The 228,935-nt window shown below is 61.9% G+C and carries 200 protein-coding genes, 3 tRNA genes, 6 pseudogenes and 2 riboswitches; of the genes and pseudogenes, 113 read left to right on the top strand and 96 right to left on the bottom strand.

The window, feature by feature from the left end:
- Positions 1-10: 10 nt before the first annotated feature.
- Entirely contained in the window at positions 11-2,257 is a 2,247-nt protein-coding gene (locus QCL51_RS15770) for an ATP-binding protein (RefSeq protein ID WP_021782863.1), read from the bottom strand.
- Positions 2,258-2,524: 267 nt separating this feature from the next.
- On the opposite strand from QCL51_RS15770, the gene QCL51_RS15765 reads away from it, so the two are divergent.
- The 7 genes from QCL51_RS15765 (at position 2,525) to QCL51_RS15735 (ending at position 8,872) form a co-directional block, all read left to right on the top strand.
- Positions 2,525-3,052 (top strand): spore coat U domain-containing protein, encoded by a 528-nt coding sequence (locus QCL51_RS15765; RefSeq protein ID WP_135192343.1) that lies wholly within the window; start codon positions 2,525-2,527, stop codon positions 3,050-3,052.
- 30 nt (positions 3,053-3,082) lie between these two features.
- Positions 3,083-3,619 carry a spore coat U domain-containing protein gene (locus QCL51_RS15760; protein WP_338443700.1) on the top strand — a complete coding sequence of 179 codons (537 nt, stop codon included), beginning with the start codon at positions 3,083-3,085 and terminating at the stop codon, positions 3,617-3,619.
- A gap of 18 nt (positions 3,620-3,637) precedes the next feature.
- Entirely contained in the window at positions 3,638-4,174 is a 537-nt protein-coding gene (locus QCL51_RS15755; protein ID WP_338443699.1) for a spore coat U domain-containing protein, read from the top strand.
- A gap of 3 nt (positions 4,175-4,177) precedes the next feature.
- Complete coding sequence (locus QCL51_RS15750; RefSeq protein ID WP_338443698.1) at positions 4,178-4,681, top strand: spore coat U domain-containing protein; 504 nt, start codon at positions 4,178-4,180, stop codon at positions 4,679-4,681.
- A gap of 40 nt (positions 4,682-4,721) precedes the next feature.
- Positions 4,722-5,498, top strand: a complete 777-nt coding sequence (locus QCL51_RS15745; protein WP_135192347.1) for a molecular chaperone — start codon at positions 4,722-4,724, stop codon at positions 5,496-5,498.
- A 108-nt stretch (positions 5,499-5,606) separates the two neighbouring features.
- Positions 5,607-7,904: a fimbria/pilus outer membrane usher protein gene (locus tag QCL51_RS15740; protein ID WP_135192374.1), complete on the top strand. Its 2,298-nt coding sequence runs from the start codon at positions 5,607-5,609 to the stop codon at positions 7,902-7,904.
- Positions 7,901-8,872 carry a spore coat U domain-containing protein gene (locus QCL51_RS15735; RefSeq protein WP_021782856.1) on the top strand — a complete coding sequence of 324 codons (972 nt, stop codon included), beginning with the start codon at positions 7,901-7,903 and terminating at the stop codon, positions 8,870-8,872. The genes QCL51_RS15740 and QCL51_RS15735 overlap by 4 nt, the downstream gene beginning before the upstream one ends.
- A 90-nt stretch (positions 8,873-8,962) precedes the next feature.
- On the opposite strand, the gene QCL51_RS15730 is transcribed toward QCL51_RS15735, so the two are convergent.
- From QCL51_RS15730 to dkgB, 5 genes are all read right to left on the bottom strand, one after another.
- Positions 8,963-10,111: a M14-type cytosolic carboxypeptidase gene (locus tag QCL51_RS15730; protein WP_021782855.1), complete on the bottom strand. Its 1,149-nt coding sequence runs from the start codon at positions 10,109-10,111 to the stop codon at positions 8,963-8,965.
- A 141-nt stretch (positions 10,112-10,252) separates the two neighbouring features.
- Positions 10,253-11,026, bottom strand: coding sequence for a helix-turn-helix transcriptional regulator (locus QCL51_RS15725; RefSeq protein ID WP_021782854.1), 774 nt, complete (start codon positions 11,024-11,026; stop codon positions 10,253-10,255).
- 36 nt (positions 11,027-11,062) lie between these two features.
- Positions 11,063-12,295: an MFS transporter gene (locus QCL51_RS15720; protein WP_103462712.1), complete on the bottom strand. Its 1,233-nt coding sequence runs from the start codon at positions 12,293-12,295 to the stop codon at positions 11,063-11,065.
- A 251-nt stretch (positions 12,296-12,546) separates the two neighbouring features.
- Positions 12,547-13,734 (bottom strand): MFS transporter, encoded by a 1,188-nt coding sequence (locus QCL51_RS15715; RefSeq protein WP_181004836.1) that lies wholly within the window; start codon positions 13,732-13,734, stop codon positions 12,547-12,549.
- Between the two features lie 5 nt (positions 13,735-13,739).
- On the bottom strand, positions 13,740-14,543 hold the full coding sequence (gene dkgB, locus QCL51_RS15710) for a 2,5-didehydrogluconate reductase DkgB (RefSeq protein ID WP_103444084.1): 804 nt from the start codon (positions 14,541-14,543) through the stop codon (positions 13,740-13,742).
- A gap of 203 nt (positions 14,544-14,746) precedes the next feature.
- On the opposite strand from dkgB, the gene QCL51_RS15705 reads away from it, so the two are divergent.
- The gene (locus tag QCL51_RS15705; RefSeq protein ID WP_325948266.1) at positions 14,747-18,934 is read left to right on the top strand and encodes an NEL-type E3 ubiquitin ligase domain-containing protein; all 4,188 of its coding nucleotides are present in this window, start codon (positions 14,747-14,749) and stop codon (positions 18,932-18,934) included.
- A gap of 46 nt (positions 18,935-18,980) precedes the next feature.
- On the opposite strand, the gene QCL51_RS15700 is transcribed toward QCL51_RS15705, so the two are convergent.
- The gene (locus tag QCL51_RS15700) at positions 18,981-19,475 is read right to left on the bottom strand and encodes a DUF934 domain-containing protein (RefSeq protein WP_003250391.1); all 495 of its coding nucleotides are present in this window, start codon (positions 19,473-19,475) and stop codon (positions 18,981-18,983) included.
- Positions 19,459-21,111 carry a nitrite/sulfite reductase gene (locus QCL51_RS15695; protein WP_021782849.1) on the bottom strand — a complete coding sequence of 551 codons (1,653 nt, stop codon included), beginning with the start codon at positions 21,109-21,111 and terminating at the stop codon, positions 19,459-19,461. Before QCL51_RS15695 ends, QCL51_RS15700 begins: the two co-directional genes overlap by 17 nt.
- Before the next feature lie 213 nt (positions 21,112-21,324).
- On the opposite strand from QCL51_RS15695, the gene QCL51_RS15690 reads away from it, so the two are divergent.
- Positions 21,325-22,401, top strand: a complete 1,077-nt coding sequence (locus tag QCL51_RS15690; protein ID WP_135192349.1) for an ABC transporter substrate-binding protein — start codon at positions 21,325-21,327, stop codon at positions 22,399-22,401.
- 362 nt (positions 22,402-22,763) lie between these two features.
- On the opposite strand, the gene QCL51_RS15685 is transcribed toward QCL51_RS15690, so the two are convergent.
- Complete coding sequence (locus QCL51_RS15685) at positions 22,764-22,979, bottom strand: DUF2970 domain-containing protein (protein WP_103444087.1); 216 nt, start codon at positions 22,977-22,979, stop codon at positions 22,764-22,766.
- 169 nt (positions 22,980-23,148) lie between these two features.
- Positions 23,149-26,856 carry a methionine synthase gene (gene metH / locus QCL51_RS15680; RefSeq protein WP_021782845.1) on the bottom strand — a complete coding sequence of 1,236 codons (3,708 nt, stop codon included), beginning with the start codon at positions 26,854-26,856 and terminating at the stop codon, positions 23,149-23,151.
- A 182-nt stretch (positions 26,857-27,038) separates the two neighbouring features.
- On the opposite strand from metH, the gene QCL51_RS15675 reads away from it, so the two are divergent.
- The 5 genes from QCL51_RS15675 to QCL51_RS15655 all read left to right on the top strand — a co-directional run bounded on the left by QCL51_RS15675 (position 27,039) and on the right by QCL51_RS15655 (position 32,477).
- The gene (locus QCL51_RS15675) at positions 27,039-29,339 is read left to right on the top strand and encodes a fatty acid cis/trans isomerase (RefSeq protein WP_323600836.1); all 2,301 of its coding nucleotides are present in this window, start codon (positions 27,039-27,041) and stop codon (positions 29,337-29,339) included.
- Between the two features lie 172 nt (positions 29,340-29,511).
- Complete coding sequence (locus QCL51_RS15670; RefSeq protein ID WP_330508143.1) at positions 29,512-30,546, top strand: acyltransferase; 1,035 nt, start codon at positions 29,512-29,514, stop codon at positions 30,544-30,546.
- 58 nt (positions 30,547-30,604) lie between these two features.
- A complete protein-coding gene (gene nfuA / locus QCL51_RS15665; RefSeq protein ID WP_003250416.1) occupies positions 30,605-31,189 on the top strand; it encodes a Fe-S biogenesis protein NfuA in 585 nt (194 codons plus the stop codon).
- A gap of 196 nt (positions 31,190-31,385) precedes the next feature.
- Positions 31,386-31,994 carry an SCO family protein gene (locus tag QCL51_RS15660; RefSeq protein WP_003250418.1) on the top strand — a complete coding sequence of 203 codons (609 nt, stop codon included), beginning with the start codon at positions 31,386-31,388 and terminating at the stop codon, positions 31,992-31,994.
- Positions 31,995-32,477 (top strand): copper chaperone PCu(A)C, encoded by a 483-nt coding sequence (locus tag QCL51_RS15655; RefSeq protein WP_021782842.1) that lies wholly within the window; start codon positions 31,995-31,997, stop codon positions 32,475-32,477.
- A gap of 46 nt (positions 32,478-32,523) precedes the next feature.
- Here QCL51_RS15655 and QCL51_RS15650 read toward each other — a convergent pair whose 3' ends face one another.
- From QCL51_RS15650 to QCL51_RS15615, 8 genes are all read right to left on the bottom strand, one after another.
- Positions 32,524-32,751: a hypothetical protein gene (locus QCL51_RS15650; RefSeq protein WP_003250422.1), complete on the bottom strand. Its 228-nt coding sequence runs from the start codon at positions 32,749-32,751 to the stop codon at positions 32,524-32,526.
- A gap of 168 nt (positions 32,752-32,919) precedes the next feature.
- Positions 32,920-33,765 (bottom strand): AraC family transcriptional regulator, encoded by an 846-nt coding sequence (locus QCL51_RS15645; protein ID WP_338443689.1) that lies wholly within the window; start codon positions 33,763-33,765, stop codon positions 32,920-32,922.
- The gene (locus tag QCL51_RS15640) at positions 33,762-34,076 is read right to left on the bottom strand and encodes an AzlD domain-containing protein (RefSeq protein ID WP_103444091.1); all 315 of its coding nucleotides are present in this window, start codon (positions 34,074-34,076) and stop codon (positions 33,762-33,764) included. Before QCL51_RS15640 ends, QCL51_RS15645 begins: the two co-directional genes overlap by 4 nt.
- Positions 34,073-34,765: an AzlC family ABC transporter permease gene (locus QCL51_RS15635; RefSeq protein WP_021782839.1), complete on the bottom strand. Its 693-nt coding sequence runs from the start codon at positions 34,763-34,765 to the stop codon at positions 34,073-34,075. The genes QCL51_RS15640 and QCL51_RS15635 overlap by 4 nt, the downstream gene beginning before the upstream one ends.
- A gap of 147 nt (positions 34,766-34,912) precedes the next feature.
- Entirely contained in the window at positions 34,913-35,608 is a 696-nt protein-coding gene (locus QCL51_RS15630; protein WP_021782838.1) for a sel1 repeat family protein, read from the bottom strand.
- Between the two features lie 138 nt (positions 35,609-35,746).
- Positions 35,747-36,829: a hypothetical protein gene (locus QCL51_RS15625; protein ID WP_021782837.1), complete on the bottom strand. Its 1,083-nt coding sequence runs from the start codon at positions 36,827-36,829 to the stop codon at positions 35,747-35,749.
- Between the two features lie 39 nt (positions 36,830-36,868).
- Complete coding sequence (locus tag QCL51_RS15620) at positions 36,869-37,495, bottom strand: LysE family translocator (protein ID WP_021782836.1); 627 nt, start codon at positions 37,493-37,495, stop codon at positions 36,869-36,871.
- Positions 37,496-37,497: 2 nt separating this feature from the next.
- A complete protein-coding gene (locus tag QCL51_RS15615; RefSeq protein WP_103444092.1) occupies positions 37,498-38,286 on the bottom strand; it encodes a YqcI/YcgG family protein in 789 nt (262 codons plus the stop codon).
- Positions 38,287-38,446: 160 nt separating this feature from the next.
- Here QCL51_RS15615 and QCL51_RS15610 point away from each other — a divergent pair, with 160 nt between their 5' ends.
- The 8 genes from QCL51_RS15610 (at position 38,447) to QCL51_RS15575 (ending at position 53,971) form a co-directional block, all read left to right on the top strand.
- Positions 38,447-39,367 (top strand): LysR substrate-binding domain-containing protein, encoded by a 921-nt coding sequence (locus tag QCL51_RS15610; RefSeq protein ID WP_021782834.1) that lies wholly within the window; start codon positions 38,447-38,449, stop codon positions 39,365-39,367.
- Positions 39,368-39,488: 121 nt separating this feature from the next.
- Positions 39,489-41,849, top strand: coding sequence for a DNA polymerase II (locus QCL51_RS15605; protein WP_103469221.1), 2,361 nt, complete (start codon positions 39,489-39,491; stop codon positions 41,847-41,849).
- 78 nt (positions 41,850-41,927) lie between these two features.
- Entirely contained in the window at positions 41,928-46,349 is a 4,422-nt protein-coding gene (locus tag QCL51_RS15600; RefSeq protein WP_103469220.1) for an NEL-type E3 ubiquitin ligase domain-containing protein, read from the top strand.
- A gap of 97 nt (positions 46,350-46,446) precedes the next feature.
- The gene (locus QCL51_RS15595) at positions 46,447-50,940 is read left to right on the top strand and encodes an NEL-type E3 ubiquitin ligase domain-containing protein (protein WP_103444094.1); all 4,494 of its coding nucleotides are present in this window, start codon (positions 46,447-46,449) and stop codon (positions 50,938-50,940) included.
- A gap of 227 nt (positions 50,941-51,167) precedes the next feature.
- Positions 51,168-51,710 carry a DUF4174 domain-containing protein gene (locus QCL51_RS15590; RefSeq protein ID WP_021782830.1) on the top strand — a complete coding sequence of 181 codons (543 nt, stop codon included), beginning with the start codon at positions 51,168-51,170 and terminating at the stop codon, positions 51,708-51,710.
- Positions 51,711-51,883: 173 nt separating this feature from the next.
- Positions 51,884-52,375, top strand: a complete 492-nt coding sequence (locus tag QCL51_RS15585; protein WP_003250451.1) for a hypothetical protein — start codon at positions 51,884-51,886, stop codon at positions 52,373-52,375.
- Between the two features lie 74 nt (positions 52,376-52,449).
- Complete coding sequence (locus QCL51_RS15580; RefSeq protein WP_103444095.1) at positions 52,450-53,283, top strand: DUF692 domain-containing protein; 834 nt, start codon at positions 52,450-52,452, stop codon at positions 53,281-53,283.
- Entirely contained in the window at positions 53,276-53,971 is a 696-nt protein-coding gene (locus QCL51_RS15575; RefSeq protein ID WP_021782827.1) for a putative DNA-binding domain-containing protein, read from the top strand. The genes QCL51_RS15580 and QCL51_RS15575 overlap by 8 nt, the downstream gene beginning before the upstream one ends.
- 33 nt (positions 53,972-54,004) lie before the next feature.
- Here the strand turns inward: QCL51_RS15575 and QCL51_RS15570 are convergent, their stop codons facing one another.
- From QCL51_RS15570 to QCL51_RS15555, 4 genes are all read right to left on the bottom strand, one after another.
- Entirely contained in the window at positions 54,005-54,493 is a 489-nt protein-coding gene (locus QCL51_RS15570) for a DoxX family protein (protein ID WP_021782826.1), read from the bottom strand.
- A gap of 14 nt (positions 54,494-54,507) precedes the next feature.
- Positions 54,508-55,125, bottom strand: coding sequence for a ferric reductase-like transmembrane domain-containing protein (locus QCL51_RS15565; protein ID WP_021782825.1), 618 nt, complete (start codon positions 55,123-55,125; stop codon positions 54,508-54,510).
- A gap of 169 nt (positions 55,126-55,294) precedes the next feature.
- Entirely contained in the window at positions 55,295-56,581 is a 1,287-nt protein-coding gene (locus tag QCL51_RS15560; protein WP_103444097.1) for a HAMP domain-containing sensor histidine kinase, read from the bottom strand.
- A complete protein-coding gene (locus QCL51_RS15555) occupies positions 56,578-57,318 on the bottom strand; it encodes a response regulator (RefSeq protein ID WP_003250463.1) in 741 nt (246 codons plus the stop codon). Before QCL51_RS15555 ends, QCL51_RS15560 begins: the two co-directional genes overlap by 4 nt.
- A gap of 217 nt (positions 57,319-57,535) precedes the next feature.
- Between QCL51_RS15555 and QCL51_RS15550 the strand changes: the two genes are divergently transcribed.
- Together QCL51_RS15550 and QCL51_RS15545 are read left to right on the top strand one after the other, a co-directional pair.
- On the top strand, positions 57,536-57,811 hold the full coding sequence (locus QCL51_RS15550; RefSeq protein ID WP_021782823.1) for a DUF2790 domain-containing protein: 276 nt from the start codon (positions 57,536-57,538) through the stop codon (positions 57,809-57,811).
- A 10-nt stretch (positions 57,812-57,821) separates the two neighbouring features.
- Positions 57,822-58,337 (top strand): thioredoxin family protein, encoded by a 516-nt coding sequence (locus tag QCL51_RS15545; protein ID WP_103444098.1) that lies wholly within the window; start codon positions 57,822-57,824, stop codon positions 58,335-58,337.
- Positions 58,338-58,450: 113 nt separating this feature from the next.
- Here QCL51_RS15545 and QCL51_RS15540 read toward each other — a convergent pair whose 3' ends face one another.
- Together QCL51_RS15540 and aroQ are read right to left on the bottom strand one after the other, a co-directional pair.
- Complete coding sequence (locus tag QCL51_RS15540; protein WP_323600797.1) at positions 58,451-59,299, bottom strand: shikimate dehydrogenase; 849 nt, start codon at positions 59,297-59,299, stop codon at positions 58,451-58,453.
- On the bottom strand, positions 59,296-59,745 hold the full coding sequence (gene aroQ, locus QCL51_RS15535; RefSeq protein WP_021782820.1) for a type II 3-dehydroquinate dehydratase: 450 nt from the start codon (positions 59,743-59,745) through the stop codon (positions 59,296-59,298). The genes QCL51_RS15540 and aroQ overlap by 4 nt, the downstream gene beginning before the upstream one ends.
- Positions 59,746-60,008: 263 nt before the next feature.
- Here aroQ and QCL51_RS15530 point away from each other — a divergent pair, with 263 nt between their 5' ends.
- From QCL51_RS15530 to QCL51_RS15520, 3 genes are read left to right on the top strand one after another with little or no spacing between them, the layout of a single operon-like run.
- The gene (locus QCL51_RS15530; RefSeq protein WP_021782819.1) at positions 60,009-61,262 is read left to right on the top strand and encodes a TolC family protein; all 1,254 of its coding nucleotides are present in this window, start codon (positions 60,009-60,011) and stop codon (positions 61,260-61,262) included.
- On the top strand, positions 61,255-62,469 hold the full coding sequence (locus QCL51_RS15525) for an efflux RND transporter periplasmic adaptor subunit (RefSeq protein ID WP_103462701.1): 1,215 nt from the start codon (positions 61,255-61,257) through the stop codon (positions 62,467-62,469). The genes QCL51_RS15530 and QCL51_RS15525 overlap by 8 nt, the downstream gene beginning before the upstream one ends.
- Before the next feature lie 16 nt (positions 62,470-62,485).
- Positions 62,486-65,632 carry a CusA/CzcA family heavy metal efflux RND transporter gene (locus QCL51_RS15520; protein WP_021782817.1) on the top strand — a complete coding sequence of 1,049 codons (3,147 nt, stop codon included), beginning with the start codon at positions 62,486-62,488 and terminating at the stop codon, positions 65,630-65,632.
- A 32-nt stretch (positions 65,633-65,664) separates the two neighbouring features.
- On the opposite strand, the gene QCL51_RS15515 is transcribed toward QCL51_RS15520, so the two are convergent.
- The 4 genes from QCL51_RS15515 to QCL51_RS15500 all read right to left on the bottom strand — a co-directional run bounded on the left by QCL51_RS15515 (position 65,665) and on the right by QCL51_RS15500 (position 70,229).
- The gene (locus QCL51_RS15515; RefSeq protein ID WP_021782816.1) at positions 65,665-67,002 is read right to left on the bottom strand and encodes an MFS transporter; all 1,338 of its coding nucleotides are present in this window, start codon (positions 67,000-67,002) and stop codon (positions 65,665-65,667) included.
- A gap of 180 nt (positions 67,003-67,182) precedes the next feature.
- Positions 67,183-67,959: a ParA family protein gene (locus tag QCL51_RS15510; protein WP_135192355.1), complete on the bottom strand. Its 777-nt coding sequence runs from the start codon at positions 67,957-67,959 to the stop codon at positions 67,183-67,185.
- Positions 67,960-68,118: 159 nt separating this feature from the next.
- Positions 68,119-69,690 (bottom strand): sensor domain-containing diguanylate cyclase, encoded by a 1,572-nt coding sequence (locus QCL51_RS15505; protein ID WP_135192356.1) that lies wholly within the window; start codon positions 69,688-69,690, stop codon positions 68,119-68,121.
- A 59-nt stretch (positions 69,691-69,749) separates the two neighbouring features.
- A complete protein-coding gene (locus QCL51_RS15500) occupies positions 69,750-70,229 on the bottom strand; it encodes a hypothetical protein (RefSeq protein ID WP_101196541.1) in 480 nt (159 codons plus the stop codon).
- A 133-nt stretch (positions 70,230-70,362) separates the two neighbouring features.
- Between QCL51_RS15500 and QCL51_RS15495 the strand changes: the two genes are divergently transcribed.
- The gene (locus QCL51_RS15495; protein WP_028697364.1) at positions 70,363-70,860 is read left to right on the top strand and encodes a GNAT family N-acetyltransferase; all 498 of its coding nucleotides are present in this window, start codon (positions 70,363-70,365) and stop codon (positions 70,858-70,860) included.
- Positions 70,861-70,916: 56 nt separating this feature from the next.
- Here QCL51_RS15495 and QCL51_RS15490 read toward each other — a convergent pair whose 3' ends face one another.
- The 8 genes from QCL51_RS15490 to lpxO form a co-directional block, all read right to left on the bottom strand.
- Positions 70,917-71,705, bottom strand: coding sequence for an ABC transporter ATP-binding protein (locus QCL51_RS15490; RefSeq protein ID WP_021782811.1), 789 nt, complete (start codon positions 71,703-71,705; stop codon positions 70,917-70,919).
- Positions 71,702-72,718 (bottom strand): iron ABC transporter permease, encoded by a 1,017-nt coding sequence (locus QCL51_RS15485; protein ID WP_021782810.1) that lies wholly within the window; start codon positions 72,716-72,718, stop codon positions 71,702-71,704. The genes QCL51_RS15490 and QCL51_RS15485 overlap by 4 nt, the downstream gene beginning before the upstream one ends.
- Positions 72,718-73,728 carry an ABC transporter substrate-binding protein gene (locus QCL51_RS15480; RefSeq protein ID WP_135192357.1) on the bottom strand — a complete coding sequence of 337 codons (1,011 nt, stop codon included), beginning with the start codon at positions 73,726-73,728 and terminating at the stop codon, positions 72,718-72,720. Before QCL51_RS15480 ends, QCL51_RS15485 begins: the two co-directional genes overlap by 1 nt.
- A gap of 110 nt (positions 73,729-73,838) precedes the next feature.
- Positions 73,839-74,037: riboswitch (cobalamin riboswitch) on the bottom strand.
- Positions 74,038-74,065: 28 nt separating this feature from the next.
- Positions 74,066-75,232, bottom strand: a complete 1,167-nt coding sequence (locus QCL51_RS15475) for a DUF1624 domain-containing protein (RefSeq protein WP_338443675.1) — start codon at positions 75,230-75,232, stop codon at positions 74,066-74,068.
- A 117-nt stretch (positions 75,233-75,349) separates the two neighbouring features.
- The gene (locus QCL51_RS15470; RefSeq protein WP_338443673.1) at positions 75,350-77,476 is read right to left on the bottom strand and encodes a TonB-dependent receptor; all 2,127 of its coding nucleotides are present in this window, start codon (positions 77,474-77,476) and stop codon (positions 75,350-75,352) included.
- Positions 77,477-77,584: 108 nt separating this feature from the next.
- Positions 77,585-77,793: riboswitch (cobalamin riboswitch) on the bottom strand.
- Positions 77,794-77,887: 94 nt separating this feature from the next.
- A complete protein-coding gene (locus tag QCL51_RS15465) occupies positions 77,888-78,457 on the bottom strand; it encodes a GNAT family N-acetyltransferase (RefSeq protein WP_103469214.1) in 570 nt (189 codons plus the stop codon).
- A gap of 78 nt (positions 78,458-78,535) precedes the next feature.
- Positions 78,536-78,880: a carboxymuconolactone decarboxylase family protein gene (locus tag QCL51_RS15460; protein ID WP_101196548.1), complete on the bottom strand. Its 345-nt coding sequence runs from the start codon at positions 78,878-78,880 to the stop codon at positions 78,536-78,538.
- Between the two features lie 119 nt (positions 78,881-78,999).
- Entirely contained in the window at positions 79,000-79,899 is a 900-nt protein-coding gene (gene lpxO, locus QCL51_RS15455; protein WP_101196549.1) for a lipid A hydroxylase LpxO, read from the bottom strand.
- A gap of 158 nt (positions 79,900-80,057) precedes the next feature.
- Between lpxO and thpR the strand changes: the two genes are divergently transcribed.
- A complete protein-coding gene (gene thpR, locus QCL51_RS15450; RefSeq protein WP_021782805.1) occupies positions 80,058-80,603 on the top strand; it encodes an RNA 2',3'-cyclic phosphodiesterase in 546 nt (181 codons plus the stop codon).
- Between the two features lie 27 nt (positions 80,604-80,630).
- On the opposite strand, the gene QCL51_RS15445 is transcribed toward thpR, so the two are convergent.
- Positions 80,631-81,536 carry an AraC family transcriptional regulator gene (locus QCL51_RS15445; protein WP_103444106.1) on the bottom strand — a complete coding sequence of 302 codons (906 nt, stop codon included), beginning with the start codon at positions 81,534-81,536 and terminating at the stop codon, positions 80,631-80,633.
- 181 nt (positions 81,537-81,717) lie between these two features.
- Between QCL51_RS15445 and calA the strand changes: the two genes are divergently transcribed.
- On the top strand, positions 81,718-82,770 hold the full coding sequence (gene calA / locus QCL51_RS15440) for a vanillin reductase (RefSeq protein ID WP_101196128.1): 1,053 nt from the start codon (positions 81,718-81,720) through the stop codon (positions 82,768-82,770).
- 110 nt (positions 82,771-82,880) lie between these two features.
- On the opposite strand, the gene QCL51_RS15435 is transcribed toward calA, so the two are convergent.
- Positions 82,881-84,197, bottom strand: coding sequence for a hypothetical protein (locus QCL51_RS15435; RefSeq protein ID WP_021782802.1), 1,317 nt, complete (start codon positions 84,195-84,197; stop codon positions 82,881-82,883).
- A 205-nt stretch (positions 84,198-84,402) separates the two neighbouring features.
- On the opposite strand from QCL51_RS15435, the gene QCL51_RS15430 reads away from it, so the two are divergent.
- A complete protein-coding gene (locus QCL51_RS15430) occupies positions 84,403-85,602 on the top strand; it encodes a sugar transporter (RefSeq protein ID WP_021782801.1) in 1,200 nt (399 codons plus the stop codon).
- 39 nt (positions 85,603-85,641) lie between these two features.
- On the opposite strand, the gene QCL51_RS15425 is transcribed toward QCL51_RS15430, so the two are convergent.
- The 3 genes from QCL51_RS15425 to QCL51_RS15415 are packed head-to-tail and all read right to left on the bottom strand — an operon-like array spanning position 85,642 to position 88,079.
- Entirely contained in the window at positions 85,642-86,226 is a 585-nt protein-coding gene (locus tag QCL51_RS15425; protein ID WP_338443670.1) for a LysE family transporter, read from the bottom strand.
- A 50-nt stretch (positions 86,227-86,276) separates the two neighbouring features.
- Complete coding sequence (locus QCL51_RS15420) at positions 86,277-87,107, bottom strand: AraC family transcriptional regulator (protein ID WP_101196125.1); 831 nt, start codon at positions 87,105-87,107, stop codon at positions 86,277-86,279.
- 48 nt (positions 87,108-87,155) lie between these two features.
- Positions 87,156-88,079 carry a LysR family transcriptional regulator gene (locus QCL51_RS15415; RefSeq protein WP_101196124.1) on the bottom strand — a complete coding sequence of 308 codons (924 nt, stop codon included), beginning with the start codon at positions 88,077-88,079 and terminating at the stop codon, positions 87,156-87,158.
- A 103-nt stretch (positions 88,080-88,182) separates the two neighbouring features.
- Between QCL51_RS15415 and nfsB the strand changes: the two genes are divergently transcribed.
- From nfsB to QCL51_RS15400, 3 genes are all read left to right on the top strand, one after another.
- The gene (gene nfsB, locus QCL51_RS15410; RefSeq protein WP_338443667.1) at positions 88,183-88,836 is read left to right on the top strand and encodes an oxygen-insensitive NAD(P)H nitroreductase; all 654 of its coding nucleotides are present in this window, start codon (positions 88,183-88,185) and stop codon (positions 88,834-88,836) included.
- Positions 88,837-88,978: 142 nt separating this feature from the next.
- Positions 88,979-89,428 (top strand): antitoxin Xre/MbcA/ParS toxin-binding domain-containing protein, encoded by a 450-nt coding sequence (locus QCL51_RS15405; RefSeq protein WP_003250525.1) that lies wholly within the window; start codon positions 88,979-88,981, stop codon positions 89,426-89,428.
- Positions 89,425-89,862: an RES family NAD+ phosphorylase gene (locus tag QCL51_RS15400; protein WP_338443665.1), complete on the top strand. Its 438-nt coding sequence runs from the start codon at positions 89,425-89,427 to the stop codon at positions 89,860-89,862. The genes QCL51_RS15405 and QCL51_RS15400 overlap by 4 nt, the downstream gene beginning before the upstream one ends.
- Positions 89,863-89,869: 7 nt before the next feature.
- Here QCL51_RS15400 and QCL51_RS15395 read toward each other — a convergent pair whose 3' ends face one another.
- Together QCL51_RS15395 and QCL51_RS15390 are read right to left on the bottom strand one after the other, a co-directional pair.
- Positions 89,870-91,024, bottom strand: a complete 1,155-nt coding sequence (locus QCL51_RS15395) for an aminotransferase class V-fold PLP-dependent enzyme (RefSeq protein WP_101196122.1) — start codon at positions 91,022-91,024, stop codon at positions 89,870-89,872.
- Positions 91,025-91,217: 193 nt separating this feature from the next.
- On the bottom strand, positions 91,218-92,144 hold the full coding sequence (locus QCL51_RS15390) for a LysR family transcriptional regulator (protein WP_021782796.1): 927 nt from the start codon (positions 92,142-92,144) through the stop codon (positions 91,218-91,220).
- A 140-nt stretch (positions 92,145-92,284) separates the two neighbouring features.
- Between QCL51_RS15390 and QCL51_RS15385 the strand changes: the two genes are divergently transcribed.
- From QCL51_RS15385 to QCL51_RS15375, 3 genes are all read left to right on the top strand, one after another.
- Complete coding sequence (locus QCL51_RS15385; protein ID WP_020192828.1) at positions 92,285-93,514, top strand: acyl-CoA dehydrogenase; 1,230 nt, start codon at positions 92,285-92,287, stop codon at positions 93,512-93,514.
- A 163-nt stretch (positions 93,515-93,677) separates the two neighbouring features.
- Complete coding sequence (locus QCL51_RS15380) at positions 93,678-95,075, top strand: PAAR domain-containing protein (protein WP_338443662.1); 1,398 nt, start codon at positions 93,678-93,680, stop codon at positions 95,073-95,075.
- The gene (locus QCL51_RS15375; protein ID WP_338443661.1) at positions 95,068-95,457 is read left to right on the top strand and encodes a hypothetical protein; all 390 of its coding nucleotides are present in this window, start codon (positions 95,068-95,070) and stop codon (positions 95,455-95,457) included. Before QCL51_RS15380 ends, QCL51_RS15375 begins: the two co-directional genes overlap by 8 nt.
- Positions 95,458-95,464: 7 nt before the next feature.
- On the opposite strand, the gene QCL51_RS15370 is transcribed toward QCL51_RS15375, so the two are convergent.
- Positions 95,465-96,529 carry a TerC family protein gene (locus QCL51_RS15370; protein WP_028697912.1) on the bottom strand — a complete coding sequence of 355 codons (1,065 nt, stop codon included), beginning with the start codon at positions 96,527-96,529 and terminating at the stop codon, positions 95,465-95,467.
- A 321-nt stretch (positions 96,530-96,850) separates the two neighbouring features.
- On the opposite strand from QCL51_RS15370, the gene ahpC reads away from it, so the two are divergent.
- The 3 genes from ahpC (at position 96,851) to QCL51_RS15355 (ending at position 99,457) form a co-directional block, all read left to right on the top strand.
- A complete protein-coding gene (ahpC, locus tag QCL51_RS15365; protein WP_004375926.1) occupies positions 96,851-97,414 on the top strand; it encodes an alkyl hydroperoxide reductase subunit C in 564 nt (187 codons plus the stop codon).
- A gap of 124 nt (positions 97,415-97,538) precedes the next feature.
- The gene (gene ahpF, locus QCL51_RS15360; RefSeq protein WP_274148392.1) at positions 97,539-99,101 is read left to right on the top strand and encodes an alkyl hydroperoxide reductase subunit F; all 1,563 of its coding nucleotides are present in this window, start codon (positions 97,539-97,541) and stop codon (positions 99,099-99,101) included.
- A gap of 167 nt (positions 99,102-99,268) precedes the next feature.
- The gene (locus tag QCL51_RS15355; protein ID WP_021782791.1) at positions 99,269-99,457 is read left to right on the top strand and encodes a hypothetical protein; all 189 of its coding nucleotides are present in this window, start codon (positions 99,269-99,271) and stop codon (positions 99,455-99,457) included.
- Positions 99,458-99,461: 4 nt separating this feature from the next.
- On the opposite strand, the gene QCL51_RS15350 is transcribed toward QCL51_RS15355, so the two are convergent.
- The 3 genes from QCL51_RS15350 to nhaR all read right to left on the bottom strand — a co-directional run bounded on the left by QCL51_RS15350 (position 99,462) and on the right by nhaR (position 102,400).
- On the bottom strand, positions 99,462-100,109 hold the full coding sequence (locus QCL51_RS15350; protein WP_021782790.1) for a DUF480 domain-containing protein: 648 nt from the start codon (positions 100,107-100,109) through the stop codon (positions 99,462-99,464).
- 88 nt (positions 100,110-100,197) lie between these two features.
- Positions 100,198-101,409, bottom strand: coding sequence for a serine/threonine transporter SstT (gene sstT / locus QCL51_RS15345; protein WP_021782789.1), 1,212 nt, complete (start codon positions 101,407-101,409; stop codon positions 100,198-100,200).
- 97 nt (positions 101,410-101,506) lie between these two features.
- The gene (gene nhaR, locus QCL51_RS15340; RefSeq protein WP_021782788.1) at positions 101,507-102,400 is read right to left on the bottom strand and encodes a transcriptional activator NhaR; all 894 of its coding nucleotides are present in this window, start codon (positions 102,398-102,400) and stop codon (positions 101,507-101,509) included.
- Between the two features lie 132 nt (positions 102,401-102,532).
- On the opposite strand from nhaR, the gene QCL51_RS15335 reads away from it, so the two are divergent.
- Together QCL51_RS15335 and QCL51_RS15330 are read left to right on the top strand one after the other, a co-directional pair.
- The gene (locus QCL51_RS15335; protein WP_021782787.1) at positions 102,533-102,772 is read left to right on the top strand and encodes a hypothetical protein; all 240 of its coding nucleotides are present in this window, start codon (positions 102,533-102,535) and stop codon (positions 102,770-102,772) included.
- Positions 102,773-102,800: 28 nt separating this feature from the next.
- Positions 102,801-103,553, top strand: a complete 753-nt coding sequence (locus tag QCL51_RS15330) for a TerC family protein (protein ID WP_021782786.1) — start codon at positions 102,801-102,803, stop codon at positions 103,551-103,553.
- Positions 103,554-103,682: 129 nt separating this feature from the next.
- Here QCL51_RS15330 and QCL51_RS15325 read toward each other — a convergent pair whose 3' ends face one another.
- Positions 103,683-103,862: a hypothetical protein gene (locus QCL51_RS15325; RefSeq protein WP_021782785.1), complete on the bottom strand. Its 180-nt coding sequence runs from the start codon at positions 103,860-103,862 to the stop codon at positions 103,683-103,685.
- Positions 103,863-104,028: 166 nt separating this feature from the next.
- On the opposite strand from QCL51_RS15325, the gene QCL51_RS15320 reads away from it, so the two are divergent.
- Positions 104,029-104,763: a peptidase C39 family protein gene (locus tag QCL51_RS15320; RefSeq protein WP_021782784.1), complete on the top strand. Its 735-nt coding sequence runs from the start codon at positions 104,029-104,031 to the stop codon at positions 104,761-104,763.
- A gap of 89 nt (positions 104,764-104,852) precedes the next feature.
- Here QCL51_RS15320 and QCL51_RS15315 read toward each other — a convergent pair whose 3' ends face one another.
- Complete coding sequence (locus QCL51_RS15315; protein WP_003250557.1) at positions 104,853-106,136, bottom strand: FAD-binding oxidoreductase; 1,284 nt, start codon at positions 106,134-106,136, stop codon at positions 104,853-104,855.
- A 203-nt stretch (positions 106,137-106,339) separates the two neighbouring features.
- Here QCL51_RS15315 and QCL51_RS15310 point away from each other — a divergent pair.
- The 4 genes from QCL51_RS15310 to QCL51_RS15295 all read left to right on the top strand — a co-directional run bounded on the left by QCL51_RS15310 (position 106,340) and on the right by QCL51_RS15295 (position 107,943).
- Positions 106,340-106,416 (top strand) — tRNA-Val (locus QCL51_RS15310).
- Positions 106,417-106,587: 171 nt separating this feature from the next.
- Positions 106,588-106,664, top strand: a tRNA-Val gene (locus QCL51_RS15305).
- A 131-nt stretch (positions 106,665-106,795) separates the two neighbouring features.
- Positions 106,796-107,365: an SPOR domain-containing protein gene (locus QCL51_RS15300; RefSeq protein WP_021782783.1), complete on the top strand. Its 570-nt coding sequence runs from the start codon at positions 106,796-106,798 to the stop codon at positions 107,363-107,365.
- Between the two features lie 152 nt (positions 107,366-107,517).
- Complete coding sequence (locus tag QCL51_RS15295) at positions 107,518-107,943, top strand: bifunctional (p)ppGpp synthetase/guanosine-3',5'-bis(diphosphate) 3'-pyrophosphohydrolase (protein WP_021782782.1); 426 nt, start codon at positions 107,518-107,520, stop codon at positions 107,941-107,943.
- A gap of 3 nt (positions 107,944-107,946) precedes the next feature.
- On the opposite strand, the pseudogene QCL51_RS15290 reads toward QCL51_RS15295, so the two are convergent.
- From QCL51_RS15290 to QCL51_RS15280, 3 genes and pseudogenes are all read right to left on the bottom strand, one after another.
- Positions 107,947-108,639, bottom strand: a pseudogene (locus QCL51_RS15290) (endonuclease I family protein).
- A 6-nt stretch (positions 108,640-108,645) separates the two neighbouring features.
- Complete coding sequence (locus QCL51_RS15285) at positions 108,646-108,888, bottom strand: DUF1654 domain-containing protein (protein WP_004574330.1); 243 nt, start codon at positions 108,886-108,888, stop codon at positions 108,646-108,648.
- 216 nt (positions 108,889-109,104) lie between these two features.
- Complete coding sequence (locus QCL51_RS15280; protein WP_021782780.1) at positions 109,105-110,193, bottom strand: asparaginase; 1,089 nt, start codon at positions 110,191-110,193, stop codon at positions 109,105-109,107.
- A gap of 402 nt (positions 110,194-110,595) precedes the next feature.
- Here QCL51_RS15280 and QCL51_RS15275 point away from each other — a divergent pair, with 402 nt between their 5' ends.
- The 7 genes from QCL51_RS15275 (at position 110,596) to QCL51_RS15245 (ending at position 117,531) form a co-directional block, all read left to right on the top strand.
- The gene (locus QCL51_RS15275; protein WP_330508078.1) at positions 110,596-111,555 is read left to right on the top strand and encodes a sugar ABC transporter substrate-binding protein; all 960 of its coding nucleotides are present in this window, start codon (positions 110,596-110,598) and stop codon (positions 111,553-111,555) included.
- A gap of 20 nt (positions 111,556-111,575) precedes the next feature.
- Positions 111,576-113,129: a sugar ABC transporter ATP-binding protein gene (locus QCL51_RS15270; protein WP_021782778.1), complete on the top strand. Its 1,554-nt coding sequence runs from the start codon at positions 111,576-111,578 to the stop codon at positions 113,127-113,129.
- The gene (locus QCL51_RS15265; RefSeq protein ID WP_103462683.1) at positions 113,126-114,121 is read left to right on the top strand and encodes an ABC transporter permease; all 996 of its coding nucleotides are present in this window, start codon (positions 113,126-113,128) and stop codon (positions 114,119-114,121) included. The genes QCL51_RS15270 and QCL51_RS15265 overlap by 4 nt, the downstream gene beginning before the upstream one ends.
- Positions 114,122-114,125: 4 nt before the next feature.
- Positions 114,126-115,148 carry a LacI family DNA-binding transcriptional regulator gene (locus QCL51_RS15260; RefSeq protein ID WP_021782776.1) on the top strand — a complete coding sequence of 341 codons (1,023 nt, stop codon included), beginning with the start codon at positions 114,126-114,128 and terminating at the stop codon, positions 115,146-115,148.
- Positions 115,149-115,163: 15 nt separating this feature from the next.
- Positions 115,164-116,072, top strand: a complete 909-nt coding sequence (gene rbsK, locus QCL51_RS15255; protein ID WP_021782775.1) for a ribokinase — start codon at positions 115,164-115,166, stop codon at positions 116,070-116,072.
- Positions 116,069-116,467 (top strand): D-ribose pyranase, encoded by a 399-nt coding sequence (gene rbsD, locus QCL51_RS15250; RefSeq protein WP_021782774.1) that lies wholly within the window; start codon positions 116,069-116,071, stop codon positions 116,465-116,467. Before rbsK ends, rbsD begins: the two co-directional genes overlap by 4 nt.
- Positions 116,468-116,529: 62 nt before the next feature.
- On the top strand, positions 116,530-117,531 hold the full coding sequence (locus tag QCL51_RS15245; protein ID WP_275966610.1) for a nucleoside hydrolase: 1,002 nt from the start codon (positions 116,530-116,532) through the stop codon (positions 117,529-117,531).
- On the opposite strand, the gene QCL51_RS15240 is transcribed toward QCL51_RS15245, so the two are convergent.
- On the bottom strand, positions 117,503-117,715 hold the full coding sequence (locus QCL51_RS15240) for a hypothetical protein (protein ID WP_003250649.1): 213 nt from the start codon (positions 117,713-117,715) through the stop codon (positions 117,503-117,505). The two genes, QCL51_RS15245 and QCL51_RS15240, sit on opposite strands and share 29 nt — an antisense overlap.
- A 274-nt stretch (positions 117,716-117,989) precedes the next feature.
- On the opposite strand from QCL51_RS15240, the gene QCL51_RS15235 reads away from it, so the two are divergent.
- Positions 117,990-118,310 (top strand): I78 family peptidase inhibitor, encoded by a 321-nt coding sequence (locus QCL51_RS15235; protein ID WP_338443644.1) that lies wholly within the window; start codon positions 117,990-117,992, stop codon positions 118,308-118,310.
- A 201-nt stretch (positions 118,311-118,511) separates the two neighbouring features.
- On the opposite strand, the gene QCL51_RS15230 is transcribed toward QCL51_RS15235, so the two are convergent.
- Together QCL51_RS15230 and QCL51_RS15225 are read right to left on the bottom strand one after the other, a co-directional pair.
- Positions 118,512-118,724, bottom strand: coding sequence for a cold-shock protein (locus QCL51_RS15230; protein WP_003250656.1), 213 nt, complete (start codon positions 118,722-118,724; stop codon positions 118,512-118,514).
- 162 nt (positions 118,725-118,886) lie between these two features.
- Positions 118,887-119,192: a hypothetical protein gene (locus QCL51_RS15225; protein ID WP_176683836.1), complete on the bottom strand. Its 306-nt coding sequence runs from the start codon at positions 119,190-119,192 to the stop codon at positions 118,887-118,889.
- Positions 119,193-119,530: 338 nt separating this feature from the next.
- Between QCL51_RS15225 and thrS the strand changes: the two genes are divergently transcribed.
- From thrS to QCL51_RS15145, 16 genes are all read left to right on the top strand, one after another.
- On the top strand, positions 119,531-121,453 hold the full coding sequence (gene thrS / locus QCL51_RS15220; RefSeq protein WP_252460016.1) for a threonine--tRNA ligase: 1,923 nt from the start codon (positions 119,531-119,533) through the stop codon (positions 121,451-121,453).
- On the top strand, positions 121,453-122,004 hold the full coding sequence (gene infC / locus QCL51_RS15215) for a translation initiation factor IF-3 (RefSeq protein ID WP_012052879.1): 552 nt from the start codon (positions 121,453-121,455) through the stop codon (positions 122,002-122,004). The genes thrS and infC overlap by 1 nt, the downstream gene beginning before the upstream one ends.
- 60 nt (positions 122,005-122,064) lie before the next feature.
- Positions 122,065-122,259: a 50S ribosomal protein L35 gene (gene rpmI / locus QCL51_RS15210; protein ID WP_003250667.1), complete on the top strand. Its 195-nt coding sequence runs from the start codon at positions 122,065-122,067 to the stop codon at positions 122,257-122,259.
- A 27-nt stretch (positions 122,260-122,286) separates the two neighbouring features.
- Positions 122,287-122,643 (top strand): 50S ribosomal protein L20, encoded by a 357-nt coding sequence (rplT, locus tag QCL51_RS15205; RefSeq protein WP_003250671.1) that lies wholly within the window; start codon positions 122,287-122,289, stop codon positions 122,641-122,643.
- A 109-nt stretch (positions 122,644-122,752) separates the two neighbouring features.
- Positions 122,753-123,769 (top strand): phenylalanine--tRNA ligase subunit alpha, encoded by a 1,017-nt coding sequence (gene pheS, locus QCL51_RS15200; protein ID WP_176683834.1) that lies wholly within the window; start codon positions 122,753-122,755, stop codon positions 123,767-123,769.
- Between the two features lie 31 nt (positions 123,770-123,800).
- Positions 123,801-126,182, top strand: coding sequence for a phenylalanine--tRNA ligase subunit beta (gene pheT, locus QCL51_RS15195; protein ID WP_021782769.1), 2,382 nt, complete (start codon positions 123,801-123,803; stop codon positions 126,180-126,182).
- 4 nt (positions 126,183-126,186) lie between these two features.
- Positions 126,187-126,489: an integration host factor subunit alpha gene (gene ihfA, locus QCL51_RS15190; RefSeq protein ID WP_003250679.1), complete on the top strand. Its 303-nt coding sequence runs from the start codon at positions 126,187-126,189 to the stop codon at positions 126,487-126,489.
- Complete coding sequence (locus tag QCL51_RS15185; RefSeq protein ID WP_003250681.1) at positions 126,470-126,826, top strand: MerR family transcriptional regulator; 357 nt, start codon at positions 126,470-126,472, stop codon at positions 126,824-126,826. The genes ihfA and QCL51_RS15185 overlap by 20 nt, the downstream gene beginning before the upstream one ends.
- 114 nt (positions 126,827-126,940) lie before the next feature.
- Positions 126,941-127,017: transfer RNA gene (locus QCL51_RS15180), tRNA-Pro, on the top strand.
- A 202-nt stretch (positions 127,018-127,219) separates the two neighbouring features.
- On the top strand, positions 127,220-130,000 hold the full coding sequence (locus tag QCL51_RS15175; protein ID WP_338443638.1) for a type I restriction-modification enzyme R subunit C-terminal domain-containing protein: 2,781 nt from the start codon (positions 127,220-127,222) through the stop codon (positions 129,998-130,000).
- A complete protein-coding gene (locus QCL51_RS15170; RefSeq protein ID WP_338443637.1) occupies positions 129,997-131,745 on the top strand; it encodes a restriction endonuclease subunit S in 1,749 nt (582 codons plus the stop codon). Before QCL51_RS15175 ends, QCL51_RS15170 begins: the two co-directional genes overlap by 4 nt.
- A 2-nt stretch (positions 131,746-131,747) precedes the next feature.
- A complete protein-coding gene (locus tag QCL51_RS15165; protein ID WP_338443636.1) occupies positions 131,748-133,436 on the top strand; it encodes an AAA family ATPase in 1,689 nt (562 codons plus the stop codon).
- Positions 133,433-134,221: an HNH endonuclease signature motif containing protein gene (locus tag QCL51_RS15160; RefSeq protein WP_338443635.1), complete on the top strand. Its 789-nt coding sequence runs from the start codon at positions 133,433-133,435 to the stop codon at positions 134,219-134,221. Before QCL51_RS15165 ends, QCL51_RS15160 begins: the two co-directional genes overlap by 4 nt.
- Complete coding sequence (locus QCL51_RS15155; RefSeq protein WP_338443634.1) at positions 134,218-135,690, top strand: class I SAM-dependent DNA methyltransferase; 1,473 nt, start codon at positions 134,218-134,220, stop codon at positions 135,688-135,690. Before QCL51_RS15160 ends, QCL51_RS15155 begins: the two co-directional genes overlap by 4 nt.
- 22 nt (positions 135,691-135,712) lie before the next feature.
- Positions 135,713-136,705, top strand: a complete 993-nt coding sequence (locus QCL51_RS15150; protein ID WP_312152022.1) for a restriction endonuclease — start codon at positions 135,713-135,715, stop codon at positions 136,703-136,705.
- A 14-nt stretch (positions 136,706-136,719) separates the two neighbouring features.
- On the top strand, positions 136,720-136,917 hold the full coding sequence (locus QCL51_RS15145; protein WP_338444892.1) for an AlpA family transcriptional regulator: 198 nt from the start codon (positions 136,720-136,722) through the stop codon (positions 136,915-136,917).
- A 266-nt stretch (positions 136,918-137,183) separates the two neighbouring features.
- Here QCL51_RS15145 and QCL51_RS15140 read toward each other — a convergent pair whose 3' ends face one another.
- The 5 genes from QCL51_RS15140 to QCL51_RS15120 all read right to left on the bottom strand — a co-directional run bounded on the left by QCL51_RS15140 (position 137,184) and on the right by QCL51_RS15120 (position 146,148).
- Positions 137,184-140,315 (bottom strand): DEAD/DEAH box helicase, encoded by a 3,132-nt coding sequence (locus QCL51_RS15140; RefSeq protein WP_338443633.1) that lies wholly within the window; start codon positions 140,313-140,315, stop codon positions 137,184-137,186.
- Entirely contained in the window at positions 140,305-142,164 is a 1,860-nt protein-coding gene (locus QCL51_RS15135; protein ID WP_338443632.1) for a phospholipase D family protein, read from the bottom strand. Before QCL51_RS15135 ends, QCL51_RS15140 begins: the two co-directional genes overlap by 11 nt.
- Positions 142,154-143,332: a DUF6361 family protein gene (locus QCL51_RS15130; protein ID WP_338443631.1), complete on the bottom strand. Its 1,179-nt coding sequence runs from the start codon at positions 143,330-143,332 to the stop codon at positions 142,154-142,156. Before QCL51_RS15130 ends, QCL51_RS15135 begins: the two co-directional genes overlap by 11 nt.
- A 140-nt stretch (positions 143,333-143,472) precedes the next feature.
- The gene (locus QCL51_RS15125) at positions 143,473-144,693 is read right to left on the bottom strand and encodes a tyrosine-type recombinase/integrase (protein WP_338443630.1); all 1,221 of its coding nucleotides are present in this window, start codon (positions 144,691-144,693) and stop codon (positions 143,473-143,475) included.
- Positions 144,694-145,221: 528 nt separating this feature from the next.
- Positions 145,222-146,148, bottom strand: a complete 927-nt coding sequence (locus QCL51_RS15120; protein WP_338443629.1) for a LysR family transcriptional regulator — start codon at positions 146,146-146,148, stop codon at positions 145,222-145,224.
- 113 nt (positions 146,149-146,261) lie between these two features.
- On the opposite strand from QCL51_RS15120, the gene QCL51_RS15115 reads away from it, so the two are divergent.
- The 3 genes from QCL51_RS15115 (at position 146,262) to QCL51_RS15105 (ending at position 148,141) form a co-directional block, all read left to right on the top strand.
- Positions 146,262-146,993 (top strand): SDR family NAD(P)-dependent oxidoreductase, encoded by a 732-nt coding sequence (locus QCL51_RS15115; protein WP_129931922.1) that lies wholly within the window; start codon positions 146,262-146,264, stop codon positions 146,991-146,993.
- Positions 146,994-147,062: 69 nt separating this feature from the next.
- Positions 147,063-147,272: a 4-oxalocrotonate tautomerase family protein gene (locus QCL51_RS15110; RefSeq protein ID WP_010953438.1), complete on the top strand. Its 210-nt coding sequence runs from the start codon at positions 147,063-147,065 to the stop codon at positions 147,270-147,272.
- A 350-nt stretch (positions 147,273-147,622) separates the two neighbouring features.
- Positions 147,623-148,141: a DUF1993 domain-containing protein gene (locus tag QCL51_RS15105; protein ID WP_020193595.1), complete on the top strand. Its 519-nt coding sequence runs from the start codon at positions 147,623-147,625 to the stop codon at positions 148,139-148,141.
- 120 nt (positions 148,142-148,261) lie between these two features.
- Here QCL51_RS15105 and QCL51_RS15100 read toward each other — a convergent pair whose 3' ends face one another.
- Together QCL51_RS15100 and QCL51_RS15095 are read right to left on the bottom strand one after the other, a co-directional pair.
- The gene (locus tag QCL51_RS15100) at positions 148,262-148,669 is read right to left on the bottom strand and encodes a DUF3224 domain-containing protein (RefSeq protein ID WP_338443626.1); all 408 of its coding nucleotides are present in this window, start codon (positions 148,667-148,669) and stop codon (positions 148,262-148,264) included.
- Between the two features lie 168 nt (positions 148,670-148,837).
- Positions 148,838-149,875: a sensor domain-containing diguanylate cyclase gene (locus QCL51_RS15095; protein WP_338443625.1), complete on the bottom strand. Its 1,038-nt coding sequence runs from the start codon at positions 149,873-149,875 to the stop codon at positions 148,838-148,840.
- Positions 149,876-150,248: 373 nt separating this feature from the next.
- On the opposite strand from QCL51_RS15095, the gene QCL51_RS15090 reads away from it, so the two are divergent.
- The 4 genes and pseudogenes from QCL51_RS15090 to QCL51_RS15075 all read left to right on the top strand — a co-directional run.
- Positions 150,249-150,734 (top strand): DUF2165 domain-containing protein, encoded by a 486-nt coding sequence (locus QCL51_RS15090; RefSeq protein ID WP_338443624.1) that lies wholly within the window; start codon positions 150,249-150,251, stop codon positions 150,732-150,734.
- 45 nt (positions 150,735-150,779) lie between these two features.
- The gene (locus QCL51_RS15085; RefSeq protein ID WP_338443622.1) at positions 150,780-151,496 is read left to right on the top strand and encodes an SDR family oxidoreductase; all 717 of its coding nucleotides are present in this window, start codon (positions 150,780-150,782) and stop codon (positions 151,494-151,496) included.
- A 400-nt stretch (positions 151,497-151,896) separates the two neighbouring features.
- Complete coding sequence (locus QCL51_RS15080; protein WP_338443621.1) at positions 151,897-152,703, top strand: HNH endonuclease; 807 nt, start codon at positions 151,897-151,899, stop codon at positions 152,701-152,703.
- A 116-nt stretch (positions 152,704-152,819) separates the two neighbouring features.
- Positions 152,820-153,355, top strand: a pseudogene (locus QCL51_RS15075) (GNAT family N-acetyltransferase); the annotation flags it as partial.
- Between the two features lie 63 nt (positions 153,356-153,418).
- Here QCL51_RS15075 and QCL51_RS15070 read toward each other — a convergent pair.
- From QCL51_RS15070 to QCL51_RS15060, 3 genes are all read right to left on the bottom strand, one after another.
- Positions 153,419-153,682, bottom strand: a complete 264-nt coding sequence (locus tag QCL51_RS15070) for a DUF3077 domain-containing protein (RefSeq protein ID WP_003250694.1) — start codon at positions 153,680-153,682, stop codon at positions 153,419-153,421.
- Positions 153,683-153,833: 151 nt separating this feature from the next.
- Entirely contained in the window at positions 153,834-154,076 is a 243-nt protein-coding gene (locus QCL51_RS15065) for a hypothetical protein (protein WP_014753559.1), read from the bottom strand.
- Positions 154,077-154,550: 474 nt separating this feature from the next.
- Positions 154,551-154,730: a hypothetical protein gene (locus tag QCL51_RS15060; RefSeq protein WP_020189938.1), complete on the bottom strand. Its 180-nt coding sequence runs from the start codon at positions 154,728-154,730 to the stop codon at positions 154,551-154,553.
- A 1,124-nt stretch (positions 154,731-155,854) separates the two neighbouring features.
- Between QCL51_RS15060 and QCL51_RS15055 the strand changes: the two genes are divergently transcribed.
- The 4 genes from QCL51_RS15055 (at position 155,855) to glsB (ending at position 158,479) form a co-directional block, all read left to right on the top strand.
- The gene (locus QCL51_RS15055; protein ID WP_080671161.1) at positions 155,855-156,268 is read left to right on the top strand and encodes a DUF393 domain-containing protein; all 414 of its coding nucleotides are present in this window, start codon (positions 155,855-155,857) and stop codon (positions 156,266-156,268) included.
- Positions 156,253-156,813, top strand: coding sequence for a GTP cyclohydrolase I FolE (folE, locus tag QCL51_RS15050; protein ID WP_084850491.1), 561 nt, complete (start codon positions 156,253-156,255; stop codon positions 156,811-156,813). Before QCL51_RS15055 ends, folE begins: the two co-directional genes overlap by 16 nt.
- A gap of 35 nt (positions 156,814-156,848) precedes the next feature.
- The gene (locus tag QCL51_RS15045) at positions 156,849-157,307 is read left to right on the top strand and encodes a DUF3429 domain-containing protein (protein ID WP_103444604.1); all 459 of its coding nucleotides are present in this window, start codon (positions 156,849-156,851) and stop codon (positions 157,305-157,307) included.
- A 263-nt stretch (positions 157,308-157,570) separates the two neighbouring features.
- On the top strand, positions 157,571-158,479 hold the full coding sequence (gene glsB / locus QCL51_RS15040; RefSeq protein WP_103444603.1) for a glutaminase B: 909 nt from the start codon (positions 157,571-157,573) through the stop codon (positions 158,477-158,479).
- Between the two features lie 40 nt (positions 158,480-158,519).
- On the opposite strand, the gene QCL51_RS15035 is transcribed toward glsB, so the two are convergent.
- Complete coding sequence (locus QCL51_RS15035) at positions 158,520-160,748, bottom strand: TonB-dependent siderophore receptor (RefSeq protein ID WP_021785004.1); 2,229 nt, start codon at positions 160,746-160,748, stop codon at positions 158,520-158,522.
- 254 nt (positions 160,749-161,002) lie between these two features.
- Here QCL51_RS15035 and QCL51_RS15030 point away from each other — a divergent pair, with 254 nt between their 5' ends.
- The gene (locus QCL51_RS15030) at positions 161,003-161,659 is read left to right on the top strand and encodes an HD domain-containing protein (protein ID WP_103444601.1); all 657 of its coding nucleotides are present in this window, start codon (positions 161,003-161,005) and stop codon (positions 161,657-161,659) included.
- 28 nt (positions 161,660-161,687) lie between these two features.
- On the opposite strand, the gene QCL51_RS15025 is transcribed toward QCL51_RS15030, so the two are convergent.
- Entirely contained in the window at positions 161,688-162,851 is a 1,164-nt protein-coding gene (locus tag QCL51_RS15025; RefSeq protein WP_028698080.1) for an AAA family ATPase, read from the bottom strand.
- A gap of 145 nt (positions 162,852-162,996) precedes the next feature.
- Here QCL51_RS15025 and QCL51_RS15020 point away from each other — a divergent pair, with 145 nt between their 5' ends.
- Complete coding sequence (locus QCL51_RS15020) at positions 162,997-163,470, top strand: anti-virulence regulator CigR family protein (RefSeq protein ID WP_014860874.1); 474 nt, start codon at positions 162,997-162,999, stop codon at positions 163,468-163,470.
- An 82-nt stretch (positions 163,471-163,552) separates the two neighbouring features.
- Here the strand turns inward: QCL51_RS15020 and QCL51_RS15015 are convergent, their stop codons facing one another.
- The 3 genes from QCL51_RS15015 to QCL51_RS15005 form a co-directional block, all read right to left on the bottom strand.
- Positions 163,553-164,317 (bottom strand): hypothetical protein, encoded by a 765-nt coding sequence (locus QCL51_RS15015; RefSeq protein ID WP_103469094.1) that lies wholly within the window; start codon positions 164,315-164,317, stop codon positions 163,553-163,555.
- Positions 164,318-164,381: 64 nt separating this feature from the next.
- On the bottom strand, positions 164,382-165,659 hold the full coding sequence (locus tag QCL51_RS15010) for a bifunctional O-acetylhomoserine aminocarboxypropyltransferase/cysteine synthase (protein ID WP_004575388.1): 1,278 nt from the start codon (positions 165,657-165,659) through the stop codon (positions 164,382-164,384).
- Between the two features lie 82 nt (positions 165,660-165,741).
- Positions 165,742-166,737, bottom strand: a complete 996-nt coding sequence (locus QCL51_RS15005; RefSeq protein WP_021783168.1) for a 5'-nucleotidase — start codon at positions 166,735-166,737, stop codon at positions 165,742-165,744.
- A gap of 142 nt (positions 166,738-166,879) precedes the next feature.
- Between QCL51_RS15005 and QCL51_RS15000 the strand changes: the two genes are divergently transcribed.
- Positions 166,880-167,365 carry a hypothetical protein gene (locus tag QCL51_RS15000; RefSeq protein ID WP_021783167.1) on the top strand — a complete coding sequence of 162 codons (486 nt, stop codon included), beginning with the start codon at positions 166,880-166,882 and terminating at the stop codon, positions 167,363-167,365.
- 7 nt (positions 167,366-167,372) lie between these two features.
- Here QCL51_RS15000 and QCL51_RS14995 read toward each other — a convergent pair whose 3' ends face one another.
- The 3 genes from QCL51_RS14995 to QCL51_RS14985 form a co-directional block, all read right to left on the bottom strand.
- Positions 167,373-168,368, bottom strand: a complete 996-nt coding sequence (locus QCL51_RS14995; RefSeq protein WP_021783166.1) for a D-2-hydroxyacid dehydrogenase family protein — start codon at positions 168,366-168,368, stop codon at positions 167,373-167,375.
- Between the two features lie 110 nt (positions 168,369-168,478).
- Positions 168,479-169,636, bottom strand: coding sequence for an MFS transporter (locus tag QCL51_RS14990; protein WP_325948209.1), 1,158 nt, complete (start codon positions 169,634-169,636; stop codon positions 168,479-168,481).
- Positions 169,637-169,650: 14 nt separating this feature from the next.
- Positions 169,651-171,333, bottom strand: coding sequence for an amidohydrolase (locus QCL51_RS14985; protein ID WP_209965275.1), 1,683 nt, complete (start codon positions 171,331-171,333; stop codon positions 169,651-169,653).
- Positions 171,334-171,464: 131 nt separating this feature from the next.
- On the opposite strand from QCL51_RS14985, the gene QCL51_RS14980 reads away from it, so the two are divergent.
- Positions 171,465-172,085, top strand: a complete 621-nt coding sequence (locus QCL51_RS14980) for a TetR/AcrR family transcriptional regulator (protein WP_275967049.1) — start codon at positions 171,465-171,467, stop codon at positions 172,083-172,085.
- A 52-nt stretch (positions 172,086-172,137) separates the two neighbouring features.
- On the opposite strand, the pseudogene QCL51_RS14975 reads toward QCL51_RS14980, so the two are convergent.
- A pseudogene (locus QCL51_RS14975) lies at positions 172,138-172,944 on the bottom strand (LysR substrate-binding domain-containing protein); the annotation flags it as partial.
- Between QCL51_RS14975 and QCL51_RS14970 the strand changes: the two are divergent.
- A pseudogene (locus QCL51_RS14970) lies at positions 172,944-173,366 on the top strand (MFS transporter); the annotation flags it as partial. The pseudogenes QCL51_RS14975 and QCL51_RS14970 overlap by 1 nt on opposite strands.
- Positions 173,367-173,446: 80 nt before the next feature.
- Here QCL51_RS14970 and QCL51_RS14965 read toward each other — a convergent pair.
- A complete protein-coding gene (locus QCL51_RS14965; RefSeq protein WP_028698077.1) occupies positions 173,447-174,070 on the bottom strand; it encodes a glutathione S-transferase in 624 nt (207 codons plus the stop codon).
- 197 nt (positions 174,071-174,267) lie between these two features.
- On the opposite strand from QCL51_RS14965, the gene QCL51_RS14960 reads away from it, so the two are divergent.
- Both QCL51_RS14960 and QCL51_RS14955 read left to right on the top strand, forming a co-directional pair.
- The gene (locus QCL51_RS14960) at positions 174,268-174,570 is read left to right on the top strand and encodes a DUF3077 domain-containing protein (protein ID WP_021783160.1); all 303 of its coding nucleotides are present in this window, start codon (positions 174,268-174,270) and stop codon (positions 174,568-174,570) included.
- A gap of 79 nt (positions 174,571-174,649) precedes the next feature.
- The gene (locus QCL51_RS14955) at positions 174,650-175,372 is read left to right on the top strand and encodes a hypothetical protein (RefSeq protein WP_021783159.1); all 723 of its coding nucleotides are present in this window, start codon (positions 174,650-174,652) and stop codon (positions 175,370-175,372) included.
- 75 nt (positions 175,373-175,447) lie between these two features.
- On the opposite strand, the gene QCL51_RS14950 is transcribed toward QCL51_RS14955, so the two are convergent.
- From QCL51_RS14950 to QCL51_RS14940, 3 genes and pseudogenes are all read right to left on the bottom strand, one after another.
- Positions 175,448-175,999: a WYL domain-containing protein gene (locus tag QCL51_RS14950; protein WP_021783158.1), complete on the bottom strand. Its 552-nt coding sequence runs from the start codon at positions 175,997-175,999 to the stop codon at positions 175,448-175,450.
- Positions 176,000-176,360: 361 nt separating this feature from the next.
- A pseudogene (locus tag QCL51_RS14945) lies at positions 176,361-176,585 on the bottom strand (NAD-dependent DNA ligase); the annotation flags it as partial.
- A gap of 231 nt (positions 176,586-176,816) precedes the next feature.
- Positions 176,817-178,241, bottom strand: a complete 1,425-nt coding sequence (locus QCL51_RS14940; RefSeq protein WP_103444595.1) for a PLP-dependent aminotransferase family protein — start codon at positions 178,239-178,241, stop codon at positions 176,817-176,819.
- Between the two features lie 325 nt (positions 178,242-178,566).
- On the opposite strand from QCL51_RS14940, the gene QCL51_RS14935 reads away from it, so the two are divergent.
- Positions 178,567-179,979: an amino acid permease gene (locus QCL51_RS14935; RefSeq protein WP_021783155.1), complete on the top strand. Its 1,413-nt coding sequence runs from the start codon at positions 178,567-178,569 to the stop codon at positions 179,977-179,979.
- 3 nt (positions 179,980-179,982) lie between these two features.
- Here the strand turns inward: QCL51_RS14935 and QCL51_RS14930 are convergent, their stop codons facing one another.
- Positions 179,983-180,162, bottom strand: a complete 180-nt coding sequence (locus QCL51_RS14930; protein ID WP_028698076.1) for a hypothetical protein — start codon at positions 180,160-180,162, stop codon at positions 179,983-179,985.
- Between the two features lie 114 nt (positions 180,163-180,276).
- On the opposite strand from QCL51_RS14930, the gene tam reads away from it, so the two are divergent.
- Positions 180,277-181,053 (top strand): trans-aconitate 2-methyltransferase, encoded by a 777-nt coding sequence (gene tam, locus QCL51_RS14925; protein WP_021783153.1) that lies wholly within the window; start codon positions 180,277-180,279, stop codon positions 181,051-181,053.
- On the opposite strand, the gene QCL51_RS14920 is transcribed toward tam, so the two are convergent.
- Positions 181,043-181,414 (bottom strand): DUF2784 domain-containing protein, encoded by a 372-nt coding sequence (locus QCL51_RS14920; protein WP_021783152.1) that lies wholly within the window; start codon positions 181,412-181,414, stop codon positions 181,043-181,045. The genes tam and QCL51_RS14920 overlap by 11 nt on opposite strands.
- A 157-nt stretch (positions 181,415-181,571) precedes the next feature.
- Entirely contained in the window at positions 181,572-182,441 is an 870-nt protein-coding gene (locus QCL51_RS14915) for a LysR substrate-binding domain-containing protein (protein ID WP_021783151.1), read from the bottom strand.
- Positions 182,442-182,684: 243 nt separating this feature from the next.
- Between QCL51_RS14915 and QCL51_RS14910 the strand changes: the two are divergent.
- The 5 genes and pseudogenes from QCL51_RS14910 to QCL51_RS14890 all read left to right on the top strand — a co-directional run.
- Positions 182,685-183,935 (top strand): annotated as a pseudogene (locus QCL51_RS14910) (MFS transporter); the annotation flags it as partial.
- Positions 183,936-184,015: 80 nt separating this feature from the next.
- Positions 184,016-185,407, top strand: a complete 1,392-nt coding sequence (locus QCL51_RS14905; RefSeq protein ID WP_330508052.1) for an FAD-dependent oxidoreductase — start codon at positions 184,016-184,018, stop codon at positions 185,405-185,407.
- Positions 185,408-185,504: 97 nt separating this feature from the next.
- On the top strand, positions 185,505-186,218 hold the full coding sequence (locus QCL51_RS14900; RefSeq protein ID WP_004575404.1) for a YebC/PmpR family DNA-binding transcriptional regulator: 714 nt from the start codon (positions 185,505-185,507) through the stop codon (positions 186,216-186,218).
- A gap of 137 nt (positions 186,219-186,355) precedes the next feature.
- Complete coding sequence (locus tag QCL51_RS14895; RefSeq protein WP_021783147.1) at positions 186,356-187,300, top strand: LysR family transcriptional regulator; 945 nt, start codon at positions 186,356-186,358, stop codon at positions 187,298-187,300.
- 81 nt (positions 187,301-187,381) lie between these two features.
- Positions 187,382-188,794 (top strand): DOPA decarboxylase, encoded by a 1,413-nt coding sequence (locus tag QCL51_RS14890; protein WP_021783146.1) that lies wholly within the window; start codon positions 187,382-187,384, stop codon positions 188,792-188,794.
- Positions 188,795-188,861: 67 nt separating this feature from the next.
- Here the strand turns inward: QCL51_RS14890 and QCL51_RS14885 are convergent, their stop codons facing one another.
- Positions 188,862-190,235: an MFS transporter gene (locus tag QCL51_RS14885; protein ID WP_021783145.1), complete on the bottom strand. Its 1,374-nt coding sequence runs from the start codon at positions 190,233-190,235 to the stop codon at positions 188,862-188,864.
- Between the two features lie 289 nt (positions 190,236-190,524).
- Here QCL51_RS14885 and quiC point away from each other — a divergent pair, with 289 nt between their 5' ends.
- Complete coding sequence (gene quiC, locus QCL51_RS14880; RefSeq protein WP_103462609.1) at positions 190,525-192,432, top strand: 3-dehydroshikimate dehydratase QuiC; 1,908 nt, start codon at positions 190,525-190,527, stop codon at positions 192,430-192,432.
- Between the two features lie 68 nt (positions 192,433-192,500).
- On the opposite strand, the gene QCL51_RS14875 is transcribed toward quiC, so the two are convergent.
- From QCL51_RS14875 to QCL51_RS14865, 3 genes are read right to left on the bottom strand one after another with little or no spacing between them, the layout of a single operon-like run.
- Positions 192,501-193,169 (bottom strand): class I SAM-dependent methyltransferase, encoded by a 669-nt coding sequence (locus QCL51_RS14875; protein WP_021783143.1) that lies wholly within the window; start codon positions 193,167-193,169, stop codon positions 192,501-192,503.
- Between the two features lie 11 nt (positions 193,170-193,180).
- Positions 193,181-194,533 (bottom strand): chromate efflux transporter, encoded by a 1,353-nt coding sequence (gene chrA, locus QCL51_RS14870; RefSeq protein ID WP_021783142.1) that lies wholly within the window; start codon positions 194,531-194,533, stop codon positions 193,181-193,183.
- 17 nt (positions 194,534-194,550) lie between these two features.
- The gene (locus QCL51_RS14865; RefSeq protein ID WP_103444588.1) at positions 194,551-195,414 is read right to left on the bottom strand and encodes a sensor domain-containing diguanylate cyclase; all 864 of its coding nucleotides are present in this window, start codon (positions 195,412-195,414) and stop codon (positions 194,551-194,553) included.
- Between the two features lie 250 nt (positions 195,415-195,664).
- Here QCL51_RS14865 and QCL51_RS14860 point away from each other — a divergent pair, with 250 nt between their 5' ends.
- Positions 195,665-196,141, top strand: coding sequence for an isochorismatase family protein (locus QCL51_RS14860; RefSeq protein ID WP_021783140.1), 477 nt, complete (start codon positions 195,665-195,667; stop codon positions 196,139-196,141).
- Positions 196,142-196,176: 35 nt separating this feature from the next.
- Here the strand turns inward: QCL51_RS14860 and QCL51_RS14855 are convergent, their stop codons facing one another.
- Together QCL51_RS14855 and QCL51_RS14850 are read right to left on the bottom strand one after the other, a co-directional pair.
- On the bottom strand, positions 196,177-198,948 hold the full coding sequence (locus QCL51_RS14855) for an amino acid adenylation domain-containing protein (protein WP_274119071.1): 2,772 nt from the start codon (positions 198,946-198,948) through the stop codon (positions 196,177-196,179).
- 206 nt (positions 198,949-199,154) lie between these two features.
- Entirely contained in the window at positions 199,155-199,853 is a 699-nt protein-coding gene (locus QCL51_RS14850) for a pirin family protein (RefSeq protein WP_021783138.1), read from the bottom strand.
- A gap of 185 nt (positions 199,854-200,038) precedes the next feature.
- Between QCL51_RS14850 and QCL51_RS14845 the strand changes: the two genes are divergently transcribed.
- Positions 200,039-202,543 carry a UvrD-helicase domain-containing protein gene (locus QCL51_RS14845; RefSeq protein ID WP_338443611.1) on the top strand — a complete coding sequence of 835 codons (2,505 nt, stop codon included), beginning with the start codon at positions 200,039-200,041 and terminating at the stop codon, positions 202,541-202,543.
- A gap of 7 nt (positions 202,544-202,550) precedes the next feature.
- Here the strand turns inward: QCL51_RS14845 and QCL51_RS14840 are convergent, their stop codons facing one another.
- On the bottom strand, positions 202,551-207,440 hold the full coding sequence (locus tag QCL51_RS14840; RefSeq protein ID WP_338443610.1) for an NEL-type E3 ubiquitin ligase domain-containing protein: 4,890 nt from the start codon (positions 207,438-207,440) through the stop codon (positions 202,551-202,553).
- 183 nt (positions 207,441-207,623) lie between these two features.
- Between QCL51_RS14840 and QCL51_RS14835 the strand changes: the two genes are divergently transcribed.
- The 3 genes from QCL51_RS14835 (at position 207,624) to QCL51_RS14825 (ending at position 210,986) form a co-directional block, all read left to right on the top strand.
- Positions 207,624-208,550 carry an alpha/beta fold hydrolase gene (locus QCL51_RS14835; protein WP_103444584.1) on the top strand — a complete coding sequence of 309 codons (927 nt, stop codon included), beginning with the start codon at positions 207,624-207,626 and terminating at the stop codon, positions 208,548-208,550.
- 75 nt (positions 208,551-208,625) lie between these two features.
- Positions 208,626-209,045 (top strand): VOC family protein, encoded by a 420-nt coding sequence (locus tag QCL51_RS14830; protein WP_021783134.1) that lies wholly within the window; start codon positions 208,626-208,628, stop codon positions 209,043-209,045.
- Between the two features lie 261 nt (positions 209,046-209,306).
- Complete coding sequence (locus QCL51_RS14825; RefSeq protein ID WP_274103081.1) at positions 209,307-210,986, top strand: MFS transporter; 1,680 nt, start codon at positions 209,307-209,309, stop codon at positions 210,984-210,986.
- A gap of 51 nt (positions 210,987-211,037) precedes the next feature.
- Here the strand turns inward: QCL51_RS14825 and QCL51_RS14820 are convergent, their stop codons facing one another.
- Complete coding sequence (locus tag QCL51_RS14820) at positions 211,038-211,607, bottom strand: hypothetical protein (RefSeq protein ID WP_274103079.1); 570 nt, start codon at positions 211,605-211,607, stop codon at positions 211,038-211,040.
- A 41-nt stretch (positions 211,608-211,648) separates the two neighbouring features.
- Positions 211,649-212,035, bottom strand: coding sequence for a VOC family protein (locus tag QCL51_RS14815; RefSeq protein ID WP_021783131.1), 387 nt, complete (start codon positions 212,033-212,035; stop codon positions 211,649-211,651).
- Between the two features lie 161 nt (positions 212,036-212,196).
- Here QCL51_RS14815 and QCL51_RS14810 point away from each other — a divergent pair, with 161 nt between their 5' ends.
- Together QCL51_RS14810 and QCL51_RS14805 are read left to right on the top strand one after the other, a co-directional pair.
- Entirely contained in the window at positions 212,197-212,382 is a 186-nt protein-coding gene (locus QCL51_RS14810; protein ID WP_021783130.1) for a hypothetical protein, read from the top strand.
- 150 nt (positions 212,383-212,532) lie between these two features.
- On the top strand, positions 212,533-213,444 hold the full coding sequence (locus tag QCL51_RS14805) for a LysR family transcriptional regulator (RefSeq protein WP_021783129.1): 912 nt from the start codon (positions 212,533-212,535) through the stop codon (positions 213,442-213,444).
- Between the two features lie 44 nt (positions 213,445-213,488).
- Here QCL51_RS14805 and QCL51_RS14800 read toward each other — a convergent pair whose 3' ends face one another.
- Entirely contained in the window at positions 213,489-213,959 is a 471-nt protein-coding gene (locus tag QCL51_RS14800; protein ID WP_021783128.1) for a YMGG-like glycine zipper-containing protein, read from the bottom strand.
- A 150-nt stretch (positions 213,960-214,109) separates the two neighbouring features.
- On the opposite strand from QCL51_RS14800, the gene QCL51_RS14795 reads away from it, so the two are divergent.
- From QCL51_RS14795 to QCL51_RS14780, 4 genes are read left to right on the top strand one after another with little or no spacing between them, the layout of a single operon-like run.
- On the top strand, positions 214,110-214,706 hold the full coding sequence (locus QCL51_RS14795; RefSeq protein ID WP_014860839.1) for a paraquat-inducible protein A: 597 nt from the start codon (positions 214,110-214,112) through the stop codon (positions 214,704-214,706).
- Complete coding sequence (locus QCL51_RS14790; RefSeq protein WP_103469086.1) at positions 214,703-215,332, top strand: paraquat-inducible protein A; 630 nt, start codon at positions 214,703-214,705, stop codon at positions 215,330-215,332. The genes QCL51_RS14795 and QCL51_RS14790 overlap by 4 nt, the downstream gene beginning before the upstream one ends.
- The gene (locus QCL51_RS14785) at positions 215,332-216,972 is read left to right on the top strand and encodes an MlaD family protein (RefSeq protein WP_021783126.1); all 1,641 of its coding nucleotides are present in this window, start codon (positions 215,332-215,334) and stop codon (positions 216,970-216,972) included. Before QCL51_RS14790 ends, QCL51_RS14785 begins: the two co-directional genes overlap by 1 nt.
- 11 nt (positions 216,973-216,983) lie before the next feature.
- A complete protein-coding gene (locus QCL51_RS14780; RefSeq protein ID WP_021783125.1) occupies positions 216,984-217,514 on the top strand; it encodes a PqiC family protein in 531 nt (176 codons plus the stop codon).
- Between the two features lie 12 nt (positions 217,515-217,526).
- On the opposite strand, the gene QCL51_RS14775 is transcribed toward QCL51_RS14780, so the two are convergent.
- Entirely contained in the window at positions 217,527-219,281 is a 1,755-nt protein-coding gene (locus tag QCL51_RS14775; RefSeq protein ID WP_103462603.1) for a phosphoethanolamine transferase CptA, read from the bottom strand.
- A 213-nt stretch (positions 219,282-219,494) separates the two neighbouring features.
- Here QCL51_RS14775 and QCL51_RS14770 point away from each other — a divergent pair, with 213 nt between their 5' ends.
- On the top strand, positions 219,495-219,650 hold the full coding sequence (locus QCL51_RS14770; protein ID WP_021783123.1) for a DUF2986 domain-containing protein: 156 nt from the start codon (positions 219,495-219,497) through the stop codon (positions 219,648-219,650).
- Between the two features lie 27 nt (positions 219,651-219,677).
- Here the strand turns inward: QCL51_RS14770 and QCL51_RS14765 are convergent, their stop codons facing one another.
- Together QCL51_RS14765 and QCL51_RS14760 are read right to left on the bottom strand one after the other, a co-directional pair.
- The gene (locus QCL51_RS14765; RefSeq protein WP_028698074.1) at positions 219,678-220,052 is read right to left on the bottom strand and encodes a hypothetical protein; all 375 of its coding nucleotides are present in this window, start codon (positions 220,050-220,052) and stop codon (positions 219,678-219,680) included.
- A 199-nt stretch (positions 220,053-220,251) separates the two neighbouring features.
- Complete coding sequence (locus QCL51_RS14760; RefSeq protein ID WP_338443604.1) at positions 220,252-220,842, bottom strand: biliverdin-producing heme oxygenase; 591 nt, start codon at positions 220,840-220,842, stop codon at positions 220,252-220,254.
- 162 nt (positions 220,843-221,004) lie between these two features.
- Here QCL51_RS14760 and QCL51_RS14755 point away from each other — a divergent pair, with 162 nt between their 5' ends.
- On the top strand, positions 221,005-221,496 hold the full coding sequence (locus tag QCL51_RS14755) for a GNAT family N-acetyltransferase (RefSeq protein WP_021783120.1): 492 nt from the start codon (positions 221,005-221,007) through the stop codon (positions 221,494-221,496).
- An 87-nt stretch (positions 221,497-221,583) separates the two neighbouring features.
- Here the strand turns inward: QCL51_RS14755 and QCL51_RS14750 are convergent, their stop codons facing one another.
- Together QCL51_RS14750 and QCL51_RS14745 are read right to left on the bottom strand one after the other, a co-directional pair.
- On the bottom strand, positions 221,584-222,957 hold the full coding sequence (locus QCL51_RS14750; protein ID WP_274103072.1) for an 8-oxoguanine deaminase: 1,374 nt from the start codon (positions 222,955-222,957) through the stop codon (positions 221,584-221,586).
- Between the two features lie 235 nt (positions 222,958-223,192).
- Positions 223,193-224,575, bottom strand: coding sequence for an APC family permease (locus QCL51_RS14745; RefSeq protein WP_021783118.1), 1,383 nt, complete (start codon positions 224,573-224,575; stop codon positions 223,193-223,195).
- Between the two features lie 282 nt (positions 224,576-224,857).
- On the opposite strand from QCL51_RS14745, the gene QCL51_RS14740 reads away from it, so the two are divergent.
- The 3 genes from QCL51_RS14740 to QCL51_RS14730 all read left to right on the top strand — a co-directional run bounded on the left by QCL51_RS14740 (position 224,858) and on the right by QCL51_RS14730 (position 228,816).
- On the top strand, positions 224,858-225,700 hold the full coding sequence (locus QCL51_RS14740; RefSeq protein ID WP_010953510.1) for a helix-turn-helix transcriptional regulator: 843 nt from the start codon (positions 224,858-224,860) through the stop codon (positions 225,698-225,700).
- Positions 225,701-225,742: 42 nt separating this feature from the next.
- Positions 225,743-227,125, top strand: a complete 1,383-nt coding sequence (locus QCL51_RS14735; RefSeq protein ID WP_338443598.1) for an aspartate aminotransferase family protein — start codon at positions 225,743-225,745, stop codon at positions 227,123-227,125.
- A 197-nt stretch (positions 227,126-227,322) separates the two neighbouring features.
- Positions 227,323-228,816 (top strand): aldehyde dehydrogenase, encoded by a 1,494-nt coding sequence (locus tag QCL51_RS14730; protein WP_338443596.1) that lies wholly within the window; start codon positions 227,323-227,325, stop codon positions 228,814-228,816.
- Positions 228,817-228,935: the final 119 nt, after the last annotated feature.

Below are 228,935 nucleotides of genomic sequence, written 5' to 3'. Positions count from 1 at the left end.
TAGCGATGCCTCAGGTAACAGTGTTTCGGGGTAGGGTGAAGTGGAAGCTGGCGCCCTGGTCGATCTGGCCAGTGGCCCAGACTCGACCGTCATGGCGCTCGATGATGCGGCGTACGCTCGCCAGGCCAATGCCGGTGCCTTCGAAATCTTCCATGCGGTGCAGGCGCTGGAAGACGCCGAACAGCTTGTTGGCGTAGGCCATGTCGAAGCCCACGCCATTGTCGCGGATGCAGACCTCGGTTTCGCCGGGGTGCTGTACGGCACTGATGCCGATGCGAGCAGGGTCGCGGCCGCGGGTGTACTTGATGGCATTGGCTATCAGGTTGTGCAAGGCCATGTTGATGAATGCCGGGTCGCCGATCACCTTGGGCAGCGGGGCGATGTCCCAAACGATTGCGCGGCCTTCGTAATCGGGGGCCAGTTCGCTGCGAATGGCCTCGACCAGGGCGTTCAGGTCGACGTCTGACAGGCGCAAGGCCGAGCGGCCCATCTGCGAGAAGTTGAGCAGGTTGTCGACCAGGCTGCCGGCAAAATGCGCCGCCTCACCGATATGCTGCAGAAAGCGCTTGCCGCGTTCGCTCAGGCCCTCGCCTTCGATTTCGCCAAGCAGTTCGGTATAGCCGGCGATGTGCCGGAGCGGTGCGCGCAGGTCGTGGGAAACACTGTAGGAAAACGCTTCGAGCTCCTTGTTGGAGCGGCGCAACTCGCCAGCCAGTTGTGCCAGTTCTTCGGCCTTGCGCAGGACAATGCCCAGCACAGCGGTGCGCAGCTCCATCACACCCTCGATCACCAGTGGGTCCCACGCCTGACAATAGCCGCGCAGTTCTTCCTGCCAGCGTTCAAAACTGTGCCGCGGGTCGAGGGTGCCCTGTGGCCCGACCTGTTTGGTCGGCTGGCCGGCCCAGTTGACCGTGCGTATCTGCTCGGGACGGAACCACAGCAGGTAGTGCGAGTGGATCTGCGAGATGGCCACTGCCAGCACCCCGCCAGCGTGGTTTGCCAGCTCGGGTAGCTCAGTGATGTCGCGCCGCAGGTTGTCGCTGTGGAACACGCTGTCTTCGTCACGTTGGCCGAGCCAGTGCACCAGCGCCGTCACCTGTGCCTCAGGCGGAGTCTGGCCGATCAGGTCACAGCGCTCGGCCGAGATCACCGCCGCGCCCTGGGCGTCGGCAAAGGCCAGCAGCACGTGGGGCAGGTCGCGCAAGCCGTCACTGACACTGTCGTGGTCGGCCATGGACGAGATCATGCGTACGATGTGTTGGCGCAGCGCCAACAGCTTGCGCGTGCTGGTGTGGGACTCGCGGGACTCCACCTGCAACGACAGCACGCTGGCCAACAGTTCGCAGGCCGTGCGGGTGCGCAAGTCCACCGGGCGTGGCTGCTGATGGTGGCAGGAAATCAGCCCCCAGAGCTCGCCGTCGACCACGATCGACAGTGACATCGAGGCCAGCGTGCCCATATTGCGCATGTACTGCAGGTGCACGGGCGACACGCTGCGCAGTACAGCGAAACTCATGTCCAGCGCCTTGCCGGTGCGTGGGTTGGTAGCAGGCAGCAGTGGCGAGGGCTGATAGTTGGCATCTTCGATCACGCGGATACGGTTGACCCGGTACAGCTCGCGCGCCTGGCGCGGGATGTCCGCAGCCGGGAAGCACAGGCCCGCGTAGCTGGGGTAGCCCGGGTCGGCTACCTCGGCCAGCACCTGGCCGTTGCCTTCGGCATCGAAACGGTAAGCCTTGACGCGCCCAAACCCGGTGATGCGCTTGAGCTGCAACACCGTTTGCTGCAGCAGGTCTTCGATACTGCTGGCCAGTTGCAGACTGGCGACAAAGCTGCGGACCAACGGGTAATAGTCGCCTTGCCCGGCCAGGTCTGCTGGCAGGCGGGGTGGTTCGAACTCGGCAATCAGCACCTGATCGTGGCAGTGGACCAGCAAGTGCAGCAGGGCACTGACGGGTGCGCCCTGGCGCAAGCACACGTCGCCAATGTGGAATGGGAAGACTTCATCTTCGGGAAGCCGTGAGAGGTGTGCGTGCAGGTCAAAGCCATCGTGAACCAGGTCGGAGAAGTGGCAACCGATCAGTTCACGGGCTGGCAAGCCCAACCAGTGCTCGACATTTTCACTGGCCTGCAGTACGCACAGGTCGGTGGCATCCAGCACCAGCAGAAAGCCGTGAGGCTGGATGCTGCCCGGAACCTGGATCGGTTCCTGGGCACAGCGCTCCATGGCGTCTGCCAGTGAGTTGTCTGCAGTCATGATTGAAAAAGCTCCTGTCATGTCCGTCCGTGTACGGCACAGGTGTCTGGCGCAGGACGAGTACGATTCACCCTAACAGAATCCCGGCCCATTTACCGGCTCCTGGCCATTGGAGGCACGGGTTGGCCATGGGTTCTGTGCAGCACAGGCTTTTTTTGAGGCAACGATACCGCTTTGTCGCTAATACAAAAAAATGGCTTTATGCCACTTCGCTTGTGCCGCCTCACTGCTACGCTCAGTTCAGGACGTCTCGATAAGGATAACAAGGTGACGGAGCGCATGCTGGCCGCGCTGTTCGGCCTGTTGTTCAGCGGCAGTACCGTGGCTGCGGATTTTCTCGTGGAAGTGCGGGTGCTGGTGCAGCGTGGCTGCATGCTGGTCACCCAGACCCGCGATGCGGGAGCCCAGGCCCTGGGGCAAATCGACCTGGGTGCGACGGCGCGCCTGGATGGCCCTGGCGCTCCCTTGAGCGGCGTGCTGCTGACCCAGCACCCGCCGCGCCTTGAGTGCAACCCGGATACGCCCTATCAGGTGCGCGTCGATGGTGGCCAGCATGGTGGCGTCGGCGAGCTGCGCTACCTGGCCAGCCACGACCGCACGGCGCGGCCCATTCCTTATCGCTTGTACCGTGATGCTGCCTGGCGTGAGCCTCTGGCGGTGGGGGTAGCCCTGTCGGCGCGTGTGCCGGGCAGCGGTTCGGCTGAATTGCCGTTGTACGCACGTATCGACAAACTGGCCTGGGTGCCGGATGCAGGGGTTTATGCCGACCTGCTCAAAGTCACCGTCACCTGGTAGGGACGCCACCATGCACAAGGACGCCAGGCCATGAACCGCACTTCGATCCTGTTGCTCACCCTCGGCCCGCTGCTGGTCCCCGGTGGTGTGGCGCATGGCAGCACCACCGGTTTCATCCAGGCGCGGTTGGTGATCAACGCGTCTTGCCAAATCAGCAGCAACGAGACGCAACCGGCCGTGCTGGGTGATCCAGGCGTAATGGACTTTGGCGAGCGCGGCCCGAACTGGGACCAACCGTTGCGCAGCCAGGTGGACGAAGTGGGCGGAGAGGGCAGCCTGCAGATCAGTTGCACGCCTGAAGTTCGGGCCTTCAACGTGCGTATCAATGGTGGTCTCTATGGCGACGATGGCATACGCCGCCTGAGCAACGGCCGTGAACTGATTCCTTATCAGCTGGCGGTCGACCCAGGTGGCAATAGCCGCTACGGCATCGGCCAGGTGCGGGCCTTCACCATTCGCAGCAGCCAGCAAGTACCGATTCCCATCTACGGTGTGGTAGTGGCGCAACCGCGTGCGCTGCCGGCCGGGCTTTACCGCGACACCCTCAGAGTGACCCTGGACTGGTAAACACGCAAGGAGACTCCGATGCGCACGAACCTTTCATGCTGTGTCCTCGCAGGCCTGGGCCTGGCGTTGGCTTCCCAGGCACAAGCGGCCACCACGGTGACCGGGAGTATCAGCTCGACCCTGACGCTGATTGCGGCGTGCCAGGTCAATGGCACGTCGGGCACGTCGGGGCTTGACTTCGGTGCCTTGGACTTCGGTACCCATGATGCCTTGTTTGTCACCGCCGAAGCCCAGGTGCTGGGAGGCGGGGGGGGCGCCATGAGCGTTCTGTGCTCTGCAGGTACGGTGCCTGTGATCAAAGTGCGGGCAGGCCTGCATGACGGCCAGTCTAGTGGTGGCTCCCGTGCGCTCGCCGATGGTTCTGGCAACTATGTGCCGTATGACCTCTATACCGACGCTGGGCGTACGACGTTGCTGGCGGTCGACGACACCATCACCCTGCCGACCAGTACCGGCGCCGCCCAGACCGTCAACCTTTACGGCAAGGCCGTCGGCAAGGCGGGCCTGCCCGCAGGGGTCTACAGCGATACGATCTCGGTCGAGCTGTCGTTCTGACCCATGCGCGGCTGGCTGGCAGGTGGCCTGACTGGCGTAAGCATGCTATTGACCGCGCCATTGGGGGCAGTGACCACCAGTACCTTCACGGTGACGGCGCAGGTTGTCGCCGGGTGCCTGGTGGTGGGGGGTGTCACCAGCTACGGCACGCTCGATTATGGCTCGCAGTCGGCGCTGTCCACGGGGCTGCTCAGCACATCGCTGGGTGGTTCTACCGTGACGTTCCAGTGCACGCCGGGCGTGGCCATGAGCATGAGCCTGGACGGCGGGCAAAACAGTGCCAGTGGTACACGCAACCTGAAGCGCACCAGTGGCACGCAAGTGCTGGCCTACCAGTTGTACCGGGACGCGACCTATACCCAGGCCTTGGGAATTGGCCAGAGCGTGGCGGTGAGCTATGCCGACCCGACAGCGATCAAGCTACCGGTGTACGGCCGGGTCCAGCTGACCGGTACGCAGCCGGCAGGGACCTACACCGATGTGGTGCAAGTGACGGTGACCTGGTAAACGCCAGCGCCACCCATGACAAGTGTCTAAGGAGAGCTGCATGCGGGCAGGCGCGAAGTGGACGCGTGGTTTGACTGGATTATTGTCGCTGGCAAGCCTGCCGGCCTGGGCGGCCACTTCGGTGCTGATCTGGCCGATCGACCCGGTGCTGGAGGCCGACCAGAAGGCAGGTGCATTGTGGCTGGAAAACCGTGGCACTGCGCCGGCAAACCTGCAGGTGCGGGTATTCGCCTGGCGCCAGGGTGATTATCAGGAGCAGTACCAGGCGCAGCGCGAGATTATCGGCAGCCCGCCGGTCGCCAACATTGCACCCGGGCAGAAGCAACTGATCCGCCTGACCCGCACCGGCACTTCACCTGCCGGCCAGGAGCAGGCCTACCGCATCATCATCGACGAGATTCCGCCTGCCATCCCGGTCGACAAGGCCGAGCCTGGGGCTACGGCGGCCATTCGTTTGCAGATGCGCTATTCGGTGCCGCTGTTCGTCTATGGCGAAGGGCTGTGGGGCAAGGCCGACCCTGAAGGCAAACGCAATGCCGAGGGCGTGGGCAAGCCGCAGCTCAGTTGGCGCCCGGTGACGGTGCAGGGCAAGCCCTACATTGAACTGCGTAACACGGGCCCAGTGCATGCGCGGCTGACCGATGTGGTCGTGCAGCAAGGCCGCCAAAGCAAGCCACTGGCTGAAGGCTTACTGGGTTATGTGCTGCCGGGTGCAAGCATGCGCTGGCCGGCCCCCGTGGCATCCGGCAGTGGCAGCGTGCTGAAGGGCAGGGTCAATGGTCAGCGCTCGGCGGACGCCATCCGCCAAGACCAATGAGCCAACGACCGAATGCAGGGCAGGCGTCAGGGAGGACCCGGCAATGGTTGGAAACCGTGTGTGAAATGGCTCCCGGCGACGACGTGCCGCTGGTGCCTGGGGCTGGCCATGGTCAGCTCCGCGCTGGTGCTGGCCGACGACTTGCCCCCACCGCCCACGGAGATGTCCGCCATCGCCGAGGCTACCCTTTACCTCGACCTGGTGGTGAACCAGATGCCCAGGGGTGACCTGATACCGGTGCAGCAGCGGGCCGGGCGGTTGTACCTGGACAGCGACGTATTGCGTGCAGCCGGCGTTTCGCTGCCGGGCAACCCCCAGGGGGAGGTGGCCCTGGACAGCATCGCGGGGCTGCACACCGACTACGACAGTCAGAACCAGCGCCTGCTGCTGCAGGTGCCGCCAGCCTGGTTGCCAGAACAGCAAGTGGGTGATCGCAACCTTTACCCGGCCAGCGATGCGCGCAGCAGTTTCGGCGCCCTGTTCAACTACGACCTGTATCTCAACGACACCGATGAAGGTGGCACCTACCTGGCCGCCTGGAACGAGCTGCGCCTGTTCGACAGCTGGGGTACCTTCTCCAGTACCGGCCAGTGGCGCCAGTCTTTCAATGGCGCACAGGCGGACGATACGCGGCGAGGCTTCATGCGTTACGACACCACCTGGCGCTTCACCGACGAGCAGCGCCTGCTGACCTACGAAGCCGGTGACTTCGTGACGGGCGCCTTGCCCTGGAGCAGCTCGGTGCGAGTGGGTGGGGTGCAGCTGTCACGCGACTTCGCTGCGCGCCCGGATCTTGTCACTTACCCCTTGCCTGCGTTCGCCGGCGAAGCGGCGGTGCCCACGTCGCTCGACCTGTTCATCAACGGTTTCAAGTCCAGTACCACTGAACTGCAGCCAGGCCCGTATACCCTGACCAACGTGCCGTTCATCAACGGCGCCGGGGAGGCGGTGGTGGTCACCACTGATGCCCTTGGCCGGCAGGTGTCGACTACCTTGCCGTTCTATGTCACCAGCAGCCTGCTGCAGAAGGGCCTGTCGGACTACTCGGTGGCCGCCGGCAGCCTGCGCCGTGATTACGGCGTACGCGATTTCAGCTATGGGCCGGGTATCGCCTCAGGTAGCCTGCGCTATGGGCTCAGTGACATCTTCACCCTGGAAACCCACGCCGAATCGGCTGAATCGCTGGTGCTGGGTGGGCTGGGTGGCAACATGCGCGTGGGCAACTTCGGCGTGCTCAACGCTGCCTTGGCGCAAAGCCGGTTCGAGGGCGACAAGGGCCATCAGGTCGCCCTTGGCTACCAGTACAACAGCCAGCGCATCGGCTTCAGTTACCAGCGCCTGCAACGCCATGGCGACTATGCCGACCTGAGCCGGGTGGGCTTCCCGGATATGCAGCTGAGCAAAAGCAGCGAACAGGTCACTCTCAGCTTCAACCTGAACGAGTACGGCAGCATTGGCGCTGGTTACTTCGACGTGCGCGCCGGTGACGGGACGCGTACGCGGTTGATCAACCTGAGCTACAGCAAGCCGCTGTGGGGCGGCAGCAGTATGTACCTGTCGGCCAACCGTGAAGTGGGTGACAGCCAGTGGGCGGTGCAGGCGCAGTTGGTGATCCCGTTCGACCTGCACGGCACCCTGGCGCTGAGCATGGAGCGCAGCAATGAAGGCGAGACCCTGCAACGGGTCAACTACAGCCGTGCGGTGCCAGCCGGTGTCGGCGTCGGTTACAACCTGGGCTATGCCGCAGGCAGCGACCGTGATGCCTATCGCCAGGCCGACGTCACCTGGCGCCTGCAATCGGTGCAATTGCAGGCCGGTGTGTATGGCAGCAGCGGCGACATGACCCGCTGGGCCGACGCCAGTGGGTCTCTGGTGTGGATGGATGCCGGCGTGTTCGCCGCCAACCGTATCGATGATGCCTTCGTGGTGGTCAGTACCGCAGGTTACGCCGATGTGCCGGTGCGTTATGAAAACCAGGAGATCGGCCGCACCGATGCCAAGGGGCACTTGCTGGTGCCTTACAGCAGCGGTTACTACCGGGGCAAGTACGAGATCGACCCCATGAACCTGCCACCGGATGTCCTCGCACCGGACGTTGAGCAGCGTGTAGCGGTGCGACGGGGCAGTGGCTACTTGCTGGAATTCCCCCTCAAGCGTGTCATGGCGGCCAGTGTCGAATTGGTGGATGGCAACCAGCAGGTGCTCAAACTGGGTAGCCGTGTCACCCACGCAGAGAGCGGCACCCTGGCGGTGGTGGGGTGGGACGGGTTGGTGTACCTGGAGAACCTGTCGTCGCATAACCACCTTCAGGTAGCGCTTGACGGGGGTGGAAATTGCGAAGTGGAGTTCGATCTGCCTGAAGCACAAGGCTCGATCCCTCTGATTGGTCCGCTGGTGTGCCGATGAAGGCTTGGTTGCGCGGCCTGGGGGCGAGCGTGCTGCTGTTGCCGAGCGCTTCGGCCTGGGCGCTTTGCTCGTCGGTGGCCACGTTGCCGGCAGCGTTTGGCAGCCTTAATTCAACGCAGGTTCGCAACACCGTACAGACGGCTTCCAGCCTGAACTCCGGGTTGCAGTGCACCGGTTCACTACTGACCTTGCTCAGCAGCGGTGATCACTTCTACGCCACGATCACGCCCGCCTCGGGTGGGCTGGTCGGCCCGACAGGCGATGTCATTCCCTACACGCTCTATGCCGACAACACCACCCGCTACCCGATTACCCGGGGTGTGGCCTACGACTTCGCCCGCAACGGTATCCTCGACTTGCTGGGGCTGCTCGGCGGTACCACGCCCAAGGCGGTGCCGATCTACATGCGCACCCAAATTGGCAGCAATGTCGCGGCCGGGTTGTATCAGGAGGCCCTGACCGTGGCCTGGAGCTGGGATTATTGTTCGGGTATTGGCGCGTTGGGGATATGCCTTGGGCGTGACACCGGCTCGGGTAGCCAGATCTTGAACGTGAGCCTGACGGTGACCAACGATTGCCAGATCACCACCCCTGACATCAGTTTCGCCAGTGCGCCGGTGGTGGCGGGGTTCGGCACGGTGAGCCAGGGCATAAACGTGTCATGCACCAAGGGCAGCAGCTACACGGTAGGGCTGGATGACGGGCAGAACGTTTCCGGTGGGCGGCGGCGGATGAAGTCTTCGGCCAACAACTACCTGGCCTATGACATTTTCAAAAGTGCCGGGACCGTGCGCTGGGGGGCGTCAGGGGCTGCCAGGCGTTCCAGTACGGATGCCGACATCAACCCCGGCGTGGGTACCGGCACGGGTAGCCAGGTGTTCAACTACAACGCCAAGGTCTATACCGATCAGGCGACACCGCCGGCTGCGACCTATACCGACAGTGTGATACTGGATGTGCAATTCTGAACCTGTCGTCCTTCCGGTGGTTCATACCCCCTGAAGGAGCCGCCGTGTGTCGCGACGTGCTGCTCCTGCAGGGGCTGCGCAAGGCGAGGTTCAGCGCAAATCGCCTACCATGCTTGCCAGGGTCTCCAGTACCGCTCCGGCCAGTGCCTTCGAACGCGCCCCCGACCACCCGGTGACGACATCGGGTGCGTCGTCATGGTCCTTGAACGGCATCTCCAGCGTCAGTGACAGGCAGTCATGTGCCATGCCCACCGCATTGCAGGCCAGCGTCGTGTTCGCCTGTCCGGGTTCGTCACGGGTATAGCCATGCACCGTCTGGAAGTCGCGGGTCAGGCTGCACAAGGTGCTACGGAACTGCTCTTCGAGCTTGGCCAACCGAGGGGTGTAACCCGGGTTGCCCTCGCATGCGGCCGTGAACACGTGCGGGATCTCTTCGTCGCCGTGCACGTCGATGAAGGCATCCACACCGTACTGCTTCATCTGCGCCTGTGCAAAGAACACTTCCGGGCTGAATTCGACGCTGGCGTCCTGCCAGGCGCGGTTGAGGTCCTTGCCCTTGAAGTTGGTGCGCAGGTGGCCGAGGAAGGCGCCGTCGGGGTTCATGTTGGGGATCAGGTAAAGGTCGGCCTTGGCCAGTAATTGCTGGATCACTGCGTCGTTGGTCTGCAGGCGGTCGATCACGCCTTCCATGAACCATTCGGCCATGTGCTCGCCCGGGTGCTGCTGGGCAATCAGCCACAGCTTGCGTTTGCCTTCGGCACCGTCACCTGCCCGCAGCAGCGGGATATCGCGGCCCTGAATACTGCGACCGCAGGCCAGCAACTCGACCCCCGGGAGTTGGCGGGCACGTTCGATCAGCTGGTTGTGGCGGGCTCGCGGGTAGGGCTCGAAATAGGCGAACCAGATCTGGTCCTGTTCAGCCGTGACCTCGAACGATAGCGCCGCACCGTCGAACTGGCTGGGCACGCGGAACCAGCGCTGCTGGTCGTAGCTGGCGACCGCGTTGTAGCCGCTCCACGCGTTCTTGTACGAGGAGCCAGAAGCGTTGTCCAGGCTGAAGCGATGGACCTGCCCCGGTGTCAGCCCGCTGACCTTGAAGTGGAACCACTGGTAGTGGCCGCTGTGGGTGTCCGGGCGAATGGCCAGGTGTACCTGGGCCGGGTTGCTGGCATCCAGTACCTGTATGTTGCCGGAGTCGAAATCGCAGTCGATCTGCAGGGGGGACAGCGTCACGGTCATGTGCCGGGCTCCTTTGCGGGCATTGTTGTAGGGGTACTGTATAAGGCTTGGCGGGGATGCTGTGCAAGATCAGGCAGGGCGAGCCGTTAGCGGCCGCCCTTATGCAGCAAGCTGGTGACCGGTAAATGTGTGGACTTCAGGTTATTTGAAGAACTGGCTGGGCGTGGTACCGAACTGGCGCTTGAACATGCTGGCGAAGGCACTTGGGCTGTCATAACCCAAAGCCCCCGCCACATCGATGATTCGCTCGCCCAGCGCTATCCGCTCCAGTGCCTGCATCAGCCGCGCCTGCTGGCGCCACTGGCCGAAGGTCATACCGGTTTCCTTGCGGAACAACCGCTGGATGGTCTTTTCGTCCACCCCCAGTCGCAGGCCCCAGTCGGCAACGGTGGCGTTATCCTCGGGCTGTTCTTGCAGCGCCGTGCAGATCACCCTCAGTCGCTTGTCGCTGGGTTGCGACAGCTTCAGCGGCAACGTCGGCAGTACGCAGATTTCGTCGAGGATCAGGCGCATGACCCGGGCTTCTCGCGAGTCCTCGGCAAACGGAGCGGTGAAGCCCACCGAGGTCTTGATCAGCTCGCTGAGCAGCGGCGAGATGCTGATGGCCTTGCTCTGCAGGGGCAGGCCTGCTGCCGCGTCGATGCGCACGAACACACTGCGCATCTTCACGTCGCCGACACAGCGAATGGCATGCACCTGGCCGCAAGGCATCCACACGCCGCGGCTGGGTGGCACAGTCCAGCATTCGTTGCCGGACTCGACGATCATCAGGCCTTTGATGGCATAGATCAGTTGATGTTTGGTATGGCTATGGGGCTCGATGAACCAGTCGCTTGGGTAGTCTGTCGCACGGCTACCGACTTCCCAGGTCCACTCATCGACCTCCACCAACAATTCACGCTGCGGCTTTACCATCGTGACCTCATATCGGAGCAGCCTGGCAGCGCCACTTTAGCAGCAACGACCTGGGCGGGCCCGCGAGTGGGTGGCCGGCAGCAAGGCGGTGGCCAACCCGAGCAGCGGCAGGAACGCGATGGCCTGGTACACCCATTCGATGCCATGCCGGTCGGCCAGTGTGCCCAGGCCGGCTGCACCCACGCCGCTGATGCCGAACATCAGCCCGAACATCACCCCCGAAACCATGCCGACCCGGCCTGGCACCGCCTCTTGGGCATACACCACCAGGGCAGCGAATGCCGAGGACATTACCAGGCCGATGGCCACCGCCAGTACGGCTGTCCAGGCGAGGTTGGCATGGGGCAGGGCCAGGGCGAAGGGCGCCACGCCGAGGAACGAGACCCAGATCACGGCCTTGCGCCCGATGCGATCACCCACCGGGCCACCGGCAAAAGTGCCCAGCGCTACGGCTGCGAGGAACACGAACAGGTACAGCTGGCTGTGCTGCACACTCAGGCCGAAATGCTCGATCAGGTAGAAGGTGAAGAAGTTGGTGAACGAAGCGATGTAGACGAACTTGGCGAACATCAGCACGGCGATCACCACCACCGCGCGCCACATGGCACCCCGCGACAGGCCAGGGGCCTGTTGGCCCGCGAAGCTCTTGAGCTGGGCCTGGCCGTGGCGCACGCTCCAGCCCGTCACACGCAGCAGCACCAGAACAGCCAGCGCAGCGGCCAGCATGAACCAGGCAATGGCCGGTTGCCCGTGCGGAATGATGATGGCAGCGGTGAGCAGCGGGCCGAGGGCCGAGCCGGTATTGCCGCCGACCTGGAAGGTTGACTGCGCGGTGCCGAAGCGCCCGCCGGAGGCCATTCTGGCCACCCGTGAGGCCTCTGGGTGAAAGGTGGCCGAACCCACGCCGATCACGGCGGCAGCCACCAGCAGCATTTCATAGCTGCCAGCAAAGGCGAGCAGGGCGATACCCACCAGCGTCACCAGCATGCCGGCAGGTAACAGGTAGGGTTGCGGGTGCTTGTCGGTGAACATGCCGACCCAAGGTTGCAGCAGGGAAGCGGTTACCTGATACACCAAGGCGATCCAGCCTATCTGGGCAAAGCTCAGCGCGAAATCGCTTTTCAGCATGGGGTAGATCGATGGCAGTACGGCTTGAATCAGGTCATTGAGCAGGTGGGCGAATGCAGCCGCACCGACGATGCGCACGACAAAGCCTTGAGGCTGGTCGGCAGGCGTGGCGGCGGCTATGGAGGCGGCGGAGGTTGTCATGGGCAAGGTTCTTCTATGGCAAGGGAGCAAGGCATTGCCGTAGCAGGTTATCCAGTGCCCAGGTGGCCTGTCTCACGCCGAACAGGCAGCCAATGTCGCGTTTCGGGCATCCTTGCCTGCAGCCTGAAAAGAGAACGGAGGCGCCCGGCATTCCATCATTACAGCGTGAGGAAGGACAGAGGTGTATCGGGCGCGGCCCGTGTGCAGGAACGGCCTTGTGTCGCGATGGGCCGCTCCAGCAGGTGATGCGATCAGGCCATATCGGCTGCGGTCTTGCCGGCGACCTTGCTGCGCCCGCCCAGCCATACCAGCAACAGCCCCGCAGTCGCCAGCACACCCCCGGCCATTGGCACGGCGGCGTAGCCCAGGTTCAGGCTGATAACCGCACCACCCAGCGCCGCGCCCACGGCGTTACCCAGGTTGAACGCACCCACGTTGATCGACGATGCCAGGCCCGGCGCCTCGATGGCGGCAGTCATTACGCGCATTTGCAGCGGCGGTACCACGGCGAAGGTGAACATGCCCCAGACCAGCAGGGCGATGGCGGCGCCGATGTGGCTGCTCAGTACCAGGGGCATCAGTAGCATGATCAGCGCCAGCACGGCGAGGAAGATCTTCGCCGCGCCATCCAGCGACCAGTCCGCCAGGCGGCCCCCCAGGCTGTTGCCAAGGGTGAAGCCAACCCCGATAAGGACCAGCCCCAAGGTTATGAAGCTGTCCGAGGCACCGGTCAGTTCGGCCAGCACTGGTGCCACGTAGGTGTACAAGGTGAACATGGCACCGGCACCGAGCACCGTGGTGGCCATTGCCAGCAGCACGCTGGGGCGGGCAATGACTGCCAGTTCCTTGCGCACATGCGGCACGCTGCCGCGTTCACCCTTGGGCAGGGCGTACCACAGCGCGGCCATGGCCAGCAGGCCGAGTACGGCGGTGCCGGCAAATGCCATGCGCCAGCCGATCTGCTGGCCGATCCAGGTGGCGGCCGGCACGCCGCCGATGTTGGCGATGGTCAGGCCCATGAACATGGTGGCCACGGCGCTGGCCTGTTTCTCCTTGGGCACCACGCTGGCTGCCACCACGGCTCCCAGGCCGAAGAACGCACCATGGTTGAGGCTGGTGACCAGTCGCGAAGCGAGCAGGGTGTAGTAGTCCGGCGACAGCGACGACAGCAGGTTGCCAAGGGTGAAGATGGCCATCAATGCCATCAGCGCAGCGCGCCTCCCAAAGCGGCTGAACAGCAGGGTCATGATCGGTGCGCCGACCATCACGCCAATGGCATAGGCGGTGATCAGCATGCCGGCGCTTGGGATACTCACCTCCACGCCCTGGGCGATGACCGGCAGTAGCCCCATCGGGGTGAACTCAGTAGTACCGATGCCAAAGGCGCCAATGGCCAACGCGAAAAGCACGCGGCCGGGTCTCATTGTTTGAGCAGTCATCGGTGTCAGTCCCAGGTTGGCGCCAGGCCGTCGGGGCTGACCTCGCGGCCATTGCGCTCCAGCTTGGCGATGCGTGCCATGTCGTCGCTGTCCAGCTTCAGGCCACGGGCAAGCAGGTTGCTGGCCAGGTTTTCACGCTTGGTCGACGACGGGATCACGGCATAGCCCAGTTGCAGGGCCCAGGCCAGGGCAACCTGGGCGACAGTAGCCTTGTGCTTGGCGGCGATCTGGGCCAGTACCGGGTCTTTCAGCACTTTGCCGTAGGCCAGGGTCATGTACGAGGTCACGGTGATCCCTTGTTCCTGGAGGAACGCGGTCAGCTTGCCGTTCTGCAGGTACGGGCTGAGCTCGATCTGGTTGGTGGCGATTTCCCCTTTGCCGACCACGGCAATGGCTTGCCTGGTCAGTTCGATGTTGAAGTTGGAAACGCCGATCTGGCGAGCCAGGCCTTGCTGCTTGGCGTCGGCCAGGGCCTTCATGTACTCGGGCAGCTCTACGCCGTTGCCCGGCGCTGGCCAGTGGATCAGCAGCAGGTCGACGTAGTCGGTGCGCAGCTTCTGCAAGCTGTCACGCAGGCTGGGGATCAGCTTGTCGGCGGCGTAGTTGTCGACCCAGATCTTGGTGGTGATGAACAGCTCGCTGCGCGGCACGCCGCTTTCGGCGATGGCCTGGCCGACTTCGGCTTCGTTCTTGTAGATCTGTGCGGTATCGATGACGCGGTAGCCGACTGCCAGGGCAGACTTGACCGAGTCGATGACGGTTTGGCCGGTGAGGCGGAAGGTGCCGAGGCCGAAGGAAGGAACGCTCATGGGGTTGCTCCTGAATAGGGGGAGGATCATGTGGTGCCCAGTGTGCAGGTTTGAACGGCAGCGAATAAGCCGCTACGGCGCCAAAGTCATTTGACCTGTAGGCACAAATACATTTTCAAGCTGTGCATTCACTACATAAATAGAGCCCGAGGGGATTGGAACCTTGTTCAGCTAGCGCTTTTTATCAAGCGTTGAGGCTGCCCATGACCCCTTCAGTAATACCCGCCGATTCCATCGATGCGCTGATTGCCCGTCAGCTGCCAGGCTGGCTCAAGCGCGCGTCTGCCCAAGAGCTGACAGGGCTGCGCGCCGCTGCTTTGCGCCAACAGCGGGCGCAGGACCAAGTCGACGCCTGGTTAGGGGCCATAACCCCCTTGGATGAGTTCGCCGAGTCGTTGCTCAAAAGAGCACTTGAGGCCCATTCGATCAGGCAGGTAGACCTGCGCCAGGCACAGCTCAGGCTGGTGACGCTGCAGCCAAGACCGTCGATATCTCCTGCTTTACCTAGCACTTCGACACGCATCGTCAGCACCCAGACCCTGCTCTCGGCGGCACTGCATAACTTCCACGAAAAGGAAATGCAGCCTGGCTGGTTCGCGGCCGGGTCGCAGTTGGTCACTGCTAGCGGGCACCTGCTGCCGCTAAGTGCGCAAGCCTTTGTCCGCCTTTGCAGAGACCTTGATATCGGCAGGCGTTATCAAAGCCATTTGCAAGCGAAGCTTGAAGGCGAGGGGGTGGCCGTCGAGAGCACCCTGGAGGAGGCGATGAGCGCCAACCTGGCGCTTGCTGCAATCGCCGCAAGGATCAAGGGTGAAATCGATGAGCAGACCTGTCAGTGGATCAACCAGGTGGTGGGCACAGCGTCTTTCCTGCCAGCCGACGACACCGTGTTGAAGTGTCACACACTGAGGCTGTTGGGCAAGGAAGTCATTGGCGCACTGGTGATCGAAGTGCGTCAGAACGCCCGCCTGCTTGGCGTTATCGCGTGGTTGCCTGAGGACCCGTATGCCCCGGTGAGTTGGCACACCAGCTGGGAACTGCTGTACATGACCCTTGGCATACGCTTGCGTAATGAAGCGTATCGGCGGTACTTCCAGCGCTTCGTCGCAGAGCGTGATCGCGTCGCCTTCTGCGCGACGCTGAACGCGCTGCTCAACCACGGTAATACTGTTCTTCCGCTTGAGCTGGATGGCCGCTGTTTTGCGATCGAGGGCGACGTGTTCGTCGCGCTGCGCCAAGCCCGGATCGACAAAATGCGGGATGACGCGCGGGTACTGGCGGTATCGACAGAGGATGAGGATATCGCCGACCGCCGCGCACGTTTGCAGGGCTATCTGGACTTGGGCTTGAGCGTGGCAGGCCTGGCAGCGCTGTTTGTGCCTGTGTTGGGGCAGGCCCTGCTGGGGCTTACGGTGGTGCAACTGGCGGGTGAGGTGTACGAAGGCTACCAGGATTGGCAGTTGGGTGATCGCGACGCCGCATTGGGCCACTTGTTCAACGTGGCCGACACGGTCGTGATAGCGGCGGTGACGACGGCCGGGGCGGCGGCACTTGGCAAGCTGGCACAGCGAGTGGCGCGGGTGGATGCCATGGTGCCGGTAAGCCTGGGCGATGGCCAGTTGCGGCTGTGTGATCCCTCCTTGTCGGGCTATCAGCGTGAGGGCGTCGATCTGATGGTAGGACAGGCCGTGAATGAAACTGGCCGTTCGCTGAGGCGCCTGCACGACGCTGTCTATGAAGTGAGCGAAGGGGACGATGGCGCATGGCGTATTCATCATCCATCAAGGCCGGGGGCGTATTCACCGGCACTTGAGCACAATGGTGCCGGGGGATGGGTGCATGAGTTCGAGCAACCGCAGCGCTGGCATGACCCCGCCAGCATGGTGCGCCGCCTTGCCAGCCGCACGGCGCAGGTGCCCGATGAGGCGGTATCCGTAGCGCTGCAGGCAACCGGTTTCGATGCTGACTGCCTGCGCCGTTTGTTACTGGAAAATGCGCCCCCGCCGGCACGTTTGCTCGATGCCATCGAGCGCCAGCAATTACACCGTGATTTTCCGGCGTTGCGAGGTGAAGCTTTCGAGGAGGTCTTCAACGAGCGACAGATCAGCCCGCAAGCAGCGGACCGGGTCTTGATGCGGGACTTCCCAGGCCTTTCCCACCGCTGCGCAAGGGAAATCGTCGAGGGAGCCAGCAGTGTCGAGATGGAGACCCTGACTGGCGCAGGCCGGGTACCCCTGGCCTTGGCGGAACGTGCACGCTGGGCAATACGCGACAGCCGAATAGACCGTGCCTGTGCAGGGTTGCGCCAGGCCGCTGCAGAAAATGACGATACCGGCAAGCTCGCGCTGGGCCTGATCGATGCCATCGCCCCTTGGTCGACCGGGGTCAACGTTGAGCTGCCTGCCGCGGGCAGGGGTGGGTTGCTGCAGACGTTGAGACAGCAACTGGACAGCCGTCAGCGACAGTTGCTTGGTATGAGCCAGATGACGGATGACGCACTGGGTGAGCGGCTTGGGCGTGAGGCACTCGCAGACCGTGAGTCGGCGGCCCGGATGATTGGGCTGGCCCGTGTGGGGCAGGGGATTCGCCCTCCTGTGCGGTTGTTCGATGGGCGTTTGGGCTACCCGCTCAGTGGCCACTTGACAGGGACCCGCCAGGCACTGCGCCGCACGTTGAACCACGTGTATCCGGTGATGAGCAGTGAGCAACTGGAGGTCTACCTGCAAGACCTGGCGCAGCGGGGGGTGGATCCGTGGAACCATGTCAGCCAACTGCTACAGGCCAAGGTCAGCCTCAAGCAGGCATTGCAAGCCTGGCGAAATGACGCAGGGCTGAACATTGTCCGCCGCCTGCGTCGTATCAAGGTTGCCAGGCGCATTACGGCAAGCTGGCAGCGCTTTACCCCTGGGGAGATGGCGGGTGACTACCACCTGACCCTCGTGGGTGAGCGGGTGGGTGACCTGCCGGCTTTGCCTGAAAATGTGAGCTTTGACCACATCACGCACCTGACCCTGCGCGATATGCAGCTGACGAGCCTTGATGCGGGCTTTATTGGTCGCTTCAGCAAGGTGCGCAACCTGGACTTGCGGAACAACCGGCTGACTCGCCTTCCTGCAGGTATCGAGCAACTGACCGAATTGAAAAACCTGCGCCTTGGCGGCAACCAGATCGTGCTTTCCAGCGAGGATAACCTGCGTTTGAGCCAGCTTGTGGAGCTGCACCGTTTGGAGCTCAACGGCAACCCGGTCGGTTTGCTGCCACCCTTGGCGTCTTTCCCCCTGCTGCGCCGGCTGTCCTTGCGCAACACCGGGCTGGGCGAACTGCCCGCTGATCTGGCCAGGCACGGTAATCTGGAGTTGCTGGACATGCGTGACAACCAGATCCAGACGCTGCCTGAAGCGTTGTCCCTAGTGCCGCTTCGCTTGTTGCGGGGCCTGGAACTGCACGACAATCCACTCTCGGACGAAACCCTGCAGCGCTTGCAGTTGGCCAGGGCGTCGGCCGGGGCTGCTGAGCGTCGACGTGCAGCTCATGCCACTTCGATCCCGAACGCTGCAGCCCCTTGGTTTTCAGGGTTCACGCCAGCCCAGCGCGAGGTGCGATTGGCGAGCTGGAACCGCTTGAGCCAGGAAGCCGGGGCACAGGATCTGTTCCGCTTTTTCTATGATTTACGCGCCCTGCGTGAATACGACGCACAACCGCGCGACCTTCAGGCGCGAGTGTGGCATATCCTCGAAGCCTGCGAGCAGCACGCTGAAGTACGCGCGAGCCTGTTCGAGCAAGTTGCCCGGCCGCGCAGTTGCAGCGACGAGTTGCTGCTGACGCTCAGCGAGCTGGAGATTGGCGCGATGGTCGTCAGGGCCGGAACAGCCGGTACCGGGTTGCAGAAAGAGCGGGCGCTGGTCAGGCTGGGGCGTTCGTTGTTCCGCCTGGACAAAGTCAACGCAATTGCCGCGCGGCATATTGCGGATTACTTTTCGAACGATCCCGTTGAGGTTTACTTGACCTATCGCGTCAGGCTGGCGGATAGCCTCGACCTTCCCGTGCAGCCCAGCCATCTTTCGTATGAGAGTTTCAGCGGCGTTGGCCGTGAAGACCTGGACGCCGCGCGCAGCGAGGTGCTGCGGCAGGAAACGCCACAAGCCTTGGCTCAGGCGCTGGCAGATCGATCCTTCTGGCAGGACTATCTGCACGAGCAGCAGGCGGCGCGCTTCAGCCGCCTGGACGAGCCTTTTCAGCAGCGCCTGGATGCGTTGCTCGAACAATCGAAAACGCTGAGCGATGGCGACTATTTTGCCCAAGTCGAGCATATCTGCGCAGAGCGTGAGGCAGCAAAACGGCAGCTTTTGCTTGAATTGAGCCGAGAGGCAATTCAACGCCACGGCCTATGAACGAAACAGCCCGCCTAGAGGCGGGCTGTTCGCTGGGGCGGGACGATCAGCGGCGGCGGAATAGCGGCAGCGGTTCGTCGGTGGCGGCCTGGTAGGTCACCGAGAAGTCCTTCAGGCTTTGCAGCGCGTCTTCCGGGTCCTTGTCGGCACGGATGGCGAATGCGTCGAAGCCGCAGCGGGCCATGAAGAACAGCTGGTCGCGCAGCACATCGCCGATGGCGCGCAGTTCGCCTTTGAACTTGTAGCGGTCACGCAGCAGGCGCGCATTGGAGTAGCTGCGGCCGTCGGTGAATGCCGGGAAGTTCAGGGCGATGACCTGGAAGTGGTGCACGTCTTCACCGATTTCCTCCGCTTCCTGGTCGCTGTCCAGCCATACACCCAAGCCACCATCGCGGGCCTTGAGCACATGGGCATGGTCGCGCCACATCTGTAGCGGGACGATGTAGTCGTCGCAGTTGGTCAGCTCGTCGAACGAGGTTTCCTTGGGCAGCAGGTGCCAGGTTTCGTCGACGATCTGGTTGTTCTTAATGATTCGCTGCATAGACGCGTTCCTTGAAGGGGTCGATGCCAATACGCTGGTAGGTGTCGATGAAACGCTCTTCCTCGGTACGTTGCTCGACGTACACGGCAATCAGCTTCTCGATCACATCGGCCATGTCATCCTGCGCGAAGGACGGGCCAAGGATCTTGCCCAGGCTTGCGCCGCGCGCGGCGTTGCCGCCCAGCGACACCTGGTAGAACTCCTCACCCTTCTTGTCCACGCCGAGGATGCCGATGTGGCCCACGTGGTGGTGGCCGCAGGCGTTCATGCAGCCGGAGATGTTCAGGTCGATCTCGCCGATGTCGAACAGGTAGTCCAGGTCGTCGAAACGGCGCTGGATGGACTCGGCAATCGGGATCGACTTGGCGTTGGCCAGCGAGCAGTAGTCGCCACCCGGGCAGCAGATGATGTCGGTCAGCAGGCCGATGTTCGGAGTGGCGAAGCCGCCTTCGCGCAGTTCCAGCCACAGCGCGTGCAGCTGGCGCTGCTCGACATCGGCGAGGATGATGTTCTGCTCGTGCGAGGTGCGCAGGAAGCCGAAGCTGTAGCGTTCGGCCAGGTCGGCCACGGCGTCCAGCTGCTTGTCGGTCAAGTCACCCGGAGCAACACCGGTCGGCTTGAGTGACAGGGTCACAGCCACGTAACCCGGGCGTTTGTGGGCACGGGTGTTGCGCGAGCGCCAGCGGGCGAACCCTGGGTACTCGGCATCCAGTGCGGTGTAGTCGACGTTGTCGAGTGCGAGGTACTCGGGGTCGACGAAGTGGCGCGACACACGCTGCACTTCGGCCTCGGTCAGGGTGGTGCTGCCGCCTCGCAGGTGGACCATTTCGGCCTCGACCTTTTCGGCGAACACTTCCGGGGTAAGGGCCTTGACCAGAATCTTGATCCGCGCCTTGTACTTGTTGTCACGGCGACCGTAACGGTTGTACACGCGCAGGATGGCGTCGAGGTAGCTGATCAGGTCTTGCCACGGCAGGAACTCGTTGATGAACGAGCCCACCACCGGGGTACGGCCCAGGCCACCACCGACCAGCACACGGAAGCCCAGTTCACCGGCAGCGTTGCGCACCGGCTCCAGGCCGATGTCGTGCACTTCGATGGCGGCGCGGTCTTCCTGCGAGCCGTTGATGGCGATCTTGAACTTGCGTGGCAGGTAGGCGAATTCCGGGTGGAAGGTGGTCCACTGACGGACGATTTCACACCACGGGCGCGGGTCGACGATTTCGTCTGCTGCCACACCGGCGAACTGGTCGGTGGTGGTGTTGCGCAGGCAGTTGCCGCTGGTCTGGATCGCGTGCATCTGCACGGTGGCCAGCTCGGCGAGGATGTCGGGGATGTCCTCCAGCGCCGGCCAGTTGAACTGCACGTTCTGGCGGGTGGAGATGTGGGCATAGCCCTTGTCGTAGTCGCGAGCGATCTTGGCCAGGGTGCGGACCTGATTGGCGTTCAACTGGCCGTACGGCACCGCGACACGCAGCATCGGCGCGAAACGTTGGATATAAAGGCCGTTCTGCAGGCGCAGAGGGCGGAATTCTTCTTCGCTCAGCTCACCGGCCAGGTAGCGGCGGGTCTGATCACGGAACTGCTTGACGCGGTCCTCGATGATCCGCTGATCGTACTCGTCGTATACGTACATAAAAGTCCTGTCTCAGGCATGCAGCTATTCGCGCGCACGGCCGCGCACTCCGGTACGGAGCCGGGGAACGATATCAGGTTGCGGTTATGCGCTAAAGTGATGTTTTTGCATATGAAAAGAACCAAATGGACTATGTGAGATTGACTGCCATTTGTGCGTTGAGCGTGGCCAGGCGTTTATAATCCGGCGTTTGCTTCGCAGAGATGTGACCCCATGCTCAAGGCCCTGTGCCAAAGCTTGTGCCTAGCCTTGCCACTGGTGGCAAATGCGCAACCGGCTTCGGTGGTGTTTCTCAACCCGGGGCTGTCCACCGAGACATTCTGGACCAGCTATACCCGCTTCATGAAGGCCGCCGCGGACGAGCTGGGCATGTCCCTGCAGGTGCAATACAGCGAGCGCCGCGCCGACCTGATACTGACCCAGGCCCGGACGATCCTGAACGCGCCGCAGCGGCCGGATTACCTGGTACTGGTCAACGAGCAGTACGTGGCACCGGAAATCCTGCGCCTGTCGCGTGGCACCGGGGTGAAACTGCTGCTGGTCAACAATGGCCTGACCGCCAGCCAGCGCCTCAGCATCGAGGCTCAGCCCGACAAGTATGCCGAGCCGCTGGGTACCTTGATGAGCAACGACGAGCAGGCGGGCTACCAGATGTTGCACTCGATGCTCGCACAACTGCCTCGCAACGCAGGGCCGGTGGATCTGCTTGCCTTTGCCGGGGTCAAGACCACCCCGGCCTCGCAGTTGCGCGTTGAGGGCATGCGCCGCGCCTTGGCCGATTTCCCTCAGGTGCGCTTGCGGCAGGTGGTATACGGCGGCTGGAACCGCCAGCGCGCCTACGAGCAGGCGCAACAGTTGCTGGAGCGTTACCCGGCCACCCGCCTGGTGTGGTCGGCCAATGACCAGATGGCCTTTGGTGCGATGCAGGCGTTCGAGGAGGCCGGGTATACACCGGGGAGTGATGTGCTGTTCGGTGCCGTCAACAGCTCGGCCGAAGCCTTGCGCGCGCGTATCGATGGGCGCTTGAGCGTGCTGATGGGGGGGCATTTCACCCTTGGCGGTTGGGCCATGGTGATGCTGCACGATGATGCCCATGGTCTGGCGTTGAACCGCGACGGCCTGCGCGAGCGCCGTGTTCCGGTATTGCAGGAAATCGATCAGGCCAAGGCCAGGCGTTGGTTGAAGCTGCTGGAAAGGGACGACTACGGCGTCGATTTCCGGCGTTACAGTGCCGAAGGGCGGCCGCCCGGTTACCGTTACCCGTTTCTGGCGTCACCGGTCGAATATTGAATGGCCCCGCTTGAGGGAAGGACATTGCTCGTCTTAACTGCTGGTGGTGAAGTGCATTCCCATAACCACTACAAGAGGCAATGCAATGGGAAACCCAACCAAGGTCCGCAAAGCTGACAGCAGTGTCGATGCCTGGGCGATCCTCTGCCTGATCGTTCTGGTGGTAGTCACTGCCGTGTATTGGGTCAGCCACCAGTGACTTGAAACTCAAGACCGTGATGTAACAGGAGCGCCTGCGGGAGGGAATCCCGCCGGCGCTTTATTATTGCCTGTGCCCGCCTCTGCGCAGTGGAAACATCTGCCTTGAAAATGACGCAGGACCGCTGTAGGCGCGGGTTTACCCGCGAAGAGGGCGGCACAGGTTAGCGGGTCAGGTGCAGGGCCAACTGCACCAGGCCGATCAAAATCGCGATGAACACCAGGGTGAACAGCGCCCCCAGCGCAATGAAATGGCTGGCTTTGCCGTGGGTGAAGTCGCGTGCGCGGTTTTTGCCGCTTTGCACGCCGAAGGCGGCGGCGAGGATGCTGTGAAGCATCTGCCAGAGGGTCGGGGGTTTGCCCTGGCTGGAATCGTCCATGGTGGCTCCTGGGGAAATCAGAGGCAATCAGGGACAGTGTAGGCAATGGTTGCGAGGTTGCCTGTGCCGGCCTCTTCGCAGGTACACCCGCCCCTACAGGTAAGTCATGGCCCTTGAGGCCTGTTTCATACCTGTGTGGGCAAGCCCGCGAAGAAGCCAGCGCAGTCGTTTAGCTGTCATACCCCAGGTTAGGCGCCAGCCAGCGCTCGCTTACGCTGACATCCTGGCCTTTGCGCGCGCTGTAACGTTCGATCTGGTCCTTGTCGACCTTGCCGACGGCAAAATACTTCGCCTGCGGGTGGGCGAAGTACCAGCCGCTGACCGCCGCCGCCGGGAACATCGCGAAGTGCTCGGTGAGGTACACCCCGCTCGGCCCGGTTTCACCGATGGCGGTGCCATCGAGCAGGCGGAACAGGGTTTCCTTTTCGGTGTGGTCAGGGCAGGCCGGGTAACCAGGAGCAGGGCGGATGCCGCTGTACTGTTCCTTGATCAGCGCCTCGTTGTCCAGGTGCTCGTCGCGGGCATAGCCCCAGTGCTCTTTGCGCACCTGCTCGTGCAGCCATTCGGCACAGGCTTCGGCCAGGCGGTCGGCCAGGGCCTTGACCATGATCGAGCTGTAGTCGTCGCCCTTGTCCTGGTAAGCCTTGGCTACTTCCTCGGCACCGATGCCGGCGGTGGTGATAAAACCACCTACATAGTCGGTCACGCCGCTGTCTTTCGGTGCGACGAAGTCGGCCAGCGACCAGTTGGGCTTGCCGTCCGGCTTGATGGTCTGCTGGCGCAGGTGGTGCAGGGTGGCCAGTGCCTGGCCATCTTCGCCGTAGACTTCGATGTCGTCATCGGCCACCTGGTTGGCCGGCCAGAAGCCGAATACCGCGCGGGCGCTGATCAGCTTCTCGTCGATCAGCTTGTCGAGCATCTCGCGGGCATCCTTGTACAGCGCCGTAGCGGCCTCGCCAACCACCTCGTCGGTAAGGATGCGCGGGAACTTGCCGGCCAGGTCCCAGGAGATGAAGAACGGGGTCCAGTCGATGTATTCGGCCAGGGTGCGCAAATCGATGTCCTCCAGCACCTTGACGCCGGTGAAGGAGGGCACCGCTGGCTGGTAGCTGGCCCAGTCGTACTGCGGCTTGGCGGCGATAGCCTGGGCGTAGCTGAGGCGCTCGGTGCGGGCGCTGCGGTTGGCGGTGCGCTCGCGCACGTCCACGTATTCCAGGCGGGTTTTCTCGACAAAGCCCGGCTTCAGTTCTTTGGACAGCAGCTGGGTGGCCACGCCGACCGCGCGCGAAGCGTCGGTGACGTAGATGACTGCGTCGTTGCTGTACTTGGGCTCGATCTTGACCGCCGTGTGCGCCTTGGAGGTGGTGGCGCCACCGATCATCAGCGGCAGTTCGAAGCCCTGGCGCTGCATTTCGCGGGCAACGTGGACCATTTCGTCCAGCGACGGGGTAATCAGGCCGGACAGGCCGATGATGTCGCACTTCTGCTCGCGGGCCGTCTGCAGGATCTTCTCCGCGGGCACCATCACGCCAAGGTCGACGATGTCGTAACCGTTACAGCCCAGCACCACGCCGACAATGTTCTTGCCGATGTCGTGGACGTCGCCTTTCACCGTGGCCATCAGGATCTTGCCCTTGGCTTCCGGCTTGTCGCCTTTTTCGGCCTCGATGAACGGGATCAGGTGAGCAACGGCCTGTTTCATCACTCGGGCCGACTTGACCACCTGCGGCAGGAACATCTTGCCTGCGCCGAACAGGTCGCCGACCACGTTCATGCCGTTCATCAGCGGGCCTTCGATCACTTCGATGGGGCGCGTGCACTGCTGGCGGCATTCTTCGGTGTCTTCGACGATGAACGCGGTGATGCCCTTGACCAGCGCGTGCTCCAGGCGTTTTTCCACCGGCAGCGAGCGCCACTCTTCGTTTTCCACTTCCTTGGTTGCGCCGCCGCCCTTGTAGTCGTCGGCGATGGCCAGCAGTGCATCGGTGCCATGCGGGGTGCGGTTGAGCACCACATCCTCGACCTTCTCACGCAGTTGGGCCGGGATCTCGTCGTAGATCTCCAGCTGGCCGGCGTTGACGATACCCATGGTCAGGCCGTTCTGGATCGCGTGATACAGGAACACCGAGTGGATCGCCTCACGCACCGGATTGTTGCCGCGGAACGAGAACGACACGTTGGACACACCGCCCGAGCTCAGGGCGTGGGGCAGGTGGTCGCGGATATAGGCACAGGCTTCGATGAAGTCGACGGCGTAGTTGTTGTGTTCTTCGATACCGGTGGCGACGGCGAAGATGTTCGGGTCGAAGATGATGTCTTCTGGCGGGAAGCCCACTTCGTTGACCAGGATGTCATAGCTGCGCTGGCAGATTTCCTTCTTGCGCGCGGCAGTGTCGGCCTGGCCGACTTCGTCGAAGGCCATGACCACCACGGCAGCGCCATAGCGCTTGCACAGGCGGGCGTGGTGCTTGAACTGCTCGACGCCTTCCTTCATGGAAATGGAGTTGACGATCCCCTTGCCCTGGATGCACTTGAGGCCGGCTTCGATCACTTCCCACTTGGACGAGTCGATCATGATCGGTACGCGCGAAATGTCCGGTTCGCCCGCGATCAGGTTGAGGAACCGGACCATGGCCGCCTGGGAGTCGAGCATCCCTTCGTCCATGTTGATGTCGATTACCTGGGCGCCGGCCTCGACCTGTTGCAGGGCGACTTCCAGGGCTTCGGTATAGTTCTCTTCGCGGATCAGCCGGGCGAACTTGGCAGAACCGGTGATATTGGTGCGCTCACCGACGTTGACGAACAGCGACTGGCGGTCGATGGTGAACGGCTCCAGGCCCGACAGGCGGCAGGCCTTGGCGATTTCCGGAATCTCGCGCGGCTTGTACTTGGCCACGGCTTCGGCAATGGCCTGGATGTGCCCCGGCGTGGTACCGCAGCAGCCGCCAATGATGTTGAGGAAGCCGCTGGCAGCGAATTCCTCGACCACCGCAGCCATCTCGGCCGGGGTTTCGTCGTACTCGCCGAAGGCATTCGGCAGGCCGGCATTGGGGTGGGCGGACACATGGGTATCGGCCTTGGTCGCCAGCTCTTCCAGGTACGGGCGCAGGTCCTTGGCGCCCAAGGCGCAGTTCAGGCCCACGGAAATCGGCTTGGCGTGACGCACCGAGTTCCAGAACGCTTCGGTAGTCTGGCCCGACAGGGTACGGCCGGAGGCGTCGGTGATGGTGCCGGAGATCATGATCGGCAGTTCAACGTTGTCGTCCTCGAACACTTGCTGCACGGCGAAGATCGCCGCCTTCGCGTTGAGGGTGTCGAAGATGGTCTCGATCAGGATCAGGTCGGCGCCGCCTTCGATCAGGCCGCGGGTGGCCTCGATGTAGTTTTCTACCAACTCGTCGAAGGTGACGTTGCGGAACCCTGGGTCATTGACGTCCGGGGAAATCGAGCAGGTCCGGCTGGTTGGGCCGAGCACGCCGGCGACGAAGCGCGGCTTGTCCGGCGTCTCCAGAGTCTTGGCATCGGCAACCTGGCGAGCGATGCGCGCGCCTTCGACGTTCAGCTCGTAAACCAGCGACTCCATGCCGTAGTCGGCCTGGGAAATCTGCGTGGCGTTGAAGGTGTTGGTTTCGAGAATATCGGCACCTGCATCCAGGTAAGCCTTCTCGATGGCGGCGATCACGTCCGGGCGGCTGAGCAGTAACAGGTCGTTGTTACCCTTCACATCGCTTGGCCAATCGGCAAAACGCGTGCCACGATAGTCGTGTTCCTCTAGACGGTAGCTTTGGATCATAGTACCCATGCCGCCGTCGAGGATCAGGATGCGCTCTTTGAGTGCGTTCTGGAGTGCTTGGAGACGAGCGCTGCGGTCGGACATAGGAACTACCTGGTCGGGCAAATATCAGAAGGTGCCGAATCATAACAAAGCTGCGCGGTTTTTAGGCATGTCGCCCATTTGCATGAAAACTGCTCATGTTGAACGGGCGCTGACAGCGCAAAGCACCCAGGATGACCAGGCAACAAATCGTGATGGCTTTCAAGAACCAGGACTTTCCGCACATGGTGCATCGTATCCTTGCTGGCGCCTTCGCCCTGCTCATCAGCGGCGCGGCATTCGGGCAAGCCCCCCAGTCGAGCCCGGCCATTTCCTACACCCGGGACATTCAACCGATCTTTACCGAGAAGTGCGTGGCCTGCCATGCCTGCAACGACGCCGCCTGCCAGCTGAAGCTGGAAAGCCCTGAAGGCGCTGTACGCGGGGCCAGCAAGGTCCCGGTGTACCAGGGCGAGCGGAGCAAGGCGGTGCCCACCACGCGGCTGTTCTACGACGCACACAGCGAAGAGCAATGGCGCAAGAAGGGCTTCTACTCGGTGCTCGACAACCAGGGCAGTCAGGCCGCGCTGATGGCGCGCATGCTGGAGTTGGGCCACAAAACCCCGCTTACGCCCAACGCCAAGCTGCCCGAAGAGATCGTCCTGGGCCTGAGCCGCAACAACATGTGCCCGTTGCCCGATGAATTCGACGCCTATGCCGGCGCACACCCCAAGGAGGGCATGCCGTTGGCGGTGACCGGGCTGACCGACGACGAATACACCACCATGCGCCGCTGGCTGGCGGCCGGTGCGCCGGTGGAGTATCAGCCGATCCAGCCTAGCGCGGCCGAGGCCAGGCAAATCGCAGAGTGGGAAGAACTGCTCAACCGCCCGGGTTCCACCGAGGCGCTGGTGGGCCGCTGGCTGTACGAGCACCTGTTCCTGGCACATATCTACTTCGTTGGCGGCGAGCAGGGCCACTTCTTCCAGTGGGTGCGCTCGCGCACGCCAAGTGGCAAGCCGGTCGATATCATTGCCACCCGCCGCCCCAACGACCCGCCGGGCACGGACTTCTACTACCGGTTGATCCCGGTGCAGGGCGTGATCGTGCACAAGACGCACATCACCTACCCGATGGGGCCGCAGAAACTTAAGCGCGTGAAGCAGCTGTTCTACGCCGGCGACTGGCATGCCACCGCGCTTCCGGGCTACGGCCCGCGCCACCGGGCCAATCCGTTTGAAACCTTCGAGGCGATCCCGGCGGTGGCGCGCTACCAGTTCATGCTGGATAACGCCGAGTACTTCGTGCGCACCTTCATCCGTGGCCCGGTGTGCCGCGGGCAGATTGCCACTGACGTGATCCGCGACAACTTCTGGGCGCTGTTCCAGGAGCCGGCCTTCGATCGCTACATCACCGATGCCGAGTATCGGGGCAAGGCTACGCCCTTGCTGGCCATGCCTGGCCAGATCGATGACGTGGGCAGTGTGCTGAGCCTGTGGCACGCCTATCGTGACAAGCGCAACGACTACGAGAAACTGCGCCGTGAAGCCTATGCCGAAATGCCGGCACCGAGATGGTCGACGCTGTGGGCCGGTAACGACAATGCGCTGCTGAGCATCTTCCGCCACTTCGACAGCGCATCGGTGACCAAGGGCCTGGTGGGGGATGTACCGCTGACTGTGTGGCTGTTCGACTACCCGTTGTTCGAGCGCACGTATTACCAGTTGGCGGTCAACTTCGATGTGTATGGCAACGTTTCGCACCAGTTGCAGACGCGCCTGTACTTCGACCTGATCCGCAATGGCGCCGAGATCAACTTCCTGCGCCTGATGCCGGCCGACCAGCGCAAGGCGATCCTTGGCGACTGGTACCAGAACAGTGGCAAGGTGAAGATGTGGATGGATTATGAAGACATCGACACCGACACCCCGAGTGGTATCAAGCTCGACTCGCGCAACCCCAAGCGCGACTTTGGCCTGAAGCTGCTGCAGCGCACCGGCAGCCTGAATGCCGCGCCGGACCCGATCAATCGCTGCCAGGGCGCGTTCTGCTCACGGCCGCAGATCAGCGAAGAGTTCCGCAATGCCGAGCAGTCGCTCAGCCGACTGGTGTCGCGCCCGGCGGCCGGGCTGAAGGTGATCAACCAGTTGCCCGAGGCGACCATGCTGCGTATCGAAGGGCAGGACGGCCAGCGTCAGGTGTACAGCCTGCTGCGCAACCGCGCGCACAGCAACGTGGCGTTCCTGCTGGGTGAGGCGTACCGCTACCAGCCGGGGCTGGATACCCTGACCCTGTACCCGGGTGTGCTCACCAGCTACCCGAACTTCATCTTCAACATCCCCACCAAGGATGTGCCGGAGTTCGTCGAGGACATGGAGTATGCGAAAGATGACGCGGCGAAGTTCGAGCGCATTGTCATGCGCTGGGGGGTGCGCCGCAGTCACCCAGCGTTCTGGCACTACTTCCACGACCTGAACAGCTATATCAAGGAGACCGAACCGGTCGAGGCGGGCGTGCTGGACATGAACCGCTACGAGAACCTCTGATCGGGTTGGCTGACTTTTCCGAGTGCCCTGCGGTCGGAAACGGTGGGTGGTCTTGATCGATTGCAAAGGGGCTGCTTTGCAGCCCTTCGCGGGTATGGCGCTGCCATCAAGGCTGGCGCTGGCCTCTGCACTCGATACGGGCCTCAATGCACCGCCAAGCGCAGGGTATTCCATGCTGTATTCGCTTCAGGCATTGCGGGCGTTCGCCGCCTGGGTGGTGGTCTGCCACCATTTCATGCAGATCTTCTTCGACTTCCACGCCACCGGCCCCATCGGCCAACTGCTTACCGACCGTGGCGCGGTGGGCGTCGACATCTTCTTCGTCATCAGTGGGCTGGTCATCTACCTGTCGACCCGTGACAAAGCCATCGAACCGCGCCAGTTCCTGCTCAACCGGGCGCTGCGCATCGTCCCTGCCTACTGGTTCTACACCGCCCTGATGGCCATGTTGCTGCTGGCATGCAGCCAATGGATGCCACATCAGGCGTTTACCTGGCCGCACCTGTTGCTGTCACTGCTGTTCATCCCGGCGGAAAACCCAGGTGGCTACGGCCTGTACCCGACCCTGAACGTGGGCTGGACGCTGAACTTCGAGATGTTCTTCTACCTGCTGTTCGGCCTGGCGTTCCTGGTACGCCAACAGCATCACCTGCTGCTGGTGACTGCCGCACTGTTGCTGGTCAGTGAGGTACTGGGGCGCATGGGCGTGGTCAGCCGCTTCTACAACAACGACATCATCTACGAGTTTCTGCTGGGCATTGGTGTCGGCGTACTGTACCGCCGCGGGCTGATCCGCCAGGGCCGGTGGTTGCCGCTGGCGTTGCTCGGTGTGGCGGGCCTGGCGATCTACTATCTGGACGCTTCCCAGCGCTTGCTGCACTGGGGTATGCCGAGCGCGATGATTGTGCTGGCCTTCGTGGCCATGGAGCCGCTGTTCCAGGGCAATCGGCTGCTCAAGGCCCTTGGCGACTGTTCGTACTCGGTGTACCTGATTCATGTGCTGGTGCTGTATGCAGGCTGGTTCGCCAGCCAGCGGCTGCAGCTGAACCCGTTCCTGACATTTGCCCTGTGCGTGCCGTCCATTGGACTAATGTCGTGGTTCAGCTACCAGTGGCTGGAGCGCGGCCTGTACCGGCGAATGCAGGCCTGGCTGACGGCGCAACGGGGGGCGGCCCCGGAATATGCGCTTTCCCGAGTCAATTGCTAGGACTTTGTTCAAGGGCCGGGTTGGCGTACACTTGGCCGCAAGTCTGTGAGGAACCTACATGAGCGCTATAACCATTACCGACGCCGCCCATGACTACCTGGCCGATCTGCTCTCCAAGCAGAATACGCCCGGCATCGGCATTCGCATTTTCATCACCCAGCCGGGCACCCAGTACGCCGAGACGTGCATCGCTTACTGCAAGCCGGGCGAAGAGAAGCCTGACGACACCGCCGTGGGTCTGAAAAGCTTCACCGCCTACCTGGACGCCGTCAGCGTACCGTTCCTGGAAGACGCACTGGTTGACTACGCCACCGACCGCATGGGCGGCCAGCTGACCATCAAGGCGCCGAACGCCAAGGTGCCAATGGTCAACGAAGACAGCCCGATCAACGAACGTATCAACTACTACCTGCAGACCGAGATCAACCCGGGCCTGGCCAGCCATGGTGGCCAGGTGAGCCTGGTGGACGTGGTCGATGACGGCATTGCCGTGCTGCAGTTCGGTGGTGGCTGCCAGGGTTGCGGCCAGGCCGATGTCACCCTGAAGGAAGGCATCGAGCGCACCCTGCTCGAGCGTATTCCGGAGCTGAAGGGCGTGCGCGACGTGACTGACCACAGCCAGAAAGAAAACGCCTACTACTGAGTTGAAGGCGGCTCCCTTAGCAACAAAGTGTTACGGTTTCAACCCCTGCGACAACAGGCCGCAGCCCGTATTCAAAGGGCTGCAGGCCATCCCCGCGTTGGTCGGGTAGAACCCCTCTGGGTGTCATGCCAGAATGCCCCGGTTTTTCGACCGGCCCGTCCCGAGGGCCGGCACCTTCCCTGTAAAGGATGGTTTCATGAATGATCTTTTGACCCGGCGTGCGGTTGTCGCCGGCATGGGCGTTCTCGGGCTTGGCCTGCTGGCAGGCTGCAGCCCGGCCCGGGGGCTCGAGTTCAAGTACGGCAAGAACATGAGCAACGAAATCCTCGGGCGCAAGTTCAGCCTCAAAGACCCGCAAGGTAACGTGCGCACCCTGTCGAGCTTCTACGGCAGCATGCCGATGGTCTTCTTCGGCTTCACCCAGTGCCCGGCTGTCTGTCCGACCACGCTGGCGCGTGCGGCGCAGATTCGCAAGCTGCTGAGGGGACGCGACCGCGACCTGTTCCAGGTGGTGTTCATCACCCTGGACCCGGAGCGCGACACGCCCGAGGTGCTCGATGCCTACGTCAAGGCCTTCGACCCGACGTTCACCGCGCTGACCGGCACCCCCGAGGAAATTGCCGCGGTGGCCAAGGAATTCAAGGTGTTCTACGAGAAGGTTCCGGCCGGAGACACCTACACCATTTCTCACTCGTCCACCAGCTACGTCTACGATACACGTGGCACCCTGCGCCTGAGCCTGGGCCATTCCCTGAACGCCAAGGAATGTGCCGAAGACCTGGTCACCCTGATGGAGATCTGCTGAATGTCGATGCAACCGATCAAACGCGGTTTGGCTGCCCTGGTACTGATGGGGCTGGCCTTGCCGGCCCTGGCCCAGACCACCGTGAGTGATGCCTGGGTGCGTGCCAGCGTGCCGCACCAGCAGTCCACCGGTGCTTTCATGGTCCTGACCGCCAGCAGCGACAGCAAGCTGGTAGGCGTGGCTTCGCCCGTGGCCAAGACTGTGCAGGTGCACGAGATGACCATGAACGGTGACGTGATGGGCATGCGTGAGGTCAAGGCTGTCGAGTTGCCAGCCGGCAAGGCAGTGACCCTGGACCCGAATGGCCTGCATGTCATGCTGATGGGCCTGCACAATCAGGTGAAGGAGGGTGACAAAGTGCCTCTGACCCTGACCATCGAGGATGCCAAGGGCGCCAAGGAAACCCTGGAAGTTCAGGCACAAGTGCGTGCACTCAACGCCGACGCGGGTGGTGGGCATGATCACATGCACATGAACCACTGACAGATCAAAGGGCCGCGTTCAGCGGCCCTTTTTTCAACTGCGCCTTTCAGCTACGAAAGCGCGGCAGCGGCCTGTCGAGGGTCAGCGACGTCAGGGTCTTTCGAACCTGGGCCTCATCGGCCTCCAGTGCCTTCAGGCTAGCGCGGATCTTGCCGGCGGCGGGCACATCGCCCTGCCGGTCGATCCAGTCGGCAATCTCCTTGCAGGCACTGCTCAGACAGGCCTGGCGCTGGTTCATCAACGACAGAAGGGTGGTGAGCTCTCTTTCGGACATGGCAGGATCCTCCGTTCAGCCTTGTCAGTGTAGCAGAGGGTTGGCCAGGCTCTTGCGGCCTTTGCAAGGCGCGCTGCGGCAGCTGCAAGTGGCTGCTCTTGCGGCGCAGCAACAACTCGTTACTTATAAACAGCATGCGGGTCTGCATTCTCGAGAGGGCGCTGCCTCTCACGCGCGTAGAGCAGAGTGAACGCAGGCTTGCCGATAGGCCCCCGGGGTCACCCCATAGGCTTGCTTGAACTGCCGGCTCAAATGGCTCTGGTCGGCAAAGCCGAGGTCGAACGCCACTTGCGAAGCGGCCAGGCCGTGCTTCAGCATTTCGCGGGCGCGGGCCAGGCGGCGTTGCTTCAGCCAGGCATGGGGTGGCAGTCCGGTGGCCTGGCGGAACACCCGGGCGAAGTGGAACGGCGACAGGTTGACTGCTGCCGCCAGCGTTTCCAGTGAGGGCGGGTCGGCCAGTTGGCTTTCCAGCAGTTCGCGGGCGCGGGCTACGGCCAGGGGTTCGTGGCCAGGTGCCGAAGGCTCGGCGCACTGCCCGTGCCGCTGCACCAGGGCCAGCACCGCCTGGCGCCAGGCCGTCTGTTGCTGCAAGGCGCTGGCGCTGGCTTCGGACAACTGATGCAGCTGGCTGAAAGCGAGCGCCAGGGCCGGGTCATGGATCACGCTGTCCTTGAAACTGGGCATGCCATGGCGGCCCAGTTCCAGTTCGTCGAGCACACCGGTGACCCGCTCGTGCTCGGGATAGAAGCCGCGATACCGCCAGCCGGCTTCATGGGCTGTAGCGCCGGTATGCAGTTCGTCGGGGTTGATGAGCACCATGCTGCCGACCGGTGCCAGATGCTCGCTGCCGCGGTGCCAGAAGCGTTGGGCGCCCGACTCGATCACGGTGAATACGTAGCCCTCGTGCACATGCGGTGCGAAGCGCTGCTGATAGTAGCGAGCGTGCAGCATCTCGACGTCGCCCAGGGCTGGCGCCTGCCAGAGGTGTGTCTGCTCGCGCAAGGGTGTGCTCATGCCAGCCAGCTGCGTAGAAAGAAGAAGATCAACATGCTCACCAGCATGCTCAGCAACACGCTGCGGGTCAACAGCACCAGGGCGATGGCCACAAGGGAGCCCAGCAGGTAGGGGTTGAGCAGGCTCAGGTTGAGCTGGTGGTCAGCCATGAAGATGATCGGGCCGCAGATGGCGGTGAGCATGCCCGGCACGGCAAAGCCGAGAAACTGCCGGGCATTCGAGCTCAGGCGCAAGGGCAGGCGCGGCTCCAGGAATGCGTAGCGGTTGAGGAACACGATGGCGCCCATGGCGAAAATCAGGATCCAGGTCATGCGCGGGCTCCGGCGAATTTCTGGCAGATGAACCCGGCGCTCATGCCCAGCAGGCCTGCGACCACCAGGGCGGTTTCCCAGTGCCAGTAGCTGAACAGCACCGAACAAAACAGCGACACGGCTACGCACACCACGGTGGCCAGGTTGCGCACCAGCGGCGCGATCAGGGCCACAAAAGTGGCGACAATGGAGAAATCCAGACCGAACTGGTCCAGGTGTGGAATATTCTGGCCCAGCAGTATGCCGGCCAGCGTGAACAGGTTCCAGGCGATGTAGAAGGTCAGGCCCACCCCCAAGGCATACCAGCGGTTGAATTGCTGCTGGTCGTACTGGCTGGTCAGGGCGAAGAATTCGTCGGTCAGCAGAAAGCCCAGGCCCAGGCGCCAGCGCAGCGGCTGGCTGGATAGCACCGGGCGCATCGACAGGCCATACAGCAGGTGCTGCGAGGTCAGCAGCAGGGTGGTGAGCAGGATCGACGCCAGGTTGGCACCCCCCTTGAGCATGCCAATGGCCACCAGCTGCGCGGCGCCGGCAAAGACGATGGCCGACAGCCCTTGCCCCTGCCAAGCGCTGAGGTTGGCCTCGATGGCCATGGAACCGGCCAGCAGTCCCCAAGGGGCAACGGCCAGGGACAACGGGATAATGGCAATGGCGCCGTGAAGGAAGGCTTGGCGGGCGATGTGGGGCATGATGGCTGCATTACGGCTACGTGGCAGGCCAGCATGACAGACGGGGCAGGGGATGGCTTGAACGATCTTGCTGGTCGACGTGTGTTCGCCTCAACCTCAGTGGCCACTTGACAACAGGGCCGCAAAGCGGCCCCGAATGCACCTGGGTTATGGGCGGCTGGTCAGCAGCTGTTGCGCCGTTGCGCAGCCATTGATGTCTACGGCTTTCTGCAGCAGGCTCGTGCGCTGCTGTGGGTCGAGGTCGCCAAGCAGGCGGTACACCTCGGCCTGGTAGTCGCGCTGACGCCCCCACAGCATTTCCAGGCCTTGTGGCCGGCTGCGGTTGCAGGCCAGGCGTGTGGCCGGTTGCGGGTAGTAGGGGGCGTACACGGTGGCCATGCTGGGGATGGCCTCCAGCGCTGTACGGTACTCGCTGCTGACGTTGTAGGGCCGGCACCAGGTGGCGATGGCTGGCGCGGGTGCGGCAAACCCCTGCTTGAGGCTGGCTTCGAGCAACGGGCAGGCGGCCTCCGGGATTTGCGCGACGGGCAGGTACGTCATGTAGTACAGCGCCAGGCGGTACTGCGCAACCGGGTGGCCAAGCGCTACCGATTTTTTCAGCAGGGCTACCGCTGTCGGCAAAGTGTGGGCCATGGCCTGGCCCTGGCGGCTAAGCTCGGGGTCACCGCCCACTGCGGTGCGCAGCGTGCTGGCAGCATCGCCCTGGTCATCGGCCTGCTCCAGCAGCGGCAAGGCCTGACGGTAGAGCAAGTCGGCATGAGGGTCAATGCGTACCTCCAACGCTTGCGCGGCCAGTGGCACCAGCGCAGCCAACAGCGGGGGCAGGCGTCGCACAAGGCTCACAGGCGAACCCCATGGATGGCCAGGTACGGATGGACGGCTTCGGTGTTCATGGCGGTCAAGCGTGCGCCTCGGACAAATCGTAACGACGACGTATTCTACCCATCCAAGAGGGGTGGCCGAAAGACCACTCGGCAACTGTCAGACGAGCTTGATCGGCGTGACCTTGCGCTGGCCATGTTTTTCCTGGGCCAGCCCAAGCTTGGCGGTGATCACCTTGGCCAAGGCATTGTTGCCCAGATCGTTCAGGTGCAGGCGGTCGATGAACAGGTCGGCGCCGAACACTGGCGAGCTGTCGAGCATGCAGTTCATGTCGTAGCAGGGCACCGGGTCGGCCTGGCTTTTGATGCGGCGGAAAAATGTCGAATGCAACTGTCTGTCGAATGCGCCCTCCAGCAGCCGGTCGAAGTTCGCCGGTTGTTGCTGAAGCGCGGTCAGCATGGCTTGCTCACCGGCGGGCAGAGTATCCCTGCACCAGGGCAGCAAGGGTTGCAGGATGAAGGTGAGCGTGGCGTGGCTGTCTGCTAGCAAGCGGTCCCATTGGCGCAAGGTACGGCCAATGTTGTCGGCGGCACGGGCCAGCCGTTTTTCCGGGGGCGACAGCGGCCAGCTGACCGGGGCCGCGGCCGCAGGAGGCGCCAGCGCCTGGCCGATACGCCGCCACAGCGACTGCCGACGGGGTGGTGCGCAGGGCTGCAGGCCTTCGCTGAAACTGTTGAGAAAGGCCTGGTAGGCCTTAGCATGCTGCGGGTCGTTGGTACCTGCGAGGACTTCACACAGGGCTTCGTGGGCCAGGCTGTTGAGGCCACTGAGCACCACCACATGGCCGAGCTGGCCAAGGCGGTGCTGGTGGGTCAGGAACATCATCAATTCCTGGGTGGCATTGAGCCCGCAGCCGGCCAGGCTCAGCCAGACTTCGCCGGTGAGCATCGACAGGTGCGAGGCCACCGTGTGTTCGTCGGAGCTGGCGCCGATGCCCAGGGCTGTGGAGCCCCCGACCAGCAGGTTGATGCGTGACGCACCACCGTGCTCGGCCGCCGAAAAGCGCTTGCCGGCGCAATGGCTGTAGCGCAAGCCAAGGGCATCGGTGTTGATGGTGCCGGAGCGGTAGCCGGTTTCGTGCACATGCAGGGTATAGGGTGCACGGCGACTGCCCAGCAGGAGAAAACGCTGGTAGTCCTGCTGCAGCGGAGAAGGAGACGGGCGCGTGTCAATCGTGGTCATGGTCTCTCCTTCGCCGATGCCAGGCGCGGTGCAGCAGATTCAGGCCGCCAGTTCCTTGAGATTGTAAAGCAAGCCGCCGGCGGCGATCAGCAGCAGGGCAACGCCCGAGGCCAGGCTGATGACGCGGTTGCTGCGCTGCGAGGCGATCTTGCCGATGGCGAAGATGTACAGGCTGAGCACGGCGAAATCGATGGCCACCCACAGTAGTGACAGCACCACCATGCTCTTGCCGAATGATTCGGTGATCTGGATGAACTGCGGAAAGAAGGCGATGAAGAAAATGATGTCTTTCGGGTTGGAAATGCCCACCATGAAGCCTTGCATCAGCCCACCGCGCCCAGCCTTGGGGGCCTCGCTCGCCGAGTCAGACGCGGGTGCGCGCAGGGCGTCCCTCAGCGTGCCGATGGCAATGTAGCCGATGAACAGGCAGCCCAGCAGGCTCATGGTGCTGAGCCATGCCTTGTCGATGGCGGCACTGGTGAGGATGATCCAGGCTGCCGCGCCGATCAGCACCAGTGAAGCCCAGTTGGTGCCGACGGCGGTGAACATGGCCTTGCGCGAGCCGGAGGCGGCCGCAGTGTTGACGATCAGTGCCACCACCGGGCCGGGAGTGGCGATCAGTAGCAGCACGGTGAGGGCATAGGTGGCGGTGAGTGCGGTATTCACGGTCAGTTCTCGATCAGTATGTCGGGTGTCGCCTGGTGTGCGGCATGGGCGTGGAACGGGCAGCGTGACGGGTTGAGCGAGCCTGTCTCCTGCAGTTGATACTGCTTCCACTCGTAGTTGTCGGTATCGCCGAAAAAGCCAAGGGTGTCGGGCACAACGCCGTCGTTGTAGTGGTGCACGCGCTCGCGAATGCGCTCGCGGATGCGCTTGCCACTCTCGGTGTTGGCGTTGGCCACTTCGTCGAAGTTCTCCCGCGGGTTGATGACGAAGGTGATGTGCTGGCCCAGATTGCGGCTTTTCATCTGCTGATGACCGGGGAAGTTCATGTTGATGAACAGTGGCATGCCGGCATAACAGAACGACCAGCCGGCATCGTCGGGATCGGTCGGGATGCTCTGAGGCCAAGGGTGTGGGTCGCGTGCGTGCACGCCGCGCAGTACCTTCCAGGCCAAGGCCTGCTGCTCGGCCAGGCTGCTGCCGGCTGCGGTTTCGAGAAACACCACCAAAGGGCTGCCGATGCGCTGCTTGGGGGCGATCGGTGCGACGGTGCGCACGTAATTGGCCAGGCCCTGTGCGATGTCATCGGCCAGTTGCTCGGCGCGGGCGAAGAGAATGTGGCAGGTTTCGCCGTTTACCGCCTTGCGGCCGAACAGGCAGGGGAATTCGGGGTTGGCAAGAATGTTGCGGAAGTGTTCTATGGTTTTGAACGTCCAGTGTTGCATGTTGTAACCATGTTCAGCGGCGAGCTCCAGCGCATCCAGGCGATAGCAATTTCCATATCCCGTAAACATGATTTCCCCAGGCGTTGATTTAAGTGAACGTTCCAGTCACATGCAGGCAGGATCTTGGTGATGTTTGTTATTTACCAGCATTTTCCGAGACGCTCCTGTCGTTGTAAAACGCGTGGAACTATGACCTACTATTAGTCTTACTCATGCTCGGGACGCCGCCATGTCGGAACGGATTCAGGCCTTGCACGCACTGCGTGCCTTCGAGGTGGCCTCTCGCTATGGCTCTTTCACCCGTGCGGCTGAAGAGCTGGCTTTGACCCAGGGCGCCGTCAGCCACCACATCAAGACCCTCGAAGCCCTGTTCGGCTGCGACCTGTTCGAACGTCGGGGGCCGAAATTGAGCCTGACCGAGCACGGCCGCCTGCTGGCGCAAGAGCTGAAGGTGGGCTTCAAGATCATCGAAAATGCCTGCGCACTGCTGCGTCAGGATCGCTACGGCCTGCGCCTGAAGGCGCCGTCCACGCTTACGGTGCGCTGGCTGCTGCGGGCGCTGGATGCCTTCAAGAAGGTCGAGGACAACTGCAGCGTGCAGCTATCCAGTGTGTGGATGGATATCGACAGCGTGGACTTCTATTCCGAGCCCTACGACTGCGCCATTCTCCTGGCCAGCGGGCGTTTTCCCGCCGATATCGAGAGCTTCAAGCTGTTCGATGAATGGCTGATCCCGGTATGTCATCCGGATTACATGACGCAGGCACATCCGCAACTGTCCGACCTGCCCCGATGCGAGTTCCTGCACCCGTCGCCCGACCGGCGTGACTGGCGGCGTTGGCTGGCGCGAATGGATGCGCTGGACATCAGCATCGATCAGGGGCAGGTGTTCGATACCCTCGACCAGGGCATATCGGCCGCCCAGCAAGGCCTGGGCATTTCAGTGGTCGATCTGGTACTGGCCAGTACCGACCTGGCCGCCGGACGTTTGGTCACGCCTTTCAAACATGCCGTGGCCACCGGCGACGGTTACTACATGACCTGGCTCAAGGCCAGCCCAAAAGCGCGGCAGATGCACAAGCTGCGTGACTTCCTGCTCGGCCGGGTACCGCCGCTGGTCTACAAGGACATCAACTACCTGTACGGTTGAATACCCGATCGAGCATCAGTCGGCGAGGATGCACCGGCTGCGTAACAGGCGCTAAAACACTCATGCCAGGCACGACACAGGTAGAATAACGCCATCTACAGACAATCCAGAGGTCGACGCAGTGGAGTTGCAGCAGGGTTTTGTCCTGACCCGGCACTGGCACGATACGCCGGAAGGCACCTGCGTGGAGTTCTGGCTGGCCACCGATGCCGGGCCGCGGCTGTTGCGGCTGGCGGCGCAGGAGTCTGTGGCTTTCATTCCTCAGGCGCAGGCCGAGCATGCCCGTGGGCTGCTGGCCAACGAAGCAGGGACCAAGCTCAAGCCACTGCGCCTGAAAGACTTCGAGCATCGCCCGATGCTCGGTCTCTATACCCGCCAGCATCGCCAGTTGATGCAACTGGAGCAGCGTCTGCGCACGGCCGGTATCGACGTGTTCGAGGCCGATATCCGCCCGCCGGAGCGTTACCTCATGGAGCGCTTCATCACGGCGCCGGTGCAGTTCACTGGTCAGCCGGATGCGCAGGGCGTTTACCGGGACGCCCAGCTCAGGCCGCTGCCAGGCTATCGCCCGGCGCTGCGCCTGGTGTCGCTGGACATCGAGACCAGCGAGCGTGGCGAGCTGTACAGCATCGCGCTGGAGGGCTGTGGTCAGCGTCAGGTGTACATGCTCGGCCCGGCCAACGGCGATGCCAGCGGGCTTGACTTCGACCTGGAGTATTGCGCTGATCGTGCCGCCTTGATTACCCGGCTCAACCAGTGGATGGCCAGGCATGACCCGGACGCGATCATTGGCTGGAACCTGGTGCAGTTCGACCTGCGCCTGCTGCATGAGCACGCCAAGTCGTTGCAGGTGCCTCTGGCCCTGGGGCGCAACGGTGCGGTCATGACCCTGCGCAGCCATGCCGGCGGCGGCCATGTCTTCGCCGATGCGCCGGGGCGGCTGCTGATCGATGGCATCGAGGCGCTGCGTTCGGCTACCTGGAGTTTTCCCTCGTTCAGCCTGGAGAACGTTGCCCAGACCCTGCTGGGTGAAGGCAAGGCCATCGACACGCCGTACCAACGCATGGACGAAATCAATCGCCGCTTCGCCGAAGACAAACCGGCCCTGGCGCGCTACAACCTGAAGGACTGCGAACTGGTCACGCGCATTTTCGCCCATACCCGGCTGCTCGACTTCCTGCTCGAACGTGCGTCGGTGACGGGGTTGGCCGTGGACCGCAGCGGTGGGTCGGTAGCCGCGTTCTGTCACTTGTACATTCCACAGATGCACCGCCTTGGCTTCGTCGCGCCCAGCCTTGGCAGCCGCCCGGACGAAGCCAGCCCCGGCGGCTTTGTCATGGACTCGCGGCCAGGGCTTTATGACTCGGTGCTGGTGCTGGACTACAAGAGCCTGTACCCGTCGATCATCCGTACCTTTCTCATCGACCCGGTCGGGCTGATCGAAGGCCTGCGTCTGCCTGACGACGCACATTCGGTCGAGGGCTTTCGTGGTGGGCGTTTTTCACGCACACAGCACTGCCTGCCAGCCATCGTCGAACGGGTGTGGCAGGGCAGGGAAGCGGCCAAGCGCGAGGGCAATGCGCCGCTGTCACAGGCCTTGAAAATCATCATGAATGCCTTCTACGGAGTGCTTGGCTCCAGCGGTTGCCGTTTCTTCGACCCGCGCCTGGCGTCGTCGATCACCATGCGCGGCCACCAGATCATGCGCCAGACCAGGTCCCTGATCGAGGCGTGCGGCTACGATGTGATCTACGGGGACACCGACTCCACCTTTGTCTGGCTCAAGGGCGCCCATGCCGAGGCAGACGCGGCGCGCATCGGCCGCGAGCTGGTGGCAAAGGTCAACCAATGGTGGCAAGCCCATCTGCACGAGACCATGAACCTTCAGAGTGCGCTCGAGTTGCAGTTCGAGGTGCATTACCGGCGCTTTCTGATGCCCACCATCCGCGGTACCGACGAAGGCAGCAAGAAACGCTATGCCGGCCTGGTGCAGCGGCCCGACGGTGCTGAAGAAATGGTTTACAAGGGCCTGGAATCGGTGCGCACCGACTGGTCACCGCTGGCCCGGCAGTTCCAGCAGGAACTCTACGGCCGTGTGTTCCGCAGCGAGCCCTACCGTGATTACGTGCGCGAGTATGTGCGGCGAACGTTGGCGGGCGAGCAGGACGAACTGCTGGTTTATCGCAAGCGCCTGCGTCGCCCGTTGGCCGATTACCAGCGCAACGTGCCGCCGCATGTGCGTGCTGCGCGCCTTGCCGACGACTACAACAGGCGTCTGCAGCGCCCCCTGCAGTACCAGCGTGGGGGCTGGATCAGTTACGTGATCACCACCGCTGGCCCTGAGCCGCTGGAAAACCTGCAGGCACCGATCGACTACGATCACTACATCAGCCGTCAGCTCCTGCCGGTGGCCGATGCCATCCTGCCCTTTGTCGGCGATGATTTCGCGCGTCTTACCGACCATCAGTTACTGCTGTTCTGAGCGGGTGGTAGATAGCTAGGCGTCAGCATGACGCTACAGTCTTCAGACTCGGTCCTCCATGTCGTCGCGGAGGCAGAGATGCAGAACAATAGCAGTCAACCATCGGCTGTGGTCGATACCCTTGCCATGGCACAAGCATGCCAGGATCACTACATTGCACAGCGGCTGCCGGCCTGGATGAAGCGGCTGAGCATGGCCGAATTCACCTTGCTGAGCGAGGCGCTGCCTGAACTGCTGGCCTGCCGCGCAGGCTTGTCGTCAGCGCTGGCGCGGCTACGCAACCTGAATGCATTTACCCAGCCCTTGCTGCAGCAGGCGCTCGGTGCCCACGGCGACCTTGACGCCGATCGCCTGTACTTTCGCCAGTGGTACACCTTTACCTCGCCCACGATCCATTATGTAACCAGTCGGCTTCCGGTTGTCGGCAGCGATTACTACGACATCCCTCTGCTCGAGGCCGCCTTAGGCAATTTCACCGCAGAACAGCAACGCGACCAGCCACAGGGCAATTGCCTGGTCGATGTGCGCGGCGCAAAGCGTAGTGAACTGTCTGCACCGGGCTTCGCCAGGTTGTGTCGAACGCTGGATCTTGGGCAGAAATACCAGGCGCATCTGGATTCGGTACTCCAGCCCGAAGTCAGGGGATTGCTGACACGCCGGCAACGCTACAGCATGCTGGTGGATGCCCTGCAAGCCAAGGCGCAGGGCGTATTGAGCGCAGAGGAACTGCAGTGGGTGGTGGCGCTCTGCACCAAGGACACGCTCGGCAAGCTCGAAGGCGCATCGGTTCGCGTGCGACAGTTGGCGGTGTTCGGCTGCCGCTTGCAGCAGATCGTTGTGCTGGACGTAATCGACGCGGGCCTGTTGTTCAACACCAGCAAGCGCGTGTTGGTCTATGTACCGGGTGACCCGCACGGCCCCTGGAGCGTGCGCAGCGACCTGGACGATTACGCCCGCCGGGTGCTTGGCAAACGCCTGCGCGAAGATGACTACCGGCGTTTCTTCAACCGCTTCGTACGCCGGCGCGATAGCCAGCGATTTTTCTCGGCCGTCAGTGAGCGCCTCGATGACGTGCCCGGCTGGGCAACCCGGGACCTTGATGAGCAGACCTTTGCCTATCGCCTGCCACTGTTCGAACACCTTGCTGACGACTGGATTGCCCGGATCAAGGACGATGCTGCGGTCATCGCCCCGCCCGTGGCCTTGCTTGATCGCGAGGTCCAGGCCGAACACGCCCGCCGTTTGCGCGCTGAAGGCTGGACCCTGTTGGGTGTTGCAGGGTTCTTCGTTCCGGGCATCGGCGCGGTGTTGCTGGGGGTGATGGCCTGGGAACTGCTTGAGCAGACGTTCCAGGCTGTAGGGGACTGGCAGGACAACGAACGCAATGCGGCACTGGCGCATCTGCTGAATGTAGGCAAGGGGCTGCTGGCTGTCGGGGCAACCGTTGCCGTCGTTGCCACGGCCCGGCGCGCCTGGAGCGTAGTGGACAAGCTGGTGCCCGCGCAGCTGGAAAACGGTGAGGAAAAACTGTGGAACGCAGACCTCAGCCCCTATCGCTGCGAAAGCCCGCCAGACACGGCGGAGCCGGACATGGAGGGTATGCACCGCCTGGGCGAGCGCCGCTGGATCAGCATGGACGGGCACTGGTATGAGATGACCTGGCACGACCACGATGAACAGTGGCAATTGCTCCCTTATCAGGGCTATGCGCCGCCGCTGCGTCACAATGGGGCCGGTGCCTGGCGGCTGTGGTGCGAGCAGCCCGCCGAGTGGGGCGACACACGCCAGTTGTTCCGCCGCCTGGGCGGGCCATTCAGCGACCTTGACGATGCGCAGATCGACCGGTCGCTGGCGATCCATGGCCTCGATGATCAGCACCTACGAGCTTGGCATGTGTATGGCCGACCGCCGGAGGCAGCGTTGGTCGACACCGTCACGCGCGTGCGGCTCGCTGGCAGGATTGGTACGTTGGTCAACCAGTTGCGCGAGGGCGGTGTAACCGCAGACCCGCAACTGCTGCAGCGGGTCATGAGCCTTCCACAGGCGGCCGGCAAGGGCGGGGCAGCGTTGGCCGATGTGGCCTGGGCCGGGCGACGAGAACTGCTACAGGCGATGTACGATGAGCAGAATCCCGACACGGACACTGGCCGCCTCTTACGACAGAATTTTGCCAGCCTGCATCGCTTGGCCGCCGATGAGGTGTTGCGCGATGCCAGCGAGGATGACCTGCAGCTTTTACGTGAGACGGGGCGCGTGCCGTTGCTGGTGGCCGAGGCAGCAAGGTTGCAGGTTGCGCGAATCCGAATGGCGCGGGTGTTTGAGGCGCTGTGCATCGATACGCCGCAAAACCTCGACCTGGCGCGTGTGGTCTTGAATATGCTGGTACATGTGCCGGGGGCTGGTGGGCCGGGGTGGCGGTTGTTCGACGGTGATGCTGGCGAGCCGTTGTTGACGGTCGAGGGATCGGGGCAGACATTTGACGTGCTTCATCGTCATGGGCTGTTCCGCCTGCGTGCCCGAACGCAAACGGATATCGGTGAGACAGGCGAGTTGTTCGAGACCTTGGCCGCAGCCTATGACGACGCCTCGCAAGCGGCCATCGCTCAAGGCCAGCCCTTTGTGCCTGCGCTGCGCCAGGCGCTGACCAACCTGGCTTTCGACCAACGCCAGACTGTGGTGAATCTGCTCAGGCTGGAGCAGCCGAGCGGCTCGTTTCTCGCGCCGCAACGTCTGGCTGATGGCCGGATTGGTTACCCCATGGCGGGCGGCAGGCTCTGGGGGGCGTTAGGGCTAAACAGGCCAAGGGCGCTTCAGGCCCGGTTGCGAGACCTGTATCCGGCCTTTACCGACGAACAGATCGAGCGCTGGTTGGCCTCAAGTGACGCGCAGGCCAGGTTATCTATGCTGGAGCAGCAATATGGGGTGCTCAAGAGGCACTTGACCCAGTGGGCACGCAGTGCCTTGCTGTCACCAGAACTGGCCGCCCGGCGTGAGTTCAGAAAGGGGCTGATCAACTGCTGGCGCTGTCTTGTGCCGGAATTGCAAGGGCAAGCAGCACTGGAGGACGGGCGCTTCATGCTGACCCAGACCATCAGCCGCTTGCGCCAGCTGCCGGTCCTGCCCGCGCAAGTGGGCTTTCCCCACGTCTCGATCCTGGCCTTGCGCGCCATGCGCGTGGAGCACGTTCCGGACGAGTTTCTGCGGGCGTTTCCCAACTTGCGCAACCTGGAAATCACCAACTGCCGACTCACGCGTTTGCCATTGCCTCTGATGCTTGTCCAGAGGCTGGAGGTACTCGACTTGTCTGGTAACCAGATCACGCTCGACCAAGGCCAGGCGTTGGTCTTGGCAGATTGCCGGTCCCTGGTGTACCTGAACCTTTCGGACAACCCGTTGCGCAGGGCATTTTCCGTCCAGGCAATGATCGAGCTGAATGCCCTCTACCTGTCGAACACTCAGTTACCCGAGTGCCCCTACGGGCTGATGGACGCGCCAGAACTGCACACCCTGAACCTCAGCGACAACCGTATTTCTGAACTGCCCGAGGGTTTTCATCAGTCGCAGTTGTGGCGTTCGGGCAGGGTCGAGCTTTCCGGCAATCCGCTGGGGGCAGCATATGACGGGGTTTCAACCTGGCATTTGCTTGAGGCCAGTCGCGTGCCTTACCGGTTGCGCATTCTGGATGCGTTGCCTGGCGAACGTCGAGATGAAATGGCGGCACTGTGGGCCCATCTGGAGGCCGAGGAGCAATCGGAAGAGTTTTTCAATACCCTGTCGATGCTGACAGAATCCGGCGCCTTCAGTTTCTCATCGACTGCATCCGCGCTGGCGGCCCGTGTGTTCGACATGCTCCAGGCGATGTCTGAGCATGATGCCCTCAGGCAAGAGCTGTTCGAGCACGCAGCGGCGACCGGTTGCCAGGATAACGCCACCGCGCGTTTCGCCGACCTGGAACTGCGAGTGATGATATGGCGCACGAGGCACAGCGGATCTGCCCGGCCTGAACGGGCCTTGCTGAAGCTCGGTGCCCGGATGTGGCGGTTGGCGGTGCTTGAGCAAATTGCCGCTGAACATGCTTATCGGGTGGGGGCGGGTGCTGAATCGATCGAATTCGCCTTGGCCTATCGAATCGGCTTGCGCAAGTCTCTGGACTTGCCTGCCCAACCCGATGAAATGCTTTATGCAGGGATCCCTGCCTTGAGTAATCAGGACCTTCTCCTGGCCCGTGAAAGGATCCTGGCGCGACAGACTCGGGAGGGCATTGCTGATTACCTGTCACGCCAGTGGTTCTGGCAGGATTACTTGCGCAAGGCCTCGGCGGTTCGCTTGCAAGTGCCCCAATCCATGCACGCTGAGCTGGAACGGCTGATGGCGCTGGGGAATCGGGACGAGGAAATCGCGCGGCTGCAGATCCGCAATCAGCAACGCGAGCATGCGGTGTTGCTGCAGTTGACGCTGGAGGCGCTGGACCGGAACACGGTGCAGCGTCCGCTCCGCTAGCGGGTTGGCGGTTGTCTGAACGCAGGCATTAGCTATATAGCGCCTGGCGGGGAGCAGGCAACTTAGTCTGGCCTCTTTTCATGAAGAGGCCCCCGCTATGGACACCACTTTGCCGTCAGATGCGCAGGCCGCCATCGACGCTTTCCAGGACGGCATCATCGGCAGGCGCCTGCCACCCTGGTTGCGTCATGCACCTGCTGAGCAACTGCCTGATATCGGCAGGGCATTGGCAAACAGCCTTCGCTGCTGTGAGCAAGTGAACACGGTGCTGCGAGGTATCGAGGGCATCGACCGTTTCGTCGCATCAGCCCTGGGGAAGGCCCTCGACGAGCGTTACGGGCTTGGCCGTAACCCTTACTCGCTCAGGTTTCTGGAGGGCCGCCGGGAAGCTGTGATCAACAGTCAGCCGGTGGGCGCGCACCTGACGGCCGTGGTCTATGAAGAAAAGCCGCTGCTCGAAGTGGCATTGCGCAACTTCACGGCCGCCCAGGCGCAGGAAGGTGGCCAGCCGCGTGGTAACCGCCTGCTGCTTCCACGCCACGGCACGGTCAAACCCCCTACAAGCATCGAGTTTGCCGGACTGTGCCGTGAGCTGGACCTGGGTGAGTGCTATCAACGTCATCTGGATGCCATCCTCACGCCCGCTGGCAGTGCCGAGCGCCTGGTATCACAGCTTGTAGATGCCACGCGCTACACCATGCTTGCGGACGCCTACAAAGCCAGGCAGGAGGGAACGCTGGATGCCAGCGAACTCAATGTGATGGTGGCTGTGTGCGAGAAGGGTGAGCTGCCTCGCTTGGCGGGCGACCTTGTGCAGGCCAGGCAACTGAAGTTGCTGGGCTGCCAGATTGAGCAGGTGACTGTGTTCGTTGTGGTTGAGCAGGGCGTTTTGTTCAACACGACGCGTCGGGTGTTGCTTTACGTGCCTGGGGACCCTTTTTCGCCTTGGCGCGCGTTCGAGAGCCTCGACAAACTGAACCGCGAACTGGGCCGCCGCTTGCGAGACAAGGCCTATCAGCGTTTCTTCAGCCGCTTCGTGCTGCGGCGTGACAGCCAGGCTTTTTTTGCCCAGGTCGCGGAGCGCTTCGATGATCTGCCGAGCTGGGCTTTTCGCGATCTCGAACCGCGTTTGCAGGCTTACCCACAGCCGTTGTTCATCAGCCTGGCGCAGGCACGTATCCACCAGATCAAGGAAGATGCGGCGATGATCGCGGTCCCTGTGGCCAGGCTGGATCGTGAGGTTCAGCGCCAGCATGACCTGCGCCTTGCCGCCGAAGGATGGGCGCTGCTCAACCTGGCCAGTTTTTTTGTGCCTGGGGTTGGCCTGGCGCTGCTGGCCGTGACGGCCTGCGAACTGCTGGGCGAGGTCTACCATGGCGTCGAGGCCTGGCAGGAAGGCGATCGCCAGGAGGCGCTCGACCATTTGACCCATGTGGCGACAGACCTTGCCGTGCTGGCGACCACGGTCGCCGGGGTGGGTGTGGCTCGACGGGTTTGGGCACGCTCTGCGAAGGTCGATGCCATGGTGCCGGCTCGGCTGGAGGACGGCACTGAGAAACTCTGGCAACAAGACGTGACGCCGTTTCAAAGCCAGGCCCCCGTTGCCGCCTCAAGCCCGGACGCCTTGGGTATTCGGCGTCAGGACGGGCGGGCCTGGATCGAAATGGACGGGCATCACTATCGCGTGACCGAGGCAGGTGATGATCAATGGCAGTTGCATCCGGTCGACGGCCACGGGCCGTTGCTGCGCCACAATGGCGCAGGTGCCTGGCGGTTGTGGAGCGAGCAACCGGCTCGGTGGACTGACAGATACCGCATGTTCCGGCGTTTGGGTGAGCCCTTCAATGGGCTGAATGACGAACAGATTGATCAGGTTCTGCTGTTCCATGGCCTTGATGGCGACTATGTGCGGGGCTTGCATGTACACGCCCAGCCTCCGAGCCCCGGGATGATCGACAGTGTGGAGCGGGTCAGGCTTGATCAACGCATCCGCAGCATGATTGGCCGTCTGCGCAGCGGCGAGCCGGTAGAAGATGCAACAGTGCTCGATCACGCTCGGCGCTTGCCAGGCGCGAGTGGCCTGACAGGTCAGGCACTGGCCGCGCTGGCATGGACGCAACGCCGAACACTGCTGCAGCACCTTTTCGAAGCCTTGCAGCCCAGCGACACCCCTGGCAGCGCGGCGCTGCGTCGGGTGTTCCCGGGGCTGAGCGCGCGCACTGCGCAAGCACTGGTACAGACCGCCAGCAGCATTGATCGCACGCGGCTGCTGTCCAGCGGCAGGGTTGCATTGGGGCTGGCCGAGGCGGCAAGGGGCAGTGTGCTGGCGACACGCCAGGCTCGGGTATTTGAAGCGTTGTACCTTGATACTCCGCAGCAAGCAGACCTGGCACGGGTGGCCTTGGGCTTGCTGCGGTATCTACCCGGAGGCGACCAAGGTGTGTGCTGGCGTCTGTACGAAGGTAGCCTGGGCGGGCCGATGCTGGCGAAGACTGAGCAAGGGCCGCGGGCGTTCGATCTGGTACATCTGAACGGCAGGTTTCAACTGCATGGCAGCCAGGGCACGGCGCTGGGTGAGGCAGGTGAGTTGTTCGACGTCATGGCGCCAGCCTATACCGAAGGGCAACGGCAGGTGATGGGGATCGGCGATCCATTCGCGCACAACCTCAGGGTGATGTTGGCGCGCGAAGCAGCACGCCATCGTGATGAGATCAGTCGTTTGCTTGGCGCGGTACGCCCAGGTGCTGTCCGAGGGCCCATGCGCTTGGCCGATGGACGTATTGGCTACCCGCTGGGTGGTGGCGGAGTAGGTGGTTTCGCATCAAGGGGCAATGCCCTGAGGGCAACGCTGCGTGATCTCTTTCCGTGGTTGAGTGATGAGCAGGTCGAGACCTTCGCCGATGACGCCAGGCGTTCAGGGCATCAGATTGAACACGTACTGGCTGACCTTCGCAATGAGTTCGCCATCCTGCGCATGACACTGAATACCTGGGTGGCACGAGGGCAGGGCGATGTCAGGGAAGATCGAGAGGCTTTACGCCAGACGTTGTTCAATTGCTGGCGGCGGTCGGTGGGCGTGGGGGAACTGCAGATCAATGCACAGGAAAACCTCCATGTCATGTTCTGCAATTTCAGATCGAGCGGCTTGCCCAACATACCCGCACAGGTCAGCTTCAGAGGTGTGACCAGCCTGTCGCTGCTGCACCTTGACCTTCTGGAGGTGCCCAGCAGCCTGTTGCTGGCTTTCCCTAACCTGCAAACCCTCGATCTGGGTGGGAACCTGTTGACGCGCCTTCCGCAGCCGTTGCTGCAGATAGCGCAGCTGCGGCATCTGAGCCTGACCAACAACCGGATCGTCCTGAACATTACACAAACCGCCACACTGGCCAGTTGCACGAGCCTGCAGTCTCTCGACCTGTCCCACAACCCCCTGGGGAGCAGGTTCACGTTGGCGGGCTTGGCTGAGTTGCGTTGGCTGAACTTGCGCGGCACACAGATCTCGCAGTTTCCACTGGGCGTGTTCGACAACGCTCAGTTGGTATCCGTTGACTTGCGGGATAACCGGATCAGGCACATTCCAGAGGGTTTCTACCAGTTGCCCGTGTGGCAGCGGCGGCGGTTCCGCTTGAATGCGAACCCCTTGGGCGAGGCCCAGACGTTACGCTTGCAGGCTTCGTTGAGTAGCGTCGATCCGGCCCTCGACGAGGAGCAAGTGCTTCTGCGGCTGCAGCACGCGCGTGAAGTATGGGGGGATGCCGTGGCTCCGGAGCATCGCGGCTTGATGCTTGCTGCCTGGGACTCGCTGGATTCAGGGCAGGACGCCGAGCGTTTCTTCCGGGTGCTTCGCCAGTTGTTGCTGTCCGAAGACTTTCGTGTCAACGCGCGTGCACTGGGCAATCGGGTCATGGCGGTATTGCAAGCGATGGCCATTACGCCAGAGCTGCGGCAGAACTTGCTGTCAGTGGCCAATGATGAGTGGGGGTGCCAGGATGGTGCAACCTGGTGCTTGAGCAACCTTGAACTGAACCTGCTGGTTTGGCAGGTTGAGCACGCGGCTCAGGGAGAAAGCGAACGTGCTTTGCTAGACCTGGGCAGACGTTTATGGCGCCAGGATGCAGTCGACATGTTCGCTACCCGATGGGCGCTACAGCATGGCAGGACGCTGGAAGGAAGCGAGGTGGGGCTGGCTTTCAGGGTCGGGCTGAGGGAGCGTCTCGACTTGCCACTGCAGGTGGGAGAAATGAGCTTCCTTGCGATCTCAGGCGTCCTGGATGCGGACCTGGCAGAAGCAGAGGCTGCGGTGCGGGATGCGGAAACGCCGGAAGAGATTGCCCGCTCCATGGTTGACCGTGAATTCTGGCAGGCGCACCTGGAGCGTTCCCATCCTGAGCGATTCGCTGCGGTCGACCTGCCGTTCAGAAGGCAACTTGAAAGGGTGCTTGACGACGAAGCGCTGAGCGAAGGGGCCATGATCGACCAGGCGGATGCCATTCGTGATGCACAGCGCGCTGCACGCAGAGGGCTGATGCTGGATATGACGATTCAAGCGATGGAAGTTGGACCCAAGGGGCCATCGATCGATGTGCGTTGACATGCGCTCAGGGCAAGGGGGTGCCTGGCCCTGCCACAGCGGCTTTGGGCTATGCTCAATCAAGCTGACAGTGGTTTTACCAGCGCCGTAGTCTTGGCTTCAGGTGGCTCGGAAATCGACAGTTACTTTTGCACACCCCTTTCTGGAATGAAGTGGTTTAGGCTCCCTGTCGGATTTTTCTCCGTGATCTGTAGTCATTGGTATATCGAGACAATAAGGAGATACGCATGCTTGTCCGGTCACTGACCCTCGCAACCTTGCTTGCTGTTGCCGGCCCCCTGTTTGCCGCAGACAGTGATGCGCCTCTAGCCAAGGAACTGGGCAAGACCAGACCATTGGTGGTTATCGCTCCCAGCAGTGCCGACCCGACGTTGCGAGGGTTGAACAAGGCGCTCGAGGACCCGGCCACCCAGGCAGCGTTCAAGGAGCGCAACCTTGTCCTGTACAGCGTCGCCAACATGATGGGCAAGCGAGAGGACAAGAACCTCGAGCAGCAGACCACAATGGCCCTGATTCGGGAACTGAAGCTGGGTGCGAGCAAGGGTACCAAGGTGATTCTGGTGGGCAAGGACGGTGAGCGGCACATGCTCAAGGACGACGACAGCGGCGAGGCCATCGACCCGCAGGTGATCTTCAAGGCGGTCGATGAACTGCCCGCCAGTGAAAAGGCACTGGCGGCGCCCGAGCCCGTAGCGGCGACCCCGCAAGCCAAGGCCAAGGACAGCAAGCCGGCCAAGCCCGCAGCCCCGCCCAAACCGCTGGAAGACTAAATACGGCTCATGGCCCCAAGGCACCTTGGGGCCCGTTGCCGGGTGGTGTGTATCGCACTGTATCTGCCTGTGCTGCAGACCTACTGCCATACAAAAGCGCGCCTGGCACGATACATCCCCGACAAACTGCGACGGCCTAATGGCTCCACTTTCCAACCCAGTGGAGCTGCATCATGACTCAAGCAAAAAACACCCTCGGCTTGCTCGGCGCCGCCCTGATCGGCAGCATGGCATTGAGCAACAGTGCGTTCGCCGTCGAGCCGCTGGCCCAAGGTTACCAACTGGCTTCGGCCAAAGTGGCCGGCGAGGGCAAGTGCGGTGAAGGCAAGTGCGGCGGCAGCGGCAAGGCTTCCCAAAGCGAAGGCAAGTGCGGTGAGGGTAAATGCGGCGCCGGCGCCAAGGCCGGGGCTGAGGGCAAGTGTGGTGAAGGCAAGTGTGGCGACGCCTCGTTCGCCAAAACCGACAGCAATCACGATGGCAAGGTCTCGCGCGATGAGTTTTTGGCGGTGGCCAAGGACCGTGCCCGTGATTTCGACACGATCGACCGCAACCATGACGGTTTCATCTCCGAGCAGGAAGCGGCGGATCACCTCAAGGCGATTTATCAGGCCAATGGCAAGGCCATGCCTGATGGCTTGTTCAGCCACCTGACCGGCAAGCCCTGACTTTCTACCCCATGAAACGCCACAACGCTCCTCCTGCTGGCCAGGTGGGGCGTTGTGCCTGTTGGAGAGCTTTTATGTTTCCCGCAATGTTGAACATCGGGCTAGGCCTGCGTCGCGGCCTGTTGCCGGAACTGCTGGCCATGGAGGCGGGTGCAGTGGACTTTCTGGAGTGTGCGCCGGAAAACTGGATTGCCGTGGGCGGCGCCTACGGCAAGGGCCTGGCCCAGCTGGCGGAGCGCTTTCCTGTCACCTGTCATGGGTTGTCTTTATCGCTGGGTGGCAGCGCGCCGCTGGACCGCCATTTTCTTGAGCAGACCCGGCAGTTTCTCGACCGATACCAGGTGCGACTGTACAGCGAGCACCTGAGCTATTGCAGTGATGACGGGCACCTGTACGACCTGATGCCCATCCCGTTCACCGATGAAGCCGTACGCCATGTGGCCGCGCGCATACGCCAGGCTCAGGAGCAGCTGGAGCGGCGCATTGCCGTGGAGAACATCAGCTACTATGCCGCGCCGTATCAGGCGATGAGCGAACTCGACTTCATCCGGGCGGTGCTTGATGAAGCTGATTGTGACCTGCTGCTGGACGTCAACAACGTCTATGTCAACGCCTGCAACCATGGTTACGACGCCCGGCAATTTCTTGCAGGCCTACCCCAGGCGCGCGTGACCGGTATGCACGTTGCCGGGCATTACGATGAAGCGCCGGACCTCAAAGTGGATACCCACGGGGCCGCCGTGAAGGAAGATGTCTGGACGCTGTACGCCACCGCTTGTGCGCGTTTCGGCATACGGCCGACGGTGCTGGAGCGTGATTTCAACTACCCACCCTTGGCCGAACTGTTGGCCGAGACGGCGCGTATGCGTGCTGTGCAATGCGCTGCCGGAGGGCAAGCAGATGAATGAGACCTTGCGTGCGCAGCAGTATGCCTTGGCCCGTCACCTGCGCGACCCGCAGCGCCATGCCCCGCCGCCCGGCGTCGAGGCCCGCCGCCTGAGGGTTTACCGCGAATTGTTCTATGGCGCCATCGAAGGCTTGCTGGCTGGCAGCTTCCCGGTCATGCGCCAGGCGTTGGGCGAGCAGCGCTGGCATGCCCGAGTAGGTGATTTCTACGCCAGTTACCGTTGCCAGACGCCGTTGTTTACCGAAATTGCCGAAACGTTCGTCGACTACTTGCAAGGTGTGGCGCTGGACACCCCTTGGCAGCTGGAGCTGGCGCATTATGAGTGGGTCGAGGCGCAACTGTACCTGAGCGATGCCGAGGACCCGGCGCATGATCCAGGTGGAGACCTGCTGGATGGGCAGCCGTTGTTGTCTTGTGTGGCGCGCGTGTTGGCCTATCGTTGGCCGGTGGATCGCATTGGCGTGGACTACCAGCCAACGGCTACCCCGGCGTCGCCTACCTTGCTGCTGGTTTATCGCGATGCCCGGTTTCAGGTGCGCTTTGCCCGGTTGGCCCCTATGGCGTATCGGTTGCTGGCGGAGCAGGGGACTGGAAGAGAGCGGCTGCAGGCATTGGGCGGGGATGTGCAGCAAGGGTTGGCATTGTTGCAGGCATTGCGCGAGCAGGGTGTCATTGTCGGAACCGTTTGAAGGCATTGGGGGCTGCGCAGCAGCCCCCGGTCCTTATCTGCCGAACCGCGTGCCAAGCCAATGATCGAGGCTAAGGCGCCCGGCGCCCTTGAGTAGCAGTGGCAGCAACGCTATCAGGTAGATCAGCGGCAATTTGTAATTGCCGAAGCCCTGGTCGGTAATGGCATAGCCTTGGGCCAGCTCCGCCAGGCCCGACCAGTGCGCCGGCCAGTGCACTGCCGCTATCGCTACAACGGTCACCACCATCAAACCCAGCGATGCCAGCCTGGTCCCCAGGCCCAGCAACAGTAGCAACGGCAGCACCAACTCGGCCCACATCGACAGCTGCCAGTTCAGCTCTGCGGGCAGCAGGTTGAAGGGGAACGGGAAGCTGGACTGCAGGTCGGCGAACCAGTTGCTGCCGTTGAATTTCTCCAGGCCGGATTCGAAAAACTCCCAGGCCAGAAATACCCGTAATGGCAAGTCGGCGCTCCAGCTGCCGATGCGATCAACGGTGGTCAGGGTACGGGTCAAGGTCGTCATGTGCGGTGCTCTCTTCAGGCAAGGGCGCGGGTGCTGCGGCGTTGTTTACGGGCCACTTTGGCGGTGAGCTTGACGGCGATGGCGCTGAACATCAGGGCGAACGCCAGCGGGTACCAGCCCCCCATGGGAATGCGTTTGTAGAAGGACAGGCAGAACACCCCAGCCAGTACCCACATGCCGCTGCTGTGCAGCGCTTGCCAGGCACGGCCGCCCAACAGCCGCATGGGCGCCTTGAACGAGGTGGCGGTGAGCAGCAGCAAGAACAGGTAGCCGACCGTACCGGGCAGGCTGGACGTGAGCGTGCGGCCTGCCCAGAACAGTTCGGGGAACTGCTGGGCGTAGCGATAAATCAGCACGCCATGCACGGTGTGGGAGAACGCGAATGCCAACCCCAGGTAACGTCGCTCCTGAAGGATGCGGCGGCTTGAGGTGCCAGGCAGCAAGGTCACCAGCGACGAGGCCAGGAACGCCAGCAAGAACAGTGCGAACGAGCTGCGTGCGGTGGCACGAATGGCACTGCGCAAGCCGTCCGGGTCAGGTTGGCTGGCCAGGACCACGGCGCTCATCGCCAGGGTCAGGCCGGCAAGGGCGGCGAACAGCTTCCAGCCGGAGGGCAAGGTGAAGGCTTTCATGAGGGTCTCCCGGGGTGTGGTTGTGTGACCGGGAGTGTCTCGAGGCGGGGTATCTGCAGTGTGTCAGGGGGATGCAGTTGTGTATCTGTTTGTAGAGGCGACCTCGCTTTTTACAGGAGCGGCCCGATCGAGATCCAAGGCCGTTCCTGCCAACGATCGCAGATGCACTTCAGGTGAGTTCGATCTGCGCGCACAATCCGCCCTGTTCGCGGTTGCTCAATGTCAGCCGCCCCCCCATGGCCTGGATCAGCTGGTGGGCAATGGCCAGTCCCAAGCCGGTGCCACCCGTGCTGCGATTGCGTGAACCTTCCACCCGGTAGAACGGCTTGAGCACTTCATCCAGCTCGTCACCGGGTATCCCTGGCCCGTTGTCGAGCACGCGGATGATGGTGGTACTGCCCTCGCAGGACACATGCAGCTCGGCAGCACCTGCAAACTTCAGGGCATTGTCGACCAGGTTCACCAGTACCCGACGCAGCGCATGCGGGCGGGTTTCCAGCAGGGTACCGCTGTTGCCGTGGCGTTCGACCTGGGCGCCGCTGTCCTGGTAGTCGAATACCAGGCTGTCGAGAAAGGCATCAAGGTTGACCCGGCATGTCGCTTCGGTGCTGCTGTCCATGCTGCGGGCATAAGCCACGCCTTCGCGCACCAGGTGTTCCATTTCATCCAGGTCGTTCCAGAACTTGTCCCTTTCGACCCCCTCATCCATCACTTCGACCCGCAACTTCATGCGAGTGATCGGTGTTTGCAGGTCGTGGGAAATGGCCGCCAGCAACTGCATGCGTTCCTTGAGGTGGGCAGCAATGCGCGCCTGCAGGGCGTTGAAGGCCACGGCAGCGTAACGCACCTCGCGTGGGCCGCTTTCATCCAGTTGCACGCCGGGCTGGTCCGGGTCGAGGTTGTCCACGGCCTGGGCCAGACGGGTTAACGGGCCGATGGCCAGGCGTACGGCCAGCCAAGTGCACAGCAACAGCACAGCGAGCTGAATCAGCAGCACCACAGGCAACCAACGGGCTACCGGGACCGGTGTTGGCGTTACGTCGATGGTCAGGGGCGCGCCGTCGGCCAGGTTCAGGTGTGCCTGGAAATGCGCATTGGGCCCAGGGATTTCCAGAAAGGTCAGGCGGTAGTCGCTGCCAATGGCCTTGACGATCGACGCGGCGGCCATCGGTGGGTCACTGCTCGGCATCGCTTCGCCGGCCAGGCCTTGGTCGAGGCGATAGCGATAGGTGCGCCGTTCCAGGCGCGGCAGCCAGGCGGCACGCTCGGCTGCGGGCAGGCGGTCAAGGATGGCAACCGAGGTCGCCACGTCCTGCTCGAGGTTGCTGAGCATCATCGAGCGGCTGCTGATATAGCGCTCGTAGGCCTGCAGGCCAAACGACAGACCATAGGCCAACACCAGGCCGGTGAAGAAGATCAGTGCCAGGCGTGAGGCCAGGGTGCGTGGCCATTTCATGAGGGGGACTCGAGCAGTTGCACCGGCAGCGAGAACACGTAGCCCTCGCTGCGCACGGTCTTGATGCAGCTGGGCTCGCGGGCATCGTCACCCAGGCGCTGGCGCAGGCGGCTGACCAGCAAGTCGATGGAGCGGTCGAAGATGTCGGCTTCGCGGCCCTGGGTCAGGTTAAGCAGCTGTTCACGGCTGAGCACCCGCTGCGGGTGGTCGAGGAACACCCGCAGCAGGCGGTATTCGGCGCCGCTCAGGGCCACCAGGGTGCCTTCGCTGTCGAGCAGGTGGCGCGCGGTGGTGTCCAGGCGCCATTGACCGAAACCCAGCAGGCGGCTGCTTTCACTGATGGTCAGGTTGGGTGGCAGCATGCGTGTGCGGCGCAGCACGGCGTTGATGCGGGCGAGCAGTTCGCGGGCCGAGAACGGTTTGGTCAGGTAGTCGTCGGCGCCCATTTCCAGACCGATGATGCGGTCGGTTTCGTCATTGCGGGCGGTCAGCATCAGCACCGGCGTGTTGCGGTGCTTGCCGGCGCGCAGCTCGCGGCACAACAGCAGACCGTCGTCGCCGGGCATCATGATGTCGAGCACGATCAGGTCGACGCTGTTGGCTTCGAGAAAGGCGCGCATCTGCCGGCCATCGGCAACGATGCTGGTGCGCAGGCCGTTCTTCTTCAGGTAATTGCCGACCAGTTCGCGGATCTCGCGGTCGTCGTCGACGATCAGGATGTGATCGACGTGTTCCATGCGCTGGGTTCCTGTGCAAAGGGGGTTGGGCGCAGTGTACCGAGCGCGTTCGTCCTTGCCTGCGGGAGTTTGTATTGCAGTGTATCTGGCACGGGCAGAGATACAGCAGGAAGCACATCACAACGCTGGACGACACATGCGCGATACCTGGCAGGCGTGAAATGGCTCTCGACCGGGGAGCAACACTCCCCCCCAATTGTTACTCAGGAGAGATGCCATGAACGTCAAGACTATCGCCAGCGCCAGCCTGTTCGCCGTGCTCAGCTTCGGCGCCATCGCTGCCCAGGCCAGCACTGCCCCGATGCAGGATGGCGGGGTCATGCAGTACCGCTACGGTGAGCCTCTGGATGTGAAGAAAGTGCTGTCGGTTCAGGATGACCAGAGTAACGCCTGTGGCCTGGTGAATACCCGAATGGACTACCTTGACTCCCATGGCCAGCGGCAAAGCGTGCAGTACCGCACCTACGCCACGGGCGGTTGCCATGACAACTGATCGCCGCCGGATGCTCAAGGCAGGCGGTTTTGCGCTGGCGCTGACGGGTCTTGGATTGGCTGGGCACCTGAAGGCCCGCGACAGCTACGGCGCCATGCCGTCGCTGTCCGGCGCCAGCCAGTGGTTGAATTCGGCGCCGCTGGATGCCCCGGGGCTCAAGGGCAAAGTGGTGCTGGTGGACTTCTGGACCTGGGACTGCATCAACTGCCGGCGCAGCCTGCCGCATGTGAATGAGTGGGCGCGGCGCTATGCCGATCACGGTCTGGTGGTGGTAGGAGTGCACACACCCGAGTACGACTACGAGCATGATGTCGGCACTTTGCGGAGCAAGGTTGCCCGGTTGGGTATCGGGTATCCGGTGGCGGTAGATAACGACTACAAGGTGTGGAATGCCTGGGGCAACCAGTTCTGGCCGGCGCATTACTTTGTCGACCGCAAGGGGCAGGTGCGCCATGTGCATTTTGGCGAGGGGGATTATGGCGGGCAGGAACAGGTGATACAGGCTTTGCTGGATGAAAAAGAGTGATTCTCCTTTACCGGCCACTTTGCGGGCATGCCCCACAGAGAGAGTGCAATCAGTAACGTTTGCGCAGTACCTGTGGGAGCGGGCGTGCCCGCGAAGAAACCAACACTTTTCTATCAGGGGAAACTGGCAAAGTGCGCCTGCATTCGTGCCGCATCCGCCTGCCGCCCGCTGAACAGCTCGAATGCCTTCACCGCCTGGAACACCGCCATGTTGCTGCCATCCAGCGTGCGGCAGCCCAGTGCCCGGGCCGCGCGCAGCAGTTCGGTCTCCAGCGGGAAGTAGATGATCTCGGCCACCCACAGGCGGGCATGCAGCAATTCCACCGGCAGTGGCGTGCCCGGTAGCTTGGCCATGCCCACCGGCGTGGTGTTGACCAGCCCGTCCGCTTCGGCCAGGGCTGCGGCCAGGTCGGTGCCAAGCACGGCGCGCTCCGCGCCGAAATGGGCGTTCAGGTTGTCCACCAGCGCCTGCGCACGGGCTGCGTCCACTTCGAACAGCACCAGCCGCTCTACCCCTTCACCCAGCAGGGCATGGGCCACGGCCGAGCCAGCGCCACCGGCACCCATCTGTACCACCTGGCGCCGTGCCGCACCGGGAAGGCCACGGCGCAAGCCTTCGGCAAAGCCCAGGCAGTCTGTGTTGTGGCCGACTCGCTTGCCGTCCTTGAGCACCACGGTATTTACCGCGCCGATACCACGGGCCTCGTCGGACAGTTCGTCGAGCAACGGCAGGATCGCCTGCTTGAACGGGTAGGTAATGTTCAGCCCGGTGAAGCCGGTATGTTGCGCGGCTTCGAGCAGGCCGGGCAGGGCGCTGTCGTCCAGTTGCAGCTGGTCGGCGTCGATCAGCCGGTACAAGTAGCGCAGGGCCTGGGCGTCGCCTTCGTGTTCATGCAGGGCCGGCGTACGTGACAGTTGAATGCCGCGGCCGATCAGGCCGGCGAGGATGGCTTGCTGGCTCATGCCGTACGCTCCTGCAGCAACTCGGCGAAGTGGCTCAGCGCCATGCGGTAGCCGTGGCTGCCCAGGCCGCAGATGACACCGACGGCGATGGACGATACGAACGACAAGTGACGGAACGGCTCGCGTTTATGCACATTGGACAGGTGCACCTCGATCACCGGCAGTTCGCTGGCCACCAGGGCATCGCGGATGGCCACCGAGGTGTGCGTCCAGGCGCCAGGGTTGATCACGATGCCGGCGCAGCGGCCACGGGCAGCGTGGATCCAGTCGATCAGTTCGCCTTCGTGGTTGGTTTGGCGAAACTCGATTTCCAGGCCGTGGGCGTGGGCAGTATCGGCACATCCCTGAGCCAGGTCAGCGAGGGTTTCGTGGCCGTACTGGGCAGGCTCGCGGGTGCCCAGCATGTTCAGGTTGGGGCCGTTGAGCACGAGAATAAGGGGCTTCATGACGGGCATCGCTTTGTTGTTGTAGAATGCACGTAGTTTTGTACTGACTGGTTAGTTCCGTCAATTGGACAAGATCGTCGCACCGGGAAAGTGGGCGATTATCGAACTTCTTGGGCGTTCACCGTCCTGTGCCCAGCAGCACAAGGCTGCGCCTGCAAAGCAACGCAGCGCGTCATTACAAAATTGTAATCTTGCCGCCACCGCCCCGATAACCGGCCCTTTCTACAGTCCCTCGCCAATGCTTCGCCGAGAGGACCTGTGTCGTGCCCATCCCCCGCAAGATCGCCTTGCTCTGTCTGTTGCTGGCCAGTGCCACCGGCGCCCAGGCCAGCCAGGCGCTGAGCCTGCCCCAGGCGCTTGCCGCCGCTTTCGCCCAGAACCCGGAGCTGGCTGCAGCCGGCCGTGAAATTGGCATTGCCGATGGCGAATGGCGCCAAGCCGGGCTGATCCCCAACCCGGAGCTGGCCTGGGAGGTCGAGGACACCCGTCGCGACACCACCACCACCACCGTCACCCTCAGCCAGCCGCTGGAACTGGGCGGAAAGCGTGGCGCACGTCTCGCCGTGGCGGAGGCCGGCCAGGCCATTGCCCTGCTCGACCTGGAGCGCCAGCGCAACGCCCTGCGGGCCGATGTGGTGCAGGCTTTCCACGCTGCCTTGCGTGCGCAGACCGCGCTGGAGCTGGCGCAGCAGTCGCAGGCATTGACTGAACGCGGCCTGCGGGTGGTGCAAGGGCGGGTTACGGCAGGCCAGTCATCACCGGTGGAGGCCACCCGTGCCCAGGTGCAACTGGCCCAGGCCCAGACCGAAGTGCGCCGCGCGAAAACCCAGCGCAGCGTGGCCTACCAGGCCTTGGCCCGGTTGACGGGCAGCCCGATGGCAAGCTTTGAACGGTTACAGGCGGCCAACCTTTCGCCAGGCATCGCGCCGGGTGCCGACACCTTGCTTGAACAGGTCGAACAGACCGTTGAATGGCGCCTGGCCGCTGCCCAGGTCGAGCGCGGCGATGCGTCCCTGGGTTCGGAAAAAGCCCAGCGTTTCCCCAACCTCACCGTCAGCCTTGGCAGCCAGTACAGCCGCGAAGACCGGGAGCGGGTGAACGTGGTTGGCCTGTCCATGCCGTTGCCGCTGTTCGACCGCAACCAGGGCAATGTCCTGGCGGCTGCGCGCCGTGCCGATCAGGCGCGCGACCTGCGCAATGCCGTGGAGCTGCGTCTGCGAAGTGAAACCCGCAGTGCCATCAGCCAGTGGGAGACGGCGATGCAGGACGTTGAAGCCTACGACCGCACCATCCTGCCGGCTGCGCAGCAGGCCGTGGACACCGCCACCCGCGGTTTTGAAATGGGCAAGTTCGCTTTTCTCGATGTACTCGACGCCCAGCGCACGCTGATCGAGGCTCGCGGGCTGTACCTCGAGGCGCTGGCCTCGGCGACCGACGCGCGTGCACACGTGGAGCGGATCTACGGCGATCTTGATGGCCTGAGCAACAAACCCGATAGCAGGAGCAACAATGACTAACCCACGCAAGCTAGCCCTTCTGGCCACTGCCGTTGCGGCCCTTGGCCTCGCTGGCCTGGCCTGGACCGGCACACTCGGCCAGGCGTCCAAGGCTCAAGCCCCCCATGACGACCATGGTCAAGACAGCCACGGCCACGCTGCAGAGCAGGCCGCCGCAGGCCCTGCAGAGGAGGGGCATGGCGAAGAAGAGGGCCAGTTGCACCTGTCTGTCGCGCAGATCGAATCGGCTGGCGTGCAACTGGCTGCCGCTGGCCCCCGTGAGTTGGGCACCGCCATCAGCTTCCCGGGTGAGATCCGCTTTGACGAGGACCGCACCGCACATGTGGTACCCCGCGTGCCGGGTGTGGTCGAAGCGGTGCAAGCCGAGTTGGGCCAGGCGGTCAGGCGCGGCCAGGTACTGGCGGTGATTGCCAGCCAGCAGATCTCCGACCTGCGCAGCGAACAGCAGGCCGCCCAGCGTCGTCTGGAATTGGCGCGGTTGACCTTTCAGCGGGAGCAACAGCTGTGGCAGGAGCGAATCAGCGCCGAGCAGGATTACCTGCAGGCGCGCCAGGCCCTGCAGGAGGCCGAGATCGCTCTGGCCAACGCTCGGCAGAAGGTCGCGGCGGTGGGCCCGGCCGGTGCCGGCAACCGCTATGAACTGCGCGCACCCTTCGATGCGGTCGTCGTGGAAAAGCACCTGACCGTGGGTGAGGTGGTCGACGCGACCAGCAACGCGTTCACCCTGTCCGACCTGAGCCGGGTGTGGGCCACCTTCGCCGTGGCCCCTCGTGACCTGGACAAGGTGGTGACCGGCCGCGATGTCAGGGTCAGTGCGCCGGACCTGGGCGCCGAGGTCCAGGGCAAGGTCAATTACGTCGGCAGCCTGCTCGGCGAGCAGAACCGCGCCGCCACTGTGCGCGCCACACTTGCCAATCCCAATGGCGCCTGGCGCCCCGGGCTGTTCGTCAACGTGGCTGTCAGCGTCGACCGCTTCGAGGCCGCCGTGGCGGTGCCGGAAAGCGCCCTGCAAACCTGGGAGGCGCAGACCGTGGTGTTTGCCCGCACTGCGGAAGGCTTCGAGGCGCGCCCGGTGAAGACTGGCCGCCGCGATGCTGGCCAGGTGGAAATCACCAGCGGCCTGGCCGCCGGTACTCAGGTTGCGGCCGCTGGCAGCTTTGTCCTCAAGTCGGAACTGGGCAAGGGCTCGGCCGAGCACAGCCACTGATCACGGGGACACCTGCATGTTCGAACGCCTGATTCAATTTGCCATCGAGCAGCGCCTGGTGGTGATGCTGGCCGTGGTCCTGATGGCCGCGGTGGGTATCCACAGCTACCAGAAACTGCCGATCGATGCTGTGCCGGACATCACTAACGTCCAGGTGCAGATCAACACCGCCGCCCCCGGCTATTCGCCGCTGGAGACCGAGCAGCGCATCACCTTTGCCATCGAAACCGCCATGGCCGGCCTGCCAGGGCTCAAGCAGACCCGCTCGCTGTCGCGCTCGGGCCTGTCGCAAGTCACGGTCATTTTCGATGATGGCACCGATATCTTCTTCGCCCGCCAACTGGTCAACGAGCGCCTGCAGGTGGCCCGCGAGCAATTGCCTGAGGGCATCGAGGCGAGCATGGGGCCGATCTCCACCGGCCTGGGGGAAATCTTCCTGTGGACGGTGGAAGCCCAGGAGGGGGCGCTCAAGGAAGACGGTACACCTTACACCCCAACCGACCTGCGGGTGATTCAGGACTGGATCATCAAGCCGCAGCTGCGCAATGTGCCGGGTGTGGCCGAGGTCAACAGCATCGGTGGCCATGCCAAGCAATACCTTATTGCACCAGAGCCCAAACGCCTGGCGGCCTACAAGCTCACCCTCAACGACCTGATTGCAGCGCTGGAGCGCAATAACGCCAACATTGGCGCTGGCTATATCGAGCGCAATGGCGAGCAGTTGCTGATTCGCGCGCCTGGCCAGGTGGCCTCGGCCGAAGACATTGCCAACATCGTTATTTCCAGCGTCGACGGCACGCCGATCCGCGTCAGCCATGTCGCCCAGGTTGGCCTTGGCCAAGAGCTGCGCTCGGGGGCAGCCACCGAAAACGGTCGGGAAGTCGTGCTGGGCACGGTGTTCATGCTGATTGGCGAGAACAGTCGCACGGTGTCGCAGGCGGTCGCTGCAAAACTGGTCGAGATCAATCGCAACCTGCCCAAGGGCGTAGTGGCAGTGACGGTGTACGACCGCACCCACCTGGTGGAGAAAGCGATCGCCACGGTGAAGAAGAACCTGATCGAAGGTGCAATCCTGGTGATTGCCGTGCTGTTCCTGTTCCTCGGCAACATCCGTGCTGCACTGATCACGGCCATGGTTATCCCGCTTTCGATGCTGTTCACCTTTACCGGCATGTTCAGCAACAAGGTCAGTGCCAACCTGATGAGCCTGGGCGCGCTGGACTTCGGCATCATCGTCGACGGCGCGGTGGTGATCGTGGAAAACGCCATCCGTCGCCTGGCCCATGCCCAGCTGCGCCACGGTCGCATGCTGACCCGCGCCGAACGGTTCCATGAGGTGTTTGCCGCCGCCCGCGAAGCACGCCGGCCGCTGATCTATGGGCAGTTGATCATCATGGTGGTGTACCTGCCGATCTTTGCCCTTACCGGGGTCGAGGGCAAGATGTTCCACCCCATGGCCTTCACCGTGGTCATGGCCCTGTTGGGTGCGATGGTCCTCTCGGTCACGTTCGTACCGGCGGCCATTGCCCTGTTCGTCACCGGCAAGGTCAAGGAGGAGGAAGGCCTGGTGATGCGTACGGCTCGTCAGCGCTATGCCCCGGTGCTGGCCTGGGTGCTGGGCCGGCGCAAACTGGCGTTTGCTGCTGCCGCCGCCCTGGTGCTGTTGTCCGGCGTGGTGGCCAGCCGCATGGGCAGCGAGTTCATCCCCAGCCTCAGCGAGGGTGACTTCGCCCTGCAGGCCCTGCGAGTGCCGGGCACCAGCCTGTCGCAGTCGGTGGACATGCAGCAGCGCCTGGAGCAGGCGATCATCGCCCAGGTGCCCGAGGTGGAGCGGGTGTTTGCCCGCACCGGCACTGCCGAGATTGCCTCCGACCCGATGCCACCGAACATTTCCGATGCCTACGTGATGCTGCGCCCGCGCGAACAATGGGTTGACCCGGGCAAGCCGCGGGATGAACTGATCGCCCAGGTGCAACGTGCCGCTGCCAGTGTACCGGGCAGCAACTATGAGCTGTCGCAGCCCATTCAGCTGCGCTTCAACGAGCTGATTTCCGGGGTGCGCAGCGATGTGGCGGTGAAGCTGTTCGGAGACGACATGGAGGTGCTCAATCGCACTGCCGCGCAGATCGCCACCAGCCTGCAAGGGGTGCCAGGCGCGTCCGAGGTGAAGGTGGAGCAGACCACGGGCTTGCCGGTACTGACCATCGACATCGACCGTGACAAGGCCGCCCGTCATGGCCTGAATGTGGGCGATGTGCAGGGCGCCATCGCCATTGCCGTGGGTGGCCGCACCGCCGGTACGCTGTATGAGGGCGACCGCCGCTTCGACATGGTCGTGCGCCTGTCGGAAACCTTGCGTACCGATGTCGACGGGCTGGCCAGCCTGCTGATTCCCGTACCGGCCAGTGCTGCTGAGGGGGCCGGGCAAATCGGTTTCATCCCGCTGTCGCAGGTAGCCACGCTGAACCTGCAACTGGGCCCGAATCAGGTGAGCCGCGAGGATGGCAAGCGTGTGGTGGTGGTCAGTGCCAACGTGCGTGGACGCGACCTGGGCTCGTTTGTGCAAGAGGCCGAGCAGGCCCTGATCGACCAGGTGCAGGTGCCACCGGGGTACTGGACGCGTTGGGGAGGCCAGTTCGAGCAGTTGCAGTCGGCGGCCGAGCGCTTGCAGGTGGTGGTACCGGTAGCCTTGCTGCTGGTCATGGCACTGTTGCTGATGATGTTCAACAACCTCAGGGACGGCCTGCTGGTGTTCACCGGCATCCCCTTTGCGCTGACCGGCGGGGTGCTGGCGCTGTGGTCGCGTGATATTCCGCTGTCCATTTCTGCCGGGGTCGGGTTCATTGCATTGTCGGGAGTGGCAGTGCTGAACGGGCTGGTGATGATTGCCTTTATCCGCGGGCTGCGCGAGGAAGGGCGCACGCTGCGGGCGGCGGTCGAGGAGGGTGCGCTGACCCGATTGCGGCCGGTACTGATGACGGCGCTGGTGGCCTCGCTGGGGTTCATTCCGATGGCCTTGGCCACCGGGACCGGTGCGGAGGTGCAACGGCCACTGGCAACGGTGGTGATTGGCGGGATCTTGTCCTCTACAGCGCTGACGTTGCTGGTGTTGCCGGCGTTGTATCAGTGGGCGTATCGGCGGGAAGAGCAGCAAGAAGGCTGAGCAGTCGGGGCTGCAAGGCAGCCCCGGAAATTTCAGACGGTGTTTCGGGTTCCGGCCCGCACACCGTCCATGCTCATGTCCTCATGCAAAGAAATCCGCGAAGTTTCCGGCAACGCCAAGCCGCCCACCAACGCCACCAGCGCAATCACCACCAGGTAGAACGCCGGTGCCAGGCTGCTGCCGGTTTGGCCGATGAGCCAGGTTGCCACCAGCGGCGCAGTGCCGCCAAATAGCGTGTAGGCCACGTTGTAGGTAATCGCCGAAGCGGTATAGCGGGTACGTGTAGGGAAACTTTCCGACAGCAATGCTGCGGTAACCACGCCACTGCACAGTGCCCCCACCGCTAGCAGGATCACCCCCAGCAACGCACCCGACATCGAGCCAGAGCTGGCCAGCCAGTACGCCGGGAACACGCTAAGCATCATCCACAGGCAGGTAAAACCGATGGTCTTGCGCCGCCCCACCCGGTCCGAAAATGCACCGGCCAGCGGGCAGCCCACGGCGGCGAACAGCAGGGCCACGGTGGTCACCAGCAGTGACTGCGCGCGGGTCAGGTTGCCGACCAGTTGCAGGTAGGTGGCGAAGTAGGTGGTGAACATGTAGAACGACAACGCGGTCAGCGAAATGAACGCCCCCAGGTTGCGGATGACCCGGCCATGGTGGCGCAGGGTTTCCTTCAGCGGTGAATGCTCGTGCTCCTTGCCTTGGGCGACGGCTTCGCGGAACGCCGGGGTTTCCTCCATGCGCCAGCGCAGGTACAGGCCGACCAGGCCCAGCGGTGCGGCAATCAGGAACGGAATGCGCCAGCCCCAGGCATTCATCGCCTCGGTCGACAGGCTGGCCTCCAGGCCATAAGCGATCACCGCTGCGCAGGCAAAGGCGGAAAAGGTCGACACAGGTACGAAGCTGCCATAAAAGGCGCGCTTGTCGTCAGGCGCGTGCTCCATCAGGTAGGCGCAGGCCCCGGCATATTCGCCACCGGCAGAAAACCCCTGCAGGCAGCGGGCCAGGGTCAGCAGCGCCGGGGCTGCCAGGCCGATGCTGGCATAGGTCGGCAGCAGGCCGATCAACGTGGTGGAGCCGGCCATCAGCAGGATGGTCAGCGACAGGATGCGCTTGCGACCCAGTCGGTCGCCCAAGGCACCGAAGACGATGCCGCCCAAGGGGCGCAGGGCGAAGGCCACGGCGAACACCGCGAAGGTTTTGAGCAAGGCCACGCTGGCGTCTTCGCTGGCAAAGAACTGGCTGGCGATCAGCGTGGCGAGAAAGCCGTACACGGCGAAGTCGAACCATTCGACGAAGTTGCCGATGGCCGAAGCGGCTATCACCCTGCGCAGGGTGGCGGGGGATACCTCATGATGTGCGGACATGCGGGAGCTCTCCGGTTTCCTTTGGCAGCCATGATGAAAGTGGCGCGGTAGGGCCGCGCCATCGTTATTGTGCTTGCCAGTAGATAGCCGGGCGCTGCAAGGCGCTTTGTCGAGGGCGACCTCGGTATACCTGATTCAACCGATGCAGCAGGTTACAGCCGGAGTGCCTCAAAAGGCCTGTCAGGCCGCACGCTCAAGCACATCCAGCAAATCGACAAATTCCAGGGCCAGTTTATGCCGTGGCGCCAAATGCACCAATGGCACCGAGGCATGGTGCGATTCACGCATCTTGATCGAACTGCTCAGGTACACCGGCAGCACCGGCAGGCCTTCGCTGCGCAGTTGATCGACCAGGGTCTGGTGCAGTGCGGTGCGGCCGGCGAACTGATTGACCACCACACCTTCCACCTGCAGCGCGGGGTTGTGGTCCTGGCGCAGTTCTTCGACCTCGGCCATGACACTGTGCAGGGCCTGGCGCGAGAAACTGTCGCAGTCGAACGGAATCAACAGACGCTCGGCCGCCACCAGCGCGCTGAAGGTGTAGAAGTTCAGTGCGGGCGGGGTGTCGATGTAGATCCGCTCGTAGTCCTCGCCCAGCGCCACCAGCAACTTGCGCAGCTTGTTGATCTTGAACTTGCTCTCCAGCTTGCTTTGCAGGTCGCTGAGGTCAGGGCTGGCGGTGACCAGGTGCAGGTTGCTGTAGCGGGTTTCGGTGATTACCACGCGGTGCTTCTTGCCGGCGGCAGTAACCGGCGACAAGGTCTGGCGGAAGAAGTCGGCGATGCCGGCAGGAATGGTGTCGTTGGCCAGCCCGGTCAGGTAGAAGGTGGCATTGGCCTGTGGGTCGAGGTCGACCAGCAAGGTTCGGTAGCCCTCGGCGGCACTGGCTGCGGCGAGGTTGCAGGCAATGCTGGATTTGCCAACGCCACCTTTCTGATTGAAAACCACACGACGCATGAGACGCTCATCCATGAAGTGAAAATGTCAGGTCGGGGTCAATCCTATGACTGGAACGCTGCAGTTTTATGACAGGAATTGTTACAGGGCAGCGATGCATCGTTGCCTGTATCGGCATTTTCACGGGCGAGCCCGTTCCATGGTGACAACACAAGGCGTTCAGGCAAAAGCGACCCGGTTGCGCCCCTCTTGCTTGGCCCGGTAAAGCGCCCGGTCAGCCTCGCCCAATGCGTTCATGGGCTCGCCGTGCGTCTCGCCATCCCAGTGCGTCACCCCCAGCGAAATTGTCACTGCCCCCACCGGTTCCACCGGCATATCCTGTACGGTCACACGCAACCGTTCGGCCACTGCGGCGGCCACATTCAGGGTTGCCCCAGGCAGCAATATCAAGAACTCCTCGCCGCCGGTGCGACACAACAGGTCGCCCTCGCGGCAACAACGGCGCATGAGCTCCGCCAGCTGGCGCAGCACCTGGTCGCCCACTTCGTGTCCATGGCTGTCATTTATCCGCTTGAAATGGTCGATATCCAGCGCAATGGCAGCAAACTCCTGGTTTTCAGCTTCCAGTAACGAAAGGCTGAATTCCAGGCTGCGGCGGTTGCCCAGGCCGGTCAGCGGGTCGGTCTGGGCGTCCCGATTGAGCCGGCCGATGCGTTCTTGCAGCAAGTTCAGGCTGAACAGCAATGCGCGCTTGAGCTCTGCCGCCTCGAAGTACCAGGCCCGCACCTGATGCAAGCGTTCGGCGGTACCGGCGCGGTCCATCGTGCGGGCACTCGCGGCCAGTTTCCACAGCGGCCGGGCGATGGTACGGGCCAACCACCACAGCAGCAGGCTGCCAACCAGCGCCAAAGGCGCCGAACTGGCGATCACGTTCAGCACCAGATGGTTCAGCGGCGTCACCGTCTGCGCCAAAGGCTGCTGCGCTACCACGCCCCAGCCGGCGCTGGGTACAGTGGCGAAACCGGCGAGCATTTCCACGCCTAGGCTATTGGTCAACTGCCGGGTACCGCTGTCCAGTGTCGCCAGCTGGTCAACTAGCGCATTGCCCTCCACCACCGTGCCTACCCGTTCGCTATTGGGGTGGTACAGCAGGCGTCGGTTGCGGTCGACCACATACAGGTACGAACCGTCCTTGTAGAAATGCTCGCCCAGCAGGCTGTTGAGGATGTTGTGTTCACGCAGGTACAGGCTGCCACCCACATACCCCAGGTAGCGGCCGTTGTTGTCGAAAATAGGTTGCGAAAGCACCACCACCAGGTTGTCGGCCGCCGACAGGTAGGGCGTGGAAACCAGTGGACGGCGTTCGTGCAGGGCTTCCTGAGCGCCGGGCGACTGCACGTGGGTGCCGATCAGGTGGCGTAGCGGGGCGGGGGATACTGCCAGCAGTACCCCGTTGGCATCGATCACGAAGGTGGAGTTGAAGGCCATGCTCTGGCCCAGTACGCGGTCAGTCTCTACCTGCAGCGCTGCGGTGTCGCTCAACTGTCGGCTTTGTACACCGGCGCTGAACATCAGTTGCTGCAAGGCGCTGCCAATGAAGGTTTCGGTGATGCTGGCCAGCTTTCTCGCATACACCCGGTTGGCTTCCAGGGCATTGTCGATCAGTAGCTGGCGCTGCACCCGGTAGCTGGCGAAATAGCTGGCGCACAGCATGACCACTGCGGTCAGGGCGCAGAGCACCAGAATGAGTGTACGTAGATCCAGGCGCAATCCGTGCTTGGTGTGTGGCAATCCTGACCTCGGGTGATCGTAAAGGGCTGCTGAACGGGAGTTACCTTAGCGGGTGGCGCTCAAGAGCCTGCCTTGTCCAGTGCATCAAGCTCATCTTCCACCTGTTGCATGCGCTGTTCGACCAAGGCCTGCACGTTCACATCGCGGGCGGTTTCGCGCATCAGCGCGGTGAGTTTTTCGCTCAAGCGTTTGCCGGCTTCGGTGTCTTCCAGGGCGCGCGCTTTGGCGGGGTCCTGAGTGGCGGCGACGATGGTGGCGAATTCGGCGTCGCTGAAGTTCTTTTCGCTGTACAGGCGGAACAGGTCCCGGCGCTGGTCCTCGACGGTCAGGTGCTTGCGCAGTACGTCCTGGATGGTCGCTTGCGACAGCTGCGGGTGAGTGCGGCCCAGCAGCGCGGACATGCGCTCGATGTTGTGCGTGTAGGCGTCCTGCAGCGGCAGCTGGGCGAGGATCTGTTCTTCACGGGAGGGTTTCTGGTCGCAGGCGGTGAGTGCAGCAGCCAGCAACAGGGGGAACAGCAACTTCGGGAGGCGAGGCATGGTGTGGCCTGGTCGGGCAGTGAAGACTGCCGATTATACCGGTGTCCGCCTTGCCGCGACGAGCCCTGTGATTTGCCTTGAGCGGCAGGCTGCGGTAGAACCGTGCGCTCCCGATCACACTGGCAACCGCCCGATGCCGAACTGGACCCTGCAACCTGTAGCGCGTGACGCCATTGCCGAAGTGCTGGCGTTTGTCGACAGCGCTCGCCGCGCGCTTTTTCCGATGCTCGCCAATGCACCCTTGCCGCGTGACCTTACGCATTTCGCCGACACTTACCTGGACGGCGCGGGTTGTTTTCTGGAAGCCCGTGAGGGTGAGCGGCTGGTCGCGGTGATAGGTTACTTGCCCTATGACCATCGCTTTGTCCAGCTTGATTACCGCGCAGAGCGGGTAGTCGAGGTGGTGCGGCTGTTCGTGTTGCCGGCCTACCGCAGGCATGGCCTGGCGGCTGCCTTGTTTGGTGCCTTGCGCGAACGGGCGATGCAAGCGGGCGTCGACTGCCTTTACCTGCATACTCATCCGTTTCTGCCGGGCGCCATTGCGTTCTGGGAGCGGCAAGGGTTCACGCTGGTGGATGTGGAGCAAGACCCGGTGTGGCAGACCACGCACATGCAGTTGCGATTACGCTGACCTGTGGGAACGTGCCTGTTGGCAATGACGCAACAGCATGGGCAGGGCTACTTGGTTCAGGGGGCGCGAAAGCGCAGGATGCGCGCGCCGTCGAAAGGGTCGGTGAGGTAGTGGGCGTGGACGCCGAAGGTGCTCAGCAGGCGCTTGGGGGTAAGCACCTCGAAGGGTTTGCCGAGGGCGATCAGGCGGCCTTTGTCGAGAACCGCGACACGGTCGCAGGTCAGCGCCTGGTTGAGGTCATGCAGCGCCACCAGGGAGGTTACCGGCAGCGCCTGCACTTGTTGCAGCAGGCTTAGCTGATGCTGGATGTCCAGGTGGTTGGTCGGCTCGTCCAGCAGCAGCACCTGCGGCCGTTGGGCCAGCGCGCGGGCGATGTGTACACGCTGGCGCTCGCCACCGGACAGCGACCCCCACAGGCGCGTGCGCAGGTGCAGGGCATCGAGGTCGGTCAGGGCTTGCTCGACGATGGCGCGGTCCTGCCGCGAGAACGGTGCCAGGGCCGAGAGCCAGGGTGTGCGGCCCAAGGCAACCGCGTCGAACACGCTGATCGCATCGAGGGTGTCGGCCTGTTGCTCGACCAGCGCCAGCATCTGGGCAACACGGCGGCGGGGCATCTGTGCCAGTGGCTCACCCATGAGCTGCACGCTGCCGCAGGCCGGTTTGCGCAACCCTGCCAGCAACTTCAGTAGCGAGGATTTGCCCGAGCCGTTAGGGCCGACAATTCCCAGGGTTTCACCGGCGACAACGCTGAGGTCGATATCGCTGAGCACGGTATTGCCGGCCAGTTGCAGCCCCAGCCCATGGCAGGCCAGCGGAGGGATGCGAACTGCTGTCATGGCGGTCATGGGCGCCCCCGACGGCTAACCAGAATCAGCGCGAATACGGGGGCACCGATCAGCGCAGTCACCACGCCCACCGGGATCACCTGGCCGGCGATCAGCGTGCGTGAAAGAATGTCTGCCGCAATCAGGAACAGCGCACCGCCCAGTGCGCTGGCGGGCAACAGACGGCTGTGCCCGGGGCCGAGCAGAAGGCGCAGGGCATGGGGTATTACCAGCCCGACAAACCCGATGGCGCCGACAATGGACACCATCACAGCTGTCACCAGCGCTGCACAACTGATCAGCAGCAACTGGGTGCGCCGCACCGGGATGCCCAGCGAGGCGGCCGAATCGGTACCGAAGGTGAAGGCATCCAGAGCACGGCGGTGCCACAGGCACACCAGCAAACCGAAAATCGCCACCGGCACAGCCAGCCACACCGAAGGCCAGCGCACGCCGCTCAGGTTGCCCAGCAGCCAGAACAGGATACCGCGCGCCTGCTCGGCGGTGGCCGACTTGGTGATCAGGAAGGCGGTCAGTGCATTGAACAGTTGCGAGCCGGCGATACCGGCAAGGATCACCTGGGCATTGTTGCTGCTGGGGCCGGCCGCGCGGGCCAGCACCAGTACCAAGGCGAATGCGGCCACGGCACCGATGAAAGCCCCTGCGGACATGCTTAACGCCAGGCTACCCAGGCCCAGCAGGCCGACGAGTACCGCGCCGGTCGAGGCACCGGCAGACAGCCCCAGCAAGTAGGGCTCGGCCAGTGGGTTGCGCAACATCGCCTGCAGGATGACACCGCAGGTGGCCAGCCCGGCGCCACAAGCGGCTGCGACCAGGGTGCGGGTCAGGCGGTAGTTCCAGACGATGCCGGCGTCGATCGGGTCCACCGGGTAGGCGGCTTGCCACAGGTGGTTGGCCAGCACCTGGCCGACCACGCTGGGCGACAGGTTGGTTTCGCCGATGGCGGTGCCGGCCAGCAGGGCAGCCAACAGGGCGGCCAGGGCAACGGCGATGCAGGGTAACAGGCGAATCATCACTGGGCTGCTTTACCGCTGGCGAAGGCCGTGGACAGCGTTTGAACGCCGCGGAACAGGCGGATACCGGCCTGCATGGCGTCGGCGTCAAGGATAATGATACGGTCGTGCTTCACTGCGTCCATGTTGCGGGTTACCGGATCACTGCGCAGGAATTCGAGCTTTTTCTGGTAGTCGTCGGCGGGGAAACGGCGGCGGTCCATGCGCGCGATGATCAGCCAGGTCGGATTGGCCTTGGCCAGGGTTTCCCAGCCTACGCTTGGCCATTCTTCGCTGGACTCGACCACGTTGCGTACACCAAGGGTGCGCAGCATGAAGTCGGCGACACCCTGGCGGCCGGCCACATAGGGGTCGATGTGAAGGTCGGCGCTGGAGAACCAGAACAGCGCCGTAGTTGCCGACAGGTCCTTGCCGGCCAGCCGCGCCCTGGCGCTGTCCAGATGCCCTTGCAATTCTGCGTTCAGGGCCGCACCGCGGTCCTGAACGTCGAAGATCTCGGCCAGTTGGCTGACGCTCTTGTAGATGCTGTCTACCTGGAACGCTTGCAGGCGGGTGCCGTCTGCACCGACCAGGTTGTCCTTGCCTTCGCAGTCCGATGGCAGCACGTAGGTGGGGATCTTCAGTTCATCGAACTGCTCGCGGGTGGCGACCGAGCCCTGGGCACCGACCATCCATTCGAACTGCACCGCGACCAGCTGCGGGTGCTTGCCGACCACCGCCTCGAAGCTGGGTTCGTTGTCGGCCAGGCGTGGAACCTTGGCGTTCACTGCCTGGTATTCAGGCAATACGTTGTTGAACCACAGCGAGGTGCCTGCCAGCTTGTCACCCAGCCCCAAGGCATAGAGCAGCTCGGTACCGGCCTGGCCGATGGTGACGGCGCGCTGCGGTGCCTGGGCAAAAGTCTGCGGCTTGCCGCAGTTGTCGACCGTCAGCGGGTAGTGGGTGGCAGCGGCCTGGGCCAGGCCAGTGAGGCCTAGGCCCGCGAGCAGGGTGGCGAAACGGGGCAGCATGCTGGGCGATCTCTTATCGGACAGTTCTGGTGAGGAACGCACGGACAGGCATCGCCGAGCCCCAGCGGGTGGCTGGGGCAACACTGACGGCCAATCCCGGACACCCCGCCGGTTGGTGAATGCAGGCCGGCAGGTCTCCTGACTGGTGCGTCATGGCCTGGCTCCGGCCTTCCCGGGCGGTAGGCCCAGTGGCATGGGTGGAGCAGGCTCGGCACCTACAGTTGCGGGGGCAGTTCCGTTTGGCCCGTATTGGCGGGCCTGGGATTCCCTGTTAGTTCCGTGGTGGAAACCGGCGGCCCGCATGGTAGACCATCGCGGCGCCGGGGGAAAACGCTTTTCAGAAGTACTTCAGCCAGCTGATGTCGCGGCGGCGCTGCTTCAGCCGGGCGAACCCGCGCACCGGCAGGTACAGCGAAACCGCCAGCAGTACCGCGCCCAGCCACACCGTTGCAATACTGTCGAAACCGAAGTAGTCGCCATGGTTGAGCCCGAACAGCGCCACGCAGGCCAGGTACAGCAGCTTCAGCACATACAGGTGCAGCAGGTAGAAGAACATCGGTGCCGCACCGAACACCGCCAGTGCCGTGATCCAGCGCACTTGGCCGGCCCGCTCGAACGCGCGTAACAGCAGCAGGCCACAGCCCAGGGTCAGGGCCAGGAACAGAAGCGACGGTGGGTATTTGGTGATGTTGAAGAAGCTCATCAGGGTTTGCGTGAAGGTTGGATAACCGCTCCACGGCGCCTCACCGTAACCGTTGAACATGCGCAGCAGGGCAAAGCCAAGCAGCGCGAGCAAACCGGCTACCAGCAGGTGTTGCTGGCGTTGTCCGGCATCGCTGCGACGGGCGAACCAGGGCCCCAGGCCGTAACCCAGGGCGATGACGCCGATCCACGGCAGCACCGGGTAAGAGGTGCGCAGGTGCAGGGTCTCGGAAAACGCCAGCCAGCCACGATCATGCAGGATTGCCCACGGCACATGCAGGGCTGACTCTGCGCCAAAGTGCACCCCGTCGAGCAGGTTGTGGCCGGCGATGATGATGGCGCCCAGGGCGAGCAGCGCGGCGCGTGGCAGCCACACCAGCAGCGACAGGGCGATCATGCTGACGCCGATGGCCCAGATCACTTGCAGGTAAATCACGCTGGGGGGCAACTGGAAGGTCCAGGCGAAGTTGACCAGGGTGAACTCCAGCACCACCAGGAACAGCCCGCGTTTGAGCAGGAACGCCGAGACGTCGCCACGGCCCTGATACTTCTCGCCATACAGCCAGGCCGACAGGCCGGTCAGCAGGACGAACACCGGCGCACACAAGTGGGCGAGGGTGCGGCTGAAGAAAAGCGCCGGTTCCGTGGTGTCGATGGCCATGGGGTCGCTGACCTGGCGGTGCAGGAAGAAAGTCTCGCGGACGTGGTCCAGGAGCATGAACAGGATCACCAGGCCGCGCAGGGCATCGATGCTCTGCAGGCGCTGGGTGATCAGCGTGGGCGTGGCGCTGGCACTTGTCATGGGCTGTCTAATAAGAATGGATTTCATGTGAAACGTTATCGTATAACAATATGCTAAAAGAGAATAGAGGTTTTTGTGTGGCCTGTGCCGGGCTCTTCGCAGCACAAGCCATCCAGATCAGAAGCTGTAATCCACCGTCGCGAAGTAAGACCGCGGCATCCCCATCAACCACTGCTGCCCGCTGAACGCCGACTGCACATACTCGCGATCGAACAGGTTGTTCAACTGCAACCCCAGCTTCACGTCCGGCAACACTTGCCAGGCGATGTTGGCATCGACCACGGTGTAGCCGGGGGCGCTGTGGTTATTGGCGGTATCGGCATAACGCTCATCCACATAACGCGCCCCCAAGCCGGCCTCTACCTGCTGGCCGAAGCCTTTGCTCAACCAAAGGTTGGCGGTACGCCGTGGCACGTTGGCCGGCCGGTTGCCTGCGCGGTCCTGCGGCAGACCGCCGACCATTTCGTCGAAGTCGTCGTACTTGGCGCGTACCAGCGATGCATTGGCCGACACCTGCCACTGATGGGCCAGGGCCAGCTCCAGCGTCGCTTCCAGGCCATCGGAGGTCTGCTGCCCGGCTTGTTGCTTCTCGTGCGTGATCGGGTCGTCGACCAGCAGCTTTTTCTTGACGATGTGGTAGGCAGCAAGCGTCCATTCGCCACGCCCCTCCCAAAAGCGCTGCTTGATGCCGGCCTCGGTCTGCTTCGCCTCGGTCAGGTCATAGTGCATCTGCGCGGGGCTGAGGCTGATGAGGTTGTTGACCCCGTCCTCGCTGGTTGAGTACTGGCCGTACAACGACAGGTCGTCGTTGAGTGCATACACCAGCCCCACGCGCCAGTTGCCACCTTGCAGGCTACGATCGCTGCGGCTGTCGTTGGTCAAGTTGTTGCGGTCGATGTGGTTCTGGTCGCGACGCACGCCGGTAACCAACGACAGGCGATTGCTCAATTGCAGGCGGTTTTCGGCAAACAGGGCAAAGGTATGGGTGGTCGAGAGCGTTTGCGGCCGCAACGGCGAGGCGCTATGGAACCCGCCGGGCTGTGGCTGCCACGGGTCGACGTAGTCGCCGCCGACATCGTTGTAGGGGGAATTGCTGTCGACGTTGAAGCGCACCTTGTTGTACTCGGCACCGAGCACGGTCTTGCTGGCCAGGCCGAACAGGGTGTGGTCGAAGGTGAAGGTCTGGCGGTCGCCGAACTGCTCCTGGTTGTGCTTGATCTCCAGGTAGCTGCCGCGCAGCAGTTGCTGACGCTCTGCGTCCCAGCTGTAGTCCTCGGCGTTGCGCCAGTGGCGGCGGCTTTTGATGTAGTACAGCTGGTTGCTGGCGCTGAGCTGGTCGTTCAGCGCCCAGTCGGTTGTCAGCCGGGTCCATTCATCAACGTACTGCTGCACGTCGTTCTGTACGTTGTAGTTCTTTTTGCGCAGGCTGCTGCGGTAGTGGCCGTCGATCAGCGGGGTGCCGTAGTAGTTGGCAGGTTGTGCATCGCCGCGGTCATGGGCCAGCGTGAAGCTGAGGTCATCACTGGCATCGAAACGCAGCGCGGCGCTCATGGCCAGGCTACGTGAAGCGGTGCGGTCGACCCAGCCATTGCCGGCCTGCTGGTTCAGCGTCAGGCGGTAGCTCAGGCGCTCGCTGAGGCTGCCGCCGCTGTCCAGGCCGAGCTGCTGGCGGTCCCACGAGCCGTAACCCAGGCGCAGGTGGTTGCGCACTTCGCCGGCAAAAGGTTTTTTCGGGATCACGTTGATCACCGCGCCGGTGGCGCCTTCGCCATGCAGTACCGAGGCCGGGCCGCGAATCACCTCGATGCGTTCGACCATCCACGGGTCGACCGGGAAGGTTTGGGTGCCGGCACCGGTGTACAGGCGCGCGCCGTCGAACAGGGTCATCACCGAGCTGTGGCCGGCAAAGCCGCGGGCAGACAAGCCTGTACCGCCGTCCCCCGGTGAGCCGACGAAGGTAATGCCCGGCGAGCGGGTCACTGCATCCTGCACTGTGAGGTTGTTGCGCTGCTGAATCTGCCGTTCGCTGATACTGCTGGTGCTGGCCGGCGTCTCCAGGGCACTGAGGCCAAGGCGCGAGCCTGCCTGGGTCGGCGTGGCCAGGTCGATGGTACGGCTGTCGAGGGTGTCGGTGATGGCCGTGGAAGGCAGGGCCAGAGGCTGCGGGTCGCGGTCATCAGCCAGCGCCGGCAGGGTGACGGCCAGGCAGGCCGCCAGAGGGTGAAGCTTGAACATACGGGACATGTCGTTCCACTGCTGCAGGAATGAATGGATCCCGGTGGAAAACACGCAAAGGCGAACCATGCAGGCAGGCGCGCGCACGGATTCCGGCCTGCGCCCGCCCACCGCGGGTTGCCAAGTGAAGCTCCAGGCCGGTCTCCGGGCTTGCGAGGGGCATGAAACCTTCACCTTCCCATGCCTGAGCACAGTGGTATCTCGAAGGGTTCGCTCGCTTACCGTTGCGGGGGCAGCACCGGACTTGTCGTGGGCAACACGACGCACCGGTTTCCCGTTTCACCCTGCGCGCGGCGGCGCAGGGCACCTGAAACTGGCGCGCATCTGACCACTGAAATGCGGGGGCGTCAAATGTGGGTGTGCTGTGAATGTCGCGAAAAAATCAGGTTTTGAGTTTGAAGGCAGGCTTGCCTGTACAGGCTAGCGCCCGCGGCGTCGCGATACCCGTGCCTCGATGTTCTTGCGCCCGATCAGCAGCGGCGGCTTCTCCACCACCGGCTCATCCGCCAGCCATTTGTACATCACCAGGCAGTCCACCAGCCCCAGGCGGGCATGACGGTAGGCCTTGGGCAAACGGCCGACTGTTTCAAAACCCAGCTTGTGCCATAGCGCCACGGCCACTTCGTTGCTGGCTACCACCGAGTTGAACTGCAATGCCAGAAAGCCTTCCTGGCGCGCCAGCTTTTGCGAGTGCTCGCACATCAAGCGCGCCACGCCCCGGCCGCGTGCCTGTGCGCAGACCATGTAGCCGCAATTGCCCACATGCGCACCAGGCCCGGCAGCATTGGCCTTGAGGTAATACGAACCCAATAGCTCGCCATCTTCTTCGGCCAGCAGCGTGTGCAAGGGCAACTCCAGCCACAGCTGGCGGGCCTGCTCGAAGCTCAGGGCCGGGTCGAAAGCGTAGGTTTCACGGGCTTGGACAATGGCCTGGAAGGTGGGCCAGAAACGATCAAAATCGTCCGGCATCATGGGGCGAATGTGGATCATGCGGGTTCCTGCGCGGGGTGAGCCGCCCAGTCTGGTTGGCGCGGCGCCGTCGCGCAAGGGCGACGACGCCGTTTGTGCTCAACCGTTGGCCTTGCCTACCGCGTCCATTGCGCGGGCCGAGTACACCAGCGCGGCACCGGCGTTCATGGCCACGGCCACGCCGAGGGCCTCGGCAATTTCCTCGCGGCTGGCACCCTCTTTGACGGCTTGCTGCGAATGCACGGCGATACAGCCGTCGCAGCGGGTGGTCACAGCCACGGCCAAGGAGATCAGCTCGCGGGTCTTGGCATCCAGGTGGTTGGTTTTGGCGCCTGCACCGCTGGCGGTCATGTAGCCGGCTACGGTGTCGGGTGAGAGTTGCTTGAGATCGCCGATGCCGGCCATCAACTGCTTACGGTAGGCGTCCCAGTCCATCATGCTCATCGTCTTCACCTTGGGGTGGTTGCGAGTGGAGCTTTCAGGCTAGTCGAAGAGTTGCACGTGTGAGGCGGTACTTTGGTTGGTAAACGCAGGTCACTCGTACAGTGGCCTGCGTTGAGCCTTCAGATGTAGATGAACACCAGCACCAACGCCGCGACCACTGCCCATTTTTCCAGGTAGTAGCGCATGCGGTTGCGCTTTTTCAGCGCCTTGCCACGCTCGCGGATCTTGTAGATGCGGGTGAACAGGCGGTTGATGCCACCGGTCTTGTCGCTGGCGTCGTTGGGCGCAGCGGCAGCGGCCATCACGTTGCGGCTGAACCAGCGGTTGAACGCAGTTGCCCAGCGGTACTTGAGCGGGCGTTCGACGTCGCAGAACAGGATGATGCGGTTGTGCTCGGTGGTGTTGGCCGCATAGTGGATGTAGGTTTCGTCGAAGATGACCCCCTCACCATCGCGCCACGCGTATTTCTCGCCGTCCACATCGATGTAGCAGCCATCGTCATTCGGTGTGTCCAGGCCCAGGTGGTAGCGGTAGGAACCGGCATACGGGTCACGGTGGCGCACCAGCTTGGCACCGGGTGGCAGGGTGGCGAACATGGCCGCCTTGACCGTGCCGATGCCTTGCAGCAGCTCGGTCGTGCGTGGGCAAAGGGCCATTGCCGACGGGTGGCTTTCGCCATACCACTTCAGGTAAAAGCGCTTCCAGCCGGTCTTGAAGAACGAGTTGAAACCGACGTCATCGTAATTGTTGGACTTCTTGATTTCACCCACGTGCAGCAACTGGCGACCTTCCTCGCGGATCTCCTGCCAGTGGTCCTGCAGCGGTTTCAGTTCTGGAAAGGCCTCGACCGGCAGGTAAGGCTTGGCCGGGTGTTTGGAGAACAGGTACAGGAAGCTGTTGATCGGGGCCAGGAAGCTGGAGTGGTCGCCCAGCTGGCGAGTCAGCTTGTGGCGAACCCGACCGCGCAGGTGAACATAGGCGATCGAGAGGACGAAGATGAGTACGAGTGCAATTTTCATGGACGTTTACTGGTCGAAGAATGGCCATGCGCCATGGCATGAGCCCGCCAGCATAAACAATCATGGGGGTAGTTTGTACTGATTGTTACGAAACTGTGGGGCGACATTGGTGTAATACCCTACAGTCTTGCGCAAACGTTTCATGTCAGGGAGTTGGTATGGTTCAGGATATACGCCCCAGTGGTAGTCCGTTCAAGCGGCTGTTCTTCGCCTTGCCGGTCAGCGACGCCCAGCGCCGTGACCTGGCCCAGTGGCGGCGAGGGCTGAACCTGCGCAGCGGCAAACCGGTGCCGGCCGCCAACTTCCACGTCACGCTGCTGTTCCTCGGTGATGTGGATACCGCGCAGGTGCCTGCGATTTGCGCGGCCGTCGACCAACTGGCGCTGCCAGCCTCGGCGCCGCGGCTGTTGCTCGACCGTTTGCAGGTGTGGCAGCGGGCCAGCGCCCTGGTGCTGGAGGCGCAGCAGGTACCGCCGACCCTGTTGCAACTGGTGTACGGTTTGCAGCAGGCGCTGCTGCCGTTGGGGATGGAGGCGGCCAAACGTGAGTATCGACCGCACCTGACGCTGTCCAGGGATTACCGCGGGCAGCCGCCCGAGGCCAGCAGCGCGCCGGAGTTTTACCTCACCGCACGACACTTTACGCTCTACGAGTCGCGCAAGGGGGCTTACTGGCCCTTGGCGCAGTGGCCGCTGGTGGACTGACCTGCAGGGGCCGTCCAGGTCAAGCAACTACACCGGCAAGCTCTGGTAAGGCAATTCATCCCCCGGGCTACGTTCGAACTGGCGCTTGTACTCGCGACTGAACTGCGAGGTGCTCTGATAGCCCACCCGGTGCGCAGCCTGTGCCACGCCCAGGCCTTCGCCGATCAGCATCTGCTGCGCCTTGAGTAGCCGCAAGCGCTTGAGGTACTGCATCGGCGCCATGTCGGTGCAGCGCTTGAAATGTTCGTGGAAGGTCGAAACGCTCATGTTGGCGCACGCAGCCAGCGCCTCCACGCTCAGCGGCTCGCTGTAGTGCTCGCGCAGGTGGGCGAGGGCAGCGCCGATGCGGGCGAAGTGCCCCTGTTGCTCCACCAGTGCCCGCAGCACACCGGCCTGGGGACCCCGCAGGGCGGTGTACAGCACTTCGCGTACACGCGCCGGGCCCAGCACTTTGGCGTCCAGCGGGTCGTGCAGGCAGCGCAGCAGCCGTTCCACGCTTTCGCGCATGGGCGCATCGAGTGCCGCCGATGTCATTGACTGCGGGGTTTGCGCCTGCACTTCAGCGTCCGGTGCCAGGCCCATGCTCTGCACCAGTTCACCCAGCACGCCACGGTCGATGCCCACCGCCACGCCCAACAGCGGCGCCTCGCGGGTGGCGAAGGTTTCGCACATGAACGGCACCGACAACGCCTGCACCAGGTAATGCCCGGCGCCGTACTCCAGGGTGCGCGGCCCCAGGCGCGCCAGCTTGCTGCCCTGGGCCAGGATCATCAGGCTTGGTTCGTAGATCTGCGGGCTGCTGGCCACATAGTGGTCCCAGCTCAGCACCTGCACCTGGGGCAGGTGCGTGGGCACAAAGCCTGGGCGCGTGGCGAGGCTGCGGATCAGTGCGCAAAGCGGCGCATTGGCATCGACGTGACGGGTCAGTTGCATGGTGGACCAAGGGCAGAGAATCAGACAGCTTGATCATCGCAGATTGAGGGCGTGGCGCCAGCTATGGGTTGGCATCTTCGTAGAATCAGGCATGCATGCCGGAGAATCAGCCGTGGGCGAGGCGGCAAACGGCGCGCAGAATGCGTCGCCTGAATCGTTTCACTTCACTGCGAGGCCCTGCATGTATACCGCCATCGGTTACGCCGCTCAAACCCCCACCAGCCCCCTGGCCCCCATGACATTCCAACGCCGCAGTCCGCGCCCGGACGACGTCGCCATCGACATCCTGTACTGCGGCGTGTGCCACTCCGACATCCACCAGGCGCGCAACGAATGGGGCATTGCCGTGTACCCGCTGATGCCGGGCCACGAGATCATCGGCCGGGTCACGGCGGTGGGCGACAAGGTCACCGCGTACAAGGTCGGTGACCTGGTGGGCGTTGGCTGCATGGTCGACTCGTGCCGTACCTGTGAAGCCTGCGCCAAGAATCTGGAGCAATACTGCCTGGAAGGCCCGACCATGACCTACGCCACCCCAGACCGGGTCGATGGCAGCAACACCATGGGGGGGTATTCCAGCAGCATCGTGGTCAGCGAGCACTTCGTGGTGCGCATACCAGCCGGCATGGACCTGCCCAGCGCTGCGCCTATCCTGTGCGCCGGCATCACCACCTATTCGCCGCTCAAGCACCACGGCGTGGGCCCGGGCCACAAGATCGGAATCCTCGGCATGGGCGGCCTGGGCCACATGGGCATCAAACTGGCCAAGGCCCTGGGTGCGGAAGTGACCCTGTTCACGCGCTCTCAGGCCAAGGCCGAGGAAGCGCGCCGCCAGGGGGCCGACCATGTGATCGTCTCCACGGATGCCGAGCAGATGCGCGCCGCTGCCGGCCGTTTCGATTTCCTGCTCGACACCATTCCAGTGCAGCACGACCTCAACCCGTACCTGGAAACGCTGAAGTTCGACGGGGTGCACATCCTGGTCGGCCTGATCGAACCGATTGACCCGGCATTGCATGCGGCCAACCTGGTGATGAAGCGCCGGGTGCTGGCGGGGTCGTTGATCGGGGGGATTGCCGAGACTCAGGAAGTGCTGGACTTCTGCGCCGAGCACGACATCCGCTGCGATATCGAGATGCTGGATATCCGCAACATCAACCAGGCCTATGAGCGGATGATTGCCGGTGATGTGAAGTACCGGTTCGTGATCGACATGGCCACGCTACAGGGCTGATTGATCGGTTGCCTGTACGGGCCTCTTCGCGGGCAAGCCCGCTCCTACACAGGGGTGATGTAGGGCTTGCGCGCGGTGGGGCCCGTACAGGCAGCAACGATGCAGCCGTTTTACCAGGCCATTGGCTTGTCCCAGCCCTTCCAGAACAACCATCGCCGCACCTCGCCGTGCGCCCCGGTACCGATCTGCCACTCGGGCCGCCCGCTATCCAGCGCAATCACCGAAATAACCCCCGCATGGCTCGCCGCCACCAGTGTTTGCCCGTCGGCGCTGATATCCATCGCACTGATGGTCGATCCCAGGTAATGCTGCCAATGCTCCGTACCCTCTTCGCCAAACGCCCGCAGGTAGCCATAGGCATCACCCACAATGTACTCGCCATCGCGCGCTACCCCCGCATACACCCTTGCGCCATCCTGCACCAGCGGGGTACGCGGGTCCTGGCTGTAGTAATCGGTATCCAGCCCGTGCAGGTCTGCCACCCTCACGGCCAGCGTGGCGCCGCTGTAGAAATGGCAGGCATTGACGATCAACTGGTCACCGGCGCGGTTGAACAAGGCAAAGTGTGGGTATTCGCTGCCCGGGCCGATGTGCGCCAGCGGCTTGAGCTGTTCGTCCAGAACAAGGTGCCGGCTGCCTTGCTCACCCACGACGATCAGCCGGCCATCCGCCGACACCGCACCATGCTCCATGCTCAGCCCCAGGCTGATATCGTCCGGGTCGGTGCCCTCGGCCAACTCATCGAGCACGCGTGCTTGCTGTGGCAGCAGGCGGGTCGCACCTTGGGTGGCCAGCACAAAGATACCTTCGGCACTCACCAGCAGCACGCGCTGGCCGTCGGGGAAGGGGATCAGCGCGGTCGGTGTGGGCGGCAGGTCGAACGGCTCGAACGGGTAACCTGGCGGCAACCCCTCCAGCCCCGTGGGCCAGGCCAGACGTTGCACCTGCGGGCCACCCCAGCCATCGGTCACACGCACGCCCTCGGCATTGGCCAAGGCGAAATAGCGCCGCGCCGGGCAGCGGCCAAAGTGTTCGACGCCGATGACCGGGGTTACCCCATGGTGGTCTATACGCACCACCTGGCCCTTGTCGTAAGGCATGCCGATACGTGCCAGCAGGCTGCCATCTTCCAGCAGCAGGACACTGCCGATGCCTTGGCCGTGCGCTTCGAGCAACGGTACCAAGGGCTGGTGCGCGGGTGGCCAGGCCTCACGGAAGGCCTGGCGCTGCAGTTCGTCGACGCCAGGGTGGTTGGCTGCCTGCAGGGCTGCCAGCCAGGCGTCGAGCAGGTGTTCGGTGGCGGGTGCCTGCGGCTCTTCGAGGTTGTCCCAACCGTGCGCACGGCCCTGCGCGACATAGTCGTTGACGGCCTGGGCATAGGCGGTAACTGCCTGCTGCCACTGCTGCTGGGGGGGCTGCTTGTCCATGAGCGGATCGGGCTCCTTGTTGCACACGCGTTTCACACAAAGCGTGCATGGTACTCCTTCTGCCTGCCCTGTGGTTGTGAGGCCCCAGCTTGACGCGTACCATGCCGGGCATTCCTATCCATAACAAAACGTACGTTGGCACCCCTGCAAGCGGGTCGCTGGCGTGCGACTTGTTGCGTTGCCTGCGGAGAAGCAGTTTCCACCCATGAACGAACCCATCCCCACACACCTGCCGCCCACAACGGGCAGCGGCAGCTGGCTGAGCGTCATCGCCCTGGCCTTGGCGGCCTTCATTTTCAACACCACCGAGTTCGTCCCGGTGGCGCTGCTCAGTGACATTGGCCGCAGCTTCGACATGAGCACTGCCCAGGTGGGCCTGATGCTGACCATCTATGCCTGGGTCGTGGCACTGGCCTCGTTGCCCATGATGTTGCTGACCCGCAACATCGAACGGCGGCGTCTGCTGCTGTTCGTGTTCCTGGTGTTCATTGTCAGCCACTTGTTGTCGTGGCTTTCGCAAAGCTTCGCCATATTGCTGGTCAGCCGTATCGGCATTGCCCTGGCGCATGCGGTGTTCTGGTCCATCACTGCCTCGCTGGCGGTGCGTGTGGCGCCGCCGGGCCAGCAGGCCAAGGCGCTCGGCCTGCTGGCCACCGGTACTACCCTGGCCATGGTCCTTGGCATCCCGCTGGGCCGCGTAGTGGGCGAGGCACTGGGCTGGCGCATCACGTTCCTGAGCGTTGCCGGGGTAGCGCTTGCCACCATGCTGTGCCTGATGAAATCGCTGCCGCTGCTGCCCAGCCAGAACTCCGGTTCGTTGCGCAGCCTGCCGGTCCTGTTCAAGCGCCCGGCACTGGTCATTACCTACCTGCTGGTGACGCTGGTCATTACCGCGCAGTTCACGGCCTATAGCTATATCGAACCGTTCGCCCTGCACGTAGCGCAGTTTGGCGGCGACCGTACCACGCTGTTGCTGCTGTTGTTCGGCGGTGCCGGGGTTTTTGGTTCGTTGTTGTTCAGCCGCTACAGCGACCGCTTCCCGCATGGCTTTCTGGTGGGGTCGATCGGGTTGCTCGCCGCGTGCCTGTTGCTGATGTTGCCGCTGTCGGGCAACTTCCATGTGTTCGCAGTGCTGAGCATGTTCTGGGGCGTGGCGATTCTCAGCTTCAGTCTGTCGCTGCAGTCCAGGACCCTGAAGCTGGCGTCCGATGCCACCGATGTGGCCATGGCGCTGTTCTCGGGTATCTACAACATCGGCATTGGCGGTGGTGCGCTGCTGGGCAGTATCGTCAGCAGCCAGATGAATGTGGCGCATATCGGCCTGGTGGGCGGTAGCGTAGCAGTGGTCGGGCTGGTACTGGCCGTTGCCAGTACCCAGCGCTTTCGCGAGGCGCTGACTCGCTGAGCCGAGGCCGTTCAGGCCACTTGCAAGCCAAGTAGCGACTCACGCCAATACTGCAGCCCATGCCGATATCAACAAAACCCCCGCCAACACCTGGTTGAACACCCGCAACCGCCCCGGTGCCTGCAGCCACCGGGCGCTCCCCACCCTCAGCAGCGCCCACGTTGCCATGCTCGGCAGAGCGATCAGCAAAAACACCAGCGCCAACTGCCACACTGGCAACGACGGCGCGGCAAATACCCCGACCACCGCCACGGCCATCAACCACACCTTGGGGTTCACCACTTGCAACGAGGCCGCGCTGAGCGCACTGAAGCCTGGCGCCGTGGTCGTGTGGAGCGGGGCGGCGGCACTGCGCAGCATCTTCCACGCCAGGCTGCTGAGCCACAGCACCCCGGCCCAGCTCATCAGCTGTTGCGCCAGGGGGTAGCGCAGCAGCAGTTCGCCCAGCCCCAGCCCGACGAGCAGCACAATGGCTGCAGCCGCGCCACACGCCGCCACGATCGGCGCCAGGCTTGCGCGCAGGCCCCGGTGGGCGCCATGGGCCAGGATCAACAGGTTGGTCGGCCCCGGGCTGATGCTGGACACCAGGGCGAACAGAATGAAGGGCAACAACGACTGCGACATGGTTCAGGGCTCCGTAAACGCGGAGCACCATGCTCGCTGCCTGCCGGCACTCAGTCTGGAAGGTTTGAGCAGCGCCTGCGGTAGTCAGCCGGGGTCAACTGGTAGGCGCGGCGGAACCAGCGCCCCAGATGGCTCTGGTCGGCAAAGCCCAACGCCACGGCCACTTCAGCAGGTGTCTGACCTTGGGCAAGCAGGCGCCGCGCGCGGGCCAGGCGCAGCTGGATCAGGTAGGCATGGGGTGCAATGCCGAACGCTGCCTTGAACGCACGGGTCAGGCGAAAGCGGTCGATGCCGCAGGCCTGGGCCAGGTCTTCCAGGCCGATGTCGCGCTCCAGGTTGGCGTGCAGGAAGTCCCGCGCACGCTGTGCGGTCAGCGGCAGGCGCGGGTCGGGATTGATGCGGCGGCGCCAGTGCAGGTGACGGGTCAGACAGGCCAGTAAATCGTCCATGGCCGTTTGCCTGACGATGCGCAAGTCCTGATCATGCACGGCCTGGAAGGCCTGGGCGGTGGCCCGCGCCAGACGTTCGTCATGGCACAGGGTGTCGGCAAAGCTGGGCAGGCTGTCGCCTGGCGCGTGCTCGTACAGCGCGCGCAGCTGTTGGTCGAGCCAGGCGGGCTCCAGGTACAGCGTCGAATAGGTGAAGCCTTCTTCGGTGGGCGCCAGGCCATCGTGGATGTCGCCAGGCTCAAGTAAAAACACCTGCCCCGGCGTGCTGCGGTGGCGCACCCGGCGGCAGTTGAACTGCTGCACGCCCTGCTCGGTCACGCCGACCAGGAAGCTGTCGTGCCAGTGGGGGTCATAGGCATGCCCGACAAAATGCGCCCGGACCGACTCGATGCCGGTGTCGGCGTCTTGTTTGAAGTCGATCCAGTTGCTCATGGACGTGTACCGTGGGGTAAATCGCTACCTTAGCGCAACGCCCCCGGCTCAGTCTGGAACGATTGTGCAGCCGTTGGTCAGTGCCCGGGCGCGCAGGGCCTCGAAGCGTTCGCGTAGCCACAGGTGCAATTGCGTCACGGCAGGCGTGAGTTGCTTGCGATGAGGGCAAACCAACGTGAGCGGGGTAGACTCGCCGAGCAATTCGGGCAGGACGATTTCCAGTTCCCCGGCCGCAATATTGGCGCTGACATCCAGCCACGACTTGTAGACGATACCTTCCCCCTGGATGGCCAGGCGGCGGATGACGTCGGCATCGTCACTGACCAGCGGCCCACGCACCTGCACGGTGCGATTACCCAACTGCCACTTGTCGTACACCCGGCTGTGCTGCATGTACAGCAGGCAGGCATGCTGCTGCAGCGCGTCGGGGGTGAGCGGGCGGCCGTGGCGGGCCAGGTAGTCGGGCGAGGCCACCAGTACTCGGCGGTTCCATTCGGCCAGCGGCAGGGCGATGTAGTTGGCATCCTGGTTGAGGCCATAGCGGATGGCCACATCCACAGGGTCGCGGTTGAGGTCGGCCATCTGGTCGGACAGAAAGAAGCGCAGTTGCAATGCCGGGTGGTCGCGGCGAAAGGCGCTGAGCCAGGGCAGCAGCATGTTGCGGCCCATGTCGGAAGGGGCCGACACTTGCAGGGTGCCGCGCAGGCTATTGGGGTTGCCATGCAGATCTTCATGGCCCTGGCGCAGGCTTTCCAGCACATTCAGCGCGGTTGGCAGGTAGCGCTCGCCCTCGGCGGTCAGGCGCAGGCTGCGGGTGGTGCGGGCGAACAGGCGTACATCCAGGTCGCGTTCCAGGCGTTTGATCGCGGCAGCCACCTGGCCCGGCAGCAGGCCTGCTTCATGGGCGGCGGCAGTGAAGCTGCCCAGCACGCTGCTGCGGGCAAACAGTTCGAGGTCGGTGATGCGCAGCATTTTCATTCCAGGGATGAAAGTGTTGTTACATTGTGCCGCTTTTTCTTTTTTGCTGGAAAGATAAGATGCGCGGCACATCCACTGTTCATTCCGGAGTTGTCGCATGGATACCGTATCGCTGGCCAAGCGCCGTTACACTACCAAAGCTTACGATGCCTCACGCCGCATTCCCCAAGCCACTGTCGACGCCCTGCTCGAACAACTGCGCCACAGCCCGTCGTCGGTCAATTCCCAGCCCTGGCATTTCATCGTCGCCGACACGGCCGAAGGCAAGGCCCGCCTGGCCAAGAGCACGGCGGAGGGTTATGCCTACAACACGCAGAAGCTTCTCGATGCCTCGCATGTGATCGTGTTCTGCACCCGTACCGAAATGACTGAAGAACACCTGAACACCGTGCTCGATCAAGAGGCTGCCGATGGCCGTTTCCGTGATGAGCAAGCGCGCGCCGGGCAAAACCAGAGCCGCCGTCACTACGTCAACCTGCACCGCTTCGACCAGAAGGACGTGCAGCACTGGATGGAAAAGCAGACCTACCTGGCGTTGGGTACTGCCTTGCTGGGGGCGGCGGCGCATGGGCTGGATGCCACGCCGATCGAGGGCTTCGACAGCAAGGTACTGGATGCCGAATTGGGCTTGCGTGAGCGTGGCTTTACCAGCGTGGTGATCCTGAGCCTGGGTTACCGCAGCGAGACGGACTTCAATGCCGGGCTGAACAAGTCGCGGTTGCCGGCATCGCAAGTGTTCACCTTTCTGTGAGGTGTCCGGGGCCGCTGTGCGGCCCTGGCACTGCTGGTGGTAAAGCTGGCAAGGCCCTGGCTTCGACCTCCCGCTCCGGCAAACTGGCAACGGCCCGGCATATACCGCATACTTGTCGGCAAATGCCGAAAAGGAGCGTGCCATGCTTGCCGAAGTGCTTCGCGACAACGGTTACCACGAGTATCGGGCGCGCCTGCAGGCGCTGCTGGACATTCCCGAGCTTGCCAGCGACTTCGAAATTCACACCCGCATCACCGATGGTTTTGCCGCCACCTGGTTGGTGAAACTGACCGAACGCGGTGTGCTCACGCCGGTGGAGCGCGACCAGATCATTCCGCTGCGCACGCTCAAATCCCGTATCGAGCGTGACCAACCGCTGACCGTGGATGAGAGCGATCGGTTGTTCCGCTCGGCCCACATCACCGCCATGGCCGAGGCCGTGTTCGGTGAAGCGGGCAAGGCCAAGCGCTGGCTGTCCAAGCCCAAGGAACGCTTCTCGGGGCTGACGCCGATGCAGATGCTCACCACCCAGCAAGGCACCACTCAGGTCGAAGAAATGCTGCTGCAGATTGCCGAGGGCTATGGCCTGTGATTTTGTGGCGAATCAGCGCCTATGCAGACCTGAGCGACACGGGGGGCTTGCGTGTAAGCGGCCGCTGGCACCAGGCGGGTCGGCCGGTGGTGTATGCCGCCACCAGCCCTCCCGGGGCGATGCTGGAGGTGTTGGTGCATCTGGAGATCGACCCCGAGGATTTCCCTACCACCATGCGCTTGCTTCGCATCGAACTGCCTGACACGGTTTCCCAGGCGCAGTTGCCCGCTTTGCAGCCCGGCTGGTCTGCCCAGCCTGAGTTGACCCGTACGCTGGGCAATCGCTTTCTGGATGACTGTTCGGCATTGCTGCTACCGGTGCCAAGCGCGATCATGCCCAGCACTACCAATTACCTATTCAACCCACGGCACCCGCAGGCGCAGAGCGCGAAAATCCAGGTTGAGGATTTCACCCCGGACAGCCGCCTGTTCTAGGGCGTGGTCACCACAGTGCTGCCGATGCTGACGCCAGCACCCGGCCAAACACTTCGAGCGCCTTGTCCACGTCAGCCTCGGTGCTGAAACGGCCGAGGCTCAAGCGCACACTGTTGCGTGCTTGGCGTTCATCCAGCCCCAGTGCCAGCAGCACATGCGAGGCAGCGTTGCTCGCCGAGTTGCAGGCCGAGGTGGTCGACAAGGCCAATTCGCTGGCCAGCGCCGTGCTGTTGAAGCCCTTGCTGTCGATGCACAGGTTCAAGGTATGGGGAATACGTTGCTTGGCGCAGCCATTCAGGGTAACGCCGGGCATGGCCAGCAGGCCTGTGCGCAGGCGTCTTGCCAATTGCTCAAGGCGCTGGTACTCGCTGTCGCCGGGTTGGCCGGCCAAGGCAAAGGCGCTGCCCATGCCAGCGATCTGATGGGTCGCCAGGGTGCCGGAACGCAAGCCTTGCTCATGGCCGCCGCCGTGCATCTGCGCACGCATCAGCGCGCGAGCGCGTGGCCCCACATACAGCGCACCGATGCCTTTGGGCCCGTAGACCTTGTGTGCCGAAAAAGACATCAGGTCCACGGCCATCGTATGCAGGTCGATTGCCAGCTTGCCCACAGCCTGCGCGGCATCCACGTGCAGCAGGGCACCGTGGGCACGCACCTGCTCGCCGATCGCGGCAAAGTCGGTGACCGTACCCAGTTCGTTGTTGACCGCCATCAGCGATACCAGGCGGGTGTCAGCGCGCAACGCTGCCTGTACGCTTGCGGGCTGGATCAGGCCGGCGGCATCCGCCGCCAGGCGAGTAACGGCCCAGCCTTGGCGCTCCAGTTCGGCCACGGTGTCGAGCACGGCCTTGTGTTCCAGCTGGCTGGTGATCAGGTGTCCGGGCTGGCCGATGCCTTGGGCAATACCCTTGAGCGCCAGGTTGTTGGACTCGGTCGCCCCCGATGTCCACACCAGATGCTCGGGTTGCGCACCGATGCACTCGGCCACTTGCTGACGGGCCTGCTCTACGGCGTGACGTGCAGCTTGGCCGAAGGCGTGCCCGCTGGACGCCGGGTTGCCGAAGTTGGCCTGGCTTCCCAGGCAGGCGAGCATGGTTTCGATGACCCGGTCGTCAACCGGGGTTGTGGCGGCGTAATCGAAGTAGAGTGGGGCGCTAGGCATTGAGGCGGGTCCGTGTCAGTGGCCGTGAAATCGGCAATCATTGACGTAAGCGTACCCGCCAGCAGCGCGATATTTTTCACTTCCTTTGGTTCGATTCTCGATGCTTATAGAAAAAAATTCTCTTTCTAAGACATTGCATGGAATTTTCTACTTTTTTGGGTGAGGTGCCATAAATGGCCCCTCGCCAGCTTTTTCAGGCGGGCTCCAGCGCCTTCTCTTCCTCGGCCACCACGCGCTCGCACAATTCGGTGATCTGTTCGCGCATCCAGCGGTTGGCCGGGTCCTGGTCGGTGCTTTCATGCCAGTACAGGTGCGTTTCCAGTGCAGGCACCTCCACCGGCAGCGCCTGATAACGCAACTGATGGCGACGGGCGAAGCGCTCGGGAACCGTCATGGCCATGTCGGTCTGCTGCAACACCTGCGACGCCATGAGGTAGTGTTGCGAACGCAGGGCGACCTTGCGTTGCACACCCATCTTGCCCAGCGCCAGGTCGACGTAACCCAGGCCGTTGCGTCGGCTGGAAATATGGATATGGGTCATGCCCAGGTAGCTGTCGAGGGTCAGCTTGCTGTCGGCCAGCGGGTGGCCCTGGCGCAGGGCGCAGACATAGCGGTCCTGCATCAGTTTGATGTGGCGCACCTGCGGGTCGGTGTTCAGTGGCGCGTCGATGGCAAAGTCCAGGCGGCCGGCCGCGAGTTCCTTGGTGGTCTCGCGGCGCTTGCACAGGAAACTCTCGATCATTACCGCCGGCGCCAGGCGGCGCAGGCGCTGGAACAGCGGCGGCAAGATGACCGCTTCGGTCAGGTCGGTCATGCTGATGCGGAAGGTCTTGTTGGCCTGCTGCGGATTGAACGTGCGGCTTTCCTGCACCGAGGTCCGCAGCAGCGCCAGTGCGTTGCGCACCGGGCCGATGATGTTCTGCGCCATGGGTGTGGGCACCATGCCTTGCGCGGTGCGCACGAACAGCGGGTCATTGAAGGTTTCGCGCAGACGCGACAGGGCATTGGACACTGCCGGCTGAGTAATGCCGACGATCTGCCCGGCGCGGGTCAGGTTGGCTTCGGTGTAGATCGCATCGAACACGATGAACAGGTTGAGGTCGACCTTGCTGAGGTTCATGGGCGCCGCTCTTTGTTGGAGTTATCGGTCGATCATATATCGGTTATGAATGTTTATACACGCGGAAAATAGACTAGGTGTATGGAGCCATGCTGCTCTAGGCTCTGCTCCACGTACTCCGAACTGTGAAGGTAGCCCTGATGGATTTCGCCTATTCACCCAAGGTCCAGGCACTGCGCGAGCGTGTCACTGCGTTCATGGACGCCCATGTCTACCCTGCCGAAGCCGTGTTCGAGCGCCAGGTCGCCGAGGGTGACCGCTGGCAGCCCACTGCAATCATGGAGGAACTCAAGGCCAAGGCCCGCGCCGAAGGGCTGTGGAACCTGTTCTTGCCAGAGTCGGAATACGGCGCCGGCCTGAGCAACCTGGAGTACGCACCGCTGGCAGAGATCATGGGCCGCTCGTTGCTCGGGCCGGAGCCGTTCAACTGCTCGGCGCCGGACACCGGCAACATGGAAGTGCTGGTGCGCTATGGCAGCGAGGCACAGAAACGCCAGTGGCTGGAGCCGCTGCTACGCGGCGAGATCCGCTCGGCGTTTGCCATGACCGAACCGGACGTGGCCTCCTCGGACGCCACCAACATGGCTGCTACCGCCATACGGGACGGTGACGAGTGGGTAATCAACGGCCGCAAGTGGTGGACTTCCGGCGCCTGCGACCCGCGCTGCAAGGTCATGATCTTCATGGGCCTGTCCGACCCTGAAGGCCCACGCCACCAGCAGCATTCCATGGTGCTGGTGCCGACCGACACGCCGGGCGTGAAGATTGTCCGCCCGCTGCCGGTGTTCGGTTATGACGATGCGCCCCATGGTCATGCCGAAGTCCTTTTCGAGAATGTGCGGGTGCCGTACGAAAACGTGATCCTTGGCGAAGGCCGCGGCTTCGAAATTGCCCAGGGTCGACTGGGCCCAGGCCGTATCCACCACTGCATGCGCTCGATCGGCATGGCCGAGCGCGCGCTGGAGCTGATGTGCAAGCGCTCGGTGGAGCGTACTGCCTTTGGTCGGCCACTGGCACGCTTGGGCGGCAACGTCGACAAGATCGCCGACTCGCGCATGGAGATCGACATGGCCCGGCTGCTGACGCTCAAAGCGGCCTACATGATGGACACCGTCGGCAACAAGGTGGCCCGTAGCGAGATCGCCCAGATCAAGGTGGTGGCGCCGAACGTGGCATTGAACGTGATCGACCGGGCTATCCAGATACATGGCGGGGCAGGGGTAAGCGGCGATTTCCCGCTGGCCTACATGTATGCCATGCAGCGCACCCTGCGCCTGGCTGACGGGCCGGATGAAGTGCACCGGGCCGCGATTGGCAAGTACGAAATTGGCAAGTATGTGCCGGTGGAGATGTTGCGTAGCGGGCGGTGAACGCGTCAGCCTGCCCCGGCCCATTCGCGGGTGAACCCGCGCCTGCAGTGATTGCGCAAAGTCCTGCAACTTGTAGGACGTATCTGAATTTTGGCTGATGCCACTTGTATCTCCCTTGCTGGTGATAGGTTTCCAACCTGAGTCAAGTACAGGGAGTTCATATATGCGCGTCAATCTAGAGGGAAAAGGTCAGGCGGTAGATGGCGATATCACCACAACGGGTGCTGTCTGTATTGCGACCGGGGCCGGCTACCTAGACGAAGGCCGAATGGTGCTCCGTGAAGGCGACCACACCACGCCATGCCCTCTTTGTGGGCAGGCGGGAACTGTCGCCGAAGGTGTGGATCACTTTATTTCAGATGGCCAGCGGGTGGCTATGGATGGTGCGTTGGTTGTCTGTGGCTGTTCGCCGGGCACCAACCGGGTAGTCGCGCCCTTGTATGAGGCTCCGCCGTCCATGCACTCCATTGCAGGGCGTGCCAATACCCACGCTGCCGAGCTGTCACCCACCTTCAACCCCGAGCGCTTCTCCCAACCGGTAATAGGTGCACTGCCTGGCACGCTGGAGCCTGGCTTCTACGTGGTTCCACGACGCATGTCGTTTCCCCAGATACTGCTTCAACTGGCCGGTCACGATTCCACGTTGCCGATCTCACGGTTACAGCGGCTCAACCCCACGTATGCGCAAGGGTTCAAAGCTGGGGAAATTTTCGTTATCGGTGATTCTGACAATGGAAATGCCTGCACGCGCGAAGAGGGAGAGCTTATGGCGGCGGCGCAGCATGCGCGGCGTGCGCTGGAAGCACTCGACTACGTCGAAGCGGATTTCATGATGCAGCACCAGGCCGAAATCGCCGGCTTGCTCAGCAACGCCAGTCTGTCCATGGGCGTGGGCAAGGACATGCTGGATCAAGGCTTGAAACAAGTAAGCAATACCTTGACCAGCATCGAGCAATTGCACCAGCGTGAGTTCATGCACAATGGCCATTTGAATAGTCCGGGTTTCTTCGCCGAGCGCAGGCGGTTGTTGCAGCAACTGGATGGCCAGTTGAAAGCGGCGTTGCTTAATAAGCAACTGAATCTGGGGAGCTATGAGCGGCTGAAGAAGAGCTTGCGTATCTCTACCAAGAGCCTGGTGCACCATTGGTCGAAAGCGGGCGGACCGGGGCAAATTCCGGGGTATGCGACACATCTTGAGAAGGTGGCGCGGTTAAGTAAGTACCTTCAATACGGAGGGTATGCAGCGATTGGGCTGGGCGGGACCTCGTCTTATCTGAAAGTAAAAGAAGTCTGTCGGGCCGGGGAGACTCGTGCTTGTCGAAAGGTTCGGTTTACTGAAGCGGGAAATTTTGCAGGAGGTCTAACGGGAGGGTTGGTAGGCGCCTCTGGTGGAGGTGCTGCAGCAGCTGCGTTATGCGGTATTTTTGCGGTGGGTACCGGTGGGTTTGGTGCAGTGTGCGGGATTGCGATCGTTGGCGCCGCCTCTTCTGCAAGCGCTATTGGTATTGGCGCCCTCGGAGAGCGGACCGGTGAATTCCTTCATGAGGTGACTGATGATTGACTTTGACAATTGGTCCCCATTGTTGCAAATAGTATTCCTGAGTGCGCCTTTCGTCCTGGGCCTTGCGGGGATCGCTATCAATGTGAAAATTGCTTTGTCGAGTGATTTTGATGTCGCCCTTTCAGCGATCACGAGCAACCCCTATCTTGAGCAGATGAAACCCGTATGGGGCGGACGAAACCTAAGGCATCGATGTCTACTGATGAGTACAGTAAGCGCTTTGGTCACATTCCCAAGGCTACATTTACGCCTCGGATGGTTGAACGAAGCGGAGCTTGACAATTTCCCCCCAAAGTTGAGGCGATATATGGGAGCAGCCCTTTGGCTGATCTTGATTGCCTCACTTTGGGGAGCGGTTGGTTACTTCATCATCAAGCAATGATTGCAACTCAGACCCGCAACTGTGGGTCATTCTTCTTTTGTCCCGTTGTTTTCTTATCGTTAGCTGCTTTTTCTATCGTCTTTTCGTCTTTATTCAACGTCTGCCCCCGCGTCTTGATCAACGAAATCACCACCCCACCCAGCAACAACCCGAATGTCACGCCCAGTGACAGCAGCGCCGGCACCTTGCCCACCATGCCGTGGTAGAAAATCTTGCAGCCAATGAAGATCAACACCAGTGCCAGTGCGTACTTGAGGTAGACGAACCGGTGCATCAGCGCCGCCAGCGCGAAATACAGCGAGCGCAAGCCGAGGATGGCGAAGATGTTGGAGGTGTAGACGATGAACGGGTCCTGGGTGATGGCGAAGATCGCCGGCACGCTGTCGACGGCAAACACCAGGTCGGCCAGTTCGATCAGTACCAGTGCCAGAAACAGCGGGGTGGCATAACGCAGCGCCTTGCTGTGCCCGGCCGGGGTGTGGCGTACGAAGAAGTGCGAGCCATGGATCTGGTCGGTAACCCGCATGTGCCGCCGCACGAACTTGAGGATCGGGTTGTTGGCCAGGTCCGGGCGGCTGTCTTCCTTCGACAGCGCCATTTTCACCCCGGTAAACAGCAAGAAGGCACCAAAGATGTACAGCACCCAGGCAAAGTTCTGTACCAGCGCCGCGCCCACGCCGATCATGATGGCCCGCAGGAACACCACGCCCAGGATACCCCAGAACAGCACGCGGTGCTGGTAGCGGCGGGGGATGGCGAAGTAGCTGAAGATCATCGCCATGACGAACACGTTGTCCATCGACAGCGACTGTTCGACCAGGAAACCGGTGTAGAACTCCAGCGCCGACTGCGCACCCAACTGGTACCAGACCCCCGCGCCGAACAGCACACCGACACTGAAATAGCCCGAATACAGCAGCAGGCTCTCGCGCATTTCAATTTCCCGGTCGTGGCGGTGCAGCACGCCCAGGTCGAGCACCAGCAAACCGATGACGATGGCCATGAACACCAGCCACAACCAGGCGCTGGTACCGAGGACAGGTGTTGTGAGGAATGCTTGCAGAGCTGTCATGAGCCCCTCCTTGAATGTCGACGTTGCATGGCAACAGTGATCCGACATGGCGGCTTGGCAGCCGTCAGAGGGGCCCGGTATCACATGAGCTTGAGCCTAGACCCGTTTGCCTGTGGTGCCGAATGGGTAGCTGTTACATTTCTTTGCCGGTGCAGCGCTCAAGCCCGCAATCCTTTGCTCAGCCCTTTCCCTTCTATTAAATAACTCCGGTTATAGCCAAAACCAATCGAAAGCATGAGCTTTGCCAATGAGCCTTCAGCGGGATGATTAGTTAGGATTCTATCCATCAACTGATTCCAACCCCATGAAGGAGCTTCTCTCATGCCAATCATCAACAGCCAGGTCAAACCCTTCAACGCCACCGCCTACCACAAAGGCGAGTTCGTTCAGGTCAGCGAAGCCGATCTGAAAGGCAAGTGGTCTGTCGTGTTCTTCTACCCGGCCGACTTCACCTTCGTTTGCCCGACCGAGCTGGGTGACCTTGCTGACAACTACGCCGAGTTCCAGAAGCTGGGCGTGGAAATTTACGGTGTTTCCACCGATACCCACTTCACTCACAAAGCCTGGCACGACACTTCCGACACCATCGGGAAGATCCAATACCCGCTGATCGGTGACCCGACTCACGTCATTTCGCGCAACTTCGACGTGCTGATCGAAGAAGCCGGCCTGGCCGACCGCGGTACCTTCGTGATCAACCCGGAAGGCCAGATCAAGATTGTCGAGCTGAACGACGGTGGTGTAGGCCGTGATGCTGCCGAACTGCTGCGTAAGGTCAAGGCTGCCCAGTACGTTGCCGCTCACCCAGGCGAAGTGTGCCCGGCCAAGTGGAAAGAAGGCGAAGCCACTCTGGCGCCGTCGCTGGACCTCGTAGGCAAGATCTAAGGTCATGCCCATAACGCGGGCGGTAAGCAGCCGCCAAAGCTGAAATACCTACCGCCCCGTCAAACGCCCGGGCGACCTCGCCTGGGCGTTTTTGTATCCGAGTTTTGAAAAAGGAATCGCCCGTATGTTGGACGCCACGCTTAAATCGCAACTGAAAACCTACCTGGAGCGGGTCACCCAGCCGATCGAGATCGTTGCCTCCCTCGACGACGGCGCGAAGTCCCGCGAATTGCACGACCTGCTGGTGGAAATTGCCGGCCTGTCGAACCTCATTACCTTCAGCGCGGACGGTACCGATGCCCGTCGCCCTTCGTTCTCGCTGAACCGCCCGGGTGCCGATATCAGCCTGCGTTTCGCCGGCATCCCCATGGGCCACGAGTTCACCTCGTTGGTGCTGGCGCTGCTGCAAGTCGGCGGCCATCCGTCAAAGGCCAGTGCCGAAGTGATCGAGCAGATCCAGGCCCTGGAAGGCGAATTCAGCTTCGAAACCTACTTCTCGCTGTCCTGCCAGAACTGCCCGGACGTGGTCCAGGCGTTGAACCTGATGGCGGTACTCAACCCCAACGTGCGGCATGTTGCCATCGACGGTGCGCTGTTCCAGGACGAAGTGGAATCGCGCAAGATCATGGCGGTACCGAGTATCTACCTCAACGGTGAAGTGTTTGGTCAGGGCCGTATGGGCCTGGAAGAAATCCTTGGCAAGATCGACACCAACGCCGGCGCCCGCCAGGCCGAGAAGATCAACGCCAAGGATGCCTTTGACGTGCTGGTTGTCGGTGGTGGCCCCGCTGGCGCCGCTGCTGCCATCTACGCTGCCCGCAAGGGCATCCGCACCGGTGTTGCCGCCGAGCGCTTCGGCGGCCAGGTGCTGGACACACTGGCCATCGAGAACTTTATCTCGGTGCAGGAAACCGAAGGGCCGAAGCTGGCCACGGCGCTGGAAGAGCACGTCAAACAGTACGACGTCGACATCATGAACCTGCAGCGCGGTGAAGCGCTGATTCCTGCTGCCGAGGGCGGTCTGCACGAAGTGCGTCTGGCGGGGGGCGCTTCGCTGAAGGCCAAGACTGTGATCCTGGCCACCGGCGCCCGCTGGCGCGAAATGAACGTGCCAGGTGAGCAGGAGTACCGCGGCCGCGGCGTGGCCTACTGCCCGCACTGTGACGGCCCGCTGTTCAAGGGTAAACGCGTGGCGGTGATTGGCGGCGGCAACTCGGGTGTGGAGGCGGCCATCGACCTGGCCGGTATCGTCGCCCAGGTGACGCTGATCGAGTTCGACAGCCAGCTGCGTGCCGATGCGGTGTTGCAACGCAAGCTGCACAGCCTGCCGAACGTTAACGTGATTACCAGCGCGCTGACCACCGAGGTGCTGGGCAATGGCGAGAAGGTGACCGGCCTGCGCTACAAGGACCGCACCACGGATGAACAGCACGAAGTGGCACTGGAAGGCATCTTCGTGCAGATTGGCCTGTTGCCCAATACTGACTGGCTGAAGGGCACCGTCGAGCTGTCGCCGCGTGGCGAAATCATTGTCGACGCCAAGGGCCAGACCAGCATCCCCGGTGTGTTTGCCGCCGGTGACGTGACTACCGTGCCGTACAAGCAGATTGTCATTGCGGTGGGTGAGGGGGCCAAGGCATCGCTGGCGGCCTTTGACCACCTGATTCGGACTTCGGCACCGGCGTAAGCCTGTACCGGCCCTTTTCGCGGCTAAAGCCGCTCTCGCAGGACTGCGCAGTTGTTGAAACTGTGAAAATCCCTGTAGGAGCGGGTTTACCCGCGAAAGGGCCGGTTCAAGCAAAGCAGCACCTGAAGGTGTCTATGCTTACAGCAGACCTCTCAGGAACCACACCCATGACCCTGATCAGCCGCGAACCCTGGTGGCTAGTCCCCCCAAAGCCCGGGGAGCAAGAGCAGGACCTGCACTGGGGCTACCTGGAAATCTACGCCGACGGTCGCGCTGTGTTCGTCGACCAGCGCCCCACTGACCGGGAACTGGCCGAGCGCAAGAGCTGCCGCAATTTCCCCGACCCCGAACCGTGACGGCTCAGCCTTCCAGTTCGGCCAGGCGCGCTTCCAGCGCCGCAATGCGGGCTTCGAGGGCTTCGATGCGGTCTTCTGACACACTGCCGCCACTGTTGCGCGCGCCGCCTTCCTGTTGGCGTGCAGCGAGAATCGCCTCGATTTCCGCCGGGTCGCCCAAGGCATGGGTGTAGCGGTCTTCACGCTGGCCGGCCTGACGTGGCAGGTGCAAAGCCAGGTCCCGCGAGATCAGGCGCTCCAGCTGATGCTGGATCTGCTCGGTGTCGTCAAAGTCGTGCAGGCGGTTGCTACGGGTCAGCAGTTCGTTGAGGGTTTGCGGGCCCCGCAGGAACATCAGGCCCATCAACACCAACTGTGCTGGCACCAGCTCCAGTGCCTTGTCTACCCGATGTTCCCAGCGGTCGGCACGGCTGCCCATCTGCAGGCGGGTCATGCCCTGACCTTCGAGGGCGCGCAGCGCCTGGCCGACCTGGCCTTGGGTGAGGTTCATCACCGGCTCGCGGCTGGTCTTCTGGTTGCAGGCCAGGACCAGGGCATTGAGGGTCAGCGGGTAGCTTTCCGGGCTGGTGGCCTGCTTTTCGATCAGCGAGCCGAGAACGCGGATCTCGATGCTGTTGAAGCGGCCTTCACCTGCGGTTTCGTGTTCTGACATGGCCCTGTCTCGTGGCTGGGGAAAGGCCACTAGGGTAGGTAATGCCATCGAGTAAGGCAATTGGGGCCGCAATGCGGCCCCGGCGCGCTTAGCCGTTACGCCGCTCTTCAGCCTGACACGCCGCCGCAGTGAACAGCACATCGGTCGAAGAGTTCAGCGCCGTTTCGGCCGAATCCTGCAACACGCCAATGATGAAGCCCACCGCCACTACCTGCATGGCAATTTCGCTTGGGATGCCAAACAGGCTGCACGCCAGCGGAATCAGCAGCAGCGAACCCCCGGCCACGCCCGAGGCGCCGCAGGCGCACACTGCCGCCACCACGCTGAGCAGCACGGCAGTTGGCAGGTCTACCTGGATACCCAGGGTATGCACTGCGGCCAGGGTCAGCACGGTAATGGTGGTTGCCGCGCCGGCCATGTTGATGGTTGCGCCCAGCGGGATCGACACCGAGTAAGTGTCTTCATGCAGGCCGAGGCGTTCCGACAATGCCATGTTGACAGGGATGTTGGCGGCCGAGCTGCGGGTGAAGAACGCAGTAATGCCGCTTTCACGCAGGCACAGCAGCGTCAGTGGGTAGGGGTTGCGGCGGATCTTCCAGAACACGATCAGCGGGTTCATCACCAGCGCCACGAACAGCATGCAGCCAATCAGTACCGCCAGCAGGTGCAGGTAGCCGAGCAGGGCGTCCAGGCCAGACTGTGCCAGGGTGGAGCTGACCAGGCCAAAAATGCCCAGCGGGGCGAAGCGGATGACCATGCGCACGATCAGGGTGACGCCATTGGACAGGTCTGCGACCACGGTGCGGGTGGTTTCGCCGGCATGGCGCAGGGCCACGCCCAGGCCGACGGCCCAGGTCAGCACGCCGATGAAGTTGGCATTGAGCAGGGCATTGACCGGGTTGTCTACCGCGCTCAGCAGCAGGTTCTGCATTACCTCGGCGATGCCGCCTGGCGCGCTCAGCGTGGCTTCGCTGGTGCTTAGCGCCAGGTGCGAGGGGAACAGCATGCTGGCAACCACGGCCACCACTGCAGCGGCAAAGGTGCCCAGCAGGTACAGCCAGAGGATCGGGCGAATGTGGATTTCCTGGCCGTGACGATGGTTGGCGACCGAAGCCATGACCAGGATGAACACCAGCACAGGCGCAACCGCCTTCAGGGCACTGACGAACACCTTGCCAAGAAAGGCCAGGTCACGGGCGATGGCAGGTGCCAGCAGGGCGAGGGCGATACCGGCGAGCAAGCCGATGACGATCTGGGTCACCAGGCTGGTGCGGTTGAGGAGGCGGAGAAAAGGGGTCATGTGCAGCGGTATCTCGGAATCTGGAAAGGGCGGACTTTACCATAGAGCACCTATGGCGCATGCCGGGCTGTGTTCGTAGTCAATCAGGCTTTTACGGCTACCAGTGAAACAACTCCCGCCGCGCCCCCTCGGTAATCGCCACGATCCCTGGGTGCTTGACCTTGCGCTCCACCGAAATGGCATAGAACGATTCGTGCACGGCTTCGGTCTGCCCGATCAGTTGCACGCCATACTGACGGCACACCTCTTCGGCGATTACGCTGGGAGCAACGAAAATGCCGCTGCCCGATTGACCGAACGCTTGCATCAAGGCACTGTCATCGAACTCCCCCACGATCCGTGGTTGCACCTGCTGCTCGCCCAGCCACCGCAGCAGGCGGCTGCGTACCACGGTCTCCTGGCCGGGAACAAGCAGCGGAGCATCCTGCAGACACGCTGGAAAAGGACCGTCCAGCCGTTGTACCAGCGCCGGTGTGGCGAAGAAGCTCAGCCCGCACTCGCCCAGCTTCTGGCTGTAGCCCTTGATGTCCAGGTGGTTGGGCATGGGGCTGTCGGAAATCACCAGGTCCAGGCGCTGGATAGCCAGGTCTGCCAGTAACCGCTCAAGTTTGTCCTCGCGGCAGTTGATGCGCAGCACCTCCTCCAGATCCATGGTCGGTGCCAGCAGGCGGTAGACAATGGATTTGGGCACCACGTCAGCCACCCCCACACGAAACAGGATCTGCTCCTGAGGGCCGGCGCGCAGCATGGCTTCAAGCTCGCTGCCAATCTGAAACATCTGTTCTGCATACACCAGGGCCTGGCGGCCGGTTTCGGTCAGTTCCAGCTGCCGGCCGGCGCGCTGGAACAGTTCCAGGCCGTAGGTTTGCTCGAACAGGGTGATCTGCCCGCTGATGGTTTGCGGTGTGAGGTTCAGCTGTTGGCTGGCGCGGGTGATGCTGCCCGTCTTGGCCACGGCCCAGAAGTAATGCAGCTGGCGATAGTTAAGCACCGTCGGTCGTTCCGATTCGTAAAAACCGAAGTATATGCCATGAAAATACGAATTTTCCTGAACTATTGCCGTCTCTAGAATGCACGGCTACCAGGCGCCATGCGCCGCCGGGTTATTTCAAGCGAGGACACCATGCTGCAATTCAAATCCATTGGCACCCCGTTGGTGCTGGCTTTGGCCCTGTTCACCCTGGCAGGCTGCGACCAGGCCGAGAAATCCGCCCAGCAGATGCTCGACCAGGCGGCGCAGTCGGCCAAGCAGGCCATCGACGACACCAACAAGGCTGCCCAGCAGGCGCTGAGCGAAGCCATCGGCAGCGAAGGGCACAAGCCCAAGGATGCCGAGAAGAAAGAAGAAACCCAGGAAATCTGACCCCAACCGACGCTGCAGGATTTGAACAATGGAATATTTGCTGGAACTCGCCGCTAGCCCGACCGCCTGGGTTGCCCTGGCTACGCTGGTGGCCATGGAAATTGTACTGGGCATCGACAACCTGATCTTCATCTCGATCCTGACCAACAAATTGCCGGTGGAGTACCGCTCCAAGGCGCGGCGTATCGGTATCAGCATGGCCTTGGTCATGCGGCTGGCCTTGCTCAGCACCGTGGCCTGGATCGTTCAGCTGACCGACCCGGTGTTCGAAGTGTTCGGCAACACCTTCTCGTGGAAGGATGTGATCCTGATTGCCGGTGGTCTGTTCCTGCTGTGGAAGGCGACCAAGGAGATTCACGAAAACGTCGACCCGCATGGCGCCAAGGAGGAAGCCAAAGTCTCCTCCACGGTTACCCTGGGCTTTGCTGCGGCGATCTTCCAGATCCTGCTGCTGGATATCGTCTTCTCGGTCGACAGCATCATCACCGCCGTGGGCATGACCGAGCACCTGCCTATCATGATTATCGCCGTTATCACTGCTGTGATCGTGATGATGGTGGCAGCCGATCCGCTGGCCAATTTCATCAACGACAACCCGACCGTGGTCATGCTGGCGCTGGGTTTCCTCATCATGATCGGCATGACGCTGATCGCCGAAGGCTTCGGCGCCCATGTACCCAAGGGCTATGTGTATGCCGCCATGGCGTTCTCGACGGCTATCGAGGTCCTCAACATCCTGGCCCGCCGGGCGCGTTTGAAGCGTGAAGCGGCTGAAGGTTGATGTAAAAAAGGCGTTTTGCGCCCCCCCTCACGGACAAGCCCGCTCTTACAGGTACCTCGCGTCCCACTGGCATTGCGAAATACCTGTGCAGCGGGCTTGTCCGTGAGTGGGCTTCAGAAAATCCTGAGGTTAGCTCACCCCGGCATGCCGCCGCGCCCGTGATACCGGCTGTGGCCTTGGCGGGGCCTGCGGTGGCAGGTGGTGATGGTGTGCATGACGCCGCACGATACGCAGTACACCCCACAGCATGGCGGCTGCGACGCTTAGCCACATGCCTACCAGCATGAGTATTGCCATGGTCAGGCTCATCTGTGCCTCCATCTCTACGGCAAGCGCTTGATTGGCCCGCGTTTACCTTCCAGACACTGCTTTAGTCTAGCCCTTCGCCTGTGACGTTCCATCGAACAATGGTCGATCTCTAGTGCCGATTCGCTCCAAGGCGCTGTCGGACTATACCCGCGCGGCTGTCGGACCTATGATCGGTGGCCAGAGCCGGGCGCTGCCTGCCTGGCGTTGGAACAAGCGAGTGTCCATGGAGCAACATTCCTTCAAGGCTGCCCCCCGACGGCTACTGGCCGCCTGTCTGCTGGCTGCCACCCTGGCCGGCTGCGCCAGCGCACCGCCCGGTAACCTCAAGGGCCTGCCGCAGCGGGTCGAAATCAGCAGCGTGCCGTTCTACCGTGGCAACGCCAACCACAGCGGGGCCATGGCGCTGGCGGCAGTGCTGTCGCAGCAGGGGGCGCCTATTACGCCGGGCTTGCTGGATAAGCCGCTGAACCTGCCTCAGGGCGCCGAAACGCTGGATACCGCTATTCCCCGTGTGGCGCGGGACTACGGCAGGGTGGTGTACCCGCTGGACAAGCAACTGGACGCGCTGTTGACCCAAGTGGCGGCGGGCAACCCGGTGCTGCTGCGTTACGAGGAAGGTTCGGCCTGGTGGAGCGAGCCGCGCTATGCGGTGTTGATGGGGTATGACCGTTACAAGCAGCGGGTGCTGCTGCGCTCGGGCATGCACCGGCGGCAGATGATGGCATTCGATGACTTTGCATCGGCGTGGGCAAAGCAGGGGAGTTGGGCGGTGCTGGTGCAGCCACCTCGGCAACTGCCGGCTCAGGTTGATCGCCAGCGGTGGTTGCATGCTGCGGATGAACTGGCCAAGGCGGGGCAAGAGATTGCGGCGAAGCAGGCGGTAAATAGCCTGAACAAATAGCGCTGCCAGTGCCTGCCCCTTCGCAGGTAAGCCCGCGCCCACACGGACTGTGCAATAGCACAAATCCTGTGGGCGCGGGCTTGCCTGAATCAGAAGCCCAGGCGGTCGCGCAGGCTGTAGTACCAGGCACCGATGGCGCTGAAGGGTACGCGCAGCATCTGGCCACCCGGGAACGGGTAGTGCGGCAGGCCGGCAAAGGCGTCGAAGCGCTCTGCCTGGCCGCGCAGGGCCTCGGCCAGTACCTTGCCCGCCAGGTGGGTATAGGTCACGCCGTGGCCCGAGCAACCCTGCGAGTAGTAGATGTTGTCGCCGATCCGGCCAACCTGTGGCAGGCGCGACAGGGTCAGCAGGAAGTTACCGGTCCAGGCGTAGTCGATCTTCACGTTCTTCAGCTGCGGGAAGGCCTTGAGCATTTTCGGGCGGATGATCGCCTCGATGTTGGCCGGGTCACGCGCGCCGTACACCACGCCGCCACCGAAAATCAGGCGCTTGTCGCTGGTCAGGCGGTAGTAGTCGAGCAGATAGTTGCAATCCTCGACGCAGTAGTCCTGCGGCAGCAGGGTGCGTGCCAGTTCTTCGCCCAGTGGCTCGGTGGTGATCACCTGCGTGCCGCATGGCATGGACTTGGCGGCCAGCTCGGGTACCAGGTTGCCCAGGTAGGCGTTGCCGGCAACGATGATGAACTTGGCGCGGACCTTGCCCTGCGGGGTATGCACGACCGGGTTGGCGCCACGCTCGATGCGCACGGCCGGGGTTTGCTCATAGATGATGCCACCCAGCGACTCGACCGCGGCAGCTTCGCCCAGGGCCAGGTTCAGCGGGTGGATGTGGCCGCCGCTCATGTCGAGCATGCCGCCAATGTAGCTGTCGCAGGCAACCACTTCGCGGATGCGCTTCTGGTCCATCAGCTCCAGCTGATTATGGCCAAAGCGTTCCCACAGGCGCTTTTGCGATTCCAGGTGGCCCATCTGCTTGCTGGTAAGGGCGGCGAATACGCCACCATCTTTCAGGTCGCACTGAATGTTGTACTTGGCCACGCGCTCACGAATGATGCGCCCGCCCTCGAAGGCCATGTGGCCCAGCAGTTGTGCCTGCTTGGGGCCAACGGTGCGTTCGATGACATCAATGTCGCGGCTGTAGCTGTTGACGATCTGGCCGCCGTTGCGGCCCGATGCGCCAAAGCCGACCTTGGCCGCTTCGACGATGCTTACCTTGAAGCCGTTCTCCAGAAGGAACAGGGCGCTGGACAGGCCGGTGTAGCCGGCACCGATGATGCACACATCGGTTTCCACCTCACCCTGCAGCGCCGGACGTGGCGGCACCGGGTTGGCCGAGGCGGCGTAGTAGGACTGGGGGTAGGGGGTGTTAGCCATGCTGCAGGAACCTCGTGTTTTATATTTTTAACGAATGTACCGATGCTATCAATAATAATAAACACCCGCTAGTCGTCTGGTGAAAATCCTTTACGGGGCCCCCCTCAGTCAGCCTCTCTATAAAGAGTTTAAGATTCAGTAGGTTAGCGCGAAAAAAAGTGTTGACAGGGTTTTTGTAATGCGTAGAATGCGCACCACACGACAGGCACATAGCTCAGTTGGTTAGAGCACCACCTTGACATGGTGGGGGTCGTTGGTTCGAGTCCAATTGTGCCTACCAAATCGAAAAAGGGGTGATCCGAAAGGGTCACCCCTTTTTTCATTGTCCATTGCCATGCGGGTCGAAAACCGCGGTATGGGCACGAAGCGCTTGCATGCGAAAGTTTTTGATTTTTCTCAAAAAAAAGCTTTACAGGTACGCGTCGGATCACTAATATGCGCACCACACGACAGGCACATAGCTCAGTTGGTTAGAGCACCACCTTGACATGGTGGGGGTCGTTGGTTCGAGTCCAATTGTGCCTACCAAATCGAAAAAGGGCGATCAGAAATGATCGCCCTTTTTGCATTTGCGCCCGAAGCAGCGTGTAACGTTTGGTCGCGGTTCGGGCATACCCCGGCGTGCTAGAATCCGCCCCTTCGAATCTGGAGGTACACGCGTGCGCAAACTGGCTGTGGTAATGGCAGTGCTCGCCCTGGCGGGCTGTGAGAACGAGGTCGAAGGCGTGCACAAGCAGGTGGCCGAACACCTGCACAACCCCAAGACCGCCAAGTTCGGCAACGTGCGGATCGACACCCAGGGCACCATCTGCGGTCAGGTCCGCGGCAAGGACGATGCCGGGCAGTACGAAGCCTACCGCAGCTACGTGGCGATCAAGCGCGATGGCCAATACGACATCATCGTCGACGATACCGGCAATAACCTGCGTATCCGCGAGCTTTGCGGCGGCGCCGACCTGCAGCGGCGTGCCGAGGCCCTGGCAGGCCAGCCGGCGCCCCAGGGTTGGGATGTGGAAGTGGTGCAGGGCGCCAACATGGGGGCGCTCAGCGACATGACGGCGCGCCTGATCGAAAAGGGCATCCCGTCTTCGGTGGAGTACCGCGACGGCAAGCCGGTGGTGCTGCTGGGGCCGTTCCCCACCCGCGAAGAGGCGCAAGCGCGCAGGGACGAAGTGATGGCCAAGCTGGGTACCGATTCGGTGGTCATCCAGCACGGCGCATCACGCTAGGGTCTGTTTTCAACGCGGCATGAACAAGTATCAAGGCTTTTCCTGCAGAGCCTAAGCCTGGGCAGAGGCTCCGCCGCCAAGGCTTGTGTCAGGCGCCTTTCACACAAGTTTGGCTATGCTTGGGTGGGTAGCTGCCAAACGGGGAGGGCCTCATGTCTACACTGGAGCGGGCCATTGCCGTGGCCGCCAGGGCGCATGAAGGGCAATACGATAAGGGTGGGGCGGCTTATATCCTCCACCCGTTACGCGTGATGATGCGGGTTTCCACACCTGAACAGCGGATTGTGGCGGTGCTTCACGATGTGATTGAAGACACCCCGCTGACCCTGTCCGACCTGGCGCGTGAGGGCTTCGCGCTGAAAATCCTGGCCGCGTTGCTGGCGCTTAGCCGCCGCGAGGGCGAACCTTACCAGGATTTCGTGGCGCGCCTGGGCGGTGATCCGTTGGCGCGCACCGTCAAGCTGGCCGATCTGGCCGACAATAGTGACCTCTCGCGCATCCCCTGCCCGGGCCCTGCCGACCTGGCGCGGCTGGCTCGTTACCGGGAAGCCAGCGCCTACTTGCAAGCGCTGGCTTAAGGGTCAACCGCACGCCTTGAGGTTGACCGGCCCCACGAACGCGTTTCCCCGCCCCATCACGCAGGCGACCTATTGGTTGCGTTGCCGCTCCCAGGCTTGCGGCGGGTAGGTCTTGTTCCAGGCTTCGAACAACTGGCGGTCCTGTTTGGACAGACGCAGGTTGTACTGCTTGCTCATGTAGAAGTAGGTGCGGGCGATCATGCCGCGGATCGATGGGCGCGGCATCACTTTCCTGGCCTTGAAATCGACCTGGGTCAGGCAGCGGCCATACTGGCCGCGTTGCTCCGGCAGCCAGCCGAAACTGAAGTTGCTGCGGTCGCCGTTGACCTCGCCGATGCTTGGCACCAGGTTGTGCAGGTCGGCTTCGGCGCGTTTGTACACTTCGTCATGCTGCGAGCACTGCTTGCGCCCGCCACTCTGCCAGCATTGGCGCTGATGGCCGATCTGCCAGGCGGGTACGATGTGTTCCCATTCGATGCGCGAGGCGCGCCGGGCATTCTTGCGTGGGGTATAGCCGCATGACGCCAGGTCGACCTTGTTGCCCTTGTATTTGCACCCGCAATAGAACTCGGTCGATTGCGGTGCATAGAGCTTCCAGGCGACCTTCTTGGCCTCCTGGAAGGTGCGCGGGGCGTCGGCTTGAGCAAACGGAGTGGTCAGTAACAGGCAAGCGGCTGCGAAAAGCGAAACTCTCATGCGCAGTCAGTCTTCCTTTGGTACGGTCCAGAAAATCTGCACGCCGCCATCGTCACGGTGGGCGAGGGTGACGTTGTCGTTCTCGGCAATCTCCTGAAGCAGGGTTTCCCAGTCATCCGGGCTTTCCTGTTCCAGGCGGAAGATCAGCGCCGCGCGGCTGCGCTGGGCGGTGGGGCTGTTGATGATCTTCTGGATGCGTACACCCAGCTGTTCATAGCTGCTCGGGGTGGCGGAGGCGGTGCTGGACACAGGAATTTCCTTGTTTTTGCTGTATGCACGTACAGTATTTCACTGTAAGTAAATTCGCAACAGCTTGTCAGGAGAAATCCAGCGTTGGCCTGTAAACCATCAGGCAGGTCAGAAAGGTAAGCGATGTCGCCGGTTTTTTACCCTCAGTGTCTGTGCGGTTCAGGAGAGGGCATTGAGGCCCTCAGAGCCGGCGCACCGGCACTGAGGGGGGAGCACTCAGTATTCCCAGAAGATGCGCTGCAGCTCCTTGCTGTCCTGGGTCTTGGTCATTGCCACCATCGCCAGGATCCGCGCCTTCTGCGGGTTCAGGTCGTGAGCCACGACCCAGTCGTTTTTGTCATCCGGCTGTTCGGCGTTGCGCAGTACGAAACCACCCTGGTTGACATGCGACGAGCGGATGATCTGCACGCCGTTCTTGCGCAGTTCCTGCAGCGCCGGGACTACCCGCGACGATACCGAACCGTTGCCGGTACCGGCATGGATCAGCGCCTTGGCGCCGTTCTGCGCCAGCGCCTTGTAGGCGGTGTCGGTGACGTTGCCATAGCCATAGGCAATGTCCACCTGCGGCAGGCTGCTGATCTGCTTGATGTCGAACTCGGAATTGACCGTATGGCGCTTGGCCGGCAGGCGGAACCAGTACGATTTGCCTTCCACTACCATGCCCATCGGGCCCCAGGCGCTCTTGAAGGCTTCGGTCTTGATGTTGACCGCCTTGCTCACGTCGCGGCCGGACTGGATCTCGTCGTTCATGGTCACCAGCACGCCTTTGCCACGCGACTGTTTGTCGCTGGCTACGGCCACGGCGTTGTACAGGTTGAGCATGCCGTCGGCGGACATGGCGGTACCCGGGCGCATCGAGCCGACCACCACGATTGGCTTGTCGGTCTTCTCTACCAGGTTGAGGAAGTAGGCGGTTTCTTCGAGGGTGTCGGTGCCGTGGGTGATGACGATACCGTCGACGTCCTTGCTTTCGGCCAGCTCGGCGACGCGCTTGCCCAGTTTCAGCAGGTCGTCATTGCTGATGCTCTCGGAGGCGATCTGCATCACTTGTTCGCCGCGTACGTTGGCGATGTCGGCCAGTTCTGGCACGCCGGCGATGAGCTTGTCGACGCCCAGCTTGGCAGCCTGGTAAGTGGCGCTGTTGGCAGCGCTGGCACCGGCGCCGGCAATGGTGCCGCCGGTGGCGAGGATGACCACGTTGGCCAGCTTTTGTTGGGTTTCGGCTTCCTTGGCCGAGGCGCTGGTTGGCAGGATCAGCAGCAGGGCGAGTGCGCTGGGGGCGAAGGTTTTCAGTGCGGCATTCATCGTTATTGTTCTCGCTTCCTAGTGAGATAGTTATTGAGTCGCGCTCGGCTACAGGCACTTTTCGTACCAAGGCACCACGCGCTGCCTGGGTGGGAGCGGCCGTGCGTTGCAATGGGCTGCTTGGCAGCCCCGGCAATGGGTGGTGTTGCACCGAACCCGGGGCCGCTGCGCGACCCTTTCATTACCAAGCGCTGCGGCTGAGAAAAGGGGATTTCATTCGTAATTCCGAACAAAAAAAGGAAAAGGCGTTCGGTTTTTCGGAAAAGCCTGCATAATCGGCCTCAGCAGCACTCTGGCCTCCGATAGCCAAACGGATTTGACAAACAACGGTCCTGTTACCATAGTTGGTCAACGCAAACGTTTGCGATCCGATAAAAAACACAAGATTCGGAGTCATCGTCCATGAAGCTGCCGTTCCCCGGTCGTCTGCTGGCCCTCGCTGTCATTTCCTCGCTTAGCCTCGCCTTGCCATTGTCTGCTGCCCACGCCGAAGACAAGCCCAAAGTCGCCCTTGTCATGAAGTCGCTGGCCAACGAATTCTTCCGCACCATGGAAGACGGCGCCAAGGACTACCAGAAGAGCCATGCCGACGAGTTCGACCTGATCGCCAACGGCATCAAGAACGAAACCGACACTGGCGAGCAGATCCGCATCGTCGAGCAGATGGTCAATGCCGGCGCCAAGGCCCTGGTCATTGCTCCGGCTGACTCGAAGGCACTTGTGTCGGCGGTGAAGAAGGCCATGGACCAGGGGGTGGTGGTGATCAATATCGACAACCGTCTGGACCCTGATCTGCTCAAGAGCAAAGGCATCAGCGTTCCCTTCGTCGGCCCCGACAACCGCAAGGGCGCGCGCCTGGTTGGCGATTACCTGGCCAGCCAGAAGCTCAAGGCCGGCGACCAGGTGGGCATTATCGAAGGCGTGCCGACCACCACCAATGCCCAGCAGCGCACCGCCGGCTTCAAGGACGCCATGAATGCCGCGCAGATGAACATCGTCTCGGTGCAAAGCGGCAATTGGGAGATCGACAAAGGCAACGCCGTCGCTGCCTCCATGCTCAACGAATACCCTGACCTGAAGGCCTTGCTGGCTGGCAACGACAGCATGGCCCTGGGCGCTGTGTCCGCCGTGCGTGCCGCTGGCAAGACCGGCCAGGTGCAAGTGGTGGGCTATGACAACATCAATGCCATCAAGCCAATGCTTGCAGACGGTCGCGTGCTTGCCACCCTCGACCAGGCCGCCAGCCAGCAGGCGGTGTACGGCATTCAGGCGGCGCTGAAAATGGTCAAGGGCGAAAAGCCTGATGTGGATGCCGACAACGTCATCCAGACCCCGGTCGAACTCGTCACCAAGAAGCCCTGATGCTGCCAGGAGAATCGGCCATGCCTGCATCGGCCAATGAAGTGGTGCTCGCCGCCAGCGGCCTGGGCAAGACCTACGCCCAGCCCGTGCTCGGCGAGGTCAGCCTGAACCTGCGCGCCGGTGAAGTGCTGGCCCTGACCGGCGAGAACGGCGCTGGCAAGAGCACGTTGTCCAAGCTCATCGGTGGCCTGGAGCTGCCCACCACCGGGCACATGACCTACCGCGGCCAGGCCTACGCGCCCGGCAGCCGCAGTGAGGCCGAACGCCTAGGTGTGCGCATGGTCATGCAGGAGTTGAACCTGCTGCCGACGCTGACTGTGGCGGAGAACCTGTTTCTCGACAACTTGCCCAGCCGCTTTGGCTGGATCAGCCACAAGCGCCTGCGCCAACTGGCAATGGCCGCCATGGCCCGGGTCGGGCTCGACGCCATCGACCCGGACACCCCGGTCGGCGAGCTGGGCATCGGCCATCAGCAGATGGTCGAGATTGCCCGCAACCTGATCGGTGACTGCCATGTACTGATCCTGGACGAACCCACGGCCATGCTCACTGCGCGCGAGGTGGAGTTGCTGTTCACCCAGATCGAGCGCCTGCGTGCGCGTGGCGTGGCCATCGTTTATATCTCGCATCGCCTGGAAGAGTTGCAGCGCGTGGCGCAACGCATCGTTGTACTGCGCGATGGCAAACTGGTGTGCGACGAGCCGATCCAGCGCTACAGCAGCGCCGAACTGGTCAACCTGATGGTCGGCCGCGAGCTGGGCGAGCATATCGACCTGGGCCGGCGGCAGATAGGTGCACCGCTGCTCAAGGTTGACAAGTTGTGCCGCGGCGACAAGGTGCGCGAGGTGTCGTTCGAAGTCAGGGCAGGGGAAATTTTTGGCATCTCCGGTCTGATCGGCGCCGGCCGTACCGAGCTGTTGCGCCTGATCTACGGTGCCGATCGCGCCGACAGCGGCTGTATCGCGCTGGGCCAACCGCCGCAGGCGGTAAACATCGACTCGCCCAAGGCTGCAGTGCGGGCCGGCATCGCGCTGATAACCGAAGACCGCAAAGGCGAGGGCCTGCTGTTGACGCAGTCGATCAGCGCCAACATTGCGTTGGGCAACCTGGGCGCGGTATCGCGCGCCGGTGTGCTCGATAGCGAAGCGGAAAAGGCCTTGGCCGAACGCCAGATCCAGGCCATGCGCATTCGCAGTGCTGGCGCGCAGCAAGTGGTGGGCGAGCTGTCTGGCGGTAACCAGCAGAAGGTGGTAATTGGCCGCTGGCTGGAGCGCGATTGCCAGGTGCTGCTGTTCGACGAACCCACGCGTGGCATCGATGTGGGCGCCAAGTTCGACATCTATGGCCTGCTGGCCGAGCTGGCGCGTCAAGGCAAGGCCTTGGTGGTGGTGTCCAGTGACCTGCGCGAACTGATGCTGATTTGCGACCGCATCGCCGTGCTGTCCGCCGGCCGCCTGATCGACACCTTCGCGCGTGATCATTGGAGCCAGGACCAGTTGCTTGCCGCCGCCTTCGCCGGTTATCAGAAACGTGACGCACTGCTGCATGATGCAGCCCCCAGGATGGATGCATGAAAACCACCCCGCTAAACAACCAGGGCGCCGCCCCCATGCGCCGCAGCGGTACGTACTTTGGCCTGGGCACCTACCTGGGCCTGGCTGGCGCCTTGCTGGCGATGATCGTGCTGTTCTCGTTCCTCAGCAGCCACTTCTGGTCGTATGGCACCTTCAGCACGCTGGCCAACCAGATCCCGGACCTGATGGTGCTGGCGGTGGGCATGACCTTTGTGCTGATCATCGGCGGCATCGACCTGTCGGTGGGTTCGGTGCTGGCGCTGGCCGCCTCGACGGTGAGCGTGGCGATACTCGGCTGGGGCTGGGGCGTGCTGCCCTCGGCGCTGCTAGGTATGGCTGTGGCCGCATTGGCCGGCAGCATTACCGGTGGCGTCACCGTGGCCTGGCGCATCCCGTCGTTCATCGTTTCGCTTGGTGTGCTGGAGATGGCCCGTGGCCTGGCCTACCAGTTCACCGACTCGCGCACCGCCTATATCGGCGACGCCTATGCCTGGTTCTCCAACCCGGTCGCCTTTGGTGTTTCGCCGGCGTTCATCATCGCCTTGTTGGTGATCGTGCTCGCCCAGTTGGTCCTGACGCGTACGGTGTTCGGTCGTTACCTGATCGGTATCGGCACCAACGAAGAGGCCGTGCGCCTGGCCGGTATCGATCCGCGCCCCTACAAAGTGCTGGTGTTCGCCCTGATGGGCCTGCTCGCCGGCCTGGCCGCGCTGTTCCAGATCTCGCGCCTGGAAGCGGCCGACCCCAATGCTGGCTCTGGCCTGGAACTGCAGGTCATTGCTGCCGTCGTGATCGGCGGCACTAGCCTGATGGGTGGGCGTGGCTCGGTCATCAGCACCTTCTTTGGCGTACTGATCATTTCCGTATTGGCCGCCGGGCTGGCGCAGATCGGTGCCAGCGAGCCGACCAAACGCATCATCACCGGGGCGGTGATCGTCATCGCCGTGGTGCTCGACACTTACCGTAGCCGGCGTGCAGGCCGGCGGAACTGACAACATGGCAACCATCAAAGACGTCGCGGCACTGGCGGGTATTTCGTACACCACCGTGTCTCATGTACTCAACAAGACCCGGCCGGTCAGCGAACAGGTGCGGCTGAAAGTGGAAGCCGCCATCATTGAGCTGGATTACGTGCCCAGCGCGGTGGCGCGTTCGCTGAAGGCGCGTAGCACGGCCACCATCGGCCTGTTGGTGCCCAACAGCGTCAACCCGTACTTCGCCGAGCTGGCGCGGGGTATCGAAGACGCCTGCGAGCGCAACGGCTATTGCGTGATCCTGTGCAACTCCGACGACAACCCGCAGAAGCAGCGCAGCTACCTGCGCGTGCTGTTGGAAAAACGCATCGACGGCCTGGTGGTGGCCTCGGTGGGCCAGGACGACGACCTGCTGCAAAGCCTGGCCAGTGTGCGCACGCCAATGGTCATCGTCGACCGTGAACTGGAAGGCGTCGATGCTGACCTGGTGCGCATTGACCACGAGCAGGGGGCGTACCTGGCCACCCAGCACTTGCTGGGGCTTGGCCATCGCGATGTTGCCTATATCGGCGGCCCCGCCGAAACCGGGGTTACCCAGCTGCGCCTGAGCGGCTTCCGCCGTGCCATGGCCGAAGCCGGGGCGCCTGTGCTGGGCAGCCGTGTACTGCACTGCGACTTCACCAGCCCGGGTGGCCATGCAGCGGCGGCGCAGGTGCTGGAAGGCAAACGGCCCTCGGCGATTTTTGCCGGCAACGACATGATCGGCTTTGGTGTGCTGCGTGCTGCAGCCGAACGCAATATCAGCGTACCCGGCGAGCTGTCGGTGATCGGCTTCGACGACATCGAACTGAGCCGCTACGTGTACCCGCCGCTGACCACCGTGGGCCAGTCGATTCGCGAGCTGGGCGAGAGCGCTGCCTCGTTGCTGCTGACGCGTATCGCTACACCTCGGCAGGGCGCGGCAGAGCAGCGCATTGTCGCCCCGCGTATCGTCTTGCGTGAGTCCACCGGGCCGCGCCCGGACCTGTTCAATGATTACCGCTAACGCTAAGGAAATGTCATGAATGCCAAGGTTGTGGTGGTCGGCAGCCTCAATATGGACCTGGTGGCCCGCGCCCGGCGCCTGCCACGGGCCGGCGAAACACTCCCCGGCGATAGCTTTTTCACGGTGCCGGGCGGCAAGGGTGCCAACCAGGCCGTGGCGGCTGCGCGGCTGGGCGGCAGCGTGGCGATGATCGGCAATGTTGGGGATGATGATTACGGTCGGCAACTGCACCGGGCCTTGTATGTCGAGGGGGTCGACTGTCAGGGCGTCAGCACCTGCCCAGGCGTGTCCAGCGGTGTGGCGCTGATCACGGTGGATGCCGCCAGCCAGAACTGTATTGTCATCGTTCCCGGCGCCAACGGCCTGCTGACGCCGCAGTCGGTGCTGCGCTTCGATGCACTGCTGCAGGCCGCCGAGGTGGTCATCTGCCAGCTGGAAGTGCCGACTGACACTGTGGCTTGCACGCTGGCCAGGGCGCGTGAGCTGGGCAAGCAGGTCATCCTGAACCCGGCGCCTGCTACCGGCCCCTTGCCTGCGGACTGGTTTGCGCATATCGATTACCTTACCCCTAACGAAAGCGAAGCCGAAGCCTTGACCGGTGTGGCGGTGACCGATCAGGACAGTGCCCGGCGCGCCGGCGAGTGCTTGCTGCAGCTGGGGGCAGGCAAAGTGATCATCACCTTGGGTGCGCAAGGTGCCTTGCTGGTTACCGCCCAAGGCCATCAGCACTATCCTGCACCGCACGTGCAGCCGCTGGACACCACCGCTGCCGGCGATACCTTCATTGGCGGCTTTGCTGCCGGCCTGGTACGTGGGTTGGAGGAGGGTGAGGCGATCATCTTTGGTCAGCGGGCCGCAGCATTGTCGGTTACCCGTGCCGGTGCCCAGCCATCGATTCCCTACTTGGCGGAGCTGACGCCATGAAGAAAACCCCACTGTTGAACGTTGCCCTGTCGCGGGTCATTGCCGGCATGGGGCATGGCGACATCCTGGTGATCGGCGATGCCGGGCTGCCGGTGCCGCCGGGGGTGGAATTTATCGACCTGGCCATTACGCCTGGCCTGCCGGACTTCGCCAGCGTGCTGCGGGTGGTGCTGAGCGAATTGCAGGTTGAGCGGCACGTGCTGGCTGAAGAAATGCAAAAAGTGGTGCCACCCGCGCTGGTCGAAATCGAGCGATTGAAGGGCAAGCTGGGCAAGCGCGAGTGGCTGGCCCATGAGGATTTCAAAGTGCTGTCGCGTAGTGCTCGTGCAGTGGTGCGTACAGGCGAGTGTCAGCCCTACAGCAACATCGCCCTCATCTCCGGCGTCACCTTTTAGCCGGTTCCACAAAAGACACCGGGGGGCAAACGAATAATTCATAGGCAACAGGAGTGCCACCCATGCTCAAGTCCCTGCTACAAGGAATCGTCTTAATGGCCACAGGCTCGACCCTCCAGGCCGCCCCCATCGACCTGATCATTGACACCGATCCCGGCGCCGACGATGTGGTTGCGCTGTTTCTGGCCATGGCTTCGCCCAAAGAGCTCAATATCCGCGCCATCACCACAGTGGCCGGCAACGTGCGCCTGGACAAGACCTCGCGCAATGCCCGCCTGGCCCGCGAATGGGCCGGGCGCGAAGACATCCCGGTGTACGCCGGTGCCGGCCGCCCATTGGTGCGCACGCCGATCTATGCCGCCGATGTTCATGGTGAAGAAGGCCTCACCGGTGTCCAGGTGCACGAGCCGAAAGCCCCCCTGGCCCAGGGCAATGCCGTGCAATACCTGGTCGATACCCTCGGCGCAGCCAAACCGCACAGCATCACCGTCGCCATGCTCGGCCCGCAGACCAACCTGGCCCTGGCGCTGATCCAGCGCCCAGGCATCGTCAAAGGCATCAAAGAGGTGGTGGTCATGGGGGGAGCGCATTTCAACGGCGGCAACATCACCCCGGTGGCGGAGTTCAACCTCTATGCCGACCCGCACGCCGCCGAAGTGGTGCTGGCCAGCGGCGTGCAGCTGACCTACCTGCCTCTGGACGTCACCCACAAGCTGCTGACCAGCAACGCCCGCCTGACGCAACTGGCAGCCGTGAACAACCAGGCCAGCAAGCGCGTGGTGGACATCCTCAATGCCTACATCACCCACGACATGGACCTGTACGGCATGCCCGGTGGCCCTGTGCATGACGCCAGTGTCATCGCCTACCTGTTAAAGCCCGAGCTGTTCAGTGGTCGGCGCATCCACATGAGCATCGACAGCCGCGAAGGGCCCACTTTCGGCCAGACAATTGCGGACTGGTACGGCGTGCTCAAGCAGCCAGCGAATGTGCTGTGGGTGGAGCAGGGTGATGCCCAGGGGCTGTTCGACCTGCTCAGTGCCCGTCTGGCGCGATTGGAATAGCTGCGTGCGGCGCGTAGCGCTCGAACACCTGGTCGATGAAGCTGCGTGCCGCCTCGGCACCGTTGTCGCGCACCAACAGGTCGATGGCGATCAACAGCAACTCTTCCGGAGTGCCAGGGCTGTACGCGCTCTGGCCCTCGGCCCATTTGACCTTGATATCGGCATCGATGCTGTGGGTGCTCATGAAAAGCTCTCGCTGGGGGCCCGGAACGAAGGAAGAACACCTGACCCTGGTGTTCGATGGAGGCGGGATGCGCTCCACTTCTTGCAGCAAATCATGGCTTTGCGCCGGTGACCGTGCGGGCTAAGCATATGGCAAACACAGCACGTTGTGCAAAATCCGGTCACGATTGCTTTTCGCCTCCCTGCTACAGTTCAGGCAGACTTGACAGGTTTTGCAACAAATGATGAGCGGAGCTGTCGGATCAGGCAGTTCCCGGACCGATTTAGGAGGCTTCATGTTCCGTACCCGTGCTTACCTGGCAACTTTGGCTGTGGCTGCTGTCCTGGCGGGTTGCAGCACTGGTGGCAACGCTGATGGTGGGGCTGCGCCGGCCGCCCCAGCTGGCAACGATGGTCGCTGCCAGGCCAGTGGTGCCGACTTTGCCATTGGCAAACAGGCCAGTGCCGAATTGCTGGAGCAGGCACGCAAGGCCAGCGGCTCGCAGATGGCGCGCATTCTCAAGCCGCGCGATGTGGTCACCCTGGAGTACCGCTCAGAGCGCCTGAACCTGAACGTGGACGAGCAGGGCAGGGTAACCCGCGCCAACTGCGGTTGATGCACGCGGGGGCAACTGCCTTGCGCAAAATGTGAAAAGCCTGCGCAGTCGCCTGTAGGAGCGGGTTCACCCGCGAACACGGGCGAAGCCCGTGCCATTCACCCTAAAGTCTGTTTCGCAGGCAATCCCGCCCCACTCAGATGATGCAATCGCCCATAAAAAAACCCGCCACAAGGGCGGGTTTTTTTACAGCTATCCGAATTACTCCGGACGAACCTGTGCAGCCTGCATGCCCTTCTGGCCGCGCTCGGCGACGAAGGAAACAGTCTGGCCTTCTTTCAGGCTCTTGAAGCCGTCAGATTCGATGGCTTTGAAGTGTACGAACAGGTCGTCGCCGCCGCCTGCTGGGGTGATGAAGCCGTAGCCTTTCTCATCATTGAACCATTTGACGGTGCCTTGTTGGCGATTGGACATGGGTGAATCTCCAGAACATTTAGTTTTTTCATTGGTGCAATGCGGCCGAGGCTACGGAGCACGGGATACATCATAGTCTAATTCTGCGCATCTAGCGCCTTTTACCTTCGCAGGATATTGATCCAGCTCAAAGAATGGCTGGTCGTCGCTGACTTTAAGGTTTCAGCTCTTCGGTGCACAGGCCTGTTTTACCACCATCTGCGCCCTCTGCATCAGCTTGGCGTCAACGCCGTCCTTGCTGTCGAGGTCGGCAATCTCGGCGTCGGTGAAGTTCTTTTTGATAGCTTGCGCGCCGCAGTCGCAGTGCTTTTTCGCGGTGGCAGCGTCAACGCCCTGGCCGCTGGCCACTTGCGTGCACTGGGTCATGTAGCCGGCCTCCTTCCCGGGGGGGAAGTTGCCGGCGTTCGCAGCCACGGGCAGCAGCAGGGCGCCAGCGGCCGCCAGGGCCAGAAGAGACGGAACTCGCATCACCAGTTACTCCTTGGGTTAAGGTCTCATCAAGAGTAGGTTGCTTCCCAAAGTCTGAGCGGTATTTTTCCGCGTTAGTTCACCGCTGCGGTGCAATTTCCAAATATTTCTGCCTGGGGTGCAACCCGCGTGCTAGCATGCCCGGCTTGCGGTCGCGCTGTTGCCGGCTGCAGCTATCTTTTTTCTTTCCAGTCACTCTGGTTCGTTCCTGACAAGCCGAAAGGCTTCTGCCACTGTGGGGCAGGCTTCCTTTTACCGGAAGGCAGGTCGGATCTTGTACTGGCTCATCCCAACCCACGTGACCTTTGGTAGGGGTCACCACTAGGAGAGGAGGCGCCATGCCCGTTATTACTCTTCCCGATGGCAGTCAACGTTCGTTCGATCACGCCGTATCCGTAGCAGAAGTAGCCGCTTCCATCGGCGCTGGCCTGGCCAAGGCCACTGTGGCCGGCAAGGTCGACGGCAAGCTGGTCGATGCGTGTGACCTGATCAGCAACGACGCCACCCTGCAGATTATCACCCCTAAAGATGAAGAGGGACTGGAGATCATCCGTCACTCGTGCGCCCACCTGGTTGGCCACGCCGTGAAGCAGTTGTACCCGACCGCCAGGATGGTGATCGGCCCGGTGATCGACGAAGGCTTCTATTACGACATCGCCTATGAGCGCCCCTTCACGCCAGAAGACATGGCCGCCATCGAAAAGCGCATGATGGCGCTGATCGAAAAAGACTACGACGTGGTCAAGAAAATGACCCCGCGCGCCGAAGTCATCGAGGTGTTCAAGGCCCGTGGCGAAGACTACAAGCTGCGTCTGGTCGAAGACATGCCGGATGAACAGGCCATGGGCCTGTACTACCACGAAGAATACGTCGACATGTGCCGTGGCCCGCACGTGCCTAACACCCGCTTCCTCAAGGCATTCAAGCTGACCAAGCTGTCCGGCGCCTACTGGCGCGGCGATGCCAAGAATGAGCAGCTGCAGCGCGTGTACGGTACCGCCTGGGCTGACAAGAAGCAGCTGGCTGCGTACATCCAGCGCATCGAAGAAGCCGAAAAACGCGACCACCGCAAGATCGGCAAGCAGCTCGACCTGTTCCACCTGCAGGAAGAAGCCCCGGGCATGGTGTTCTGGCACGCCAACGGCTGGACCGTCTACCAGGTACTCGAGCAGTACATGCGTGGCGTACAGCGCGAAAACGGCTACCAGGAAATCAAGACGCCGCAGGTTGTCGACCGCATCCTGTGGGAGCGTTCCGGCCACTGGTCCAACTATGCCGAGAACATGTTCACCACTTCGTCGGAAAGCCGTGACTACGCGGTAAAACCGATGAACTGCCCGTGCCACGTGCAGGTGTTCAACCAGGGCCTGAAAAGCTACCGTGACCTGCCGCTGCGTCTGGCCGAGTTCGGTGCTTGCCACCGTAACGAGCCGTCCGGCGCACTGCACGGCATCATGCGCGTGCGTGGCTTCGTACAGGACGACGCGCACATTTTCTGCACCGAAGAACAGGTGAAGAAAGAAGCCGCCGACTTCATCAAGCTGACCCTGGACGTGTACAAGGACTTCGGTTTCAGCGACATCGCCATGAAACTGTCCACTCGCCCGGCCAAGCGTGTCGGTTCCGAAGAGTTGTGGGACCGTGCTGAAACCGCGCTGGCCGACGCCCTGAACGAATCCGGCCTTGAGTGGGAATACCAGCCTGGCGAGGGCGCCTTCTACGGCCCGAAAATCGAGTTCACCCTGCGCGACTGCCTCGGCCGTAACTGGCAGTGCGGTACCCTGCAGTACGACCCGAACCTGCCAGAGCGTCTGGATGCCAGCTATATTGCCGAAGATAACAGCCGAGTTCGCCCGGTCATGCTGCACCGCGCCATCCTTGGTTCGTTCGAGCGCTTCATCGGCATGCTGATCGAACACTACGCTGGCGTGTTCCCGGCGTGGCTGGCCCCAACCCAGGCGGTGATCATGAATATCACCGACAAACAGGCCGATTTTGCCCTTGAGGTTGAGAAATCTCTGAACGGAAGCGGTTTCCGTGCCAAGTCGGACTTGAGAAATGAGAAGATCGGCTTTAAAATCCGCGAGCATACTTTGCTCAAGGTCCCGTACCTTTTGGTTATAGGGGACCGCGAAGTCGAAACGCAAACCGTCGCTGTGCGTACTCGCGAAGGCGCAGACCTGGGCTCCATGCCCGTCGCCCAATTCGTTGAGCTACTGACACAAGCGGTTTCCCGGCGTGGTCGCCAAGAATCGGAGTAATGACTATTAAGCGTGAAATGAGAAACGATAAGCGTGCTGTACCGAAGGCCCCGATCAACGAGAATATCTCGGCCCGCGAGGTTCGGTTAATTGGCGCAGACGGCGAGCAGGTTGGCATCGTCTCGATTGATGAAGCGCTGCGTATCGCTGATGAAGCGAAGCTGGACCTGGTAGAAATCTCTGCAGACGCGGTACCGCCCGTCTGCAAGGTCATGGACTACGGCAAGCACCTCTTCGAGAAGAAGAAGCAGGCTAACGAAGCCAAGAAAAACCAGAAGCAGATCCAGATCAAAGAAATCAAGTTTCGTCCAGGGACGGAGGATGGGGATTACCAGGTAAAACTACGCAACCTGGTACGTTTCCTTACCGATGGGGACAAGGCCAAGATCTCTCTGAGATTCCGTGGTCGTGAGATGGCCCACCAGGAGCTGGGCATGGAGCTGTTGAAGCGGGTCGAAGCCGACCTCGCCGAATACGGCACCGTTGAGCAGCATCCGAAGATGGAAGGACGCCAGCTTATGATGGTCATCGCCCCCAAGAAAAAGAAGTAATCTCCCGGGCACGGCAGGCCTGATGATTATGTGTAATTTTATCGAATGCGGAGTTCCAACATGCCAAAAATGAAAACCAAGAGCGGTGCTGCGAAGCGCTTCCTGAAGACAGCTTCGGGCTTCAAGCACAAGCACGCTTTCAAGAGCCACATCCTGACCAAAATGTCGACCAAGCGTAAGCGTCAACTGCGCGGTGCCAGCTTGCTGCACCCGTCCGACGTCGCAAAAGTCGAGCGCATGCTGCGCGTTCGTTAATTCTGGTTAAGATAGAGGAAGTTACTCATGGCTCGTGTTAAGCGCGGCGTTATCGCTCGTAAGCGTCACAAAAAAATTCTGAAACTGGCTAAAGGTTACTACGGTGCACGTTCGCGCGTATTCCGTGTAGCCAAGCAAGCGGTCATCAAGGCAGGCCAATACGCCTACCGCGACCGTCGCCAGAAGAAGCGTCAGTTCCGCGCACTGTGGATCGCTCGTATCAACGCCGGTGCCCGCACCAACGGTCTGTCCTACAGCCGTCTGATTGCTGGCCTGAAAAAGGCTTCGATCGAAATCGACCGTAAGGTTCTGGCTGATCTGGCAGTGAACGAAAAAGCGGCGTTTGCTGCGATTGTCGAGAAAGCTAAAGCCGTTCTGGCTTAAGTACCCGCGACAATCACCCGGCGGTGCTAGCGCTGCCGGGCATTGAACGTCATCGATAGGGGAAGAGCCTTCAAAGCTCTTCCCCTATTTTCGTATCTGGAGTCTGTACATGGAAAACCTGGATGCGCTGGTCTCCCAAGCCCTAGAGGCCGTGGAACGCGCTGAAGACATCAACGCCCTGGAACAGATCCGGGTTAATTATCTCGGCAAGAAGGGCGAGCTGACCCAGGTGATGAAGACCCTGGGCAACCTGCCAGCCGAAGAGCGGCCGAAAGTCGGCGCGCTGATCAACGACGCCAAAGAGCGCGTCACCGTTGTGCTCAATGCCCGCAAGGCTGCCTTTGAGGAAGCCGAGCTCAGCGCTCGCCTGGCTGCCGAATGCATTGACGTCACCCTGCCAGGCCGCGGCCAGGCCACCGGAGGCCTGCACCCGATCACCCGTACACTCGAGCGCATCGAGCAGTTCTTCACCCACATTGGCTACGGCATTGCCGAAGGCCCAGAGGTGGAAGACGACTACCACAACTTCGAAGCGCTCAACATCCCTGGCCACCACCCGGCGCGGGCGATGCACGACACCTTCTACTTCAATGCCAACATGCTGCTGCGTACCCACACCTCGCCGGTGCAGGTGCGGACCATGGAGTCCACCCAGCCGCCCATCCGCATTGTGTGCCCGGGCCGCGTATACCGCTGCGACTCGGATATCACCCACTCGCCGATGTTCCACCAGGTCGAAGGCCTGCTGGTCGATCGCGATATCAACTTCGCCGACCTCAAGGGCACCATCGAAGAATTCCTGCGCGTATTCTTCGAGAAAGAACTGGCGGTCCGTTTCCGCCCATCGTTCTTCCCCTTCACCGAGCCGTCTGCAGAAGTCGACATCCAGTGCGTGATGTGCTCCGGCAACGGCTGCCGCGTGTGCAAGCAAACTGGCTGGCTGGAAGTGATGGGCTGCGGCATGGTGCACCCGAATGTGTTGCGCATGTCCGGCATCGACCCAGAAGAGTTCCAGGGCTTTGCCTTCGGCATGGGTGCCGAGCGCCTGGCCATGCTGCGTTATGGCGTCAACGATTTGCGTCTGTTCTTCGACAACGACCTGCGGTTCCTAGCCCAATTCCGCTAGGCCCAATCGACGCAACTTTCAGGAGAACAGCATGAAATTCAGTGAACAGTGGCTGCGCGGTTGGGTCAACCCGCAAGTCTCCCGTGACGAACTGGTCGCCCGCCTGTCCATGGCCGGCCTCGAAGTTGACAGCGTTACCCCCGCTGCCGGCCAGTTCAGCGGCATCGTCGTGGGCGAAATTCTCGCCACCGAGCAACACCCGGACGCCGACAAGCTGCGCGTGTGCCAGGTAAGCAGCGGCCAGGAAACCTTCCAGGTTGTGTGCGGCGCCCCTAACGCCCGCCCAGGCATCAAGATCCCGTTCGCCATGATCGGTGCCGAACTGCCAGGCGACTTCAAGATCAAGAAGGCCAAGCTGCGCGGTGTCGAGTCCTTCGGCATGCTGTGCTCGGCTGCCGAACTGCAGATCAGCGAAGAAAACGACGGCCTGCTGGAACTGGCTGCCGACGCTCCGGTTGGCGAAGACATTCGCACGTACCTGAGCCTGGATGATGCCAGCATCGAAATTGGCCTGACCCCGAACCGCGGCGATTGCCTGTCCATCGCCGGCCTGGCCCGCGACGTCAGCGCCCTGTACGACACCCCGGTCACCCGCCCGGTGGTGCCAGCCGTAGCGGCTGCCCATGACGAAGTGCGCCCGGTCGAAGTCAGCGCCCCGGCTGCCTGCCCGCGCTACCTGGGCCGCGTTATCCGTAACGTCGACCTGAGCAAGCCAACCCCACTGTGGATGGTCGAACGCCTGCGCCGCAGCGACGTTCGCAGCATCGACGCTGCCGTCGACGTCACCAACTATGTGATGCTCGAACTCGGCCAGCCGATGCATGCCTTCGACCTGGCAGAAATCAACGGCGGCATCCGCGTGCGCATGGCCGAAGAGGGCGAAAAGCTCGTCCTGCTCGACGGCCAGGAAGTTGCCCTGCGTGCCGACACCCTGGTCATCGCCGACCACACCCGCGCCTTGGCCATCGCCGGCGTCATGGGTGGCGAGCACAGCGGTGTGAACACCGAAAAAACCCGCGACCTGTTCCTGGAAAGTGCCTTCTTCGAGCCGATTTCCGTTGCCGGCAAAGCCCGTTCCTACGGCCTGCACACCGATGCCTCGCACCGCTACGAGCGCGGCGTCGACTCGCAACTGGCCCGCGAAGCCATGGAGCGCGCCACGCAGTTGCTGCTGGACATCGTTGGCGGCGAAGCCGGCCCTGTGGTCGAAGCGGTCAGCGAACAGCACCTGCCACAAGTAGCCCCGGTTACCCTGCGCGCCGAACGCATCACCCAGATGCTTGGCATGGAAATGGACCCGGCCCAGGTCGAGCAGTTGCTCAACGCCCTCGAGCTGACCACGACCAAGAGCGGGGAAGGGCAGTGGACCGTCAGCGTGCCAAGCCACCGCTTCGACATCAGCCTGGAAGTGGACCTGATCGAAGAACTGGCCCGCCTGTACGGCTACAACAACCTGCCGGTTCGTTACCCGCAAGCCCGCCTGGCCCCACAGGGCAAGCCGGAAACCCGCGGTGACCTGCCGACCCTGCGCCGCCTGCTGGTTGCCCGCGGCTATCAGGAAGCCATCACCTACAGCTTCATCGACCCGAAACTGTTCGAACTGTTCAGCCCGGGCGTAGAGCCGCTGCTGCTGGCCAACCCCATATCCAGCGACATGGCCGCCATGCGCGCCTCGCTGTGGCCGGGCCTGGTCAAGGCACTGCAGCACAACCTCAACCGCCAGCAAGACCGCGTGCGCCTGTTCGAAAGCGGCCTGCGCTTTGTCGGCCAACTGGGTGACTTGCAGCAGCAGCCAATGATTGCCGGCGTCATCACCGGCAGCCGCCTGCCAGAAGGCTGGGCCAACGGCCGCGACGGCGTCGACTTCTTCGACGTGAAAGCCGACGTGGAAGCCCTGCTGGGCTACTCCGGCGCCCTGAGCGACTTCACCTTCAGCGCCGGCAAACACCCAGCCCTGCACCCAGGCCAGACCGCTGCCATCGAGCGCGACGGCAAACTGGTCGGCTACCTCGGCGCCATCCACCCAGAGCTGGCCAAGGCCCTGGGCCTGGACCGTCCGGTGTTCCTGTTCGAGCTGGTGCTGGGCGATGTGGTCGAAGGCCGCCTGCCGAAGTTCAGCGAACTGTCCAAGTTCCCGGAAACCCGTCGCGACCTGGCTTTGATCGCAGGACGTGATGTGGCTTCTAGCGCGGTGCTTGAATTAATTCGTGACAATGCAGGCGAATGGCTCACAGACCTCAGGCTGTTTGATGTGTACCAAGGTAAAGGCATTGATCCTGATAGAAAAAGCCTTGCCGTCGGCTTGACCTGGCAGCATCCATCGCGCACTCTTAACGACGATGAGGTGAACACTACCCTGCAAAACATCCTCACCTCGCTCGAACAAAGGTTGAACACCACGTTAAGGAAATAACGGCATGGGTGCTCTGACGAAAGCTGAGATGGCCGAAAGGCTGTACGAGGAGCTGGGGCTTAACAAGCGTGAGGCCAAGGAGCTGGTCGAGCTGTTTTTTGAAGAAATTCGGCACGCACTTGAAGAGAACGAGCAGGTCAAGCTGTCCGGTTTCGGCAACTTCGACCTTCGCGACAAACGCCAGCGGCCGGGCCGCAACCCCAAGACTGGGGAAGAGATCCCGATCACCGCGCGGCGCGTCGTCACCTTTCGTCCAGGGCAGAAGTTGAAGGCCCGGGTTGAGGCCTATGCTGGAACCAAGCCATAACGACGAACTGCCCCCCATACCGGGCAAACGCTACTTCACCATTGGTGAAGTGAGCGAGTTGTGTGCCGTAAAGCCACACGTGCTGCGGTATTGGGAGCAGGAGTTCGACCAGCTGAACCCTGTGAAGCGGCGGGGGAACCGGCGGTATTACCAGCGGCAGGATGTGCTGATGATCCGTCAGATTCGTGCGCTGCTGTATGACCAGGGGTTCACCATTGGCGGGGCGCGGTTGAGGCTCTCCAGTGATGAGGCTAAAGATGAATCCAGCCAGTACAAGCAGCTGATTCGGCAGATGATTGTTGAATTGGAGGATGTATTGGTGGTTTTGAAGAAGTAAGCTGGGTTTCTGATGAGTGGAAATTTTTTTGAGAAAAAGCTTTCATTTATCAGAGAGTTAGGGTACATTCTTCAACGTTCTCGGCAAGATTGAGAACATGCTTCAAAGCCCAGTCGGGGCGTAGCGCAGCCCGGTAGCGCACTTGCATGGGGTGCAAGGGGTCGAGTGTTCGAATCACTCCGTCCCGACCAAAAAACCCTAGAAAATCCAGTCACTTAGCGGTGGCTGGATTTTTTATGCTCGCTGATTTTTCTGTGTCCCCTAGAAAGTCGCTTTCTGGTTGCCAATTGGTTGCCAATTGAGATTGTCTTGCTCAGACTCCTGTCATGTGTGTCGCAGCAAGTTTTCGAAAAGTTCTAGCTCAACGGAGCCAAAATCGCAGGGATAAGCATCATGACGCCAGAATCAGAAGCACGTCAGCAGATTGACCATAAGCTACAACAAGCTGGCTGGGTCATCCAGGACATGAAGCAGCTTAATTTAGGTGCGGCTCGTGGCGTGGCTGTGCGAGAGTTTCCGACTGATTCTGGGCCTGCGGATTACGTGCTTTTTGTTGATAGGGTCTCCGTCGGGATAATTGAAGCTAAAAAAGACGGCGCGGGTGTAAACCTCACAGTCACAGAAAGCCAAACGGAGCGCTACGCCAACGGCACGCTCAAACATCGCCAAGACAATGCACCGCTGCGCTTCCTGTTTGAAGCAACCGGCAAGATCATCCGCTTTACCGATGGCGCCGATCCGGTGCCGCGTTCGCGCGAAATTTTCCATTTCTTCAAGCCGGAAACGCTGGCCGCCTGGCTGGCGCAGCCTGAAACCCTCCGTCGCCGTCTGGCCGAACAAATGCCAGCGCTGCCAGAGAGAAATCTGCGCGACTGCCAGATCAGCGCCGTTACCGGGCTGGAAAAATCACTGGCATTGAACAAACCTCGTGCCTTAGTGCACATGGCCACCGGCGCGGGCAAAACCTTCACCGCCATCACCTCGGTCTATCGCCTACTCAAGTTCGGTGGCGCCAAGCGTATCCTGTTCCTGGTCGACACCCGCAACCTCGGCAAGCAGGCGCATCAGGAATTCATGGCCTATACGCCTCCAGATGATGGCCGCAAGTTCACCGAGCTTTACAACGTGCAGCGGCTGGCTTCGCCCAACATCGATCCGCATTCGCAGGTGTGCATCAGCACCATCCAGCGCATGTACTCGATTCTGAGTGGTGAACCGATTGATGAGACTGCCGAGGATGTTTCGCTCAACGAAGTACAGCAAACCGCCAAGCAGGAAAAGCTCGTCCGCTACAACCCGGCCGTACCGGTGGAAACCTTCGACTTCATCATCATCGATGAATGCCACCGCAGCATCTACAACCTGTGGAAGCAGGTGCTCGATTACTTCGATGCCAGCCTGATCGGCCTCACCGCCACGCCCGATAAACGCACCTTTGGCTTCTTCAACGAAAACATTGTTGCTGAGTACACCTACGAACAGTCCGTGGCGGATGGTGTCAATGTTGGCTACGACGTGTTCGAGATCGAAACCGAAATCACCCAGAAGGGCGCGGAGCTGAAGGCCAAAGAATGGGTGGACCATCGTGACCGCGCCACCCGTAAAAAGCGCTGGGGCGAAACCGAAGAAGACACCACCTACACTGGTAAGGAGCTGGATAAGTCGGTGGTGAACGTGAGCCAGATCCGCCAGGTGATTCAGGCGATGAAAACGGCGGTAGAAACGCAGATTTTCCCCGCGCGCAAAGAAACACCCAAGACCCTGATCTTCGCTAAGACCGACAGCCACGCCGACGACATCATCAACATCGTCCGCGAGGTGTACGGGCAAGGCAATGCCTTCTGCAAGAAGGTCACCTACCGCGCTGAGGAAGACGCAGACAGCATCCTCAGCAGCTTCCGAAACGACTATAACCCGCGCATCGCCGTCACTGTGGATATGATCGCCACCGGCACCGACGTGAAGCCCCTGGAAGTGCTGCTATTTATGCGTGATGTACGCAGTAAGGGTTACTACGAGCAGATGAAGGGTCGTGGTGTGCGCAGCCTGGATGGCGAAAGCCTGAAGCGTGTCAGCAACAGCGCTGATGGGGCCAAAACCCGCTTTGTGCTGATCGATGCCGTGGGCGTGGAAAAAAGTCTTAAGACTGAAAGCCGCCCGCTGGAGAAGAAGCCTGGCGTGGCGCTTAAAGACCTGCTGCAAGGTGTGGCCATGGGCAGCCGCGATGACGACACCGTGCTCTCACTCGCCAACCGCTTGGTGCGCCTTGCGAAACAGCTAGACGACAAAGCACAGGCGCGCATCGAGAAAATCAGTGGCGGTATTCCCGTGGTCGAGCTGGGCAAAGGCCTGATCGCCGCGCTGGACCCGGACGCTATCGTGCAAGCCGCACTGGTCACGGCCAAAGCCAAAGGCATTACTCGCTCTGAAGACACCCTGTTGCCCGAAGAAATTGAAGCAGCGCGCGCAGAACGCGTTGCTGCTGCCTGCGCGCCCTTCGACAAGCCGGAACTGCGCGACGAAATCGAAAGCGCCCGCCGCGAGCGTGAGCAGCTCATCGACCACATCAACCTCGATCAGGTCACCTTCAGCGGATTCAGTGAGCAGGCCGAAACGCAGGCCAAGACCTTGATCAAGACCTTTGCCGACTACATCGAGCAGCACAAGGATGAAATCGCCGCCCTCGGCTTTTTCTACCAGCAGCCCTACCAGCGCCGCGCGCTCACCTTCGACATGCTGGAAGAGCTACACGAGCACTTGAGAAAGCCGCCATTGATGCTTACCACCGAACGGTTGTGGAATGCCTATGCCCGTGTGCAGGCCACGGCCGTGAAAGGTTTCGACCGCAAACACCAGCTCACCGATCTAGTGTCCTTGCTGCGCTTTGCGCTGGGGTTGGATGCCGAACTCAAACCCTTTGCCGACGACGTAGATAAACGCTTCCAAACCTGGATCTTTCGTCACAACGCCCAGCGCGGCACGGCCTTTACTCCGGAGCAGACCGAATGGCTGCGCCTGATAAAAGACCACATTGCCAGCAGTTGCAGCATCAGCCGCGACGATTTTGATTACGCAGAACTCGCCGATAAAGGCGGATTACAGAAAGCCTGGGGGCTGTTTGGCAAGGAACTGGATACCTTGATGAATGAAATGAATATGGAGTTGGTGGCGTGAGTAAGTTGAATTTGCCATCGGGCTGGGCCGAAGCGACGCTTGGAAGTGTGTTGCTCTCAGTCATTGGAGGTGGCACACCATCTAGAAAGGTCCCAGCATACTTTGGTGGTCAGATACCTTGGTTTACAGTCAAAGATATGAAGGCACTGAGGCCAAACGACGCAGAGGAACACATTACCGAAGCGGCGATTTCAGCTAGCGCGACAAATCTAGTTCCTGCAAATACATTGATTGTGGCGACGCGCATAGCCCTTGGTAGAGCGATACGCCCGACTGTAGCTTGTGCAATTAACCAAGATTTGAAGGCGCTTGTGCTCGGGAGCGGCATCGATTCGGATTTCCTACTTCACTGGGTGGGAGCCAACCAACGAGTGATTCAGGATTTGGGCTCTGGCACGACTGTAAGCGGCATTCGGCTTGAAGCGTTACATGGCTTACCCTTGTTACTTCCCCCCGCCGCCGAACAAACCCGCATCGTTGCCAAGCTCGAGGAGCTGCTATCCGACCTCGATGCTGGTGCGGCCGAACTCAAGGCCGCGCAGAAAAAGCTAGCGCAATACCGCCAGTCGTTGCTGAAAGCCGCTGTGGAAGGCGCACTTACTGCCGAATGGCGAGCCAAAAACACGTCATCGGAAACCGGCGCGCAATTGCTCGAACGCATCCTGCAAGAACGCCTTGCCCGCTGGGAAGCCAAGCAACTCGTCAAGTTCAAGGAACAAGGCAAAACCCCGCCCAAGGATTGGCAGAAGAAATACCCCGAACCGGTTCGGCCGGATATCACCGACTTGCCGACGTTGCCGGAGGGGTGGGTCTGGGCGAGCGTCGACCAGCTTACCGTCGAGCAAAAGTACGGGTCTTCGTCAAAAACGAATGAGGACCCAATCGGTGTTCCCGTCTTGCGGATGGGCAATATTCAAGATGGGAATCTGGACCTCTCAAACTTAAAGTATCTACCTGTTGACCACGCTGAATTTCCTGGCCTCCATCTTCAAGATGGTGATTTATTATTTAATCGCACAAACAGTCCAGAGCTGGTTGGAAAGACTGCGGTTTACCGATCTCAAATCTCGCCTTGCTCATTTGCCTCTTATTTAATTAGCGTTCGATTTTCTGCTGGCTACATTCCTGAAATAGCATCAGCATTTATCAATTCGGCATACGGAAAGCGCTGGATAAAATCTGTTGTGGTTCAGCAGGTCGGTCAGGCCAATGTGAATGGTTCCAAGCTATCCGCACTTGCTGTGCCTGTTCCTCCGTTTAAAGAACAACAAGAAATAGTCTCGGTGCTTCACGCCCAAGCCAGCGAAATAGTTGACCAATTAAAGAGTGTTGATATTTCCCTCAAACAATCCAACGCCCAACGACAAAATATTCTGCGCGCAGCCTACGCCGGCCTACTGGTGCCGCAAGACCCCAACGACGAACCCGCCAGCGTGCTGCTGGAGCGCATCCGAGTCGAACGGGCGGAACGCGCCAAACAGCCCAAGACCCGCAAAACAAAGCCAAAGGAGATCGCCACCATGGTGAGCCGACTGATCGACGTGCTCGCCGAGGCGGGCGACTGGATGCCGGCGCAAGAAGCCTTCCGCCGCTGTGGTGTAGCCGATGGCGCGCTGACGGAACGCATCGAAGAGCTGTACGCCGAACTGCGCAAGCTGGACAAGGCTGGCCGCCTGGCGGTGGAGGCCGTGACTGATGCGCAAGGCCGCAAGCTGTATGACAAGCTGAAACTTTTGGTGGGCTGAGAATGCGTCTGGACAAGCTCACCATCGGCAGTGCCAAGGACAGCCCAACACACCAATTCAAGAACCTGAAGAATGTCACCATCGACTTCGATCAGGATCACTGGGTGACGGTGGTGATCGGCTGGAACGGAACTGGCAAGTCCAACGTACTGGAGGCGTTGGCCATCATCTTTCGTGATCTGATCGGCAAAAAGCGAACACCCGCGTTTGCCTTTCAGCTGGCCTATCGCATGGGGGCGGGCGAAAATCTGAGGCACATTCACATTGATGCCGATCCGGATCGTGAGAAAGAGCCTTTCACCATTCATGTTGCGACGGATGCACAGGCCCGTGGCGAAGGCACCTTGATCCCATTCATCGAGGGCGAAGCGCCGGTGTCGGCTCTGCGTGGTAAGGCCATCAAGCTCACGGCGTTTCTGAATGGGGATAACGAGTATCTGCCGCGCTATGTGTTCAGCTATTACTCGGGCGAGAGCCCGCGTATGCACGAGGTGTTTCGTCCCTACCTCGAAAACTACGACAGCAAGCTGCGTAACGGCGAAGACCCGGGTCTGAAGCGCCTGTTTTATGCCATGCCGGTACACAGCCAGTTCGTGTTGCTGGCCTTTTTGATTCAGCAATCCGATGTTGTGCGGGCATTCCTCGATGACCACCTCGGCCTCGATCCGGACGAAGGCATTGAATCGGTGTTGTTCGTGCTGCGGCAGCCACCGTGGAAGTCGAAGGCTGCTGATGGCGACCCGCGCTTTTGGAATGCGCGGGGCGTGGTGCGCGATTTTCTGTCACGACTCTACGACATCGCGCTGGCACCAGTGGAAGTCAGCCGGCGTGTTTCCACCTCGATCTGGAACAAGGAAACGCTGCAGTTTAAATATTTGTATGTAAAGGATATTGCGGCCCTTCGTCGCTTGGTTGGCAAGCAGTTGCCAGCGCAGTTCTTCCGTGACCTGGAGAGCACTTATGTTTCGGAGCTCATTGAAGAAGTGCGCATCCGTGTGCGCCTCAAGAAAAACGATGGCAGCGTCACCTTTCGCGAGCTGAGCGAAGGGGAGCAGCAGTTGCTTACCGTGTTGGGCCTGCTGCGCTTTACCGCCGAGGATGAAAGTCTGTTCCTGCTGGACGAACCGGACACTCATTTGAATCCGCGCTGGTGTGTGGACTACTTGAACTATCTGAAGTCCTTTGTCGGGCAGAACAGCGAGGGTCGGGATAACAGCCACATCGTACTGACGACTCACAACCCTTTAGCCATTGCAGAGCTGGTGAAGGAGCAGGTGCAGATCCTGTATCGCGAAGCAGGCAGCCGCACAGTGCGCGCCGAGAATCCTGCCGTCGATCCGAAAGGCATGGGCTTTGCCGGGATAGTGACCAGCGATATGTTCGGCCTTGGCACCAGCCTGGACAAGGCCACGAATGAGGATCTGCTGGCACTTCATCAGCTCTCCACTCAGCAGCCCCCTCTCAGCGATGCTGATCGGGCCAAACTGGTCGAAATCCGTACGCGCCTTGAAGGCTTGGATTTCAACTTTGCGTCGAGGGATAGGCTGGAGCAGGAGTATCTGCGTGCCCGATTTGATCTAGCTGCAGACGGCGATATCGACGGCGCCATCGTTACCCCGGAGAACAAGCAAAAGGCGCTCGACGCCCTGGTGCAAAGCCTGCTGCGCAGCTTGCAGGAGGGGCAGGTTTGAGATTCATTCAGATTCCGTCGCCCCCACATTTACCAGCACGCTGGCCCAAGGTTTATGCAGGTAGGCTCGCAAAGGTCAATTCGTTGGGCACTCCCACTCTTCGATCTGACTACATCAAGAATAACGGTAGCTGGGGCTTGCTAAAAAAATGGCTCGCCAATGCCAGTGGCCACAAATGCTGGTATTGCGAAGCAAATAGCACGCGTGCACCGTTTGATGTCGACCACTTCCGGCCCAAGCTGGGTATCACCGTGGATGGCGTGAAGGTGGCGGGTCATGACGGGTACTACTGGCTGGCCTATGAATGGTGGAATTTCCGACTGTCATGCCAACGGTGCAATCGACCGGAAAAAGACGACGCCGACGTACTGCACGGCAAGGCCAATGAATTCCCCATTCGTGATGAGGCACAACGTTGTGCACTGCCTAAGGGACAACTGAATACGGAATCGCCCAGATTTTTAGACCCTTGTGTGCAGGCTGATTGCGAGTTGCTCGCCCATGGTATTGACGGAGAAGTTAAGCCAGTCGCGCCAGATGGGACCTGGGAATACACGCGTGCGCGCTACACGATTGACCGGTTGGGATTCAATGAATGGAACACGCCAGAAATCAAAAAAAAATCTTGGCGAGTTCTCGATGATTTGATTCGCCTTGCCGGTAATCAACCTGCTGTTCTCACGCACCTGCAAGAACATTTATCTATCGATCACGAATACTCCAGCTTCTTCCGATCAGCCATTGGCACGCATCGAGACAAGGCTTGGGTGGAGGCACTTTTATGAACACAAGCACCCTTGTCCAGAAAGTCTGGAACTTCTGCCACACCTTGCGCGATGACGGCGTAGGCTATGGCGATTACCTCGAACAGCTCACCTACCTGCTGTTTTTGAAGCTGGCGCATGAATACGCCCAAGAGCCCTACAATCGCGACACCCACATTCCGAAAGGTTATGACTGGGCCAGCCTGACCTCCAAGGTTGGTGAGCCGCTCGAGGCTCACTATCTCGCCACTCTGCACAAACTCGGTAGCGAGCCTGGCATGCTGGGCGCGATCTTTTTCAAGGCCCAGAACAAGATTCAGGACCCGGCCAAGCTCTCGCGCCTAGTGCAATTGATTGATGCCGAGAGCTGGATCAGCCTGGACGCCGACACCAAGGGCGATCTGTACGAAGGGTTGCTGCAGAAAAACGCCGAAGACACCAAGAGCGGTGCTGGCCAGTATTTCACGCCACGTGTGCTGATCGACGCTATGGTTGCCTGTGTACGCCCCGAGCCGATGAAGACCATTGCCGATCCCGCCTGCGGCACCGGCGGCTTTTTCTTGGGCGCATACAACTGGCTGACACGCCCGGGCGCCAAGTTGGACAAGCGTCAGAAAGAGTTCCTGCGTGACCAGACTTTCCACGGCAATGAAATCGTACCGAACACGCGCCGTATGTGCTTGATGAACCTGTTCCTGCACAACATTGGCGAACTGGACGGGGAGCCTTCTGTTGAGCGTTCTGATGCCCTGATCTCCGAGCCCAAACGCAAGGTGGATTACGTGCTGGCCAACCCGCCCTTCGGCAAGAAGAGCAGCATGACCATCACCAATGAAGAGGGCGATGAAGATAAGGAAGCGCTGACCTACGAGCGGCAGGATTTCTGGGAAACCACGTCGAACAAGCAGCTCAACTTTCTGCAGCATATCGTCAGCATGCTTAAGGTGGACGGTAAAGCGGCAGTGGTGTTGCCAGATAACGTTCTGTTTGAAGGCGGGGCAGGCGAAAAAATTCGGCGCAAGCTTCTGCTGAACTGCGATGTACACACAATTTTGCGCCTGCCCACCGGCATCTTCTACGCCCAGGGCGTGAAGGCCAATGTGGTGTTTTTCGACGCCAAGCCCAAGGATGGGCAGACCCACACCAAGGGCATCTGGTTCTACGATTTGCGCACCAATAAGCACTTCACTCTGAAGACGCGCACGCTCAAGCTGGCCGATTTGCAGGATTTCATCACCTGCTACAACCCGGAAAATCGTCACGAGCGAGTGGCTACCGATCGGTTCAGGTTCTTCAGCTACGAAGAACTAATGGCGCGCGACAAGGCCAGTCTCGACATCTTCTGGCTCAAGGACGACAGCCTGGACAACCTTGAAGATCTGCCGCCACCGGATGTTCTCCAGCAGGAGATCATTGAGCATCTCGAAGCGGCACTGCTTGCTTTTCGAGAGGTATCTTTGAGTCTGCCTAGATCAGAAGTGGTTGACTGATTTTTATTCCGCAGGAGAAGACATGAGCCGAATGTGGATGGTGCGTGGCGAATCTGGAAGCCTTTACGATGCTTTTCGCGAGCGTGAAGTGGCGGCAGTCGGCTGGAGTCAGCTAGCACCTCATGCGACGCCGGGTATTGGGCGTAAAGAGCTCACCGCTAAGTATCAAGAGCTTGAACCCCAGCTGAAAAAGGGCTCGGTGGTCGCTGGTGCTTCGCAAGTTTGGCGCTTCGTCAACGAGGTCGCGGTCGGTGATTGGGTTGTGACTTATTCGCCAGCTAACCGCTTGTATCTTGTCGGTAAGGTAGTCGGTCAGGCGGAGCATCATCCGGAATGGGCAGAGCAGGGCATGGCTCTGGTGCGCAAGGTTCAGTGGCAGCAACAAGAGCTGCCTCGCGATAACTTGGGCACCAATACCAAGAACAGCTTGGGTTCGACATTGACCTTGTTTGAAGTACCTTCCGATGCCGCTGCTGAAGTGTTTGAGGTGTTGAAAGGCAAGCCTGTAGCGCCGAAGGAAGATGAGGCCGAGGAAAGCATTGCTGACCCGCTGGCTGATGTTGAAGCGCAGGCATTGGAGCGTATCAAGGATCGTGTAAGCGAGCTGGATTGGGATGACATGCAGCAGCTCGTAGCAGGAATTCTTCGTGCTATGGGCTACAAGACCCAAGTCTCGCCACCTGGCTCCGATCGAGGCAAGGACATCGTTGCCTCGCCTGACGGCTTCGGTTTTGAGCACCCACGTATCGTCGTGGAGGTTAAACACCGTAAAGGGCAGATGGGGAGCCAGGAGATCCGCAGCTTTCTGGGTGGTCGACACAAGGATGATCGAGGCCTCTATGTGAGTACTGGAGGATTCAGTAAGGACGCGCAGTACGAGGCTGACCGGGCGCCTATCCCCTTAGCCATGTGGACGTTGGATCACGTGGTGCGTGCGTTAATCGAGCACTACGATGCAACCGATGCCGAGACTAAACGCATTGTCCCCCTAAAGCGCCTGTATTGGCCTGCGTGATTTTTGGTTCAATCATGAGGATTATTCGGCTGAAAGAGGTCATCGACTCGACTGGTCTTGCACGCTCCACAATCTACAAGCTTATTAATGAGAAATCTTTCCCTCGGCCAGTTCCTCTGGTTGGCCGCAGTGTTGGCTGGCTTGAGAGTGAGATTCATGAGTGGATCAAGGCCAGGATCGCCGAACGAGATCGCATTAACTCATTAGTCTGATGCTGACATAGAGCCCATTTGGGCTTCCTGAGCGCGTATCACGCTTTTGTTGCTGGCGTTTTGCCTTGAGAGTGCAATCTCAGGCAATTTGCGGTAGTAGAGATCGCGTCAGGGATGTCATTAGTTCCCCAACCCAAAAGCCTGGTTATCGACTTGGAGGTTGTTCCAGGTAAGGCGGGGGCAGCCAGATCGAATCTTTAAGATTGGGGCAGCACGACCTGACCAGGGGGTTGACCACTACATCCCGCCCTTGCTGCACCCGCGGGTTAGGGCTGAAGTCTGATCTGCAACGCCTCAAGTTCATCCATCGTCATATCACTCACTATAAGCCCGCCGATGTAGTCGAGCAGATCATCTTGGCGGGGCTGGCCGAACGCTAGCCGGTAGACAGTGAGGCTGCGCTTTAGCCATTCGAGGCGCTCGGTTTCGCGGCTGAAGGGTAGGATCGGTACACGTCGTTCTACCTTTACCGGCCCCTCACATAGCCAATAGGGAGCGAGGTCCGTGTCGGAACCAGCGGACGCCCTAGCTGCAGCGAACATCTGCGCCCAGGGGTCAGACGAAGCAGCGCCGTGCGCCCAAAGCTGATGAGCATGATTGTGGGCTACGTTCATACGGACGGCGTGACCCTTAAAGCGATGAACTCGCCCCTCCCGCTGCTCCAAGTCGACCGGATTGCCAGGTAAGTTCCAGTGGTACACACGGTAGCAGTAAGGGTGGAAATCGAGTCCCTCTTGACCTATCGAGGTCGTGGCTAGCACAAAGGGGCGGAACGGCGAATTGAAGGCGTCGCGCACGCCGCCCAGTCGTGCGACCACTCCCTCTTCGTCACGATAGTCCGCCAGGCGCATGGCGAACCGGCCACGCATTTGGAATTTGTCCACTTTCAAGCGCCCCTCGGTGATCGTAGGGTTATCGACATCAATCTGCGAAGGGCGGATCGAGAGCGCGTCGGCCATGGCTTTTCCGAGTTCGATTACTCGTTCTACTGGTGACACTGCGCTTAGGCCCTGAGCATCCACGAGGTAGTGCGCATACTCGTCGAGAACTGCCTGGAGATTATGCTCCGCCGAGAAGGTGAGTACCCTGTGCCAATAACGATCTTCTTCGCCACGTCGAAGCAACGCGATGGCTTCATGCTGATTGAACAGGGTACGAAAGCCCCACGCGACGTTTGCTGCGGCGCTCAGTAGGTTCGGATCGTCCCATGCTAAATCGGGCGCCACGCGTCGCAGTGCGCGAAGCGCGGAAATGGCAGGGCTTCCCAAGGCCACATCAACCAAAAGGTCCAGTGCATCGGTACTCACTGGGCCAAGGTTGCCAACTGCTGCCACCTTCATGGCTGCGACGTGGTCCTTATAGGCATCCTCGCTGGCCAAATTACCCATCCCGTCCGACGCATCTATCCACCGCAGGGCACCATTCTCCGCCATGGCGTCAATTGCCACCGGCAGTGCCCATTCGGCAAAACTACCTTCTGACTCGGCCGATCCTCGCGCGACCAGATCGGTCAATTTCTCCCTCAGTCGTTCAGCAACGTGTGATCGCATGTCGTTATAGGACAGGCGTTCGCAAGCGCCAGCGATTACCGCTAGGGGGTCGCCGAGTTCGGCCAATACAGGAGACGGATAGATCAATAGCAGGGCCCGCAAACCTGCCAGGCGGCCGTCGGCCAGCCGGAACTGAAGGGGGCGTGGCCGCTTTGGGTCAAAATATCCACGGCCAGTTTGCCCTGCGCCCATGCGTCGCTCGGCCTCGTAGGAAAGTACCGCGGCAATGGCGTCCGGTACCATTGTCCAAGACGAAAATATCAGCGCCTTGGTCGGCCGGCTATCCGGAGTCTGATCACCGTAGTAGGGGAGCGCTGGTGGGATCCAGAGGTTCTGCTCGAGACCGTCCGTAAAGAGGTCCTCCATCAGTGCGCGCATACGGCCGTTAGCGGGCTCTAAAGGCGCATAAGCATTGAGCTGTTCGTAGTCAAGGCAGGCACTCTTGGCCGTCGTCAAGGCGCTGATTAGGGCTGCGGAAGGCTTAGTTCCCTCCTTTTCCTTCATTATCCGCTTCAGCGCGTAGTCGCGCATGAAGTTGAGCAGGTAGGGCGCCGACTTCCAATATTCGATGACGTTAGGAGCATCGAGGGCTCGAGCTACGCCGGCGGCTGCCATCGCTTGGTGCAGATCGTCAACGTGGACGGTAAGGGCCATTTTCGGCTCACAGACCATGGAGTCGCGGTCGATGGTGCTGGAGACCCGTTCGGTACGGCACATGACCTGCTTCAGAGCAGATTCCACCTTGGTCTTCTGGGTCATGGCCTTGCCCCAGGCAGCGGGAAGACCATGAAGGGCGGTTCGGAAGTCACGCATTTCTTGGTCCAATGCGCTAACCATTGCCTGACCTCGGACCGGTCCAAAGAGGAAGGTCAATGTCTCTAGGAAGTCGCCATAATGGTCGCCGTCTTCGGTTTGATCTCCTTGAAGCGTGAGCATTCGGTACGGTGTTGCTGAGAGCAGCAGGGTGCGAACGGCGTTGCCTTTATGATCTCGGTAGTTGAACAGCTCCCGCGCTAAGTAGGCGGCGTCGCTTTCACCGTGCAGTAGATCCGGGAAGCGCTGAAACTCGTCCATGATGATGAGATCAGGCTGCAGCGCCTCCACGCAGGCGTGGCTGAGTTTGCCTCGTAGACGGGCGATCACTGCGTTTCGAGTGCTGGTCATGGCGGAGGGGTATCGTGCCCGCCGCCGACGGAAGAGTTCGATGGCCTTCTCCAGGTTGCCGGCCAGAGCCTCGTCCTGGATGACATCCCTTCGGAAGCGGTCGATCAGGGCAGTATCGATCCCTTTAAGCGAAACGGAGTGCTTGATCCAAGACTCCCAACGCTCGGTGCCGACGTCGCACTGCAACAGGTTCTGCAGGCCGCGCGGAGAACTGACCTTGGGCCGTAGCAAGTGGAAAAGTAGGGCGCGCTCTTCGGCGATGCCAGTTGATGATCGAGGGTCGAACGTCGTGCCTGGGGTCAGACTGATAAAGTTGACTTTGTTTGTTCTGAGCGAGTTTTCGCCCCTCATTTGCAGCGGCACCAGCGTCATACGGGTCGGCAGAGCCAGAGCTTGGCGGCCAAGGACGTTCAGCCGGTTGAGGTTCTGAGCAGCGATGGCTTGGTTCGAGCAGATGTAGAGGATATCGATCCGTTCGGTTTTGTCCCAAAGATACTCGATGGCACGGGCGATAACGCCGCGCGCGACCATCGTCTTGCCAAGGCCCACCTCGTCGGCGACGAGGAATTGGAAGGCGGGATTTTCAAGGTTGTAGAAGCGGTCAAAGATGTAGTCGACCGTGCGACGTTGGAAGGCTTTCAATGACTGAAGTGCTGACGCTGCCTTGAACGGATCAGTCGACATAGTTTGCCTCTTCGGGTATCGCCAACCGGAAGGCTTCCCAAAGTGCGCGAAACTCCGTCGGAACTGGATCGGCAGTGGAGTCTTGGGCAGTCAGGCGTCTGATCAGTCGCTCGACTGCGGATAGGCGGCCATCGCCTGCGCAGAGGGCGCGTACTAGATCTTCGAGTAGGGGGGCGTCTTCTGCTCCCCCGCAGCCCCATTCGCCATTACTACCGCCAGACTGCACTGCCAAGGCCGCGGCGAACGGGTCGCCAAGTTCAGAAAGCAGTAGCCGCAGATAGCGGAAGAAGGTCTCACTGTTGGTGATGATCGAGCGGAAGATTGCAGAATGGCGCTCAGCCGGAAGGCCCTCCATTGGTAAGCCGATGCTGAACAGCAGTCTGGCGCCACTGCCGGCGTCAGTTAGTTGAAAGGCGATGAACCGGGTGACGTCTGCCAGAGGCATGACGCCAAGATCGACATCCTTCCCAGTGAGCAGCGCAGCCAGTACATCGCGCTGATGCCCCTCGCCGCGGGTGATTGGCCAAACGAAGGCACTGGTCAGGTCGGGGAAGGTCATCGATTGCGCGCAGATCAGCCAGACCCGCCACCCAGCGGAGTCCTCACCTTCAGCAAGGGCGCGTTCGCAGCGCAGCGCCAATCCAGCCCTGCAGATTCCACGACGAGCATTCTCCAGGCGGCGCTCTGCTGCCTTATCCGCATTGGCGTCCGCCGAGACATCGCCGGCAACGAAGGGGCATAGCAGTCGTCCGAAGCCCTGAGTGCCCAGGATGTTCTCAACACTGCCTACTTTTGAGGTCTTGCCCGTTATGGTTGCAAACACCTCGACGTTGTTGGCCGACTTGCGCTTAGCAAGCGCCGCTTGGGTCGCGTTGCCAGAGCCAACTGTCAGGACGGTGTCCCAGCCGACCTCCTGTATGAATGCCTTAGCATGGAGGCCTTGCAGGCTTTCCGGCACCGCTTCTTCACCATCTTCGCTGGCTGCCATTTCATCGAGCACGCTGACGCGCTCATAAAGAGCTAGGGTCTCGGCCGAGCAAGACGCCAGTTCGTCGCTCCGCCCCACCAGTACCGGCTTCTCACGGCTTAGCTTTGCCAGTTGAATAAGGGTAGTGTCGTCACAAAACGGGGAAATGACGCCCATACGAGCACAAGCCGATGGCGACCAAAGCTCAGGCCCGATGCCGTTAACTGCCAGGCTCAGGGTATCAAAATGTTCGGGTAGCACCCACGCAGCTCGATTGAGATCGCCGGCGACATCGAGGGTCAGTGCCCTGATATCCTCGGATACTGGCTGCACGGTTATCCGCGGTAGGCGTTTTAGGAGTTCGACGATCGGCTTATTGCCCTGCACCACTCGACGGGTAACGTCGCCATCCAGACAAAGGGAAATGTCCCACGAGCGGTCTTGGGTCAGATTCCGCGACAGCACCAACAGGCGCATTTTTGCAGCGCCGCTTCCCGATTGTGGTTTGAAGCGCAGGACCCAGATTTTTGGGTGGAAGGCGCCGCCTTGCGGGGCTGAGACTTCTATGATCATCTTTTCCAACAGACTGCAGAGCCGGGACTGAGGCTGGGTCTGGGCGTGGATATGGCCTGCGTCGTAATAGACGGCGAGCCGATCAGTGATACGTTCGGCGCCCTCCAGCAGGGCCAAGGGCTGGCCGAGAATCTCATCGCGATTCTCGGCGGCGAACAGCGCTAGGCTTACCGGCGCGGCCAGGGCTGTCTCAAAGTCGAGGGAGTAGGTAGTGGCGATTGCTGCGTCGAATACATAGCCGGACGGCGCCGACAGACTTTCGCCGTAGAGGACGCGTGCTTCGGGATCAAGGCTGGCTCTATTGGGCATTTAGCAGATCCTCCAGATGAGATTGGGCCTGTCCCCATCGGAACGACAGCTGGTTTGCCCCAGAGGCTCCGCCCCAACGGTCCAGAGCGGTGCGATTGGCAAAGCGCGACTGTGAAGTCTTCAGTCGCCGCTCCCTCTCTCGGACTAGTGCCCTGGCCGCTTCGGAGTCCGGCAGACTAGCTGCCCCCACTTTAGTTAACGCTACCCAGTCTTGGACGAAGCGAATCAGCGCAGGGCGGATGGTGTGGGTGGGATGCGAGACCTCACGCCAAAAGTCCCCTAGGGACCAGGATGCGAGGCGTTGCTCGTCCAACTCAGCCGCCCATTGGGCCAATCGGTCTCGATAGTGTTCGATCCAGTCTTCGCGGTCCCGCAGCTCCGCAAGCTGAAGGTTGTAGAGCAGAGCCGCACCATGGATTACACCGGAAAATATCTCCGCATGCTGAACTAGACGTCGCGCCTCTGCTGGAAAGTCGCCGAGTGCGGGGTGCTGCCAGATGTAGGTGCATTGACCGTTGTGCAACTGGCCAGCGAGCCAGGTCAGGAGTGAGGTTCGCGCCGATGCAACTAAACGATCCCGAATAAACTGGGCTTCGTCGCCAGTGAGTCTGAAAGATGCGGTCTCAAGAAGATTTACAGGGGCGGGGGGCAGGCCCGGATGCCAGTTGCTGCTCTGAATGTATTCGGAGCCTTCTACCCCGACGTCGGAACGCTGTCGGCGACGTCGGACTGCTGGTAGCACCGCGTAATAAGTCTCGCGAGATCCGGGGAACTGGCGGATACCCCAGGCTCCTAGGCCTGCCCAATAGACTGAACTGGGAAGTCGCTGAAGTCGCGCCCCGGCGTCTCGACCTATGACACCCTTCGTCTCTCCGCCGGCCTTCAGGGCGTCAGCGAGGCGGATCTCTAAGTTTCGGCCCTCTACGTTGAGTTGGCTGGCCGTGCTGTCGCGTCCTTCAAGCCGGCTTAGGAGCCAAGGAATGAACAGCATGTAGCGGAGCCGAGTCTGGATTGTGCTGGTGCCTGGGAACAGGTGGTCGGCGATTGAATCGCGGATTGCTCCTAAACCCAGTTCGTCACGGCTCTCGCGCTCCTGGAAAAGAGCCATGATGCGTTGCGCGCGTTGGCGCTCCGCTTCATCAAAATCAATCCACGCTAAAGACGACATCAGCACTCCCGATAGCCAACGCACAAATTATTCACGCGCGGCGAATAATTACCTGCGGACCGCACCAACGTCACCAAGTGGAAACTGGAAAATTGTTTGCTTCGGCGACTGAAATCCACGGATAGGCCTGGCTTTCGACTTTAGTCAGCCACTTCAGGAAGGACGCCAAGGGCGGTCATGATTGTGGCTCCGGTTCGTCTCAAATCGTGTGGGGTCCACTTTCCTCCTGGGAGGAGTAGTGCCTGAGCATTAGCGCTCCTATTGCTCAGGATTCGTTGATCTGGCAGGCGTTGTCGATCCCCCAGCTGTTTGGTCACAGTCTTTGGGCAGACTGGGCCGCTATTTTGGACGTTGGGGTAGCACCACTCACTGGAAGAGCTGAATTCGCGGACAGCCTTGAACTGCTGGATGGCGAACGGTGAGAGGGTTACGTTGTGGGCCTTACCGTTTTTGCTTTGCTCTGAAGGGATGTACCAGTTGCCTTTGATAAGGTCGACGTTTTCCCACCGGGCACTCAGCAGTTCGCCGATGCGGCAGCAGGTCGACAAGGCAATCCAGATGGCAGCCTCTGAGGAGGGGAGTAGACCGGCTTGTGGAGCGAGTCTTGCTAACGCGCGGATTTCTTCCTCGCTCAGTACTCGATCTCGTTCGATGTCCTTGCCGCCAATTTTGGCTTTGCGAATGCTCGCAGTCGGATCGTGATCAATCAGGTCCCGGTCTACGGCGAATCGGAACATCTGACGCATCAGGCTGAAGATCATCTTCGCCATCCGGTTGACGCCACGAGCGAGTAGGGCATCCGTTACCTCGGTAATGTGGCCTTTTTTCACATCTTCGACAGCCATTTTGCCGAGGCACGGCAGGACATCTTTCTCGAACATGCGGCGCACCTCTGCGCCGCCGTCCTTGCGGTTGATCAAGTCGACCTTGGCCCAGTGGTCGAACAAATGCTGGACGTTTTTTCTGGCGGCTTGTCGAGCCTGAGCCGCCTCCAAGGCTGCTTTCTCCGCAGCGATTCGTGCACGTTCTGCGTCACGTGCAGCAACACGTGCGGCCTCCTCAGCCTCAAGGTGTTCCTTTACGTCTCTGACACCTGATTTATGAAGCCCAGCGAGCTCTTTAGCTCGTTGGCCAGCTTCGGCGAGTGTCATGGTGCCTTCGGAGCCATCGCGACTATATGTGCCGATGGGGAAGGTGATGCGTTCACTGCTACCGTTGGAGTAACGGAAATAGAAGAGGCGTTCGCCGCTTGGGGTGATGCGGGCCACCAAGCTACCGTGCCCCCAGATGGCGACTTCGCTCAGCCACTTGTCGTTCGTACCAGGTTTGGCAGTCATCTGGCGGTCTGTGATCTTGGCCATTTAGTCCCTTATCCCGTTGCCAATTGGTTGCCAATTGAGAGTCTCTGGTTGCCAATTCGTTGCCAATTGAGATCGGCTTAGTTCGAGTCGTTTCGAGCTATTTTGGACGAGAAAATGGCTGAATGCCAGTAAAATAGGGGGTTGTAGAGATATGCTTCGGATTGCTCTGGATTCGCTCGCACAGGTTTTTACCTGCATGGGGTGCAAGGGGTCGAGTGTTCGAATCACTCCGTCCCGACCATATATTCAATGACTTAGGCCATTTCCGAAAGGAGTGGCCTTTTTCATGTGCGTGACTTTTGCGTGACTTCTCAGGGTTTTACGCCTGCCGGCACTGTGCTTGCAACAGCTCAACCCGTACCTGGGCTACCTAGCCCTTGCGCGTAGCAGCGTGAGTCCATCCATGCCACCAGCTCGGCCCGGTGCTGGGCCGACATGTGCTAAACCGCACATCGGCCCAAGGCCAACTACAGGCTGGCCCATCGGCGCCGCATCCACCATGGCACTGATACAGAGTGATACGTCCCCTCAGCTGCCAGCGGCCCAGTGGCGCCGCTTGTCCATGATGAAGTCGACGAAGGCTCGCAGGCGCAACGGCATGTGTCGGCCTTGGGGATACAGCAGGGTGAACGGCCGCGAGCGGCCCGCGAAGGGCCGCAGCACCTCGACCAGCGAGCCCTCGGCAAGCTCGCGCTCGACGATGAAGCGGTAGGTCTGGAACAGTCCCGCGCCGTGCTTGGCCAAGGTCACGCCACCGAGCACGTCGTCCGAGCAGACGTAGCCGCCCTCGGTGAGGACTTCCCGCTCGCGGCCCTCCTCGTCGAACAGCCAGGCGATGCGCCGACCGCTGCTGGGCAGTTCGAACTGGATGCAGTCATGCCGCGCCAGTTCTTCAAGGCTCTGCGGCTCGCCCGCGTGTTCCAAGTAATCTGGAGTGGCCACCACCACCAGCCGGGCGTCTTCCAGCGGCCGGGCGATCAGGGTCGAATCCGGCTGTGCACGCACGCGGATGGCCAGGTCGTAGCCCTCGCCGACAAAGTCGATGTTGCGGTTGCCCAGGTGGATGTCGACCTGCACCTTCGGGTAGCGCCGGCGAAACTCGGGCAGCAGCGGCAGGATGCGGTGGTGCCCGTAGGTCGTGGGCAGGCTGATGCGCAGTGTGCCCGAAGGCTCCTGCTGCTGCCCGGTCACCACCCGTTCGGCCTCCACCAGCTGGGTCAGCGCCTGACGACACTGTTCGTAGTAGCCTCGCCCGCCCTCGGTCAGGCGGATGCTGCGGGTGGTACGGACGAACAGTCTGGAGCCCAAGCGCTCTTCCAGGCGGCTGATCGAGCGACTGACCGCTGCCGGCGTCACGCCCGCCGCGAGACCGGCCGCGGTGAAGCTGCCCAGCTCCGCCGCCAGACAGAACAGCTCGATGCTGCCGAGTAGGACGTCGTCGAAATGCCGCTGCATTGATTACACCATGTATCAACTGAAGTTCTCGCTGCCATATTTATCCTTATCTGAAGCAAAAATATAGTCCTCCCAACGGCGCACTTCGGCGCCACCTGATTGGGAGAAATGACATGAGCAACAGCAAAACGGTAGTGATCACCGGCGCCTCCAGCGGCATCGGCTTCGGCCTGGCCAAGGCTTTCCTCGCCAGTGGCTTCAATGTGGTCGGCAATGCCCGCTCCGCCGGACGCCTCGCCGAGGCTAGGGCACAACTGGACAGCCCCGCCTTCATCGGCGTGGCCGGCGACATCGCCAAGCCTGAGACCGCCCGCCGCCTGATTCAGGCCAGCATCGACGCCTTCGGCCAGGTCGACGTGTTGGTCAACAACGCTGGCTTCTTCCTGCCCAAACCCTTCATCGAATACAGCCCGGAAGACATCCAAGGCATGCTGGAGACCAACCTCAAGGGCGTGGTCTACGCCTCCCAGGCCGCCGCCGCGCACATGATCGAGCGGCGCCAGGGTCACATCATCAACATCACCGCTGCCGTGGCGCTGCAACCCAACATCGCCGTGCCCGCCGCCCTGCCGGTGCTGATCAAGGGGGGCCTCAACCAGGTCACCCGCGCCCTGGCGCTGGAGCTGTCGTCGCACAACATCCAGGTTAACGCGGTGGCCCCCGGCATCATCGAGACGCCGATGCACGATCCGGCCAGCTTCGACTTCCTAAACGGCCTGCAACCGGCCGGACACATCGGCCGCGTCAGCGACATTGCCGACGCCGTGCTTTACCTGGCCAACGCCGGGTTCACCACGGGCGTGGTGTTGCCGGTCGACGGCGGTATGAGTGTCGGCAAATGGTAATAGGCTGAACGTAACGGGGAGGCATCCCGCCTCCTTGCCCTGATTTCCCCACCCCATAGGAGTAATACCATGCCCTTCGTCAGCGTCCGCATCACTCGCGACGGCGTCACTCGTGATCAGAAAGCCCAGGTCATCAAGGAAATCACCGAGACCTTGCAGCGAGTGCTCGGAAAGAAACCTGAGCTCACCCATATCGTGATCGAGGAGGTCGACACCGATAACTGGGGCTACGCCGGCATGACCACCACCGAGTACCGCAGCAAAGAAACTCAGGGATGAGTTCCGAACTGCCCCGGCGGCGCGAATCAGCGCCTCCAGGGCGGCCTTGGCTCGACACGCTTGTGAAGGAGAACCCACTTGGAAACCGGGGTGAGCAATACATCCAGGCCCGTGACGAAGGCGGTATTGGTGATGCTGGTGTGTTGCAGCCCGACGGACTGGAAGATATTACCCAAGCACAAGGCTACTGGCGTCGGTCGCTGGCTCAGATCGCTATGTCAAAGAACTGGGTCCAGAAAATATGCTGTTGGCGGGGGAGATGCAGTTGTCTGCTAGGATTTAGCACACTGGCCAGAGTAATGAATGTTGATCGCTTGTATCCATGTCGAATAACTGCTTAGGGAAGAGATATGTCCATCCATGCAATCACCATCCCCTGTTTCGCCCAAATGTTACGGACCCTATCGGCACTGTTGTCCAAGGGAGAGTCCTGCGCGCTTGAAGGGGGCTACGATCCGATAATCTTGCTTGAGTCTCGGCTAGCACCTGACATGCACAATCTTTCTCGGCAGGTCCAATACGCGTGCGTCCAAGCACAGGAGGCGGTTCAGCGGCTTACACATCAGCCGCTTGAGACGCTCTCGCCGCCAGAGGACATTGCATCGGCGAAGGCTCTAATTGAGCGAACGTTACGATTACTGGAAACTGCTGATGCCGCAGCGATAGATGCAGCAGCAGACCTCAAGATCGCGATCGAACTACCCAATAACATCACGTTTGATATGACTGGCAGTGAGTACGCAGTCAATTGGGTTATACCACAGTTCTACTTTCATCTAGTCACGGCCTATAACATTCTGCGTCACAACGGCGTTCCGCTCGGGAAGGCCGATTACGTGCAGCACATGTTCGCCTATCTGCGACAGTAAACCCTGCGTGAGGCGGGCGCTCGCCAATGGTGGCGGTCGCGGTTTGCTGGTCCAGCGATGTGGACGCCATTCCCGCCCCCTTGTGCAACAAGGGGCGGTGATCAGTAGAAAGCGAGCTCATCAGGTTAACTGGTAATTCAGCCGAATGCGATGCGTACCCTCACTATCAATTGAGATCTCCCCGGATCCAGAGATTCCTTTCAATTCATTTGTACCACTACCTGCGACGATGCAAAAAAACTCGTCGTTACGCTCCGAGCCCGTTGTTGATGCGGAGTGGACAAAATTGAAAGTGCCCGTTCGCCCATTCACCGTACCTTTGAAGCTCTCCATCGCGATGTAGGTGCCTATCTTGGTGGCGTGGTCAAATGCTGCGGTGAAGAACGTTAAGGATTCACCCTGTATATCCCCGACGTAGGTTTTTTCCATGGTGCTGACAGTCACTGGCAAGGCCGTTGTGATCTCGACAGGAGGGTTAATGCCTGTAGGTTTAAAATTTTTTGGCGAAAAGATTGCTAGCGCTTCCATTCAAATCCGACCTTTTCCATAAGTTTGGGTGATTAGTCTACTGTAATCGCCGCAATCCGCTCGAAGAAAGTCAGGCCGACCATCGAACGTTCGCTTAGCGAGCGCCTGTCCAGATGAGGCGCGCTCGTATAGGGGAGTCTCGCCCCATGTTACCGAGTCTTAACTTCCTCAGGATAACGCTGGCACATAGACAACTTGGTCACGCCCTCCATTTTTGGCCGCATAGAGACCGCCGTCAGCGCGCTTTATTGCATCATCAACCTGCTCACCCTGGGTGAGCAGGGCGCATCCAATGCTCATGGTCATCTTCCGAGGGCCGCCGGGTAACAAAAACGGCGCGCTGCCGATTGACTGACGCAAGCGCTCCGCAATCTGCGTTAATTCTTGGCTATCTTTAACCCGTAGCAAGGCCACGAACTCCTCTCCTCCTTGGCGTACCAGCAGGTCATCTGGCCGAAGCGTAGCCCGCAGTCGGCGGGCGCACTCGCAGAGCACTTTATCGCCGGCATCGTGGCCATGCTCGTCATTGACCGATTTGAAACGGTCGAGGTCTGCGTATACGGCACCTAGCTGTAAACCTCGCTCCTCAGCCAAACGAAGCTCTCGGTTCTGAAATGCTGCCAACGCCCCGCGGTTCCATAGTTGTGTCAAAGGATCAAGCAAAGCCCTGCGCTGCCCGCGATCCATTTCAACACGCAGAGCGCGATTGACCTGAGCCAGGCTCCGCAGTTGCAAATAACCCTCGGTGAGCGTGGCTAAGTCCCGAAAATTAGCCTGTTGCGCTTCGCTGAGCTTCCGCGGCCGAGGATCGAACATGCACAGGGTACCAATGGCTTTGCCATTTGAGGCACGTAACGGGTGGCCCGCATAGAACCGGATATAGGGTGGGTTCAGCACGAGGGGATTGTCCACGAAGCGTGTATCGCACCTGGCGTCGGAAACCATCAAGGTATCTTCACCGAGAATCGCGTAGCCGCAAAAAGACACATTACGCTTCGTCTCGCTTACCTCGATGCCGATTCGAGCCTTGAACCACTGCCGATCCTGATCGATTAGGCTGATCAGAACGGTCTCCACCTGGGCTAGTTCTTGGGTGAGTCGTACCAAGGTATCAAGATAATGCTCGGCCGGCGTATCGACCAAGTCCATATCATCAAGTGTGCGCTGACGAAGTGCTTCATCAGCGGGTAGGGGACAAGCTGGCATATCTATTACTCCACTCCTTGGTTCGTTTTTTCCACAAACGCGGATAGAAAACTCTCAAGCATCTTGACCAATGCCGCACACGCTCGGCGCCTTCAGGCCAGGCCAGTCGGAATAGAGAGCATAGCAAACCGGTTGGCTCTATCCCGGATCTTCCAGTGGGCAATACCTGTGGCGTTGATCGGCGCGGCTCGGTCGGTCGCCCAAGACCTCGACAAACTTCTAAGACCTACAGACGGCTTGAACGAACGGTTGAGGTTGTCGCCCCAGGCAGCCTTATTGGAAATCCGGTATTGACCTCGAGTTAAGTCAAGGTTTTAGAGTGGCGTCCGGACGCTCTCGCTGCTTTCGGAAACGAACTCACAAAGGACCAGGAATGGACACTCCGACTTCACTGCTGATTTTCCAGATCACCTGCTGCATTGGCTTGAGCCTGTGGCTGAGTATCAGCCTGATCAACAACCTGCATGCCTTTGCCAGCTCAGCCGGGGCGATCGGGGAGACCATGTCGATGGCGCCGCTGGCCCAACCTCCCGGAATCAGCCTCCCTCTGCTGGTGCGAGCGATGACCTCTCACGCCATCCATCGCTTGGCCTTGTCGATCATCGTGCTGACACAGGCAGCCGCCGTTCTCGCGGCTTGGGTTGGCTGCTATGAACTGCTGCTTGGCGCCGGCTTGGAGGTGGCGCGGCCCTGGTTGAACCTGGCCTTGAGCGCAGCGCTCGGGTTCCTGCTCGCGATGCTGCTGGGCGGGATATGGTTCGGCTACTGGATCCGCCAGGAAGGGTTGCAACTGACCCATCTGCTGTTGATGGTCTGGATCCTGCTGCACTTCGTCGTACTGAATGTCCGCTGGAGTTGAGCGGCCTAGGGAAGCTTGGAGCATTTCAGTTAAAAGGAGCAACAGATGAAGATGATGATCGTAGGCGCCGGAAGAGGGTTGGGCCGGGCTTTGCTCGAAGGGCTCGGCAAGCCAGGGGACACGCTGATCGGCGTATCACGCAAACAGCCGTCAGACTTGGCCCTTGCCCCGGGCATCGATCTGCAGTGGGTCGATGCCGACCTTGCCAAGCCAACGGCGGCTGTGGCACAGATCGCGGATCGGGCACCTGCCGATCTGGATGTCCTGATCTACAACGTTGGCATCTGGGAAGAACACGCCTTCAGCGAGCACTATGCATTCCTTGACGACAGCGACGAATCGATCACCAGGCTGGTCGAGGTGAACATCACGGCCACGCTGCTTCTGCTCAAGCGCCTGGTGCCCAAGTTGCTTGGTGCGCCCCGGCCGCAGTTGATCCTCACCGGTTCGACCTCAGCTCTTCGCCAGAGTGGGCGCCCGGAGGTAGCGTTCGGCGCCTCAAAGTTCGCCCTCAACGGCATGGCTGATGCGCTGCGCGAAGGTTTCAGGGATGACAACCTGGCGGTGACCGTACTTCACCTGGGTTATCTCAATACCGACGACTCCCTGAACACGCCATTGGCACAAGCCGCAGCACGTGGCGAGCGGCGCCAGGTACCGGTGCATGATGTGGTCACTATGGTCGACGCGCTGTTGCGCTTGTCCGAGGCTTCGTTCGTACGGGAGCTGATCTTGCCGGCTATCGGTGATGAGCGCTTCTGAGGCCAAAGCTGCCATCAGCCCTCAAGTTTAGTGGCTGTGCTGCCGTCGGTACTCGCCCGGTGTCATGCCTCTTCAGGCTCGAAGCGCGCAAGAAAGAAATGGAATTCATAAACCCAACCAGAAACGCAATTTCCCCTGGGGACAGGTTTGAGCGAAACGGTCTGTAGCCGTGCCGTTTCGTCCTTTTTTTGAATCGATTACGTCACTGAAACTGCATGGATTGGACGCTTGTACCACTGTCTTGAAAACCGTTGTGCTACGCAAAACCACCCCTGCAGAGAATTCGCTTGAGCGGTTAGGGCGACTGTGATTACGCCGGAATGTTGTCCTTTTTCCACTGCGCTGTAGGAAAATTCCTCTTTTTTGATAGGCTTCTGCCGTCAGTCGAGAGGAAAATGGAATGCCCGTCGTCATCGTTGAAAACGATACATCACAGTGGGAAGACCAGACAGGCGCTGTCTATCACTTCCCCAAGCGTTACCAAACCTTGCTCGCTCAGGGAACCGAGGTTGTTTACTACAAAGGGCGTATCAAAGATAAAGCCTTTGCCTCGGTCCGTCTGTGTGCCAATCCGCACTATTTTGGCAAGGCACGTATAGGCAAGGTCTACGCAGATAGCAGTAGTAATAAGGGTGATCTTTTTGCTTTGATTGAAAATTTCATTCCATTTGAGAGCGCTGTTCCCGCCAAAATCGACGGCGCATACATGGAGACTATTCCCGGCAGCCGCGCGAGTAACTACTGGCGTGACGGGGTTCGGCTCATTTCTCAGTCTGATTACGACGCTATCTTAAGCCACGCGAAGCTTTTAGATCCGCGGTTGGATACTGCTCTACCGCAGTCAGAAGACGATCCGATTACATTTGAATCGGCTAATGAAGGCAGCAAGACAAGCTACTTTGGAACCCGATACGAACGCCGGAAAGATCTTAGGATGAAGGCCATCGCTATTCACGGTCTTGACTGCAAAGCATGCGGTTTTGATTTCGAGCAGGCTTACGGCGAACATGCAAAGGGCTTCATTCACGTTCATCACGTAGTACCTATTTCGAAATTTGGTGGAGAACAGGCTGTGAATCCTGAGACAGACCTCGTGACGTTATGTGCGAACTGTCATGCGGTAGTCCACCGCAAGCGCGACATGACCCTCAGTGTCGATGAGCTGAAAGGCATGTTACGCGGACGATGGGTCATCGAGCCTCAGTAGGCATAGACATCTAAGCGTACCGGGTATATAGCCTAGCTACAGCGTTCAATCCAATAATATGAGTATCTTCTGAAACGCCAATAGCTCTCGCTGAAGCAATACACAATGGAGGTGGTATGCTCTTTGTTCGCCCTGTAGCAGCATCTGATTGGCGATCTTATCGGGATCTACGTCTGCGGGCCCTACGTGACTCTCATGAGGCGTTCGCGAGTACTCACGAGCGCGAATCAGTCCGGGACGACGATGATTGGCGAGCCCGCGTATCAGCCGTCGCTAGCTCCAGCACTGCTCAAGCTTTCTTCGCTCATTGGAATAATGAGGCGTGTGGCTTGGTGTGGTGCAAGGCATCCGACGTTGAGTCAAGCGTTGTCGAGATTTTCCAGATGTGGGTTGCGCCTGATGCACGTGGGCTCGGAGCCGGGAGTGCCTTGCTTGAGAGGGCTATCACATGGGCTGAAGATCGCGGTGCGGCATGTGTCCGTCTTGGTGTGACGATTGCAGATATCCCGGCGATGCACTTGTACAAAGCGAGCGGATTTCATGCAGTCGGCGCACCGGAGCCTTTGCGTGTGGGTTCGGCTTTGATGTCTCAGTCGATGGAACTGAATCTTGGACCGCGTCCAGCGAGAAAAGAGGCAAGGGGCTAGGTCGTTGGGTCGCCTTCAAAATCGGGAGTCGCATAGGTCTTGAAGGCACCCAGTCAATGATGAGTCATTCAGCGCATCATGCCCAGTTCAGCATCATCCATCAGTGCCTTGGCTAACGCGCAAAGGTAATGCGAAGCCCAGATCAACTGAGGTTTATCTTCCATCAATCCATCCAGGGTCATGTCCCGTGCATAGCCCATCAGTTCCGAAGCCTGTTCACGGGCACTCTGGCAAGGGATGCCGGCTTCGATGCGGAAGAGGGGATGGGTCTGGTTTTCACCTTGGTAGAAGGTGGTTTTGCCGACGGTGAATTTGGTTTCTTCTGTGGACATTGTTCAGTTTCCCCAAGATTGCTTCAGCCTGTACGGGCCTATTCGCGGGTAAACCCGCTCCTACGGGAGCACGGCAGTCCTCAAGGCTGAGGGAGTGCCTGGGAGGGGGTATCCGCGAAGAGGCCGGCCCAGGCAGTACATCAGCGAGACGTCAGTGCGTAGTGCGAGGTTCAGTGGGCATCTGCACTTGGGCTATTGCGGACTCGAGCAAAGCTCTCAAAGTCTCCAGTTCATGCATCGAGGTCATCATCAAAATCGACGCGGGTGACTTGGGCTGCAGCAGCATTGCCTGATGCACGACAGTTGCAGCGCAAAGCGCGTAATCCGTGGCCTGAATCAGGGTGTCTTCAAGGCAGAGGGTTCTGTGGGGTGGATCTGGAACGATCTTGAGCATGGCGTAACTCCAACGTCGGAAAGTGGAGCTACCTCAACCTTGCTGTCAAACAAGATGGTGGCAGCTGTACGCGGGTTGACAGACCGAGACGTTGGCACTCGGCGCACCACAGGGTGCCCACACGTACAGCCGCCATGAAAGCGAGCACATGAGGACAACGTCAGCGGTCTGTCAAAACCGGTCGCTGAATTGGCAGCGACAGGCCGAGACTAGGGCTGACTATTTCCATGTGCAACGAAAATCAGGCGCGAGGAGTATCTTTGGGAAATGGCCTACAAGGAAGGGGTTATTTCTGATTTTTCGACCCGCTCCCGTTCCTCAAAACGTCGACAGGAAACATGCGGGCAAAAGAAAGCCCGCCGAGGCGGGCTAAGTACTATCACGTAGGGATTGCTTCATCCTGCCCAAGCCACTGTGAAAATTGGGTGAAAGAAAGGTCCCCATAACGTGATCATCCAGAGGGCCCTGCGCCCTTCAAAGCTCGGCTTTCTGCCGCTGGTGGCGCTGAAAGCGGGTAACCGCGATCTGGACGGCAGCTGCAACGAGGCACAGCAGGCCGACTTTCCAGCTGCCCTCCAGGCCGTAATGCTCGGCGATCTTCCCCGTGATGATGACGCTAACGAAGATGGCGAAAGGCAGGATCAGTTTGTTCATCGGGTGTTCCAGCAGGCTGCAAAGGGCTCGAGTGAATACGCAGTTCACCCAGCGGGAATGCCGCGATCTTAGCAAATCTGGTTGCGGCGAGTGGAGGGTGCCTGCCATGGGAGGTTTGGTGGCAGTGAGATCGCGCGCCGCCCGCGCGGCGCATCGCGAGCTGCGCTCGCTCCTACGTTTGTTTCGGGCCAATTATTCCTGGGGCATTTGCGCGCGAACGCCTTGGCGCATGGCGCGATATCGCGTCGTACAAACAAGGCGGTCGCGTGCGCCTCTCACAGGCATTACTGGCCCGAAACAAACGTAGGAGCGAGCGTAGCTCGCGATGCGCCGCGCGGGCGGCGCTCGATCTCACCGGCAACACAAATCCACCGGCGAGCACCCCAGCCCCCTATACCCCCCATTGCGAATTTCCTGGTTTCAGCTAACTGCCATGGGAGGTTTGGTGGCAGTGAGATCGCGCGCCGCCCGCGCGGCGCATCGCGAGCTGCGCTCGCTCCTACGTTTGTTTCGGGCCAATTATTCCTGGGGCATTTGCGCGCGAACGCCTTGGCGCATGGCGCGATATCGCGTCGTACAAACAAGGCGGTCGCGCGCGCCTCTCACAGGCATTACTGGCCCGAAACAAACGTAGGAGCGAGCGCAGCTCGCGATGCGCCGCGCGGGCGGCGCTCGATCTCACCGGCAACACAAATCCACCGGCGAACACCCCAGCCCCCTATACCCCCCATTGCGAATTTCCTGGTTTCAGCTAACTGCCATGGGAGGTTTGGTGGCAGTGAGATCGCGCGCCGCCCGCGCGGCGCATCGCGAGCTGCGCTCGCTCCTACGTTTGTTTCGGGCCAATGATTCCTGGGGATTTGCGCGCGAACGCCTTGGCGCATGGCGCGATATCGCGTCGTACAAACAAGGCGGTCGCGCGCGCCTCTCACAGGCATTACTGGCCCGAAACAAACGTAGGAGCGAGCGCAGCTCGCGATGCGCCGCGCGGGCGGCGCTCGATCTCACCGGCAACACAAATCCACCGGCGAACACCCCCCAGCCCCCCTATAACCCCCCCCATTGCGAATTTCCTGATTTCAGCTAACTTATACAAAAACCTGTACAAGCATGAGAGGTTGTACATGTATTGCAAGTGGCCCTTCACCCTGTACTTCGACGGCGCCTGCCCATTGTGCGCTCGGGAGATCGCCTTCCTGCGCAGGCACTCGACCGGTGGAAAGCTCACACTGGTTGACATCAGTGCTAATGATTTCGATGCAGGGGCGTTGGGCTTCACGGTTGAACAACTGAGGTCATGCCTGCATGGACGGTTCGCGAGCGGGCACTGGGTTACAGGCTTGGACGCCACCTTGTGGAGTTGGCGTGCTGCGGATGTGGGCCTGTGGGTCGCGCCACTGGCCTGGCGCCCGCTACGTCCCCTGTTTTCGGTTCTTTACAGGCTGTTCTGTCGATTGAGGCCACGCTTGGCCTGGCTACCACATCCCGATGGCGGGCACCGCTGTAGCGGTGAGGAGTCCAAATGTCACATTCGTTAGCCGAGCACTTTCATGAAATCCTCGTCGGCATTGGTGAGAACCCGCAGCGCGAAGGGCTTCTGGACACACCCCAGCGTGCGGCAAAAGCGATGCAGTACTTGTGCAACGGGTATGCCCAGGATCTTCACGAGGTCGTAAACGGTGCTCTGTTCGAGAGTGAAAACGATGAAATGATTGTGGTGCGTGACATTGAGCTCTACTCATTGTGCGAACACCACATGCTGCCGTTTATTGGCAAGGCTCATGTCGCGTACCTGCCAACAGGACGCGTGTTAGGCCTTTCCAAGGTTGCACGCGTGGTGGACATGTTCGCTCGTCGTTTACAGATACAGGAAAACCTCACGCGGCAAATCGCGTATGCCGTGCAGGAAGTCACGGATGCTGCAGGAGTGGCGGTCGTGATCGAAGCCAAGCATATGTGCATGATGATGCGCGGGGTAGAGAAGCAGAACTCGGTGATGATGACATCCGTGATGTTAGGTGAATTTCGCGACGACCCCTCTACGCGGCACGAATTCCTTAACCTCATTGGACGACACAGTTGACGTCCGGTCCTGAACCGTCGCGAAGGGGCGCCCAGATGAATACCGATGCTACTGCGTTATCTCCAAGCCGCTTCGCTGCCCTGGGGTACGGCGGTCTGCTGCCGTTTATTGGTTTGACGCTGCTCATCCTTTTTTGGGCTGAGTATCGAGCGTTTTTCTCGATGATGCTGGTTGGCTATGGCGCGGTGATATTGAGCTTCGTCGGTGCCCTGCACTGGGGGTTCGCCATGACGTTGCAGGGGTTGCCCGCGAAGCAGCGTCAAGAGCGACTGGTGTGGAGCGTTATACCGGCCCTGATCGGTTGGGTTGGCGCGTTGCTGCCTGTGCCGGTGGGGTGTCTAGTGTTGACCTTTGGTTTTATCGGCCATCTTTGGCAGGATCGCAAACTGGCGCAAGCGGTGCCTGGGTGGTATCTGCCGATGCGCGTGCATTTAACGGCTGTCGCGAGCCTCTGTTTGCTGCTCAGTGCACTCGCCGTATTCATTGATTTTTGAAACCCCAATCCACGCTTCGATCCGTTTTACCCAGCCAGCCGCGTGATGGCCGGATCGTTGGGGAAATTCCCACAACATCGGTGCGGCGCCTGGCCGGCCCTCGCAGCTTTTTACAGCTGCCTTCACGGCCGTAACGCGCGGCGATCTTCCTGGCGATGACGACGCTTACAGTGATTTGTTTCTGAATGTGTGATCTCTCCCGCTCGGTCTTCGTCAAGAAGACTGCCCCTCGCCGTCGTCTGGGGATTGATACAGGGCCTTCCATGCAAACGCTGTTGAACGAGATTCTCGAAGAAGTACGTCCCTTGATCGGCAAGGGCAAAGTCGCTGACTACATTCCCGCGCTGGCGGACGTGCCGGCGAACCAGCTGGGCATCGCTGTCTATGGCAACGATGGCAGTTATCACTGCGCAGGCGACGCGCAGGTGCCATTCTCGGTGCAGAGCATTTCCAAGGTGTTCAGCCTGGTTCAGGCCATTGGCCATTCGGGGGAAGCCATTTGGGAGCGGCTGGGGCATGAGCCTTCGGGGCAGCCGTTCAACTCGTTGGTGCAGCTGGAGTTCGAGCGCGGGCGGCCGCGTAATCCGTTCATCAATGCCGGGGCATTGGTGATCTGCGATATCAATCAGTCGCGCTTCGCGGCCCCCACGTTGTCGATGCGCGATTTTGTCCGACGGCTTTCAGGCAACCCTCGCATCTCGATCAATACCCGGGTCGCTGATTCGGAATATCAGTTTCGCGCGCGCAACGCTGCCATGGCGTACCTGATGCAGTCATTTGGCAACTTCCATAACGAGGTCGAGACGGTGCTGCGCAGTTACTTCAGTTACTGCGCACTGCAAATGAACTGCCTGGACCTGGCGCGGGCATTCTGCTTCCTGGCCAATGATGGGTTCTGCAAGCACAGCGGTGAGCAGATCCTGACGCGGCGCCAGACCCAACAAGTGAACTCGATCATGGCCACCAGCGGGCTGTATGACGAGGCGGGGAATTTTGCCTTCAGGGTGGGTTTGCCTGGCAAGAGTGGCGTGGGTGGCGGTATCGTGGCGATCGTGCCGGGGCAATTTACCGTATGCGTGTGGTCGCCAGAGTTGAACGCTGCGGGCAACTCCCTGGCCGGGATGGCGGCGCTTGAGCTGCTCAGTTCGCGGATCGGATGGTCGGTGTTCTGATCAGCGAACTCAGGGGGCAATCAGGCGTCGCCTTCGCGGGTCAGAACGCGTACACCAACGTGGCCGTGGCGCTGCGTGGGCTCCCATACCAGCCGCGCGCGCCAATCGCCGTGTAGTAGGTTTTGTCAAACACGTTGTTGAGGTTCAGTGAAACGCTGGTCTGCGGCGTGAAGGCATATTGAGCCATCAGGTCGACCACGCTGTAGGGGTCCTGGGTGAACGTTTCGTTGTTGGGCCCGGCGCTCTTGTAATACTCGGTACCCTGCCAGCGCACACCACCCCCGACCTTCAACTGTGGCAGGGTCGGCAGGCGGTAGCTGGTGAACAGTTTCAAGGTGTCTCGCGGTATTTCAGTGTTCAGGCGGTCGCCATCCGAATCCTTGCTCACCGCATAGGTGTAGCTGGCCGAGACCTGCCAATCAGGCAAAACCTCGCCCGCCATTTCCATCTCGAAACCGCGTGTCTTGGTACCCGACTCGGCACGGTAGGCCTGGTTGCCGTCTGGCGCCAGGTTGCTTCCGTCGGCTACCGCCAGGTTGTCCTGGTGTACCTCGAAAACGCTGAAAGCCGCGGTCAGGCGCTGGTCCCAGAACTCACTCTTCAGACCGAGCTCGTAGTTAACGCCTTCCAACGGGTCCAGGTAGGTCCCGTTGATATCCTTGTTGCTCTGCGGTTTGAAAATGGTGGTGTAACTGGCATAGGCCGACCAGTGCTCGTTGAGGTCATACACCAGGCCAAGGTAGGGCGTGACGACTCCGGTTTCGCTACGCGAAGTGCGGCTTGTCGCGCCGGACGACAGGGTGGTAGAGGTTTCGTCGCGTTTCCAGTCGATCAGCCGCGCCCCGGTAATCAGCGACAGGTCATCGGCCAGGCTCCAGCGTACCGAAGCCACCAGGCCGTCCTGGGTTTCATCCAGCGCGTCCTCCGAGGACTTGGCATGGATGGCGTCTGGTATCGCCAGCGAACCGTCCCAGGTGTAAATGTTGTCGATGGTCTGGATCGTCCACAGTGGGTAACCGTCGTTGCGGTAGTAGGCGCGGTAGTGACTGGCCCCGAGGTAGGCCTGGTGCTCGCGTGAAAACAGCTCGAACGGGCCCGACGCCGACAGGTCGAATGAGGTCTGCCGGGGCTCGCCGGCCCAACGCCCCGTCCAGGTGCTGATGCCACTGCCATCGGGCTTGACGGTGCCGCTGGCAGCCGTGGCAAAGGTGTCGTCATAGCTGCGACGGCTGTGTTCGGCATTCACTTTCAACTGCCAGCCGTTGTCCAGTTGATGCTCCAGCGTAGTGAATACCGTCTTGGTGCGACGCTTGTGATAGCTCCAGTCCGAAGCTGAATTGAACGTGCGGGAGGGGCTGAAGTGACTGCCATCTGAATTGAACATCGGGAAGCCGTGGTTGCCTGCCCCGTCGTTGTCCATCTCCTGATATTCCGCACCCGCTGTCAGCATCGTGCTGTCGGTGATGTCCCACTCCAGCACCCCATAGGCCACCTGCCGTTCCAGCGATTGGCGGTCGACGTAGCTCTGGCTGTCGGTATTGGAGGCGACAAAACGCCCGCGGACATTGCCGCTTTGCGTCAACTTGCCAGAAACGTCTAGTTCGGTGCGGTAGTTGTCCCACGAGCCCGCTTTCAAGGTCAGCTTGCGTTGTGTTTCCAGGGTCGGCTTCTTGCGGATCAGGTTGACGGTGGCGCCCGGGTCGCCAGTGCCGGACATCAGGCCCGTGGCACCGCGCACTACCTCTACCCGGTCATACGACACCATGTCGGAGAGGTCGTCCCTGAAGCCAAAGGTATCGGGGCGGTTGATGCCGTCCACCTGGATGCTGCCGACCTCGAAGCCGCGCACGTAGATATGGTTGGCGTCGCTTCCGGCGGGCCCCATGCTGTCAACGACCACGCCTGGTGTCTGTTCAAGCACTTGGGCAACATCGTTCAGGTTCTGGTCTTCAATCTGCTGGCGGGTGACCACGCTGACCGATTGGGGTGTCTCGCGTGCAGACAGCCGCAGCCCGGTTGCGGTATTGACCGAGCCGGTGGTGTAGCTGCCGGTGCCTTCGGTGGTGGCACCCAGGGCCATGCTGGAGACGGTGGTTGCCGCAAGCTCCATGGCGCCATCCTGTTCAGCGCTGGCTAACGAATCTGCCGGGGTGCTGTAATCCACTGGCTCAGCCCTGGCATTTGCAGTGCCCAGCAGCGAGCCCGCGAAGCTGACCGCTAGTGCGGTTTGGCGAATACGGGTGGCGGGGGAGGAAAAGCGAGCGGACATCCATTGACTCCTTGCTGATCGAATACAAGTGCTCCCAGTAACAAACGTGTTGTTGACGGAAATACTTAGTAGCAAGGTGCTGATAGGGCTGAGGAATTACTTTGGCAGTAACATCCTCATTGCAGCACAAGGCTGCTCCTGCCAGTGCTGTACAGGCTTTGAAACCGACATGCAGGCTCTCGGTACTTGCCCAAGGCAGCGTCCGGACGGCACCCGTGAACCCGTGCATTCACCGGAAATGGAACCTACCGAAGATGACCCGCGAAGCGTTTGCCCCTTATCAGTCTCTTGCCACTGACTTGCTGAAGTATCTGCCGTCCGACCAGCGTGATGGCTCCCACGACTTGGCCCATATTCAGCGCGTGTGGGTCAATGCGCACCGGATCCAGCGGGTAGAGGGTGGCGACCTTGAAATCTTGCTTGCGGCGACGGTGCTGCACGACTGTGTGGCAGTGGAAAAGCATTCGCCGTTACGTGGGCAGGCTTCGACGTTGTCGGCGAACAAGGCTGCATCAGCCCTTGCTGAGATGGGCTGGCCGAGTGGGCGCGTTGAGCAAGTAGTGCATGCGATCAAAACACACAGTTACTCGGCAGGACTCGAACCGCTGACACTTGAGGCCTGCATCCTTCAGGACAGTGACCGGCTTGACGCCATAGGCGCGGTGGGTATTGCCCGGTGTTTTTACGTCTCCGGGCGAATGGGGTCGGCGCTCTATGACTTCGAGAATCCTTTCGCGCAGCAGAGGGCGTACCAGGACGGGGCGTATGCCATCGAGCACTTCCAGACCAAACTGCTCAAGCTCGCCTCGGGCTTTAAAACCCAAGAAGGGGCTCGCCTTGCTGCCGAGCGTCATACCCGGCTTGAAACCTTTCTTACCCAGTTCATGGATGAGATTACCGGGGCCGGTTAGTCATGCCGGGCTCATACCGTCCTTGAATTCAGTCAGCCCAGCGCCACAGCGGCTCATCCAGCAACCCAACCCCCCGCAGCTGGGTTTGCCCTTGTATTTTTTCCAGCTCTAGCACATTGCACCCGTCACAGGCTGCCAGCGCGTTGATTAATGGCGCACTGTGCGATACCACCCAAACCTGGCTACGGCGTGATGCACGAATGATCAGCCGCGCCAAGGCCGGAAGCAGGTCCGCGTGCAGACTGGTTTCCGGTTCGTTCAAGACCATCAGCGATGGCGGCCGTGGTGTAAGCAGGGCGGCCATCAGCAGAAGATAACGCAGGGTGCCGTCCGACAATTCAGCACCCTCGAGCGGGCGCAAAAGACCGTGCTGGTGCAGCCTTACACTGAACAGCCCGCCAGGTGGCGCATTGATCTCCAGACGGCTGCCGGGAAACGCGTCATTCAGCGCTTCCACCAGATCCTCCACATCGCCAATTTCGATAATGGTCTGCAACGCTGAGGCAAGGTTGCGCCCGTCGTGATGCAGTACCGGCGAGCGAGTGCCCAGTTGGGGTTGACGGCAAGGCGCATCACGGTCAATCCGGAAGTGATCGTAAAACCGCCAGCTATTGATGAATGCGCGCAGGTCACCGATTTCCGGTGCCTGGCGGGGCCGGCCGACGATGTTGAAGAAGCTCTCGCCGCTGTCAGCATGCTGATCAAGCACCGCCCAGCTGTTGCCCTCGCGGGCCCGCACCAAGGCGTTCTTGCGCTCGACCAGCAAGGACGAGGGCCGATAGGCGCCAGCGCCCCAGATGGCCTCGCACTTTATTTCGGGGTCGAGCATGAACGCGGTCGGATACGGCAGGGGAATTGGCAGGCCGAGTGTGATGGCAAACCCGAGGTCCTCGGTGGCAAAGCCCAGGCGCAGGCGCCTGGCTTCGCTCGGATGCTGGCCTTGGATGGGCACTTCGCCGCGCCGCATTCGTGCGCTGGTTTCTGGGCCGGCCCACCAGGTCGAATCCAGCCCGCCTTCACGGGCGAGGGCTTCGACCACACCGCCCTGTGCGGTTTCGGCCAGCAGGCGCAGCGCCTTGTACAGGTTGGATTTGCCGCTGCCGTTGGCACCGGTCACCAGGTTGAGTTGGCCCAGCGGCAGGACCAGGTGGTTGATCGAGCGGTAGTTGCCGATGGCGAGGGTAGTGAGCATGCAGTGCTTCCCAGCGTGGACCAGGCGACCGATTGTGGCCGAAGCGTGCCTGCCTTGTCAGCCTCCCTGCTGAGGCTGTTGCAAGTGAAGCAGGCGTGCGCACCGTCTATAGTGTGGGGCAACCTCTCTCGCAAAGGATGCTCACATGGCCAGATCAACAATCATGACAGCCGTTGTCACCTCATTGGCGGTGGCCTTGGCCTCTGGCCCGGTGCTCGCCGACCCGGGTAATGGCAAAGGCCAGGGCCAAGGTCAGGGGCACGGCAAGGGCCAGGCGCCGCACGCCCAGGGCCAGGGCAATTCGGGCGGCCACAAGCAGAGCGCCGGCGGCAATGACTGGCACGGCGGCCCGTCCATCGACCGTGGCGATGTATTGGGCATCCTCGGTGGCCACCGCAACTACTGGAGCCCGGGCCCGGCATTGCCTCCAGGCATTCAGAAGAACCTGGCCCGCGGCAAGCCCCTACCACCTGGTATCGCCAAGAAACTGGATGGCCGTCTGCTGGGGCAGCTGCCTCACTATGACGGGTATGAGTGGATGCAGGCAGGCGCAGACCTGATACTGGTCGCCGTGGCGACCGGGATCATCTATGAGGTGTTGAACGGGGCGTTCGACTAAGGCCGCAGGTGCGAGCAGTCCGCCCGGTCCCTGCAGGCGCTGGCTTGCCTGCGATGGGCTGCGAAGCAGCCCCAACGGCCTATCAACGTCGCCGCAACACAGCGGCCAGCCCAATGGTCAGCACCACAGCGCACAGCATGGCCAGCCCGATGGTGACGCCAACGCCCCACGTTTCCAGCAGCCCCGCCAAGACCAGATAGAACGCAATCACCCCCACCGCGCCGATCGCATTGCCCCGCACCATCGCCGCCATCCCGGCTCGCCCGCCCTGCACATGGGCGAACACCACCAGTGGCCACGCAATCACCGGAATCGGCGCCAGCATCCCACTGGTCGCCGGGCCCAGCCAGCTGGCCAGGCTGGTGGTGATCATCAGCAGGGACGTGGCGGATACCATGCGCAACGGGATTTCCCAGTGCCGGTGCCGGGGGCGGGCCAAAGTATCAGGTTTGGGCTCGCGGCCGCTGGCGCGGATCAGCACGCCGATCAGCACCAACGCCACTGCAATCGACAGGTACAGGCTGCCCCAGTGGGTAAAGGCATAGGCGGCCATGCCATAGAACAGCAACGCCAGCAGTACGGCCACGGCGATGCCGAGTGTGCGCGTGGCCAGCAGGTAGACGGTGTAGGTGGCCTGCACCGCCGCCAGGCCGCCCAGTGCGCCGGGCAACGCGCCCAGGGCGAAGGCCGTGCCCTGTTCCAGGCACAGGAAGGTCATCACCAGCGCCGAGGTGATCGGCAGGCCGGACAGCAAACCGCCTAGCAGGCCGCCCCAGCGCCGGGACGCGAGGGAGATGGCCCACATCAGCAGGGGGGTGATGGTGAGTTTCAGGTAAAACAGGGTCATTGCGGGTGCATCCAGGCTTGATGAAGGTGCGCCCGCCTTCGACATTGGGTAGGGCGCGGAGGAATCAGCCGCGGCTGGCCTCCAAGGCCTGGGCCAGGTCGGCGATGATGTCGTCACTGTGTTCGATGCCGATCGACAGGCGCACCATGTCCCGTGGCACGCCGGCCTTCTCCAGTTCCTCGTCGTTGAGCTGACGATGAGTAGTGGAAGCGGGATGGCAGGCCAGTGACTTGGCGTCGCCGATGTTCACCAGGCGTACCACCAACTGCAACGCGTCGATGAAGCGCGCGCCAGCCGCTTGGCCACCCTTGATACCGAACGACAGGATCGACGCCGGCTTGCCGCCGGTGTAGCGCTGGGCCAGTTCATGTTCGGGGTGGTCGGGCAGCCCGGCGAACTTCACCCAGGCCACCTGCTCGTGGGCTTGCAGGTAATGGGCGACCTTTAGCGCGTTCTCGGTATGGCGCTCCATGCGCAGGGCCAGGGTTTCCAGGCCTTGCAGGATCAGGAAAGCATTGAACGGCGACAGCGCGGCGCCCGTGTTGCGCAAGGGCACCACACGGCAGCGGCCGATGAAGGCGGCAGGCCCGAAGGCTTCGGTGTAGGTGACGCCGTGGTAGGACGGGTCGGGGGTGTTGAGCAGGGCGAAGCGTTCCTTGTTTTCGGCCCAGGGGAATTTGCCGGAGTCGATGACGATACCGCCGATGCTGGTGCCGTGACCGCCGATGTACTTGGTCAGCGAGTGCACGACGATGTCGGCGCCGTGCTCGAACGGCCGGCACAGCACCGGGGTGGCCACGGTATTGTCGACGATCAGCGGTACCCCGTGGCGGTGGGCAGCTTCGGCCAGCGCGGCGATATCGACGATATTGCCGGCGGGGTTGCCGATGGACTCGCAGAATACCGCTTTGGTACGCGCGTCGATCAGCGCTTCGAGGGCGGCGATGTCGTCATGGGCCGCGAAGCGGGTGTGGATACCCATGCGCGGCAGGGTGTGCGCCAGCAGGTTGTAGGTGCCACCGTACAGCTTGGCCACCGAGACGATATTGTCGCCGGCTTCGGCGACGGTCTGGATGGCGTAGGTGATAGCCGCCATGCCCGAGGCAACGGCCAGCGCGCCAACCCCGCCTTCCAGGGCGGCCATGCGCTGCTCGAGCACGTCGTTGGTGGGGTTCATGATGCGCGAGTAGATGTTGCCGGCAACCTTCAGGTCAAACAGATCGGCGCCGTGCTGGGTGTCATCGAAGGCGAAGGAGGTGGTCTGGTAGATCGGTACGGCCACCGCCTTGGTGGTCGGGTCGGGGCTGAAGCCCGCATGGATGGCAAGCGTTTCCAGCTTCATGCAATCGTTCCTTGAGCGTGGGTGGAAGCGCTCGAGCATGCGGCGGCGAGCGGGCGTGGGTCAAGGGTGTCGCTCTGGCGGTTTATGGCTCGCGTGACAATTCGCAAATTGACAGTTGTTCCTGCTGCGGGTCTGGTGCCTGAGGCGAGCGCACCCTGTTCGCCACCCCGAACGGTACATGCACCATCGGCAGGTTCCCCGCTGGCGATTGCAAGTGCGTGCGCTGGTCGTCGAAAAACACATGTGGCTTCAATATCGACAACACTCTGGGTTTATCCATACCGCCTAGAAAAAAGCACTCATCCGGCGATACGCCCCAATCCTTCAAGGTCGTCACTACTCGCTCATGCGAAGGTGCGTTGCGCGCCGTGACGATGGCAATGCGCAGGATCCGCTGGTACGTCGGGTCTTCGGACAGCTTGCGGTCCTCCAGCATGCGTATCCGCGAGAGCTTGCGGTAAAGGTCTGCCAAAGGCCCCGGCGAATGCGGGGTGCCCTTGTGCACGCGCTCGTGTTCCTGAAAGTCGTCCAGGTTGTCGTTGCGCTTGTACACACTCTCTGCCTCGTCGTCGGCAATCACGCCATCGAAGTCGAAGGCCACCCGCAGCTCGGTGTCGATTTCATCATCGTAGATGCGCGTAGGCAGCACACGCCCGGCAGGGTAGTTGGCGTCGATGGCCTTTTGCACATCTTCCTCGTTGGCACTGAGGAACAGCGAAGCATTGAACGCGGGGATGTACTCGTAGGGCGAGCGACCTGACATGAATGCCGCACGGGTGATGTCCAGCTGATAGTGGCTGATGGAGCGGAACACCCGCAGGCCGGTTTCCGGCGAGTTGCGCGAGAGCAGCACCACTTCCACCGGCAACTGGTCGGGGAATGCCTTGTTGATGCTCAGGAAGCGGCGAATGAACGGCAGCGCCACCCCCCTGGGAAACGGCTCGTCCAGGTTCTGTTCCTGATGTTGGCGGTAGGCCTCGACACCTTGTGTCTGGTAGATGTCATCGGAAACGGAGAGGTCGAACAGCGCACTCGAGGCAACGCCGATGACCAGTTTTTCTTCAATGGGGTAGGGCATGAAGCGGCTCCTGCGAGTGGCTTGAAGGCAAGTGTACGCGCACGTTCTGACGAAAGCCGTCAATTGCACGACTCATCAGTGGATTCGATGATGTCATTTTGATAGCTTCTCGCCCCTTACCGCAGTATCCGGATAGTGATTGATGAACCAGCTACATGAACACGGCACCCTGACTCCACTTGCCGAGGCGAATGGGAACAGGATGCACGAGCCCCACCTTGAGGCGGACGCTTCGACCCTGCGGGCCACCGAACACGAAGCACTGCAGGCCAGTATCGAGGCGCTGAACAAAAAGCTGGTGGCAAGTACCCTGGCCCGCGTGCAGAAAGAAGGGGCGATCCGCAAGAGCCTTGAGCAGTACCAGCAGCAACTGGCCGCCAGCAACCAGGCTCGGGAGGAGCTGTCCATCACGGTGACCACGGCGCTGAAGAAGCTCGTACTGGCAACCAGCGCCCAGGCAGACCGCATGGACAGTGTGGAGACGCGGTTGACCGGCCTGGCCCAGCACCAATGTGGATGCGCGTCGCAGTCAGCGCCCGGTTGGTCAGCGTATCTGGAACGTCATGCCGTGTCATTGCTCGCCTTGGCCGTGGCGGTCTTCACGCTGGGGCTGCACCTGCTTGATTAGGACAACTTCAAGGCTGCGCCGGGTTCAAGCGCTGAAGTGCCAAAGCTTGCGGGTTGGCGACGTTCTTCGGCACCCCTTCGAAAAACGCCAGCACGTTGTCGAAGGCGTCACCGAAGTACAGTTCGTAGCCGTTCTTCTCCACATACCCCAAGTGGGGCGTGCTGAGTACACGTGGGTGGCGCAGCAGTGGATGGGCCGGGTCGAGTAACGGCTCTTCCTCATAAACATCCACCGCCGCATAGCCCGGCCGCCCGGCATCCAATGCCTGCAGTAATGCGCCTGGTGCAATCAGTTCTGCGCGACTGACGTTCACCAGCAAGGCGTCGGGCTTCATGTGGGACAGGTCGTCGAAGGTCACCCCATGGCGTGTCTGATCCGAAAGGCGCAGGTTCAGGCTGACAATATCCGCCTCGGCAAAAAACGCCTCGCGCGAGGCGGCAGCAGAGTGGCCATCGGCTTTGGCTGCGGCGCGGCTGCTGTCGCTGCCCCACACCAGCACGGGCATGTCGAAGGCCTGCGCATAACGCGCCAGGCGCTGGCCGATCTTGCCATAGCCCCAGATGCCCAGCGTCTGCCCGGCCAGCGCCTGGCCCAGGTTGACCTGCCATTGGCCTTGGCGGAAGGCATCAATGGCCGGCACCAGTTGTCGGCGGGCATTGAGGATCAGCGCCCAGGCCAGTTCGGCAGGCGCTACCGGCGATCCCCGCCCCTCGGTCACGGCAATGCCGCGCGCGGTGCAGGCAGCCAGGTCGAGGTGGCTGGACACCTTGCCGGTCTGGCTGATCAGCTTGAGGTTGGGCAGGCGGTCGAGCAAGGCGGCGTCGATGCGTGTGCGTTCGCGGGTGAGTACCAGGGCGTCGGCATCGGCAAAGCGTGCTGCAAGTTGTTCCAGCGTGGCAGGCGGGTGCTCATGAAGGACGCTGACAGCATGCCCGCTCAGCTTGCCGAAGCAATCGAGGGTACGGATTACATCCTGGTAGTCGTCGGGAATGACAATGCGCATGGTGGTCTGGCCCGGGCGGTACAGTGAAGCGTCGAAGATAACCTAACTGGCGGTATCGGTGTCAGATCAGGCTGCAGTCGTTGCACACCATCACCGGCTCATGCGCCCCATCAACCAGCTTCACGAACTGCCCGCCGATGAACCACGCCGGCCACGCACTTCAGCGCACACCCCAACACCACCGCCGTCCCTGCACTGGCAAAGATCATTTCCCGCCCGGCACTCTGTTGCTGCAAGGCCACTAACGCCGGCGCTGCCGCCGCGGCCCCCAGTTGCAGCGCACTGACCCAGGGCGTCAACGTGCCGCGTGGGTCATTGGTGGCAATTGCCCCCATGTAGTAGGTTAGCGCCAGCACCCAGCCGAAGTTCATCAGAAACAGTGCCATGCACAGCTGATCGGCATCATGCGTATAGCGCGCCAGCAGGGTGATTGACACCAGCACTACCAGCGAGCCCAGGCCGATCATAGGGCCACGGCTCACCCGTGCACCCAGCAGGCTGGGCAGGGCACCGCCAGGCAAGCCACCCAGTATTCCCAGCCCGAACGCCCAGCCCACATCCACCGCGTCTATGCCGCGTTCGCGCGCCAACTGTTCGACAAACCCCCACAACGAATAGATGGCCAGCTGCAGGCACAGCATCCCCAGCAGGGCGTAGTGTCCGATAATCGCCGAGCCACCGCCTGGCTGCGCCAGGCGCACGGGTGTTGCATGCTGCAGCCGTACCGGAATGAACATCGCAGCCATAGCGATCAGCACGAACCAGAAACCCAGCGATGCAATCGCCGTGCGGTGGCCGAACTGCTCTGCCAGTTGTGGCAGGCACGTCGCGTACAGGGCAAAGACAGCGGTTTGAATCAGCAGCGACAGGCCGTACGAGCGATCCTGGCCCGGCAGCCGGCCGAGCCCGCTGATCGACCCGGCATACAGCAGACCTGCAGCGATACCACAGGCAAAACGGCACAGAATCAACGTCGTCAAAGTGTCCAGCGTAGCGCTGAGGACGTTCAACATCAGCGCTGCAAAGGCTGCCGCCAGGTACAGCCCACGGCCACTCGGGTGACGCCTGGGTATCGACAGCAGCAGGCAACCGAGCAGGGTTCCGCTCATTTCACTGGAAAGTACCCAGCCCTGTTGGCTCAGGTCCAGATGCAACCGCTCGGCCAGCAGGCCGATGAAGATGGGTTGTACGCCAATGATGATCAGCGCCGTGGCGGCGATGTAGATCAACGCGGCACGCAGAAGCAAGGTGTTGTTATTGTTGTGCATGGTCGGGTCCGGGGTCAGGCGCGGGGCAGGGTACCTGCGTCGTGGGTGATGCGGCCGTTCATCACGGTCAGCGCTACTTCGGTATTGCCGATCTGGTAGCGGTCCAGTTCGAACAGGTCCTGCTCCAGCACGATGATGTCGGCACGCTTGCCAACGGTGATCGAACCGATTTCCCGTTCCAGGCCCAGTTGGTAGGCACCGTTGAGGGTATAGGCGGCGATCAGTTGCGGGATGCTCAGGCGCTCGTCGGCATCGGGCATCACAGGGGCATCGGGTTCGCCACTGAGCTGGCGGGTGTGGCCCGATTCGATGTGTTCCACCGGCTTGTGCTGGCATCGGCATTGGCACACCAGGCCGTCCATGCCGATGGACACGGTCACACCCTGGTCGATGAAGCTGCGGAATTTGTACATCGACGCCCAGCGCGGGTAGCCATAGGCCTGCTGGATGGCCTCGGCGTAGGCGTCGACCACGCCCCACTGCAACTGGGTGTTGGCCATGACGCCGATACGGCGAAAGCGCGGGATGTCGTCGGGGTGGGTGAGGAAGGCGTGAGTGATGACGTGGCGACGGTCGCGGGGCGGGTTGCTGGAGAACGTGCGCTCAAACACGTCCAGCGCCATGCGCACGGCGGCATCGCCCACTGCATGCACCATCACGTCGATACCGAGGGCGTCGGCCTTGCGTACATGGCCCTCGAACACTTCCTCGGGCATGGTCGTCGAACCGCAGCTGTGTGGCTTGTCGCAATAGGGCTCGAGCAGGAATGCGGTGTGGTTCAGCTCGGTCCCGTCCAGCATCAGCTTGAGGGTCTGCGCCTTGACCAGCGGCGAGTCGTAGCGTTCGCGCAGGGCCTGCAGCCGAGTGACCGGGTCGTCCTCGGTGCCCATGTTGATGTAGCTGCCGACTACCCGCAGTTTAAGGCGCTCCTCACGCTCCAGTTGCTGCAAGGTTTCATACAGCAGCGACTGGTCGCCGGCGGGGTCGAGGAAACCGGCATCGAATACTGTGGTAATTCCGGCCGCCACCAGTTTCTCCTGCCAGAAGGGGATCGAGCGCAGGTACAGGTCGATGCCTGTCGGCAGGTAGCCGGCTTCGCTCAGGCGTTGCATCAGTAGCGAATAGGCTGCGCAGTCAATGATCACGCCCGTTGGCTCGCCGGTGATCGGGTCCTTTTCGAACCAGCTGGCGCCTTCTTCTACCGCCGGGGTGTTGCGGTCGATGCCGGCAGCGTTCAGGGCGAAGCTGTTGACCCACATGGTGTGATAGTCGGTGGACAGCAGGCACACGGGCTTGTCCGGACAGATGGCATCCAGTACTTCGCGGCGCAACATGTGCCCAGGCATCAACGGCTGGATCCAGCCCATGCCGGTAATGGCTTTTTCAGAGGGGTTGGCCTCGACGTAGGCCTTTAGCAGGGCCAGCACCTGTTGTGGGTCTGTATGGTTGACCAGCGCCTGAAAGGCAAAGGCGGTAGAGGAAAAGTGCCAGTGAGACTCGACGAAGCCCGGCAGCACCAGTTTGCCGCCGGCATCCAGCAGCCGTGTGGCAGGGCCGGCGTATGCCATGACGCTGCCGCGGTCGCCCACGCAAACGATGCGTTCGCCGCAAATGGCCACCGCCTCGGCCCAGGGCCTGTGCGGGTCGACCGTGTAAATGCGGGCATTGTGGATGATGAGGTCTGCGGCGGTGGACATGGCAACTCCCGGGGTCAGAATAGAACATTAGTTTTGAGTTGATTAAAACCTTTAGTCAATAAAATATTTTTACGGCACAGCTTTGCGTTATGCTGGGCGCCGACGTGTACGGATCGAAAAAAGGTGTGAATGTGAGCGGATTGCGCGAGCAGCAGAAGGCGATGCGTCGTGAAACCATCAGCCGAACGGCGCTAGGCCTGTTTGAAACGCAGGGTTACCAGACCACCACCATGGAACAGATCGCGCGCCTGGCCGCAGTGTCGGTGCCCACGGTGTTTGCCTACTTCGGCAGCAAGCAGGAGATTTTGCTGGAGAAGCTCCGCGAGGCCGACCACCGGGCGGTGACCGAAGCCCGGCGGCGCCTGCCGGAATTCGACGATGCGCTGGAGGCCCTGTGTTGCTACGAAGCGCACTTGACCGATTACGCATTCGAGGTGCTGCCTGCACCGCTCTGGCGCGAGATATTGCCGCCGTTGCTGCCGTTGCTGGGGGCTGAGCAGCAGGGCATGCCGGATGCCTACAGGCGGGTCAATGACGCGCTGGTCAACGAGTTGAAGTGCCTGCTACAGGACTTGTGCGACAGCGGCAGGCTGTCGGCTGGGCTGGACGTGGGGTATGCGGCGTTCCTGATCAACGATTACGGGCACCTTCAGTTGCTGCGCCTTTGCAGCCGCGAGCCGCTGGACATGGCGGCACACCGGGCGGATGTGCGGCGGTTCATGGACTTTATCCTGGCCGGCATGCAAGCGTGATGAGACTGACCAGGGGGCGTGTGGGCGGCCTTGTCGCGACATAAGGCCGGCCCTACAGGCCGCCAGATAGCTGCTCCACAAGAAAGTCCACAAACACCCGTACCCGCGCCGGCATCGCCGGGCCGCCGACGAACACCGCATGAATCGGTTCCCGATCACCAGGGTTGTAAGCCTCAAGCAACGGCACCAGCTGCCCGTTGGCCAGGTCATCGGCCACGGTAAAGGTGCCGATACGCGCCACGCCGGCGCCCAGCCTGGCCAGTTGCGCCAGCGCCTCGCCACTGCTGCATTCGATATTCCCTTTAACCTTCAGTGAGAACGTATGCCCGTCGCGGTGAAACGGCCAGTCGGGCATCGCACGGCGGAAGTTGAAGCGCAGGCAGTTGTGCCTGGCAAGGTCTTCAGGCGCAAGCGGGGTACCGTGGCGTTGCAGGTAATCGGGCGAGGCCACCACTACCTGGCCGGTCTCGCCGATGGCGCGGGCGCTCAACGAGCTGTCCGGCAGGTGACCGAAGCGCAGCGCCACGTCGGCCTGGCCGCTGAGAATGTCGGCCACCTCGTCGCTGAGGGTCAGGTCAACCAGCACTTGCGGGTAGCGTGCGCTGAAGGCCGCCAGCAGAGGCACTACGGTCAACCGGGCATGGCCCAGCGCAGCGCTGACCCGCAAGCGCCCGCGTGGCACGCCTTGGTCAGTGATGGCTTCTTCCACTTCGAGCATGTCCGCCAGCACTCGCCGTGCGCCGCGCAGGTAGGCCTCTCCCTCGGGGGTGAGGGCGAGCGCTCGGGTCGTGCGCAGTAGCAGGCGGGTACCCAGGCGCTGTTCGGTGCGGGCGAGAATGCGGCTGACCGCCGAGGGTGATGCTGGTGCTGTTCGGTGTCGGCCTGACCTTGGGCAACGTGTGGGGCGGCAAGGCGGCGGACCGCTCCATCGATCGCACCCCGATCCTGTCACTGGCTGGGCTGATTGCCGTGCTGCTGGTGTTCCCGCTGGTACTGGACTGGCCATTGCCGACCGCCCTGGCGATCCTGGTTTGGGGGGCGGCCAGTTTTGCCCTGGTGCCGCCGCTGCAAATGCGGGTAATGGAGGCGGCCAAGGATGCGCCCAACCTGGCCTCGGCAGTCAACATCGGCGCGTTCAATCTGGGCAATGCGATCGGTGCGGCACTGGGCGGCGCGGTGATCAACGCGGGGCTGGGCTACCCGGCGATCTCCCTGGCGGGGGCTGCGATGGCGGCGCTGGGGCTGGTGTTGGTGCTGCTGTTTGCCTGGCGAGGGCGAGGGGGGAGCTGCGCGGCAGGTTGCGCTGTAACAGGCCGGAACCTTGGGGCGCTTTGCGCCCCTCGACACACTTCCTGGCGGTACTACGGAGTACCGTTTCGGCCATGCAAGTGATAGGCAGGGCGCTCGCTGAGTCGCTCGTAATAATCGCGCACAGCAGGCAGGTGCGGGTGCTCGAACGGCGTTTCGAACCAGCGGTTGACCGACAGGCCGATAGGGATGTCGGCCAGGGTGAACTGGCTGCCGGCCACATAGGCGCCGGTGCTCGCCAGTTGGCGGTCGAGGATGCGCATGTAGCGTGACCACTCGGCACAACCGGCAGCCAGTGCTTGCGGGTCCTGGTGAGCGGGTGAGTGCCTGACCAGCGACATGAACGCGTAGCTCCATGAGCGGTTCAGGTCCGAGGCCTGCCAGTCGATCCACTGATCGATCCTGGCCCGCGCCTGGGCCTCGCCGGGATAGAACGCGGTGGCGCCGTAGCGGTTGGCCAGGTAGCGGATGATGCTGTTGGATTCCCACAAAGTGAAGTCGCCGTCCTGGATCACCGGGATCATGGCGTTGGGGTTCAACCCGAGGAACTCGGCGCTGTCAGTGGCCTTGAAGCCAGAGCCCCAGTCTTCGCGTTCGAATGCGATCTCGAATTCGGCACAGGCCCACATGACTTTTCGCACATTGATGGAAGAGGCTCTTCCCAGTATCCGCAGCATGGTGTTCGTCCTTGTGTGGGGGAGGTTGATCGTCCGCCACTGCCGGGGGCGGGTCAAGGGGCTGAGCAGTGGCTCGGCGCTCCCTTTGCAGGGTTCTTGTAGTCCATTTCCTAAAGTGACCGTTTCCAGGCCTTTGTCATTGTAATGGGGTAGACAGCGGCCTAGCCTCTGCACGCGCCTAACCTTGAGGAATGGACATGGACAGCGAAACGCCGAAAAACAGCAGCAAACCCACTGTCGTGCGTGCAGCGAGCCGCTTTGGCAACAGCGATGCCGAACTGGTGCAAATGAAACCGCAGCTGCCAATACGCACCGCACTGATGGAAGCTTCGGGCATCATGGGCTGCATCACCGAAATCACTCGCAAGGCCATCGACAGGCCTGGCGACCGCCAGGTGATGATGAAGGCCACGTACTATCTGGCCGGGATGGCCAAGTCACTGATCGACGGCCAGCTGCTGCAGATACGTCAGGCACGCGAAGGCGAGGGCGAAGCCTAGCCAGGCTTGCCTGGGGGGCGCGAACTTGGCACCCTTGGGCGGTTTTAATCGTCTGTAACACGACAGAAGGAAGCATGCATTGAGCTGGGACAAGGTGGGAAAGCTTCTCGTCGCCGTGCTGATCGGCCTGATGGTCCTGTTGGCCGCCTACGCGTTGCTCAGGGGCAATCCGCGTCTTGAGGCGTCCCTCACCTATGCCTACCTCACTTACCCCGGCCAGTTCAGCGAGCGGATCAGCAAAGCCAGCGAACAGCTGAAGTACGAGCAGTTGCAGGGGCAAATCAACGGTATCGTTCAAGGCCAGCTGGGCCATGATCAGGTCGAGCGGCTCATCGAAATGGCGCAGGCACCTTATGCTCAGCTGTTCGCCAAGCCTTTCGAGGCCGGGCTGGTCGACCACCGTACCGGCCTGCTGGTCGAACTGCACAACAGTGGTGATGCGCAGGTCCGGCAGGTGAAAATCCGCCTGCCAGCCAAGGGCCTGGTGCAGGTGCGAAATGCTGCCGGCAACGACACGCTGCTGGAAACCCCCACCGCCCAGGTTGATATACCGGCCATCGAGCCAGGTGGCACATGCAAGGTGTGGGTGTATTTCGATGCCGACTACTCACAGATCCGCCATGGCGGGGTCAGTATCAGCCATGCCGATGGTGAGGCCAAAGTGCAGGTGTACCGCGAGGTCATCGGTTTTCCGGCCATGGTGGCCCGTTACAGCCGTGAGCTGATGATACTGCTTGGCATACTGGCGGCCAGCGTACTGGGCCTGGCCTATGCTTGCCTGGCACGTCGTGACCCGCGGTAAAGCGACCTGAGCCATTCCGGCGTCGCGTTTTGGCGATGCCGTAGCGTATCCCGGAACCTACTGACGCCGTTGGCGTTATTGCTTACAGCTCTCTCCATCATGCAGCGCCAGGCTCTGGCGCAATTGTTCAATCATGGCCGCGCGAAGCGCCTGCGGGGCCTGGATGCGGATCGAACCCGCCTGGGACAGCAGCCAGCCCATCAGCGCACGGTTGTCGACGACGGTGGCCACCAGCGCGGCACCGCCGCTAGCCTGCGGCGTCAGTTGCATGTCGAGGGATAGTGGTGACTGTTCCAGCCGGCGGGCCAGCGCGTCATCGACCCAGGCATACAGTACAACGTGTGTCGGGGGCGCAAGTGTGTCGGGTTGCAGCTGCTGCGCTTCGCCCAGGCTCAAGCCCGGTTGCCAGTACCAGCCATAAGGCATGCCTTTACTGTTGCACTGTAGCGGGAACAGTGCGGCGAGCTCGACCAGGTCGCGCTCGACGGTGCGTTTGCTGGTGGTATGGCCCACGGCTGTTAGGGCAGCCTGCAACTGGGTGGAGCTCATACCCGGGTGGCGGCCGGGCAGTAACTTGAGCAGTTGCCACTGGCGGGCGATGGTATGGCGGGTCGGGTGGCTGGGCAAAGGGTTCGTCCTTGAAGACAGGCACCAAGCCTGTCTGGGTAGTGGCGTTTAGCTATTGCCCAGCATACCTTTTCCAGGAATGGGATCCAAGTTTCCGGACGCGCTCTTGGCTTGAGGCGTGTCACTGTCTTGCCACAACTACCAATCCCACAAAGTCTCGCTCCCACATGGTACGCGGACCGCTTGCGCGCTGAGTTTTCTGCGCGACTGCGCAGTCCAAGTGGTTGGGCGATGTCCCACAAAGGCCTCGTCTATCGCGTCGAAGACGAGCGTATCGTTGTAGTGGGTGGTATCGGTTGGCAAGCGCGAGCGTAGCGAGGTCTATCGATCTGCTTAGAAGCGGTGAGCGCCATCATGGTCATCAACCAAACGCCGCACGCTGCCAATGCGCCTCGCTCACAATCGCAATGTTCGCACCCGCTTCCCTGATTTCCACTGCTTTCTTGATCTTCGTGCCGTAACTGCTGTGCAGCCACTGCTCGTTGCCAATACTGCCAATGACCAGATAGTGGATCTTCTTGCTCACCCCCGCGGCGATTGAACCCCCACGTTCGACTACCAGTGCTTCGCATGCTTTGCGAGGCCCCCGTTCCTTTGTTGTCCGGTTAGTTATGGGGTCATCTGAATCAAGCGTCATGCGCTATTGGTAAAAAAGCCAGGTGTTATTTCACCTTGCCATTGCGCCCCGCGAGCCTCCCCCGGGGGCATGGCTGGAAATGATGAGGTGCAGCGGGGAACCTTCGATATCAAGGGAACAAACTAGGCGGACAGCGGGCCCTCACAGGAAGGTGTGGCCCAAAACTGATGTGGAGCGGCCTTACATCCCGCCCCGCCGCACATGCTTCACCAACACCTTCTCCAACAACTCCCACATCGCCGGGTCCGTACTGAACGCCACATTGAAGCGCATCCACCCGGTCGCCTTGGCGTCGACCATGAACAACTGCCCAGGCCCAAGCATGATGCCTTTCTCCAGCGCATCATCCAGCAACGCGGCGCTATCGGGAATCGCCGGGTGGCGGGTCCAGATGTACATGCCTTCATCCGATTCGGTGAACAGTTCAAAGCCCAATCGGTGCAGGTGCCGGCCAACTTCCTGATGCGCCTCGGCCAGGCGCTGGCGCAGGCGTTTGAGGTGCTTGCGCCAGCGCCCGTCGATGATCGCCGCATACACCACGCGCTCCATCACCTGCGAGGTGGTCAGGCCTGAGCGCATCTTCAGGTGCAGCAGTTTTTGCATCAACTCGGGGTTGGCCAGCATGTAGCCGACCCGCACGTTGGGCGAAATGCTCTTGGAATAGCTGCCCACGTACACCACCTGCTGCAGATGGTCGAGGCTGGCCAGGCATGGCTGCGGCTCGGCGACCATGTCGGCGTACAGGTTGTTCTCCACCAGGCGGAAGCCATGCTGGCTGGCAAGCTGCAGCAGGCGGTGCAACTGCGGTAGCGGGGTGCGCGAGCACGTCGGGCTGTGCAGGTGCGGCTGGGTGAAGAACGCCGTCGGGCGGTGGTGGGTGAGCAATTGCTCCAGCTGGTTCAGGTCGTAGCCGGCCGGTGTACGTGGCACGCCTACCAGGGTTGCGCCTTGGGTGCGCAGGATGCTCATGAGGTTCGGGTAGCCGGGGTCGTCCACCAGCACCACATCGCCTGGGCGCACCAGTGTGCGTGCGGCCAGGTCCAGGGCCTGGCTGGCGCCGTGGGTGAGCATCAGCTGTGCCGGGTTGGCGACGATCGACAGCTCTTGCTGCAGGTTCTGGGCGGTCAGCGCACGCAGCTCCATCAGGCCCATGGGGTCGCCGTACCCCGACAACTCCAGCGGGCTGCCGGCCACTTGGCGCAGGCCGCGGCGCAGGCCGTCTTCGTACATCCAGTCGTTGGGCAGCCAACCGCACCCCGGCTTGTAAGGCAACTGGCGGATTTCGAAGATCTGCTGCAGGTACCACTCGGAGTTGAACATTGGTCGACTGGTGTCGGCCTCGGCGTTGTGCTGCTCCAACAGGTCGCCCGCCGCACGGTTGACGAAGAACCCCGCATTGCCACGGCTCACCAGCAGCCCTTGGGCGACAAGGCGGTCGTAGGCTTCGACCACGGTGAAGGTACTCACCGAATAGCTTGCGGCAAAGGCGCGGATCGACGGGACCTTGGCGCCTGGCTTGAGGGTTTGGTTGTCGATCAGATCGCGCAGCCCGTCGATGATCTGGTTGACCAGCGGGGTTGAGGAGTCTGGATGTAATTCGAACATTCGGGGCCTTCAGGGTGCGTATCGCCTGGCGTTTGCAGGGTGTACTGCATGGGCGACCTATACAGTGCAGTGCGAGATTCATGCCACTGTGCATGGCTCTCTGCGTCGTACATTTTTACATTAGGTGTCGGATATCGCCACATAAAGCATGTTCAGTTCGCCTCAGGCAGTCGCCCTGGGGCGCGTCAGCAGGCCGCCATGGAAGGCCTGCGTGTGTTCGTTCACACCATCCTGCCCGCATTAGCACTGATGTACAGGTGAAATCGCCAGCCATCGGGGTTTCACAGTTTTCCTTGGATAAAAAGAAGCACGGGGTACACAACTGATGGACGCAACATCCACAACCACCACCGCGAAAAGCGGGCACGAGAGCAAGCTCAGTGCCTCGCTGAAGTCGCGCCACCTGACGATGATGTCGATCGCCGGGGTTATTGGCGGCGCCTTGTTCGTCGGATCCGGCAGCGTGATCCACAGTGCCGGCCCAGCCGCTGTCCTGGCCTACCTGGCAGGCGGCATCCTGGTGGTGCTGATCATGCGCATGCTGGGTGAAATGGCGACTTCCTCGCCTGACACCGGCTCGTTCTCAACCTACGCCGACCGCGCCATTGGCCGTTGGGCCGGTTTTACCATCGGCTGGCTGTACTGGTGGTATTGGGTCATCCTCATGGCCTGGGAAGCCTATGTGGCGGGCAAGATCCTGCATGGCTTCTTCCCCGACGTTAGCGTCAACGTGTTCGTGCTGGCCACGACCCTGTTGCTGATCACCGTCAACTTCTTCAACGTCAAGCACTACGGTGAGTTCGAGTTCTGGTTCGCCTTGATCAAGGTGATTGCGATCGTCTGCTTCCTGATCGTGTGTACCGCTGCCGTGATGAACATCTGGCAGTTCGGTGAAGTGCGTGGCATCAGCCACCTCACTGCCGAAGGCTTCATGCCCAATGGCATCACCACGGTGATCGGTGCCTTGCTCGGGGTGATGTTCGCCTTCCTCGGCGCCGAAATCGTCACCATCGCCGCTTCCGAAGCCAAAGACCCGGCTGCGCAGATCGTCAAGGCAACCAACTCGGTGGTCTGGCGTGTGTGCCTGTTCTACGTCGGTTCGATCTTCCTGATCGTCTGCCTGGTACCGTGGAACGACCCGCACCTGGGGGTTTCTGGCTATGGCGCTTACCGCCGTACCCTGGAACTGCTGGGCGTGCCGTATGCCGAGCTGCTGATGAACTTCGTGGTGCTGACTTCGGTGAGCAGCTGCCTGATCTCTGGCCACTACACCGCATCGCGCATGCTGTTCTCCCTGGCCCAGCGTGGCGACGCGCCGTCGTTCTTCAAGATCACCCGCGCCGGTACCGGTGTACCGGTGTACGCGATCATGGGTTCGTGCGCCGTGGCCGTGGTATGTGCGTTGATCAACTTCAGCGAGACCCTGCGCCCGAAAGACGTGCTGGACACCCTGATGAACACCACCGGCATGATCGCCTTGCTGGTGTACCTGGTCATCGCCTTCTCGCAACTGCGCATGCGCCGCAAGCTGATTGCCCAAGGTAAGGAAGTACGCCTGAAGATGTGGCTGTTCCCGTGGCTGACCTACCTGGTGATCGCGTTCATCGTGGCTGCCCTGGTCACCATGGCCTTCATGCCTGACTATCAGATCCTGGTCATTTCCACCGGTATCGCTGCGGCGGTCGTGGTGGCAATGGGGGTGGTGCACCAGATCCGCTCTGGTAGCAAGCAGCACTAAGCGTCACTCGCGTCTGGAAACGGCCGGCTCCCTTGGGGACCCGGCCGTTTCGCGTTGTTGGGCCTGGGCTTTTTCTGCGGGCATGTGGAAACGCTGGTTCATCCACGGTGAACCGAGCAGGGCGGCCGCGGCGATCAGGGCCAGGATGGCGAGGGCGATGTAGGTCTTCATGGGCGTGCGCATGGAAGGACTGACTTCAAGCATAGGTGATCAGTTCCGGTGTTATCCCTTCGCAACCGTCCCGCCGGGCGACAGATGGCATATGCTAGGCACATTGCCCGCCCAAAGGAGCCGCACATGGCCTGGTCCGCCACCCAGTATTCCCTGTTCGAAGACGAACGCACGCGCGCCGTACGCGACCTGATTGCCGCCATCCCGCCACGGCCGGTGCGCCACGCCACTGACTTGGGGTGCGGCCCCGGCAACTCGACCGAGGTGCTGCTGCAACGTTACCCCGATGCCCAGGTGACGGCACTGGACAGCGACCCGGACATGATCGACAAGGCCCGTGAGCGCAAGCGGCTGTGCATCCCGCGTGTGCGCACGGTCATTGCCGACATTGCCGGCTGGACTGCCCCCGAGCCGCAGGACCTGATCCTGGCCAATGCCTCGCTGCAATGGGTGCCTGACCACGCCTTGTTGTATCCGCACCTGGTGCGCCAGCTCAGCGAGGGCGCCAGCCTGGCCGTGCAGACCCCGGACAACCTCGACGAACCGGCCCACCGGCAGTTGCGCGAGATCGCAAGCCAAGGCCCCTGGGCGGCGAAGTTCGCCGACTTGCAGTTGCCGCCACGGCACAACGCGGCGTTCTACTACGACTTGCTCAGCCCGCTGTGCGCACGGGTGGACGTTTGGCGCACCACCTATCATCACCCGTTGATGGGCGGCGCCGAAGCGGTAGTGGAATGGTTCAAGGGCTCGGCGTTGCGGCCTTATCTGGCCAGGCTTGATGAGCAGGAGCAGGCTGACTTCCTGCAGATGTACCTGCAGGCCATGCAGCGCGATTATCCGCCGGCCTCTGATGGCAAGGTCCTGTTGCCCTTCCCGCGGTTGTTCGTGATCGCTACCCGCTAGGACGGCGCCAGCGCCAGGCCACGTAGCTGTAGATGCCGAGGTTCAGCGCCAGCACGAGGGTGCCCAGCAGCAGCTGGGTCTGCGGGGTGAGGCCGGCGGGGTAGATCAGTGGCCAGATGTAGTGCTCGACGAAACCGCCCCGGTAACCTGCGTCACCGGCGGCATTGCGCATGCGGTTTTCCCAGGTGGTGAGCGGGCAGCCCAGATGCAGGCACTCCACCGCCAGGCCCCAGGCCAGGGCCGGCAAGTGCAGCAACAGGGCAGGGCGCCAGCGCAGCACCAGCAGGCCGCCGAACAGCACCAGCAGAATGAAGGCCAGGTGCAGCAGCACCAAGGTGTCGGCGGCAAGGCGGTAGAGCATGGGTGGGTGCCCACGGATCGAGGTTTATCCCAGCATAGTTGGGTTGCCTGAACTGGCCCCTTCGCGGGCTCGCCCGGTCCCACAGCTTCACCGCGGATTGTGGATGCTGCGCAGGACCTGTGGGAGCGGGCGAGCCCGTGAAAAGGCCAGCACAGGCCTACACCCTTTCCTCGACCATCTGCAGGAAAGTCGCCACCACCCGGCGGGTTCGCTGCTCGCTCAGGCACACCAGGGTCTCGGTCAAATGGCGCTGGCAATCCACTATCGGTAACGCACATACCCGCGCATCGGCACCGAACTCCGCCGCAGACACCACGCCCACACCAATCCCTACCACCACTGCTTCACGCGCCGCTTCCCGGCCTTCCACCTGGATCGCTGCGCGCATCCGCAGGCCGGCACGTTGCATCTCTTCTTCCAGCGTCTGCCGCGTCACCGAGCCGGGCTCGCGCAGCACCAGTGGCGTGTCGTCCAGGTCGGCCAGGCTGATCGAGCCGCGGCTGGCCCATGGGTGGTGGTGGGAAACGAACGCCACCATCGGGTCACGACGCAGCGGCAGGCAATGCAGGCGCTCGTCATCGACATCCCGGCCCAGCAGGGCCAGGTCAGCCTGATAGCTGAACAGCCGCGCCAATGATTCGTCGGTGTTGCCGGTTTCGATCTTCACCTGGATCCCCGGATAGCGCTGGCAGAAGCGGGCGATCTGCGGCAGCACGTGCACCGGCGCATCCACTGCCAGCACCAGGCTGCCGGTCTGCAGTGCACGCGAGTCGTGCAGCAGCTCCTGGGCTTCGGCCTCGCAGGCGAACAGGCGCTGGCTGATGCCCAGCAGCCGCTCGCCAAGGTCGGTGAGCTGCACCGAGCGTTTGTTGCGGTGGAACAGCAATACGCCGAAGCGCTCCTCCAGTTTGCGCACCTGGTCGGACACCGCAGGCTGGGTAAGAAACAACTTTTCTGCGGCGCGGGTAAAGCTACCGTGCACGGCCACCGCGTGGAAAGCCTTGAGTTGAGCGTGGGAAACCGACATGACGACCTCAGTAACAAGCTGGGCTTATGTGTGTAATACGATAAATCGATTTTATTTATCTTACAGCAACTGTTTCCATGGATTTCAGCCCGACGCTGGCACCACGAATGCCGCCAGGGCCATGGCGCTCACACGGCGCCACCTGACCCGATGACAGCCTCGTCATCGCTGTGCGTAACACAAGAACAAGACAGGCGTTTCTTCACATTCTGCCGGCACACTTGAGCAAGAGGTCAGACTTACATGAATCATTCCCTAGCCGCGTTCAAACGCTGGCGCATCCAGATTTTCGCCATCACCTGGCTGGCTTACGCCGCCTTCTACTTCACCCGCAAAGCCTTCTCGGTGGCCAAGCTGGGCATCGCCGAAGACCCAGGTTTCATGCTCGACAAGGCCGCCATGGCCAACCTGGACGCCATCTACCTGGCCGCCTATGCCGTGGGCCAGTTCACCTGGGGCATGCTTGCCGACCGCTTCGGCCCTCGCGTGGTCGTACTGGGCGGGTTGCTGATCTCTGCGGCGGCGGCAGTGGTGATGGGCAGTTACGCAACCTTCCCGATCTTCGCCACCTGCATGCTGGTACAGGGGCTGGCGCAATCCACTGGCTGGGCCGGCTTGTGCAAGAACATCGGCAGCTTCTTCCCGGCTTCGCAGCGTGGGCGGGTGCTGGGCCTGTGGAGTTCCTGCTATGCCTTCGGCGGCCTGGTGGCCTCGCCGTTCGCGGGCTGGTGGGCCTACACCCTGGTGGGCACCTGGCATGCGGCGTTTTTCTCCAGCGCGGTCGTGGTGGCGCTGGTGGCGGTGCTGTTCTTCTTCCTGCAGCGCAACAAACCTGAGGACGTCGGCTTGCCGGCGGTTGAGCCCGAGCCGCAAAGCATGGCCCCGGCCGACAACCTGTGCAGCGTGTGGGCGCCACTGCGGGAAATCCTGCGCAACCGCACGGTGTTGACCCTGGGCCTGGCGTACTTCCTGCTGAAGCCGGCGCGCTACGCCATCTTGCTGTGGGGCCCTGTGATCGTCTTCGAGCAGATGCCCTCGGTGGGCAAGGTGGGCGCGGCAATCATCCCGACCGCTTTCGAACTGGCCGGGCTGCTTGGCCCGATCATGATCGGCCTGGCCTCGGACAAACTGTTTGGCGCCCGCCGCATGCCGGCCTGCGTGATCAGCCTGGTGCTGCTGACCGTGACACTGGCGTTGTTCATGGCGGCCATGCACACCGGCAGCGTGCTGCTGGTGGTGGCCTTGCTGTTCGTCATGGGCCTGACCCTGTACGGGCCGGACTCGATGATCAGCGGCGCTGCGGCCATCGACTTCGGCACCGCCAAGGCCGGCGCTACCGCAGCAGGTTTCGTCAACGGCTGTGGGTCGGTGGGCGCGGTGCTGGGCGGGCTGCTGCCGGGTTATTTCGACGGCGTCACGGTGTTCATCGTGTTCGCGGGCTGCGCGCTGTTCTCGGCGCTGGTGTTGCTGCCGCACTGGAACAGCCGCCCGGCCAGCAGCGCGCAAGGCACCGACGTGGCACCGAACACCAGCATGGCAATCAAGCCACTGCGTACTTAAAGGAAAGCGAGCGAATGAGACCCTTCTGGCTGCAACAGGCCCTGGATTCGGCGCAGGAGGCGGTATGCCCGCCGCTGCAAGGCGATACCCGTTGCGATGTGTGCATTGTGGGCGGTGGCTACACCGGTCTGTGGACAGCGCTGATGCTCAAGGAGGCGGTACCGGCCCTGGATGTGGTGCTGATCGAGGCCGACATCTGCGGTGCTGGTGCCAGCGGCCGCAATGGGGGCTGTGCGTTGTCCTGGTCGGCCAAGTACTTCACCCTCGAACGCCTGTTCGGGGGGGAGGAGGCGGTGCGGCTGGTGCGCGAGTCGGAGCGCAGCATCACAGACATCGGTGTGTTCTGCGCGGCCAATGGCATCGACTGCGACTTCCGCCTGGACGGCACGCTGTACACGGCCACCAATGCAGCCCAGGTGGGTGCCACCGACGCGGTGATCGCCGCGCTGGAGCGCAAGGGCATCAACTCGTTCCGCCGCTTGCCGCTGGAGCAGGTGCAGCGCCTGGCCGGTTCGGCACGGCACCTGGAAGGCTGGTTCTCGCCGGCCGCCGCCACCGTGCAGCCGGGCAAACTGGTGCGCGGCCTGCGCCGGGTGGCCTTGCAGCGCGGCGTGCGCCTCTACGAAGGCACCGCCATGACCGGCCTGGAGCACGGTGCCCCGGTGCAGGTACGCACGGCCCACGGCACGCTGCGCGCCGACCGTGTAGTGCTGGGCCTCAATGCCTGGATGGCGCGCGTCTTTCCGCAGTTCGAGCGCAGTGTGGCGATCGTTTCCAGCGACATGGTCATTACCGAACCGTGCCCCGAGCTGCTGCGCCAGATCGGCCTGGACAGCGGGATCAGCGTGCTCGACTCGCGTATTTTCGTGCACTACTACCACAACACCTCCGATGGCCGGCTGATGCTCGGCAAGGGCGGCAACACGTTTGCCTATGGCGGGCGCATGTTGCCGGTGTTCGACCAGCCGTCGCCGTATCGGCGGTTGCTGGGCGAAAGCCTTGGCGGCTTTTTCCCGGCCTTGGCCGAGGTGCCACTGGCGGCCAGCTGGAACGGGCCGTCGGATCGCTCGGTGACCGGCTTGCCATTCTTTGGCCGGTTGGACGGGCAGGGCAACGTGTTCTACGGCTTCGGTTACTCCGGCAGCGGCGTTGGCCCGTGCCACATGGGCGGGCAGATTCTTTCGTCGCTGGCGCTGGGGCTGGACAACCCGTGGACCCGGTCGCCGCTGGTCAAGGGGCCGCTGGGGCTGTTCCCGCCCGAGCCGATCCGCTACCTGGGTTCGCTGATGGTGCGCAATGCCATCCGCCGCAAGGAGCAGGCCGAAGATCGTGGTGTGCGCCCGCGAAGGCTGGACGTGCGGTTGGCGCGGTTTGCCGCGGCGGCGGGCAAGGCCGATAAAGGCTGATGAGATTTCTTGTCGATCCCATGCTCGAGGGCGTATAAAATGCACCCACTTTTGGCCGGTCGCTTCCTGAACCGGCCGCTGAAACAAGAGAGTCGACATGGGCGCACAGTGGAAAGCCAAACATAGAGAAACAGCGGCCAATGCCAAAGGCAAGATCATGGGCAAGCTGTCCAAGGAAATCCAGATCGCGGCCAAGTCGGGTGCCGATCCCGACATGAACCCGCGCCTGCGCCTGGCCATCGTGCAAGCCAAGAAGGCTTCGATGACCCGCGAGACCCTGGATCGGGCAATCCGCAAGGGCGCAGGCCTGGACGGTGATGCCGTGCAATACCATGCGGTGAGCTATGAAGGTTTCGCACCGCACCAGGTACCGCTGATCGTCGAGTGCCTGACCGACAACATCAACCGCACCGTCGCGCAGATCCGCGTGCTGTTCCGCAAGGGCCAGCTGGGTGCCAGCGGTTCGGTAGCGTGGGACTTCAACCATGTAGGCCTGATCGAAGCCACGCCTGCGAGCGCTGACGCTGATCCGGAAATGGCCGCGATCGAAGCCGGTGCCCAGGACTTCGAGGAAGGTGAAGAAGAGGGCTCGACCCTGTTCATCACCGACACCACCGACCTGGACGCGGTGCAGAAGGCCCTGCCAGAGCATGGTTTCACCGTGACCGCGGCGAAAATCGGCTACACCCCTAAAAACCCGGTAAGCGCGGCGAGCCTGAGTGCAGAAGCACTGGCTGAGGTTGAAGCGTTCCTCGAAGCGATCGACGAGCACGATGACGTGCAGAACGTCTATGTTGGCCTGACCGAGTAATCGTCCGGGCCGCGTTGCGGCCTGTTCGCGGGCAAGCCCGCTCCCGCAGGTTTTTCACGATGCTTTACGATGTGAGAACCCTGTGAGAGCGGGCTTGCCCGCGAGAGGGCCCTTGAATTCCACCGCAGGGAGCCTGCATGAACCCCACCTTCGCCTCCCTCAGCCTCGCCCACCTGCGTACCCTCGACCACCTGTTGCAGCTTAAAAACCTCAGCCACGCGGCCGAGCGCCTGGGCGTCAGCCAATCGGCCCTTAGCCGCCAGTTGGCCCACCTGCGCGAAGCCTTCGATGATCCATTGCTGGTGCGCCAAGGGCGTGGTTACGTGCTTAGCGAGCACGCCGAAGCCCTGGTCGAGCCTTTGCGCCAAGTGCTCGAAGAACTGCAGGCGCTGCGCCAACCTGCCGTATTCGACCCGGCCCGCTGCGAGCGGCGCTTCTGCCTGGCTGCCTCGGACTATGTGGCCGAGCACATGCTGCCGTTGCTGGTCGCTGCGCTGGAGCACGAAGCGCCCGGCGTTTCGCTGGAGTATCGCACCTGGCAAGCCGGCCAGTATGCCTTGCTGGCCAGTGGCGAAATCGACCTGGCGACCACATTGTTCGACGAGTCGCCGCCCAACCTGCACGGGCGCCTGCTGGGGGAGGACCGCGCAGTGTGCCTGATGCGCCGCGATCACCCGCTGACTGCACATGGCGCGCTCAGCCAGGCCGACTACCTGGCGCACAAGCACGTACGTATCTCCGGCGGCGGGGACAAGGACAGCTTCATCGACCGCCATCTGCGCGCGCAGGGCCTGCAGCGGCGGGTCAGCCTGGAAGTGCCGTTTTTCTCCGCCACGGTCAACGTGATTGCCAGCAGCCAGGCCGTGGCCACGGTCCCCGAGCACATCGCCCGGCAGTTGAGCCGTTTGCATGATCTGGCCTGGCGGCCACTGGGCTTTATCGACCACAGCCAGCGGTACTGGGTTGTGTGGCACCAGCGCCTGCAAGCCTCGGCCGAGCACCGCTGGTTGCGTAACCGGGTATTCGAGTTGTGGCGCCAGTCGCAGTTTGGTGTGCAGGGCGGGCATGCGGGTTCGCCATAGCAGCTATGCGGGAAGCGGGGTTATTCGGCTGGGGATAGGTGCCTAGACTGGGGGCGATACGTAACCCACAGGAGAGCGAGTGTGACCCCCGAACAATTCCGCCAGTACGGCCACCAGCTGATCGATCTGATCGCCGACTACCGCCAGACCGTGGGCGAACGCCCGGTCATGGCCCAGGTCGAACCTGGCTATCTCAAGGCCGCCTTGCCCGCAACTGCCCCTCAACAAGGCGAACCTTTCGCGGCCATTCTCGACGACGTCAACAACCTGGTCATGCCTGGCCTGTCCCATTGGCAGCACCCGGACTTCTACGGCTACTTCCCCTCCAACGGCACCCTGTCCTCGGTGCTGGGTGACTTCCTCAGTACCGGTCTGGGCGTGCTGGGCCTGTCGTGGCAATCCAGCCCGGCCCTCAGCGAACTGGAAGAAACCACCCTCGACTGGCTGCGCCAGCTGCTCGGCCTGTCTGGCCAATGGAGTGGCGTGATCCAGGACACCGCCTCGACCAGCACCCTGGTGGCGCTGATCAGCGCCCGTGAACGTGCCACCGACTACGCCTTGGTACGCGGCGGCCTGCAGGCCGAAGCCAAGCCTTTGATCGTATATGTCAGCGCTCATGCCCACAGCTCGGTGGACAAGGCTGCACTGCTGGCAGGTTTTGGGCGCGACAATATCCGCCTGATCCCCACCGACGAACGCTACGCCCTGCGCCCAGAGGCACTCCAGGCGGCGATCGAACAGGACCTGGCCGCCGGCAACCAGCCCTGCGCCGTGGTTGCCACCACCGGCACTACGACGACCACTGCCCTCGACCCGCTGCGCCCGGTGGGCGAAATTGCCCGGGCCAATGGGCTGTGGTTGCACGTTGACTCGGCCATGGCCGGTTCGGCGATGATCCTGCCCGAGTGCCGCTGGATGTGGGACGGCATCGAGCTGGCCGATTCGGTGGTGGTCAACGCGCACAAATGGCTGGGTGTGGCCTTCGATTGCTCGATCTATTACGTGCGCGATCCGCAGCACCTGATCCGGGTGATGAGCACCAATCCCAGCTACCTGCAGTCGGCGGTGGATGGCGAGGTGAAGAACCTGCGCGACTGGGGCATTCCGCTGGGTCGTCGGTTCCGCGCCTTGAAGCTGTGGTTCATGTTGCGCAGCGAGGGTGTCGACGCATTGCAGGCACGGCTGCGGCGTGACCTGGACAACGCCCAGTGGCTGGCGGGGCAGGTCGAGGCGGCGGCGGAGTGGGAAGTGTTGGCGCCAGTACAGCTGCAAACCTTGTGCATTCGCCATCGACCGGCGGGGCTTGAAGGGGAGGCGCTGGATGCGCATACCAAGGGCTGGGCCGAGCGGCTGAATGCATCCGGCGATGCTTATGTGACGCCGGCTACACTGGACGGGCGGTGGATGGTGCGGGTGTCGATTGGTGCGCTGCCGACCGAGCGGGGGGATGTGCAGCGGCTGTGGGCACGTCTGCAGGACGTGATCAAAGGCTGAAGCCTGTACGGTACGTGTGTGAGCGGGCTTGACCGCGAAGGGGCTGCAAAGCAGCCCCTGCAATCTATCAGTGACTTACTGCCTGAAAGCTATCTTTACGGCTGGCTTCATAGGCTGCCTTTTCCATCGGCTTGGCCTCTGGGTTGCCCAGGTCTTCCATCGCCAGGCGGTGGGTTTCGGGGGCAATGTAGGCCGCCAGGGCGCACACGCCGGTGATGAAGAAGGCCAGCCCACCGACTACCAGCGGAATGTTGTCCGAGCCAGGTGGGGCAACCATTGCGAACAGCGCGGGCAGCATGGCGGTCAGCATGGTGCCGATGTTCTGCGCGATGGCCATGGCGGTAACGCGGTAGCGGGTGTGGAACAGCTCTGGGTAGAAGCTTGGGAACACCGCGTTGTAACCCTGGTAAACCATGCCCCACATGACGATCGAGGCGGCGAACGCCATTGGCACGTTCTGGATGCTGATCGCATACAGGTAGACGAAGGCCAGCAGGCCTGAGCCCAGGCAGCCAGCGATCATGGTCGGGCGGCGGCCGATCTTGTCCGACAGGTTGCCCACGAACGGGATCACCAGTACCGCGACGATGTTACCGACCACCGGAATCCACAGGTACACGCTCTTGTCGAAGCCGATGCCATACGCCGGCTGTACCGCGTAGGCCGCACCGAAGATGGTGGCCACGACCGGGATCACGTTCATCAGGGCCATGAACATCACCAGCACCATGTGCTTCCAGCTGTGGCGGAAGGCTTCGCTGATGGGCGATTTGACAACCTTGTCCTGTTTCTCTTCTTGAACGAACGCCGGGGTTTCGTGCACTTCCTTACGGATGATGAAGCCGGCAATCAGCACGATGGCGCTCATCAGGAACGGAATGCGCCAGCCCCATTCGGTAAAGGCTTCGCTGGGCATGAAGTAAGCCAGTGGCAGGAATACCGCCGCCGCCAGTACCTGGCCCGCTTGCACACCTTGCAGGGTGAAACTGGCGTAGTAGCCCCTTCGGCCAAACGGCGCATGCTCCATGATCATGGAACTGGCACCCGAAATTTCCCCGGCCACGGCAAAGCCCTGGATCAGGCGCAGCACAACCAGCAAGGCCGGTGCGAGGTAGCCGATGTCGTGGTAGGTGGGTAGCAGGCCGACAGCCATGGTCGACAGGCCCATCAGGAACATGCACAGCAGCAGTACGTTCTTGCGACCGCGGGTGTCACCCCAGTGGCCCAGTACGAAGGCGCCGACCGGACGTGCCAGGTAGCCCACGCCATAGGTGGCCAACGAGGCAATGATGGCCATTTTCGGGTCGGTGTTGGGGAAGAAAATCTGCGGGAAAATCAGCGCAGCGGCCTGGGCGTAGATGAAGAAGTCGTAGTACTCGAGTGCCGAGCCTATCCATCCACTGGCGGTCGCTTTCTTTGCTTGCGAGCTGGAGTGAGCCATCGTTGTCTCCGTTGTTATTGTTGTTTGCGCAGGTTCCGCCAGAGGTTATGCCAAGGCAGGAGGCAACGGTCGGTGTGCCTGCGTCTGTGGTCCATGTTGACCACGGGCCCGCGGTCTAGCAATTCGCTAAAACGGGTTTTGTGCGATAATCGAACGCAAAACTAACCATTCCGTACAAAGAGATTGAAGCGTCGACTTTACCTGCGAATAATCGATCGTGCCATAAACTGTGACAGGGGTTATTTGCCCGAATGGCACCGTATTCCTCCAACAACAAGGAACTCCCGCCATGCAGCGTTCGATCGCTACCGTGTCCTTGAGCGGCACTCTGCCGGAAAAGCTCGAAGCCATCGCCGCCGCCGGTTTTGACGGCGTCGAGATCTTCGAAAACGATCTGCTCTATTACGCTGGCAGCCCGCGCCAGGTGCGCCAGATGTGCGCCGACCTGGGCATTGCCATCACCTTGTTCCAGCCGTTCCGCGACTTTGAAGGCTGCCGCCGCGACCGCCTGCAGAAAAACCTCGACCGCGCCGAACGCAAGTTCGACCTGATGCAGGAGCTGGGTACTGACCTGGTGCTGGTGTGCAGCAACGTCCAGGCCGATGCCCTGGGTGACGAGCAACTGTTGGTCGACGACCTGCGCCTGCTGGGCGAACATGCCGGCAAGCGCGGCCTGCGCATTGGTTACGAAGCGCTGGCCTGGGGCCGCCACGTCAACACATACCAGCAAGTGTGGAACCTGGTGCGCCAGGCCGACCACCCGGCACTCGGGGTGATCCTCGACAGCTTCCACACCTTGTCGCTCAAAGGTGACCCAAGCGCGATCCGCGACATCCCCGGCGACAAGATCTTCTTCGTGCAAATGGCCGATGCGCCGATCCTGGCCATGGATGTGCTGGAGTGGAGCCGCCACTTTCGCTGCTTCCCGGGGCAGGGCGAAATGGACATGGCGGGTTTCCTGGCGCCGATCCTCGCCACGGGCTACCGTGGCCCGCTGTCGCTGGAAATCTTCAATGACGGCTTCCGCGCCGCACCAACCCGGCAGAATGCCGCCGACGGCTTGCGTTCGCTGCTGTACCTCGAAGAGCAGACTAGCTTGCGCCTGGAGCAGGAAAACACGCCGATCGAACCTGGCGTACTGTTCACCCCTCCGCCGGCCAGCGCTTACGACGGCGTGGAGTTCCTGGAGTTCGCGGTCGACGAAGCCGTCGGCGCGCGCCTGGGCAACTGGTTGAAGCGCCTGGGCTTTGCCGAAGCCGGCAAGCACCGCAGCAAAGAAGTGCAACTGCTGCGTCAGGGTGATATCAACATTGTGCTGAACGCTGAACCGTATTCCTTCGGCCACAACTTCTTCGAGGCCCATGGCCCGTCGCTGTGCGCCACTGCGCTGCGGGTCAAGGACCAGCAAGCGGCCCTGAAGCGTGCCACTGCGTTCCGTGGCCAGCCGTTCCGCGGCCTGGTCGGCCCCAACGAATGTGAAGTGCCGGCCGTGCGTGCGCCCGATGGCAGCCTGCTGTACCTGGTAGAGCAGGGCACTGCCGGCCACTCCCTGTACGACACCGACTTCAGCCTGGACAAGAACGCAGCCGCGACCGGCGGCCTGCGCCGCATCGACCACATGGCCCTGGCCCTGCCGGCCGAGTCGCTGGACAGCTGGGTGCTGTTCTACAAGAGTTTGTTCGACTTCGCCGCCGACGACGAAGTGGTGCTCCCCGACCCGTACGGCTTGGTCAAGAGCCGCGCGCTGCGCAGCCAGTGCGGCACCTTGCGCCTGCCGCTGAATATCTCGGAAAACCGCAACACCGCCATCGCCCATGCGCTTTCAAGCTACCGTGGTTCGGGCGTGCATCACATCGCCTTCGATTGTGACGACATCTTCCGCGAAGTGGCGCGGGCCAAGCTGGCAGGGGTGCCACTGCTGGAAATCCCGCTGAATTACTACGACGACCTGGCGGCGCGTTTCGATTTCGACGACGAGTTCCTCAGCGAACTGGCGTACTACAACGTGCTGTACGACCGCGACGCTCAAGGTGGCGAGTTGTTCCACGTCTATACCGAGCCGTTCGAGGAGCGTTTCTTCTTCGAGATCATCCAGCGCAAGGCGGGGTACGCCGGTTACGGCGCTGCCAACGTTGCGGTGCGCCTGGCAGCCATGGCCAAGGCCCGTAGCGGAGCGGCGCGCAAGCCGGTGCTGTAGTCGCCTGCACTGGCCTGTCTTGTGGGAGTGGGGTGAACCCTGCTTCCACAGGATTATTACGGCCCGATTCAGTGACGCTCAGCCACCATCAACAATGACTGCGGCACCGCGCTCTGCGGATGCTGCGGTTCCTGCAGACTGACCAGTCGCAACCCCGCCATGTCCAGCGCAATCAGCCAGCTGGCCAAGGTGCGGAAATACCAAGGCATCGGTTGCCAATCCCCGACGAACCCGGCAAAAGACTCCTCTCGCCAGCCATCCTGATAATCCCCGTCGGCCACGCTCCACGGGTGCAGGGTCTGGATCACCAGCGCACCGCCTGGCACCAGCAAAGCACGCATTGCCGACAACAGTTCAATGATGTCCTGGTGCAACAGTGCGAAGTTGGCGCAGATCAGGTCATAGTTCTTGCCAACATGCACCTTCGCCTCAGCCAACTGCGCATAGCTGGCCAGGTGCACCTCACCCGCGCCCGCGGCTCGCGCTGCATCTACCAGCGTTCTGTCGCCGTCGACGCCCACGGCCTCGATACCCCGGTCGGCCAGCGCGCGCAGCAGCCAGCCCTCACCGCAACCCAGGTCGAGCACCCGTTCGGGCTGGCGGCCAAGGATGGCCAGCAGGATGGCCTGGTCAGTGACCTGGCGACGGCTCTCGATGGCGCCGTTGCGTACGGCGTCGATCCAGGCTTGGGCGTTATGGTGCCAACTGTCGAGCAAGGCGTCTTCAGGGTTGCGCATGATCGGCTCCATCAGCGGAAAAGGTGAAGGGCGAGCCCGGCAACGGCGCAGCCGATCAACACGTGTATCACCCCGCGCTTGTAACGGAACAGTGCCACAGCCGCCGCGAGCGCTATCGCAGCCGAGGACCAGTGGAACGCGCCATCGAACCCGGCCGGCCACAGCACGTGGTAGCCGAAGAACAGCGCAAGGTTGAGGATTACCCCCACTACAGCCGCAGTTATCGCGGTCAACGGGGCGGTGAATTTCAGTTCGTTGTGGGTCGACTCCACCAGCGGCCCTCCGGCGAGGATGAACAGGAACGAGGGCAGGAAGGTGAACCAGGTCACCAGGCCCGCCGCCACAGCGCCCGCGAGGAACGCCTGGTTGGCGCCGAACATCGGCTGCAGGTAGCCACCGACGAAACCGACGAAGGCCACCACCATGATCAGCGGCCCGGGCGTGGTCTCGCCCAGCGCCAGGCCATCGATCATCTGCGTGGGCGACAGCCAGCCATAGTGGCTGACAGCCCCTTGATAGACATAGGGCAGCACTGCATAGGCACCTCCGAAGGTCAGCAGCGCCGCCTTGGTGAAGAACCAGCCCATTTGCGTCAGTGTGCCTTGCCAGCCAAAGGCCGCCGTCAGCAGGCCCATGGGCAGAAGCCAAAGCGCCGCCACTGCCAGCAGCAAGGTCACCAGACGGCCCCAGCTGAAGCGGGCGTGCGAGGGTATCGGGGTCTCGTCGTCGATCAGCGCCGGGCGCTGGCGGGCCCTGGCTGCGCTGTGGCCACCACCTGGCGCGAACTGTGCTGGCAGCACCCGGCCACCGACATACCCCAGCAGTGCGGCCGCCAGCACGATCAGCGGAAAGGGGACGTCGAGCGCGAAAATGGCCACGAACGAGGCCGCGGCAATGGCCCATAACCAGCCATTCTTTAGCGCCCGCGTGCCAATGCGGTGGGCGGCATGCACGACGATGGCGGTCACGGCCGGCTTGATCCCTTCGAAAATCCCGGCTACCACCGGTACTTCGCTCCAGGTCAGGTACACCCACGACAGGCCGATCAGAATGAACAGCGACGGGAGCACGAACAGAGCGCCGGCAATCACCCCGCCCCAGGTACGGTGCATCAGCCAGCCGATGTAGGTGGCCAGTTGCTGGGCCTCCGGCCCGGGCAGCAACATGCAGTAGTTGAGGGCATGCAGAAAACGCCGCTCACTGATCCAGCGGCGCCGCTCCACCAGCTCCTGGTGCATGATCGCAATCTGCCCGGCCGGGCCACCGAAACTGACGAAACCCAGCTTCAGCCAGAACAGCAATGCCTGGCCCAGGCCGACAGAGGCGGGTGTTTGCCCGGCAGTTGCTTGCAGGTGTTCAGCCATGCGGTGTGCCCTTGCCTTCAGCCCGTCGCAGCGCGTTGGCGCTTGATTCGGTACATGTGCCCGTCAGCATGGCGCAGTAGCATGTCGGCATCGTTGCCGTCTTCGGGAAAGCAGGCCACGCCAATACTGCAGGAAGGTGCCTCGATGCCGGAAAATTCGGCGTCGAGCGGTTTGGCCATGACCGCGAGAATGTGCTGTACGTGCGTGGCAATGGCCTCCGGCGACGGGCAATCGGGTAACAGCACGGTGAATTCGTCACCGCCCATCCGCGCTACCGTGCCAGCCGCCCCCACGCAGCTTTCCAGGCGTCGGGCCAGTGTGCACAGTACCCGGTCACCCACGCTGTGGCCGTGGTTGTCGTTGATCTGCTTGAAGTCATTGATATCGAGGAACAGCAAGGCCAGCCTGCGGTTGTGACGCCGGGCCGCGGCCAGGGCGGTGTCCAGCCGCTCATTGAACATGGCGCGGTTGGCCAGCCGGGTCAGTGGGTCATGATGGGCGAGGAAGCGCAGTTCGTCTTCGGCCTCGCGCAGGGCGGTAACGTCCCGTGCCACGCCGATACGCGCCTGGGCCTCGTCGGACCAGCAGGCCGCCCACAGTATGTGCACCACGCTGCCATCCTTGCGAAGGTAACGGTTGCTAAAGTCGTAGTGCGGCTGGCCGTTCATCACCCGCATGATCGAGGCGCGCGTAGCCGGGAGGTCGTCAGGGTGCATGTAGCGGGTGATCGGTGTGCCGATCAGTTCGCAGGCTTCATAGCCCAGCAGCGTCTTGCAGGCATCACTGACGAACACGATCTGGTTGTCCCTGTCGACCACGAATACCGTGTCCAGCATCAGGTGGATCAGCCTGGGGTACAACGCTTGCAGGTCTACGGGCATGGTTCAGGGGGTCCGCGGCAGGGTGACCGATCATAGCCTGAAGGAATACGTCGCAGCTACGGCAGCCTGCAGGGCCAGGGCGCCGATTGTCGTCACAGTCCAGTGCTTGCAGAAGCTGCCTTGTGCTGCTCGCCAAGGTATTTGCCCAACTTGCGCCGGCCTTGTCGGTGGGGGGAGCAACGATGGGTGATCAAGGCCCGGTGCCACGCGTTATACTCCGCGCCATTTTGCATGATGGCCGGAGTACGCTATGCGCCAGGTTTTGCTCATCGTCGATGTTCAGTCCACCTTCAGCCCGCCCGAGTGGCTGGTCGATGGTTTGCGCCGGTTGTCAGCGAACATTCCCACCATAGCCTCGGTCGAGTTGCACGATGAACAGATCACGCCGTTCGAGCGCCAGCTTGGCTGGCACCCGGCGGCCGAGGACGAGAGCCTGGTCGAGGCCGACCAGGTGTTCGTCAAGCATGGCTATGGGCAAAGTGCCGAAGCTATCGACTACATCCGGCAACTGGGTGTAGAGCGGGTGCTGGTGTGCGGGTTGCAGACCGAAACCTGCGTGCTGGCCGCAGGCTTTGCCCTGTTCGACGCAGGGCTGATGCCCACGCTGGTGACAGACATGACAATAGGGTCATCGCTGGACCGCTCGGGCAAGTTGGGTACCGACCTGTGGAAGCACCACTTCCGGCAGGTCACCACCTCGGCCGAGGTGCTGGCCGAACTGGCCTGACAAGAGTAGCGCATGGGGTGGCGGCTCATCTTCGCTCAGGCAGAGGTGACGCGTTCAGCTGGATCGGCTCCCGGCGCCTGGTGCTGCTTGCGCCTGCGGGTAAACAGCAGACGCAACAGGGTGTTCCAGCAATAGCTCACCAGTACACCACCAGCGAGTGCCAGGGCCACCTCGAACAGCGGGTGCCTGAAAACATGCTCCGCTACCGATTCGAATTGGAAATGCGTCAAGTAAATATACAAGGTTGACGAAGCGATCACCGTACCTGCCCGTGCAACCAGGGCGGGCACTGGCACCGAGCGGAACCAGACAAGCGCCAGTATCGCTGGCAGGGCGATGTCGACATAGTGTGTCAAGGCTTGCCAGCCAACATGGGCAACCGCCATCAGGTCCAGCTCACCCACCACCAGCACGGCCACCACACTGGCCACCCATTTGCGTGAGGCCGTATCGGCATGGTGCACGGCCATGCCCAGCACCATCACCGCCAGGAAGTGCTGAGGCACCCGGTTGAGCAGGGCACTGGCATCGAATACGAACTGGTTGAGGAACACATCCAGCGCCACCAGTGCACAGGCAGCGATGATCAGCCAGCGAAACGGGTCGGCAAGCAGCACCTGGCGCACGCGCCTGATCGACAGCACCAGGCCAATGATCACGATCATCTGCACCAACACTTCGATGTACCAATAGTTGAACAGGCTGACCTCGCTGGCGGGGAACCAGTTGGAAACCAGCAGCAGCGATTGCCAGTGCAGGCGGTCGAATACCAGCTGGATCAATGCGGTGTACAGCAGTGTTGGCACCACGATGGCTGCCAGTGACGTGAGCAGCGTGCGTGCATCACCGCGCGCTTCGATGGCCTTGAGCTGAAAGCGCGCCAGGGCGATGCCAGAGACCAGGAACAGCACCGAGGTTTCGCCGACGATCATCCAGTGGTCGAACTCGCCCAGGTGGCCAACCACAATCAGGATGATGGCGAGCATGCGTATGAACACCGGCATTTCCATTACCCGCCACGTGCCCTTGGGCGGCGTACTCAGCTCGGCCAGCTGGCACACCGGCAGGGTTTCCCAACGTTCAGGCAGGTGGCCGATGAGCGCCTCGAGCACGCGCGAGGCCTGCACAAACGACAGCGAGTCGCCGCCCAGCTCGACAAAGCTCAACCTGGCGTCCAGGCGCGGCACCTGGAGGATGCGTGCCCAGGCTGTACTCAGCTTTTCGGCCAGGGGTGACAAGGGTAGGTTGATACTGTCGTCAAATGCAGCAGGCAGCGCGCGTTTGTCGACCTTGCCGTTGGGGGTGAGCGGCAGGGTATCAAGGAACACGAACAGCGCCGGTACCATGTAGTCAGGCAGCTGGCCGGCGAGCGTCTGGCGCAGTTCGTCAGCTCGGGTGGGCTGCTGTGCGACGCAATAGGCAACCAGCCGGGTCGATGCACTGTCGTGGTTGGCCAGGACCACGCATTGCCCTATGTGCGGGTGACGGCAGATGGCGTTCTCGATTTCCGCCAGCTCGATGCGATGCCCACGGATCTTCACTTGGCTGTCAGCGCGCCCCAGAAAACTGGCGCTGCCATCGGCCAGGTAGGTGCCTAGATCGCCCGTGCGATAACAGCGGTCGGCCGCGTCAGCGGTGAATGGGTTGGCGATGAATTTGGCTTCGGTCAGCCCTGGGTCGCCCCAGTAACCCCGTGACAGATAGGGGCTGCGGATCAGGATTTCGCCTGTCTCGCCCTCGCTGACCAGCTGGTTGTCTGGGTTTATCACCAGCAATTGTGCATCGGCAATGCCTTTGCCCAGGGGCACCCGGGCATTATCCATTTCCGGGTCGAGGGTGTGGAAAGCCATGGCCTGTGGGGTTTCGGTGGTGCCGTAGAAGTTCACATTGATGGCATTCGGTGCGATGGCGCGGACCTGCTGGTACTGCGTCGGGCTGAGTGCATCGCCACCCCAGAACAGGTAGCGCAGGTGGTCGAGAACCTGGCCGTTCAGGTGTGCGCCAGTTTCGATCAGCTTGCCCAGCGGCGGGGTGAGATGGATTACGCTCACACCGTGCTGGTGAAGCCAGCTGGCTAGCCGTGAGGGGTCGGTCAGGGTCGACTGCGCCGGGCAGGCAATGGTCGCGCCAAGCGACAGTGGCGTGAACACGTCCCGGTATACCGGGTCGTGGCCCAGGCCAGAAAGCAGCGAGAAGGTGTCGGCCTGGGTAAAGCCGTGCTGGCGCACATGCCAGTCGATGAAGTGCACCAGCGGTGCGTGGTGGGTAACGATGCCCTTGGGTTCACCGGTGCTGCCCGAGGTGAAGGTGATGTAGGCCGCCTGCTCAGGGCTGACAGCAGGCAGCGCGACAGGTTGGCGAGGGAAGGCCAGCAGCGCTTCAGCGGGGGCTTCAGGCACCGTGACGACCATGGGTTGGCCGACGTCGACGGTTGCCTCGGCACAGCGCAGGACCACCGCAGGCTTCAGGGTGCTGACGATTTGCTCGATACGCGCGGCAGGGTAAGCGGCGTCAGCCACAGTGAAGGCCAGGCCGGCACGCAGGCAGCCGAGCATGGCGTACACCAGGGCGGCGCTGCGGTGGGTGACGATGACTACACGATCGGTACCGCTGGCGGCGTTTTTAACCAGAAACGCGGCAATGCCCGCGCTGATCTGCTCCAGTTGGGAATAGCTGCAGATTGTGTGCTGGCCAATGATGGCAATGGCCGCCGGGCAGCGGTCGGCCTGCTTGATGAAGGCGTGGTGAATGGGTTGTTCGGCACGGTACTCCAGGCACAGCGTTGGATTCGGGCGCAGGTCCGGCATGATGATCGAGTGCTCCGCAGGAACGTTGGGCTGGCTGGTAGCACAACGCTAGTGCAGGCTGGCTGATGGCGCCAATGTTTGATGGCTACCTTGCGATAGCCGGGGCGGTCCAGGGCCGCAAGCCAGCCCCCACAAAACCCTGCTAAACCGGGTTGGTCTATGGGGGCAGCCTTGCACTGCGATATGGATTATCCCTGGCCGGATGTTCAGGCCACGTCCACGAGCACGATCTCGCTGTCCTCGATGGCGGTCACCCGCAGCACCGCTTCCTGCTCGATCGCCACGCCATCGCGCGCCTTGGCCCGCAGCCCGTTGACTTCCACCAGCCCCTTGGCCGGCACCAGGTAACCCCGGCGTGCGGCATCGAAGCGGTACTCGGCGGTTTCACCTGCCTGCAGGGTGGCAGCCACCAGGCGGGCATCGGTACGGATCTGCAGGCTGTCCTCGTCACCGGTGCGGCCGCTGGCCAGGGTCACGAAGCCTTCGCCGCGCTCGCCTTTGGGAAACGGCCGGCTACCCCACTGCGGTGCTTCACCGGTGCGCTCCGGCACAATCCAGATCTGGAAAATACGTGTGTCTATGTCCTCCAGGTTGTACTCGCTGTGCACGATGCCGGTACCGGCGCTCATTACCTGAACATCACCGGCTTCGGTGCGGCCCTTGTTGCCCAGGCTGTCCTGGTGGCTGATCGCGCCTTCACGCACATAAGTGATGATTTCCATGTCGCGGTGCGGGTGCGGCGGGAAGCCGCTGCCGGCCGCGATCAGGTCGTCGTTCCAAACCCGCAGGTTACCCCAGTGCATGCGTGCCGGGTCGTAGTACTCGGCAAACGAGAAATGGTGGTGGGCGTCGAGCCAGCCATGGTTAGCGTGGCCGAGGCTTTCGAAGGGTCGCAGTTGCAGCATGGTCGTGCTCCTTGAATCAGTGGAATGGCGCCATGATGCGCTAAAGAAACATCGAAAATAAGCGTAAATATCGGCTTAAAATAATCTATTTGATAGATGTTTTTCCTGCTGCGCTTTATTCGCTTCATCGCCTAATCCACTGATCTGCAAGCATTCGCTGGCGATTTTTCGTCGATGCGGCGAACATGCCTGCTGTTTTGATTTTCAACGGAGTGACCGTGGCCCACGAGCAACCCCTGGCCCCCGCCGACCTTACCCCTCCTGCCCAGTTGCCCTGGTTTCGCCGGCTGGCCGCCCGTCTGCTGGGCCGTGGCCTGACCCGCCTGCAAGCCCAGCACCGCGACTCGTGGTTCCTCGGCCACGCCACAGGCCAGCGCACTGGCCATGCCGATGGCGTGCGTGAAGGGTTCGAGCGTGGTCGGGTGGAGGGCTATGAGGCTGGGCGCCAGGTGCTGGTGATCCGCGATACGCGCCCCGACAGCGCCGCCGTGCCAGGCCAGGATGACAACTTGTTCGACGACTGGCGCCTGCCGTTGACGGCCGAGTTGAAAAAGCGCTTCAAGGCCGATGTCGCCCAGCGCCTGCCTGCCAAAGCCCAGCCCAGCCCCGCGCAATGGAAGCTGATCTTCAGTGACACCCCGTCTACCTGCGTGGTGGCCGGCGCCGGGGCAGGCAAGTCCACGTCGCTGGTGCTGCGCATCCTGCTGCTGCGTCATTACCTGGGTTACGAGCTGGATGCGATGACCGTGGTCACCTTCACCCGCGAATCGCGCAAAGACTTCATCAAGCGGCTGTTGCAGGTGTTCGCCCTGTGGCAGATCAACCTGCAGCCTGTGCAGGCCCGCGAGCTGGTGCGCACGTTCCATTCGCGCATCCTGCCGCTGGTGCGCAGCCTGCCGGGCTTCGGCCAGGTGCGTGCATTTGAAACACTGGGCCACGAGATGCCTGCCGGGCGTGAGGCCGAGGCCGACAGCAACCCGTTCGACCTGCGCCTGAACGATGCCCAGCGCCAGCAACTGAACCAGTGCTACAGCAGCTTGCTGGGCGAGAGCCCGCGTTTTGCCGAACTGGTCAGCCAGTTGCGCAGCGAAGCCTTGCAACTGAAGCCGCTGGACCCGAACAACCCCGATGTGCAGAAGCGCGCACAGGTGACCCAATTGGCGGCCCAGCGCGACGAAGAACTGTGCGACGTGATCGAGGACCTGTGGTTCGCCGCTGGCGTCTGGCCGATCAAGGGCATCGAGCCCTGCCGCGAAACGGTCGACATCCGTGGCAGCCGCTTTTATGTGCATGGCCGCCTGGAAGGCCAGGGGCCTTTGGTGGTGCTGGGTTTCGATCCCGCACAAAGTGCGCAGTACCAGCGCCCCGGCGCCAAGCTGACGGTGCGTGCCGAGTGGGCGGTCAAGCGCACGCTGCTGCAGGCGTTCTGCGACAGGCCGCTGATCTGGCTCGACAACTACGCCATGGCCAGGCGCCTGGCGGCATCGTTGGCGGGCGATGCTGTGGCCGGCCCTGGCTTTGAGTACAAGGTCAAGGGTGAACTGGCCCCGGCGCCGCTGCTGGATGCGTTCGTCAGTGCGGCCAATTTCATCGAAAACCTTGGGTTGGAGGTGAACAAAGCGGTGGCGGCGATGAGCTTCCCGTCTGGCGATAGCGATGCACTGTTCTTCGAGGCCCTGGCACTTTACTGGAAAGCCCTGGAAGCGCACCTGCTGGACCAGTCGCCACCGGTGATGAGCTACAACCGCATGTTCGCCCTGTTTGGCGAGAACAACCCGGAAAACCTGCACCTGCTGCCCGATCCGTTGCTGCGGCCGCTGGCGCACCTGATGATCGACGAGTTCCAGGACGTGTCGCCGCAGATCGTCAGCTGGTTGCGTGCCAGCCTCGCTGAAATACGGCGCCGCGGCCCGGCCATGCACACCGGGCGCCATGCCCAGCATTCGTCGTTGCTGTGCGTGGGGGACGACTGGCAATCGATCTACGGCTGGCGTGGCAGCTCGCCCAAGTATTTCATGGAGTTCACCAAGGCATTCCCGTCGCCGGCCAACACGCGGGTGATGCTGGTCGACAACTACCGATGCCAGCAGCAGGTGATCGACGCGGCCGAACACCTGGTCAAGGGCACCCCGGCGATTGCCGGCAAGAAAGCGCGCTCCAGTGGCCCGGCGGCCGAGTTGCCCAGCTCGCCGGTCAAGGTGTTCGACCGTGACGAGGCTGCATTGGGCGAAACGCTTGTCGAGCACTACCAGCGGGGAGAGACGGTCATGATGCTCTACCGCAAGGGCAGCGACAGGGCCTTGATGAACGAGCATCTGCAAAGCGTGTTGCACGCCGACGCGGCGCTGCCGGCCGACCAGCGCCGGCTGCGTCAGCTGACCTATCACAGTGCCAAGGGTTTGCAGGCCGATGCGGTGTTCATGCTGGGTGACTGCCAGTACCTGACCAGCTCACCCTACAAGAACCAGGTATACCGCCAGGCCGGGCTGGGCAAGGCAGGTGATACCCAACCGTTCGATTCGGCACAGAAGGACGAAGTGCAGCGCTTGGCCTACGTGGCGGTGACCCGCGCAGTGCGGCACTGCTATTGGCATGTGGAGGCCGCCAGCGGTGACGCCGCAGCGGCTCCAAGGGCGTCCAGCCAGGTGGATGGCAAGCAGGCCTTCTTCGAAGACCTGCGCGGGCAGTGAGTGGGGTTTAGCGGCCGATTGTTTGCGTCTGGCGGGTGAGACTGGTCAGCAGACCCGTTTCAACCTGCTGCTGCTCGGCAGTCAGCGCGTCCACGCCCTGGCGATACTGCTGCTCGTTGATCACGACGCGACGCAGAACGCCTTGAGCATCCACAGGGCTTTCAGGCATGACCGTGGCCAAGGCTCGGAGCACAGAGCTGTCCAGGGACGTGACCGGGTCGGCGGTTTCATCCAGGCAGTAATAGAGATAATCAAGGCCCGGCCGCCAAAAGTCGGTGATCAGGCTGAACTGTGCCGCATGCTCTCGTTTCAAGTACTCGGCCCAGCCCGGCTGCTGGTTCAACCATTGCTCCCGGGCGGTGGCATCCCTGTCCAGGGAAAGGACCGCAGCTTGCACCCTTTCGATGACTGTATCGTTGATTCTGGCCGTATGGCGGTACAGCATGCCTCGGCTCGGCTCAGGATAGTCCAGCGCGCTGGCCAAGGACTGGCGCAAGGCCAGGCGTACCTCGATATCGTCCACCAGCCCCGTCTGAAGTTCGCTGTCTGGAAAGGCTGAGGGATCGTCGAGCTCATCGTATGCGGGGAGGTTTTCATCGAAGACCCCATCGAGCAGTGCCTGTTTGCGCAAGGACCTTCTCCAGCTGATGCGGTCGGCCAGTTGATTGACCTGACTGCGTCGATACAACTTGCCATACAGGCTCAGTAGATCAGCCGGTCGACTACCGGCGGCGGCTGCTGCTTCGTGGGCCAGCACTTCTATCTCCAGGGCACTGAACGCATCGGCACCTGCGTCACCACAGGTTGGCGGGAAGTCGCCGGCCACGGTGGCGAGGCGTTCACGCAGGGCGGTGTCGTGGGCCGCGTCATCCAACAGCTTCCAGACGCGTGCCCTCAGGGCCTCGCCATCACGCTGCGCTTCGGCCGATTGGGCAAGGCGTTCGAGTACCCCCAGCAGCGCTGCGTTTTCACCTTGGTCGAACAGGTCGCTCCACAGTTGCTCCTCGGCACTGCTCGCCTCGCCACGGAAAATGCCTTGCCACAGTGGCACGTCTTCTGCGTGCTCGAATACGTTGACGCCGCTGCTGCCCAGGCGTGCACGTGTCAGGGCTTCCAGGGTGTTGTAGTTGAACAGCCAGCGGCGCTCCGGCAAGTGAGCGGCGACATCGCGGGCAAAAGGGGTACGCAGCACGCCAGGCAAGTCTGGCAGGGTACGAATGCGGTTGGACGAAAGGTTCAGATAGCGCAGTTGGTACTGGGGCTGGCTCATCAGGACTGTCAGGCTGTCGGGCCATTGCTGCAGTTCGCAACGCTCAAGTTCCAGGTGGACAAGACGCGCCATGAAGCGCAGGTCGGGCGCCAGTCGCAGTGGGTTACCTGACAGGTGCAGTACAGTGGGGTGGATCATGTCCTGAAACTGGGCGGCAAGGCTTTCGTCGAGGGTGATTTGATTGTGACCCAGGCCGAGGGCGTCCAGGGGCAAGCGCGTCAGGAAGCCTAAACTGTTGGTGTCGAGTTGCAGCCGGTTGCGGCTGAGCCACAGTAGCCGCAGGCCGGGCATTGCCCCGATGGCCTGTTGGGCGGTGGGTGAAAGGGTGGTCAAGCCATTGTCAGTCAGGCCCAGCTCGCGCAGCCGCGGTGCTGACCTGAGCGCCTCGAACAATGTTTCGGCATCGATGTCCGGGTTGCCGACGATTTCCAGGGTTTCCAGGTTAGGGAAGTTTGCCAGGAAGCTGCCCTCCAGGTGCTGCATCTGCAGCCCCTCGAGCCTGAGATTGCGGATATGCGGCATGCGTGCAGTGAAAGCGGGTAGCGCTTCGAGTTGCATACGGTCCAGTACCAGTGTTTCGGCTTGCACGCCGCCTTCACGGCGCGAAGCACTCATCAGTCGCTCGGTGCATTGCTGGCGATCAAAGCGCTCTTCAAGGGTGCGGGCGGTGCTTACCCAGCGGTTGAGATCCCGGTTGAGGGTGCGCTGCTCGACTTCCAGCTGGTTGATCGCGCTACCCAGGTCGCCTCCTCGAGCCAGTTCGGCTTGCAGCCCACTGATTTGCTCGCTGCTGAGTTCAGGGTAGAGCGCCCGGAGTCGACGTGCAGCAGGCAAGATTCGTCCTTGCAAGCCACGACCGCTCAGGGGATAGCCCAGCTGGCCGTTGGCCAACCGCAAAGGGGAGCGGAACCTGGGGTTGATGGGTTGTTGGCCGATCAGTGAGGCGCAGTGCTGGCGATCGTCAAGGGCAAGTTGCAGCAACCGGGCCGGGTCAGCCTGCGGGTGCGCGGCTTGCAGCGCCTGTTTGATGCGTAGGCTGTCGTCGTTGGCCAGGCTGGGCCTGAACAGGCCGAGGAGGGCGCGGTCAAGCCGCGCTCGAGCTTGCAGAAGGCGTGCTTCCTCGGCAATGCGCAGCGGCACCCGTCCGTTGGTCAGGCGTTCCCGTTCAGCGTTGCTGATGTTGGCAAGCAATTCTTCAAGCGCGCTGTCCGGTAGCCCGGGAAACTGCCGGGCGAGGGTTTGTGCGATTGGCGGGCGTGTGGGACGGCGTCTTTGGTGCAGGCTCTCGAACAGCGCCTTGCGATGCTGTTCCAGGTGTTGCGCGAGCTTGTTGTTCAGTGCGGACGCTCGGTGCTCGGTTGGTGTGTCACCGAGCAACTGCTCAATGGCGTCTTCATCCATCTGATCCAGCACGGTCTGGCTCAACTGGCCATTGTCCAGATCGGTTCGGGTAACCTCGATTTCTACTTGGCCCAGCGTGTCAGGAGGGCCGTAGCGCACCGATTCGCCCCAGGGCTCTGGCCCTTGGTAAACCTTCAGCACCTTCCCCTCGGGCCACCCCGGCAGGCGCAGCAACTCGGGCAAGGCAAAGTTCTTGTACGCAGCTAGCGGCAACCCATGGCGTACACAGTTGATGATTTGTTGTGTCTGATTGTCCAGTTGCAACCGCTGCAGCGCGTCGAGCAACAAGGCGGGTGGACGCAGGCCCGCTGCCTGGGCGCGTCGCAGTACGTCTGGATCGGTACCGGTACTGCGCATGGCATGGTCCAGTTCGCTGTCGTCCAGGCCTGCGCCATGGCTGCCGAGGCGGCGCGCGAGCTGTTCGCGGTCCCATTCCAGAGGCTGTTCATGGGCCAGTTGCCAGCGGGCATCACCATGATGCAGCAAACGTGGGGCATAGGCCTGCGCATCCTCTGGGTGGCGCACGCGCCACTGCTGATCAGCGTCCTGAAACACCTCGTACAGGGTCCCATCCAGCTTCAGGTAGGTCTTCCCGTCGACGTGCACATGGCCGAGCAAATCGGGTTGAGCCCCCTCAGGAATAGCCACCGTGCTCGCATAGGGTTTCATGTCGGGGTGCCAAAGCACTTCCTTGTCTTCATGCCACACACTCTTCAAAGCATCTACAAAGCCAGAGGCCTGGACAACCCTGGCGCCCGCTGCAAAGCCGGCAATCACCCCCGCGTTGATGGCCAACGATTCCAGCTGTGCCAGTGCCTGACGGGTATCTCCTTCTTCCCAGGCCTCGAACCCGGTGAAAACCGAGCTCATCAGGTCGTAAGCAAAAACGCCTAGCATGACCGTGTTCAGCCCCGGCACGAAGAACGCGGCGACATTCAGCACGTTCATACCCAGGTCGAACCAGTACTTCAGGCGCTCGTGGCGGGCGTTGGCGTCGACTTCGGCGGTAGGGACTGCAATGGTTTTTGCGTCGGCCTTCATGCGCGCAAGGTGTGCGTTGTACAAGGTCGCCCAAGGGTCGATTCTGATTGGCGAGAGCGTGAAAGGGATCACTGGCATGATTCGGGGTTTGCGTATGCCCGCTTCATTCTCTTCGAACAGCGCGATCTCCAGCTTTCCGGCGAGTTCTTTTTGCCTGTCCTTGTAGGCGAAATGCACCAAGGCTCGACGAAACTCGCTTTGCAATAGCCGACTGCGCAGGTGCTTGCCCGCTTCCTGACGAGAAGCGAACTCCCTTATCGGGTGCTCGCTGTCGCCAGGGATATACACGATGCAGGGGTTCTGGCGGTAAGGGTTGTCTGGCCCAATGAACAGTACTTCGTGGACGGGGACATCGAAGAGGTTGAAGTTCCAGCAATGCAACGCCTCGTTGTCATAGGTGGGGTGAGGGCTGCCGTCGCACAGTTGCGCAAGCGCATCGAGCCCGGCCTTGCTCAGCAGGCCTTTGAGCTTGGCGATCAATGCCTGGACCCTCAACGTCTCACGGTTCGCTGCAATCGACAGGCGCTGGATCTCAGCGCGATTGGCGCCTTCATGGGTTGCAAGCAGATGGTCTTGATAGCGTTTGCCAAGGTCCAGCGCCCGACAATGCCTGACGAAGTCCGCCATCGTCAGGCCTGCCAGGGGGGTGTCGCTGCCTGCGGCGTTGGTGAGCCTGCTGTAGGGGCCGACTTCGTCCAGCCCCTCGAAGTTGTGCAGGGCAGCCTCCAGCAAGCTGCGTGTTTGCGGCTGGCCTGCCGGGCGAGTAGCCAGCACATCCGCATCCACGTCCGGGACCAAAGGTGTTTCCACATCGGGAACGCCGACCCAGATGTTGGCCTCTGACTCAAAGGGCTGGAACACATACTGCGCCCTGTCTACGGGCACATTCACCCCCAACCGCTCGGTCAGCAGAGGGCCGCAGAACGCAATGATGTCCTTGAACTCGCCCAGCGCCTGCTTGACTTGCGCCAGCCGTTTGTTACGGGTTTGCAACGCGTTGTGCAACTGCTCGCGCGTTGGCTCATCGGCAGTGGCATACCACGCGTAAGGGCTGCCATCTTCATCGAGATACTCCTTGTACAGGCTCTGCACCACTTTGCGTGTATGCGTGGGTTGGAGCGCCTTGCTCCATTTCGGTAACGATCGGGTTATCTGGCTTTGATGCAACGGTGTCGGGGTTGTCATGGTAACCATCTCTTTTGTGGAGTGAGATAGTCCACGCTGATCAAGGCGTCGGTGTGCGGTAGATAGTTGTTTGGCAGCGGTCGGTCCTGCGCATGTGCGGGTCGGTGAGGGGCTGGCAGCGAGGGAGGATCTGCGAGAGGGTGGGACAGGTCATGGTGCAGGCCTCAGCCAAGGAGAATTGCAATGCGTTCGCTGTGCAGTCCGAAAGACCACCTGCTAGACCTCGATGGTATTGAAATAGCGGTCCGTACCTGGGGGCAAGAAGACGGTATTCCCATATTGGCCTTGCATGGCTGGCTAGATAACGCTGCCTCGTTCGAGCGTGTGGCACCGATGCTGGACGGCTGTTTCGTGGTGGCCCCCGACCTGATCGGCCATGGCCGTTCTGGCCATCGTCGCCACGACAGTGGCTATTACCTGTGGGAGCATGCCGAAGACATGTTGGCGGTGACCGACAGCCTGGGCCTGGCGCAATTTCATGTGCTGGCCCATGGTATGGGCACCGGTATAGCGTCGCTGCTGGCGGCCATGACCAGTGGCATTGCCAGCATGACCTTCCTCGACGGCATGGGTGCACCGTTCACGGTGGCCGAGGATGACCGGGTGCAGCACCTGGCGCGGGCCTACCGGCTCAAGCGCATGGTACAGCGCAGCCAGTTGCCGGGTTTTGCCGAGCCCGATGTCGGTCGCTTCGACGACCTGGACACCGCTTTGGCACAACGCCGCGAGCGTCTGGACACCGAACTGTCGGAAGATGCCGCTCGGCTGCTGGCGCTGCGCGACCTGCTTCAACTGGGCGATGGCTATTGCTGGCGCCACGACCCGCGCCTGGTATTGCCCGAGCCCATGCCACTGACCGAGCGCGAAGCATGCGACCTGCTCAGCCAGATCCGCTGCCCGTTGTACCTGCTGTTCGGCCGCCAGGGGGCGTTCACCGGCGAAGCCTTTACCCGACGTCAGGCCGCCTTGCCCAGCCACGCGAAAGTCTCCTGGCACCCAGGCGGGCACCACTTCCACCTGGATGCGCCAGACCGGGCGCTGGTCGACCAACTGCTGCGTATCCTGACGCGCCATGAAGGGGGTGTACTGCAACGCTTGGTGAACGAATAGCTGATTCTGGTCACGCCGCGTGAACCTGCGCTATGGTGGCGCACACTTTTGCAAACACGCCACAAGGAGCCTGGCATGCGACCGTTCACCATCAAGCAAATCGACCACCTTGTGTTGCGGGTCCGCGACCTGCCGCGCAGTGTTGCCTTTTACACCGAGCTGCTCGGCTGCACGGTCAGCCGCGTGCGCGAAGACCTGGGCATGGTGCATTTGGCCACGGGCGCGGCGATGATCGACCTGGTGACCCTGGACGGGCCGCTGGGGCAGCCAGGTGGGGCGGCGCCGGGGGTGGAGGGGCGCAACCTGCACCATTTCTGCCTGCGCATCGAGCCGTTCGACGAGGCCGCATTGACTGCCTATCTGGAAGCCGCCGGGGTAAAAGTGGAACCTGCAGAGAAGCGTTATGGCGCCGAAGGCGAGGGGCTTTCGCTGTACTGCTATGACCCGGATGGTAATCAGGTCGAGTTGAAGGGGCCGGTAACGTCTGGCGGGTGAAACCGCCCTCGCCAAAATCGTCAGCCAACCCGCTATCGCCCGGCACCCCGGTGCTGCGTGTCGTCCAGGCCGCCCTCTCGTGCAGGGCCCGGCGGGTGGATATCCAGCCAATCCCGATTATGCTTCATGAACCTTGCTGCGATCCGAGGCGGCCCGCCTCGTCGTGCTTCGCGCAAACAAAGCAAGCTCAAGGGCCTGGGTGCGACGGTGAAGTGGTTGTGGGGTGCTCCGGCCTGCATGACAACATGACGGAGGCAACCCATGGCGGTTCTCGACAGCGCATCCACGGGCAGCAGCGCGCCCCAACGCGGTATCACCAAGGAGGAGCGCAAGGTCATCTTCGCCTCGTCCCTTGGTACGGTATTCGAGTGGTACGACTTCTACCTGTATGGCTCACTCGCCGCGATCATCGCCAGGCATTTCTTTGCAGGCGTCAATGAAACCACCTCATTCATCTTTGCCTTGCTGGCCTTTGCTGCCGGCTTCGCCGTACGGCCGTTCGGAGCCATCGTGTTCGGCCGCCTGGGCGACATGATCGGGCGCAAGCACACCTTCCTAATCACCATAGTCATCATGGGCCTGTCTACGGCACTGGTGGGCCTGCTACCAAGCTACAGTGCGATCGGCGTGGCTGCGCCGATCATCCTGATTACCTTGCGTTTGCTGCAAGGCCTGGCCTTGGGTGGCGAATACGGCGGCGCGGCCACGTATGTGGCTGAACATGCACCCAAGGGCCGACGCGGCTTTTTCACCGCCTGGATCCAGACCACTGCCACGTTGGGGCTGTTTCTGTCTTTGCTGGTGATCATGGCATGCCGCACGGCCATGGGGACGGAAGTGTTCGAAGCCTGGGGCTGGAGGGTGCCGTTCCTGCTGTCGATCCTGTTGCTGGCGATTTCGGTGTACATCCGCATGCAGCTCAACGAGTCGCCGGTGTTCATGAAGATGAAGGCCGAAGGCAAAGCATCCAAGGCCCCGCTGACTGAGTCGTTTGCCCGCTGGGACAACCTCAAGGTGGTGATCATGTCGCTGCTCGGTGGTACCGCCGGCCAGGCCGTGGTGTGGTACACGGGGCAGTTCTACGCGTTGTTCTTCCTGTTGCAGATGCTCAAGATCGATCCGCAGACTGCCAACCTGCTGATTGCCGGCTCGCTGCTGATCGGCACGCCGTTCTTCATCATTTTCGGTAGCCTGTCCGACCGGATTGGCCGCAAGAAGATCATCATGGCCGGCTGCATCATCGCCGCGCTGACCTACTTCCCGATCTTCAAGGCCCTGACCGAGTACGGCAACCCGGATGTGTTCGTTGCCCAGGAGCAGAACCCGGTAGTGGTGGTGGCCGACCCAGATCAGTGCGCATTTCAGTTCGACCCGGTGGGCAAGGCCAAATTCACCACCTCCTGCGACATTGCCAAGAGCCTGCTGGCCAAGCGCGCCATTCCCTATACCAACGAAGCGGCTGAACCCGGCAGCGTGGCGCAGATCCGCATAGGTGAGCGAGTACTGCCGAGTTTTGACGGCAGCAGCCTGGCTGCGGCGGACTTCAAGGTGCAGAGCGAAGCGTTTGCCGCAGCCTTGAGTGGTGCGTTGAAAGAGGCGGGCTACCCAGAAAAGGCCGACCCGGCGAAGATCCACTACCCGATGGTGCTGTTGCTGCTGACCATTCTGGTGATCTACGTGACCATGGTCTACGGCCCGATTGCCGCCTGGCTGGTGGAGCTGTTCCCGGCGCGTATCCGCTACACCTCGATGTCGCTGCCTTACCACATCGGTAATGGCTGGTTCGGCGGCTTCCTGCCGACCGTGGCGTTTGCGATGGTGGCAGCGACCGGAGATATCTATTACGGCTTGTGGTACCCGGTCGTGATTGCCCTGATGACGGCGGTGCTGGGGATCTTCTTCCTGCCTGAGACCAAGGATCGGGATATCAATCACACCTGAAGGTCGAGTTTGCCTGTGCTGGCTCCTTCGCGGGCAAGCACAGGCGATCAATCAGTCGAAGTAGCCACGTAGCCCGAATGCGTACCCGGTATCCACAGCTGTCGCCTCACCCCGGCTCCAGCGCTTCTTCAACACGAACTCGAACGCCGGCTCGTACAACCCGTCGCGCACCAGTGCCCCCGCCAGCACTTCCACGTCGTACCAGCCATTGTCCAGTTCGATGATCGGCCGCCCTGTCACCTGGTAACGCGCCATCAGGTCACCCAGGGTCTTGGGCGTGAAGTGCTGCAGGATGCGCCAGGTGTACAGCATCAGCGCACTGTGCTCGACCCGCAGTACATAGCCATTGCGCCGGTGCTTCAGACGGCTGCCGGCCTCGCGCAGGGCCGGTGTGTGGTTATCGAGGGTGAACAGGATGCGGTAGGGCAGGTTGTCGACACCGGCCAGCGGCAACACGACACCTTCGCGCACAGCCTGGTCGCCGCTGTCACCGTGGGTGAACGCATGGGCCAGGTCGTCGGGCAGTTGATGGTCTTGCTTGAAGCGCTCGAGCAACTGGATATCGCCGAGCAGAAAGTAGTCGACCAGGTCGTTGAGCACTTCGCTGAATTCGTGGCGCATTTTTTTTCCTTGTGGGTGCGCAGTGGGGTAAGGGCAACCGGCTAGTGCTTCTGGGCAATCTGGATCAGGTTGCCGCACGTATCATCGAACACCGCCACGGTAACCGGCCCCATTGGGGTAGGTGGCCGGATGAACTTCACACCTGCTGCACATAGCCGCATGTATTCGGCCTGGATGTCACGCACGCCGAACGAGGTGGCGGGGATGCCATCCTGCTTGAGCGCGGCCTTGTACACCTTGGCTGCCGGATGCGCGTCGGGTTCCAGCAGCAGTTCGACGCCATTGGGGTCGTTGGGCGAAGTCAGAGTCAGCCAGCGGTGCCGGCCCATGGGAATGTCGTGTCTGGGCTCGAAACCGAGTACGTAGTGGTAGAAAGCCAGGGCCTTGGCCTGGTCGTCGACGAGGATGCTGGTGACCACGATCTTCATTAGCGCACACCGCTTGCCTGGGCCGATGACTATCAGTAAAGACGCTCGGGCGTTTTTGACCAGTGGCTGCAGTGCCTCTGGGACCTGTTTCCAGCTGCGCGACAGCGCACGCACGACCTATCGTTGGCCTGGCCTTAGCAACCCACCAAGGAGTGAAATGCATGCAAGAAGAACCGATGAAAGACCTGCCAGACGTCGATGATGAGGATCAGGCAGATACCACTGAGCCGCCTGCAACGCTGTCCCGGCGTAAGCGCGGCGCGGCTCCAGTTTGCGGAATGCCCTGTGAGTCGGGGTACAAGCAGATTGGTGACGACTGCATTCGGGCGAACCCCGGGTTTGAGTGATGCACCGGGCCGGGGCAACCCGGCCCATACAAAAAAACTGTTCAAGGTATAGGTAAATCCTTCAGCGCTCAGCGCCCGCTCAGCTATAGCCAAGGGTAAAGTGTGAGGCACGATCCCAGTCTGCCCAGACCAGCGTCAGAGAGGTACCCTGTGGCTGCTTATACCTTGCGACAACTGAAGTACTTCGTCACCACCGTGGAAGCGGGCAGTGTGGCCGAAGCGTCACGCCAGCTGTATATCGCCCAGCCGTCCATCTCCACGGCTATCAAGAGTCTGGAGGAAAGTTTCGGTGTACAGCTATTCATCCGCCACCACGCCCAGGGCGTGTCATTGACGCCCAGCGGCAAACGCTTCTACGCCAAGACCAAGTCGCTGCTGCAGATGGCCCATGAGTTCGAACAGAACGCCCTGGCCGACAACGATACCGTCGCCGGGCAAATCGACATCGGCTGTTTCGAAACCGTGGCACCGCTGTACCTGCCTCGCCTGATAGCCGGTTTTCGCCAGCGTTACCCGGGTGTGGACATTCGCCTGCGTGACGGTGAACAGCAGGACCTGATCCAGGGCCTGACCGCCGGTACCTTCGACCTGGCGTTTCTCTATGACCACGACCTGGACGGCACCATTGAGGCCGAACCTCTGATGCCGCCGCAGAAGCCCTATGTGCTGCTACCAGAGAACCACCGCTTTGCCGGCCAGGCCCAGGTCTCGCTGCGCGACCTGTGCCCGGAACCGATGATCCTGCTGGACGTGGCCCCTAGCCGCACATACTTCGTCAGCCTGTTCAACGATATGGGCCTGGCACCGAACATTGTCTTCAGTTCGCCATCAATTGAGATGGTGCGTGGAATGGTGGGTCAGGGTTTCGGTTTTTCGTTGCTGGTAACCCGCCCGCACTCGGAATACACCTATGACGGCCAGCGCCTGGCAATGCTCGACATTGCCGAGCCGGTGGCGCTGTCGGGGCTGGCTGCGGCGCGGTTGAAGCGAGTCCAGCTGACCAAACCGGCGCAGTTGTTCGTGGAATTTTGTCGGGAAGAGCTGGCGAAGTTCCTGAACTGAGCACGCCATGCTTCCCCGGCAGGAGGCGCATGGCGTGGCATTGCTCAGGGGTTGACCTGATAGCCGCGCCCCTGCAGGCAACCGCTGTAGGCACTGGCATGGGCCTGGGTTTTTGCCTCGTCCTGGCCGCGCCTGTCCTGGCGCCGGTCCTGACGCTGGCGCATGCCACCGACCGCGGCCCCGGCGGCGGCTGCTTCGCCGGCACGGTTCTGCCGGTATTGCTGCTTGGCATCGTCACCCACCCGGTCATACAGCGCGTCATGCTGGTTGCCGCGCACCTGCGCGCCTACAGCACCGGCGGCCGCACCCGCAGTTGCACCGCGAACCCGGCCACCGACATGTGGGTCGCTGGACGTCGCCGTGCCGTTTGCGGCATTGGTGGCGACGGTATTGCAATCGTTGATATCCAGTTGCATCTGCTGGCTGCTCTGACCCTTGAGCGGCACCACCGACTGCGCCTGGGCGGCCGATGCTGCGCACAGCAGCAACAGGTAACTCCACGTGAACGTACGCATGGCACACCTCCACCGGGCGAAAAGCCCGCCCCACAGGATAGTTCGCCTTTGACGCGGTGATGGAAGTTTTGCCCAGATAGGCTACACCGGATATCAGACGCCGTTCCGATTAGCCTCTTGGCCTGATGCAAGGCTTCCTGTGGGCAAGACATGAGCCAGACGCAAGATCTGATCATCTGCGAGTATTGCGACACGGTGTACCACCGGGCACCGCTGCTCAAACATCAACGTGCCCTTTGCCAGCGCTGTGGCGGCGTGCTGTACCGGCACAGGTCACTGACCATTGAGCAGCGGCTGGCATTGAGTGTGACGGGCGGCGTCCTGCTGGTATTCGCCAACTATTACCCGGTCATGACCATCGGCATGCAGGGGCTGACCCACTCGGCCACGTTGTGGGACGCCGTGCAGATCCTCAGTCACGGCAGTATCACCTTCATCGCCCTGGTCATGGCGCTATCGATCATTTTTGCGCCGCTGCTGCAAATTGCCTTGTTGTGCTGGGTGTTGAGTTTTGCCCTTGCCGGCCAGCGTGCCCCCGGTTTCGCCTTGTGCATGCGTGGCCTGGAAAGCCTGCGGCCCTGGAGCATGCTGGAGGTGTGTCTGCTGGGGGCGATGGTGGCGGTGATCAAGCTGGCGGGGCTGCTCGATGTGATCCCCGGTATCGGCCTGCTGGCCCTGGCTGCGCTTAGCATGTTGATCATCCACATTGCCGGCAAGGACATCCGCGACTTGTGGGAACAGGTATGACTACTCCAGCCAATGCGCACGACCTTGGCTTGTGTCTGTGCCATGGCTGTGGCCAGGCCTGCGACACGCGCAGTGGCGCGCACACCTGCGACCGTTGCGGCGCCGTCATTCACCGGCGCAAGGCCAATGCCATCAGCCGTGGCTGGGCGTTTCTGCTGGCAGCCCTGGTTTTCTACATCCCCGCCAACCTGCTGCCGGTGATGCACACCGAAATGCTCGGCAGTGGTACAGAAAGCACCATTGGCGGTGGCGTGCTGGAGTTCTGGGAAGCCGGGGCCTGGGACATCGCGCTGATCATTTTCATTGCCAGCGTGGGTGTGCCTGCCATCAAGTTCTTTTCCCTTGGCCTGCTGCTGTTCACTGCCCAGCGTGGTTCTTCCTGGGCCTGCCGGCAGCGTTCGCAGCTGTACCGCTTCGTCGAGCTGATCGGTTACTGGTCCATGCTCGATGTGATGGTAGTGGCGTTGGTGGCTGCGCTGGTGCAACTGCGCGGGCTGGGCACCATCGAGCCGCGTGTGGGCATTCTGTTTTTTGGCATGGTGGTAGTGCTGACCATGTTCTCTGCGATGAGCTTTGATCCACGCTTGATCTGGGATAGCCATGCCAACGAGGGGAGGCCGCATTGATGGGGCAACAGACTGACAAGCGCGAGGGCCCTGGGCAGGTTGAAGTGCGCACCCGACGTTGGAGTGTGTCGCTGGTATGGATCGTGCCGATCCTGGCGATCCTGATCGGCGCTTCGCTGGTGGTGCGCAACTGGATGCAGCAAGGGCCGGTGATCACCATTTCTTTCCACAGCGGCGAGGGATTGGTGGCGCACAAGACCCAGGTAAAATACCGCAGCGTGGTGATCGGCGAAGTGACCACGGTGGACTTGGCCGACGACAAGAAGAGTGTGGTGGCCAAGGTTCAGCTTTCCAACGATGCCCGTTCGTTTGCTACCCAAGGGGCGCGCTTCTGGGTGGTGCGACCGCGCATCGGTGTCGGCGGGGTTTCCGGGGTGGACACGTTGCTTTCGGGCAGTTTCATCGGGGCCGATTCCGGCGAGTCGAAAGTGCCGGAAAAGTCCTTTGTCGGCCTGGAGCTGCCTCCGCCGATCACCTATGACGAAAAGGGCAAGCGTTTTGTTCTTGTCGCCAGCGACCTGGGCTCGCTGGATATCGGCTCTTCGATCTACTACCGCAAGATCCCGGTTGGCGAAGTGGTGTCCTTTGCGCTCCAGGACGATGGCAAGGGGGTAGAGATTGGCGTATTCGTGCAGGCGCCCTACGACACGTTCGTCACTGCTGACACGCGCTTCTGGAATGCCAGTGGCATCGACATGCAGATCGGAGCCAATGGCCTGAAGGTCGATACCGAATCGCTGTCGTCGATTCTGGTGGGCGGGCTGGCCTTCGGCTCGCCCGATTTCGCCGCACAAGCTGAGCCTGCTGCCGACCAGGCCCGCTTCCAGCTATTCGCCGACCGCGACATGGCGCTGTCGCCTCCGCATGGCCAGGCGCAGTACCTGCAGTTGCGCTTCGACCAGGCCATGCGTGGCCTTTCGGTGGGGGCGCCAGTGGAGTTCAAGGGTGTGGAGTTTGGCCGGGTCACCTCGATCCAGCTTGACTACGATGCTGCGCGGCAGACCTTTCCGGTAGTGGTCGATGCGGTGATCTACCCCCAGCGGCTGGGGCCGGTGCACCGCAAGATGCTGGCAGTGTTCAAGCACACCGAGGGCGATCTGGAAGGTGCGCGGAAACTGATTGGCACTTTTGTCGAACATGGGCTGCGGGCCCAGGCGCGTAGCGGCAACCTGATCACCGGGCAGATGTTTATTTCGCTGGATTTCTACCCGGATGCACCCAAGGTGACCTTCGACATGGCTGCCAACCCCATCACGATCCCGACGCTGCCCGGCAGCCTTGAGCAGTTGCAGGAACAGTTGCAGCGGGTAGTGGAGCGCATTGCCAAGCTGCCGCTGGAAAGCATCGCCGGTAACCTGGACGGCAGCCTGCGTGAGCTGCGCGCCAGCCTCAGGCAGTTCAATGGCCAGACACTGCCGGACGTGAACGTGGCGCTGGACGAGGTGCACAAGACCCTGCGTACGGCCAACTCGGCCATTTCCGAAGACTCGCCACAGCGCCAGCGAATGAGCGAAACACTGGACGAGCTGGAGCGCATGTCGCGTTCGCTACGTGACCTTGCCGATTACCTGGGCCGCCACCCCGAGTCGCTGATTCGTGGCCGGCCGAAAGCGGCCGGGGCCGCAGACCTTGAACCCTGAGGAGACAGCCGATGCAACGACTGCGCAATGTATGTGTGGCCAGCCTGCTGGTGTGGCTCGGGGGCTGCAGCAGTACGCCGAACAACTACCACACGCTGGTACCGAGCGAACCGGTGCGTGGCAGCGGCCAGCGCATACAGGTAGTCAGGGTGGCTGTGCCGCCCCAGGTCGACCGCCCACAGTTGGTGGTGCGGCAAGGGCAGAGCGGCCTGGCCATCCTGGAGACGGAGTGGTGGGGCGCCAACCTGGTGGATGAATTCCGCAGCGCCCTGCAGGACCAGTTGGGCGGCCCGGCGGGCGGTGGCAAGGCGTCGCTGCGGGTGGATGTGCAGCGCTTCGACACGGTACCAGGGCGCTACGCCTCGCTGGAGGCCGTGTGGCGCCTCAAGCAGCAAGGGCAGGCCGAGCTGACCTGCCGTACGTCGGTGCAGACTGCCGCGGACAACAGCATCACCAGCCTGGTGAATGCGCACCAGGCCAACCTGCGCAAGTTGGCCGAGGCGGTGCGGGGGAGTGCCCGGCAGGGAAGCTGCCCTGCATGACCCGTGGCCTCATTACTGCCGGGTGCTGGCTGTTTCCTGTACCCCGTCGGCCTTGTCCCGCGGTAGCTGATCGAACTCGCGCAAGCCATCCTTGCGGTATGGGTCGCCGATCCAGCGTGGCGCTACCAAGAACTGTGGGCTGACCAGGCTCTTGGCCGGTTCATAGAGGTCATAACTCAACCCGGCCAGGTCAGACAGGGTGTGAATCAGGTGTGAGCTGCTGTACGGGCGGTTGGCCATTGCCTGCAAGTCACGCGGGTGGTCGGCCTGCCAGCTAGGCGAGGTCCACAGCAGGAACGGAATGGTATACATCGGCCGGGTTGGTGCGCCTTCGTTGCGCCCCAGGCGGTCGTGGTCACCGGAGCTGTACACGTCTTCACCATGATCGGACAGGTACATCAGGAACCCATTGGGGTTGCCTGCCGAATAACGTTTGATCAGGGTCGACACCACATAGTCGTTGTAGCGCACCGCGTTGTCATAGAAGTTATAGGTTTCTACCTGGTCCGCCGTCAGCGTGCCTGGCACGCCCTGCCTGTCGTTGAAGTGCGCGTAGTCGTCCGGGTAGCGGTAGCGGTAGTCCATGTGCGTGCCCAGCAAGTGCACGATGATGAATTTGTTGGGCGCAGGGTCTTGCAGGGCTTTCTCGAACGGTGCCAGCACCACGTCATCGTACTGGCTGGCATTCTGGTTGCGCTGGTTGTTCAGGTACACCGGCGCGTCCGTCTGCTGCGAGAAGGTGGTAAGCATGGTGTTGCGCTTGGTCATGGTCTGCTGGTTGGTGATCCAGAAGGTCTTGTAGCCTGCCTGTTTCATCAGGTTGATCAGCGATGGGGCGCTGAGGAAGCGGTCCGGGTTCTGCTCGTCGCCGAACGTGAGGATCTGCTGCATCACTTCGATGGTGTAGGGGCGCGGCGATACTACGTCGCGGAACACGGTCAGGCCCTTGTCACTGGCGGCCAGCGCGTCGAGGTTGGGCGTGGTGTCGCGGTTATAGCCATACAGGTGCATGTGCTCGCGGGTAGTCGACTCGCCCAGCACCAGTACCAGGGTGCGTGGCGCCTTGCCACTGCTGTCACGCAGGTTTTGCAGCGGTGGCAATGCGGCATTCTGGGCCAGCAGCTTCTGCATGTTGTCCAGCTGTTGGCGATACTGGCGGTAGCCGACCAGCAACTGCCAAGGTACGGCCGGTTCCATGCGCTGCTGCACTTTTTCGAGCGCATCGGCGAAGTTGCGTTCCTGGGTGACCATCTGCTTGTAGAACGGCCACACCAGGTTGGCCACCAGCAATAGCACGACCACCGGCAGGCGGCTGCGCAGCGGCAGGCTGACCGGGCGCACGCGCCGCCAAAGCAGTACCGCAACCAGCGTGTATAGCACCAGTGCCAGGCCCAGCCCCACGCTGAAGTATTGGCTGAAGTACTCACCGGCCTCGGCGGTGTTGGACTCGAACATCACAAAGATGACGCTTTGTGAAAACTCCTGGCGATAAATGCCGAAGTAGCTCAGGCCCACCAGCGATGCAGCCCACAGCACCAGGCCGATGATTGCCGCGGTGGCGCGGGTGAAGCGCGGCAGCAACAGGACGGGTGCCAGCCACAGGCTGCTGAGGAATAGCGCATCGCGAAAACCGGCGAAGCCGGTAGTCCCACTGAACAGCAGTAGCGCCTGGGTTACGCCGGAGAAATACCAGAAGAACAGCAAGAGCCAGCCCAAGCCGGCCCAGTCCACGCGCTTGTGCGCGGCGGGGGATGTAGTGTGTGACACGTATGCCTCGTCGTACCTTGGCGGCCAGCGGTTGTGCTCGTGGCCGGAAAGGGCGTGACGCTAATCTGCGGACTGTGAAAATAACGTCAACGCGGCGAATCATGTGTCTTGCTGCGGCCGTAGCAGGCATGAACTTGGCCTTTGCCCGCGTTTTCCCCAGGCTGCCGAGGTATGATGGCGGCAGCTAAACCGTACTGACAGGCCCCGTGGACCATGAACCGTCGTAAGAAGATCAAGCAACTGTTGCAGGCGCATGCCAAGAAGGCCAGTGCCAAACTGGCGCCGCGCAAGCCCAGGTACATCTGCAAGGCTGACCGCTTGAAGATGGAGGCAGAGGCGGCGGGCGATGCTCACCAGCTGGCCGACTGACACCGCGCCTGCACGCTCGCCTGGGCTTCAACGGCGGTAGTAGCGATGCTCGTCATGATGACGCTGGCGCATGGCGCGCTCATGGCGGCGCTCCCAATCTCGGCGCCGTTCCCAGTCGCGCCGCCGCTCCCAGTCCCGCCGGGCTTGTTCACGGCGCCACTGTTCGCGGCGCCAGTCGCTTCGGTGGCCATGCCAGCGATCGTCATCATGCGCCAGCAGCGTGGCCGGCTGTTCAACGGCTGCACTGGCCACCCTGGACCAAGGGTTGCCGGCTGGTTGCAACGGTGATTGAACGGCCGGTGCAACTGCCTCGGTGGCTTTCATTTGTGTTGCCGATGCCGTGCCCACCGCCGCGAACGAGAACAGGCCGAGCAGCACCAACCTTGCGACATGTATTTTCATGAGCGTAGCCAACCTCTGATAACAATTGAGCCATCTGGCCAGCAGGTGTGGGGCGAACCTTGTCTCGCGTTCCGCTACCTTTCTGCGCCTCACACATAGACAGGGAATCAAGAAAAAGTTCGCTGCAGCAACAACTTGAAGAACTTTGCCGGGGTGGTTGGTGCTGGGCAGTACCCGCAACAGGTGCCATTGCGCTCAGTCAACTGCCTGCAAATACCTCACGCAGATGCCCCCGATAACTGTCGAATGCAGCAATTGCCCCTGCCACCACCTCTGCTTCTTCCTGTTCCTCCAGCACCAGGCTGTCCAGCCTGGCAACAAACTCGCGCCAATGCAGCGCTCGGCCATCCGGGTGGGGGGCCAGGTGGCGGGCGCCCTTGTCGCCATCCAGCCCAAGACGTTGTGTGTGCCTGAACAAAAACGCCGCCCCCAGGTTCGAACCTTCACTGCAATACAGCCATCCCAGGGCCTGGGCCGAGCTGACGCAGACCGGTTGGGTGGACGTTGGCAGTGGCAGGCCCAGGTCGAGCAGGTCGGCCTCTACCGCCGCGAAACGCGACAGCGCCGCCAGCCCAGGCAGTTGCTGGTTGAGTTGTTCATCCTGATACAACGCCAGCAGGCTGCCATGAAAGCGGTGCTGCACCTGCAGGAAGCGTCCATAGCGCACGCGGTTCTCGAAAGGCCGCGCTGCCATCACCAGTTGATCAACGCTGTCATGATCCCTGCTGCTGGCCGCTTTCAGGCGTTTGCAGCGGCTTGGTTCGGTGGTGGGGGAAGTTACAGCGGTCATCGGCGTATCCGTGGCAATAGAGCAAGGCTTCCATGATGCTTGCCGTCCTTGGCAAGCAGCAAGCATCACACGCCCGACCTGAGCGAGTTCGCAATGATGGAGCGCAAGGACGATGCTCATTTATCATGGCGGCTGCCTTTACCATTGCCAAGGATACTTGCCATGAGCGCCCTCCAGTTTCGCACCCCCGTCCCCGCAGATGCCGAGCGTTGCTACGCCATCGAAATTGGCGCCTATGAAGGGGATGAGGCAGCCACGCTGGAGAAAATCCGCACGCGTATCACGCAGTACCCACAAGGCTTCCTGGTGCTGGAAAGTGACGGCGAGATCGTTGGTTTCATCAACAGTGGTTGCGCCCACGAGGTCGTGATGTCCGACGAGGCATTCAAAGAGCTGGTCGGCCATGACCCGGCGGCAGCGAACGTGGTGATCATGTCGGTGGTTGTAGACCCGGCCCACCAGGGCAAAGGCTACGCCAAAGTGTTGATGAACGAATTCATTGGACGCATGCACGCGGCGGGCAAGCAGGCCATTCACCTGATGTGCAAGGAGCAGCATGTGGCCCTGTACCAGAAGCTGGGCTACCAGTATGTGAAACCGTCACCGTCGGAACACGGCGGCATGGCCTGGCATGAGATGGTCATGGACCTTTGAGTGGACATCTCGCTGCGTGACAGCGCAGTCCAAAAGGGCTGCGCACTACCTTCATTCAACCCGGCGATGCCGAGCTGATGCCTGGCATCAAGTGCCACTGACCAACTGATGTGCCAGCTGGTTGTGGCGCTCCAGTACGCGCGGCAGGTCGACAGTGGTCAGCTGGCCGTCTTTTACCACGATGCGGCCGTTGATCACGCTGGTATGCACCTGGGTCGGGGTGCAGAACACCAGTGCTGCCAATGGGTCGTGGTGGCCGCCGGCATACGCCACATGGCCCAGGTCGAAGGCGACGAAATCGGCGACCATGCCAGGGGCCAGGGCGCCGATATCATTGCGGTTGAGCACTTTCGCGCCACCCAGGGTGGCAATCTCCAGTGCTTCGCGTGCAGTCATCGCGTCAGGGCCGAAGCCCACCCGTTGCAGCAGCAGGGCCTGGCGCACTTCACCGATCATGCTGGCGCCGTCGTTGGAGGCCGAGCCGTCGACCCCAAGGCCCACCGGTACGCCATGGTCGCGCATCTTGCGCACCGGGGCGATGCCCGAGGCCAGTCGCATGTTCGAGCATGGGCAGTGGGCCACGCCGGTGCCGGTGCGGGCGAACAGCTCGATGCCGTGCTGGTCGAGCTGCACGCAGTGGGCATGCCATACATCGTGGCCGACCCAGCCAAGGTCTTCGGCGTACTCGGCAGGGGTCATGCCGAACTTCTCGCGGCTGTAGGCGATGTCGTTGACGTTCTCGGCCAGGTGGGTGTGCAGCGACACCCCATACTGGCGCGCCAGCACGGCAGCTTCGCGCATCAGGTCGCGGCTGACCGAGAACGGCGAGCATGGCGCGACCACGATGCGGCGCATCGAGCCGTGGCTGGCATCGTGGTAGTCCTCGATCAGGCGTTGCGACTCCTTGAGGATGTCGGCTTCCTTTTCCACCACCGAGTCAGGTGGCAGGCCGCCTTGGCTCTGGCCCACGCTCATGCTGCCGCGCGCGGCGTGGAAGCGCATGCCGATCTCGGCAGCCGCGTGGATGCTGTCGTCGAGCTTGCAACCGTTGGGGTAGATATACAGGTGGTCGCTGGAGGTGGTGCAGCCGGAGAGAATCAGCTCGGCCATGGCGGTCTGGGTCGACACCGCAATCATCTCGGGGGTCAGGCGCGCCCAGATCGGGTATAGGTTGGTCAACCAGTTGAACAGCTCGCCGTCCTGAGCTGCCGGTACCACGCGGGTGAGGCTCTGGTACATGTGGTGGTGGGTGTTGACCAGCCCTGGGATGACCACTTTGCCGGCCATGTCCAGAACCACGTCGGCGTGCTGCGGGAGGGTATCGCTGGGGCCGACTTGCCTGATCAGGTTGTCTTCGATGAACAGGCCGCCGTTCTTGATCTCGCGGCGCTCGCCGTCCATGGTGACCAGCAGCGCGGCGTTTTTGACGAGTAGCGTTTTTACAGGGTTTGTAGATGACATGGTGCAAGCCTGCGCAATACGCATCGGCGATTACCGATGTCATAGGCGCTAGGTATTGTAAGCAAGCTTTTTGCTGATTGTATACAGCCCGGAGCACCAGTGCCGGCCTCTCAGCAGGTAAGACCGCGAAGCGGCCGGCGCAGGTTAAACCCATGAATGCGCGCACCGCCTCGGCGCCCGGCCTTGCGTTCCAGCACCGGTTCCCGCGAGGCAAAGGCGCGCAAGTCTTCAGGTGTCACTCGGCCATCTGCAGCTCTGGCAGCTTCACGCGCAACGCCCGGGTCAGCCCCAGTAGCACCAACAGGCCCATGCCCATCCAGCACAGACCGATGGTGAACGACAGGCTGGTCAGGCTGCTCCATAGCCACAGCGTGCTGATAAAGCCCAGCCCGGGAATTACGCCGTACAGCAGGCCGTTGCGGCAACCGCGCAGTTTCTGGTCGACTAGGTAGTGCTTGACCACCGCCAGGTTCACCGCCGAGAAGGCGAACAGTGCACCAAAGCTGATCATGTTGGCCACGGTATCCAGGGTGATCACCAGGGCGATCAGCGACAGCAGGCTGACCACCAGGATGGCAGTGGCCGGCACGCGCTTTTTCGTCACAAGCTGGCCGAATGCCCGCGGCAATGCGCCGTCGCGGCCCATGGCGAACAGTACGCGCGACACGCTGGCTTGGGACACCATGGCCGAGGCAAAGCAGCCGGCCACGTAGGTCGCGGTGAAGGCGGTTACCAGCAGCTCGCCGCCCACCCGGCGCATCACGTCCACCGAGGCCGAATCCGGGTCGGCGAAGCTGCCCCAGTCGGGGAACACCATCTGTGCGCAGTAAGACACCACCAGAAACAGCAGCCCGCCGATCAACGACACCGCAAGAATCGCCACGGGAATGCGGTAGGTCGGGTTGCTGGTTTCCTCAGCCATGGTCGACACCGCATCGAAACCGAGGAACGACAGGCACAGTACGGCGGCGCCGGTCATGATCAACGGCACGCTGAAGCCTTCGTGGTGGAAGGGGGCCAGCAGCGACACCGGCTCCGCCTGTCCGCTGAGCTTGAGAATGGACAAGGCGACGAAGACGATGATGAACACCAGTTGCACCACTACCAGTATCCAGTTGACCCGGGTGATCGACTCGATGCCGATCAGGTTGAGGAAGGTGACCAGGGCAATGGAGCCCGCCACCCACACCCAGGCATGGATGGTCGGGAAGTATTCCGACATGTAGATGCCGATCAGCAGGTAGCTGAGCAGCGGCAGGAAGATGTAGTCGAGCAGCAGTGTCCAACCGGTGATGAAGCCGATATGGCTGCCGAAGGCCTTGCGCGTGTAGGTGTAGACCGAGCCGGAGTAGGGATGGGCCTGGACCATGCGGCCGTAACTGTAAGCGGTCAGCAGCATGGCGGCGAGCGTGAGCAGGTAGGCGGTGGGCAGGTGCCCTTTGGTCATCTGGGTGACCAGCCCGTAGGTGGTGAATACGGCCAGGGGCACCATGTAGGCCAAGCCAAATAGCACCAGGGCGGTCATGCTCATGGACTTGCGGAAGCGGCCTGTGCTGGTGCCGGGTTGCGAGGGTGCATGCGGGGCGGGGCTATGGGCTGTACTTGTTGTTGTATGCATTGCTAACTCCTGAAAAGGGATGCAGGACACCGCGGCAGGCGAGCGGGCTCGCAACCGTTGGGTGTTGTGCAAGGAGGTCGAGCGGAAAGCTCGCAGCGCTGGGGCAGGTCGATGCTCCCACACCCTGCAGGTACCCGGAATCACCCTTTGGGGTGAGCGGCCACTGCCCTTGCCCGGCTCACCCCAAAGGGTGATTCCGGTGCCAGCAGCGCCGTGGGAGTATCTGCTCAACGACGCACCGCACTGGCGGCGGTGCCACTGAAAAGAAACGGCAGGCCCACAGTGACTAATCAACTGCTTTCAGAACAATGGTTCGAGCACCAGGCCAAGGTCACCGAGGCGATCGGCCGGCCGGGCTTTGCCGCCAGCCTGTTTGCGGCACTGGGTGTGATCCGGCCGATCCAGGCGACCACGGTGTACCTGTACCCGCACGACGGCATGCCCTGTGCGCTGTTCGAGCAGGATGACAAGGCGCCTTGGCAGCCCGAGGGCAATGTCAGCCGCTACCTGTCGGGCTTCTACCTGCTCGACCCGTTCTACGGTGCTTGCGTGGAACAGGTCGAATCCGGCTGCTACGGCCTGTTCGAAGTGGCACCCGATCACTTCGAGGTCAGCGAGTACTACCAATCGTTCTATCGCCACTCGCACCTGGAGGATGAACTCAACTACATCCTGCAGGTGGCGCCCGGGCAAAGCCTGGCGGTGTCGCTGGCCTTCACCGACAAGCTGGATGGGCAAAGCCGCACGCGGTTCGGGCTCATCACGCCTTGGGTGCTGGCGGTACTCGGCAAGCATTTTGCCGGGCTGGACAGCCGCGCAGGCCGCTTCGAGAACATCCTCGAGCAACGTATCCATGCCGCCCTGAACAACTTCGGCAGCTCGCTGTTGACCGAGCGTGAATGCCGTATCGCCCAGCTGATCCTGCGTGGCCACTCGACCAAGTCGCTGGCCGAGCGGCTGGGCGTGTCGGAGGACACCATCAAGTCGCACCGCAAGAACGTCTACGCCAAGCTCGACATCGGCACCCAGTCCGAACTGTTCTCCCTGTTCATCGATGCACTGGCCAATGCCCAGGGCGTGCTGGGCAAGGACCCGCTGGAAAGCTACATGGGCAAGCTGCGCTGAACGCCAGCCGCCCTGCAACCCCACCGCAAAGGAAAACCAACAATGAACGCGCCTTTCGCCCCGCAACGCCAGACCCGTGACTACCAGGCAGCCGATGCAGCCCACCACATTCATGCCTTCCTCGACCAGAAGGCGCTGAACGCCGAAGGGCCGCGGGTGATCGTCGGTGGCGAACGCCTGCACCTGTGGGACAGTGAGGGCAAGCGCTACCTGGATGGCATGTCCGGCCTGTGGTGCACCCAGCTCGGTTATGGCCGCCGTGACCTGACGGCCGCTGCGGCCACGCAGATGGATCAGTTGGCCTACTACAACATGTTCTTCCACACCACCCACCCGGCGGTGATCGAACTGTCCGAGTTGCTGTTCAGCCTGCTGCCGGGGCACTACAGCCACGCGATCTACACCAACTCTGGCTCCGAGGCCAACGAGGTACTGATCCGCACCGTACGCCGCTACTGGCAGGTGGTTGGCCAGCCAGGCAAGAAAATCATGATCGGCCGCTGGAACGGCTACCACGGCTCGACCCTGGCGGCCACGGCGCTGGGCGGCATGAAGTTCATGCACGACATGGGCGGGCTGATTCCGGATGTGGCACACATCGACGAACCCTACTGGTACGCCGAGGGCGGTGAACTGACCCCGGCCGAGTTCGGCCGCCGCTGCGCCCTGCAACTGGAGGAAAAGATCCTCGAGCTGGGTGCCGAAAACGTTGCCGGCTTCATTGCCGAACCCTTCCAGGGGGCGGGCGGCATGATCTTCCCGCCTGAAAGCTACTGGCCGGAAATCCAGCGTATCTGCCGCCAGTACGACGTGCTGCTGTGCGCCGATGAGGTGATCGGTGGCTTTGGTCGCACCGGCGAATGGTTCGCCCATGAATACTTCGGCTTCGAGCCCGACACCCTGTCGATTGCCAAGGGCCTGACCAGCGGCTATGTGCCCATGGGGGGCCTGGTGCTGAGCAAACGCATAGCCGAGGCATTGGTAGAGCGCGGCGGGGTCTTTGCCCACGGCCTGACCTATTCCGGCCACCCGGTGGCGGCGGCAGTGGCCATCGCCAACCTGAAGGCGTTGCGTGACGAAGGCATCGTGCGCCAGGTGAAGGACGACACGGGGCCGTACCTGCAGCGCATTCTGCGGGAAGTGTTTGTCGATCACCCATTGATCGGCCAGGTGCAAGGGGCCGGGCTGGTGGCGGCGCTGCAGTTCGCCGAGCACAAGCCGACGCGCAAGCGCTTTGCCAACGAGAACGACTTGGCCTGGCAGTGCCGCACCTTTGGTTTCGAGGAAGGGGTGATCATACGCTCGACCTTGGGCCGAATGATCATGGCCCCGGCCTTGATCGCCAACCACAGCGAGCTGGATGAGCTGGTAGAGAAAACCCGCATTGCCGTGGACCGCACCGCTCGCTTGGTCGGCAAGCTCTAAGCCGTTGCCAAGGGCAACCGGTTTCCCCTGTGGGAGCGGGCATGCCTGCGAACACCGGCGAAGCCGGTGCCATCCTCCGTGTCGCCTGATTCGCGGGCACGTCCGCTCCCACAGAGGAGGCGCGGCGCGCTTGCGGACTGTGCGGTACCTGTTACTTCCGCAAAAAATGATCGCCACCGCGGTCGCCTGGAGTACAAATGTTCACCCTCGAATTCTGGCAACAACGCGCCTCGGACCTGTACCTGCCATCCAAAGCGCTGATCAATGGCAAACCCGTCAATGCACAGGATGGCGCCACCTTCGCAGCCATCAACCCCGCCACCAACAACCTGATGGCACAGGTAGCCGCCTGCGGCCAGGCCGAGGTCGACCTGGCCGTCGCCAGCGCGCGTCGGGCCTTCGAACATGGCCCCTGGCCGCGCATGGCGCCGGGCCAGCGCAAGAAAGTGCTGCTGCGCCTGGCCGAGCTGATCATGGCCCATCGTGAAGAACTGGCCTTGCTGGACTCGCTGAACATGGGCAAGCCGGTGATGGACGCCTACAACATCGACGTGCCGGGTTCTGCCCATGTGTTCGCCTGGTACGGCGAGGCGCTGGACAAGCTGTATGACCAGGTGGCGCCCACTGCTGCCAATGCGCTGGCCACCATCACCCGCGAAGCCCTCGGCGTGGTCGCTGCCGTGGTGCCATGGAACTTCCCGCTCGACATGGCCGCCTGGAAGCTGGCCCCGGCGCTGGCTGCCGGTAACAGCGTGGTACTCAAGCCCGCCGAGCAATCACCGTTCTCGGCCCTGCGCCTGGCCCAACTGGCGCTGGAAGCGGGGTTGCCGGAAGGCGTACTGAACGTGGTGCCAGGCCTTGGCGAGCAGGCCGGGCAGGCGCTGGGCCTGCACCCGGATGTGGACTGCCTGGTGTTCACAGGCTCCACCCAGGTGGGCAAGTACTTCATGCAGTACTCGGCGCAGTCCAACCTCAAGCAGGTTTGGCTGGAGTGCGGCGGCAAGAGCCCGAACCTGGTGTTCGACAACTGCCAGGACCTGGACCTGGCTGCGGAAAAAGCCGCTTTTGGCATTTTCTTCAACCAGGGCGAAGTGTGTTCGGCCAACTCGCGGCTGTACGTGCAGCGTGCCATTCACGATGAGTTCATCGCGCGCCTGCAGGTCAAGGCTCGCCAGTGGCTGCCCGGTAACCCGCTGGATCCGGCGAGCCGCGCCGGGGCCATTGTCGATGCCGAACAGACCGGCCGCATTGAGGCCGCCATCGTGCGTGCCGGGCAAGAGGGCGCGCAATTGGTGTGTGGCGGCCGACGCCTGAACATCGAAGGTTCGGACAACTACATCGAACCGACCATTTTTGCCGGTGTCGAGGGCCGCATGAGCCTGGCGCGGGAGGAGGTATTCGGCCCAGTGCTGGCGGTCAGCGCCTTCGACACGGAAGAAGAAGCGGTGCGCCTTGCCAACGACAGCATCTATGGCCTGGCAGCTTCGGTTTGGAGCGACGACTTCAACCAGGTGCACCGGGTAGCGCGGGCGTTGAAAGCCGGTACCGTATCGGTGAACACGGTCGATGCGCTGGATGTGACGGTGCCGTTCGGTGGGGGCAAGCAGTCGGGGTTTGGCCGCGATCTGTCACTGCATTCGTTCGACAAGTATTCGCAGCTCAAGACCACCTGGTACCAGTTGCGCGGCTGATGCCCTGATCATGGCCCACGTCGCCTATGTCGCGGTACAAAGCCTTGCACGCTCGTCTGTAAACGTGTTGCCGGCCCGGCAGAAAGCTCACGCGCACTCTACACTGCTGCAGAAATCAG

The sequence above is a fragment of the Pseudomonas sp. LTR0 genome (assembly GCF_036630035.1).
GTDB classification, from domain to species: domain Bacteria; phylum Pseudomonadota; class Gammaproteobacteria; order Pseudomonadales; family Pseudomonadaceae; genus Aquipseudomonas; species Aquipseudomonas putida_Y.
This window is presented reverse-complemented; position numbering and strand designations above follow the sequence as displayed.

Coding starts and splice junctions, on each gene's coding strand:
- QCL51_RS15045 (WP_103444604.1), top strand. CDS start 156,849: ATGAATACCGATGCTACTGCGTTATCTCCAAGCCGCTTCGCTGCCCTG.
- QCL51_RS14810 (WP_021783130.1), top strand. CDS start 212,197: ATGCAAGAAGAACCGATGAAAGACCTGCCAGACGTCGATGATGAGGAT.
- QCL51_RS14900 (WP_004575404.1), top strand. CDS start 185,505: ATGGGCGCACAGTGGAAAGCCAAACATAGAGAAACAGCGGCCAATGCC.
- QCL51_RS15420 (WP_101196125.1), bottom strand. CDS start 87,107: ATGAGCAACTGGATCGACTTCAAACAAGACGCCGACACCGGCATCGAG.
- QCL51_RS15655 (WP_021782842.1), top strand. CDS start 31,995: ATGTCGATGCAACCGATCAAACGCGGTTTGGCTGCCCTGGTACTGATG.
- QCL51_RS14855 (WP_274119071.1), bottom strand. CDS start 198,948: ATGCCGGACCTGCGCCCGAATCCAACGCTGTGCCTGGAGTACCGTGCC.
- QCL51_RS15225 (WP_176683836.1), bottom strand. CDS start 119,192: ATGCGAGTTCCGTCTCTTCTGGCCCTGGCGGCCGCTGGCGCCCTGCTG.
- QCL51_RS15735 (WP_021782856.1), top strand. CDS start 7,901: ATGAAGGCTTGGTTGCGCGGCCTGGGGGCGAGCGTGCTGCTGTTGCCG.
- pheT (WP_021782769.1), top strand. CDS start 123,801: ATGAAATTCAGTGAACAGTGGCTGCGCGGTTGGGTCAACCCGCAAGTC.
- rplT (WP_003250671.1), top strand. CDS start 122,287: ATGGCTCGTGTTAAGCGCGGCGTTATCGCTCGTAAGCGTCACAAAAAA.
- QCL51_RS15740 (WP_135192374.1), top strand. CDS start 5,607: ATGGTCAGCTCCGCGCTGGTGCTGGCCGACGACTTGCCCCCACCGCCC.
- QCL51_RS14930 (WP_028698076.1), bottom strand. CDS start 180,162: ATGCGCACGCCCATGAAGACCTACATCGCCCTCGCCATCCTGGCCCTG.
- rpmI (WP_003250667.1), top strand. CDS start 122,065: ATGCCAAAAATGAAAACCAAGAGCGGTGCTGCGAAGCGCTTCCTGAAG.
- QCL51_RS15175 (WP_338443638.1), top strand. CDS start 127,220: ATGACGCCAGAATCAGAAGCACGTCAGCAGATTGACCATAAGCTACAA.
- QCL51_RS15320 (WP_021782784.1), top strand. CDS start 104,029: ATGATCGGTGGCCAGAGCCGGGCGCTGCCTGCCTGGCGTTGGAACAAG.
- QCL51_RS15035 (WP_021785004.1), bottom strand. CDS start 160,748: ATGTCCGCTCGCTTTTCCTCCCCCGCCACCCGTATTCGCCAAACCGCA.
- QCL51_RS15390 (WP_021782796.1), bottom strand. CDS start 92,144: ATGAACCTCAGCAAGGTCGACCTCAACCTGTTCATCGTGTTCGATGCG.
- QCL51_RS14820 (WP_274103079.1), bottom strand. CDS start 211,607: ATGCGCCACGAATTCAGCGAAGTGCTCAACGACCTGGTCGACTACTTT.
- QCL51_RS15700 (WP_003250391.1), bottom strand. CDS start 19,475: ATGCAGCGAATCATTAAGAACAACCAGATCGTCGACGAAACCTGGCAC.
- QCL51_RS15020 (WP_014860874.1), top strand. CDS start 162,997: ATGGCCAGATCAACAATCATGACAGCCGTTGTCACCTCATTGGCGGTG.
- QCL51_RS15230 (WP_003250656.1), bottom strand. CDS start 118,724: ATGTCCAATCGCCAACAAGGCACCGTCAAATGGTTCAATGATGAGAAA.
- QCL51_RS15670 (WP_330508143.1), top strand. CDS start 29,512: ATGCTGTATTCGCTTCAGGCATTGCGGGCGTTCGCCGCCTGGGTGGTG.
- QCL51_RS15025 (WP_028698080.1), bottom strand. CDS start 162,851: ATGCTCACTACCCTCGCCATCGGCAACTACCGCTCGATCAACCACCTG.
- QCL51_RS15675 (WP_323600836.1), top strand. CDS start 27,039: ATGGTGCATCGTATCCTTGCTGGCGCCTTCGCCCTGCTCATCAGCGGC.
- folE (WP_084850491.1), top strand. CDS start 156,253: ATGTCACATTCGTTAGCCGAGCACTTTCATGAAATCCTCGTCGGCATT.
- QCL51_RS15080 (WP_338443621.1), top strand. CDS start 151,897: ATGCCCGTCGTCATCGTTGAAAACGATACATCACAGTGGGAAGACCAG.
- pheS (WP_176683834.1), top strand. CDS start 122,753: ATGGAAAACCTGGATGCGCTGGTCTCCCAAGCCCTAGAGGCCGTGGAA.
- nfsB (WP_338443667.1), top strand. CDS start 88,183: ATGGATACCGTATCGCTGGCCAAGCGCCGTTACACTACCAAAGCTTAC.
- QCL51_RS15265 (WP_103462683.1), top strand. CDS start 113,126: ATGAAAACCACCCCGCTAAACAACCAGGGCGCCGCCCCCATGCGCCGC.
- QCL51_RS14960 (WP_021783160.1), top strand. CDS start 174,268: ATGGACAGCGAAACGCCGAAAAACAGCAGCAAACCCACTGTCGTGCGT.
- QCL51_RS14750 (WP_274103072.1), bottom strand. CDS start 222,957: ATGTCATCTACAAACCCTGTAAAAACGCTACTCGTCAAAAACGCCGCG.
- QCL51_RS15315 (WP_003250557.1), bottom strand. CDS start 106,136: ATGGCTAACACCCCCTACCCCCAGTCCTACTACGCCGCCTCGGCCAAC.
- QCL51_RS15515 (WP_021782816.1), bottom strand. CDS start 67,002: ATGTCCGCACATCATGAGGTATCCCCCGCCACCCTGCGCAGGGTGATA.
- QCL51_RS15650 (WP_003250422.1), bottom strand. CDS start 32,751: ATGTCCGAAAGAGAGCTCACCACCCTTCTGTCGTTGATGAACCAGCGC.
- glsB (WP_103444603.1), top strand. CDS start 157,571: ATGCAAACGCTGTTGAACGAGATTCTCGAAGAAGTACGTCCCTTGATC.
- QCL51_RS15715 (WP_181004836.1), bottom strand. CDS start 13,734: ATGACTGCTCAAACAATGAGACCCGGCCGCGTGCTTTTCGCGTTGGCC.
- QCL51_RS15010 (WP_004575388.1), bottom strand. CDS start 165,659: ATGAAGCTGGAAACGCTTGCCATCCATGCGGGCTTCAGCCCCGACCCG.
- thpR (WP_021782805.1), top strand. CDS start 80,058: ATGGTTCAGGATATACGCCCCAGTGGTAGTCCGTTCAAGCGGCTGTTC.
- QCL51_RS15510 (WP_135192355.1), bottom strand. CDS start 67,959: ATGCGTCGTGTGGTTTTCAATCAGAAAGGTGGCGTTGGCAAATCCAGC.
- QCL51_RS15635 (WP_021782839.1), bottom strand. CDS start 34,765: ATGCCCCACATCGCCCGCCAAGCCTTCCTTCACGGCGCCATTGCCATT.
- QCL51_RS14735 (WP_338443598.1), top strand. CDS start 225,743: ATGAACGCGCCTTTCGCCCCGCAACGCCAGACCCGTGACTACCAGGCA.
- QCL51_RS14765 (WP_028698074.1), bottom strand. CDS start 220,052: ATGAAAATACATGTCGCAAGGTTGGTGCTGCTCGGCCTGTTCTCGTTC.
- QCL51_RS14865 (WP_103444588.1), bottom strand. CDS start 195,414: ATGCCCGTAGACCTGCAAGCGTTGTACCCCAGGCTGATCCACCTGATG.
- QCL51_RS15130 (WP_338443631.1), bottom strand. CDS start 143,332: ATGTCGTCTTTAGCGTGGATTGATTTTGATGAAGCGGAGCGCCAACGC.
- QCL51_RS14895 (WP_021783147.1), top strand. CDS start 186,356: ATGAACCCCACCTTCGCCTCCCTCAGCCTCGCCCACCTGCGTACCCTC.
- QCL51_RS15600 (WP_103469220.1), top strand. CDS start 41,928: ATGCAGAACAATAGCAGTCAACCATCGGCTGTGGTCGATACCCTTGCC.
- QCL51_RS15355 (WP_021782791.1), top strand. CDS start 99,269: ATGACCCTGATCAGCCGCGAACCCTGGTGGCTAGTCCCCCCAAAGCCC.
- ihfA (WP_003250679.1), top strand. CDS start 126,187: ATGGGTGCTCTGACGAAAGCTGAGATGGCCGAAAGGCTGTACGAGGAG.
- dkgB (WP_103444084.1), bottom strand. CDS start 14,543: ATGAGCGTTCCTTCCTTCGGCCTCGGCACCTTCCGCCTCACCGGCCAA.
- QCL51_RS15580 (WP_103444095.1), top strand. CDS start 52,450: ATGTTTCCCGCAATGTTGAACATCGGGCTAGGCCTGCGTCGCGGCCTG.
- QCL51_RS15375 (WP_338443661.1), top strand. CDS start 95,068: ATGATTGACTTTGACAATTGGTCCCCATTGTTGCAAATAGTATTCCTG.
- QCL51_RS14830 (WP_021783134.1), top strand. CDS start 208,626: ATGCGACCGTTCACCATCAAGCAAATCGACCACCTTGTGTTGCGGGTC.
- QCL51_RS15750 (WP_338443698.1), top strand. CDS start 4,178: ATGCGCGGCTGGCTGGCAGGTGGCCTGACTGGCGTAAGCATGCTATTG.
- rbsD (WP_021782774.1), top strand. CDS start 116,069: ATGAAGAAAACCCCACTGTTGAACGTTGCCCTGTCGCGGGTCATTGCC.
- QCL51_RS15335 (WP_021782787.1), top strand. CDS start 102,533: ATGCTGCAATTCAAATCCATTGGCACCCCGTTGGTGCTGGCTTTGGCC.
- QCL51_RS14905 (WP_330508052.1), top strand. CDS start 184,016: ATGAGACCCTTCTGGCTGCAACAGGCCCTGGATTCGGCGCAGGAGGCG.
- QCL51_RS15725 (WP_021782854.1), bottom strand. CDS start 11,026: ATGGTAAAGCCGCAGCGTGAATTGTTGGTGGAGGTCGATGAGTGGACC.
- QCL51_RS15405 (WP_003250525.1), top strand. CDS start 88,979: ATGCTTGCCGAAGTGCTTCGCGACAACGGTTACCACGAGTATCGGGCG.
- QCL51_RS15015 (WP_103469094.1), bottom strand. CDS start 164,317: ATGACCCTGTTTTACCTGAAACTCACCATCACCCCCCTGCTGATGTGG.
- QCL51_RS14840 (WP_338443610.1), bottom strand. CDS start 207,440: ATGACAACCCCGACACCGTTGCATCAAAGCCAGATAACCCGATCGTTA.
- QCL51_RS15435 (WP_021782802.1), bottom strand. CDS start 84,197: ATGGACAAGCAGCCCCCCCAGCAGCAGTGGCAGCAGGCAGTTACCGCC.
- QCL51_RS15270 (WP_021782778.1), top strand. CDS start 111,576: ATGCCTGCATCGGCCAATGAAGTGGTGCTCGCCGCCAGCGGCCTGGGC.
- QCL51_RS14760 (WP_338443604.1), bottom strand. CDS start 220,842: ATGACCGCTGTAACTTCCCCCACCACCGAACCAAGCCGCTGCAAACGC.
- QCL51_RS15610 (WP_021782834.1), top strand. CDS start 38,447: ATGTCGGAACGGATTCAGGCCTTGCACGCACTGCGTGCCTTCGAGGTG.
- QCL51_RS14935 (WP_021783155.1), top strand. CDS start 178,567: ATGGACGCAACATCCACAACCACCACCGCGAAAAGCGGGCACGAGAGC.
- QCL51_RS15770 (WP_021782863.1), bottom strand. CDS start 2,257: ATGACTGCAGACAACTCACTGGCAGACGCCATGGAGCGCTGTGCCCAG.
- lpxO (WP_101196549.1), bottom strand. CDS start 79,899: ATGAAAATTGCACTCGTACTCATCTTCGTCCTCTCGATCGCCTATGTT.
- QCL51_RS15070 (WP_003250694.1), bottom strand. CDS start 153,682: ATGTCCACAGAAGAAACCAAATTCACCGTCGGCAAAACCACCTTCTAC.
- QCL51_RS15395 (WP_101196122.1), bottom strand. CDS start 91,024: ATGCCTAGCGCCCCACTCTACTTCGATTACGCCGCCACAACCCCGGTT.
- QCL51_RS15415 (WP_101196124.1), bottom strand. CDS start 88,079: ATGCTGCGCATCACCGACCTCGAACTGTTTGCCCGCAGCAGCGTGCTG.
- QCL51_RS15465 (WP_103469214.1), bottom strand. CDS start 78,457: ATGATCCACATTCGCCCCATGATGCCGGACGATTTTGATCGTTTCTGG.
- QCL51_RS15760 (WP_338443700.1), top strand. CDS start 3,083: ATGAACCGCACTTCGATCCTGTTGCTCACCCTCGGCCCGCTGCTGGTC.
- ahpC (WP_004375926.1), top strand. CDS start 96,851: ATGCCAATCATCAACAGCCAGGTCAAACCCTTCAACGCCACCGCCTAC.
- QCL51_RS14995 (WP_021783166.1), bottom strand. CDS start 168,368: ATGCGCATTGTCATTCCCGACGACTACCAGGATGTAATCCGTACCCTC.
- QCL51_RS15690 (WP_135192349.1), top strand. CDS start 21,325: ATGCTCAAGGCCCTGTGCCAAAGCTTGTGCCTAGCCTTGCCACTGGTG.
- QCL51_RS15660 (WP_003250418.1), top strand. CDS start 31,386: ATGAATGATCTTTTGACCCGGCGTGCGGTTGTCGCCGGCATGGGCGTT.
- chrA (WP_021783142.1), bottom strand. CDS start 194,533: ATGGCTGAACACCTGCAAGCAACTGCCGGGCAAACACCCGCCTCTGTC.
- QCL51_RS15460 (WP_101196548.1), bottom strand. CDS start 78,880: ATGAGCATGATGGACTGGGACGCCTACCGTAAGCAGTTGATGGCCGGC.
- QCL51_RS15060 (WP_020189938.1), bottom strand. CDS start 154,730: ATGAACAAACTGATCCTGCCTTTCGCCATCTTCGTTAGCGTCATCATC.
- QCL51_RS15500 (WP_101196541.1), bottom strand. CDS start 70,229: ATGCCTCGCCTCCCGAAGTTGCTGTTCCCCCTGTTGCTGGCTGCTGCA.
- QCL51_RS15540 (WP_323600797.1), bottom strand. CDS start 59,299: ATGAGCCAGCAAGCCATCCTCGCCGGCCTGATCGGCCGCGGCATTCAA.
- QCL51_RS15565 (WP_021782825.1), bottom strand. CDS start 55,125: ATGAAAGCCTTCACCTTGCCCTCCGGCTGGAAGCTGTTCGCCGCCCTT.
- QCL51_RS15295 (WP_021782782.1), top strand. CDS start 107,518: ATGTCTACACTGGAGCGGGCCATTGCCGTGGCCGCCAGGGCGCATGAA.
- QCL51_RS15445 (WP_103444106.1), bottom strand. CDS start 81,536: ATGCAACTGACCCGTCACGTCGATGCCAATGCGCCGCTTTGCGCACTG.
- QCL51_RS15585 (WP_003250451.1), top strand. CDS start 51,884: ATGACTCAAGCAAAAAACACCCTCGGCTTGCTCGGCGCCGCCCTGATC.
- QCL51_RS15475 (WP_338443675.1), bottom strand. CDS start 75,232: ATGACAAGTGCCAGCGCCACGCCCACGCTGATCACCCAGCGCCTGCAG.
- QCL51_RS14780 (WP_021783125.1), top strand. CDS start 216,984: ATGCAACGACTGCGCAATGTATGTGTGGCCAGCCTGCTGGTGTGGCTC.
- QCL51_RS14770 (WP_021783123.1), top strand. CDS start 219,495: ATGAACCGTCGTAAGAAGATCAAGCAACTGTTGCAGGCGCATGCCAAG.
- QCL51_RS15260 (WP_021782776.1), top strand. CDS start 114,126: ATGGCAACCATCAAAGACGTCGCGGCACTGGCGGGTATTTCGTACACC.
- QCL51_RS14825 (WP_274103081.1), top strand. CDS start 209,307: ATGGCGGTTCTCGACAGCGCATCCACGGGCAGCAGCGCGCCCCAACGC.
- QCL51_RS15520 (WP_021782817.1), top strand. CDS start 62,486: ATGTTCGAACGCCTGATTCAATTTGCCATCGAGCAGCGCCTGGTGGTG.
- QCL51_RS15000 (WP_021783167.1), top strand. CDS start 166,880: ATGAACCAGCTACATGAACACGGCACCCTGACTCCACTTGCCGAGGCG.
- QCL51_RS15645 (WP_338443689.1), bottom strand. CDS start 33,765: ATGAGCACACCCTTGCGCGAGCAGACACACCTCTGGCAGGCGCCAGCC.
- metH (WP_021782845.1), bottom strand. CDS start 26,856: ATGTCCGACCGCAGCGCTCGTCTCCAAGCACTCCAGAACGCACTCAAA.
- QCL51_RS14875 (WP_021783143.1), bottom strand. CDS start 193,169: ATGCGCAACCCTGAAGACGCCTTGCTCGACAGTTGGCACCATAACGCC.
- QCL51_RS14965 (WP_028698077.1), bottom strand. CDS start 174,070: ATGCTGCGGATACTGGGAAGAGCCTCTTCCATCAATGTGCGAAAAGTC.
- QCL51_RS15550 (WP_021782823.1), top strand. CDS start 57,536: ATGAACGTCAAGACTATCGCCAGCGCCAGCCTGTTCGCCGTGCTCAGC.
- QCL51_RS14815 (WP_021783131.1), bottom strand. CDS start 212,035: ATGAAGATCGTGGTCACCAGCATCCTCGTCGACGACCAGGCCAAGGCC.
- QCL51_RS15030 (WP_103444601.1), top strand. CDS start 161,003: ATGACCCGCGAAGCGTTTGCCCCTTATCAGTCTCTTGCCACTGACTTG.
- QCL51_RS15330 (WP_021782786.1), top strand. CDS start 102,801: ATGGAATATTTGCTGGAACTCGCCGCTAGCCCGACCGCCTGGGTTGCC.
- QCL51_RS14920 (WP_021783152.1), bottom strand. CDS start 181,414: ATGCTCTACCGCCTTGCCGCCGACACCTTGGTGCTGCTGCACCTGGCC.
- QCL51_RS15350 (WP_021782790.1), bottom strand. CDS start 100,109: ATGTCAGAACACGAAACCGCAGGTGAAGGCCGCTTCAACAGCATCGAG.
- QCL51_RS14790 (WP_103469086.1), top strand. CDS start 214,703: ATGACTACTCCAGCCAATGCGCACGACCTTGGCTTGTGTCTGTGCCAT.
- sstT (WP_021782789.1), bottom strand. CDS start 101,409: ATGACCCCTTTTCTCCGCCTCCTCAACCGCACCAGCCTGGTGACCCAG.
- QCL51_RS15325 (WP_021782785.1), bottom strand. CDS start 103,862: ATGAGCCTGACCATGGCAATACTCATGCTGGTAGGCATGTGGCTAAGC.
- thrS (WP_252460016.1), top strand. CDS start 119,531: ATGCCCGTTATTACTCTTCCCGATGGCAGTCAACGTTCGTTCGATCAC.
- QCL51_RS14795 (WP_014860839.1), top strand. CDS start 214,110: ATGAGCCAGACGCAAGATCTGATCATCTGCGAGTATTGCGACACGGTG.
- QCL51_RS15570 (WP_021782826.1), bottom strand. CDS start 54,493: ATGACGACCTTGACCCGTACCCTGACCACCGTTGATCGCATCGGCAGC.
- QCL51_RS15150 (WP_312152022.1), top strand. CDS start 135,713: ATGAGCCGAATGTGGATGGTGCGTGGCGAATCTGGAAGCCTTTACGAT.
- QCL51_RS15140 (WP_338443633.1), bottom strand. CDS start 140,315: ATGTCGACTGATCCGTTCAAGGCAGCGTCAGCACTTCAGTCATTGAAA.
- QCL51_RS15385 (WP_020192828.1), top strand. CDS start 92,285: ATGGATTTCGCCTATTCACCCAAGGTCCAGGCACTGCGCGAGCGTGTC.
- calA (WP_101196128.1), top strand. CDS start 81,718: ATGTATACCGCCATCGGTTACGCCGCTCAAACCCCCACCAGCCCCCTG.
- QCL51_RS15235 (WP_338443644.1), top strand. CDS start 117,990: ATGTTCCGTACCCGTGCTTACCTGGCAACTTTGGCTGTGGCTGCTGTC.
- QCL51_RS15095 (WP_338443625.1), bottom strand. CDS start 149,875: ATGCCAGCTTGTCCCCTACCCGCTGATGAAGCACTTCGTCAGCGCACA.
- ahpF (WP_274148392.1), top strand. CDS start 97,539: ATGTTGGACGCCACGCTTAAATCGCAACTGAAAACCTACCTGGAGCGG.
- nfuA (WP_003250416.1), top strand. CDS start 30,605: ATGAGCGCTATAACCATTACCGACGCCGCCCATGACTACCTGGCCGAT.
- QCL51_RS14730 (WP_338443596.1), top strand. CDS start 227,323: ATGTTCACCCTCGAATTCTGGCAACAACGCGCCTCGGACCTGTACCTG.
- QCL51_RS15100 (WP_338443626.1), bottom strand. CDS start 148,669: ATGGAAGCGCTAGCAATCTTTTCGCCAAAAAATTTTAAACCTACAGGC.
- QCL51_RS15155 (WP_338443634.1), top strand. CDS start 134,218: ATGAACACAAGCACCCTTGTCCAGAAAGTCTGGAACTTCTGCCACACC.
- QCL51_RS15380 (WP_338443662.1), top strand. CDS start 93,678: ATGCGCGTCAATCTAGAGGGAAAAGGTCAGGCGGTAGATGGCGATATC.
- QCL51_RS15545 (WP_103444098.1), top strand. CDS start 57,822: ATGCTCAAGGCAGGCGGTTTTGCGCTGGCGCTGACGGGTCTTGGATTG.
- QCL51_RS15590 (WP_021782830.1), top strand. CDS start 51,168: ATGCTTGTCCGGTCACTGACCCTCGCAACCTTGCTTGCTGTTGCCGGC.
- QCL51_RS15135 (WP_338443632.1), bottom strand. CDS start 142,164: ATGCCCAATAGAGCCAGCCTTGATCCCGAAGCACGCGTCCTCTACGGC.
- QCL51_RS15695 (WP_021782849.1), bottom strand. CDS start 21,111: ATGTACGTATACGACGAGTACGATCAGCGGATCATCGAGGACCGCGTC.
- QCL51_RS15280 (WP_021782780.1), bottom strand. CDS start 110,193: ATGAATGCCGCACTGAAAACCTTCGCCCCCAGCGCACTCGCCCTGCTG.
- QCL51_RS15085 (WP_338443622.1), top strand. CDS start 150,780: ATGAAGATGATGATCGTAGGCGCCGGAAGAGGGTTGGGCCGGGCTTTG.
- QCL51_RS15110 (WP_010953438.1), top strand. CDS start 147,063: ATGCCCTTCGTCAGCGTCCGCATCACTCGCGACGGCGTCACTCGTGAT.
- QCL51_RS15525 (WP_103462701.1), top strand. CDS start 61,255: ATGACTAACCCACGCAAGCTAGCCCTTCTGGCCACTGCCGTTGCGGCC.
- QCL51_RS14850 (WP_021783138.1), bottom strand. CDS start 199,853: ATGCTGCAACTGCGACCCTTCGAAAGCCTCGGCCACGCTAACCATGGC.
- QCL51_RS14745 (WP_021783118.1), bottom strand. CDS start 224,575: ATGCATACAACAACAAGTACAGCCCATAGCCCCGCCCCGCATGCACCC.
- QCL51_RS15575 (WP_021782827.1), top strand. CDS start 53,276: ATGAATGAGACCTTGCGTGCGCAGCAGTATGCCTTGGCCCGTCACCTG.
- QCL51_RS15685 (WP_103444087.1), bottom strand. CDS start 22,979: ATGGACGATTCCAGCCAGGGCAAACCCCCGACCCTCTGGCAGATGCTT.
- QCL51_RS15120 (WP_338443629.1), bottom strand. CDS start 146,148: ATGCAGCGGCATTTCGACGACGTCCTACTCGGCAGCATCGAGCTGTTC.
- QCL51_RS15480 (WP_135192357.1), bottom strand. CDS start 73,728: ATGCTGCCCCGTTTCGCCACCCTGCTCGCGGGCCTAGGCCTCACTGGC.
- QCL51_RS15145 (WP_338444892.1), top strand. CDS start 136,720: ATGAGGATTATTCGGCTGAAAGAGGTCATCGACTCGACTGGTCTTGCA.
- QCL51_RS14785 (WP_021783126.1), top strand. CDS start 215,332: ATGGGGCAACAGACTGACAAGCGCGAGGGCCCTGGGCAGGTTGAAGTG.
- QCL51_RS15005 (WP_021783168.1), bottom strand. CDS start 166,737: ATGCCCTACCCCATTGAAGAAAAACTGGTCATCGGCGTTGCCTCGAGT.
- QCL51_RS14985 (WP_209965275.1), bottom strand. CDS start 171,333: ATGTCCACCGCCGCAGACCTCATCATCCACAATGCCCGCATTTACACG.
- QCL51_RS14885 (WP_021783145.1), bottom strand. CDS start 190,235: ATGGCTCACTCCAGCTCGCAAGCAAAGAAAGCGACCGCCAGTGGATGG.
- QCL51_RS15720 (WP_103462712.1), bottom strand. CDS start 12,295: ATGACAACCTCCGCCGCCTCCATAGCCGCCGCCACGCCTGCCGACCAG.
- QCL51_RS15240 (WP_003250649.1), bottom strand. CDS start 117,715: ATGAGCACCCACAGCATCGATGCCGATATCAAGGTCAAATGGGCCGAG.
- QCL51_RS14845 (WP_338443611.1), top strand. CDS start 200,039: ATGCCTGCTGTTTTGATTTTCAACGGAGTGACCGTGGCCCACGAGCAA.
- QCL51_RS15755 (WP_338443699.1), top strand. CDS start 3,638: ATGCGCACGAACCTTTCATGCTGTGTCCTCGCAGGCCTGGGCCTGGCG.
- aroQ (WP_021782820.1), bottom strand. CDS start 59,745: ATGAAGCCCCTTATTCTCGTGCTCAACGGCCCCAACCTGAACATGCTG.
- QCL51_RS15745 (WP_135192347.1), top strand. CDS start 4,722: ATGCGGGCAGGCGCGAAGTGGACGCGTGGTTTGACTGGATTATTGTCG.
- QCL51_RS14755 (WP_021783120.1), top strand. CDS start 221,005: ATGAGCGCCCTCCAGTTTCGCACCCCCGTCCCCGCAGATGCCGAGCGT.
- QCL51_RS15560 (WP_103444097.1), bottom strand. CDS start 56,581: ATGAAATGGCCACGCACCCTGGCCTCACGCCTGGCACTGATCTTCTTC.
- quiC (WP_103462609.1), top strand. CDS start 190,525: ATGCAGCGTTCGATCGCTACCGTGTCCTTGAGCGGCACTCTGCCGGAA.
- QCL51_RS15185 (WP_003250681.1), top strand. CDS start 126,470: ATGCTGGAACCAAGCCATAACGACGAACTGCCCCCCATACCGGGCAAA.
- QCL51_RS15090 (WP_338443624.1), top strand. CDS start 150,249: ATGGACACTCCGACTTCACTGCTGATTTTCCAGATCACCTGCTGCATT.
- QCL51_RS14915 (WP_021783151.1), bottom strand. CDS start 182,441: ATGTCGGTTTCCCACGCTCAACTCAAGGCTTTCCACGCGGTGGCCGTG.
- QCL51_RS14990 (WP_325948209.1), bottom strand. CDS start 169,636: ATGCACAACAATAACAACACCTTGCTTCTGCGTGCCGCGTTGATCTAC.
- QCL51_RS15125 (WP_338443630.1), bottom strand. CDS start 144,693: ATGGCCAAGATCACAGACCGCCAGATGACTGCCAAACCTGGTACGAAC.
- QCL51_RS15625 (WP_021782837.1), bottom strand. CDS start 36,829: ATGACCACGATTGACACGCGCCCGTCTCCTTCTCCGCTGCAGCAGGAC.
- QCL51_RS15495 (WP_028697364.1), top strand. CDS start 70,363: ATGCCGAACTGGACCCTGCAACCTGTAGCGCGTGACGCCATTGCCGAA.
- QCL51_RS15485 (WP_021782810.1), bottom strand. CDS start 72,718: ATGATTCGCCTGTTACCCTGCATCGCCGTTGCCCTGGCCGCCCTGTTG.
- QCL51_RS15425 (WP_338443670.1), bottom strand. CDS start 86,226: ATGTCGCAGTCGTTGTTGCCCTTCATTCTGTTCGCCCTGGTGTCCAGC.
- QCL51_RS15490 (WP_021782811.1), bottom strand. CDS start 71,705: ATGACCGCCATGACAGCAGTTCGCATCCCTCCGCTGGCCTGCCATGGG.
- QCL51_RS15275 (WP_330508078.1), top strand. CDS start 110,596: ATGAAGCTGCCGTTCCCCGGTCGTCTGCTGGCCCTCGCTGTCATTTCC.
- QCL51_RS15245 (WP_275966610.1), top strand. CDS start 116,530: ATGCTCAAGTCCCTGCTACAAGGAATCGTCTTAATGGCCACAGGCTCG.
- tam (WP_021783153.1), top strand. CDS start 180,277: ATGGCCTGGTCCGCCACCCAGTATTCCCTGTTCGAAGACGAACGCACG.
- QCL51_RS14835 (WP_103444584.1), top strand. CDS start 207,624: ATGCGTTCGCTGTGCAGTCCGAAAGACCACCTGCTAGACCTCGATGGT.
- QCL51_RS15055 (WP_080671161.1), top strand. CDS start 155,855: ATGTATTGCAAGTGGCCCTTCACCCTGTACTTCGACGGCGCCTGCCCA.
- rbsK (WP_021782775.1), top strand. CDS start 115,164: ATGAATGCCAAGGTTGTGGTGGTCGGCAGCCTCAATATGGACCTGGTG.
- QCL51_RS14860 (WP_021783140.1), top strand. CDS start 195,665: ATGCGCCAGGTTTTGCTCATCGTCGATGTTCAGTCCACCTTCAGCCCG.
- QCL51_RS15470 (WP_338443673.1), bottom strand. CDS start 77,476: ATGTCCCGTATGTTCAAGCTTCACCCTCTGGCGGCCTGCCTGGCCGTC.
- QCL51_RS15705 (WP_325948266.1), top strand. CDS start 14,747: ATGACCCCTTCAGTAATACCCGCCGATTCCATCGATGCGCTGATTGCC.
- QCL51_RS15615 (WP_103444092.1), bottom strand. CDS start 38,286: ATGTTTACGGGATATGGAAATTGCTATCGCCTGGATGCGCTGGAGCTC.
- infC (WP_012052879.1), top strand. CDS start 121,453: ATGACTATTAAGCGTGAAATGAGAAACGATAAGCGTGCTGTACCGAAG.
- QCL51_RS15105 (WP_020193595.1), top strand. CDS start 147,623: ATGTCCATCCATGCAATCACCATCCCCTGTTTCGCCCAAATGTTACGG.
- QCL51_RS14800 (WP_021783128.1), bottom strand. CDS start 213,959: ATGCGTACGTTCACGTGGAGTTACCTGTTGCTGCTGTGCGCAGCATCG.
- QCL51_RS14940 (WP_103444595.1), bottom strand. CDS start 178,241: ATGTTCGAATTACATCCAGACTCCTCAACCCCGCTGGTCAACCAGATC.
- QCL51_RS15555 (WP_003250463.1), bottom strand. CDS start 57,318: ATGGAACACGTCGATCACATCCTGATCGTCGACGACGACCGCGAGATC.
- QCL51_RS15115 (WP_129931922.1), top strand. CDS start 146,262: ATGAGCAACAGCAAAACGGTAGTGATCACCGGCGCCTCCAGCGGCATC.
- QCL51_RS15165 (WP_338443636.1), top strand. CDS start 131,748: ATGCGTCTGGACAAGCTCACCATCGGCAGTGCCAAGGACAGCCCAACA.
- QCL51_RS15640 (WP_103444091.1), bottom strand. CDS start 34,076: ATGACCTGGATCCTGATTTTCGCCATGGGCGCCATCGTGTTCCTCAAC.
- QCL51_RS15370 (WP_028697912.1), bottom strand. CDS start 96,529: ATGACAGCTCTGCAAGCATTCCTCACAACACCTGTCCTCGGTACCAGC.
- QCL51_RS15730 (WP_021782855.1), bottom strand. CDS start 10,111: ATGACCGTGACGCTGTCCCCCCTGCAGATCGACTGCGATTTCGACTCC.
- QCL51_RS15595 (WP_103444094.1), top strand. CDS start 46,447: ATGGACACCACTTTGCCGTCAGATGCGCAGGCCGCCATCGACGCTTTC.
- QCL51_RS15065 (WP_014753559.1), bottom strand. CDS start 154,076: ATGCTCAAGATCGTTCCAGATCCACCCCACAGAACCCTCTGCCTTGAA.
- QCL51_RS15430 (WP_021782801.1), top strand. CDS start 84,403: ATGAACGAACCCATCCCCACACACCTGCCGCCCACAACGGGCAGCGGC.